The sequence below is a fragment of the Pirellulales bacterium genome, assembly GCA_033762255.1.
GTDB lineage: Bacteria > Planctomycetota > Planctomycetia > Pirellulales > JALHPA01 > JANRLT01.
Window position 1 is genome coordinate 1 of sequence record JANRLT010000008.1, and the last position, 188700, is coordinate 188700.

Sequence of the window (188700 nt, forward strand, 5' to 3'; positions counted from 1 at the left end):
TTTTACAAACTTGTTGGAATGGTATTTGCGAGGTCACTACCCCTGTGGCTGGGAAGGTAGTTACCCTGACGGCAAGTGTATTGTGTATTGAGCATGTCGGTGTTGACTCGGTACAAAAATTTTGCAGCTGCGGCTGTATCAGTCGCAAGTGGGCGGAATTAGCGTGCCGGCGGTGACCTCCACGGCCACGACCGGGACGTCGCTGGTGACGAAGCTGATCACCCAGTGGAACTACGACGTGGCGGGGAACACGTTGTCGATGATCGAGCGGCCGACAACCGGCCTGGCCCGGGCGGAGTTTCACATCTATGACGACCTGAACCGCCACGTTGCGCAAATCTCCCCGCGGGAGGGGGTGACGTCGTTCACGTACGACGCCGCGGGGAACATGACCAGCCTCCGCGATCCGGTGCAGAATGTGACCGAATGGACGTTCGACCGCCGCAATCGCTTGACCGCCGACACGATCACGCTGACGGAAACGGACTCCACCAACAACTCGACGGGGGACATTATCCAGCGGCGGCGGCTGTTCGCCTATGATGACCTGGAGCGGGGTAGCCCAAGTAAAAAATCGGGTACCCAAGGAACTTGTTCCTTGGCCGCGCAGCGGCAAGAAGCATTTCTTCAAATTTTTCCGCTACATCCAGTGGGCTACTTGTGCTGCGCACACTGGAACAAGTTCCAGTGCAAACCACTCACCACGCCACCGCCGGCGCGGCGCAAGATGTCTTTACCCCACGGTTAGAGTACGACGCGCTCGCGCGGGATACCAAACTCAGCGGCCAGCGCGAAAGTCAGGCCGGCGCGCCCGTGGTGATGACACCGCGCTGCAAAATGAGCTGCGGCAGAACAGAGGGGAATTGCAGCGCCAGCAATTCCCTCGGCTAGCATTTTTCCCAGCAAATTCACTGGTTACGATCAGTGCACGCATGTTAAGCGGAGGGCATGGGATTCGAACCCACAACCCATTGCTGGGCATCTGATTTCGAGTCAGACCGCTGGCCAATTCGCTTACCCTCCGGATATCTCCGTTATAATCGACGCGCCGCCGACTGGCAAGTTCACACAAATTGGCCATCGTCCGCCATTTTTGGAAAAAATCACACAAAATCGTCCGCTCTTTGGCCTAAGGGGAAATAAACAATTCCCCCCAGGAGTAAATCGATAAGCGGTGGTTCTGCGGTTGAAGATTTCGGGGGGGCCGTGTTTTGTCAAAGCGATCGACTCGAGTCAGGCCGATCACCTGCTGGGCGCTAGCCCACGGTTTTTGCCGCTCTAACCGTGGACTAGCGCGAAATCTTGACACAGCGTTAGTAACACACCTTGACCCATTGGACCACGGCCACGCGCTCGGCCCGATATTTGGTGGCATAATAATGGTAAGGCTGGCCGCAATGGTCATAGCCGACCATCCGCGCCTCGTAAGGGACTTGCTTGGTGACATAGCTCACCACTTTTTTGTAGTGGCACGGCGCACCGGCTTGGACGTTTGCCTGGCTGGCAAATAATGCCCCCACGGCAACCACGGCGGCACAACCCAATTGCAACAACTTTTGACGGAACATGACTTGACTCCCTCGGGTAAAAAACGAACTGGTTGGTGTGATTTGGGCCACGTTGCCGCGGCCAACACCAAGGAGAACGTCTTTCCCGCCCAATTCTTCCCCGAAGCCACCAAAATTTTTTTTTCTTTTGCCGCGTCCCGGCACGGGGTTTTTTGTTAATTGAGGCCGTTAATTTGAACTACCCGCTGGCTTTCGATTTTTTGCAATGGAATAGGGAAGAAGCCGCCGCGGCACTCGTTTTCCGTAGTGTGTCCCGTTTTCCCCTTCCTCTGGACGAAGTATTTCTTGACGTTGGCAGCGTGGGAATCGAAAATCAAGTTTGTCGTTCCTATGAATTCGCTGACCCGCGGATTTAATCGTTCGTGGCCAAAGGTGCATAATGTTTAACATTTTCCAACTAAAAAAACTCGTTTTGCGGCTCCTCCTGCTATTGCCGGGTTGCTTATCGCTCACCGGCGACCTTGCCGCGCAAAATTCCCCGGCGGCGGGAACCGGCAAAAAGTACGCCATCCTCGTGGGTGTGGAGACTTACGATCCCACGTTTTTTAATGCGCTCAATTATGCCGAGGAAGACGTGCGGGAACTGGCCAGCGCGCTGGAAAAACTGGAATTTGACGTCACCCTGATGACCGCCCAGGCCAAGCTGCCCGCCCACAAGCCCAACACGGCCAAAAAAATTCTGGCACAGATCGCGGAGCGATGTAAAAAGCTTGAAGCGGCGGACACGCTGGTGGTGGCGTTGTCGGGGCATGGGGTGCAATTTACCAAGCAGCCGAAGCTGGAGGATGGTTCGCGGGAGAGCTATTTTTGCCCGGAAGAAGCGGATTTGCGCGATCTGGACAGCCTGGTTCCCTTGAGTGGCGTGATGCAATTGATCGCTCAGTCGTCCGCGGAGCGAAAACTGCTGATCGTGGATGCCTGCCGCAACGAAGCGGAGTCCGAGTTATTTAAATCGAGCAAAGAGCAGGAATTAGAGCCGGTCGGGCTGGTGCCGCGAACCGTGCCGCGGGGCATGCTGACCCTCTATAGCTGCAGCGATAGCGAAAAAAGCGTTGAACACCCCGAGCTAAAGCACGGCGTGTTTACTTTTCATGTAGCGAAATATTTGCGCGGCGAGGCGACCAACTATCCGGGCGATCAAATTAGCCTGACAGGTCTGGCCGGTTATGCCACGCGGGAAACGAGCGACTTTGTCAAAAAGAAGCTCGACCGGGACCAGACCCCCGTCCTGGTTAGTCCCACGGGGATCAGCGACTGGCCCTTGGGGATGCTGACGACCGGCAAAAGCGCGCTAGACGCGGAGGAAATTGCCCTGCGCAAAGAATTCGCCGCAAAGTTATTGGAAAAAATCGGGGCTAAAATCGCCGACACGCAGCGCGCATCGGCAGACTCAAACCAGGAAGATGGCGTTTCGCCAAAAACCTACGACGTGGAGCTAGCCTGGTGTTATGCCCAACTAGGGAACGAGGCCGAGGTGTTGCGGCGGATTGATCGGGGCTTTCCCGCTCCCGCGGCAGAAACCCCGGCCAATACTGCCGAGGAAAACGACGCTGCCCCGTTTAACGCCACGTTAGATCCTTCCCTGGAGGCCGCCGCCCGCGTCTTGGGCATCCTCAAGGCCCGCAAGCCAACGGCCAAAACAGAGGAGCTACTGGCGCGGATCATGTTGCTGGCGGGCAAATACGCGGGGGAAGCGCGGCGGGCATTTTTTGCCGCGGATCAATTTCAAGAGCGGCGGGCCGCCACGGATTTAGACCAGTTTCGCCGCGAGTTTGAATACCTGGTTTCCAAATTAACCGCCCGGGAATTGGAAGATTTCACCATTATTGGGGACTTTATCTCCCGCACGCCAACGACGGTGGAATTGCTCAAAAAAAATCCTCCCTTGGTTCAAAAACTGCGGGATGTTTACGCCCAGGCGGGAGGTGAATCGGACATCCCCACGAATCACTTGATCGTGGCAGCGCTATGCGGGGAGGTGGAGACGATGATTCGCCTGGTGGAAGAGCATCAGTTTTACTCCCATGGCTTTTGGTGCGTGTATCCGTTGGTGGAGCGACGGGAATTTGCCAACCTGAAGAAATTTCTGGCCGCTTCATCTAAAACTCAAAACACCACCGGGACCTTCAAAGGATTAAATGACTTGTTCCATGTGTTATGCGTGACCAATGCGATCCAAGCCTGCCTGGACGCCGGTCTGCGGCGCGAGGCGGCGGAACTGTATGAACAATTTGGCAAAAATCTGCCGTTGTTTGAGGGAGGCATGCTGGCGGATGGTTATCGCACGCGGGGGGGCATGGCTATCTCCCACGCGGCGAGTTCTTATATGCCTTTTTCCACCTCGCTATATGGACGCATGAATCTGCCCCAGGACTACGCGCGGGCGGAATTGAACCGCGAATTGCAGGCGAAACAGAAACTTAATCCGGATCTTGTCCCAGCGGCCCGGATCCGCGCGCTGGAGGCCCTCTTGGCGGGCCAGCCGGGTCTGGATGAACTAGACACGGAGGCCCAGATCGTGTTTATCGAAGGGTTGCTGCGGGATTGCTTTCCGCAATAGCGGCCGCGGGAGGGGGGGCAAACAAATTTGCCGGAGTGTGCCGGGCCTGGGCCAGACTGGCGACGGCGCCCGCCTCATCCCCCGCCGCGCGTTGATACGCGGCCAACTGCTCAAATGCGGCCGGTAGCGGCTGGCGTTCCACCGCCTGGCGCTGAGCGAGAATGGCATCGGGCAGACGGTCGAGCGCGGCATAGGCGGCGGCCTCGCGCGTGAGCAACTCGGAAGTTTCCTCGCCGGGGGGATAGGTCTCGCGCAGGGTCCCCAGGACCGCCAATGCCCGCAGGGGGCGGTTGAGTTGACGGTGCACATCCGCCAACTCCAGCAAGAGCGTCGGATTGCGCGGGCTTAGCTGTAAAGCCCGCTCATAATCGGCGCGGGCGGATTCCCACTGACCGCTGGCCTGGTTCGCCCGCGCGCGGACCGTCCAGGCCGCGACGCACTGGGGACAAAGGTCGACCGCCTCGTCCGCCAGTTGTTTTGCTTCCGCCAGTTGCTCTAGTTCTAAATATTTTTCCGCCACATGCGCCAGCAATTGCGGATCCTCCGGGGCGAGCGCGCGGGCTTGTTCGGCGGCGGAAAGGGAGCCAATTTTGTCTCCTTGCATCCACAATAATTCACTATGGTAATGCTGCGCTTGGGGGTCGCGGGGATTGGTTTGCACCGCCCGCCGCAAGAACCGCTCCGCGACGTCAACATCCCCCTTTTGCAAGGCATACAGCCCCCGTTGGGATAATTGGCGGCAACTGGCGACATCCGCCGGTACCGGCGTGCGCTCGCGCCACAACAGGCACCCCGGCTGGCACAGTCCCAACAATAATAGCCCGCTCCCCCACAGCAGGGGGCAGACCAAAAACCGATTACGTGGGAATGAATGCTCGGTCATGTGCCAAAGTTAAAGTTCAATTCCCCTGCGGCGCGGGCCTCGCTGCGGAAATTTTGGCAAAATGCTATCGCGGGGTGGAAAGTTTGACAAGACGCGTTCTCCGGCTATTTTTTCCAGGGGTCGCTCGGTTGACACGCGTTTTTTTGCAAAACGCCCTCGTGGGCGGCAATGACCTCTGGCTAAAATATGTTTCCGGTAACGAATTACCTGATATTCAGTGGGAAAGACGCGATGCAAGCAAATTTTGAGCAACTCGGCGTGACGTTTCAGTATCCCGACGGCTGGACGCTGGATAGCCAGGCGATTTTGGCCGGAGGACGGGAATTAACCGTTTATAGCCCGGGGGGGGCATTTTGGTCATTGGCCATTCATGACCGTCAAACCGACCCCCGCGCGCTCGTCGACGAATTTGTTAACACGATGCGTGCCGAGTACCAAAATGTCGACCATGAACTGCTGGACGAAAACGCCCCGGCACCCGAGGCGCTTGCCTGCGAAGTCAATTTTTACTGCCTGGACCTGACGATCACCGCCATTGCTCGCGTCTTTTGCGGGGCATGGGCCAATTATCTGGTGCTGTATCAGGCCGAAGATCGCGAATTTGCCCAACTGGCGGACGTGTTTGATGCCATGACACACAGCTTTGTGCGGGAAAGCCTCATTGGCGACCCGCGGCAGTCACAACCACCGGATCATCTGGCGGATGCGCTCGAAGAGTGAGCTAGCATTGAGTTAGGAAAGCAACTTGTAAATCAAATAATTTAATGGCCGCCAGGGATAGTTTCTTTAACGGACATTATTCACTTGCCAAGGCGGTGGCCAACTCTAAACGGACCGCGTGCCGAATGGGCCAGATCGCCGCCACCACGCCAATTATGACCGCCAAGAGGCAACTCCAAATCAACAGCGGCCAATGCAGGCTGAAGGGGACGGAATATCCCAAGATGGGTTCCGAGGTGCGTTGCATGATATAGGCGGTGACAACCCCGGCAAATCCGCCGATCAGGGCGCTGGACATGCCGATAAGCGCGGCCTGGATCATAAACAAATTGCGGATCTGCCCGCGGGTCATGCCAATGATCCGCAACAGGCCAATCTCGTGGGTTTGCTCTAATATATTCATGGTCATCGTGTTCACGATCCCAAAGGCGGCCACCACAAAGCCCATGACCAAGAGCAACCAGTAGGCCCCCTGGATGCCGGTGAGGATGTTATCCAGAACCTGTTTCATCTCATTAAATGACTTGAGTGTCAGGCTTTGTTCCTTGGCAAAGGGAGCCAGGCTGATCCCCAGGGCTTCGGCCTGTCCCGGCTTGGCGGTGACCAGGTACATATCGATATCTTGCAGGTCAAATTGCTCCCGCGCCACCTGGTCGGAAAAATAGAGCGTCATACCCCCGGGATTATAATCGCGCGTCAGGGCGGCAATCCTTAGGCGGGACTTTTTATTGTTTAGCTCGACGGTGATCTCGTCCCCGATTGCCACATTTGCCCGGTGGGCAAAAACCGCGCTGGTGATTACTTCGCCCGCTTCAAATTTGGCCGCCACGGCCTGCTCGTCGCTGGGGGCCACATCCAGGGGAAATTTTGCCCCCGGCTCTTTGCTGCGCACGATGGCCGTGACCGGCAACTCCGCCGCGCGGCCCCGGGCAAACTGCATCGTTTCCACCTTTTGGACCAAGGGATTAGCCCGCAAGTCGCTGGCAATGGTCGCCTCGGGCGTGGAGAGCGCCGCGGCGTTTTCGATGCCGTGCAGCGTACGTAGCGAATAGTCCCCCGGTAACGCCCGCGCGTACCAGTCTTGAACATCGTTTAAGTGGGTAATGATCGTATTTCCCGAGCCTATGCCGCTATTGACCGCCACAATCAGCACCCCCACGGTCAACACAGTCCGGGTATGCCGCCGCAAGAGTTGTTGCCGGGCGAGATTTTTCTCCACATCGCCCCCCACCCACAACAGGCGTGATAATCCCCCCAACAGCGGTTTGATAATCACCGGGACCATATACAAAAACGCCACGATCATCCCCAGTCCGCTGGGGATCGACCAAAAATGCGGCAACTGCCGCTGGATCACTAGCACTATCACCAGTCCGCAAACACCAAAGATCAGCGCCGCGGTAATTGCGTGGCGCAAGGGAATCTGGTCCGGTTGGTCTACGGGATTGGCGGATAGCCCCTCGGCGGGATGGATTTGGCTAGCGGAGCGGGCGGGGAGGTATGCTCCTAAAAGGGCGACCAGGGGGCCGGCGAGCGCGCCGATCACCAGTCCCGTCCAATCCAGCGGCACCAGTTGGGGCTGCATCTGCGATATATTTTGCAGCGTGGCGCTCAGAAAACTGGCTCCCCACACGCCCAAAGGGACCCCGATGAGGGATCCAAACACCCCTAGCAAAAAGCCCTCGCTCAGCATGACGCGGAGGATCTGGGAGCGAGTGGCGCCAATAGCGCGCAAAATGGCCAGTTGTTTGCGTCGTTCGCTGACATTCATCAAAAACGCGTTGAGAATCATAAAGCCCGCCATCCCCAGCGAGAGGGCCATGATAAAATCCATCCCCGAACTAACCGCTTTTAACGATTGGTCCCCCATTTCGCCCAAGCGGACGGGTTTGCGTAATTCCCAAGATTCGGGAATAAGTTGACGGATTTTTTGCAGAACGTCGGCCGCAGTAAGTAGTTTTTCCGCTGGTGGAACTGCGGCTACGGCAGAAGCAGGCTTATTAGCGGAGTCGCCCGGGACTGGCTCATGATCAGTTTGCTCCGGCCCCCCTTTTGTCGCCGCGGCTTCGATTTGGGCGGGAATTTCCAACCGCAACAGATCAATGTTTTCTCCACCGCCAAAAATCGCCTGATGATCCTCCAGGGTGAGCACCACGCTGGCGTTTTGCAGGGACATCAGGCTAAGATTGTGAAACACCCCCGCGCAGGTTAGCCGTTCTACTCCGCGACGGGTAAAGAGCAACACCTGCTCACCTGGTTTGGCTTCGAGGCTGGCAGCAATTTCTTCTTCTAGCCAGACGGGGGTCCCTTCCATATTTTCCGCCTGCCAATCCCCTTTGACCAGCTTCCAATAAGCGGAATCCCCCCCCTCCACCAGATCCACGCCGGAAATAATCGTGCGCAGCTTTTTGCCTTGCACGCGGATGGCCCCCTGCCCCTGGGCTATGGCAATCAAGCGCACGGGGAGTTGTTCGTACAGGGCATCTGTTTGATCCAGGGGAATTTTACCCCCGTCGCGATCCACGATCTCGTATTGCTCAACCCCGCCCGGCGGGGCCGATACCAAGGCATAAGCCCGCCGCGCGGAAGATGTGCCGATCCAGACCGCCACAATCGACGCGACCGCCAGGACAATGCTGGCCAGTGTTAGCAGCGTGCGCGCCGGGCGGCGGTACATTTCTTGAAGACTAAGACGCAACAGTGCCATGCTAGCAAACAGAAAAAGGTAAGAAGCGCGTCTGTCGCGAAAAAAATTAGTGGGCGACCAGTTCGTAAGAGGCCTCGGCCAAATGGCCATCCCGCACATGGATAATCCGGTCCGCCTGGGCGGCGACTTGTGGATCGTGCGTTACCATGACAATCGTTTGTTGGCCGTCATCCACCAATTTGCGCAACAGTTCCACGATCTGCTGGCCATTAACGCTGTCTAGCGAGCCGGTCGGTTCATCGGCCAGCACAATCGCGGGTTCAATGACCAATGCCCGGGCAATAGCCACGCGTTGCTGTTCACCCCCCGACATGGCACTGGGTAAATGATGCCCCCGCGCGTCCATATTAACGGAATGCAGGGCTAATTCGGCCCGGGTCAGGGCCTGATTGCGGGGAACGCCGTCCAGTTGCAATGGCAATGCCACATTCTCGACAGCGGTCAGCGTGGGAAGCAAATGAATGCGCTGAAAAATAAAACCGATTTTGCGGCGACGCAATAATGTTCGTTCATCATCGTTCATTTCCGCCATATTGGCGTCTTCCAAAAACACCTCCCCCGTGGTGGGGACATCAATAGCCCCCAACAAATTGAGAAGCGTGCTTTTGCCTGATCCGGAAGGCCCCATAATGGCGACAAATTCTCCGCGGTGAATCTTGACATCAATTCCGCGAAGGGCCGCCACCGTGACTTCGCCGACAACATATTCGCGCACCGCCTGGCGTACTTCCAAAATTGGACGTGTTGGTGGTCGTTTTTGCATGCTGCAAACTCAAGTTTATTGATGAAATGACAAAATCTGAATGAAAGACTATGAGCAGATCACTAGTAAACCACATATTCTAATCCAAACCAGACTTGTCGCCTAGCGACCGTGAGTATGGCAAAACTAGCTAAAAAGGGTAATTTGCACTGAATTACCGGGTAAGGATTTACATTGAACTCATATCCTACTAAGCGTATGCCAATCAGGACTGTTACCAGGTATTCAACGCAATAATGGAAGTAATTTACCCGAAAAAGCAAAAATTTTTTCGGCTTATTCCAGTTATGCCTGACATTTATCGTGCGCCGATGCTGTACTTTGGGCGGGCTGGATGAATCCCAAGAGACAAAAGGAACGTCCAGGCGCGCAGCGGGAAAAATTTAGTTGCTTAGATAATTATTTTACTTGGCAAATCAGTGGATTGCCACACATTTTAGCTATAGAGTAAAATTGCAAGTCTGCGATTGGTATTTGCCAATTTGCGCCTTTTTCGTTTTCAACTGGATACAGGAGCTATTATGACTTGGTTCAAAATTGCCGGGGTGGCCTGTTTGTGCGCGGTGTTGTTTATGGGCACCGCCCCCGCGGCAGAAAAGCCCGAACAGGCTGCGGCGGCTGGTTGGGATCTCAAAATGAAAGCCCTGGACGGTTCCGATGTCAACTTCGCCGATTATTCCGGCAAGGTTTTGCTGATCGTCAATGTGGCCAGTAATTGTGGTTACACGGGACAGTATAAGGCCCTGCAAGCCTTGCATGAAAAATATGGCAAAGAAGGCCTGGTGATCATTGGCGTGCCCGCAAACGACTTTGGCGCACAAGAACCAGGCAGCGACGAGGAAATCGCTAAATTCTGCGCGGATAAATACAACGTGTCGTTTGTCATGCTCTCCAAGGTTCCCACCATCGTCGGCGAAAACAAGATCCCGTTGTACAAAATGCTGACGGATAAAACCGCCAACGCTAAAACAGCGGGCGAAGTTAAATGGAACTTTACCAAATTTTTAGTCGGGCGGAATGGCAAGGTTCTGGCTCGTTTTGAACCCGGGATCAAACCCGAATCCAACGAGGTCGTCAAGGCGATCGAAGCGGAGCTGGACAATAAGTAGTCGATAACACGCTATCGCTCAGTGGCTTTACACCTTTGGCCAATTTGCCCCTTAATCGTACAATAGACTATTAAGGGACAATTGGCCATTAACTTTTATATGGTAAATCCCATCCATTCTAGTTGATAACACTTATGTCGCTTCTAAATCACTTATACTAAATGCTTGGACGGCCTCTTCGCGACTGGTAAAGACTTGCTCCGTGGTTAAACTTTGCGTATTCCAGACGCGCCAATCATTTTCGCCCAAGGAAACAAGGTACCAAGTCACTTGGCCGTCGATCAGCAAAACTTCCGAAGTTTGAATCAATTCATCTAGGGTTTCATACCCGCATTCCTTGGCAAATTGGGACGCCCGGGCATGATTGATATTTAACGTCCCCATATCCGGGTCTACGCTAGCGGCTCCCCCAACCGGGGCTGATTGGATTTTCAGCTCGGACAGGGATTCGATCGCTTGGATGGCCCGCTCGGGAGAGCCGGAACTTTCTAATAGCACTTGCGCGTGTTTTTCAATCTGCGCATTTTGCTGATCCTGTTCCTGCCATGCTTTATCATTTGGGGCGTCCAAGCGGGTAGCTTCTCCTCCCACCACCATTTCTTCAATCGTTTTCATGACTCACCCAGTACCTTGTAAAAAAACTAATGTTGCTCGATAAACACGGGATTACAGTCGGCTTCTTGAAAAATTTTTTCCGCGCATTCCAATCTGGCAATGGTTTGATCGGGGGACGTTTGCCGGGCCTCGACCACCATCAGTAACTGTCCATTGGCCACGGCCTGCTCATAATAGTCGGCGATTTCCTGGGGAAAGCCGCGATTTACCATGGCTCCCACCAACCCGCCCAAAATACCCCCCGTCCACAAACTGGTGCCGCCGGCAATGATCAACCCGATCCCCCCCGTGGCCGCTCCGAGCGCGGTGATGGTTAGTCCAAACAAAGAGACTCCCACCAGGCCTCCTAGGCTAGCGGCCACGGGAACGGCTTCCGCGGCTGTAGATTTATGCTGATATTTGCCAAAGTAATCTTCCTTGGTTTTATCAGAACAAATGATCGTGATTTCTTCTTCTCCAAAGCCCTTCTCCCTCAACTGTTCAATTATTTTTTGGGCAAGTGCCACATCCGATGCCACAGCGGTGCAGTAAACTTGACATTCTTGCCGCCGAATTTTCTCCGCCAATGTTGCCAACATAAATGCCTCTCGCGCGCGGGATAAAATTGCCTTTAGTATCAATAGCAAACCATATACCAAAATATCCCCACCGATCAGTTGTTGTTTGATGACCTAATTAACTTCTCGATCTAGATATCCGCCCGTGTTACGCCGCATGAAACGCCAATCTGGATTAAAACCTGCCATGATGTCCAATAAATTACTAACCCGCGGATTAAGCTGGCTAACTTCAAAGCAGACAAGCTTTCCAGTTAATTTTAGCTCAATGAAATATCCACCATTCACGTGAAATCTTTCTCTATCAGGAATTTCATCCACAGGATGGAATGGGAATTGCCGTCTGATATGTGAGGGGCATCACAATATATATTTTTGGAGATTCTGTCATGCGTAGGAAACTTTCACAATTAATATGCCTCAGTATGCTGGGCGTTTTGCCCGTTACTGTACTGGCACAAAATGCCACCCAACAACAACCTGCCGCCCAACCCGGCGCATTTCAACCAGGCGGGAATCAACCCGGTGGTCTACCCGGCGCGCCAGGGCGGCAACGCACCACTGCCAACAAACCGGTCCTCGGCGACCAAACCAATAATCGCGATCAGCAAATCGCCAGCTATTTGTTGATTTGCAATCATAAAGAAGTTCGGATGAGTGAATTGGCAAAAGCCCACGCCAAAAATAAGGAAGTTAAGGAATTCGCGGACAAAATGGTCCAAGAACACACCCAAATGGTAAGCACACTGCAAAGGCTGGGTGGCCAAGCGGGAGCCGGTGGAAGTAATTCTCAATCCGGCGTCAGTAGTGGCGGAAGCGACAGTGGCGGCAACTCTGGTAGCGGTAACTCCGGCACTGGAAGTTCAAATGGTGGAGCCGCGGGTGTCGGGGGCAATACACAAAACGGAACTCAGATAGGCGTCAGCGGAGGTTTGCCTAACGCCAATCAACCTGGCGGTTTACAAGTCCAAATCAATCGTGACCCGAATGAACGTCGCGAAGCGCGCGCCGAACGACGCGCTGATCGGGCTGGCGAAGCGGACGCTTTGGGGACGTCGGGAGGAGCCGCTGGTGGAGCCGCGGGTCAACAATTTGATTTCGTCTCCATCCAACGGGAAATTGCCGATCGATGCGTGGCGGAGGCCGAACGCGAATGGAGTTCCAAGAAAGCCGAGGAATGCGACATGGCTTATATTGGGGCCCAAATTATCGCCCACAAGGATATGATTCAGACCGGCAAGGTGCTCCGACAGTACGCTGGTCCGGAATTGCAAACGGAAATTGACAAGGGTGTGCAAACAGCGGAACGGCACCTGGAACATGCGATGAAAGTGATTGAAACACTTTCCGAAGAAGAAAAGTCCGATAAGAAATCTTCGTAGTTGAAGTTTTCTTTCTTGTGATTGCTCAGCCCGCGGTTGTCTCCAGTGATCTCACCATAGTGACATCAACTGGGATGACCGCGGGTTTTTTTATGATAGAGTCAGTCCCGTATAGCATTCCGGTCGGCGATCACGATAAAACTGCCAAGTCTGGCGCGCTTCGCGAATGGCGTCCATGTTTAGTTCGGCGGTGATCAAGGCGTCGGCGTCGCGCGCGCCGGTGACTAAAATTTGTCCCCGGGGATCGGCAAAATAACTCGAACCATAAAACTCGCCGATCCGCCACGGTTCTTCCCACCCGGGTCGATTAATCGCCCCGACATAATACAGGTTATTCGCCGCCGCCGCGGGTTGTTCCAGTTTCCACAGATATTCCGACAAGCCAGCGACCGTGGCGGAGGGATTAAAAACGATTTCCGCCCCTCCCAGGCCTAAAGCCCGCCAACCTTCGGGAAAATGGCGATCATAACACAAATAGACGCCAATTCGCCCGGCGCGCGTGCTAAATACCGGCAAGCCCAGATTACCCGGTCGAAAGTAAAATTTTTCCCAAAAACCTGGTTCGCAATGCGGAAGATGCAACTTACGAAATTTGCCCAGGTATTCTCCCGTGGCGTCAATCACCGCCGCGGTGTTGTAATACAGACCGGTAAGGTCTTCTTCCATGACAGGCAGGATTAGCACAATTTTTAACCGACGGGCCAAATCGGAAAATAACCGCGTTGTGGGTCCATCGGGAACGCGCTCGGCTAGTTCAAACCAGCGGGCGTTTTGCTCCGCGGGAAAATAAGGACCGTAAAAAAGTTCCTGCAGGCAGGCAATTTGCGCTCCTTGCGCGGCGATTTGCTCCACCAGCGCCACATGCTTGTCGATCATCCCTTGTTTGATTTGGGCCAGGGGAGCGGTGGCCGGATGACTCAAAGTGGCTTGGATTAAACCAGCGGTTACGAATTGGGACATATCAACGTCGGAGATTGTTGGGAGAATGGAATAAATCTTTAGGTGTCGTCAAACCGGCAAATCGCCCCCGCCAACATGGATAAACTAGCTTGGCGGAGGCTGTTGTGCCTGGTATTGCCGCCAATTGAGCGGCGGTTGATTGCCGGGAAGTTCCTTCATCGTGATGCAACCTTCGATCGGACATACCAAAGCGCACATATTGCAGCCCACGCATGCCGACTTATTGACGGTAAAGACATCAACGAACCCCTGTCCCTGTTCCAAGGCTAAATTGGGGGCGGCTTCGCCCCGTAATTTGCGCGGTTCCACCCCAAACCGCTCTAGGTACGCCTCCCGGGGAAGCTTTTCCCAGTGGATCGCCTGAAAACAGCCGTCTTCGCAACTGGCGTAGCAAATTCCGCAATGAATACAGGCCGCTTCATTAATATGGGCCAGCACCCGATAATTGAGGTCCAATTCGCTCCAGCTTTTGATCCGGGGCACCGAGCGCCCCACCGCTTCGGATAAATGGTCAAACCCTTTTTCGTCCAGCCATTTCCCCAGGCCGGCCAGCATTCCTTTGATAATTCCAAAACCGCGATGCATCACCGCGGCGCAGATCTGGACGCAACTCGCCCCCAACAGCAAAAATTCGGCGGCATCTTCCCATTTGCGAATTCCTCCTATTCCGCAAACTGGCGTCCGCAAATCCGGATCCGTGGTAAGCTGGCTCAACAGATGCAAGGCGATGGGCTTGATGGCCGGACCCGCATATCCGCCGTGCGAACCGTATCCACCCACGTTGGGCCGGGGGGCAAAAGTATGCACATCCACGCCAATCAATGAGTTCACGGTATTGATCAGACTAATTCCGTCCGCCCCCCCCGCCTGGCAAGCCCGCGCAATAGCGCGGATATCGGTCACATTGGGCGTAAGTTTGGCAATAACCGGGACCGTGGCGACTTCCTTGACCCATTCACATATCATTTGTGAATATTCGGGGACTTGGCCGACGGCGGAACCCATGCCCCGTTCATTCATACCGTGCGGGCAACCGAAATTCAGCTCGATTCCATCGACGCCGGCCTCCTGCGCTTGCCGGACGATCGCATGCCAAGAGTCGCGCCTGGTGGCCACCATGAGCGACGCCACGAGCGCGTGCCCAGGGTGGGTGCGCTTGACTTCCGCCAGTTCCCGCAAATTGTCAGCCAAGGGGCGATCACTGATAAGCTCTAAATTATTGAGGCCCATCAGTTTTTGGCTTTTGAGCGCGATCCCCCCATAGCGGCTGGAGACGTTTTTGATTGTTTCGTCGGTGAGGGTTTTCCAAATGGCGCCCCCCCACCCCTGATCAAAGGCCCGTTGGACCTGCGCGGCGGTATTTGTCGGTGGTCCGCTGGCCAGCCAAAACGGGTTGGGAGCCTGAATACCGGCAAAATTACAACGAAGGTCGGGCATGCTGGGGATATTCTGTGTTGATGACCGCTAGGTGGACAATCGGGGGGGTGGACGGCGTATAAGCCATTATCAACTAAAATGCGTTGGTTGTCGTGCCAGGTATTTTCCCCGGCCAAATTGGCCAACAAACTGGCCATCCCGCACGGCAAGTTCCCCCCGGACCGTCACGGTCACGGGCCGACCAGTCACCGTTAACCCCTCAAAACCATTATAATCTACGGCGGAGGCGTGGCTGGCGGCGGAAATCGTCCATTTTTGATGTGGATCATAAATCACCAAATCCGCATCGCTACCCGGTTGGATAGTCCCTTTTTGCGGGTAAAGTCCAAACAGCCGCGCCGCCTGGGTGCTAGCGCAATCCACAAATCGATGGTAAGAAAGCCTGCCGGTTAATACCCCCGCCGAATGCAACAGCGTCACGCGATCTTGTAGGCTAGGGATCCCGTTGGGGATTTTTGTAAAATCGCTCCGACCTAGCTCTTTTTGCCCCAAAAAATCGAACGGCGCGTGATCGGTCGCCACGGTGCTGATATTGCCATTTGCCAGATTATGCCACAAATATGGCTGATGCCGCCGGTCGCGCAGCGGGGGGGACATGACATATTTAGCCCCTTCAAAGTTGGGCCGCTCGGCAGCGCTTTTGTCTAGCAGCAAATATTGGATCAGCGTTTCTATCCAAACCGAGATTCCCCCCGCGCGGGCCTCAAGCGCTGCCTCCACCGCTCCCCGGCAACTGGTATGCACGATATAGCAATGCGCCCCGGTCAATTCCGCAAAAGCCAGCAAGTGCCGCACACCCAACGTTTCCACTTGTTCCGGGCGCGACGGCTCGTGCCATTCGGGGCCGGTCTTACCCTCGGACAAGAGTTTTTGTTGCAATTGCGCGATCAACTCCGCGTTTTCGCAATGGGCGGTGACGATCACGCCCAACTCATTCGCTAGTCGTAGTGTCTGAAACAGTTCGGCATCATCAATGCCCAGGGCCCCTTTATAAGCCAAAAAAACTTTAAAAGAGGCTGTCCCGCGCTCGACGATCTCTCGTAACTGGCTGGCGGCCAGGGGATCAAATCGGGTAACACCCATGTGAAAGGTGTAGTCGCAGGCGCTTTGCTCGGCGGCGTTTTTTTGCCAGATTTCCCAGCCGGCCAGGGGTTCGGTTTGGCGGTTGGGGCAGATCATTTCGATGAGCGTGGTCGTCCCCCCCAGCAGCGCCGCTCGGGAGGCTGTTTGGTAGTTGTCCTTGGCATACGTGCCCATGAAAGAGAGGTAAATATGCACATGGGGATCAATAAAGCCCGGAAAGACCAGCATCCCGGCGGCATCGATAACGGTGGCGGCGGCGATTTCCTCCGGTTGTAACTGTTCCTGGAGGCGGGGACCGATGCGGGTAATGGTTTCGCCCGCGCACCATATATCAGCCAAAAAATCGTCCGTGGCGGTGATCACCCGGCCATTTTTTACTAGTAATCCCATGACGGCGGTTTTATCAAAGCGTATGTATTGGCAGACTAAAAAAGCACTCTGGGGACAAAATACTGTATTTTCCTGCAATTTCCCAGTTCCGCAGCTAGGGGACGTTCAATGCCCCAACCAGCGACTAAAGATAAAAATTTAACCAAAAGCACATTTTCAGGCTAAAAGCTTGCGGGAATTGTTAGAATATTGTTAGGATATAATGAGCATCACCCTTGCTAATGGAGGGGTCTGGCTTTGTTAGGAAGTGGCAAGAAAACCCTAACATAACCGCGGGCAGACGACATAAATTGTCAAACCCACTTACCCACGGGTAACAGTTGAAGCCTTGTAGGTAGTTGGCCGCCACTTGCATCGCGTATTCATCGGGAGTGAGTACCCGGTGGGGGAGAGCGTAGAACGGGAACAGGGGAGCGAATTGGCATTTCTAAAAGGACTGCGCAACTACTTCGCGCGCAGAGAGTTACATGGCATTACGGAATTGGGTGAACAGGCAATCGGGGAATCATGCTGCGCGTACCCTTCGACGTAAAAAATCACACGGGGCACGGGCGCGGCAATTCGCGATTGAAACTCTCGAAGCCCGCCACGTGATGGCGACGGTTGTGATTAGCGAATTTTTGGCCTCTAGCAGCGGAGGCCTGCTTGATCAAGATGGCGAGTCCAGCGACTGGATCGAATTGTATAATACAACTTCCAGTCCGGTGAATTTGCAAAATTGGTCCTTGACTGATAATGCGGCCAATTTAACAAAATGGCGTTTTCCCAGCACGATCATTCCCGCCAATAGTTTTTTGGTGGTTTTTGCCTCTGACAAAAATCGGGCGGTGGCGGGTCAGCAATTGCACACAAATTTTAAGCTGGGAGCGGACGGCGAGTATTTGGCGTTGGTGGAAGCGAATGGCACCACCAAAGCCAGCGAATTTACGCCCGCTTTCCCCTTACAAAGCACCAATATCAGTTATGGCGGCGCCTTTGGCAGCACCAATTCGACGCTTATCGGACCAAATGCCCCGGCCAAAGTCCTTATCCCGCCCAATAATTCGCTCAATCTGACCTGGACCAACCCCGGGTTTAATGATGCTGGTTGGCTCTCGGGCGCGACCGGCATCGGCTATGAAAATGATCCTGGCTCCGGCACGAGTTACTCGGGACTGATCAGCCTGAATGTCGCCAACCAGATGTACAACACGCGCAGCACGGCTTATATTCGCGTGCCATTTACCGTGGCTAATCCGGCAACGGTCAATCAACTGACCTTGCGGATGAAATACGATGATGGCTTTGTGGCGTATTTGAATGGCAATTCCACGGCGATAGCCTCTCGCCAAGCCCCCGCCACGTTGCAGTATGATTCGGCGGCCACGGCAAACCGAGACGAAAGTTTGGCCCTCCAATATGAAGATATCGTGATCCCCGTCACGCCCGGCATGCTAACGGCGGGGACGAATATGCTGGCCATTCATGGGCTAAATTTTACCAGCTCGAGTTCTGATTTTGTGATTCAACCCGAATTAGTCAGCCAAAGCCTGACTTATAACGGCACAACGCTCAACTACTACACCACGCCCACCCCCGGCGCGGCCAACAGCGGCGGGACGACCCAGGGGAGCGTGGCGGATACATCCTTTAGCGTGGATCGGGGATTTTTTAGTTCTCCCTTTAGTTTGGTTATCTCCTCTCCCACGGTTGACGCCACCATCCGCTACACGGTGGACGGCAGCACGCCGACGGCCACGACAGGGTTGGTGTATACCGCGCCGATCACGATTTCAGGCACAACCACGGTCCGGGCCGCGGCATTTAAGACAGGATTTGTCCCCAGCAATGTCGATACGCAAACATACATCTTTGTGGCGGACGTTGTGAATCAATCACCCACGGGAAGTCCCCCGGCGGGCTGGCCCGCGGATCGGGCTATCAATAACCACAAATTTGATTATGGGATCGATCCCGATATTAAAAATAGCGCGTTGTATGGACCCCAGTTGCAGTCGGCGCTGCAAGCCATTCCGTCGATTTCACTGGTGACGGATTTGCCGAACCTGTTTGATCCGGCGACGGGCATTTATGTGAATCCCGGCAACGAAGGTATCGCCTGGGAGCGCGCCGCTTCCGTGGAATTGCTTAACCCCGACGGAAGCGACGGCTTTCAAGCCAACGCGGGCCTGCGGATACGAGGGGGATTTAGCCGCACGCCGGATAATCCCAAACATGCCTTTCGCCTGTTTTTCCGCTCCGAGTATGGGGATGCCAAGCTCAAGTTTCCCTTGTTTGGCACGGCGGGAGCCGCTGAATTTGATTCCATCGACCTGCGCACCGCGCAAAACTACTCCTGGGCATTTCAAAATGACGGGCGAATGACCTTAACCCGGGATGCTTACTCGCGTCTGGCCATGCGGGATTTAGGCCAGCCCTACACCCGCGGCGAGTACTACCACTTGTACATTAATGGCGTGTATTGGGGATTGTTTCAAACGGAGGAGCGTCCGGAGGCGAATTTTGGAGCGACCTATTTTGGCGGGGATGAGTCGGACTATGACGTGGTGAAGGCCGAAGCCGGGCCTTATTCAACCGTGGCGACGGACGGGGACTTGGTGGCGTGGCAGGATTTATGGACCAAGGTTAATCAAATTGCCGCCGAGCCTAACGCCACCAACCGCTTTAACCTGTATCAGGAAATCCAGGGATTGTTTCCCAATTACACCCCGGATCCCTCCAAGCCGGTCTTATTGGATGTGGATAATCTGATCGACTACATGCTGGTGATTTTTTATGGCGGGAATTTGGATGCCCCCATTTCGGCGTTTTTGGGAAATACAGCGGTTAATAACTGGTTTGGCATCCGCAGCCGCGATCCCGCGGCCCGCCAGGGTTTTCAGTTTTTAGTGCATGATTCCGAACATACCCTGCTCAATGTCAATGAATCCCGCATCGGTCCGTATCCCGCGGGACAAACCTTTGACAAAAGCAATCCGCAGTGGCTGCATCAACAACTGATGGCCGAGCCCGCCTATCGCGAAGCATTTAACCTGCGCGCACAGCAAACTTTGCGCAACAACGGCGTGCTAACCACCGCCGCCAACCAAGCGCGGCATGCCGAATTGGTGAACGATTTGCAACTGGCCATTATCGGCGAATCCGCCCGTTGGGGCGATGTTTGGAAAGGCGCCGGCGAATCACCTTTTACCCAGGCTAATTTCAATTCCGCTGTCAGTGAAATCATCAACAACTTTATACCCGGTCGCACGGGCGTGCTCCTTTCGCAATTGCAAGGCGCGGGCTTGTACAATTCCTCGGCTCCCCTGGCCCCGGTTGCCAGTCTTCCCCAAGGAATCGTGGCGGCGGGGACTTCGTTGTCGTTGTCCAATCCCAGTTTTGGTGGGACGATCTATTACACGCTCAACGGAACCGACCCGCGAAATCCCGACGGCAGCTTGAATCCCGCGGCGCTGGTCTATTCGGGGCCGTTGATCATTAATGACACTATTCAGCTATTTAGCCGGACCCGTAACGGTTCGCTCTGGAGCGGCTATACCGCGCGGACATACGCGACGGATACGTCAGCCCTGCGGATTACCGAAATCCACTACAATCCCCCAGCCCCCTCCCTAGGCAGTCCCTACACCGCGGACGATTTTGAATTTATCGAGCTGCAAAACACCGGGGTGACTCCCATCGATTTGCAGGGGGTAACCATTCGCGGCGATGTAAGCTATGATTTTGCGGCGCAAACCTTGGCCCCCGGGCAATTCGCCGTCCTGGTCAAAAACCCCGCCGCTTTTGCCACTTTATATCCCTCGATTACTCCCTGGGGAACATTCACCGGCGTTTTGACCAATGGCGACGGCACGGTCGATCTCAAGAATGCCCTGGGCAATCAAATTGTCGCCGCCGGTTATCAAGATTCATGGTACACGCATACCGATGGGGGTGGATTTTCGCTGGTAATTAATAGCGTCGCCACCGCCGTGGATTCGGCCGCCAAGCGGATTTACTGGCGTCCCAGCCAACTGGTCAATGGCAATCCAGGCGCGGTGGATGCCGGATTACCACTGGACGCGGTGGTCATTAACGAAGTTTTAACAAACACCACCGCCGCCAGCGGCGATTATATCGAGCTTTACAACACCACCAATGCGGCGATTAACATCGGCGGTTGGTACCTGAGCGACGCCAAAACCAACCTGACAAAGTTTCGCATTCCCGCGGGGACCATTATTCCCGCCAACGATTATTTGTTATATACCCAGCAAACCCATTTTGGAAATTCCGGCAACCCCAACGCGCTGGACACCTTTAGCTTTACACCGGTCAGCGGAGCGGCGTATTTGACCTCCGTGGATGGTTCTGGCAATTTGGCCGGCTATCGAGAGGATAAGGATTTTGCCGGCGCGGCGGCGGAAGTTTCCTTTGGCCGATATGTAAAAACCTCCGGGAATTCCGACTTTGTCCAGCAATCCGCCAAAACCCCGGGCGCGGTTAATAGTGGTCCGATCATCGGCCCGATTGTCATTAATGAATTTTTATCCCGTCCCGCCCCCACCCAGGACGAGTATATCGAGCTGCGCAATATTTCCGCCCAAACGGTTCTGCTGTACGATGCCGCGGCCCCGGCCAATGTGTGGACCATTTCCAATGCGATTAACTTTTCTTTTCCGGTAAATTCCAGCATTCCCGCTGGAGCCTACGCCCTGGTCGTGCCCATCGACCCGGCCACGTTTCGCGCGAAATATTCCATTCCGTTATCAGTCCAAATATTTGGGCCTTATACCGGCGGGCTGAATGGCTCGGGTGAATTGATTCGGCTGAATCGCCCCGGCGCGGCGTTTGGTCCGGATATTCCTCGAATTAGCGTGGACCACGTCGATTATGATGACAACGCGCCTTGGCCGACCGAGCCGGCTAACGGAGCGGGAAAAACTTATTCCCGCGTCACCGCGAACGCCTATGCCAACGATTACGCCAACTGGGGAACCAGCCGCTTGATTTTTGGCAGCCCCGGCGCGGCTAATACTTTTTCCGATTTATCCCCGCCCACAATCCCCGCCAATCTGCAGGCAGTGGTGGGGGGCTTTGGCGTCGGGGTGACGTTGACCTGGAACACCGCGCGCGACTTTGACAGCGGGGTTTCCGGTTATCTGGTCTATCGCAATGGGGTCTTAATAGGAAATACTCCCTATGCGACATACATCGATCAGACGGTATTACCGGGAGTAAATTACTCCTATACGGTGGCGGCATTTAACGCCGATCAATACGCCAGCGCTCCCAGTAGCGCGGTGGTGGTCAAACTGTTGGGAATTACTGGCATCGCCGAAACCACCAGCACGACGCTGGTGGTAACATTTAGCGAGAGCTTGACTAACGCAGCGGCGACCACGGCGGCGAATTATTCCCTTGCGCCATCGATTAATATAACCAGCGCCACGCTGGGCGGGGACCAACGGACGGTGACCTTGACCCTGGCCAGCCCATTGACCACGGGGACAAGCTATCAACTCATGATTTCCAATGTCACCGCCATTAGCGGCAACATCCTGCCATCCGGCACCAGGGTGGGCTTTACCCCCAACCTGAGCGGCGGCGGTCTGCGGGGCGCCTACTATGATGAATTGAATTTCATCAACTTTTTTGCCAACCGCAACGATCCCACCATCAATTTTAGTTGGGGGGGAATCGCGCCGATCGCGGGGATGGGCACGGATAATTTCTCGGTCCGGTGGACAGGCGCGGTGCAACCACGGTTCAGCGGCACCTACACGTTCTATACCCTGTCCGACGACGGTGTGCGGCTAAGCATTGACAATCAATCGTTGGTGGATAATTGGACGTATCATGGCGACACGGAAAATAGCGGCTCCATTTACCTGCAAGCGGGCCAATTATACGAAGTAAAACTGGAGTTTTTTCAAGGGGGCGGGGGAGCCACCATGGCGCTCTCTTGGGCGGGCCCTAACGTTGGTAAACAATTAATTGCCAGCAATCGGATGTTCACGGTCCCGGCGGTTCCCGCCTCCGCCAGCGGCTTGACAGCCATGGCAGCCTCCACGAGTAGCGTTCGGTTGGATTGGATGGACAATTCGAATGGCGAATCCCAATTTCTAATCGAACGCTCGACAAATAATCTGACCTTTGCCCAGATAGGCGTTACCGCCAAAAACACCACCACCTATTTGGATACGACGGTCACGAACGGCGCAACCTACTATTACCGTGTGCGGTCCGCGAATGTCACGGGCAGTTCAGCGCCGTCAAATACCGCGACGCATACCGTAAATTATCTCGCGCCGGTGACCCCGGGCAATTTGTCCGCCACTCCTTCCAGCACGACTAGCATTAGCCTTAACTGGCTGGATCTGTCGACTAATGAGACATTATTCAAACTGCAACGTTCCGTGGACAATATAAATTTTGTCCATTTAGTCAATGTCGCGCCGAATAACACCACTTTTGAAGACACCGGCTTAACCACCGGCACCACCTATTACTATCGGTTGGCCACCGAGAACGCGTCCGGCGTGTCCACTTATACCGCGACGGCATCGGCCACGCCCGACTTGCCTCCCCTGATAACCCCCTCCGGCCTGCAGGCGGTGATCCAATCACCCGCGCAAATTTTTCTCTCCTGGATTGATAACAACACAACCGAAACCGGCTACCTGGTAGAGCGCTCCACCGATGGTGTTAATTTTAACCCGCTGGTTACCCTGCCAGCCAATTCCACCAGTCATCTTGACGGCCAGTTGCAGTCATTTGTTACGTACACCTATCGCGTGCGCGCCGTGCGCAATGCCAGCCAGTCGTCCCCGAGCGGCGCGGCCGGCGGCACGCCGACATTAAGCCAGGTTACCGGAACCGCCGTCGCGGATCTCATCCATATTCGTCGCGCGGGTTCATTGCTGCAGGTATTTGTGAATAGTTCGCTGGCGGGATCACCAACTTATTTCGCCGCTTTGGCCGACGTACCAGTGTTGCAAATTTTTAGTCTTGGCGGCAATGACATTCTCGAATTGGATGGCGGGGGTCAAGCCCTGTCCACGAATTTTATTTTTGACGGCGGCGCCGATGCCAATACCCTGGCCGTGTTGACGGGTAGCGTCTCGTTAAACGGGACCGCCAGCGGGGGAATGCTAAACGTGGCGATCTCCGCCAATGCCACGATGATCACGGATGGATTGCGGGGGACAACGTTGTCTATCTTGTCGGGCGGAAAGCTGCAAGTTCGTCCCCATGGCGGAGCCGCGGGATTAGTGGTGCTAAATAACACGGCTCTCGGCGCCCCCGCGCTCAGCTTGGCCGCGGATGCCATCCTCGATTTAAATGACAATGACCTGGTAGTCTATTACTCGCCCGCCGAAACGCAAACCTTGGCCACTATCACGGCGGCGTTGGATAATTTTTACAGTTTTGGCCTGGAGGCGGGTCAATCCGTGCCAATTCTGGGCAGCACCACGGTGACAAACTCGGGCGGTGGAAGAATCTTGGCCGCGGTGGACAACGTTAATAGCCAATTTGGCGACACGGGAAATCCCTTTTATGATTTAACGCTCGGCAATTCATCCCTGGGGACCGGCTTTAACCAGGTTGTGGTCCGATTTACCTATCCCGGTGATTACAATCTGGATGGCCAAGTCGATGGCAGTGATTATATTGTGGTGGATTCGAATCTAGGCGCGGTCACTCCCGGTTTATCCGCCGGGTGGACCCTGGGTGACGGGGACTTTGACGGTATTGTTTCCGCCGCGGATTACTTGCCTATCGATTCCAATTTTGGTTCTGGCGTGGGAAACCCCTTGGCGGGTTATCACGCCCATATCGAATCATCAACGTTACCCCCTAGCACGGAGGACGAGGCGAATGAGCTGCGAAACGAGCTATTTGCCGCAGAGCATGATTGGCTTTATGATCCACGGATTGCCGCCGCATGGGAGCAGTCGGCTGGATTTACAGGAATCAAAAAGCGGCCGGTCCCCCAACTCTGGGCCATCTAAGGCGTCCTTGCGGCGTGGCTAGTGGGTGATAGCAAAGGTACGTCGATCCCCGCTTAGATAAACAACCCCGCCACCGCCGCGTTGAGCAAGGTCGCCACAAAACCGACGAACAAAGCCCGCATCCCCAGCCGGGCCAGATCGCCGCGGCGTTCAGGGGCCATGGCGCCAATCCCGCCGATTTGGATGCCCACCGAGGCAAAGTTGGCAAACCCGGTCAGGGCAAACGCGGCCAGTTGGTACGAACGCTGTGAAATCTCAATCTCCGGATCGGCCTTCCAGGCTTTCATTTGCAGGTAGGCCACATGCTCGTTCAGGGCCAGCTTGGTCCCCAATAACTGCCCGATGCGCGCCTGGTCGGCTTCTTCGATTCCCATGAGAAACGCCACCGGGCTAAAAACCTGCGCAAAGATCCATTCCAGGGAGAGCGGGGGCACGTCCCAGCCGGTCCACGCCGCAAGCTGCGACCCCAGCCCGCCCAGAACGCCATTGATCATCGCCACAAACGCCACAAACACGATCAACATGGCCGCCACGTTAAGCGCCAGTCGCAACCCTTCGCCCGTACCGCTGGCAATCGCGTCCACGCCGTTGGCATAGGGGGATTTTTCACGCTTTTGCTGGATGGTGCCGCTGGTCTCGGGTGTGCTGACTTCCGGCATATACAGCTTTGCCAAATACATGCTGCAGGGACAGGCCATGATGCAGGTCGTTAACACCGCCACCGGATCGGCCCCGTACTTGATATAAATGGCCATCAACCCCCCGGAAATATGGGCCATGCCGCTGGTCATCAGGGTAAATAGTTCCGACTGGGTCATCCGGGGGACGTACGGTTTGACAATCAACGGCGCCTCGGTCTGGCCCATAAATACATTGGCCGCGACTGAAAGCGTTTCGGCCCCGCTGGTCCCCATAAAATAGACCATCACATGCGCGAGCTGGCGGACCAGCCACTGCAAAATGCCATAATGGTAAAGCAGGGTAAAGAGCGCCGAGACAAACAAGATCGGCGGGAGGGCGTTAAAGGCAAATACAAACGCGTTATCATCCCCCAGGACGGGGGCGATGGCGCCCGGCTTGGCCAAAAAGCCAAACACAAATTGCGCGCCGGCGTTGGAGTACTCAATCAGTTGCTTGATCCCCTCCCCCGCTTGTTGAAATGCCCCATAGACCGAATATTGATAGCCATTGATTTCAAATTTTGCCTGTAGCACCAATAACGCTAGCACCACCTGCAGGACGATTCCCCAGCCTATCGTGCGCCAGTTGACCGCCCGCAAGTTGGCCGACATCGCCGCCACCAGGCCAAAAAAGAATACAATCCCCACCGCGGCTTGCCCTTTTAGCCCGATCGACTGCCGCAGGGCATAGGCCGCCACGCCCAAAATGATAATTCCCGCCAAGATGCCGGCCCGCCAGTGCCAGGGGGTGGAGGGGAAATACTGAGTGGGCGGCAAGGGGATCTCTGCGGCGGCAGCCGACGTGACGGACGCTGCGGGGGGGGATTCTTTCATAAAAGTAGTTGACAAGTCGCCTCTGGCGGGCGCATAAAATGACTTTGGGAAACAGTAGCGTCAACTTTCATCCCGTCTGCCACCAAGAGGGGGATGGCAATTTTTGCCAACCTGCTCACAATAGCCTAATCAATGCGTTCTTCCTAGAATCGAATCGCAAAAATTGCGTGAAAACTTTGCCGCGTAACGGGCATAATTGCCATGTGGCGGTGGGAATTTTTGTGCAACCACGCCATATCAACTTATTCGCCCCTTCTCCCATGCCGCGCGTCACCTTTACCCCGAACCTGCGGCGACATATTGATTGCCCGGAGTTAACATTGCCGGGAGATACCGTCCGCGCGGTGCTGCAAGAGCTGCAGCGTGAAAATCCCCGTTTGGCCCATTATGTGTTGGACGAACAGGGGAATGTGCGCAAGCATATTATGCTGTTTCATAATGGACAGCCATTGCAAGATCGACGTGAACAATCCGACCCCATCGAACCACATGACGAATTGTGCATCATGCAAGCGCTTTCCGGCGGTTGAACGGCTTTTCCCCGGGGGGATAGGCCAAAATAGGCGTTTCCCCGTAAATCTTTGTCATCACCCACGCCTCGCCCCGCTCCTTTTACCCTTTATTTATGCAGCCCATTTATCTTGGCACCCGCAAAGGCTTGTTTCAACTTTTACCGGACGGCGACCGCTGGCGCATCCACAAATTCTGGTTCCCTGGCGAGCATGTGTCGATGCTCGTATCAGACCCGCGGGACGGCGCGCTGTATGCCGCGCTTAATTTGGGGCACTTTGGGGTCAAGCTGCATCGCTCGCGCGACGGGGGTGAATCCTGGCAGGAAGTCGCCGCGCCCGCCTATCCTCCCAAGCCCGAGGGTTATGAGGAACTGGACATGTGGGGCAAGCCTCTTCCCTGGAGCACGCAAATGATCTGGGCGCTCGAGCCTGGTCCGGCGGAAAAACCGGGTGAGTTGTGGTGCGGCACGCTGCCGGGGGGGCTGTTTCATTCCACTGACGCCGGTGATAGCTGGCAAATTGTCGAGTCGTTGTGGTATCTGCCGGAACGCCGCCAATGGATGGGGGGAGGCGCCGATTATCCGGGGATTCACTCGATCTGTTTACATCCCCACCATCCCTCCAGTCTGATCATAGGCGTTTCCAGCGGCGGCGCCTGGCAAACCAACGACGCCGCCCAAACCTGGGCCGTGCGCAGCCAGGGGATGCGGGCCGAATTCTTGCCGCCGGAGCAACAATACAACCCCATCACGCAGGACCCGCACTTGATCGTCCGCTGTCCGGCCGAGCCGCACAAGCTGTGGGCCCAGCACCACAACGGGATTTTTCGCAGCGTGGACGAAGGGGCCAGTTGGACCGAGATCACCAATGCCGTCCCCTCGGTCTTTGGCTTTGCCGTGGCGGTCCACCCGCGGCACGGTGACACGGCGTGGTTTGTGCCGGGTGTCAAGGACGAGCAGCGGATCCCCGTGGGGGGCAAACTGGTCGTCAGCCGCACCCGCGACGGGGGAGAATCGTTTGAAGTGTTGACCAGGGGCCTGCCCCAAGAGCATGCGTATGACATTGTCTATCGCCATGCCCTGGCGATTGACGGGACCGGGCGGAATTTGGTCTTGGGCACGACGACCGGCTCGGTCTATACCACCCGCGACGAAGGAGAAAGCTGGCAATGCGTCAGCGAACACCTGCCGCCGGTGTATTGCGTCAAGTTTGGATAGTGCGGCAAGTAGTTGTTGGCCACATAAACTGCATGATGGCGAAAAAGGTCTTGCCGCAAAAATTGCAAGAAAGCGCAAAGAAGGAGCGAGGAACAATAGAGATACTTCCTCAATTCTTCTTGTGGGTCATAGGCCTAGCCTATCCCAGCCGTGCATATTTCAATTGCGGCAATCGCAGCGTCCCCTCTAGGAAGGGTAAAACTATGCATGCGAAGGGCTGAAAGCCGGATTTACACCCTACTTCCAACTCGTCGGCACTTCCACCCATGTAGGGGGAGGGGGTTCAACTATTTTTCCATTGGCGTCCACGTTTTCTGGGAATTGTATTCTGCTAAAGCCCGACAATTTAAGGGAATTCTTGCGACGATCTTCGACCCGCACGATCTCATCTTTAGTCGCATAAGGAATGGTCATCGCCACTAGGATTGTCCCGCTAGGTTGGACTTTCACTTGCTTTAAGGGACTAGGCTGGGGTTTTTTACCGCCCATTGCGATTTCATAAGCAGCGGACTTTTGCACGTATATGGGGTATCCTTCAAAAAACCTGACCTTACCCGACTGCTCATCGTAACTCGCTACTTGCTCATAAATATTGTTATCACCATAGGGCTTAATTTGTTGGCGTTGGGGATAGCCTTCATTAAAAAACACCAATGTGATCGTGCCCACGCGTTCCGTTTCGCCTAACTTTCCGGCCACGGAATCCTCATAACGTTTGATGACAAAAGGCTCCACTTGTTCTGTTCCAGACGGTCCAGAATACCAACCACTGAACGTACCAGTCACTCCTTTTTCCAATGCCCAGACTTGACAATACTCATCCGGCAATTCGCGTCGCTTTCCCAGGATATTGATCCCATCCACAAAAATCGCCACCATCACCCGTTTTGGCGAATCGTTGCGGATACGAATTTTCAAACCTTCGCCAGGATTGATGGGCAAATAAATAGAGGTGGAATCAAGCGGATTTCCTTTTGCGATAATTGATACTGGCGATTCATTGCTACTGCTTTCATCGCGAATATTTGTAGCCATTTCAATGGATTGGGGCATAACGCCGACCATCAGTTTTTGAATTTGCCGGTCAACTTCAAATTGAACTTTGTAGGGGCAGTTTGGATTTAAGATCGCAAAATCCTGGACAGGACTAGCTTTATCGGCATATAGGCCGTATAGCACCAGTGGATCGCTGGGCTTGAGCGCTGTACTTGATGGACCTTTGAAGTGTTTTCCAAATCCAATCGGTCGCAACACATTCTTATCCCAGCGAAAAAATTCCTGGCTCCGGCCTTGGTAGACTTCCGCCGCTAAGGAATATGGATCCTCGCGAGAAACTTGGGAAAGCACGCTTTTATTCTTTATCGAAATAGTCTTCCAAATAATATCACGGGTTTGAAATCCCGATCCTGGCTCAAGCGGACGATCCCGGAATGTGCCAATGACGATTGCTTCCAAGCCCCCCTCAACATGTTTGGCAAGCGCCGTGATTTCCTGGGAAGTCCCAGTGAGGGATTTAATGTCAATCCGTGCCGATTTTAACGCCACCGCAAGATCTGCCAAATCCACCACTTCAAAATCACCCTGGCTTTGGTTTAGAAGCGATTCTTGCATGTTTTGGCAATAGAGTTCTCCCAGTTGGCTGGATTTTGCCGTAATTGTGTTTGTCTCTTGCCAAGGGTTGATTTCCTGCTCCAAAACAATTGGCAAGACGCCAATCCGCGTTAACCCTCTTTCACGCAAGCTTGCCGCAATCTTACCCGCGGATTCCTCTAGCGGCTTTTCTTGGCCATAAGCAACCTGGATGAATACAAAGATAACTACCAAGCTAAAAATACGAACACAAACAAACATGACTGAACCTCTTGTTTGAAAGATTGAATTTGGCACCGATTGATAAAATCACCCACCCTACTTCCAACTCGTCGGCACTTCCACCCATTCGGTTGACGGCGGAGGAGGAGGCGGGGTTGCCTTTCCATCGGCACCCACCTCCGCCGGAGGAAGGGGAGTTCCAAACCCCGCAAACTGATTCAAATTCTTGCGGCGTTCCTCCACTTGCACAATCTCCTCCTTCGTGGCGTAGTTGATCGTCATCGCCGCCAGGATCGTGCCGCTGGCCTGTACTTTTTGTAACCGGCCCAATGGGCTGGCGACGGGTTTCTTTCCGCCAATGCCCAGTCCCGGATCGCCTGGCTGTGCGCTGGTGGTAATATCCCGCGGTTCGGGAACCTCCCCTTCATAGACATGAATTTGCTTGCTTCGGGGATCAAAATAGCTTTCAACCATGTATTGGCGCTCATACGGCGCTATTTGCCGACGCTGGGGCAACCCTTCGTTAAAGAAGACCACCGTGATCGTCCCCACCCGGTCCGTCACGCCCAGCTTGGCCGCGATGGAATTTTCAAATCGTGTCACGACAAAGTTTTCACGCTGCTCTTTGCCCGCTTCGCCCGTATACCAGCCGCGAAAGCGCCCTTCCTTGCCAGCGTCCAGCGTCCAGATTTTGCACGATTCGTCGGGAATTTCCTTGTTCTTGCCCAAAATGTTCACGCCATCTACTAGGACTGCCACCAGGACGCGCCGAGGGCTGGTGTTTTTCACATGGATATAAAATTCTTCCCCGGGATTCAACCGCACATACACGTTGTCCGATCGCAAGCTTTGCCCCAACGGCAACGCGGCTCTTTGGGCTTCGGTTAGTTGCCCTTCCCAGACCCCCACTTTTCCGGTCATGCGCTGTGGCTCGGGAGAGAGGGGCACGTACAACCCCCGCGGCTGGTCGTCGACCACAATTTCAACCTTATAGGGACAACGGGGATTAAAAATCGGATGCGGCTGCGAGTTGTTTTTATCCTCCCGCATCAGGCCGTACAGATCCAAGGGATCGCTGGGCTTGAGGCCAATATCCTTTATCGGAGGCATCGCGTATCCAAAGCCAATCGGCCGCAAGACGTTCCCTTCCCAGCGAAAAAACTCGCGACTTAGGCCTTGATACACTTCATCCGCGATGGTGTAGGGCTTTTCCACCACATCCTGGGCGACCACGCTATTGTCGGCCGTTTTATACAACTTCCAAATGATATCCCGCGCCTGGTAAAAATTGCGGAAATCATTGGGGTCCATCGGTCGGTAGCGTATGGTTCCCACGACGAGGCCATCCAGCCCGCCATCAATCCGCTTTACCAATGGTTGAAATTCCCGCGCGCTTCCTTTGAGTTGGCTGACATCCAATTTCGAATCCGCTAGCCCCGCGGCCATGTCCAAGGTATCCACCACCTGATAATTGCCGCCGCTCGTGTCGAGTAGCAGCCCCTGTAACTGTTCGGTATACAGTTCGCTATGGGGCGTGCGAACAAACTTGGCCGATGTTACGCCAGAAGAATCAGATTCCTGCTGCAGCAAGCAAGGGAACACGCCCACGCGCTGCAAGTTGGCTTTGAGAATTCCAGCGTTGATTTTGCGTGCTCCGTCGGCGATTTCGGGTTCGGCGGCATGGGTAAGAGCCGGCCAGATGATAACTAAAGCCAAACTCATGGACAAAAATCTTGTTGACATGCCGACCCCTTTCGAGACTATGATAGCAAGAGTTCAACAGGCACAATGAACAATTCATTCGCGCGCAAGGACTCTGAGTTAAATTCTCGTTATGTTGATTCGCTATTCGTTTCCTTCCCACACGACCCTTTATTACCGGCGGAATTACATCCACCGCTCGCTTGACCCCTATCCCCTGACCCCTGTTCTCTCGCCCCTTAGACTCTATTCCGCCACTTGATTTTCCATATTCCCCCGCGCCGGCACCGGGCCTAGGCAGACCCGCAGGCCATGAATGTTGTACCGCTTGTCCACCGGGGCCGAGGCCACCCGCCCCGCATCACAAAACTCCGCGCTGTCCGTAAACGCCCCGCCCCGGTGAATCCGCTGGTTCGGCTGATTGGGAGCTTCGTCCAGACACCATTCCGTCACGTTACCCAGCATGTCATAAATCCCCAGCGAACTCCCCCGTAATCGCGCGACCGGCTGGGCGTGATAGTCCGCGTTATCGGCAAACCAGGCGATTGGCTCGAGTTGCCGCTCGGTTAACTCCACTCCTCCCCGCTCCAGGCTAATCATCGCCGCGTGGTCCCATTCCACGGCCAGGGGCAGGCGATAGGCGTACCCCGCGGGAATTTTCCCTTCCGCTTGCTCAAGCTCCGTCAGCTTCTTGCAAAACGCATCCGCCTCTTCCCAGGTCACATTTTCCACCGGCAACAATTCCGCGGGATCATCCAGGCCCAATTTTGCCAGTCTGGCGGCCCCTTCGCCACTCGTGGCCCAGTAGCTCGGGTTTTTGCCAGTCACTTTTTTATACTGAGCCTGGGTGACTTCGGTTTTTCCCAGATAGTATGGCTGGGAAACCCCTTTCCCCGGAGGAATTAGCACCAGCTCCAAGCCCTGCGTGGTTTTCTCTGTGCGTTGACGTCCTAAATAGCGTGCCCAAGCAGCCTGGGCCTGTTGGACTTTGGTAGGGTTGTAAGGAGCGTCGAGGTTCGCGGGGCGGGGTGCGCTTTTGCCCAGAACCCAGGGGGTGATTGTGCCGTAGGCGATCGGAATCTGATCCTTGCCATCTTTTTTCCAGACGTAATCCTTGGTCTCGCGGGCGACGTAATGTGTTAGCTCTGACAGAGTTAGTTGATTTTCAGGATAAAACGCCGCGTCGGCTTCTCCCCGCAAATACTTCAGCACATGGGCGGTAAAAACACCATGCTGGAGTTCGGGGTATTCGCGGCTGGATTCGGCCTGAGAACAGCTAAACAGAGCGAGCATTCCGCGAGGGACCGTGCGAACGGCGCGGCCCACCGGCTCTAGCTCGACTTCCTTTCCGCGGCGCTTGGCCTGGGGCTGGGGATCATTGCGGCAAGCATCAACGATCAGCAGCTTACGACCGGCGGCGCTGGCTTCCAGCACCTTATGCACTAACGAAAGGGATAATAGCGTGTCGCGCTCTTGCAGGCGGGCTTCCTCGGGGCAGAAATAAAGTTCCTGAATGTCGGAGTCTTGGTCATTATCCGGGGCGGGCTGTTTTTTATCGGCGGCAAATTGAACGCCGTGCCCCATGAATGCCAGTAACAGGGTGTCCTCCGCCGTCAGGCCCGCGGCGCGATTCTTTAGCACGTCGATGATTTTTTCGGCGGTGTTGGGTTTGAGTTGGGGGAGTTTGGCGTTTTCGGTCATAACAGTTACGTCAAACTGCAAGCGGGTCAGTTCCGCGGCCAGGGCTTCGGCATCGTCCACGGCATAGCTAAGCTGGTTAAGCTCGTCGGGGTCGTACTTTTCCACGCCAATGATCACGGCGTATTTTTTGCCCAGTTCCTGGGCGGGAAGGGATTCAGTAATTACCCAGCCGTGCGAGAGAAAAACCACCAGTAAAGAGGCGATTTTCCAGGACAATAATTTTTGGGGCAGTATTCGCATGGAATGAAGCGGAATTATTAAACGGATCACTGCCAACGGTAGTTCGCAGTATAAAGTCTGTTCATAATCTTGGCTAGAAAATCTTTTCCGGAATATTGCCAAAGATTGCCCGCCTTTACTCTCCTGGCCGGTTGTACCGTACGCTGACGACGCTGCGGGGACGGCCGATGACCCGCTTGACGGGCACCCAGTTTTGGCCAGTTTTTTCGCCGATACCGGTCGCGGTGTCCGCGCCGCGGGTGCTTGTCTCATCGCCGGGGGCCTGGTCCTCGGGCTTCCAGGTCGCCGCAAACGTGGCGGTGATGACGCCAATGCTGCTCGTGGGGATCCCTTTTTTACCCGCCGCGCTGTCGGGGTAACTGGTCAATAAGAACGCCCTGGTGTCGTTATCGTCAAAGTACCAGCCGGTCACATCCACATGCTTGCCGGGGGGGACGATGACCTGGCTGCCAAAATTTCCTTTGCTGCTAAAGCTAAACATCGACAGCCCGTCCACCGTGACCAGGACGGCGGCTTCGTGGGGACTCCGATTGTACAACCGTACAATGTACTCTTCCCCTTTGTGCAGGGGGACAAACGCCCGCCCACTGGTTAATGTCGGCTGGCGGGAAGAGAGATCCGCCCCATCTTTGGTGAGGATTTCGATCCCAAATTCGCTCCCGGGAGCCGCCCGTACTTCGTTTTTGACAATGGTGGCCGCGGGGTTTTTTAGGGCGTTATTTTGCTTTTCACGACGCTCGTCGGCATTGGCGTTGGCGGGAAGATCAACCGTGCCGCCGGTAATCTGCAACGCCGCCGCGCCAAACACGCTGATATTGAACTTATCCAGATCGCGGTCGTTTTCATCCAAAAGCTGTGCTTTGACCAACAGGCCTATTTCTCCCTCAAACCGCTGTTCTTGGTCGGAGTTGGCAAACGAGCCAATCAATTGCAGTTTTGCATCATCGCGCACGTCGATTTTTTGGCTTTTGAGCGCGTTAATGACCAGTTGCCGCACGCCGGTTCCGCCGCTGGTCTTGAGCCGCGGAGGGGCCGTAAAATCCCCCACGATAACCGCGGTCTCGTTGTATTCCGTCAGTAGTTTCCCGACGTGTTTGGCGATCCGCTGGGCCGCTTCCTCCAACCGGTTAAAGCCGATATCCTCAACCTCGGCCGCCGCGACGGGTTGCCATTGCATTCCGTATGCCAAGCACGCGCTGCAAACCAGCATGAGCAATTGTTTGAATGATGGGGACATGGGAAACCTTGTTTGTGATGAATCAGTTATCGGTGGCAGTGTGAAGTCGTTCAGTTTTCAGATTGAAGTGACAGTTGTGCGGACATGTCTATGATGGAAAACGCACGTTCAACATAAATCTTCCATCTTGCATTTCTTACTCTTTTTGCTTTTTTTGTTGTTCTTGCGGCTAAACTCCCAACATGCTTTCCTGATGGCATCCTCAATTTCCAAAGTGGACCGGCACGCCCAATCGCAGCACCCGCGCGGTGCGATGATAGGCTTTTTCCCACATCGAGCGGGGAACAACTTCGCCGCGGGTGATTGGTTCCAAACCGGCGTTCTGCAAGGCCGCGTTCAGTTTTAATTGCGATTTTAGATCCGCGACCGTGGGAATGTTGTGTTCCGCGGCGGTCGCGTCATCGGCGGGAAGCAATAACTCGCGGGCGATGTCGTCAAATGTCAACTTGCGGTCGTAATGGCGGCTGACATGCGTGATCGGTTCGGGAAAGTCGATCGCCGAGCGTTTATCCTCGGGTGATGTCCGCAAAAACTGCAAGGTCGCCTTATCGAGTCCCAGTTGGTACCGTTCGCTATCCTCCCGGCGATAGCGTTCCATCACCTCGGCCACGGGAAAGATTTTGAGCACCTTATCGGCCACGGATTCTCCCTGGCGATTGACATATCCTTCCCGCAACGTGTCGGTAAAGGGGATAAAACCCTGGCGGTGGCAGCCAAAGCAGGAGATGCCATTGAGGATTTTATTTGATCCAGAAAACTGCTGGGGATCGCGGACGATATTGATCGGCCCCTCGTTTAAAACCGCCCCCTGGTCCGTGGCCAAATAAAAAGCCAGCAGGCCATTCGGCAGATGAAAAATCACCTCGCCCCCATCGTGCTTAAACGCCGCGCGGGAGGGTTTTTCCGGGTCGATTGGCCCTAACGGCTTGATAAAAAAGTCCACATCCCCCCCATCGGTTGCATTGTCAAAGCTGTCCCAATACGCGCCGTACTTGGCTTCTTGCCGCTGCACCATCCGCGAGTTATCGCTGACGCCGCTTTCGCGAAACGCCGCCCGGGCGGTGCGGTCGCGCTCCAGATTCTCCCGGGCATTTACCCCCAGCTCTTCTTCCAGGGCTTTTTGGCTTTGCGGTAAACCCAAAAGGGCATAGTACAGCGCGGGACGGGCGGCGTTGTAGACAAACCAATCGGCCCGCACATAGGGCAGGTCGGACTGTGCCAGGTCATACACTTTTTTGGCGGCGGGACTGCCGCGACTCAGTCCATAAGGGTAGCCCCCGGTGGTGTCGTCACCGCCGATCAGCAAGTTCCAGCGGTTCCCCTTGTCCCAGCCATAATCACGCAAGTCAATCGCCAAAAGCAACCCATCCGCATCGACCACGCGGGGGGGAGTGATCCGGACTTGTTTTGACAGGCTATTGATCAGTTTGCTTACCGCGGCGCGGACCAAGCGCAAATCATGGTCGCTGGCCGCGGGATTATTCCACAGATGCAAGAGGGTAAAATAGCGAGTAAATTGCCGATGCTCGGCGGGAACTTTTTCCAGGTCGGCGGCCAACGCTGCTAAAATCGTATCTTCCCCTTTGTAGGGACGGGCGGGACGATCCGCCGCTGGAAATTCCGCCCCCGCAGCGATCCATTTGCCAATCAGTTCTTTCTCCGCGGCGGTTGGCTGGGGCTGGTCCTCGGGAGGCATCCGCTCGGCGCTATCGGTGGCGGTCAGCCGCTGAAAAATCCGCGATGCCGCCGCGTCCCCCGGAACCAAAAACGGCTTTTCATCTTTGCTTTTAGGTTCAATCAGCGTCGCCCGGTCTAAAATATCCAAGCTAGGATAGGCAAAATCGGTCCCATGGCATTCGTAGCAATACTTACGCAAGAGCGCCGTGGCTTGCTCCGCCTCTCCGGCGTTCAGGGGATTGGCCAGGACAACGATGGCAACAAACGCCATACCCAGGGCAACAAGCGTTTTCATGATCCGCTTTCTCATGGAGGTAAACATGATTTGTCTCAAGTCACGGCAAAATGGGAGGTGTCTCGCCTGTGTGGCTTATTTTAACCAGCAAGCGGGGGATACTCCAAGATTTCTTCAGGGGAGACCTGTCCAAAAACCCTGGAGTCCTAAAAAACGCATAAAATTGCGTTCACATTGGCAAACGGAGGCGTCCGCCAATTCTTCCCCCGGTGGCGTAAAAAATTAATTGGAATTGAGGGGGAAGAATGGCTTCCCCCGTTCGTTGACACTACTGGATAGCCAGTTTGTTACCGATTCACCGTAAAAGTCACTTGACTCCCCGCGTGGAATGGCGACAAACTGGTGTCATGCACGCCGAAACACCAAATTGGGAAAGCCTTTACGACGAACACGCCCCTTCCCTGCTGCGCTGGCTGGGGTCAAAGGTCGGCCGTGACCAGGCGGAGGACTGTTTGCAGGAAATATGGCTGAAGGCCGTGGAAAAAGGATTTCCGGGGGGCCATTTTCGCGGTTGGATTTTTACCTTGGCGCGAAATTTTGTAATCGATCGCTCCCGTAGCGCCGCCTACAAATTATCGCGGATGACCACGCCCGGCAGTCATCCAGGAGAGGATGGCAAACCGTGGGAACCCCCAGATCAATCCGAATCGTCAGAGGATAGCTCTGATCTACTGGAATTGCTGTCGCGGTTGCGCGGATGCCTGGAAAAGCTGGACACGGATAAGGCCGCCGTGGTGCGGGGCTGGTTGAATGACTTGCCCTACAAACAATTGGCCCTGGAATTACAAATGGAAGCGTCGCAGATTTCAAAACGCTTTGACACCGCCAAAAACCAACTGCGGCGCTGCCTGCGGGAGGAAACCCCATGAACGCCCGTATTTTAGAGATCCCCAGCGAACCAGCGGACATTGCCGACTGGTTGGCCCGGGAACTAGTCGGCCCCGGACTGCCGCAACTGGCGCGGGAACTGCAAACAATTCACGGCGGGACAACTACCACCGCCACCGACGAAGAACTTTATCAATGGCTGGGCGGGGACAAAGCGATCCTGTTGGAACAAGGACTTACCGCTGTTTCGACGGATAAACAGAAACAACTTTTAGGCAGGCCGGAACTATTGGTCCCGCTCCAGGAATTGATTTTAATTGAAGGGGGCCAAATTTGGGAAAGACTGTTAGCCGCCGAACCGGACGTCGCTAGCGCTAGCCAGCGAGTTAAGAAAAAACTACAACTTCACAATCCCTTGTTTGCCGCGGGTAATTCCGGATCAACAGATATCCAGCGCCCCTCTTCCCTCCCCCCCCATATCAATTGGCGCTACTTGTGGACGGCGGTGGCGGTGGCGGCGTCGATTTTGGTGCTAAGCTTGTGGATTCCCCAGGGAAACCCTCCCCTCCCCCAACCGACCTGGGGCTGGCATGGCCCGGATTTGCTTTCGCAAAAATTGCCTCCGGCGGAATACTTGCAAACCTTGGCCAAGGCGGGTGACGCCTGGTTTAACAAGCGGCCCGACTCGACCGTCACGCTTAAGCAGCGAATTGTAGAAATGCGCAGCGGCTGCGACCGGCTCATTGTCGCCGAACATCCGCAATTGCCCCCTGTCGAGCGGGATTGGTTGCGGGAAAAATGTAAACTCTGGCGGGATAAATTTGACGCTCAACTGGCCGCGTTAGATAAAGGGACGGCCAGGGAAAAAGTCCAAGCGGAAATGGACGACATTGTTAAAAAGCTGGTGACCGCCCTGAATTCACGGGCGGAGGAATATAAAATGCGCGCGGGCATTTCAGCACGGCAGCCGGAATCGCCCGCAGGATATTTCCCGGGCAACGCGGTAGCGCGTATCAAACGATCACCAACGGGGATGACCGGTTAATCACCGGTTATACTACAACCGGCATCCAGGCCAAAACCACCTTATTCACGGTAATGTCGGCTTTCTTGGGCGTTAGGCACAGTTCCTCCAGCGGTAGCTTATCCGCCTGCACGGTATTTTCAATCTTCTCGCATTCAAGCTTAAATTCTTGATTCATTTCCTCAAACCGGGCGTTTAGCGCTTCTACCGTTTCTTCGGCATGGCCCACGTCGGCCTGCTGGCTGAGTGCCCGGCTGGCGGCCCGCGCGCCCGTGGCGGCGCGGCCAACATTCGCCGAGCTGGCTAGTTTGCGGCCAAAGACCGACCCGATCACCGAGGAACCAATCGTGATCACTGATTGAATGACCGTGCCGCGGGCTTGTTCTTTTTCCTTGGCCACTTTTTGTTCGGCCTTGCGAATCTGCTCCTTGAGCGCGGTCATCTTGGGGGAGTACTTTTGGCGCAGCTTTTCCAGTTCGGTGTCGCGCAGTTCGCGCGCGGCCTGGGACAAGCGGATGCGAAACTCCGCTTGCGATTCCCCCGGTTGGGAGACAATTTTCAGTTTGGCATATTTCCACAGGGGGAGCCGTTTGGTTCGATACAGGGAATCGCGCAGATCGCTGGCAAAACCCTCGTAGGCTTTCGCTTTGCAAAGCGCGGCGGGAAGCGTGGCAAACCGCGCGCCATCCTCAGGTCCGCTATCTAGATCGACTCCTGCCTCGGTCATATCCTCGGCGGAGGTCCAAACTTCGTCGGTCAACTTGCCATCCACCGGAACCAGGAATGTCACGTTTTCACTATGGTCAATCCCCTGCGCCGCATTTTGATAATGAACCTTGGCCGTGCCATACAGCGCCGGGCGATACTCCACGCCCTTCCCGGCTGGCTTTGCGGCGCGGCGGGCGATAAAGACTTCTTCGATTCCAGGGGGAAGAACCGGGCGACTGGCGGAATCCGCCATTTTTTGCACGGTCTCGGTCGCGGCCGCGCCATCCCGCAAGGGAGCCATCAACGTGCGGATCTGCTCGCTGGAAATTGGCCCCCGCAAGTACGACAACGCCCAGCGTGTTTGCAGCACGACCGGGGCATCCTCGTGCACGTTATTCATCAGGAACACTCTATTCCCTAGGCTAGAAAGCGTTTTTTCCAGCTCCGCCCGGTCAAACGCTGCTCCCGCGGCGGTCGAGGCCCCCTCCAATCCGTCTAGCACCCGCAGCTTGTCCCGCTCGGTCTGCAATCTGCCCAGAAACCACGTCCCGCAGTTGGATAACCCCTTGTAATCCAAATCCACCGGGTTTTGCGTCGCCAACACCACGCCCAGGCCGAACGCGCGGGCCTGCTTTAGCAGCGTCAGCATGGGCGTCTTGCTAGGTGGATTGGCGGTAGGGGGAAAATAGCCAAAAACCTCATCCATGTACAAAATCGCCCGCAGGCTGGTGGTACCGGTCTGGGCTCGCATCCAGGCGATGACCGCGTTGAGGACGATCGTGACAAAAAACATCCGTTCCGCGTCGCTCAGATGCGCGATGGATAAAATGACATGCCGCGGCTTGCCCGTGGAGGTGTAGAGCAACTTTTGGATATCCAAGGGAGCGCCGGTCAGCCAAGTCTGAAAGCCGGGTGACGCCAGCAAATTATTGAGCGCCATGGCCAGGGTAAAGCGGTCCTTTTGCGGGAAGAAGCTTTCCAGGTCTAAAAAGCCAAGCTTGTCAAACGGCGGGGTTTGAATCTCGCGAATAAGTTCGCCTAATGCGACATCCTTGCCCTCTTGCCAAGCCCGCTCGAGCAACGTGGCCAACAAGATAAATTCGCGGCTGCGCAGGGGATCCCCTTCGATTTGCAAGAGCGCCAACAACCCCGCCACGGCGCTGTTAATTTGTTCGCGCAAGGCGTCCGGTTGTTCGCGGATAGCGGCGGCGGGGGCGGCAAACGACTTCAGCACAGTGAGCGGCAGTCCCGCGTTACTGCCCGGGGTATAAATCGCTACTTCCACCGCGTCGCGGAATTTTTGAATGCGCTCGGGAGGTTGGTCCCAGTCCCCCAAGCCTTTTTTCCATCGCGCCGCGACATCCGTGGCGTATTCCTCGACTGATTTTCCCTGCCGCGTCGCTTCGCCCGGATCGATCCAGGGTTGAAAATCAGTGGGGCGAAGCTGGGGAAACGTCAGACACAAGTTGGCAATATCTCCCTTTGGATCGATGATGATCGCCGGGATTCCGTCAATGGCCGCTTCTTCGAGTAATGCCAGGCACAGCCCCGTTTTACCGCTGCCGGTCATACCCACGCAGAGTGCGTGCGTGACCAAATCCTTGGCGTCATAGAGCAGGTATTCGGACCGTGTTTTACCGCTGGCCAGATCGTAGGGCTTGCCCAAATAAAATTGGCCGAGGACTTCGTAGTCGGACATAAATGAGAGCGGCTAAGAGTGAAGGAAATGGATGTTCCCAGCTAATCGCTGGAAGTCAACGTATATTATGCAATGCCCCGTAAAAATCCGAAATAGCGTCGTTTGTCATGCCCCCTGTTCCCCGATCCCCTGCACCTCCGCATCCCTGCTTCTCCCCTCCCTAGAATTCCGCCGATGCCATCGGCGGCTTTGTGATCCCTGTTCCCTATTCCCCGTTCAAAGCATACACGGCGAACATTTTGTTTTGGTACAAGGCTGGCTCCGTCAGACGCGGTGTGTCGTCAAAATAAACCACAATCGCATAATCCGCCCCGTATTTCTTGCCCAATTCCTGGAGCCGTGGCAGCCCGTGGTGCGCGAGTGAATCATGCCAACGGTCCAGCGGATTGGCGGGGTTATCTTCCCCATGCAAATCGCGCAACCTTTGCCACCACGCCACCAGACTGGCGGCGTCCTGGGGCATATCCTTCCAGTTGACGACTTCTCCGCGCTGGGCGTACCACTTGAACGTGGCCGATAAGCGTGGCGTCAAAAAACGGGCTGATGAAGAGGTGTTTTCCCGTGCCCAGCGGCAGACATCTCGCCATTCCGTCAGGATATAGTTGCGGCGTTGATCGGGCCGGGCATCGACGCTGGCGGTATGCAGCCCCGGCACAGTAAATGGCCAATGAGGCATTTGTGCAGCGGTATCCCAGATGACCGCCGCGAGCAAAATCCCCCCCAGGCCCCAGGCCCGCCAATTGCCGCGCGAGGCAAATAACTCAACAACCCGCCACGCGGCAAAGCCCGCTAAGAGCGGAACAAACGCATCGCTACTGCGAAACCAGTAGTAACGCAACAGCGCATGCAGGCGGACAGGGTTGTCATGCCATAATATTTGAATGGTCAGACCCGCCATGAGTATGAGCACGCTCCCCACACACCATAGGACAAAAATATCCCAACGCCGCGGTAGCTCGGTTTGGTCACAAGGGACAGGATTTTTCCCGTTTGGCAGATTGTCGCGATCTTCCAGCAGCCAGATTCCCGTCAACAGGGTTAGCGTAAACGCCAACAATCCCAAAAAACGCACAAAATGCCGGTTGGGAAAGCGTTCTGGCAACAGATGATGGGAAAGCCGCTCGACCACATAGATTTCATTCGCTTGGGCGACAATATCCGCCTCTTGCCCGCGCGTCAGTTCCACTCCCCACCAAATCGACGGTGCTGCCAAAAGTCCCCCCACCACCCACGCGGGCCAGACTTTTGCCAGGGGGCAAGCGCTGCGGCCTAACACGAGCCACGCAATAAACGCGGCAATGGTGGACCACCCCCCCGCCAAAACATGAAATGCGCTCGCCGCGCCAAACAGCACAAACGCGCTACGCCAATGATCACACACTGCGCGGGCGACCGCGAATAAAATCAAAATATACGCAAAACCTTTGGCCTCGATGCCCCCTACCACCCATTCACCCGCCAGGTGATAGCGCTCATTCAGACCCACAAAGAGCGCGGCCGCCAGTGGGCCTCCGGCCGGATAGCGTAGTAATTTTCCCGCTAAATATTGCCACGCCGCCGCCAAACCCGCCCAAGTCAACAGTCGCCCCAGCCAGGCCGACCACTCCAATGGCATCACACGCGTGGTCCAGCCCCAGGTCCAATAAAACACTTGATGGGCGTCGGCGGATTCTAAAAAGAGTTCACCCTGGCCAAAATCAGGCTGCCAATAATGCCGCGCTTTGGTCAGATAATGGGTTTCGTTGGAGTCGGGTGTGGGCCAGGCTCCGTGCAAAAAAAACAGACTAAAAGTCGCCAGCCAACAGAGAAAATGTGTGATACGCAAGGGCATGGCGGGATGTTGCAGGGGCGAGGGGGTGGTGGATAGTGGGTAGGGGATAGTGGGTAGGGGATAGTGGTTGGTGGGTAGTGGTTGGTGGGTAGTGGTTGGTGGGTAGTGGTTGGTGGGTAGTGGTTGGTGGGTAGTGGTTGGTGGGTAGTGGTTGGTGGGTAGTGGGTAGTGGGTAGTGGGTAGTGGGTAGTGGGTAGTGGGTAGTGGGTAGGGAACACAAAGCTGCCGATGGCAATGGTGGAACTGTTGGTGCAGAGGTGCGGGGGAGCAGGGGAACAGGGTGAGGGGACAAAACCGCCGATGGCATTGGTGGGTTAAAACGCTGTATTCTGTGTCTAAGCAAATATTTTTAGTTGGTAAACCGGTTGCTGGTCCAAGTCTTTTGATCCTCGTGGGCCGAAGGCCCGACCTATCCCAGCCGCGCCTAAGGAGTTGTGGCAAGCGCAGTGTCGCCCTAGGTAAATGGACAGGACCAACGGCCCGATTCATCATCGCTGACAATCATGTTGTTACCACTTTCGCATATCATAGCCCAAAAACAAACTTACGAACAACGCAATTGCCCACGTCCACTGCCATTGTCATATTCGAAAACGGCCAAATGCGGTAAACTATATACAGCTTGCATCCCGCAAATGATTCCCTCGTATAACTCCTATGACCTCCACCGGACATACTTTTCGCAAACTTCTATCCACCGGCCCTGTCCCGTTACCCGGGGCCTTTAATCCCCTAGTGGGGCGGATGATCGCCGCTAGCGGGTTTCAGGCGGCCTATCTGTCCGGGGCCGCTTTTTCCGCCGGGCAGTTGGCCCTCCCCGATGTCGGCCTGTTTGGCCTGGCCGAACTGGCGGAAGAGACCCGGCGGCTCACCCGCGCTTGTGATTTGCCCATTTTGGTCGATGCGGATACCGGTTTTGGCGAGGCCCTGGCCGTGGAGCGGACCATGCGCGAACTGGAAGACGCTGGCGCGGCGGCCATCCAAATCGAGGATCAAGAACTCCCCAAGCGCTGTGGTCATCTAAGCGGTAAAAGTCTCATTTCCACGGATGCCATGTGCGCAAAAATTCGGGCGGCCGTGGCCGCGCGGCGAGATCCAGCGACCATGCTTGTTGCCCGGACCGATGCCCGCGGCGTGACCAACCTGGAGGAAGCCATTTTGCGGGCGCGAGCGTATGTGGCGGCGGGGGCGGACGCGATTTTTCCCGAGGCGCTAACCACCCGCGAGGAATATGTCCGGTTTCGCCAGGAGATCCAGACACCCCTCATTGCCAATATGACCGAATTTGGCAAATCGCCGCTCCTTTCGCTGCAGGAATGGGGCTCCTTGGGTTATAACGGAGTCCTCTTTCCCGTAACTCTCTTGCGTGTGGCCCTGCGAGGCGTTCAGGCCGCGTTGCGGGAATTGCGGGCCACGGGCACACAAGCAGGTTTTTTATCCCAGCTACAAACCCGCCAAGAACTGTATGACCTATTAGGTTACCAAGATTATGAAACGCGGGACCAAGCCTATTTTGGCAATTTGTAACATAACCTGGTACGAGTTAATACAAATCCGTCACCGATTTCCCCGTAGCGGCGACGTTTCGTCGCCGAAGGTCAGTACCGACGAGTTTTACTCGCCGATCTGCCCGTAGCGGCGAGTTTCACTCGCCGAATTAGTTTTTAGTTACTGGTTTTTGGTTTTTGGTTCAAAAGTCTTTCTACCGCAAATCGGTTACAGCCCCTAGCCCCGGGTTGGAGCGCAACGACCACCCGAGGGACGCAAAACAACCCCTCCCCAATTTTGCCGCGACGCCCACAAAGCCGCCGCTGGCATCGGCGGTGGGGGTGCGTGGGAAGAGGGATGCGGGGTGAGAATTGCGTGGAAAAATGTAGGAGGCAACTCCGTTGCCGAATTCCGCCGTGCAGCCGAAATCCACGCCAGAGTATCGTAAACCCGCTTACCAGCAAGATTTTTCGCGTAAATCCCCCTTCTGCATTTTTAATCGTAATTTTTTGATTTAAACCATCAAATCCTAACAATCTCTTTGCTAAAATTGAAACTACCCCCCACAGGCAATCTCCCATAAAATTGACAACATTCGGGGCAGACTATTTCATTCGGGGCAAACCATGTCCAGCGCACGCGATTTCTTTGGCGGTTCCCGACCAGTTCAAAATTCACCTTCCGCCCGGCTCTTTTCCGCCGCGCGCCGTCGCCGCGCGGGCTTTGAGCAATTAGAACCCCGCCTCCCCTTAGCGGGGGATTTGGAGTTGGTGAAGGATATTAATCCATTTCCTTTATCTTCTGCACCTAAAGAGTATATCGACCTCGGCGGGACTGTTTACTTCACAGCAAATGACGGTGTTAGTGGCATAGAGCTTTGGAAGAGTGATGGTACGGCGGCGGGAACTGTCCGCGTCAAGGATATCAAGCCTGGTGTAGATTCATCAAACCCACGCAATCTAACGGTCGTCGGCGGTACACTCTTTTTCATAGCCGATGAACTTGCCACTGGAATTGAGCTTTGGAAGAGTGACGGGACCGAGACCGGAACCGTGCGTGTCAAGGATATCCGTCCAGGTAATTTTTCTTCATTTTCCTCGTTTTATACCAATTACTTGTCAAACATAAATGGTACTCTATATTTTAGTGCTAACGATGGTATAAACGGATATGAATTGTGGAAGAGCGATGGGAGCGAGGCTGGCACCGTCCGCGTTAAGGATATCCGTCCAGGTACAAATTCGTCTAGCCCTCGCGCCATGACAAACGTTGCAGGTAAGCTATTTTTCATTGCCAACGACGGCATTAGTGGAAACGAATTGTGGAAAAGTGATGGAACCGCGACGGGCACCGTGCGCATCAAAGATATTAATTCTGGTACATTGTCCGCTTTTTTAACTACTTCAAATCCTTTACGCAATATTGGCGGAACGCTGTACTTTCAGGCTAACAACGGGATAAGTGGATATGATCTGTGGAAGAGCGACGGGACCGAAGCCGGCACTGTGCGCGTCAAGGATATCCGGCCCACTACTGGTTCCAGCAGGATTAGCAATCTGTCGAATGTCGGTGAAACCCTCTTTTTCACCACCAATGACGGCAACAGTGGTATTGAACTCTGGAAAAGTGATGGAACCGAGATTGGCACCGTTCGTGTCAAAGATATCCGTCCGGGTGCAAATTCATCTAATCCCAGCAACCTAACGAACTTCGGCGGAACGCTATTTTTCTTTGCCGATGACGGGTTCAGCGGCATTGAACTCTGGCAGAGCGACGGGACCGAGACCGGAACAGTACTCGTCAAAGATATACGGCCAGTTACAAATGACTTTTCTCCAAGTAACCTAACTGTAATAGGCGGGATGCTCTTTTTCACCGCGAATAATGGGGTCAGTGGCTACGAACTATGGAAGAGCGACGGGACCGAGACCGGAACAGTACTCGTCAAAGATATACGTCCGGGCACAATTTCTTCTAGCACTCACAATCTGTTGAATGTTGGAGGCATTCTCTTTTTCACAGCCAATGATGGGGTAACTGGTAATGAGCTGTGGAAGAGCGATGGAACTGAGGCGGGGACACAACTTGTAAAAGACATTCAACCGGGTGAGAGTTCGTCTAACATACGCAATCTGACGGACGTCGGCGGGACTCTTTTCTTTAGAGCAAATATTGGCGCTAGCGGCACTGAGCTATGGAAAAGCGATGGGACTGAAGCGGGTACCGTCCTTGTTAAGGATATTTGGTCGGGCACTATCGGTGCTTCCCCAAGCAATTTTACAGAAGTCGGCGGAATTCTCTTTTTTACCGCCGCTGACGGAGACAGCGGCACTGAGCTATGGAAAAGCGACGGGACCGAAGCCGGTACCATCTTGGTCAAAGATATACTACCGGGTTCTCGCAACTCCTACCCTCAAAACTTAATAAACGTCGACGGTACCCTCTTCTTTTCTGCCAATGACGGTGTGAGCGGTAGGGAATTGTGGAAGAGCGACGGGACCGAGGCGGGGACCATCCTTGTCAAGGATATCCGTGCTGGGGCTAATTCCTCTAACCCTTTTTACTTTACAGACGTGGGAGGGACGCTTTTTTTCAGGGCCGATGACGGCGTGAACGGACGAGAACTCTGGAAGAGTGATGGAACTGAAGAGGGTACTGTTCTTGTCAAAGATATACGCTCCGGTACAAACTCCTCAACCCTAAGTGAGTTGACGAACGTCGACGGTACCCTCTTCTTTTCTGCCGATGACGGTGTGAGCGGTAGGGAATTGTGGAAGAGCGACGGGACCGAGGCGGGCACCTTTCTGTTCAAAGATATTCGGCCGGGTTCTGGCAACGCCTACCCTAGCGACCTCATAAATATTGATGGGACGCTGTACTTTAGGGCCAATGATGGTTCCAGCGGTACTGAGTTATGGAAGAGTGACGGGACCGAAGTGGAGACCGTCCGCGTCAAGGATATTTGGCAAGGTGCAAATTCCTCTTTCCCTAATGCCCTTACAAATGTCGGCGGGATTTTCTATTTCTGGGCTAACGATGGCATGAGTGGATTTGAACTCTGGAAGAGTGACGGGACCGATGCTGGCACCGTACTAGTTAAGGATATAAGGGCGGGTTCTGCAAATTCCTCAGCGAGTTACCTGACAAATGTCAACGGCACGCTCTATTTCTTTGCAGATGATGGTGTTAACGGCTCTGAACTCTGGAAAAGTGACGGGACCGAGGTGGGAACTGTCCCGGTCCGGTTACCAGGGAATGTGCCGCTGCTTAATCCGACCTCACTGGTCGTTGCCGGAGACCGCCTATTTGTGGCGGGCAGTCGACCAGAAGTCGGAGAGGAATTATTTTCGATTCAGCTTGATCCTGCCACTCCATCAAATTTGCAGGCCACGCCCACGGGGGCTAATAAAATCCAGCTTTCCTGGGCGGACAACGCCACCAGCGAGACCGACTATCGTGTCGAACGCTCCATCAATGGCCCGGCGGGCCCCTTTACGACGATTGCCACGCTCCCCCCCAATGCGACCAGCTACACGAACACACAGTTGCCGTCGTATGTGAACTACACATACCGCGTCGTAGCGACCAGCACAGTGGGGGAGTCTGACCCATCGAACATCGCCACCGCCAGCGCGACGCTGGAACTGATCACCGGCACGAGCGCCGCCGACACCTATCGTGTCCGCCGCAATGGCACAACGCTCGAAATCTACGAAAACACGCTCCCCGGCCCAGGTGTCAATCCCGACTACGTGGCGGAACTGGCGGCAATGACGACCGGGGTGCTCACGTTCAATACGCTTGCCGGCAACGACGCGCTCGTGATCGACGCCAACGGCGCGGCGGATTTCGGCGCGCTGCGGTTCGTCTATAATGCTGGCGCGGATGAAAACACGTTGCAGATTACCGCGGGCGTGGCGCGTGTCGATAGCACAGCCAGCGGCGGGACGCTCGATACGACCGTCGCCGCGGGGGCCACACTGTTGACCGCGGGCCTGCGACAGCGGGATCTCACGCTGGCCGGGGCGAACTCGGTTGTTCGCGTGTTGCCAAGTGGCGCGGCGGCGGGGCTGGTCGTCCTTTCCCGCAATCTATCGATTGCCAATGGCGCTGTCCTGGACCTCAACGATAACGATCTGGTCCTGCACTACGACCCGCAAGCAGTCAGTCCACTCGCGGCCATCACCACCCTCGTGGACAACTTTTACACGTTTGGTCCGCTTCCCGGCGGCGGCGTCCCCCTCATCGGCAGCACTACAGTCGACAACTCCGGCGGCACACGCGTCATCATTCCCGTCGATAACGCCAATAGCCAGTTTGGCGACGTCGGCAACCCGTTTTATGACCTGACGCTGGGCGACAGCGGTGCGGGAACAGGCTTTAGCCAGATAATCGTCCGGTTCACTTATCCCGGAGATTACAACCTGGATGGGCAGGTGGATGGCGCGGATTATATCGTCGTCGATTCCCTTCCCGGCACCGTGACGCCCGGACTATCCGGCGGCTGGACCTTGGGTGACGGCAATTTTGACGGCACGATCACTGGCGCTGATTATTTGCCCATTGATAGCAACTTTGGCTCGGGCGTCGGCAGTCCGCTGGCGGTGCTGGACCTACGACCGCTGGGCGTATCCCCGGTCCCGATCGCGCCGGCAGTGACCAAAGAGCGGGTGATCAAAGAGCGGGGCGAGCCACGGACGACGCCCACGCTAGCCGCGCTCTTTGCCGATGATTGGCTCTTTGCCAACGAAGATGATTGGTGGGACGGTTTCGCCGGGGACGGTTACAATTTGGAAGGTGATAATTGGGATGGGGATGCGGACGCGCTTCTGGCGGGGGCCGTGTGGGAACTAGCGACCGGTAAACACGGCAAGTCCCGGCAAACCACATCGGCCCGGGACACGCTGTTTAACGCGGTTGGGGATTGACCGTGCCTTGGGCCTTCGCCCGCCAACCGAGTAATTTTTTGCAAATGCCAAGCTGCGTCATGAATCGGGCCTTTGGCCCTTACCTCATATTGCGTTAACCTACCTAGGGCGACGCTGGGCTTGCCACAGTTCAAAAAACAACAGCTGGAATAGAAGGCCTTTGGCCCACAACGGATCAAACGCCACTGGCCCGTAAGTGTAGAAACCTTGTAGAAGTCGCGAAAATCACGAGAAATTAACGATGAGTCGCGCTGGTAGCCAAGCACAGCTAATGTTCATCAGCGCGTGTGTATCCTGGCTCACGGAGGGTTTCCGTTCCGCCCAAACTGCCCCGTCACGAAAGAGAAATCCTGCTAAACCGAACCCCGACAAAAGAAAACCCACCAAACAAAAAAACCCCACAAATTGTGGGGTATCGGACTCTACTGGATACTATACAAACGTGCAGGTACCCCTACGGGGGGTAAACGAAGAAATCCTAACTATCTTTTGTGACAAGCACTTACGTCAAATAGCACAGGCATTTTGTGCATTTTCTGACGAACTCAAAGCTGAGCTGGCTGATTTGGTATCGCTCTGGTCCAAGCTCGCTATCGAATCTCGCGAGCAGGCTAAGGATTTAGTACTGGAAGCTTTGACTGTGCACCCTGGCGGAAGTGAATTCCAGAACTTATTGCACGGTGACAAGTGACAGAACCCTGCAAATCGTCGGAGTTACGGGGGTTGTGTCACTCAGACCCTAGCTTCCCGTTGAGGAAACGGCATCCGCTAGCTCCATTGGGTGAAGGTAAAATCTTCTAACCGATGGCCAAAAAGCTGGGAGGATAGGCGGGTGGTATGGCCGGGGAGGTAACCAACGCCCATAGGTCGGATTTTGATCTAGCCCGTAGGTGTAGTCTCATTCGGTCCCCTTGAAACCAAAAGGAACTCACTGAAACTAGTGTGGTGGCTCACACTATTGGATACTTTTAGAATCTGGAATTTGTGGTACCACTGCTCAGTAAAATCCGATATCGCCTGACAATTTTGGTTCCTACAATTCAGAGACACTACACTAGCTAGCATTAGCAGTATCACAATCCGGGTTTTTTTTTCGAGCGATCCTTCGGTAGTTGGCGTTGCATTTGCCTAACTTATTTGCTCCACTGAGGTGGATGCGAGAGTGCAGGCCAACAGCAAACTGTCCCTTGTTTTAGATTACTGTTATTGTTAAAATAATAAATATTTTGGAACTTTGGTTTAAATTTGAAACTTTGTATGTTTCGATGCATTTACGTGCTGTTGACGATCACTGGCATTTTGGCTTGTCCGTTCAACTGCGCGCTCAAAGCGGCGCACTACTACGATTGCACCACCGTTAGCGAACACGCTTGCCAATGTTGTACTTGCCAGTCCCCACCCGGCAGTGATTACTGCAACACGACGAATTCCGAGAGTCGACCTCACGATTCGACACCCAGTGACGAGGATTGTACAGATTGCATTTGTAACATGCCCGCTATCACGGTCATGCAGCGGATTGTGCTACCGGAATTCGCTGGCGTCCCAGAGTTACTTGTATTTGGTAATGATCAGTTTGCAATAGTGGGGATTGTTCGAGGGAATTTATCAGAACAGTTTTTATTTGAGCTAAAGCCACTTTCTGGTCTTAAATTGCGCATTTTCTTGCAATCATTTTTAATTTAAACGATACTATTGCCGCTGGTCGCGGTCCGCGACATACATTTTTGCGTACTTGCACAGCCAATTGGGCGTTTGGCCAATCAAGAATTAGGTAGCTCCGCGTTTGCACGTTCTGTGAATTGCCAAACAGGCCACTGAACATGAAAAGCGATTCTAGTTTGCTTTTCTTTTTCTCGTAACCGATTCATGAACCTGCATTTATTACCCTGGGAATACGGCATCCGCAACGTCTTCCGTCGCCCGACGCGCAGTCTCTTAACGCTGCTCGGGTTGACGACAGTCGTCCTTTTGGTGTTTGTCGTAGTGGCGTTTATTCGCGGATTGGAAGCGTCCTTAGCCGTGAGCGGCGATCCGAGCGTAGTGTTAGTGTATTCTGTCGGCGCGGCGGCGGATATTGAAAACTCCGCCATCCCCGCGCGTACTGCAAGTTTATTAGCAGCCAGCCTAGAAGGCGTGGATCACCGGTTTGACGTAAGCTACGTTTCGCCCGAGTTGTACATCGGCACCCGCGTCACCGTGGATCAATCCCGCCCACCCTCATTAGGAATCGTGCGCGGCGTGACGACCGCGGCGCCGCTGCTCCGACGACAAGTCCAAATGATTGTAGGTAAGTGGCCCGCAACGGGCGAAGTGTTGGTCGGTCGCTTGCTGGCTGCAAAGTTGGGCTGTTCGTCGCAGGACTTGGCAGTGGGCGACACAATCAAATTCGACGGCAGAGATTGGCGAATCAGCGGCCGTTTTACCGCAGGGGGAGCCGCCTTTGAATCGGAAATCTGGTGCGGACTGGAAGACTTGCAACAAACGCTCAAGCGGCAGGATTTGAGCCTGGTCGCACTGGGCATGGCGAATAGCGCCGCTGCTTCGGATGTCGAATTGTTCTGCAAAGAACGAGTCGATTTGGAATTGCAGGCTGTTGGTGAGACGAAGTACTACGCTTCCCTCCAAGCCCATTATCAGCCGGTGCGGATGCTCGGTTGGTTGGTGGTGTTCTTAGTTGCTGGGGCGGGGGTTTTTGCCGGCTTGAACACGATGTATGGGGCGGTCGTGGGACGGGTGCGGGAACTTTCGACGCTGCAAGCGATTGGCTTTCGTCGTCGCGCAGTAGCGGCAAGTTTGATCCAAGAGGCGTTGTTGTTGGCAATGGCCGCGTCGCTGCTCGCTGCGGTACTGGCCTTAGTGTTGGTCAACGGCACTGCGGTTCGCTTCACGATGGGGGCTTTTGCCTTACGCGTTGATAGCGTGGGAATTTTGATCGGATGTGGAACTGGTTTTTTGTTAGGTCTGCTGGGAGCCATTCCCCCGGCTATCAAGGCGCTCCGTTTTTCCATCGTGGAAGGCCTCAAAGCGGCTTGATTTTCGACGACTTTACTAAGGAGAATTTGTCATGTTGCATCTAATCCGTCCGGCTGCATTGTTAACTCTCGCGCTTTTCTGCTGCACCGGCTGCGGCAGCAATAGCAACGCTCCCAACAGTCAAGCGCCGACCGCCGCGGGAGCGGCTTACGTTTTGAAAGCGGAACCGACTGGCGCGCAAGGGATCAAGCTGGCGCGCGAAGCAGCCAAAGATAATGACCAGATCGTGGTCGTCGGCCGGATCGGCGGATCACCCAATCCCTGGGTGGATGGTCAAGCCGCGTTCACGCTCGTTGACATGGAAATGAAACCCTGCGCCGAGAGCGAAGGCTGCCCCACTCCATGGGACTATTGCTGCGAAGTTGATCTGCTCCCAAAGGCGATGGTAATGGTCAAGCTGGTCGATCCCAAGGGTAAGACGGTTACCCAGAACGCGAAAACGCTGCTTGGGGTCAAGGAATCGCAAACCTTAGTCGTTCGCGGCCTCGCCAAACGGGACGAAATGGGTAATCTGTCCATCTTGGCCGACGGCGTCTTCGTCAAATAATGAGCCTGTCAAAAGATTGTGGGGGCTGATTTCATGGCAACTTCCGTCGATCTCCGACAACTCGCAGTGGATCGTGGCGACGCGCGCGCGGGCTTGCCCGCGCGCCGCCGTCCTTGGGTGTCACGTTACGGCATCCCGTTCGTCATCGTGCTGGGTTTTGCCATAGTCGTCACATGGTCGTTTTCGGAACAATTCTTGCCGGCGAAATCCGTCACGGTCACGCCGGTTCTTGTTAGCCGTGCTGAAATCCAACAATCGGGAACTCCGCTCTTTCAAGCGGCGGGCTGGGTCGAGCCTCGTCCCACTGCCGTGATGGCTTCGGCGATGGTCGAAGGGATCGTCGATAAGTTGCTCGTGGTGGAAGGACAAGCGGTGGAGAAAGATCAACCGTTGGCAAAACTCGTCGATCAGGATTCGCGGTTGGCATTAGCTGAAGCACAAGCCCTCTTGCAATTGCGCGAAGCGGAATTAGCCGAAGTTGAGGCTGCGCAAAAAGCGGCGGCAAGCAAGTTTGAGCAACCGTTGCAATTGCAAGCCGCCTACGCAGAAGCGGAAGCGGCACTAGCCAAGTTGCAAACTGAGATGATGAATTTGCCGTTTGCGATTCGTTCGGCAAAATCGCGGCAGGCCTTGGCGCAACAAGATTATGACGGTAAATCGAGCCTCACCGACTCCATTGCCGGTCGGGTGATCCAACGTGCGAAAAATGAATTGGATACAAGCACCGCCTTAGTGGAAGAATTGGAAAACCGCGCTCCTAGTTTGGAAAAAGAAGCGCAAGCTTGGCAACGCAAATGCGAAGCTCTGAAACTGCAACTAGAGGCGAAAACCGACGAGACGCGCAAACTCGGCGAAACTCAAGCTCAAGTTAAAGCGGCCCAAGCGAGATTGCAACAAGCCAAGTTGGCTGTTGATTCAGCCGGGTTGCGTCTCCAGAGAATGACGGTCGTCTCCCCCATCGCGGGGCGTGTGCTTTCGCTCAACGCCCAGCCCGGTCGTCGTTTGATGGGCATCAACGCCGCCTCGGAACGCGACGCCAGTACGGTGGCCAGTCTCTATGACCCGGCAAGACTGCAGGTCCGTGCCGATGTTCGCCTGGAAGACGTATCCCGAATCCAATCGGGACAACCGGTGCAAATTTCTTCTGCCGCCCTCAAAACAGCCCTTGCCGGCGAGGTGATCACGGCGACTTCCTTTGCTGATATTCAAAAGAACACGTTACAGGTGAAGGTAGCGATTCACGATCCGCCCGATGTCATCAAGCCGGAAATGTTGGTGCAAGTGACATTCCTGGCCCCTCCGCAAACCAGTGCGGCATTGGAACTGGCCCAAGAGACCGTCCGTTTATTGATTCCCACGGCACTGGTTGAAAAATCGGAATCCGGCGCACAAGTCTGGATCGCGGATCGCGCCAAGAATGTGGCCCGCAAACAATCGGTTCGCTTGGGTACGGCCAGCACCCAGGAACTGACGGAGGTCGTGGAAGGGTTAACTCCCTTGGACAAACTTGTCGTGGGAGGTCGCGAAGGTTTGACTGAGGGAGAACGAATCAAAATCAGCGGTGATGATACCTCGTTGGGGTCGCATAACAGTGCGGTTCCTTCAAAGCCGACAAACAAAAGCAAATAACGACGCTACCTCAAACGCCTGGGAATCAGCATATGGCCCTCATAGAAATCCGCAAGCTCACCAAACAGTTTCGCAAAGGCGAAGAAACGATCACTCCCTTGCGCGAAGTCGATCTCGATATCGAGCGGGGTGATTTCGTCTCGTTGATGGGAGCCAGCGGAACTGGCAAGAGTACGCTGCTCAACGCTCTGGCCGGGATCGACCACCCAACTGACGGGAGGATCGTCGTGAACGGCGTCGATATTACCCGCCTCTCGCGCGGCAAGTTGGCCGATTGGCGCGCCGCGAACATCGGCTACATCTTTCAGATGCACAATCTGATCCCCGTTCTGACGGCCTACGAAAATATCGAACTGCCGTTATTGCTACTCCCTTTCACCGGAGCCGAACGGCGCAAACGGGTAGAATTGGCGCTCGATGCTGTCGATCTCCGCGATCGGGCCAATCATTACCCACGGCAACTCTCCGGTGGACAGGAGCAACGCGTCGGCATCGCCCGCGCGATTGTCGCCAACCCGACGATCATTGTCGGCGACGAGCCGACGGGCGATCTCGATGCGGTCACGACCGAGCAAACCCTGGATTTGGTCGAGCGATTGAATACCGAGTTGGGGATGACGCTGCTGCTCGTGACGCATGATCCCAAGGTCGCCGCAATCGCCGGACGGCAATTGCGATTAGAGCAAGGGAAGTTGCTGGAAAAAGGCAAGGAAGTGGCGTTGGTCGGTGCGGACCTTGAACAACGGAGCGCCTGACCATGTTTCGCTTCGCCGGTTATGTCCTGAAAAGCCTCTGGCGGCATCGCGGCCGAACAATGCTGACCGTCAGCGGTTCGGCCGTGGCGCTCTTCGTCTTTTGCTGCGTGGGAGCGGTGCAACAAGGCTTGGAGCAACTCACCAAAAACCGCCAAGCCGAGCGCACCTTGATCGTCTTTCAAGAAAACCGCTTCTGCCCCGCCAGCAGCAAACTACCGGAAGACTACACCCGTGTGGTTGGCAAACTTCCGGGAGTGAAAGAGGTTGTCCCAATCAAGGTTTTCACAAACAATTGCCGAGCCAGTTTGGATGTGATCGTCTTCAACGGAATGCCCCCTGAAAAGCTTCGTGCCGCGCGGGATTTGACGCTACTCAAGGGAAGTTGGGGTGATTTCGACGTCCGGACCGATGCGGCCATTGTCGGGCAAGCTGTCGCCGAGCGGCGCGGGCTCAAGGCAGGACAGAAGTTTTCCATCGGCGAGGTAACGGTTTCCGTCGTCGGGACATTCCGTTCGACGGTGCCTGCGGAAGAGAATTTCATCTATACCCATTTGGATTTTTTGCAACGCGCCAAAGGGAAGAACGCGGTCGGCACAATTACGCAGTTGGAAGTCTTGCTGACCGATTCGGCAAATCCCGATGAATTGGCGACCAGGATCGATGCGGAGTTTCACAATGGTCCGGTCGCCACGACGACGCGCTCCAAAGGTGTTTTTCAAGCCGACACCTTGGCCGATTTGGCCGAGTTGATCGGTTTCGCCCACTGGCTCGGTTACGCGTGCGTGGGCTTGGTTCTGGCTCTTGTGGCAACGACCACAGTCATGGCCGTGCAGGACCGAATACAAGAGCATGCGATTCTGCAAACCATTGGTCTGCGACCGTGGCGAATCTTTCGGTTGGTCGTGACGGAAAGCTTGTTGCAAAGCCTGGCCGGCGGATTGCTGGGCATCGGTTTCGGAATGCTGTTGCTGGCCTGGGGCGATTTTGCCGTGGGAGCCGAAGGTGTCATGATCGCGTTTCGACCCTCGGCGCAATTGGCAGTGGTTGGTGCGATTGTTTCCGCGGTTGTCGGCATCTTGGCTGGCATCGCACCCGGTTGGCAAGCCGCACGGGCTGAAATTGTCACCGCTCTACGGCAAGCATAATGCATTATTGATTTTTTAGCGAGTTATAGATGTCACCACATTTGAAGCGTGGCTTGAGCTAACACGCCTTGAATTCGCTAAAAAGTTAGGGCGCGGTGATTGCCTGTAGACTATTAGTGAGCAACAAGCCTTCGATTTCGGCGGTGACTATTAGCAACGGCCTTGTTGAATATTACCACTAATTGTGCTTGCACACCCAAAAAATGGCCACGCTAGCAGCCTGTTGAAGTAGTATTTGCAGCCACAAGATGTTGTGGTTTTGACCAACACAAAACAACTGCTGTTTGTGCATGCACTTTGTTTTTCAGCAGGCAGCTAGCACGGGATGTGGTATGAAAAATCCAATTAGTCAACAAGGCCATTTGCAACTCTTAAAACGCGGCCAGTTTCTGTTCCATCACTTTTCCAGTGTTCTTGGCCCTTCACTCTGAACAAACATCCAGTTATGGTTGCACCAGGGTTGCACCTGCGACAGGGCAACTATGTTCCAATCTTACAACCGCTTTCAAATTGACAGTCTGACCATTGGCACCGATAACACAATAGAGAACGCTGGAAGTGGCACTGCAGTCAACGAGACACGACCATAGTCACAATATTGACAGCGACCGTTACTAATTCGGAATGACAAGACACCATCAGATTTTTTCTACCGGGCCGTTCGGGAAATGCTAATTCATGAAGTGTCAAAATGGCATTAGTAGCTTAAGTCGCTGAGGCGGTTACCAATCTGAAACCGTGATGCCCACATAGAATTGTACTAATGCTTGTCATTCAGCGGACATGAAAGCAAACCAACACCCAATTGTTAGCGAGGATAATACAATTCCAGCGGCAATTGCTGGCCAGAATCCCAGCCCTAATCGAGTTGCAAAAGCCAACGGTAGAAAAAACGGCAATCCGAGTGGAACAAGTACCAGCGTTTCGCGGGCCATTTTAGAAATTGCGGGCAAGTCGCGATGCTGATTCCAACTCAAGACAAATGCCAAGACGCTGACGATTGGCAACGACAGGAGTAACGCGCCATAGCGGGGATATCGCTTGGATAGCTCCGCCACGGCGACGATGATGATCGCAGTGATACTTACGCGGACAACATTCCACAGAATTCCCATACGATTCTCCTTCCATTTTGCTTTCCCACTGGCGGGTGCAAGTTATTGCAACCATTCGCCAGGGGGAATCATGCTCACTGGATCGGTTAATAACTATTCCTTAAATTCACCCGTCGCCGGTTTCCCGTCGATTTCGCCGGAGACAGTTCCCTGGAAATCGGCCACGTTGCCGATACCAGGATCGGTGCCGACAAACTTAGCCGCTTTGCCATCAGCCGTATCGACGGGCGACAGCGTAACGGTCATGGGGGCGACGACGGTTCCGTCTTTGGTTTTCGTCTCTTTGGTACTCAAGACAAATTCCTTGGCCGCGATGGCGGATGGTGTTTTTTCGTCACTGCCAAGGAACAGCACCGTACATTCCTTTTTGCCGTGATCCACGGTAAATTCCGCATGATGACTCCCCAGATCAAACACCACCCCGCCGTTCGGCCCAGTACCATGTGCATGTTCAGGCGTGACAGGCAACCCCTTCTTGGCGTCAGGCTTGGGGGCTTTGGAATCCGAGCAACCCGTCAACGCCAGGGCCGCGAAAAAGAAACCCGCACTCAGCAACTTCAAGTATCTCATGACATCAATCCTCTCGTAAAAAATGAAACAAATCGGAACGTCATACGCACCACTAAACGCCTTCCAGAAGTTCTTCTTCAGAACTCCCGCCGTGGACCAACCGTTCGGCGTCCTTGCCGCTAAATTTCCAAAACAAACCGGGGTGAAGCAGGAACTCGCAAAATGTGGAAGTCATCAGACCGCCCAAAATGACAGTGGCAACCGGATAAAGAATTTCCAAACCCGGCTTTTTTCCGCCAATCACCAACGGCACTAACCCGATCCCCGCAGTAAGCGCCGTCATGAGGACGGGAGCCAGTCGTTCCAAGCTTCCTCGCAATACCGTCGCTTCCGAGAAAGCTTGACCTTCTTCTTTCATCAAATGGAAATAATGCGTCACCAGCAAGATGCCGTTTCGCACGGCGATACCTCCCAATGAAACAAATCCGACCAAACTCGCAACCGTCAGCGATTGATTGCTCACCATCAACGCCCAAACTCCGCCGATAAAAGCCGTGGGAATCGCGTTGAGGATTTGAAAGGTGATGCGTGGCGAGGGATACAACATCATCAGCACGACGAAGATTCCCGCCAGCGACACACCGGCTAAGCCCGAAATCATCAGCGTGGCCGAGCGTTGGGCTTCGAATTGTCCGCCGAACTCGATGAAGTACCCCGCCGGGAGTTGCACTCGTTGCCGCACATTCCGTTCGATCTCTTCAATGGCTCCCGCCAAATCTCGTCCGGTCACGTTGCAGCGAACGACCTGCTTGCGGCGAACGTTCTCACGATTGACCAAGTTCGGACCGCTTGCTGCTTCGGGAAAATCCGCCAAATCTTTCAAGCGCACTTGTCCACGGCCATTAGGCAATTCAATCCGGAGTTCCTTCATAAAATCTGGGTTCGAGCGATAGGGTTCTTGGAGCTTTATTACCAGATCAAATCGCCGTTGACCTTCCAGGATTTTCGAGACAACTTCGCCTTTCAAGGCGGTCTGAACGAAGTCTGCGACAAATTCACGGCTAACGCCGTAGAGCGCGAGTTCACTCGTTCGCAAGACAACATGCAATTCGTCAACTCGTTCTTGGGGATCGACGATGGGCGGCGTCACACCTTCCACTTCGGCGAGCACGGTCCGAACTTCTCCGGCAAGTTGCCGAATCTTGTCCAGATCGTCACCGTAGATTTTGACCGCGACTTGGGCATTCACGCCGGATAGCATGTGACTAATTAAGTGCGAGAGAGGGCTGTTCCGCTTCGATCTCGACCCCCGGCACTTCAGCCCGCAAATCTGAGAGGACGGTTTTCAAGAATTCATCGCGGTGTGTCCCGGCGTTGGGGTTAATCGTCAAAATGTATTCGCCCACATTCACCGGCTGAGCATGTTCGTCGAGTTCCGCTCGCCCCGTACGGCGGGCGAAATGAAGAATGGCCCCGTCGGGGTTGTCCTTGGATTTTTGCATCGTCTTTAGCTTCCGATCAATTACATGAGAGACTTCATTCGAAGCCTTCAACGACGAACCGCCGGGCAACGCGACATTGATTTGCACGCTTCCTTCATCGAACTTAGGCAAAAAGTCGGCTCCCATGCGCGTCAACTGCCACGCACTTAAACCGACGAGCGCCCAGGTCAACAGCAAGAGGATACCGGCATGTTGCATACTAAAGCGAATCAAATAACTCGCTCCCCATTTCAGCCATTGCAGCAACTTGCTGTCATGTTGCCGGTGGGTCGCTTTCGATTGCGGCAAAAGGTAATAGGACAATACCGGCGTGACGGTGAGCGAAACGACTAATGAAGCCAGGATCGAGACGATATAGGCGATTCCGAGCGGAATAAATAAACGACCTTCGACCCCCGATAACGCGAACAACGGGAGAAACGCCAGAATCACCACCGCCGTACCGAAGACAATCGCCGAACGGATTTCGCGACTGGCTTCATACACGACCAAGAGCGCGGGCTTGGGTTCGGCTAGCGCATTATTTTCCGAAAGCCGCCGAAAGATATTTTCCACATCCACGATGGCGTCGTCCACGAGTTCACCCATCGCCACCGCGATTCCTCCCAACGTCATCATGTTGATCGACAATTCCGTGCCCGTGAGCGTGCCGATGAAGCGGAACACCAAGGTCGTGATGACTAACGACAGGGGAATTGCCGTTAAGGTAATAAATGTCGTACGGATGTTGAGCAGAAAGAGGAACAACACAATGACGACGAGAACGGCCCCAATGACGAGCGCCTCTTCGACGTAGTAAATCCCCCGGTCGATAAATCCCTTGAGCTGAAACAACTCGGTATTGATCACCAAGTCGGCGGGGAGTGTGGCCTCCACTTTCCGCAACGCGGACTTCACTTGCTCAGTAAGCCTCCGGGTATCTGCGTGCGGTTGCTTCACAATCGTGATCACCACGCCCGGATTGCCGTCAATGCTCGCATCGCCCCGTTTGGGAGCCGGACCTTCTTGGACGGTGGTAACATGCTTGAGTAACAAGGTCCGCTCGGAGATGAACTTGATGGGCACTTCCAGCAGATCATCGACCACTTGCTGTGGAAGCGGCCCTAGCCGACCAATGATGCGAACAGGGCGCTCGTTTTGTCCTTCTTCCAAAAAGCCGCCGCTCGTATTGAGATTGTTGGCTTTGAGTGCAGCTTCAATCTCGGTCAGAGAAATATTGAATTCTTGCAGTTTGGTCGGATCGACGAGGACTTGATATTGTTTGATCTCGCCCCCCATGATAATCACTTCGGCGATGCCGGGCAGCTTGATCAATCGTGGCCGGATAACCCAATCCGAGATGGTTCGCAGATTCATCCGTTCTTGTAACGGTGTCCGAAACGTTACCGTTTGAGGATTGCCGTCGAGTTTGAATGTTGCAGTTAGCTGTGGTGTAGCTCCTTCCCATTGCACGTCTCCCGCGATGACTTTCACCCACGTCTCGGGATCATTTCGCTCGCGTGGTTTCCAAACGGTGATATCGGAATTGTCAGCGAGCACAATTCGTTCGGCCAATAATCCTGTGTCCCCGATCGAGGCGAGTTCGCCTCCCTGTGGACCCTTGCGGCGATGCAAACCGATATGCAAAATTTGCCCCATAATCGAGGCCGGAGGTGTCATCTGCGGGCGAATCCCATCTGGCATTGGCACGACTGCAAGTCGCTCCATGACCACTTGTCGGGCATAGCGAATCTCCGTGCGCCAATCGAACTCCACGTAGATCACGTTCATGCCCTGACTCGACTGGCTTCGGACGGCTTCCACTCCCGAAGCGCCCAGCAGTGCCGTCTCAATCGGAATGGTGACCAAGGTCTCGACTTCTTCCGGCGACAGTCCGGGACATTCCGTGAGGATAACCACACAGGGTCGGTCTAGGTCGGGGAATACGTCAATCGGGATCGCTGTCGTTAAGTAACCGCCATAGACCAACACAACCAGGCAGGCAGCTAGAACTAGCGTCCGGTATCGCAAGGCAAGACGAATCACGGCGTTTAGCATGGAGTTACCTATTGCTTCCCTTCGTCTTCATTTTTATGGAGACTTCCATCCGCGTGGATGTGGAAGCCCTTAGGAACTCCACTCGCGCCCCCCTTGGTCATGCGGTTCAACTGGGCCGCGGCGGTGCGGACCACTACGGCAATCGTCCAATGCTCCTTACCCTTCAAATAGGTTGGTAAGGAAACGTCATTCGCAATCACCATCTGCTCATGATCGCGGTGAAGCACATGCACGCTTTTCCGCTCGAACGTGTTGACGTTTTGCGTTAAGACAAAAGCTTCCGGACCTTCGAAGACAACCGCGTCGGCAGGCAGCACAAAAACGTCTTTAAGTTGTTCCACTTTGACTAGCACGCGAACTTTTTGCCCCGGACGGAATCTCCAGAGCAGTTGCGTCTTGTCTCCTTGGATAATTGATTTGGATTGATTCTCTAAAGGGATCAGAAATGTAAATGTCCGGGAGACAGGATCAATCGTGTTGGCGAGGTAGCGGATGGGGAACGTCCGTTCGAGTATGGGCCAATCGGCGTCCGGAGCTTCCTGAAAATCGACTTGGACCGACCAACCTTCTTCGACGCTTCGTTCCAGGATGGGCGTTTCGTCGCGGAATGCCCGGCCCTCAATGGCCAACATTCGGTGATTCGAGAGGTGACAAAGCGTTTGTCCCGCTTGTACTTGCTCGCCTAATTCAACCTTGAGTTCTTGAACCTCGAATGCCAACCCCGACTCATCAGGAGCCTGTGGACCGGCGCTGGAATTCTCTGTCGTGTTAAGTCCCTGTTGACCGGAAATCGGCGCGGGGACAACGACGGAAATCTCGTTCACTAATTTCCCCGTGGCAATTCCATCAAGGTCGTATTTCGATAAGCCTCGATTGAGTAGTTCCAGCCGATAGGCTTTGACCGCCGCTTCCAAGCGCGCAATTTCGTTTTCCACCTAAATCAATTTGGCTGGAGCGATTCCTTCGCCGCCATTCGCTTTCGCCGGGCAGTGGCGAGTTCGATATTTTGGCTCGCATTGAACAATTCCGTTTGCGTTTGCTGGAATGACTCACTGGCCAGTTTGAGCGTGAATAGCAGATCGCCACGCCGAACCGTATCGCCAGGGAGATGCGCAATGTGACTGATCGTGCCGATAGCCGGGGCAACGATCTCCCGGTCGCTCACCCCCGGCCGATCCACAACCATGCCGGGGACTGTCATCGATTTCCAAAACGGCTCGCCCATGACCTGCTTGGCGGTCAACTTCAAGTTCTTCTGCGCTTGATCACCGACAATAATTTTGGTTGCGGTTACTGAGGATTCATCCGTAGGAACGGCGGAATTCGCCTCATCACGTGGGCCAGTCTGCGGCAGCCAGTAAGCCCGCGAAAAGTAGCCCGCAATCGCTATCCCGATGATGAGGGGAGCGAGCGCATACGGATTAAGAAATCGAAACGGCTTCATAGGAAATCTTCTCCGGCTTTCCGGCGGTAATAGCGCATCATGCGCAATGTGTTCGAGTGCGGATGGGATCTATTAGCTGCGGGAACGCTAGGCATATAGCGTAAGTCACGCGAGCTACGTTACAGTGGCGCAGAAGAGCGCAAACTCAAGCAAGCTTGCCCAAATTAAATGCGGAGAGTCCGCAATTCTAAGAAGCGCGCGCAGTGGTGCTCGCGATTTTTCGGCATCGTTTTACAATCGCGATTATGCCATTGGTTAGTCGCCGGAATAAATATCGCGGATTGCATCAACAATCCTGCGCTGGCAAGTGGCGATTGGGAAACCAACTCACTGCCCCGACCAGTCGGCTCGCAGGTCGTTGTCACTGAGGTTAAGTAAATCGCGTCCGCGCCGTGATGCTCAACATGATCGATGGCCGTGTCGGGAACCGTAGATTCTTCCTGATGGGTCGAATATCCGTATTTATCCTGATGCTCACCATGCCCATTCGTGGCGTGGCGATGTTCATGCTGTCCGTGACAATGACCATGGTCTGCGTGATGTTCATGGTTCTCACCCATCAGCCAGGAGATATGGACATGCGGCATAGCGCTATGATCCGCGGATTGCATTCCTGCATGCGCATGAGAAATCGCGGCCCATTGGCCGAGGATAAATCCCACGAGTGCGAGGATCGCAACCAAGCATCGGAACATAGATTTACCTTGGTTCTCCTGTAAGCAAACCATCGCAATCTGGAAACTATGCCTTTCGACCGAGCCCCGATGGCTGGCTGTTTTCGGCACTCTGGCAGTATACTATGTTTTTCCAGTGCGATATAGACTGAAGTCAAAAACGACTTCAATTTGTTCACAAATTCGCTCTAACTGTAGTTCACCAGTACCTTAACCACAGTTGGAGAGGGCATTCAAACGCTCAATTTACGAATCCAGATAAAGGTCATTGACTTCCTTCAGGGGCAGTATCTACTAGAATTCTAACGCCAGCCGGTAGGTATCGAAAGTCATGGCCATCGCATTATAACGACGACTGGATGATTTTGTGAAGCTTCGTGACAGTGGAATGCCTGATGAAGCATATTGGGAAACGCTTTTCGACATTCCGCATACTCTCGACGCACTGGGGGTTTGCCGGGCGTTGACTGATGTCGTTGAGCTGGGATGCGGTTACGGCACTTTTAGCATCCCAGTTGCGCGGCGAATTTCCGGCACGCTTTTCACCTACGACATTGACTCCCGAATGATCGAGCGAACTAAGGCACGCGCAGCTAATCTGGAAGTCAGCAACATTGTCATTCATGAGCGCGACGTCATCGAGCGTGGCTTTGAGTTACCAGCACAAAGCGTTGATGCGGTGCTGCTGTTTAACATTCTGCACTGCGAGCATCCGGAATTGTTGCTGTCTCAAGCTAATCAGGTCTTACGACCTGGTGGTCAGTTGCTTGTGACTCACTGGCTCTATAATGCCCAAACGCCGCGCGGACCCGCATTGGAGTTACGCCCTCGCCCCCTACAAATCATTCAGTGGGCGAACATGAAAGGCGTTTTCAATGTTGTGGGCGCAGAAATCCGCTTGCCACCTTGGCACTATGGGTTAAAGCTTCTTAAATCTGGTGAATAAAGTTGGATAGTCGAGTGACCTGAGAAATGCCGAGGGACCTGGGATCGATTCAGGAGTCAATTACTGTCCACTTGTCGCTTGCAAACTATTGCTCAGAAGCAACCCTTCGATTTCCAAAGCGACGGTGCGCAGCTCCGCAATGGAGTTGAGGTATTCCAAGTTGGTTTGCGAAAACGTTCTTTGCGCGAGTAAGAACTGAAGGTAATCAAATTCTCCCGCTTGGTATGCTTTTTGGACAAGTCCTAGATTTTCTTGTGCGTTGGGTAAGATTTCTTGGGCGTATCGCTCGACCTGGATGCGGGCGGAATCGTAGCGCTGAAACACGACGGCCAAGCGTTGCTGTAGATCCAACTCCAGTTTTTGCAAAGAACGTTCCGCGACGAGCGCTTCATGTCCTGCCTGTGTAATTCCCCCTTGGTTTCTGTTCCACAGCGGAATCGGGAGCGTCACTTGAACCGCACCGTTGACCGCATCGATAGAGCGATCGTCCTGCACGATCCCCTGAAAGGACAGATTCGACTTCTTTTCGGCTTGTGCCCGCTGATACGCCCAACGTGTCCGTTGAATTTCGGCTTGCGCAGCGGAGATTTCCGGACTGGTCGATAATAAGCGTTGCAGCGAACTCTCCCATTCATACCGGGGAATGTCCGCATCCACGATACCCGCCAAGGGCTGAGGAGCCAGCGTTGGCACTCCCACGATTGCGGCCAATTTACGCCACGCCTCGACATATTGATTCTCGGCGCGTTGCTTGAGTACACGCGCGGACTCGTATTCGATTTTGCCTTGCAACAAGTCGGTCTTGCCGACTTCTTTGGCGTCAAGCCGTCTTTGTGTAATCGTCACCATATTCGAGGCGACTTCGGATATCTGCTGGGCCAACATTACCCGGCGTTGTGCGATCAACACTTCAAAGTATGTGATCCGCACGTCGGTTATGACGCGCATGCGTTGGGCAGCGAATAGCTGTTCCGCCCGCTGCACTTCCTGGCCGACCACGGCGCGATTGAGTTGCAGTTTGTGTCCCATGATCAATTCTTGACCGAACACAACGCCCCGCTGTTCGACCGTGTTGCCGCTTCCGGTTTGTTGGCTGGAGTAACCGGCATAAGGATTGGGAGGCAAACCGACTTGTTCCCACTTCCCGCGTAGTGCATTCACTCGCGCCGCGGATTCCGCCAGAGAGGGATTATTCCGGAGTGCAATGTTCTCCAAATCCGCTAAGTTCATTGCGCCGGGAGCCGGCGCTGGCGACGGCACTGTTTCTTGAGGAGGATCAGGGAGTGGAGCTTGATGTTGAGTCAAAGAATAGAAAATCGGCATTAGTGGTTGCGGCACGACCGACGGATTTACTGGTGGCAACGCTTCGACCGCAAGCATGGTTGGCTGTCGAATGGAAATTGAATTCGGTGCCGTCACTTGGTGTTCACGTGTGACCTGGGACCAAAGCAGTGAAGAAGATGAGCTATACCAAAGAAGGCACGAAATCATCTTCAGGCTGGTTTGTTTCGCAAAACGAGAGCGAGGTTCGGCTAATGAAGCGATTTTGGACAACATGTATAATCTGGCAGAGTGCGGGGGCCATGTCGCGAGTCGTCTGAAACCAATTTGGCAAAAGCCAAATTGCTTTACAGGTTTGATCCGCGCAATAATGGACTGGATAGTAAACGTAATTTTTATTACGTTACACAACGACAATCACGGGTGGGTGATTCCGGCCGCCGCGCCAAAGAGAATCAACCAAGGAGCAAGCCATAAGGCAAACTCCGGTGGTATGGGTAATATCGGAAAATTCGGAAACCAGACTTGAAGAGAAGCTGGCAAAGTAACGATAGATACCCGCGGTTGTTGCTAGCATAAAACTGTTTCGCCCTAAGAATGGAACGTCAAATTTTAACAGTCGATGATAAGCAGGGAAGCAAAGGCGGCAATTTCTTGCCAAAACCACAATCGTGTCGCCACACGAGAGAAACCTCATTTGTGATTTACTGAGTTTGTCCGCAGGTCATAGTAACGATCCTATTTATCTTCTATCGTCAAAGCATAAACTTTCTGCCTGCTTCCCTCCTCAGTTTCCCAAGCTGCTATTCAAAGCCGGATGTGCAGCGATTACGGGATCAGTGGCATTGCCAGCTAGCTTGATTGGCTTGTTTATCTACGGCGTCAAAAGCCATAAATCGCCAAGGCGTTTCTGTATCCAAAGGTGTAAGTGTCTATTAGGATATGCGGCCAACCAGGGTTGCAAACCGTCTTCTAGGAATTGCTCTGTGGACTGGTCGTTTTGCGTGGCAAATAGACTATTCTTGCGTCGCCAGACGGCGGCGTACTTTCCGTCCGCGGTCGCGGTCAACGCGCCGCCGTCCATCGGACAAGAGTCCAACTCCCACGCTCCTTGGCCAAGTTTTGATGGGGCGGCAAAGGTTTTGCCGTGATCAAGCGTGAGTGCCATGTACATATCACGATTTCCCGCAAAGGAATTCCTCCACAATACGGCCAACCTCCCTTGCTTGTCATAAGTCGCCGAGGGATGGCAGCATTCGCAAATCGAACCGTCCGGCGATTGGTAAACCAGCACGTTTTTCGACCAAGTCGCGCCCTTGTCATTTGAACTCAAGCCCCACAACTCCGTCCGTTTATTTCGAAGATCGAGCCAGGTGCAAAACAATTCACCGTCTGGGCTGGCGGCCATCGCATGCAAGCACTCACGAGCTGAGATTTTCGCATCGTTGACTTGAACTGGGCCTTGCCACGTCTTTCCCTGATCCTCCGAACGCCAACTCCAGAGATCGCCATCCCGCCCACCGCCAAGTTCTCCCCCGATCGCCGAGATCGCAATGGCTTTTTCTGAAATCGCAATCCGCGGTCCGCGTCTCATGCCCAACGCTAACATACTTGGTTTTGCAACCAAGCTCGGTTTGTGAAACGATTTTCCTTGATCGACCGATGTCGTGTAATAAATTTCATTCTGCGAGCTAAAGACCAGATGGATCATGCCGCGTAAATCGACCGCGACTTGGGGTTGTCGCGGCACCATTTGCGAATCAATAGGCACGACCGAAACCGGCTCGCCAGCGGCAAGGTCTGTCCGAAGTTGCATTGCCATTGCAATGAAGAACAAGCGCAAAAAGATTCGCATGAAATGTTCCATAATAGTTATGTGGGCGATCGTGTCGTCAAAATTGAAACGGCTCTTAGGATTACAGTCGGAGCGCCCCGTGCCCTACAAAGGGACAAAGCTATTTGTCGATCCGCAAAACAAAGGGAATCGTCAACACCTTATCCTTACGTTGAAATTGCCCCCACCCTTAATACAACCCCGGTGAGGGAAAGTGGGCCTCGAACGAAACCTTCCCTTGCGCCGCACTTGCATTTTCAAGCGGATGGGCATGCACAAATTGTGTACCGTCCGCACTCAACACCACAAGATGCCCCATCGCGCCGAGATAGGGCTGTAAATCTTTGACGACTTCTCCCGTGTTGTCGCGAATGTCGAAAGTGATTTTTGCCTCAAGAGGCGATGCCATTTTATCAATCGTAATTGTGGCTGCTAAACCATTGCCTGCAACATTGCCCGGAACATTCGGTTCCAGCGGAGCGGCTTTCGGGGCGTCGCCCGCAACCTTGACCTGTGCAATAGCAAGCGATTGCTTGCCGGTCGTGGGCTTAAAGTCGGCATAGAGTCGATATGTACCTCCCAAAGGAAATGTAAACGTGGTCTTGAATGTGCCGCTCGGAAAAACCTCGGGGTGAACGTGGGCAAAATGGTCCAAACCTTCACGCACGAGAATCAGGTGAATCTGTTTCTCATGCACCGTTTCATATTGCTTCAACATCGCCCCTGTTTGATCGTGAATCATGAAGCTTAATGCAGCGGGCTTGCCGGCGAAAAATTCCGCCGGATCGGAACTGACCATCAATTCATACGCAGCGGTCTTCCCAGCATGGTCCGTATGATTTGTACCGTGTGACGTTTCGTGCTTGTCGTCATTCTTCGGCTTCGGTTCCGGCACAGACGAACCGCAGCCCACAATCAAGGCGACGGCAAATCCCAGTAAAACCTGATAGCGCATGTTTATGCTCCCAAGAAATAAGTACGACTGATCGCGGTTCTTACAATTGCTGCGATCTCAATCGCAAGGCATTCGCCACCACTGAAAGCGAACTGAGGCTCATTGCCACGCTGGCCCAGATCGGCGAAATCAAAATGCCAGTGAACGGATAAAGCAGCCCGGCTGCAATGGGGACACTGGCAACGTTGTACACGAACGCCAAAAACAAGTTCTGCCGTATGTTGCTCATGGTGGCTCGACTCAGGTTTCGCGCGCGGGCAATGGCGCGAAGATCGCCCTTGACCAGCGTCACCGCGGCGCTTTCCATCGCCACATCGGTCCCGGTTCCCATCGCGATGCCGATTTGGGCTTGAGCTAGAGCCGGTGCGTCGTTGATGCCGTCGCCCGCCATCGCGACGACATGCCCGTCGGCTTGCAGTTTTTTGACAATCCCCAGTTTGTCGGCTGGCAGTACCTCGGCGTGAACTTCATCAATCCCCAATTGCTTGGCCACCGCTTCGCCCGCCTGCCGATTATCGCCAGTGAGCATGATGATTCTGAGGCTCGATTGGTGGAGTAGCTTAATCGCCTCTGGTGTGGTGGATTTGATCTGGTCTGCCACGGGAATCATCCCGGCGAATTTTCCACTAACGGCCAGTAACAGGACAGTTTGACCTTGGCTTTGCAATTCTTCGCGGCGATTTTGATGTACTTCCATATCAATTCCGCGCTCGTGCAGCAATTTGCGGTTGCCGAGCAAGACCGCTTGTCCTTCAATCGTACCGCTGACTCCGTTCCCGGTAATTGATTCAAAATTGTCAACGGTGGGAATCGCTAGATTTCGCTGACGTGTTTCTTTCAATACCGCTTGAGCCAAAGGATGCTCGCTCGCTTGCTCCAAACCAGCAGCGAAACGCAAGATCTCATTCGGCTTGAAGTCACCGATCGGCACTACGGTCGTCACGCGCGGCTTCCCTTCGGTGAGCGTACCGGTTTTGTCCACAACCAGAATATCGGCCCGTTCCAGCACTTCCAGCGCTTCGGCGTTTTTGATGAGAATGCCATGCTCCGCGCCGCGACCGATCCCGACCATGATCGAGAGCGGCGTTGCCAAACCGAGCGCGCAGGGGCACGCGATAATCAACACGGCTACGGCATTCACCAAGCCGTGCGCCATTTTCGGCTCCGCGCCAAATAGGCTCCAGATCACGAACGTTGCCACGGCGATTAGGACCACCGCGGGCACGAAATACCGCGAGACTTGATCCACTATCCGCTCAATCGGCGCGCGGGTCCGTTGGGCTTCGCTGACCATTTTCACAATTTGCGAGAGCAGCGTGTCCGCGCCGACTTTCTCAGATTCAATCAGCAAACTCCCCGTAGTGTTGATGGTCCCGGCGGTGACCCGACTGCCGGGTTCCTTCTCAACCGGCACCGGCTCGCCCGAGATCATCGCTTCATCGAGATAACTTTTCCCTTCGAGTACCACGCCATCCACTGGCACTTTTTCGCCTGGGCGAATGCGTAATTGTTCTCCCACCCGAACTTGGTCGAGCGGAACATCTTCCTCATCTCCCAACGGTAGTATTATTCGTGCTGTCTTGGGGGCCAAACCCAACAGACGCTGGATCGCGCTGCTGGTTTGCCCACGCGCTTTCAGTTCGAGAACCTGCCCTAGCAAAATGAGGACCGTGACCACAACCGCCGTGTCGAAATACGGCATAACGCTCCCATCCGCGTTGCAGAAACCTTGGGGAAAGATTGCCGGTACAATCGTCGCAATGACACTGTATCCATAGGCAGCTCCGACGCCTAACCCGACGAGCGTGAACATATTCGGACTGTGGTTTCTGAGAGAAATCCAAGCGCGCTCAAAGAACGGCCAGCCGCTCCACAGCACGACGGGCGTTGCCAAGACCAATTGCAGCCAATTGAGTTGCTGGGCGTAATGGTGCAAGGGATTATTTGGGAACATGTCGGACATTGCTAGCAAGACCACAGGAACACTGAGCGCTGTGCCGATCCAGAATCGCCGCGTCATCTCCACCAATTCGGGATTGGGACCGGATTGGAGCGTGACAACGCGGGGTTCCAACGCCATCCCGCATTTCGGGCACGGGCCGGGCCGGTCGCTGAGCACTTCGGGGTCCATCGGGCAGATGTATTCGACTTTATCGCCGGGAGCGACGACTGGCGGCTCTGGTTCGTGCATTCCCATGAACGTTTGCTTCGCGGCAGCTTGCAGGTACTTCTCCGGCGCGGCCACAAACTTCGTGCGGCAATGCGTGCTGCAAAAGTGATAAGTCTGGCCTTCATACTCGGCATGACCCGCCGCTTTGGCCGGATCCACCATCATGCCGCAAACCGGATCAACGGATTTCGGTTCCGGTTGAATGACATTGAGCCCTATTGAATTCTGATTCATCTTCAAGACTCTCGATAAACTTAGGCGGGTTGTGGAGTAGTCGGGGTTTCACGATTGGCCGGTAAAGACGTAGATAGAGTTTCGGTGGGAAACATTTCTTCGGCCCACCGGTCAAGTGAATGTTGCTGATCGTGTTGGGAATGGATTTGCTTGACGATGCCGCGGCCGAATTTGTAGAACAGCGCGGGCGTGACCACTTGATCCAGAATCGTCGAGGCAAGCATCCCCCCGAAGACCACGACCGTCAGTGGATAGAGAATCTCCTTACCCGTCTGGCCGGCCCCAAACAACAACGGCAATAGGCCAATAAAACTGGTCATCGCGGTCATCATCACGGGGGCCAGGCGTTCCAAGCTCCCCCGAATGACCATCTGTTCGGTGAATTGTTCTCCTTCATATTTCATCAGGTGAATATAGTGCGAAATCATCATGATGCCGTTACGACTGACGATTCCGATGAGAGTGACAAATCCGACCCAATGAGCGACGCTCAGGCTCGTCGCTTCGATCCAAACCCGTGGCCACTCCCACCAGGCCGCGTTTTGCATTGCTTCGCCGGTGGGCCAATTGGTCAATAATAATGCGATGATCGAACCCATCGCCGCAAGCGGGATATTCACCAAGACTTGCAAAGCCGCAATCCACGATTCCAACGCCTTACAAAGCAAGAGAAAGACACCAATCACGGAACAAGTGCCCAATATTGCCAAGCGGAGATTCGCTTGCTGCTGGGCTTCAAATTGTCCTCCCAACTCGATCCGATAGTTTCCTTGGAGTATGGTGAGTTCATCTCGAATCGGTATTAATTCCTGTTGAATGTCCCGGACGACACCAGCCAAATCGCGGCCTTGGACATTGCAAAAGACGACGATTCGTCGCTGCACATTCTCACGATTGATCGTGTTCGGACCGGTCGTGTCGAGAACTTCGGCCACTTGTCCCAATGCAATCCGTCGCCCCGAAGGCGTTTCAAGTATTGTTTTATTGATCTCGTCGGGATCGCTGCGAGCCGCTTCGTCGAACCACACCACCAAATCGTAAAAGCGATCTTCATCGAGAATTTGCGAGACGGTCCTTCCGCGATAGGCGGTCTCCAGCATGTCGGCGATATCGCCGGGTGCCAGGCCGTATCTCGCCGCTTCTTCGTGCTTGACCCGCAGGCGAATTTGGGGGATTTCGATTTGCGGCTCGGATTGCAAATCGACTACGCCGGGGATGACGCTCATTTTGGTGAGAATGTCTTGCGACACGGTTCGCAGTTCGCGAAGGTCGGGGCCAAAAACCTTGACCGCGATCTGAGCGCGAATCCCTGACATAATGTGATCCAGGCGATGCGAAATTGGTTGTCCCACGTTGACCTTGATGCCCGGCACACGGGTGACTTGCTCGCGAATGTTGGCGACAACCTCCTCTCGCGGCCGGCCCGGATGGTCGTATGCCCAAAGATGCACGCCGGGAATCAAACGCATGATTGCCGGCAGGATTCCCGCTTTAGGAACTTCGCTGGGAACTAAACCGACATCGATTTCCGAGGAGTTGACCCCTTCGGCATGTTCATCTAATTCAGCTCGGCCCGTGCGGCGAGAGACGGAAGTAACTTCGGGAACTTCCAAAATGAGTTGTTCTACTTGTTTGGCGACCCGATTGCTTTCCGTCAAGCTGGTTCCGGGTTCGGTTTGTACCGAGATCGTGAGCGTTCCCTCGTTAAATGGCGGGAGAAACTCTCCGCCCATCCAAGTGAGGCTCGCGAGCGAAATGCAAACGAGGACAGCCACCACGCCCAGTACCACATAGGCATGGCGCAAAGTAACTATCAAGATCCGTTCGACAATACGTTTCAGGCTGCGTAACAGCCACGGATCGGCCGCATCATTCAGAAACTTGGCTTGGGGCAACAAAAAAGAACCGAGAACGGGTGTGATCGTCAATGACACGGCTAAAGAAGCCATTAGGGAAACGATATAAGCGATCCCCAGTGGCGCAAACATCCGACCTTCCAGGCCATCGAGCGCGAACAAGGGAAGCACGACCAGTGCGACGATGAACGTCGCATAGACAATCGAGTTGCGTACCTCGCTTGACGCGAGAAAAATCACCTTGAGCGGATTCTGCGGTTGCTGGGAGTGGCGATTTTCCTTGAGGCGGCGGTAGATGTTTTCGATATCCACGATCGAGTCATCGACTAAATCGCCAATCGCGACGGCGATCCCTCCCATCGTCATGGTGTTGATCGTGATACCAAAGGCTTTGAAAATCAGCACCGTCAATAAGATCGAAATGGGCATCGCGGTCAGCGAGCTAATGCTGACCCGAAAGTTCCACATAAACAGGAACAAAACTACCACGACCCATATCGCGCCGTCTCGTACGGCCTCTAAGACATTCGCGACGGCCGCTTCGATAAAGTCGGCTTGTTTGAATATCCGCCGTTCAATGACGATATCCGACGGAAGCTCGCGTTGTAATTCGTCAAGCACGATTTGCAGCTTGGCGTCAAGTTTCAGCGTGTCGGCGTTGGGTTGCTTTTGTACAGCCAGAATTACTGCCGTACCGCCGGTCAGATGTTCGCCTTCGCGAACCCAAACGCCCCCGTCGCCGCGGCGGACCGGTCCGCCAAAACGTACATCGGCCACATCCTTGATCATTATGGCCCGGTTTTCTCGCCACACCACGGCCGTATTCTCGATCTCCTCCAAACCCAGGCTTTGTCCGCTGATTCGTATCAGCGATTCTTTTGCCCCGCGCTCCAGGACACCGCCGCCGGTCACGACATTGGCCTTTTCCGCCGCCGTCGTGAGTTGTTGCAACGTGATATTGTGCGCCGCTAGCCGGGCGGGCGAAGTGATGATTTGATACTGCTTGAGAATTCCTCCCATCACGGTGACTTGCGAGATTCCTTCGACCGCCAGCAAACGATTGCGGATCGTGAATTCCCCCAGCGTGCGCAGTTCCATCGCTTTGGCGAGTTCCGCCTCCGGAGTGGCAAATTCCGCAGTTGAACGGAGGCCCAGCAACATAATCTCGCCCATAATGGACGAGATCGGTGCCATCACGGGATTGACGTCCTGAGGCAACCGCTCGCGGGCGAGTTGCATCTTCTCGGCCACGATCTGGCGGTCTTGATAGATGTCGGTCCCCCAATCGAACTCCACCCACACAATCGACAATCCAATACCGGAAGCCGATCTTACACGACGCACGCCAGTCGCGCCATTGAGCAGATATTCGATCGGTCGCGTAACCAGCACCTCTACTTCCTCGGGGGCCAGCCCCCGCGCTTCGGCCATGATGGTGACAGTGGGGCGATTCAAGTCGGGAAAGACATCGACTGGCATAAGGGTCAGTTGATACCCGCCGTAAATTACGACGACCAAGCCCAGCACCATGACGAGCAGGCGGTTCCGCAATGAGAATGCGATAATGTGATTGAGCATCGTGCCGAGTTAGCGAATCAATGAGTAGGTAGTTTGCAATTCGGCCGTTCCATGCACGACAATCCGCTCTTGCGGTTGAATCCCCGAGCGGATTTCAATTCGCTGATCGTCGTAACGGCCTGTTGTTACGGCGCGGCGTTCCAACCCGCCGTTGGCCCCTTGCACGAATACAAACGACCGCGCGCCTTCCCGGACAAGCGCGCCACGAGGCACGGCTAATGTCGGCGGGGGAGAATCGACTGTGGCGGAAATCCGGGCCAGCATGTTTTGCCGCAATCCTATTGTGGGCAATTGATTAAGTTCAATCCAAACCAGAAGAGTGCGCGAATCTTGGCCATAAGTGCGATTGCTTCGCACGATTTTGCCGGTATAGACGGTCAGTGGATCGGCGGCCAAGCGAACCCGCACGGACATCCCGTTTCGAATCGCCCCCCCGATCCGTTCCGCGACTGCTCCTTTCACATAAAATCGCGACAGGTTTTGCAGTTCAAAAATCGCGGCATCGGCTTGGACGGCTTCCCCAAGGACTTTGTCAAAACTCACCAAGATTCCGCTTATGGTTGCTCGGATTGGCAAAGCGGTCAGTAACTCCTTTTGCTCCATAATCTGCGTTAGTTGCTTGGGAGAAATTCCTAACGCTTCCAACTTCCGTTTGGCTCCATCGCGTTGATTCACGGCCGCTTGACGGAGATTTTCCATTTCGTCCAATCGCTTTTGGGCAATTCCCTGAGTGCCTCGAAGGTCCTTGATCCGAGCCAAGGCATTTTCCCAAAGTGCCGCGTCAAGTTGCCCTTGCAGCAGTTCCAGTTGCAGATCTTGCAGTCCCAAGCTAGTGACTTCTGCCAATACATCTCCGGCATTCACTTGTTGGCCCGGCGTCACCAGCACCTTTGACAACACTCCGTTGACTTGGGCCGAAATCAAGGCCCGTTGTTCAGGGGGCAAATCCAACACACCGTCAAATTCAACAGTTTGCTCCACTACTTGGGGAAGCGCGGGTTCCAAGCGCATGCCGATATTGCGGATCGCGTCGGGACTTAACTTCAGGACGCCGAGAATAAAGTACGACGAGAGAATGTGACTTCCGGTTGTAACTACCCGATCCCCTGGAAAAAGTCCGGAAGATTTCAATTGGGCGTGGGTTGCCGTCTCAGCGACGACCGAGACGCCTTGTTTGCGATATTCCATCGCTTTGCCGGTGGCAGCCGTTTCCACCAACACATAACGCTCTGCGCCGACTCCTTGCAATGCTGCGATGGGGACGGTCAGGAGTTTTTCCGGTGATGAAATCGTGATCTGCGCTTGCCCATACATTCCCGGCAAAAAGCGCGGTTCACCCGTTGCGGAATTTTCCAGGCTCGCCCAGGCCGTCCCAAGATGCGTGACCGGATCGAGGGCGACGCAGGGAACCTCCACCGCGGCTTTGTGAATCTCGCGCGGATAGGCACGCAGTTCCAATTCGACAGTCTGCCCTTTCTCCACCCGGTTCACGTCATGCTCTAAAACTTCCAGGCGAATCCAGATTCTTGACAAATCACTGACTTCAAACAAATGCTCATTCGCCGCCACCGTTTTACCTATCGAAAGATCGGTGTGATTTACTATTCCGGCTAGCGGACTTTTGATGGGAAGTGTGAGCAATGTTTCGGAGGAAGGCATCTGCTCGATCTGGTCGTCCGTGAAACCAACGGCTCGCAATTTGCTTCTCGCGATCTGAATAGCGTTCTCGGCGTCGCGCAATTTGACCTGCGCTTCCAGCCAATCCCTTCCTGGAATGATTTGTTCACGGGCCAGTTTTTTGGTCCGTTCCTCATTTTGTGCCGCAAGTTTCTGGGAATTGAGCGCAGCCAGGAGTTCTTGTTGCAATGTTTCCAACTCAGGGCTACCGATCTCGGCCAGGATCGTTCCCGCCTCGACATGCTCTCCGGATTGAACAAAGACCTTTGTTAACCGGCCCGCGATCCGGGGACTGACAAAAGCGAGTTGTTGCCACGGCAACACGAGGCGCGCGTAGGCCAACGCTTTCTGCTCCTGCGTGCGCATTTCCACCGGCGTCGATTTCACGGCCAACGCTTGTTGGGCGTCGGCGCTCATCGTGATCAACCCCTTTGCTACATCCACGACAACTCCCTTGGTGGGAAGCGGGGCGTGGCCTTCGTGAGCAAATAAGGCAATAGTCCAAAATCCCCAGCAGAAACCGAGCAAATACCAGCTCAAGCGACGATTACGACGTGTGTTTCGCATCGTAAAGAAAAATCCAGAAATAGTTTCCAGCAAAATGACAATCAGCAAGTCAAATTACGGAGCGGTGAGCAAGGAACTCACCGCTCCGCCGCCTTGATGACGGCTTGCGACGATCAGCCGCCTTAGTTTCCGGTAATCTTGCTCTTCAGATAGCTGGGAACCTGAGAGTTCCGCGTCTGCTGCTGAATTGGGCAAACCCGAATACTTTGGCTCATACCGGACGCTTGGTAGGCAGCCGGCCTGGTTTGGCGAGCGTTTGCTGAACTTGTCAGCAGGAACGCACTCGCCAAAACTGCTAATGACAACAACCGTTTCATCACCGAACTCCTTCTGCAAGAGATCGGCTCCGCGACACTATGGCTCCGCACGCGTGTGTGGCGCGTCACCGACCCAAACGGGCTGGGAAAACCTGAGCCGTAAGGAGGAGCCGCCCAACCCAATCGGCTCGCCTCAGGAGTGGACAATAACCTTCCACCTTGTTGGGCAAGGCGAACAGTCGATTGCAACCACCATGCTTCACGCTATGACTTTGGTTTCTCTGTAAACGTGCCGCTCGGGCCCACCAATTTAGTGGGCTTGTAACCGGCGCGTTCGACCGCTTCCCATAACAGTTTGGCCGAGGGAGTCTCTTTTTCTTTTGGCGTGACGGTCGCTTCACCCGTTTTGACATCGACGGCCGCTTTGGCGACGTGATCGATCTTTTCCAATTTCTCGGCAACCTTTTTTGCACAACTCACGCAGTGCATTCCATCCACGGTAATGACCGTGGCTGTGGATGTGGCAACCTCGGCAGCAAACGCGCCACGCGCCAAAAAGATCATCAGCGCCACAGCCGTCGCATTCAAAAACAATTTCTTCCACATGAGACATTCCTTTGCATCTCGTGTTCTGAATCAAAACCGCCTTCGACACGCGTCAAAAATCGACGATGCTGATTCTCTGCTCCGCAAAACTCCGTTACTTCTGCACATACTCCACGGGCGCTTTGATTTCCGTTGGAGTTGTTTTGGCTTGCTTGACGAACTCATCCACGCAGGGTGGGCAGCAAAACTCATATTTTTCGCCCGCCACGACCCAAGTGAACTTGGGATTGGCCTTTGTCAACGTAATCGGGCAGATCTTGTCGCCGGTTTTCGGTTTCAAGTCATGTGACGCCATTTGACCCTTGAACTTCTGCGAAGCAACGACATTGCCATTGGCTTGAATATCCGCTTGCGTATAAATCCCGCCCGGGGTTAAGTACAACGCCTTCTCCTCATCGTTGGCTACCTTTTCCGGCATCGTGGTTTCTTGGTGTTGCTCTTGTTTGGTACTAAAACCCAGGCGAAATCGCTCGCCCGCAATCGCGATATTGGGAATCGTGACATTCAACGGTTGGCCACGCAGTTCCGCGGGCAATTCCGCGACAAAGAGCGATGTTTTGCCAGCCGTGTCACCGGGCTGCGGCAGCGGCTTGAGTTCCAAGGAAACCGAGTCCGCCTCTCCTTCTTGATTGACATAAGCCGTGAGGGGTTGCGCGGGAACCTCTTGGATTCGCGTTTCTTCCTTGCCCAAGGTATAAATCCGCAAGGTGCCGGATTTTTCCACGATCGCTTCGACATGGTAGCTATCTTGGCCAAGCGAGACGATGATTCCACCATGCGCACCCGCCTTATGGCCGTGTTCCTCGTCCGCGGAGGCTGTTGATTGTGCTGGTGGAGAAGTATTGGCTGTCCCTCTAGTCGGTGGAGTTGTCGCAGGTTTGCCGGGGTTATTATTGTTGTTTGAGCAGCCGGTCAAAAGAACTGTGACTGCTAAACCGCTAGCCAGGAAGATGGCTCCGACAATTGCTGAACGTAACATGGGAAATCTCCTAAGGGAGGAATTGATGCAGAAAAAACGGATCCCCTGTATCTCGCACAATAAAATGCGGTGTCTCAACTCGTTGCGAAATGCGCGTGCAATTAGCAACGAAGGGAGGAATCTGACAACGGCGAGAGAATTAATGAGGGCAAATTTGCCGCTCATCAAACCGTTCAAGAAAAAGAGTTAGCAGCGCATCAGAGAATGCGCGCGCAGAAGCTCCCTGGCCGAATCATAGATGGCATCGCAAGGAGCCAAATTGCGTTCCGTCGAGAGGCTCACTGCAAGCGACCGATTGACTTCGGTAGCGGAGCGATTAAATAGCCAATCCGAAAAATGTACCGACTGACTTTCTTCGACCAGAATTTTTGTGGGACCGAGAATCTGTCGGTCTTTGCCGCACTGACAGTCGCTTTTGCAAGGACTATCGGGTGATTGGACAGGATGCCCCGGCAACGTTGGCGAGTCAGTCCTGCAACACGATTTCTTGAGTTCGCTGGAACAGCAACTTTTTTGATGCTCGGTTTTTGTTTCGTTGGGAATGTTTTCGTGCGAACAACAAGTTCCCAGGTTCGTTTTGGCCCGCAACGCGCAGCAGCACACCGACGGACTTAACGTCGTGAGAATGCCGAAATAGGCGGTAAGCACTAAACGCCACATGGATACACCTGGTTTTTGCCTTGGTTACTGAATTCTAGGATCGGCGTCAAGGGTGAGTTCTACCATCAATTCCGCGATGAAACGGAAAAAACTCCATTACTTCCGTCAGGCTTTGCAAAAATGAGCCGATGCACTCCGCAAGCATCGGCGATATCTCCCGGAGTGCATGCGACTCGTAACCTTGCGCGAACATCCGTAGCATCGATGTGTTGGTGGCACTGTTACTTTAGATGCTTGTCGTGGGCCAATTCTTCCTAGAATCAATGATAATCCAAAAATGCCATAAGCTATTAGCTAGCCTCATCTTATGCTTCGCATACAAAGTTGCCGTGCATAAATACTTGCTAGAATGGATATTCAGAGACCGGGGTTTATCGAGGCCTACCTGTCTAAGAGTACCGCCGAGTACTGGCGATTCGGGCCAGTACCCGGCGGTTTCGCAACCTGGAGTTGACCTGGGAAATGGCTTTAGCGCTTCGGGGCCGCGTGGGCTTTGTGCTGAAGCGGATCCATCATCTTCTCGATCTTGAGAAGCTTGCCAAGTTGTGCGGCCGCTTCTTCCGCGGCATGGAGATCCTTTGTCATGTCCGCGCAGCAGTCGCAAACGACACTGCTCTCCAATTCAGCGCCGTCTCCCTTGCCTTCCACCATGTCGCATTTTTCCAATGCGCTGTTATGGTGCTTAACGATTGAATCGACCAGCTTTGCCACTTCCGCGTTGTCTTTATGCGCCTCCTTGAGGGCCTGAAAATCCTTCGTCGCACCTTGCAGATTCGAGCGAATCGCCTGAACATTATCCTTCACAATCGCCCGAGAGACCTGGGGCTGTCCATGCCCGTAATTGTAGATGACCCGCGCGTGGCCCCGCGCTGCGCTCTGCCGCGTCGAGCCAGCTTGAAAGCCGGCCCCATAATTCCCCTTCGCCTTGCTGAAGCCTTCGCCCTGCGCGAAAGTGCTTCCTGCTGCGACGAAAAGCGCCACAGCGACCGCGGCCATGGCATACGTTCTGGATTTCAACAGCATTGCAAACTCCTTGAACAAAAAAGGCACTAAAATAACTGCCAATCACGAAAGCAACTCACTTTCGTGTTCCGCCAACCATTTCTAGCCAGCGGTTGGCCTTAGACCGAGATGGCGCGTGCTCGCTCAATTGCCCTATTCATTTCCGACAAACATGGCGGCACAACAGGCCAGGTGCTGCCTAACAGGAACTTCTGCTCAGCAACACTCTCTCCACTTAACTAAACCAACTCCTGCTGACGTCAAGCACAGCCTGGTTGAGTTACGTGTTAATAGGATGCCATGCAGCGGCTGATTCTTCGGAATCGTTTTTAGAAAAAATCAAGTTCGACTCTTTAAAGCGACGGCGGGTATCGCGTTGCTGCGTTGAACTGTCATTCGGAATAGGTTAATATACACGGAGCAAAAGATTGAATTTTCGTGGGCTGGCTTGTTTACCAACGGCAATTCACCAGAATTTGCGCTGTGCATAGGCCAAAGTGGCAGTTTCTGAGCTATATCGCACAATCTGTGAAGAATTCGCACGCTTCGTGAAGAATATGAGTTCCAGCGACATCATACTAAGCGGGAAGAGTAACGCATCAGCAGACCACGCCGATGCCGTCTCTCAGGCACTCGCGGGGTGCTTGCGCGGTGAGCGGGAATCTCAACGTCAACTGTACGAACTTTTCGAGCAGCGATGTTATCGTTTGATCTTGGGATTTGTTCCGGCGTCCGATGCCGCGGACGTGCTGCAATGCGTATTCATCCGGGTTTTTCAGAAACTGTCGCAGTTTCAAGGTGAAAGCAGCTTCGACAGTTGGCTTTATCGATTGACGGTGAATGAATGTCTGCAAGCCTTACGAAGTCAACGGCGACGCCGCCAAAGCGCCTTGGATTATGAGCCGATGGACACCGTGCCAAGCCACGAACGGATTGCCGACCAACGCGAAATCCTCGAACTCGGTTTGGCGAGGCTGGATGAGCAATTGCGCACGATCTACGTCCTCCGCGAAATTCAGCAGTTATCTTACGCCGAAATTGCCCTCACATTGCGAATCAACGAGGGGACCGTGGCGTCGCGACTGAGCCGCGCACGTCAGGAATTGAAGCAGATCCTTATCGACTTGGGATGGGAACCGTAGAGATGAATTGCCGCGAAACACAACCGCTGCTATCCGCATACTACGATCACGAACTGAGTCTTTCACAGACACAGTCCATCGAAGCGCATCTGGCCACCTGTTCCCACTGTGCCGATGAATTGGCAAGTTACCAAAAAATGTCCGAACTAGCCGCGCGGCATCGCAACGCGGTCGCCCTCGATATTTGGCCGCGGATCGAACCGCAACTTGTGCCGACGACTGTTCCGGCTTATCAAACGACCTCTCGACGGAAAACGGATCGTCATTGGCTGCGCCCCGCCTGGGTTGCGGCCGCAATCTTGATTTTGCTGGGCGTGTTCGCGGTCAAGTATTGGCCGGGTGATCACGCTCACAACGAAATGGCCGCTAACATGCAGGTCTTCACCGCTGACTTCGCAGTGAATCCGGATCGTGCACAACAAACTTTACTCGCTCATTATGAAGGTAGTGAGACTTCATTGTCCGAAGCTGCAACTGCGCTGAAATTTCAACCAGCGATTGCGAAGGGACTTCCGCAAGGTTATGCGGTCAAGAAAAGTTACTTATTGAAAATGCCTTGCTGCACTTGTATCGAAACAATCTGTGAACGTCCCGATGGTTCCCAATTTGTAATCATGGAACATGCCAAAGAACAGGCCTTATGGTTTGGCGACCATCCATCGGTTAGCACGGAATGCCAAGGGATGCCTACGACACTGACGGATGTGAAGGGAACTCTGGCCGTGACTTGCCAGATGGCTGACCGACATTTAACGGTCATCGCCGCCCAGGGAATTGAGGAGGCTTCGCAACTAATTGGGCAGTTAGCGAGATCGGAATAGTGGAATTGGCTGCAACCCATATTGGAATCGAATTATCCTCCGCAATAGAAGGAACTGAACGAAAAATCAGTCTACGCGGTTTTGGAGCAATCTCAGCCCATTCATAATCACCAAGAGTGACGCGCCCGCGTCGGCGGCAATAGCCGACCACAGCGACGCCATGCCCGCAAACGAGAGGACCACAAACAACGCTTTGATTGACAGCGAACACACGATATTCTGGCGAACCACCCTGATCGTGCGCCGCGAATGGCGAATCAGCCAGGGCACTAACGCCAAATTGTCCGCCAGCAACGCCACGTCCGCCGTTTCGATGGCGGCGTCGCTCCCCGCCGCTCCCATCGCAATTCCCACGCTAGCACGGGCTAAAGCTGGTGCGTCGTTGACACCATCGCCAACCATCGCGACTTGTTGATACCGCTTATTCAACTCGGCGATTGCCGTGACTTTGTCTTGCGGCAGCAATTCCGCTTTAACTTCGGACAGCCCAAGTTGATCGGCAACATGGCGCGCGGTGGCCAGATTGTCGCCGGTCAACATAACCAACGCTTGAATTCCCAATTGCTTTAGCTCGCTCAGGATCTGTTTCACGCCAGGTCGAATTTCATCCGCAAGGGCAATGTAACCGCAGACATGCTGGCTGTTGCCGATTACGACGATGGAGTGGCCTTGCGTTGACAATTGTTCCAGTTGGGCATGCACCTCAGGCGTCTCTTGTCCGCGTTCCTCCAAATAGCGATGGGAACCGAGCCAGAATTCACGCTGTTCAAATAGCGCAGTCGCTCCTTTACCTTGGATCAATTGGAAATTGTCAGCGGGGGGCGACTGAATGCCGCGTTCTTTGGCATACGCCACAATGGCCTGGGCCAACGGATGGTCGCTTCGCTGCTCAAGCGAGTTGGCTCTGGTAAGCAATTCTTGTTCGGTATGTCCGTTAAGAGCTACCACTTTCTGAACGATTGGCCGGCCCGCGGTCAACGTGCCTGTCTTATCGAAAGCGATGGCGCGCAGGTGCGCAGGCGCTTCGACAAACGCTCCACCTTTGATTAAAACGCCTTGCCGTGCAGCCGCCGCTAACGCCGCGACAATGCTGACCGGCGTCGAAATCACCAAAGCACATGGGCAGGCAATCACCAAAAAAACCAAAGCTTGATACGCGGCACGACTCCACGCAACTTGAAACAGCAATGGCCCGCCAAAACCAACCAAGATAGCCACCACTAAAACAACCGGTGTATAAATCCTGGCGAACTTTTCGACCCATTGTTCGGCAGGCGCACGCTGTGACTGCGCTTCGCTTACGAGTCGTATAATTTGGGCGAGAGTCGTACTTTCCGCAGGTTTAGTGCATTCCACTCGTAATACTCCATCGCCGTTGATCGTCCCGGCAAAAACGTCGCTAGCCGGACCCTTTGAGACCGGAACACTTTCGCCAGTAATCGGAGCTTGATTGACTAGGCTTTCGCCGTCGATGACGCGGCCATCTAAAGGGATTTTCTCACCGGGTCGCACAATGAACTGCGCCCCCGGCGATACCTGCTGCGGAGGTATCAGTTCTTCCTTGCCATTTGAGCGAACGACTCGTGCAGTGAGCGGGCTAAGTTCCAACAGCGCGGCAATCGCCTTGCGGGCGCGGTTGACGCTCCACGATTCCAATAGTAATGAGAATGAAAAAAGAAAGGCCACCGTTGCCCCTTCCAGCCATTCGCCGATTGCGATAGCGCCGCCAATGGCGATCACCATCAGCAAATTCATATCGGGACGCGCCGTTTTAATCGCGTACCAAGCTTTAGGAAGAATCGACCAACTGCCCGTCAGGATCGCGACGGCAAAGCAAAGCTTGGCGAACCAGGGAACATCGACCGATTGCGACGCTTCATCTGCGAGCTTCTCCGCAAACGCTCGGTTGGCCGAGAATTGAAAACCCCAGCCGAAGCAAACAGCCAGTCCGCTCACGGCGGTCAGCAATGTTTTTTGATGCGACGCCCAGATACTTTGCTCCGATGTCGTAGGGTTGACCGCTTCCCACGGAATCGCTCGCATCCCAGTTCTTTGAATTGCTACCTGGATGGACTCCTCAGTTAGCAATGGATTTTCAGTCAGGTCAATGCCCAATTTACGATTGAGTAAATCAAACGTAAGTCGATCTTCGGAACCGAGTAACGGGACGAGTTCACGCTTCAAAATGGCAATTTCCTCGGCGCAGTCCATTCCTTCAACACGATAAAAGCGTATTTGCCGAACTGGGTTATTTTGCGCCATCTGACGAGCCTCACGACAAACCGACGGAGCGGAATGGAAACAATTGCACCAAGTATTTTCCGGTAATGCAGAGAGGTTTCGCTAACAACTACGGGCACGAATCGCTCGTCTCTCCTAAAATACCACGGACTTGTCGTTTCTAACCACTGAGGAGCATCTCGTGTTGAAGTTGATAGCCAAAACTCTGCTTTTTAGCGCTGGCCTGACCGGTTTCAATGCTCAAGCCCAATACCCTCACTACTATTTTGGGCACAGTGAACCTGCGTTTCACGACTTTCACTACGGTCACTTTCCTGCCGCCTGGTCGCCCCATCCTGGTTATCTTCATCCGGCTATTCCCTGTGATGCTGTCTTCCTTTATCACAGCAACGTCCCACTCAGCGGCGGAGATTGGCAACCGACTACTCCTGTGATTGCATCAGATCCCATTGCAGCCAGACTGAACGGCAATCAGGCGACCGGTTCACTATCAAGCGACTCACCCATTCGATCCAACCTCAATGTCCTGAATGGATTGCAAAACCAATCCACAGGCGATATTGCTTTACTCCCTGGGAATAGCGATCCCATGTTGTTCGTCGGTCGCCAAGCGCGAGTTTTGCAAGATGACGCTCCTTTGATGGACGGCGCTGATCAATTGGGTTCAATTGATCGCGGCCAGACCCTCAAAATCCTAGACGTCCGCGGGACCTGGATAAAACTTGAAACCGACTGGTTGCGAAAGAACGCCTGGATCAAAAAGGATTTGATTGAAGTTGTGAGCGACAATTCTGCTTCGGCTGCAGAAAATAACGCGCCTCCCGCTGAATGAGCTTTCGTCAATATGGAATAGAAAGCCCGACAGGCCACCCTGCGGCGAGGAATGGCCTGTCGGTTCCGCTGCGAGGCTCGCATGGAGCCGCAGACAGTCGGTAGCGTTTATTTCTTAGGCGAGTGTTCATGGGCATGATCGTGATCATGCGCAATCTTGCCGCGGTATTGCTTATTGCCAATGTCGATGACCAATTGGGCTTCAATGCCATGCTGTTCCAAGACGGCGATGAGGGTGGCGTCTTTTGTGGCAAAGCAGGTGGTCGTCCCTTTGGGATCGTCCTTTTGCGGCATCGCCTCCACTTTGTACTGCTTTCCGCGACCCTTGCTTTTTACGTTGATGGCGATTTCCGCGGCGGGAACCGCGACCAGCTGTTTTGCCTCGCCATCCAACAAAAAGAAAAAAATGGCCTTTTGCTTTTCATCATGGACACATTCCACATGATATTCCTCTTTGCCCAGCTCAATTAAGTCGCCGCCGTGCGGTCCATGTTCGGGATGGGCGTGTTCCTCGGCGGGCTTCGCGGCTTGTTTAACGCGCACAAAACCAACTTGGGGGATGGCGGGGCTAGCCGCCGAAGCATTTCCGAACTCCACAGCGTACCCCGCCAGAATTAAACTTGCCAAAAGCTTACGCATTGCGATTCTCCCTAAAAAAATGAAACAATCCGTCACCAATTGAAAACCAATACAACTACGAAGCGGAATTTTAACTGATACTGGCATGAGTCGGGGGAGCCGATGTATTCCCTGGTTCCAACGAGCCATTGGACGCTGGCTGACTCGCTTGGGAAAATGGCGGTTTAGGCGATTCCTTTACGGAGGTTTGTTCGTCCCAGATATGCGCCAGTTCATCGCCGTTTTGGGCTTCGTTCATCATTTTTTCCGCTTGACCGCGGCCAAAACACCAGAAGAGGGCGGGATGGACAAAAAAGTCGAGTAACGTGGAACTGATCAATCCTCCCAGGATCACCGTAGCCACGGGATACAGGATTTCCTTGCCTGGCTCACCCGCGGCCAGAACCAAGGGTATCAAGGCGATTCCCGCCGTCAGCGCCGTCATGAGCATCGGCGCCAAGCGTTCCAGGCCCGCGCGTTCAATCATTTCCTTCGTAAACTGTTCTCCCTCGTGGCGAACAAGATGTAAATAGTGGGCGATGAGCAGAATCCCGTTTCGCGAAGCGATGCCGGACAGCGAAATGAAACCCACCATGCTGGCCACGGTCAACGTCTGTCTGGTAACCACCAACGCGGCAACCGCGCCGATCGCAGCCATCGGCAACGCGGAGAGTACCTGCAAGGCCAAATTGGTGGAGTGGAACAGCGTGTACAGCGCCAAGAACATTGCGGCCAACGAGATCAAACTCAACAAACCAATCATCCGCGTGGCATTTTTCTGACTTTCAAATTGCCCGCCGTATTCAATGAAATACCCCGTCGGCAGCGATTCCTGAATTTTTGCCAAGCGGGTTTGGATGTCGGTTACGACGCTGTTGAGGTCGCGCCCCGCCGTATTGCATTGGATCACGATCCGGCGGCGGACATTTTCGCGGTTGATTGTGTTCGGTCCGCTCCCCAGGCGGATTGAAGCCACCTCGGCTAACGGAATTCGACCGCCGGAGGGGAGATTGATCGAGAGCCGCCGCAATCGTTCGGGGTCTTGGCGATATTCGTCATCCAACCGCACCACGAGGTCAAATTTCCTTTCCCCCAGGACGATTTCGGAAACTACTTTGCCGTTCAAGGCGCTTTCGATGAATTCGTTGACGTAATCCGCGGTCAGCCCAAGTCGCAACAAACTATCTCGGTCAAGCTGGATTTGCAGTTGGGGGATTTCCGTCTGCTGCTCGACTTGCAGATCCTTCACGCCGGGAATGTCGGCCATGGCGGCTTTCATTTCATCCGCTTTTTGTCGCAAGATGTTCAGATCGTCGCCATAGAGTTTGATACCGACTTGGGCTTTCACTCCGGAAAGCATGTGCGAAATGAGGTGGGCTAACGGTTGTTCGGCGGAAATCACGACGCCGGGAATTTGCGTCAGTTCTTCCCGCAGTTCTTCCAACACTTCTTCCCGGCTGCGCCCGCTGTTGGGATCGAAACTGATGATAATTTCCGAAACATTGACCCCTTCGGCATGTTCGTCCAGTTCGGCCCGCCCCGTGCGCCGACCGAAGGCGGTGACGCCCTTAATTTTGCCGATGCGTTCATCGACCATCGCGGCGATTTGATTCGACGTGGCCAACGACGTGCCGGGCGAGAGGAGAACATTGACTTGCACGCTGCCTTCGTTGAAGGGGGGCAAAAAATCCCGCCCCAGTTGGCTCACGACAATCACGCTCACCAAGACCGCGACCGAGACCGTGGCGAGAATCGGCACCGGGTAGCGCAAGCTAAACCGAATCGCGAAGCCGAAAACCCATTTGAGAAAGCGTAACAAAAAGCCGTCTTTGTCATGGCCCATGAATTTGGCGTTGGGCAATAGCCAATACGATAAGACGGGAGTAACGGTCAGCGAGACTACCAAAGACGCGATAATCGAGACGATATACGCGATCCCCAGCGGCGTGAACAAACGGCCTTCCATGCCTCCTAAGGCAAACAACGGCACAAAGACCAACACCACGAGAATGGTGCTGAAGACAATCGAATTCCGCACTTCGCTACTGGCTTCATAGACCACCAGCAAGGCCGATTTTGGGTTGGCCGCATGCTTGTTCTCTTTGAGACGACGAAAGATGTTCTCCACATCGACAATCGCGTCGTCCACCAACTCGCCGATCGCGACGGCCAAGCCCCCCAAGGTCATCGTGTTGATTGTCATCCCCGACCACTTAAAAACTAAACCGGTGACGACAATCGAAAGCGGAATCGCGGTCAGCGTGATGAATGTTGTCCGAAAATTCATCAGAAACAAAAAGAGGATGATCACGACCAAAATGCCGCCGTCACGCAGCGCTTCAATCACATTATGAATGCTTAAGTCGATGAATTCTTTTTGCTGATAAACCTCGGAGTTGATGATGACATCGGGCGGCAGCGAGGCCTTGAGTTCATTCAACGCTTTAATCACATCAGTCGTGATTTTGCGAGTATCCGAACCGGGCTGTTTGGCGATGACGATCATGACGGCAGGGTCGCCATCGACCGCGGCGTCGCCGCGCTTAACCTGGGCCGCCTCGCGCACGCGGGCGACCTGGCCCAAACTGATGGGATTGACGCTGTCGGACTTGATCACAATTTTATTGAGGTCTTGAATGTTCTTAATCCGTCCCATCGCGCGGACCAGAAGTTCTTTGCCACCGCTATCCAAATAGCCGCCGGTAGCGTTGGAATTGCTTTTTTTGACGGCTTGTTCCACTTCTTCCAGCGTGACGTCGTACTTGAGCAATTCATCTTCATTGACCAACACTTGATATTGCTTTCGGCCTCCGCCCATCGTGATGACTTGGGCCACGCCGGGAATGGTCAGTAAGCGTTGTCGCACCACCCAATCCGCCAAGGTCCGTAATTCAATCGGGTCCGTTTTGCCCGTTTTGCTGTACATCCCCACTTGCAAAACTTGCCCCATGATCGAAGAAATGGGGGCCATTTGGGGTTTAACTCCCGCAGGCAAGCGATCCGCGGCCAGGGCCAGCTTTTCGGCCACGATTTGGCGGTCGATATAAATGTCGGTCCCCCAGGCGAACTCGACGTTGATGACCGACAAGCCGACGCCTGATGCGCTCCGGACCGCCTGCACTCCGGTGGCTCCGTTCAAGGAGGACTCCAGCGGAAAAGTAATCAGCGTTTCCACTTCTTCCGGTGCCAAGCCGAGCGCTTCGGTCATGATCGTCACGCGGGGACGATTCAAATCCGGAAATACGTCGATCGGCAAATGATAAAGTTCATAGCTGCCGTAAACGGTCAATACGAGGGCCAGCGCGATCGTAATGACGCGGTAGCGAAGCGATAATTTAATGATGGCGTTGAGCATGATTTGGGCGTCCGTGCGCTTAGTGGTTGTGGCCGGCGTGGGGATCGATGCCGCCGCCCGCCTTGTTTTTCAGGGCCAATTGCATTTGATAGGCTCCCTTGGCGGCGACCAAGTCGCCGGGAAAGAGCGTCCCGTCATTTTCAATCACCACATTGGCGATATCGCGGTATTCCACATGCACCGCGATGCGGTCGAAGTGGTCGCCATTTTGTTGGAAGACGTAGTTTTCCGCCCCCTCTTCGACCACGGCCTCGACGGGTAGGACGATCCGGTCGGTCCATTTTTCCACCGGGATGAGCAACTCCAGTCGTTGCCCCGGACGGTACTTCCATTGAATGAATTGTTGCCCCGACTTCGTTTTGCGGGTCGATTCAATCGCATTCGGCAGACTCAAATAGAATTGAAACGAACGCGTTTCCGGATCGACATGATTCGCCATATACAGCAACTTCAGGTTGGGAATCAGGCTGTTTTCCTTTCCACTAGATTTGAGGCTGGCAGTGATGTTCGAGCCTACGCCGATGGCCCGTCGCATCGCCTCGGCGTCCGTTTCAAAAGCTTTGCCTTCGACATAGAGTTCGCAGTGATCGGCGAGCACACATAGCTCTTGTCCCGCCGTCAGATGTTGCCCCTGCTTTACCGACAATTTTTGAATGTGAAACAAATGGTCCTCGGGACAATCTTCACTCGTATGCTGATGAGCAGGGGCGTAAATCGTGATGCTTTGCAGGAGTTGGCGCGTTTTGAGGACGTCCTCAATTTGCGCTTCATTGATTCCGTGCAGGAGGAGCGCCTGCCGTTCGGCCTTCATCGACGCTTCGAGCTTCTGTTTGTCGTATTGTTGTTCCAATAACCGTTTCCCCGCCAACGCGCCGTCGCCCGCCGATTCCAAACGCTTGATTTCCCGATTGATGACGTCGAGATTCTCCGCGCTGCGCAGGAATTCCCGTTGGGCGACCACGACTTCCTCATGCGTTAAGCGAACATCAAACAACGGACTCCCCGGTTCGACGGCGGACCCTTCGATGATGTGGACTTTGGTAACCACCCCGGTCAGCGGGGCGGGGATTTGCACTTGCGAATGCCCGGGCCGTTCGACAATGAGCGCGGGCAACGTCAGCTTGCGCTCGAAATCTTCGAGCTTGATAGTGTGTGGTCGAAATCCGATGTTTTTTAAGCCATTTGCGCTGATTTCCAGGGAGTTGCCAGCATCATGCCCGCTATGATCGTGTCCACTATGATCATGTCCCGCATGGTCATCCGCAGGCTTACTGTCCGGGTTTTCCCCTGTGGGTGGTGAATCTGTAAGATTAGTTGGTCGTATCCATTCCGCTAACTTTGCGCGTACTGGGGGCGACCAAGTGTTCCAAGTGAAAGCACCAGTCAGCAGCAACCCCATCCCCAGTAACCACAACCAGATGTGGAAATTTGTGAAAATATTGCGAATAGGCATAAAAAGCTCCGGAAAAATCCTATCTAAAGTGAATTCCGACGATTACTGTGGAAAAAAATGAGAGCGCATAATCACAAAAAATTATGCCGATCATGCTTTCTAGCGGAAAGCAAATGCTGTCAAGGACAGGAATTTAGAGACGCAAGACTTGCAGACAATTGTGCCTGCCATTACGCTGCAAGTCAGTTGGATGAGCGAAAAGAGTTCGCTCAAAAGAAAATTTGCCAACGAATGGAATTTTTTCTAGACAAAATGTAACTAGAGGAAAATCCTCAAAATCGCAATCATTTGGGGATGGTTCGCTGAGCGCACAGACCTTTTCCAGGCAGTCACATGAATTCCATTTCGAGGAATTTGCAAAATCCGCACATGCAATCGATTCTGGTTGGCATGCCGACGCTGAACTCAACAAATGACTTATAGCTGTTCGCTTAACAAAGGTTTTAGCCGTTTTTGATTGGTAGTTTTGCTTTTTATGACAAGAGCAACTAGCGTGTTGTGATTGTATTGCCCGCACATAACAAAAAGAATCTTCAATCTTATTGCTATTGCAGGATATTTGCGAATGTTCTTCGGAATGGCAACTAAGCACTTGCCCACAGCCATAGCTGCCGTGCCAAAGCAAGGAAATCTGCAGCAGGATTGAAAGGATTGTACGAAACATAAATTAACTCATCGATACAATTGATACCATTACTTTATGGAAATTCAAATATTTAGACAAGGGACAATGCTGCCCGTCAAATGAATGCATAGGCATTGCAAGAGATACCACTTCACTTAAACCACTTTTACGCAAATGCAATAGAAATGGATATGTCATTGTTAATTTATATCATGTTTAAAGCGTAAAGTCAAGTTACGCATTAATAGAGTCATCGTCTCTGCCAAGTATCGGTCGCCAAAGGTAAACTAACGGTATAACAATCGTTCACAGCTACAAACCTTTCCGTGGAGCAAAGAACGGGATCGATTTCAAATTGCTATTGCGCAAAATTCTTTGCACTTCTATTTGCAACTACCCTCACCCCCGCCTCAGTATCCTCCACACGGTGGATGCGTGCCATAGGCGGCCTTTGCCGCGGCAGCGGATTTTTGAATCATTCAGCCGCGTGGCGATGGCGGAGGCCCCCAGCCCTTGGGCGTGCAAGTTGCGGATGAGCCGCAGGGTCGATTGCTCGTCCGGCACGGGCAGCAGTTTTTTGCCAACTTTACGGTAACCATACGGCGGCACGCTGCCCATGGCCCGACCGGCGCTTTGATGGCGCAGCATCATGGCCGAAGTGCGCGAGCGGCTAAGCTCCCGCTGCATTTCGGCCAGCGCCGCAAAGACCGTGCTGACAAACCGGGCCGTGGGATTGTCCGTCATGCTCCAGTCCCCTTCGCTAATTGACACGAGCTTAGCCCCTTTGCGTTCAATCTCACGGGCCAGCACAATCGACCATTCCGCGTCCCGGGCCAGGCGGCTCCAGTCCCGCACGACCAGGCGATCCCCACGTTTAAGCTCGGCCAGCGCTGTAAATAGTCCAGCCCGCTCACGGTCGGCCCCTGATATGTCGCGGTCGGCATAGTGGGCCTTGACGGACCAGCCCTGCCGAGCCGCCCAAGCGTCGATCTCAGCCCACTGCCGCTCGACACTGTGGCAATCTTGTGCGTTGGGCCTGGGGGAGAAGCGGGCGTAGGCGATGATGGGCATAGGGGGGCTCCTTACTTGGTAAACGACATATCGTGCAAGCACTGAAAATAGCCGGCCGCGAACCCTTTAAGGTGTTCTACTTCTTCGGGGGGGACGCCCACGGCTTCCACTTCGTAAGTTTCCTCGTCGCCTTCAATAAGATAGTCACCCTGTTTGGTGAGGGTGAATTCCCAAGCGGGGCACTCCTCTTGCAGTGCCTTGTGGAGACGGTCGGCCAAATCATCATATACGGTAGTGACTAAAACGAGCGGCATGTTACCTCCAATTGCCTTTGCATGAAATTTACGGCACTACGCGGGCCGTTAGCGATCCCGATATGTTGCCCGCGTCGGGATCAGCGCGGGAGGGAGAAACTTAGTGTTCGCTCGGCAAGTACAGGCAGACCTTTGCGCGGTCATGCACCAAGTACAACCTGAAATTCTCTAGCTCGGGGAAGTCGGTGAACGGGACATCTTGGGAAGCCATCTCTAGCCCGTCGCCGTCGTCACAGTAGACGCGGCAACCCCCGTTGCCGTCGTGCTGCACACGCCAGACCTGGAACTCCATGCGATAGCGGGGATCGTCCAGCGACCGCCTGATAATCTCCGCTTGGTGGGAGAATATCAGGTCCAGCAACCAATGCGCACCGGCTTTTTCGGCCAGGTACCGCACCCCATCAGTGTAAACAAAGCGGCTGTTCATCCAGTGCCGGTAATAATTCTCGGTTCCCGTGAACTGCCGCAACTCGGACTGCAATTCATCAATCATGGTAGCCATCGTGGTACTCCCTAAAAAAGAAAACGGGCTTGTTCGCCAACTGCCAAAAACCACAAACAGCACTACGAAAATCGCTCAAAAAGCCGTAATTGCCGCGTTTTCCGCGAATTTGGCGGCTTGTTCGAGCAGCCAAGTAGCCGCCGCTTCCTTCGCCCACAAATCTTGGCACAAGATCGCGCCCGGCTCAATCATGTTGGCAATCTCGTCGGTCATAAGCCGTGGAAAGCCTAAGTTGTCGGTCAACACTCGCCCCTCGGTGGACATGGCATAAAACCACATCGTCCGATACGCCCAGCCGCTCAAGGCGTTAGCCAACAGGGACTCGCTCACGGGTTGACCGTAATCCTTGACCACGCAGGACAGCACCAAATCATCCCCGTTGGTGTACGAATTGAGATTGTACTTGGCGGCAACTAGCCGAACACTGTATCCCGCGCTTTCCAGCCAGTCCGCCAGGGCCACGCACGCCGCGCCGCGCCACAGAATATCCTGACTATTCACCCCGCAATGTGCGCCAGTGTTGCACAAGAGCGTAACATTGCTGCGCCCTAGAGTGGCCGTCCGGCGACACTCTTGCCAGTACGGTTGGCCAGAACGCAGCCGGTCAACACATAGGCTGTCGCCGCCATCCTCATTCCACCGTAAACGCCGCTTGACGTTCACGGGCATAGGGAGTTCTATCGAGTCCAGCGCATTCTTGACCGCGTTGTAATCCTTGAATGTCGGCTTATGGTGGCCGTGCAACTCTTGTTTGGCATGGTCAATGCCGGTAAACTTCCGACCGATCCAAGAGTGATTGTGTTGCCCAAACAGTGCGCCTAGAGTGTCCTTGTTTTCAACGTCCTGAGCCGCTGGCACACTGTTGGCTAGGTCGTCCAGCGAGTCGAATTCTCGCTGGACTAGGCCCCCGATCCCCCTTGTGTGATAAGTCTCTAGCATGGCAATTTCTCCAAGATCGAGGCGGCGGCTTTGCGTTCATCAGCCGACCAGGCTACGAGCATGTCGGCGAATATCTCGCGGTACGCTTCCCCCACGTTGCGGCAAGCTTGGGCGGCCAGCATGTCGCGGGTGCCGACAATCTGCCGAAACTTCCGTTCCCGCACCAAGTCCCGCAGTTTCCAGCAGGTATCCCGCACTACGGAATCCGGCACTAAATCCGCTTCCAGTTCGCGGTCATAGTCACATTCCAGGGTGGCACACGTGAAACGGTTAAGTGTGGCAGCGTCAAGCTGGTTGCGGCCAGCGTACATGCGGTCAGCTCCTAGGCCAAACGTGTTGGCCGCCGAAATCACCTTGAAGTTGGCGTGTTTGTTGGCCAGGGGCTTATCGGTACGATTAGGCAACGCCATAAACTTCCCAGCCAATGCCGCATTGAGCACGGTGCACGTGTTGCCGTCGGCGGCATCGAACTCATCGAGCAGGAACATTCCCCCTTGCTCATACGCTTGCACAAACTGTGCTGGCACATAGCCGAACGTGCCACCCGCTTCCACGGGCAACAGTCTACCCAACAGTTGCCCCTCACTCATGCCCGCACTGCAAGAGATGAAGCTAAACTCTAGCCCCAACTCTTGGGCAGCTTGAGCGGCCAGCGTGGTCTTACCGCTCCCAGCAGGCCCCACCAGCATCACATTTAGGCCCGCCGCTAGCTTACGCAGCACTTTAGGCAACAGCTTGTGACGCCGTTCCGTAGACTTCACGGGCGGCACTACCACTTCCACCTTCGCGGCCCGGGGCTTACGCTTCGGGGCCTCGCAAGGGTAAAAATGTTGCCAGGTCATATCGCCACTAGGCGAACGGCCGGAGGGCTTTACTTTCTCATTCAGGGGCATAGTCTGCCCGCACTTGCTACAGTCGCGCTCATGCTGGTTATAAACCCAGCCTAGAGCCTCGGCGTGCAGGTCCAGCGATAGCTGGGTGTCCACACGCCCACGGTCTAACGTGAACATGGTAAATCTCCCTTAAAGCACCACCAAAAACCAAGATCAGCGCGGCAAAAACAACTACGAAATTGCCGCGGAAATGCGGATTTTTAGGGGGGGGGCAAGGCTAGTCCGCCATACACCCGCTATCTATCGCTTGCAACACTGCCCGCATGTTATGCTTGCACTGTCGCACCAGGTCCACATAAGCCCCTATAGGCTTACCGTCCAACCCGTGCTTCTGCGCTATCCGCCTGGCTTCCAACGCAAACGCTAATTCCAACTCTTTGCCGTTAGAGAGTAACTCTAACCGGATACAACGTGACAACAGTGGCGCAGTGTCTAGGCAATCCTCAAACAGTGCCTCCTGCCCCTCATTCGTGGTAGTGAAAATCACCACGGCATAGTCTGGTAACCGTTCCAGTACATCCAAAAACTGGCGGATTGTGTCTTTACGCAGCCCGTGCGCCTCATTCACAATCAGCGCATGCCCCTTACCGTCGATGCACCTACACCGTAGGCCACGTTCCCAATCGTCCAAACTCTTCGGCGTAAGCTGGGAAACGCTAGTTTCCGTAGTGGCAAACTCGCTTGCCACATCACTGGCAATAATCTTGGCCAGGGTAGTCTTACCCGTGCCGGATAATCCGCTAATCCAGTACGCTCTCCCACCCCACCCACCGCCACCGTGGCCCTGTAACGCTGTGAGTTTCTTTACAGTAGGCGGCTGTCCTACAACGCCTTCAAGCGTTTTGGGCCGCTCCCGCTCAAATAATGCAGGCATGACACATTCTCCCTTGCTACTTGACCGCACACCCTCACAGTAAGGGTGTAGGGATAAGTGCTCCCCCACCAAGGGGGAGCTAGGGAATTCACACACTAGGCCGCCGCCTTAACCTTGTTCTTTGCCTTAGCCGCTTTCTCCGCAGCGTGTTTAGCCTTGCTCGCGGCACTACGCTGGTCGATGAGCGAAATATTCGCCTTAACAAACTCGTCGTAACGGTCGAGCTTGGCACGGATAGCAGCAACAGTCTCAACTCGCAGGATTGTGCCAAACTGGGCGTTACCGCCAGCAAGCCGCCCAAAGTTAATCGCCCCGCTCTCTGTCACCGTGAACTCTGCCCCGGTGGATTGCTTAGGCAGCACGTCGACCGCATCGGCGGGCTTAATCGCCCCGCTCTGAACGCCCAACAGGACGTACCGCAGTGTTGCACTGTCATGCCCGATCAGAGAGCAAGTCTCGTCCACGGACAATCCACCCTTGGCCAGTTCGCCTAGCACTTCTAAATTGGTCATAACTACACACTCTCCCTTGAAAAGTAACGGTAACGCTTGCCAACAGTAGGCTCGCTGGTGTAATGCCCTACGCTAGGCAGGGCATTTAGCCGGGAAGTCTACGGCACCAACACACTGGCCTAATCTTCAAGAGCTGGCTGGTCATTTAGCCATTTGTAAAAGTCGTCGTAATCAGGGTTTGGTTCCAACTCTGAAATGTCAATCAGAGCCAGTTGTGCCTCAAACTCTTGAATCAGATACTCTTCCAACTGTGCTACGCTCATAACCGTTTCTCCCTTAGTGTTGTGCTAGCGTTATCACTCCACTACAGACGGTGTAGGCAGGAGGAATAACAACCTTTTTTCCTGTCGTGGCGTTGTGCCTTCGACAATCAACACAACGGAGAATTGGAAAAATGGCGTTGGCGTCCGACCGACTCGGACGGACGCCGCGAAAGATATTGACGGCAAACGACTTGCGATTAAAAGGAATAACAGGCGCGCGCGTACGTTTTGACCCAGACCCCCGCCCTCGCGTCACGCGCGGAATCCTTTACTAGTCCCCCCTCTGCACCTGTGGAATTTGCGAGTGGTCGCCTGTGGAGATTTTGCCCTAGAGGGGGGGCTTCTGTTTTTGGGTGGAGTCCCGTTTGAGAAATTTTGCGCGTAGTGGGTGGCTACGTACCTTCCCCTTAGCGAACCGTGCGTTTTTCGCGGAATTGCCGGGAGATTCGCATCCTAGCAGAGCCTCGAACGCATGCCGGTTATTGGCCCCGTCGTTTCCCTGGTTGTGATGTGCGAAAACAGGGATCGGGGGTTTTTGAGGTTGTTTTTTCGTGGCGGAAGATGGGCTGTCTGTTTCCTTCTTGCGTTGTATCCACGGGTTGGCCGAGGTTAATGGGGACAAGTCCTTGGCAACCGCAACCGCTAATTTGTGGAGGTGATTTTGACTGAAAAATGAAAGGCGTCAAGACAGGAATGATTAAACGTGGGTTGACGCTTTCTGTTTTTCGTGGAAATTGTTGGGGCATGAAAAAGGATTTGCGGTTGGAATACGAGGCGCTGGAGAGTGGTTGGAAGGCCGCGGCGGAGCGTCGTTGGAAGGAGGAGGGTTGTTTGGAAGCGGCGGATGCTTATCGCAAGATGCTGCGGCTGCACGGGGTTGAGGTTGAGGATGCCTGGAAGCAGGCGATTGAGCGGTTTCCGCCGCTGGATTTTGTGAAGGTGAGTAAAAGCGTTGTTTAGCTGAAAAGGAGAGAAATCGATGTTAAATGAGCAAGAAGCGCTCGACAGTCTGCGTCGGCTGAAGCCGGTCAAGGCCAAACGAATTGGTACGGATGCCCGAGGAGCGGCCCAGATTCTCGGAGTGGCACAATCAACCCTGGCAGAGTGGCAGCGTCAAGGCAAGGTGCCATTTTGCAAAATCGGCGGGAGAGTTTTCTATTCGCTTTCGGCCCTGAAAACCTGGCTGGCGGAACTCTGCAATCGGCGAGCGGCGGTGGAACTCGAACCCCGCCCAAAAGGCAAGAAGGCCAAGCGGAATCAACCGACGGGAACTCAATAAACCACATAAGCGAGGAAGAATTCTTATGCAATTATACAACCGAGATAACGTTTTACGAACACAGCAGACCCTTTGCGAATCCGGCGGCACATTTGAAATTCGGATACTTGATGGCGTGACCGCAAGCGATAAACGGAGCAAAGTTTATTCGGGTTATTTTGATTCTCCGCATGCAGCGGTGAATGCCCTGGCTGAGCAGCGATTTGTTTCGTGGAAGGGGTGCTATGTCACACCGAACCCAGTGAAACCCGACCTACTAGCCCGGGCGGTGAACAAATTTAAAAGCGGCATTAAATCGGCCAGTGATAGCGATATTGTTTCACGTCGATGGTTACTGATTGACGTTGACCCAAAACGCCCGGCGGAAACTTCAAGCTCCGATGCCGAACACGCGGCGGCGGCTGAAAGAATTAATGCTATCGACAATTGGCTCTGGGAAAGATTCCAGTACCCGCCCGCGATCGTGGCGGATAGTAGCAACGGTGCCCATGCCCTCTATAGAATCGACCTGCCCGCCGATGATGACGGGATAATTAAGAAAGTGCTAAAAGCAATTGCCCACGAATGGGACGATGAAACTTGCAAGGTGGATTGCAGCGTTTTTAACCCCGCGAGAATCTGGCGGCTATACGGCACGATAACTTGCAAAGGAGACTCAGACGGAGACAAGCTCACACCCGCCCGACCTTGGCGAACAAGCAAGATTCTAGTTCGGCCCGATGCCTTGCGAGTGGTAACTCGTGAGCAATTGGAGGCGGTAGCAGCACTTGCCCCACAGCCCCAGCAACCGGCCCCACAGGCCCGGGTGAACGGCTATCGTGGTAATAGGCAGTTTGACCTGGACGCCCTCTTGGCACGTGCTCCGTTTGAAATACGCGGCCCACAGCCCTACCAAGGTGGCTCTAAGTGGATCATGCCCGTGTGCCCGCGCAACCCGGAGCATAACAAGGGCGAAGCGTTTATCATTCGGCGACCGGATGGAACCATTCAAGCCGGATGCCAGCATAACAGTTGCCAGCAATTCGGCTGGCATGATTTACGGGACATTCTGGACCCGGGCTGGCGCGAACGCAAAGCCGACCGGCAAACAAGCGGGGCTTGGAAAGATGCGGCCAATGGCCGGGTAAATGGCAAGCCCTACAACGCCCCCCCTCTGCGGGCAATCCCGCCGGATAGCGGCTGGGTGCCGTTTCCTGCGGGGGCTTTGCCGAAAAATGCCCGCGATTATGTGCGGGAACAAGCCGAGCAAATTCAGTGCGACGAAGCGTATTTGGCTTTGCCCCTCTTGGCTCTGGCGGGGAGTGCAATCGGGGCAACGCGGCGGCTACGATTAACCCCAAGCTGGACGGTCCCCCCGATACTTTGGGTGGCCGTACTCGGGGAGAGCGGACGCAAGAAAAGCCCGGCCCTAATCGCAATAAAAAATCTGGTTATGAAGCGACAGGAAAAGGAGTTTCGGGATTTTGAACAGCATGAAAGCGAATTTCAGGAACATCAAATACGCTACGAAAAGGAGCTTGCGGCGTGGAAGAAAAATACCAAACAGGATGGCGAACCGCCCCCCACTAAGCCCAAGGCCCCGATAGCCCGGCGGTATTTGGTGGAAGATTGCACGCTGGAAACACTTGCCAAAATCCTCAAGGAAAATCCCCGGGGGGTGCTGCGATACAGTGAGGAACTGGGAAGCTGGCTCTCGTTTGGCGAATACAAAAAAGATTCGCGGGGCGACCTAAACAGGTGGCTTAGTTTGTGGAATGGCGACAGCGTAACAATCGACCGCTCAAGCCACTCGCAACGGACAACGCACATTCCGCAAACGGCGATTAGTATTTTTGGTGGAACGCAACCCGAGACGCTGGCGGCGACGTTTGGGCGGCAGGAACTGGCCAGCGGATTAGCGGCCAGACTGCTATTCTGTCAGCCCCCGGCCCGCCTAAGCGTTTGGCTGGACGATTACCCGCCCCTGCAATTTGAGCAACCCATACGGGAGCGAATTCGGGACTTGCAAGATTTGGAATTCAAAAACGGGGGGCAGTTTGAACCCCACGATTTTGGCGGAACAGACTTGGTGATTCACGCCCCCGAACCCAGCGACGGCGAAAATGAGCCAGTGGAGCTGGTTTTTTCCGATGATGCCAAGCCGATTTGGCGGGATTTTTATAACGCCCACAATCGGGAGACGTTTGACCTCTCGGGGAACTTGGCGGCGGCGTTTAGTAAGCTGGAAGCATACGCCCCCAGGCTAGCCCTCATCTTACAATTGATCAGTAATCCCCAGGCCCGGGAAGTTGGCAAGCATGCCCTCTTGGCGGCTATTCGTTTGGTTGAGTGGTTTAAGCATGAGGCAACGCGGCTGTACGGGCAACTGTCCCTCAGCCCAGAGCAACGGGAAACACAACAGACAATCTCGCTAATTCAGCGGCGCGGGGGACGTATAACCCACCGGGAGCTAATGCGGCGGGATAAGCGATTTGAGACAGCGGAAGCGGCGGAAAGCTTTTTGCAGCAATTGGTCGATGGCGGATTAGGGCTTTGGGAACCGGTGCCCCCAGGCCCCAAGGGTGGCCGACCGGCACGTGAATTTGTGTTAGCACAAGAGGTTACAGCCCCCCCCTCAAATCCTGCCCAAGCGGGGATGCGGTGACACAACCCCATGATTTGGCCGAGTTTAGGGGTTGTGTCACTGTCATCCATGGTAGTGATCCTAAAAACGATGTCCCCGAAAACCTGGATGATTCCCTGGATGATGCCAATTTCGAGCTTGCCAAGTTGGGGTACCTGGATGATCAAGATACAGCAGAGGAAGTAAAGGCATTTGTGGATGAACTTGAATTTTACAAGTGCCAGCCCCCAGCACGGGAAATTTTGGCAATCTAAATGCCCCGAAATCGTGGGGAGAAGATAATGGGTTATTTGACTCGGGAAACATAGGTAGTGATTAAGGGCAGGATAGTGTGTGCCTGGCAATTTGCTACTTAACCGATAGAATTGGGTAATGAGCAAGCACCCCCCCCGACTATCGCTGAACAGTTGAAATCGGCCAATAGTGCCGTTGGCCGCGCAAGGTACAGAATCGCGATTGATGCCCAGATAGCGCATAAAAACGCTATCACGATCTTGTAACGGTGAACGGGGACTGATTTGAGACTCACTAGAGCGATTAACCAAAACACTCGTATCGGTGATGACAAACCAAAGCAATCACAGACTCGGTGACACAACCTCATAATACTGGGGAAATACTAAGGTTGTGTCACGGTCACGCTTAACAAACATTCCAAAAACCAATTTTCGTAGCGAGCAAAAAATGGCCAGTGTCCAAAGAATGGCAAACGGAGCTTTTCGGGTGCAATTTGTGATGCCAGACCGTAGTAGAAGCTCACTTAACCTGGGTGGGGTACCAGAGCGTTTTGCTAATAAAATGGCGGAGCATATCGACGAAATCCTACACAGTCGTAAAAAGGGATACCCCTTAGCCCGCGACACAATCGCCTGGATCAGGGAATTAACTCCTGAAATAAGGGAAAAGCTCTCAGCCGTGGGGTTGCTCGAAAAGACTTCCGACATACATCTGGGACCGTTTGTCAGACAATATATCGAGAAGCGAACAGACCTTAAATGGCGAAGCCGAAATAACTTGGAACAGGCGGCAGGTTGCTTGATTCAATTTTTTGGGGAGCAATGCTTGCTCTCTGAAATTACCGATGCAAAAGCCGTGGAATACTCCATTTGGTTGAGGGGAAAACGTGGACTTTCGAAGGCGACCGCGAACCGTCATACAGCCCGAGCCAAGCAGTTTTTCATTCATGCGGTGAAAGATAAATTGCTATCCGAGAATCCATTCACACAATTTAAGAAGCTCAAGGTGCGCTCGAACCCAGAACGCGCCTATTTTATAGACCGCCCCACATACGAAAAACTGTTAGCCAATTGTCCGAATCAAAGGTGGCGGGCAATTTTAGCATTTGCCCGCATAGCTGGTTGCCGGATTGATAGTGAAATTAAGCGCATGACCTGGGGTGACATTCACTGGCAATCAGGGAAAGTGTTAATCTATTCCCCCAAAACTGAACATCACGAAGGGCAAGATAAACGCTGGGTACCTTTATTTCCTGAATTGCGTGCCGAGCTAGAACTTCTATTTGAGGAACACGGCAAGCCCGCTAAACGCCCCACGCAGAGCGTATTCGGTTCATCCCCCGAGGATTGCAAGAATTTACGAACGCAATTTACCCGCATTATTTCGCGGGCAGGATTGATTCCCTGGCCCAAGCCATTCGTGAACTTGCGAGCGAGCAGAATCCGGGAACTCAAAGAAACCACCCCCGCCTGGAAAGTTGATAAATGGTGCGGGCACTCAGGGGAAGTGTCGGAGGAATTCTATCTTACTTTACACGATTCCGATTTTTTAGAAGCAGCAAATGTCTGTGCATTTTCTGACGAACTTATAGACTCGCATGGTATCCGACCAAGCGAGTACCAAAAAGAAAACCCCGCGTTTTGCGGGGTATTGGACTCTATTGGATATTATACAAACGTGCAGGTACCCCTACGGGGATTCGAACCCCGGTTTTCGGGCTGAGAACCCGACGTCCTGGGCCTCTAGACGATAGGGGCGTCTTGGCCAGTGTAATCCATCATTTTCTCATTTTTGACGGGTTTGTCAATTGGTGGATAGGGACCGCAAAGATGAAAAATTATTTGCCACGACGCGTCCCCACTGAACGAGAAGCCGAGCCGCGGGCCCGACGCCAAACGCCGATTTATTCGTTCGCATTTGGCAATTTAGCGCGAATTTCGTTAAGCATCCGGTCCAGACCGCCGCTAATGTATTTTGAAAGGGGCTCTTTGTTTTTTTCCTCGAGTTGTTTGCGAAACGTCTCTAGCTGCACCCAAGCGGCGGTGAAAGGTTGCTGCTGGTTTTGGTTAAAGGCGATGATCGCCTCCCCCGCTAATCCGTAGTAGTGATCGTAATCATTGGGCTCGGCGGCCAGATCGTGAAAATAGCCCTGGGCAAGGACCCATTCGTTGGCCTGCAGGTGCAGGTAGGCCAACTGCCGCTTGGCGTTATTAACCGCGGTTTTATCTTCGGGAAAATACTTGATGACATCCCGCCACGCCTGGGGGTTGGCGCCACTTTCGTACATGCGGGCGTATTCCAACTGTTCCTGCGCGCTCGCCAGTTTTACTGTCCGTTCGGCGCGGCCCGGCGTGTCCAGCAGGTTCCGCTCGCGCGTTAAATATGCTCCCAACATGCCCGCTAAAAGCGCAATCCCGCTCACCCAGACGATCCAGCGGCGGGGATTTTCCCGCTTTAATAACATTGCCTGGGTTTGCATGACTTCGGCCAACTGCTGGGTGGCGGCCAGGCGGGCGTCGGAGATCGCGGTTAATTCCGTGCTATTCCATTCATTCCAATCCTCCGACCAGGAGGTCGTGTCCAACTCGCGGTACAGCGCGCGCAAATCCAGCAGCACCCCCCGCGGCGATTGGTAGCGTTCGTCGGGGTTTTTGGCCAGCATTTTGTGAATGATGCGGCACAACCCGACGGGCAGGTCGGGGCGGATGGTTTCCAGGCGTTCGGGGGGGGTCTTGAGGTGTTGAACGGCGACACTTAGGGCGTTTTCGCCGCGAAACGGGGGGTTGCCCGTCAGTAAATGAAACATGGTCACGCCCAGCGAATAGATATCGCTGCGAGGGTCGAGCGCGCGGCCCTCTACCTGTTCGGGGCTCATGTACAAGGGGGTGCCCATGGTAACGCCGATCTGGGTCAAATTGAGCGCGGCGGCCTGATCGCCGGTCACAATGCGCGCCAGTCCAAAGTCGGCGACTTTGACGTCTCCCTGGGGAGATAGCAAGATATTTTCGGGCTTGATGTCGCGATGGACGATTCCCTGGTCGGCGGCTTTGGTAAGGGAGGCGCAGGTCTGGCGAAAAATCGCCAGGGCCACGGGTAATTCGGGAACTCCCCGCCGCAACAAATATTCGCGCAGGTTCAGCCCCGGCACATACTCCTGGGCGATATAATGCAAGCCCTCTTGGCAGCCGACTTCGTAGATTTGGACGATATTGGCATGGACCAGGGCGGCGGCGGCGCGGGCTTCGTTTTGAAAGCGTTTGACATAACTTTGATCCGCCGCGAGATCCCGTTTGAGAATTTTCAGGGCGATCTGCCGACCCAGGGAAGATTGCTCCGCCAGATAAACTTCGGCCATGGCTCCCCTGCCCAGGCGACGCAAGATGTGATAATCGCCCAGGCGGCGGCCGGAGAGATCCGGCTCGGGCGTGGCTGCATGGGGGGGAGAGAGGGCGCGTTCGGTCATAATTGATGGTCAGCGATACAAAATTTGGGGGGTGCGGGGTCGAGGCCCCCCGTGCCGTTAATGGGCACAACTGCCGCTAACGGGCACACGTGTCAGGTGGGTTTGTTGGCTAATGCCGACAGGATGGCAAATCCGCGAACTCCCGGGTGTGCTAGGGAATATCCCCATATCGTATTAGTATGGGCCAAAGGGCGGGGAATGGCAATCTGGATTTCACCACCAATGTCCGCCGAACCAGCAGCCAATAAAAGTTAAAAAACCGTTATTCTCGCAGCCGCCCGCCTTTAGCAAATCCTGGCTAAATGTCGGACAAGGTCAAAAGTCCGGGGCGAACCCGTTCCCCCGCGGCGACATCGCATAAAATAGCCGCTCATTGGTAGCCAAGATATGATCCAAGGGCCGAATTGAGATCCACGGGGGATCCCCTATCACGGCAATACGGCGGGAGGATTGGGCCTTGTCTTTGATGATAGGCTGACGATAATAACAGGTTGTGGCAAAAGAGTTACTAAGGGGGCGATTGCCACGCTAAAGCCGGCGAGATTGGGGTATGGTGTAACGGCAGCACGACTGGCTCTGAACCAGTTAGTCTAGGTTCGAATCCTAGTACCCCAAGTTAATTAAGCGACAACTCCTAGCTGCGCACGTTGGACATTCTATTGTGTTATCTCCCCCGGCATTCCGCTCATTGGTTTGCGTCTATTATTCACGAAACTTTTTAATGTCTTAGGCAATCGTCCAGAATCTCGCCTCGTATGGTTATGCAGGATGCTAGAACAATCGTGGAATGGTAGGGCGCAGCGTCGCGGCAGTACTGCCTGCCCCATCAGAGCAATATAGCTCCGCTTAGGGGCGAAAAATGGTAACTCCTTGGGGATAATGGCAGATCCATAATTCTTCTTCTTGCAGGGCCACGGTTTGGGCAATTTCGCGGCCTAATTGTTGAATTGTGTTTTGCAAAAACTCAGCGGAGTCTTCTTTGTGGCCGGGGAAAAATATTCGGACAACCAGCGTCCGCTCTTGATAAGCGTGCTCGCCCCGAAACGCGCCGTCAACTTCGTAGAGCGAAAATCCATCCAATTCCGCTGTTTCCGGGGAGGCGGCTTCCCCCTCCTCGGCATTTTGCCGCGAGAGTTTATTTTCTAAAAAACGATACAGGTCGGAGAGATGTTGTAGTTTCTTGGGAACGTATATTTCCACGCACTGAAGCACGGTATGGGTAAATTGCACGGGGGGTGGCTGGGGCATGTCTTACTCGATTGTAGGAGAATTTGTAACGGCATTGCACATCACATGCCAGGAACGGAAAATTTTGAAAGCAGGATTGGCATATAAGCTGCACGCTGGGCAAGCAAGGTGTTCCTCGATGCTTACGGATACAAAGGAAGGCTTTATGTCATCTGCGGTGATACAACAGAATTCAGTCTGGCTAAATTTCAATCGCCAGTCCTTCCCGCAATTGAATGCGCCGATAAACGTGGATGTGGCCATTATTGGCGGGGGCATCACGGGGTTGACGGCGGGTTATTTGTTAACCCAAGCCGGTAAAAAAGTGGCCATCCTGGAAAAAGGACAAATCGGGGGCGCGGAGACGGGCCATACCACGGCCCATTTGACTCTTATCACCGACGAGCCGCTGGCCAATTTAGTGTCAAATTTTGGCAAACGGGGTGCGCAACTTGCCTGGCAGGGGGGAAAAATCGCGATTGACGTGATTGAGGCCGTCGTGGCCCAAGAGCGGTTGGCGTGCGATTTTAAACGAGTCCCTAACTATGTGCATGCGTCGCTGGTGGATAATCAGGATGAACGGGGTGAATTGCGGAAATTCGCGGAGCTGGCCAATGAATTGGGCTTTAACGGGGAATTTATGGAAGATGTGCCGCTGGTCCATCAACCGGGAGTCCGTTTTGCCGATCAAGGGTTGTTTCACCCTATCAAATACTTGGATGGAGTAGCTGGAGCCATCACGCGCCAAGGAGGCTCCATTTATGAACACAGCGAAGTCACCCAGGTCCATGACGACCCCTTAATTTTAATCGCCAATGGCCTGGAAATTCGCTGTCAAAAGATGATTGTGGCCACCCATTCACCAATGCAAGGGGTGGAAAACCTGCTCAGCGCGCTGATCTTGCAAACAAAAGTGGCGGCCTATAACACCTATGCCGTGGGGGGGAAGATTTCTCATCAAACCCTAGACGCCGCTAGTTTTTATGATACCAGCGAACCGTACAATTACTTGCGCGTGGAAAACGATGGAACCGACAGTTACGCCATTCTGGGGGGCATGGACCATAAAACGGGCCAAAATGACGAGGAAGTCGACTATCATGCCCGGTTAGAGGAATTATTGACTCAATTACTCCCCGAGGTGGCTATCGATCATCATTGGACAGGCCAGGTCTTGGAGCCCCTCGATGGGCTTCCGTATATAGGTCCCGTGAACGCGGAACAATTTGTGGCCACGGGTTATGCGGGAAACGGCATGACCTTTGGCACATTATCAGGCATGATGGCGGCCGATTGGTTCCTGGGAAAGAATAATCCCTGGGAACAACTCTTTCAGGCGGAACGGATAAATGTATCCACGGCGTGGAATTATCTGGTGGAAAACAAGGACTATCCTTGGTATCTCATCAAAGGATTCATGAGCACACCCGCCGCGCAGTCCATTCAGGAAATCCTGGTGGGAGAGGGAAAGATTTTAATCTTGAATGGAGAGAGGGCGGCCGTTTATCGCCAAGCGGACGGCGGGGTCGCCGCTTGTTCGGCGGTTTGCCCCCACATGGGCTGTGTGGTGCGTTGGAATCATGAAGACACTACGTGGGATTGCCCCTGTCATGGGTCGCGGTTCAACACGGAAGGAATGGTCTTGGCGGGTCCCGCCGAAAAACCGCTAAAACCTCTTATGTTTCAATGAATATACGAATTTCACATTTTCAGCATGGAATTGAACGATGTCCACAGATCCGCGGCATATTGCCAAAATGGTTGAATTGATCAAGGCGACTCGCATGGCGATGTTGATTACCACCTGCGCGGATGGGTCGCTGCGCGGGAGGCCGATGGCCACAATCGAGACGGATTTTGATGGTGACCTTTGGTTTTTTACGGATAAAGATGAGCCCAAGGTCCAAGAAATTTTACGGCATCCGCTGGTGAATTTGAGCTATGCCGATCCAAAACAACAGAGCTACGTGTCGGTGTCGGGCGAAGCTGGCATAGTTCTTGACCGGGCCAAGATAGATCAGTTATGGGATCCTTTTTTTCAAGCGTGGTTTCCGCAAGGCAAAAGCGATCCCCAAATCGCGCTTATCAAGGTCGCGGTTAATCAGGCTGAATATTGGGAAACCGCCCCCGGACCGGTGGTGAGTTTAATGGGATTTGTGAAAGCCTGGACCACGGGAGAAGCCTATCAGCCCGGGGAGAATGAGAAAGTGGAAGTTTCCGCTTAAATGGCATTTAACCGTAAAGCGACTTCACTCAAGCGGTATCAATACTCCTTCCCCGGTCATGAAATATTCCATGGTGAATTACACTGCGGCACAATCAAAAGTAGTCCAGATAGATAAAAGGGAGAATCGTCTGCGAAAAATATCGTTATTGGCCCTGAGATGAGCCCGCACCAGGCAAAGAAGCCATATAAAGGGGCCTTGGCATTCCCGGCAAAATAAACCCAGGGATACCTCAGGATGCCAAGGGAAACTTTGAAGTACAACGGCGGCTGGGAAACAATCTAAATTAACTGCAGGAAAGACAAGCCTAAGGCCTGTTTTTACCGTTTCCTGGGATGAACTTAACTCCAAAGCGGAACGGTGTCAGGAGTTAAGAGAGCTTGTCTTTCCTGCGATTTTTTGGGGTAGCATAAAAAAGCACAAGCTCTACCTCACGTGTTGTCTTAAATTTAAAGATTCGAGTGAAGCATATCAGCCGCTGGTCGCTCGCCTACGGTTTATGTCACTCTAACCGTAAGCTGCGGTCCTCTGGCTCATTCGTAAACGAATCGTTAGCAGAGCACTCGAAGCTTGCATTCACTATCATAAAAGGGCCAACCGCAATCAAGGTTTGATAACCACTTTGATGCAGCCTTCCTGTTTATCTCGAAAGAGTTTATACGCCGCAGGAGCGTCTTCCAAATCCACACGATGGGTAATCACAAAAGAGGGATCAATTTCACCGGATTCGATTTTATCCAGCAGGGGCCTCATATATTTTTGCATATGGGTTTGACCCGCTTTCATTGTTAGCCCTTTATTCATAAAGGGTCCCATGGGAAAATTATCCGGTTGCCCGACGTATGCCCCCGGCACCGAAATGGTCCCTCCTTTGCGGCAACTACGAATCGCGTCCCGTAGTACGTGGGCCCGGTCCGTGGTTAAGTAAACCGCGGATTTCACGGTGTCCAGGATGCCATCAAAGCTGCCGGCGCTATGGGCTTCGCAACCCACCGCGTCTATGCAGCGATCGGGACCGCGGCCATTTGTTAATTCCTGCAGGGTTTCGTAGACATTGCTTTGCGAGAAATCGATTGTTTCCGCTTTGCCATGCGATCGAGCCAGGGCTAAACGTTCCGGCACCTGGTCAATGGCGATGACTCTCTCGGCGCCAAACATCCATGCGCTTTGGATGGCAAATTGGGCGACGGGGCCACAACCCCAGACCGCCACGGTATCGCCTGGTTCAATATCGCAATTTTCCGCCGCCATATAACCAGTGGGAAAGATATCGGATAAGAACAAGACTTGCTCATCGGTCAAGTTGGATTCAATTTTGAGAGGACCGATATCAGCGTAGGGAACGCGTAAATACTCGGCCTGCCCCCCCGCAAATCCCCCTAACATGTGGGAATATCCCAGCAAACCAGCGGGTGAATGTCCCATCACCTGACGTGCCATTTCCGCGTTGGGATTGGACGTGTCGCACAGCGAATAAAGCTGTTTCTTGCAAAAATAACAATCCCCGCAAGAAATGGTAAAGGGTACCACCACCCGATCTCCGATGCGCAAATTTTTGATCTCCGCCCCCACGGCGACCACCTCCCCCATCGGTTCGTGGCCCAAGATATCCCCCGACTTCATCGTGGGCATAAATCCATTCAACAAATGTAAATCGGAACCGCAGATGCCGGAGGCGGTAATTTTGATGATGGCGTCCCGTGGATGTTCAATTGTAGGATCAGGGACTGTATCCACTCTGACGTCTCCTGTGCCGTGCCAACATAGGGCTTTCATGATAATACCGCTCTTAATAAGTAAACATAAGAAAAGGCCACGTTATTTCCGCAGGCAAAGTCCATGCCCGGATGCGCGCTTCAAAGACGCCAAGTGGCAAAAGTTGGCATAATTATTTGGCATATGGGTTGCACGCAAATAAATATCCAAATGTTGTTGTTTGGCATACTCCAGTAGTTTTTTCACGATTATTGCCGTCACACCTATGGAAACACCGCAAAACCCAGCCCCCCCGATTCATAAACAAGGCCGCGGGGGTGAATTGCACCAAGTGGCAGCGACGCAGGCAGGTTGGCTGACAACCAACCACGGATTGCCCGTGGGTGATGACCAAAATTCATTAAAAGCGGGTGAACGGGGACCGACCTTATTAGAAGATTTTCATTTCCGGGAGAAAATCACCCATTTTGACCATGAGCGCATTCCCGAACGCGTAGTGCATGCGCGGGGTTATGGAGCGCATGGTTACTTTCAAGCCTACCCCGGAAATGAAGAACTAACGCGCGCCCACTTTTTGAATGATGCAACGGCAAAAACACCGGTCTTTTGCCGGTTTTCCACCGTTGTCGGCAGCAAAGGTTCGTTTGATACCGCTCGCGACGTGCGGGGATTCGCTGTCAAATTTTATACCAGTGAGGGAAATTACGACCTGGTCGCCAATAACATTCCCGTGTTCTTTATTCAAGACGCCCTGAAATTTCCCGATTTGGTGCATGCCGTAAAACCAGAGCCCGATCGCGCGTTTCCCCAAGCCCAATCCGCCCACGACACTTTTTGGGATTTTGTGACCTTGATGCCGGAATCGATGCACATGCTGGTCTGGCTCATGTCGGATCGCGCGATACCCCGCTCGTTCCGGATGATCCAGGGTTTTGGGGTAAATACGTTTCGCCTGATCAATGCCCAGGGAGAATCGCATTTGGTGAAATTTCATTGGCGGCCAAAGTTGGGGACGGTTTCTCTGATTTGGGAAGAAGCGATGGTGATCTCGGGCGCGGATCCGGATTATCATCGGCGAGATTTATGGAACGCGATTCAAAATGGCGATTTCCCTGAATACGAACTTTCCGTGCAGGCCCTCGACGAAAAGCAGGCCGCACAGTTGGATTTTGACATTTTAGACGCGACGAAAATTATCCCCGAGGAAATCGTGCCCTTGCGACCCCTGGGCAAGATGGTACTAGACCGAATGCCGCATAACTTTTTTGCCGAAACCGAACAGGTCGCTTTTTGTCCGGCGAATCTCGTGCCGGGGATCGAATTTAGCGACGATCCATTGCTTCACGGACGGCTGTTTTCCTACTTGGACACGCAATTATCACGTTTAGGCGGGCCAAATTTTCAGGAATTGCCGATCAACGCCCCCAAATGTCCCTGGCAAAACTTTCAGCGGGATGGACATATGCGGATGCGGGTGGACCGGGGGCGCGTCGCTTATGAGCCGAGCTCGCTTGATCCGACCGGGCCACGGGAAGCCGGGGAAGCGGGTTTTCAGACCCATCCTCTTTCCGTGCAAGGCAAAAAAACGCGTCTGCGGCCGGAAAGTTTTGCGGATCACTATTCTCAGGCAAAGCTATTTTACAATTCCCTGACCGAACCCGAACAACGCCACGTGGCCGGAGCCTTTGCCTTTGAATTGGGCAAGGTCGGGGTGCTTTCCATTCGTCGCAAGATGCTGGGGCATTTAAAAATTATCGATCAAGAATTGTATGAGCAAGTGGCGGATAAGCTGGGCATGTCGGGAGAAGGAGAGGATCTACAACCGGTTGTATCCCCGCGGGCCTTGCCTCCTTCTCCGGCACTCAGCCAGTATGCCAAACCGCTGGAGTCATTTGCGGGCAGAAAAATTGGAATCTTAGTGACGGAGGGGTCCGACGCCAAGATTTTGGCGGCAATTCGCCAACAGGCCCAGCGCGAGCAAGTCACCGTGGAACTGGTGGCGCCCAAGGCGGGGGGCTTTCATGGCAATGACGAGCAACATTATCCCGCGGAGCATTTTCTGACGGGCGCGCCGTCCGCGTTGTTTGACGCGGTTATTCTCTTGCCAAGCGCGGGGGGAGCGGAAGAGTTAGCGGATATTCCCGCCGCGGTGGATTGGCTGCGCATGGCGTTTTCCCATTTAAAGGTGATCGGCTGGACGGAATCGGCCAAGCCGCTTTTTACCGCGGCAAATCTGCACAGCAAAGACGATCCGGGCGTGATCCAGCTTTCGTCCAAAACGGTGCCGGATTTTTTTAACGCTTGTCGGCAACATCGGATTTGGGAACGCGAGACCGACATTCGCAATCGTAAGATGACGTGACTTGGTTGAAATGGCAAAGCCGCGCCACGTTGAGCCTGCTGTTCTTAATAATAAGGAACCTAACATGAAAAAATCCGCACTCCCCGCTCCTTTGCGCTTTGCCATGGTTGGGCTGGGCCACTTTGCCCAGGCAGCGGTGCTGCCCGCTTTTGCAAATACCAAGAAAAAAGCGGAGCTCAAAGCCTTGGTCACTGGTGATCCGGAAAAGTCCGCGGAATTGAGCGAAAAATACCAGGTGCCGGCTGTCTCTTATGACTCTTATGAAAGCCTGTTGCAAAGCGGCGATATCGACGCGGTCTACGTCGCCGTGCCTAATACGCTACACCGGGAATATACCGAACGCGCGGCCCGTCAAGGCATGCATGTTCTGTGCGAAAAGCCCTTGGCCTATACCACTGCGGATGCCAGGGCGATGATTACGGCATGCCGTGAGGCTAATGTGCGGTTGATGACAGCTTACCGATTGCATTTTGAAGAAGGAAATTTACAGGCTATTGCCGCCGTCAAGGGGGGAGAAATTGGCGAACCGCGGCTTTTTATTGCTACCCACACCATGCAGGTAAAAGAAGATAATATTCGCGTGGATGCCGAATTGGGGGGAGGTCCGCTGGAGGATATCGGCATTTATTGCCTCAATGCCGCGCGGTATTTATTTCAGTCGGAACCGGAAGAAGTTTTTGCGTATGCCTGCTTTGGCACCGATCCCCGGTTTGTGGAAGTTCCGGAGTCGGTCTGCGCCACTTTGCGATTTCCCCAAAATCGGCTGGCGACATTTCTATGTGGTTTTGGCGAAGCCAAATCCTCGGAATATCGCGTGTTAGGCACGAAGGGGTTGATCAAAGTGGATCCGGCCTTTACCTGGCAAGGTGATATCCAACTAAGCGTGATCAACGGCCAGCAAAAAACCCGCAAGTTCAAGCATCGTGATCAAATCGCGGCGGAGATCATACATTTTGTCGACTCCGTACGCAATGACCAGGACCCCGAGCCTTCGGGGGAAGAAGGCCTCATCGATGTAAACATTATCGAGGCCTTGCGACATTCCTATACCACGAATCAGCCGGTAAAATTAGATCACTCCCAAGATAAATGTTATCCTGATCCATCCCAGTCGATTCATCGTCCACCTTCTTCCAACCCCGAGTTGGTTAACGCCAGCTCTCCGGGCCAGTAACCCGCGCGTCGCGGGCGGCGCTATTTCCCCGAGCTATTTTCCCAGCGATCGGTGCGAAAGCTGGGGGCCGGAAGTCCCTCTTTGTTCATCAAGTTCGGCTCGGCAATCTGGTGCCAGCCAAAACGGACCGCCACCGGGCGCGGCACCAAGTCGCTTTTGACCACGATTGTTTCCCCGTCGATTTCGGCAGTCGCGGGATGAAATTTTTGATCCTCTCCGGCGATGGTAAACCAAGTAAGCGGCTTTCCGTCTCGACTGGTCAAGCCCCCGTGGACATGCCGAAATTTCAGGCGGATGGCGTTGTTTTCGACTTCGTGCGATTGATACAAAGGGCCGGAGTACACCAGATCCTTTTCACCGTAGGTAAATGTCCGGGCCCAGAGTGCCAGCCGAATGCCGACATCTTTTTTATTGCGGGGATGGGCGTCTCCCACATGCCCGGCGATATCGTTGGTCACGGCCATTCCGGTATGGGGAATTTCCAGGGCGGCGGTTTGGGCCTCCCATAGTTGGGGGTGCACATCGACCGGTTTTCCTCCCCAATTGAGCGGGGCAATCTGCACATAGTAAAACGGCAGTTCGTCATCCCGCCAGGCTTTCCGCCAACCCCGAATGAGAGCCTCCATGCGATAGCGATAGATCATGCCATCGCCGACATTCCCTTCCCCCTGGTACCAGATAAATCCGCGGATGTTCAAGGGGTGTAGCGGATTGATCATGCCATTGTACAAGTATTGACCGTCCGGCGGCGGATCTTTGCCTGTTAGTTGAGGGACCAAGTCCACACCCTCCCGATTGGTCCAAGGTTCGATACGCGTTCCCCCCACGGCGGAGACAATCAGACCCACGGGAACATCCAATTTTTGGTGGATTTCCCGGCCAAAAAAGTAGGCGACACCGGAAAAATACGAGACTGTTTGGGGGTTGCAGACCCGCCATTCCACCTGGGCGTCAGCCTGGGGTTCGGCTGTTTCCAGCTTGGGAACGGTCATCAACCGCATTTTGTCAAATTTTGCCGCGGCTTTTTCCACGGCTTCGTTTTTAGTTTTGACCACGACCCATTCCATGTTGGATTGGCCAGAGCAGACCCAAACCTCGCCGATCAGGATGTCAGGCACGGTCAACAGATTTTTTCCCTGGACTCGCAGTTCGTGCGGCCCGCCAGCGGAAAGCGCGGGGAGTTCAAGCAACCAGGTTCCCTCGGCGGTTGTAGTAACGCGGGCGGATTTATCCGCCAGGGAGACCGTTACTTCTTCGCCGGGATCGGCCCAGCCCCAGATGCGGATCGGCTTGTCACGTTGTAATACCGCATGCTCGCTTAACAGCCGCGGCAGGCGAACCGCGGCGACAAGGACGGAATCGCCGAGCATCGTCAAGCACCAACCAACCAAGATAAAAATTCGAACTTTTAACATGATGTTTTGTGGTAAGTGTGTGTCGGCAATACGCAAAGAGGCGGAGTGGAGGAGCTGCCACGCGGCTCCTGAGGTAGCTTGACAAAGGAGGGTCAGGCTGAACAGCCAAAATATATCGATTCCGTATTTAATACGCAAAGTGCGGTCTGGTTGAGGTGCATTTGCAAATGACGCGCTGACGGGTTATCGTTTGCCGCAGGCCGCCAGCTTTTTTACCAGATACGCCCCGTTGCCAGGATGCCATGATGCCGCAAGTTCCCCGGGAAAAACGCACTCTCACCCGCTGGTTGGCGCAAGCCGGCCCCTTGGTGCTCACCCCGTATGCCATGGCATTAGGATTTGCGGTCTATTTTTGCATGTATGCCTATCGCAAACCGTTTACCGTGGCGACGTTTCCGGGGATAGCGCCGGGTTGGCAAGATCTCACCTGGAAAACCCTGTTTGTGCAAAGCCAATTGGTGGGCTATATCTGTTCCAAGTTTTTGGGGATGAAATTTTGCGCAGAACTGACCCGACCGTGGCGCTTGGCGGCCATGGCGGGCTTGATTAGCGCGGCGGAGTTGGCTTTGGTGCTGTTTGCCCTTTTACCCCCAGACTACAAGTTTTTGGCGATGTTTTTAAACGGCCTCCCGCTGGGGATGATCTGGGGACTTGTGGTTTTATACCTAGAGGGCAGGCAAAATTCCGAGGTATTGCTAGCGGCCCTGAGTACTTCTTATATTGTGTCCAGCGGCTGGGTGAAGGTCGCGGGGGCGGTGGCCATGAGTCCGTCAGGAGGGGAGTTTTCTGAATTTTGGATGCCCGCGGTCGTGGGGTTGTGGTTTTTTCCGTTGTTTGTCATTTGTGCGTGGCTGCTCGATCAGTTGCCCGAACCAACCGCGGCGGATATCGCCCAGCGCGCGGCGCGGCAGCCAATGAATCGGGATAACCGTTGGGGATTTTTGCGGGAATTTTTTAGCGCGTTAGGACCGCTGCTGTTATTTTTTGTGTTGTTGACCGCCACGCGAGATTTTAGGGATGTGTTTGCCGTCGAAATTTTTACCGCGCTCGGTTATGGCAAAACGCCCGCGATCTTTGGCGGAACAGAGACCGTGGTGGGGCTGGTGGTAATTATTTGCCTGGGGGGATTATGCCTGGTGCGCGATAATCGTTGGGCGTTGTTGACGGCGTTAGGGATGATGCTGGCCAGCGCCCTCCTGGTGGGGGGGAGTGGTTGGCTGTATCAGCGGGGGGCGATCTCGGGACTGGCCTGGATGATCACCGCGGGAATCGGCATTTATATCGCGTATGTCCCGTTTGGTTCGATGTTGTTTGATCGGCTGATCGCCTGGACGCGTTATCCCGGGACGGCGGTATACGCGATTTATGTGGCGGATTTTGTTGGGTACTGTGGTTCGAGCGGCGCGCAAATTATCAAGGACCGGTATTTTTCCCGGGTCAGCCATTTGGAATATTGTTTAACGCTGGGGTATTTGGTTGCGGGGACGGGGGTCTTGGGAATTGGGGCTGGTGCCTGGTTTTTATCTCGGCGTCAAGAGTCCGCGCCCGCATCCAGAAATACTGAATTTCAAGCGGTTTAAGCAAAATAATCGGGAAGGGATAAATCCCCTTTTTGTCAATTTAAATAACACAAAAAGCGAGATCATGCAGTTCGCTTAGGAAATAACTAGAAATTAAGTATCTGAGGGGATACAAGTGATTTGCGCAAAATGGCGTGACCAATTCGCGAGTTTTTAACGTGTTTCTGCTAACTTCACAGTCGTAATCGGTACTTTGTGTGCAGGGTTGCAAATCAGGATGGTCACTCTGAACATGGGCTGTTTGAGGAGCAAAGAGCCCTGATTGCTTGCCATCGTACCGGGATTGTAACTGCCGGGCACGCATGGCGGGTGGGAAAGTTGACGCCACACGGGAGAAGATGATTTTCTTCCGGCGGAAATTTTGTCACAGTTGTATTTTACACCGGACGATCAGTGGTTCTCTATTTTTCTTTTTTTGGGAGATACGCTCATGACGAAGAGGGACACCTTACGAAAACTGTTACTCAGCACGGGCATGTTAGGCCTGTGCACGGTGACTGCCGCGAATTTGTTTGCGGCACCGGTTGGCTCGGCTTACCGCACCGCGGTGGACGCCCTGACCCCCGCACATTACTTTCCCTTGGACGAAGCCTACGGGTCTCCAGCGGGGACTTTGGTGACTAACCTAGGCGCAAGCGCGCCGGTGGTGAACGAAGCCAACTACATCCGGATGCACAATAACGGCAGCACTTTGGCATTCAATGATGGCACCTTGCCGCAGGGGACCGGTTTTGGCCAGGCGGCTTTGGTGGGTGCGACCGTCGGCCCCACGGTGATGAGCAAGTTCACCGCTCCTGAAAACATTGGCAACAGCACAAACTTTGCGGGCGTCAGCCAAGCGGCTTATCTCAATCAACTCCCTGGCTTTAACCCCAATCTGGGCTTCCCTGGCGATCCTTCCGGCGCTACGGGAGATATTTTCCCCGATGCGGCGACCACTGGTGGCGATTTTAATCGCGCGTTTGAGGGGAATGGCCGCGGAGCGATCCAGCTCAATACCACCGTCAACGGCAACAACATCTTTCACGGTGATGCTACCACCGGGGCATTCACGTTTGCCGGTTGGATTCGCCTGGACAGTGCCAACACCAGCAGCACGATCCGAATTTTTGAATCGGGCGGGAATAACGGCGCAAATGGTAAGTTCTTTCAGATCACCAGCGGTGGATCAGCCGGGTTGACTATTGCCACCAGCACCAACGCGGCGGATACCCGCTCGCTCAAGGCCTTTTATCCTTCCGGTACTCCCGCTGCGGGTTCCGGGGGTACCGTTGGTGGTGATCGGGGTGTGGGTGACTCCGGCCAGTGGTATTTCCTGGTGGTTTCGACATCGGGAAATACCCCCGCCGAACGGATCGCCAACCTGCAGGTTTGGGAACGCTATGCCGACAAGTCCAACGCCATGGGCACTGGTGGTACAACACTCGGCGGCAGCACCAACCAGTTGGGCGTGGCCAAATTGGGTTATCGCGACCTGAATAACCTGGGGATCGCCTTGGCGACGCAGGGGGCCAGCGACAAAATGGACGAAATTTCGATGTGGAATCGCGTCCTCCAGTACGATGAACGCGAAGCCCTGTACATTGCAGGGACAAAGCCAACCAGCGGAGCTCCCGTCAATACCACCACCGCCGACGGCAACTGGGCTGTGGGGGGAAATTGGTCGGTTGGCCAGTGGCCACTCCAACATGGTAATAATAACTCGCCGTATTACGCGGCGGTGATTGACCACAACATTTTGGCCACCACCTTTGACAATGGCGCCAACGGTACAGCTTCTTTCCGGTCCAATGTCGACTCCTTGACGGTGAACGCCGGCAAGACATTGACTCTGGATGTCGGTACCACGATTCGTTCCGCCGAAGACATGACAATTAACGGCAATGTGGTCATGAATGGCGACAATGGCGTTTTTTCGACCGTGGTCAATTCCAAGGATTTTAACTTTTCCAAGACGTCGGCCCTGGATGGCGGTCGTAATACCACCATTTCCGCGGCGACGGCCATCACCATGGCCAGTCCCAGCAATAAGATCATTGCCGAAGGAAACCTGACGATCCAAAGTGGCGCTACTCTGGTGGTCAATCCGGGCACTAACCTGCCCGCCACCGGTGCCAAGCTGTACACGATCGCCCAGGCGGATAGCAACGCTGGCAGCGGCAGCGCCCTGCAAGAACTTGGGGCTTTGACTGGCACGTTCAACACCACGCTGAACCAGCCGGTGGATGCGCTCGGTCGCCGCTTTTCGCTGCTGTACGAAAACCGCGCCGCTAACGGCGTGGGGATCGTGGACACCGTTAAGGTCGGCTTTGCCTTGCCAGGGGACTTGGACTTTGACAATGACGTCGATTTCACCGACGCCTTTGAATTGACCAACAATTACGGCCTGGGTAGCGGAGCCACTTGGCGGCAAGGGGACTTCTTTAACGATGGCGCGGTTGACTTTGTGGATGCCTTTGAACAGACGAACAACTTTGGCGCCACCTATGCCACCACCGAAGGTGACTTTGGCGACAATCGTTTGACCGTCGTGTACAACCCCATCACCGGTCTGTTGACCGTGGACGGAGCTCCGGGCGAAATTTACAAGTCGCTCATCATCGAAAGCGCGTCGGGCCTGCTCAATATCAACCAGGCTGGTTGGTTGAGCTCGACGGGTGTGGGTTTTACCCAGAACTCGCCCAATCAACAAGGTTTTGCCTCGAACACCGCCTTGGGGCATACGTTCTTGATCCAAGACGGTTACGCCATCGGCACGCTGATTAACCCCGGAGTTTCCCAGTCGTTCCTCCTGCAAGACCTGACCATCCGGTACGGCATTCAGGGCCAAGTCGGGACCCGCACGGGGGACTTTATCCCGGAACCCAGCACGATTGTGCTGGCGGGCCTGGGGGCCCTCGGCATGGCTTACGGTGTTTATCGCCGTCGCCGTCAAGTGGCCTAGTCGTGGGTAACGACAGCTCCGCAATGCGTGAATAATCTGCTGTGATTGGGCACTCGCTAGGGCGAGTGCCCATTTTTTTTTGACATGACCATCAACTTGGGCAAGCGGGGCAAAGCTGGAGGGAGAATCCCACGGGTAGCTTCTTGAGAGTGATATTTAGAAAAGGTTTGAATTGTATATGGATTTGCTAGGTTATTAACCCAAGAGGGGGAATTTCTCCCTTTTCTAGCTAAACTGGTAAAAACAGTCGGAGGATTTGCGCCTTCCGCCGGATATTGATTCAAGCGTATTTCCAATGCTTTTCGTACAATACAGGCATACACACATGGCCAGTTGGGGAATTGCTAGGGCGGATGGCAGGCAACAGTGGCGGTGTGAATCTATTCTGGTCGTTATGTTCATTCATCGGCAAATATTTTCGTGTAATTCCTGGTCGATAGCCGCCATTTGCTGGCGGGTCTGGGTTGTTATTTGCCTTCTGGGGAGCCAGGGCGCCGCAGCGGCGGTAGCGGGACCGATTTTGGTGGTGGACTATTCCTACGATACAACTGGCTTTTTTAATGATCCCCAACGGCGTGAAGCGTTGACCGTTGCTCTTGATAGTGTAAATCGCTGGACTGATCAATTGACGGCCATTGTGCCAGAGGGGGGAAATACCTGGACCGGCGTGATTGTCCGGCCAGATACCGGCATCGGCGCGTTTTTGCCGGGAGAGTCCCTCTCCGTCCCGGCTAATGTCATCCGCGTGTATGTGGGCGCGCGCAATTTGGGGACCAATTTTCTCGCTTCCGCGGATCGGGCGTTTAGTATCGCCTCTGGCACTCCCGCTTGGGTGGATACCGTGCGCTATCGGGGACAGGCGGGAACGGCGACCAACAGCGATTTTAGCCCCTGGGGGGGAACAATCACATTTAATCCTAACTTTTCTTGGTATGCCGGAGACGACGGGCAATCCATTCCGGCGGATAGTTACGACCTGTTTACCGTCGCCGCGCATGAGATGGCCCATCTGCTGGGCTTTGGCACGGCGGAGTCATTTAACGCGCAAATTACCAATGGCAACTTTACGGGACCGGCCGCGCTCGCCGTCGGCAGTCCGAATAATCCCTCCCTTGCCGTGGCCGCCGATGGCGACCATTGGGCGGGAGTCACGGCGTCGACCGTGGCGGGCCAGCCCGCAAATTCGCTGTTGAATGCGATCATCGGCCCGGGACAGCGGCTGCGCCTGACCGACCTGGACGCCGCGGTGTTGGATGATCTGGGCTGGGATCCCGCCATCAGGGGAGACGCGGACCGCGACGGCGATGTGGATTTTGAGGATATGTTCACGCTGGTTAATGAATACGGCAGACAGCACGCCGGTTGGTCGCACGGGGATAATGACGGGGATGGCGTGGTGGGATTTGCCGACGCCTTTGAAGCGACAAATAATTACGGCGGAGGTGCCGGGGCGATCAGCGCAAGCAGCCCAGTCCCCGAACCAGCGGCTTATGTGGCTTGGGGTTTGGCGGCGGGATGGGCCGCCTGGGCGTGGTCGGCCGCGGCCGGGGGCAAGCAGGTTGGATATATCGGCAGCTAGTATCCAGGATATCAGGAGTCTCTAGCATGGAGTCCAAAAAGAACATGAAATCCACGATGAGAACCGCTGATAGCGGCCGCGCGCCGCGATTCGATTTACCCGCGGGGCAAGCGGGCTTTACCCTGGTTGAACTGCTGGTCGTGATTTTTATCATCGGGCTATTGGTGGCGCTCTTGCTCCCCGCGGTCAGCAAAGCGCGCGAGGCTGGCCGCCGCGTTCAGTGTCTCAATAACCTCAAGCAAATCGGCGTGGGAATGAACGTCCACATCAACACCCACAAGGCGCTCCCCACGGGTACCATTCAGCCCTATTATCGCTATCATGGCTATCTATTTTGGCGGGATATTTTGCCATTCATGGAACAAAACGAAGTCTTTAAAATTATTAAAAAATATGAAGGGCACGAGGAACGGGGCGCGCCCCTCAATCCCTCGATTCGACTCAAACTTAACGGCGTAGGCGTTAATTGGTTGAGTTGCCCCTCTTCCCCCTGGCCCAAGATGATTTATTACCCCCGGGCGCCCGATTATGGCGTTTACACCGATGTGGAATTGCAGGCCTCCGACTATGCGGGCGTATCGGGATCGGTCGAAGGGAAGCAATCGGTGGTCTTTGGTGGCACGGTCCGGGCCAGTTCAGGTGTGCTGCACACCTATGTCGAGGACGGAACATACCAGCATAATGAACTAAAGAATGGTTGGCGCGGCCGCCAACCCGGCATCAAGCCGCGGGAAATCACCGACGGCCTCTCCCGGACGCTGATGGTGGCGGAAGCCTCCGGGGAAATGCTGCACCCGGATGATCCCGCCCCCAAAACTGGGCGAACATCGGATTATTTCTTGCAAGGTTGTTGCTGCGCCGATTGGCAGCCCACTTGCCATCGCGGACTCATGACCGTGCGGCACCCCATCGGCACGTTTGACGCCAGCGCGGTCGGCACGGGCAATGTTGGTGCTCCCCACCAACCGATTAACTCCATGCATCCCATCGGCGGCTGCGTGGTCCTGTGCGACGGCTCCACGCATTTTTTAAATGACCAGACAAACATCAAAGTCCTCTATCACCTGGCCGATCGCAATGACGGCTTTAGCGTGGGTGACTATGGAGCAGGCAAATAATTTGTGGCTGGCAAGCAGGGCAGCCGTAGCCGCAACGACGGTGGGCACCAGCAGTCGTTGCGGCCGCTGCGTTTGGTTTTCACTGGTATAATATTTAGCTTTTTTAGCGGAGCCTAGCGCGTGCCAGATACTCGCTTAACAATCGCCGAATTTTACTGCCGCTCGATTAGTTGGGGGATCTGCTTTTTGATTATCTCCTGCCTTTGTGGCTGCGGAAATAATCTGGCCGTGGTAACAGGTACTGTCACTCTGCAGGGTAAACCGCTGGCAGGAGCCATGATCTCCTTTAATAATCCCGACACCGGGATGTCCCGTGAATTTAAAATAAAACCTGATGGCACTTATGAGGTCAAAATTTTGGAGGGAAAAGGCCTCCCCCCCGGCAAATACCTGGTGGCGGTTCACCCCCATTATTCGCATATCCCGCCTAATCCCGGCCCGGATGGCCAAATACGTTCTGATAACCCAATCGATCTCATCCCGCCTAAATATCGCAATTATCAAACCAGCGATTTAGTGCTGGATCTTCCCCCCGAGGGGAAAGTTTTTGATGTCACGGTGCCAGTCAAGTAGCAATCTACCAAAGATTCCCGCTACGAATAAAGGTGGGCTTATTAACTGGGCCAAGCCAGGGAGCTTTTGGCCCATGGGTCAAGCGGCCGATCGTGTTACTTTTTTATGCTTTTGAGATGCTTGCGGCGGTACAGCGTGGGAGAGATGCCCAGCGCCCGGCGAAAGTTGCGAAGCAAATGGTCGGAATTTGCAAAGCCGCAAGCCTTGGCGACCTCGGGCATTGATAAGCGGGAATACAAGAGCAGGTTTTGGGCGTGTTGCAGGCGGATGCGGCGGATTTCTTCGGCGGGAGAGCGTCGCAGATACTTCATAAGTCCCTGTTCCAGGGCGCGGCGGCACAGCGGCACATGACGCAAAATATCCTTGACGGTGATCCCCTTGATCGCATGCTCGCGAATGAAACGGATCGCCTGCGATAACAGGGGATCGTCGATAGCCACGGAATCCGTCGAATGCCGCACCGTCACGCTAATGGGATCAACCAAGAGGGGTTCGGGAGGAACGGCAGCACCCTCGATTAATTCCTTTAAGAGGTTTGCCGCTTGATAACCCACTTGTTCCCCCGGTAAGTCCACGGAGGACAGGGGCGGCTTGGCCGTGCCGCACATCACTTCATCATAATCCCCCGCCAAGATCGCCAACTCTTCCGGCAAGGCTAAACCGGCGATGTGGCAGGCCTCGGTCACTTGATGCGCGCAAATCGCGTCCCAGCATAACACCCCCGCGGGTTTCGGCAGGCTTTTGAGCCACTGCACCAGATGCTCCAACTGCTCTTCCCACGCTTGCCGCGTTTTATACCGCTGCTTGGACTGATGGCTGCTGCAATCGTAACCCAGCTTTAGTAATTCATGGGCGTAGCACTGGCCCAGGTCGTCGGCTTGGCCGGGGCGAAAAACCGTGCAGCCTGCATAGGCAAAGTTGGCCAGTCCCAATTCGCGAAAATGCTCGATCGCCAGGCGGGCGACAGTTCGGGGATTGGGAATGCAGCGGGCAAACTGGCCAGCGCCAAAATTTGTCCACGACACATTCACCACCGGACCGCCAAACTCTAACAGCTCTTCGGCGATTTGCGCACTGCTCACACGGGCAATGACGCCATCCCCATGCCATGGACGGGGAAGGCAAAAACGGTCAAAATTTCCCCACGGTTGGAGATACAAACTCCAATTTTCGTGAGTGTCGTTGAATTGGCGAATACCGCGAATGATCCCCCGGCCCCAGGAGGTGGCGGTATCAATTAACAAGGCGATACGCTTGGCCTGTTGCATCGCGCGTTCCGGTCTGCAAAGTACAAATTTGTCCCCTTTTACCACATGATTAATGTAATCCGGCGGCAAGCCGTGGGCAACAAAAAAATCCGCCTTTATATCTTTGCGGAAAGACGCAAAAGAAGTGGAAATGGTTATGGAAATATAATGATCTAGTGAGCGCTACGCGGGTGGAAACGAATTTGCAACATACTACAAGGACTGAGCTAGTTGCACGGGTGGATTCTCTGGCAACGCCAATAACGTTGCTAATTGATCCAAATACCAAAGCACAAATTGCTTCACATTCTTTTCCATTTGCGGGGAATAAGGCCCGGGCTGGTAATAATGGGAATTGACCCCATGCTGCTGGGCCTGGCAAAGCTCCCAATCCTGTTCGCTGGTTTTTTGCCAAAATGGCAATAACCGGGCCAGGGTGTAGTCTTTGTCCTGCTGGGCCGTATCCCGCACCAACCAACTGACGCGGATCCGGGTGGAGTCGGGGGAAACGGGCAGGACCTGGGTGGCAACCGCATGGTCACTGTTGGCGTGGCACCAGTAATTGGGAAACGTGGTGATCCGGGCGGTTCCGGCGTCATAGGTCAAGAGCTTGCCCAGACGCGGCGCGACAGGCTGGCCATCCAGGCTTTCGGTTAAAAATCCTTCTTTGAGGGGAGTGCGGTTTGCCCGATACCACTCTCCCGACATATCGGAAGAGTAATTTGCCTGATGGCTGGCAACACCGGCGGTTTGCCAGTTATCGCGCGCGGCGGATAATCGCATGGCAAGTTCGCGCTGGGGATCTCCGCGATCACGCTCCACGTCATACGTGGCGGAGGTGTATTCCGGATGATTGGCCAGGCAATGGTAACATTCGCGGTTATTTTCGATAATAAGCTTCCAATTCGCGGGGACCAAATACTCTATGCAATGGGCGACCTTGGTATTGGGCAAATCGTGGGGGAGCAATTCCGCCGCGAGCGCGGCGCGGGCCGGGGCAAAATCCGGCGGATTTTGCCCCAAATGCATAAAGACCAGCCCCGCGACTTCTTCCATGCGCACCGGCAGTAACCCATGATCGCGCGGATCAAACCCCAGCCCCATGCCGGGAGAGGAAATCAGCTTTCCACCCCCGCCGTAGCTCCAACGATGATAAGGGCAAGTCCAGCTAGAACGTTGGCCCGCCGAATCGGCGCAGATGCGCATCCCGCGGTGCCGGCAGATATTGTGATAGGCGGATAACCCATGCTGGGGATCATGCCAGACTAAAATCGAGTCGTTAAAGAGATTTACAACGACAAAACTGCCTGGTTCTCGCAATTCACAGAGATGAGCGGCGAATAACCACCCGGACTGCCAAACGGCCAAGCGGTCCCATTCAAAGACTTCCGTCGAGGTGTAATATTCTCGCGGCAACGAATAGCCATCGCGCACCGTGCGCAGGCAGGCGGCCAATGCTGTCCGGCTGGTCGGCGTCAAGCATGGATTTTCCAGTGAATCAGCCATGAAACGCAAAACCAGACAGTTGGGTGGAGTGGAACGGGCGGCCTGGCAAACTAAAGAAATTGAACTGGTGATATTTCAAACTGCCAGATCGCAAAAGCTCGTGATATTGAGATTACCTGAAATCACGCTTTCTGCCATTCGCTTTCGCGCAACAACTCCCGATTTTTGCGCAAACCGCTTATTTTTCCGTCGCCGGCTCATAATCAATAGGTTGTCCATCCAGATTCCACTTGGCCGGAATTTCCACTTCCAGATGTCGCAAGATCGTGGGATACAAGTCGACATTGGCATGGGTGTCCCGCAATCGTCCCGGTTTGACACCCCGTCCCGAAAGAATACAAAAACCGTTGCGAATTTCGGGAATATCCCGCCCGCCGGAATGCCCCCGCCCCTGGCCCCCATGGTCGGTGCAAACCATGATCAACCAATCCTCCGTGGCGGCGGTTTTTCGGTTCTTGACGGCCGCTAGGACTTTTGCCAAATGCAGGTCCACCTCCTCGATGGCATTGGTGTATTTGTAGGATTTGGGGTGAAAACCATAGCCATGTCCGGCGGAGTCGGTATGTCCAAAATAGACAAAGATTGCCGCCGGGTCGGAGGTTTCGAGGTATTTGGCCGCCGCTTCGGCCACCAGTCGGTCGGCGTCTCGATAACCGTTTTTGTCCCCATCCAGCACCAACCGGGCAAAGTCCGCCTGAGCCAGGCAATGATCGTACATCGGTTGCCAAGAGACAAAGGCCGCAACCTCCGCGGCGGGTCGGGCGGATTTGATGCGGGCCAGAAAAGAGGGGTAGGCGGCCAGTTTGTGCCCGCGAAAATCATTGCCGACGATGCCATGCTTGTCCGCCTGGATTCCATTAATAATCGTCGACCATCCCGAGCCGCTGGCGGTGTCGGCGTTGGTTTTGCGCTGACCCAGCACGTCCATCTTATCGGTGTAGGCGCCGGTGGCGATGAGCTGTTTTAAATTTTCGGCCTGGGAGTATTCAATGGCATCCCCGCGCACGCCATCAATCCCCACCAATAAGACTTTCTTAACCAATTGGCCTTGCGCCGCTGCGGAAGGAGCTACGACTGGCTCTTCCTGCAAACAATATATCGCACTGGCGGGGAGGGGCTGTTTGGGGAGATTAGGCCCGGCGTACAAAAGCTTTAAATCGAGTGTTCCTCCTCCCTGAAAGTACTCAATTTCTAATTCCACGGGTCCGGCGGGCAATTCGATCGGGTCTCCCGATTTTTCGATCGCGGGATGAATGCCGTCGTTTTCCACCACGGTCCGGCCATTGACCCTGAGCCGACTACCATCATCCGATGCCAGCGTAAAAGTGTAGGGACCGGCCTGGGGCAGCACGCATACTCCCCGAAACCGCAAAGCATAATTGCCCGCGGGACGGGCCATATCAAACTTTAGCCCGTCGATCACTCCCTCCCGCAGGCGGGTCATTTCATCCAGGTTAGGCAGACGGGCCAAATCGGAGCGGGATTCAAAGTAATCATAATGCCAGCCGGGAACTAGCTTTTTTCCTTGATATTCCAGCGGTTCCACCTTGGTAAAGGTGGCCTCACTGACCAAACTGGAACGGCCCGTGGGGGTAAATAACCGCGTCCGAATCTTGACGCTATCATGGATTTTCACCGTTTTGTCAAACAGTGGCGAATCCTGGGTGGGGACCGCTCCATCCAGCGTGTAACGCACTTCCCCGGAATTTCCCAGCATTTGCAGGGTTAAATCTTGGGCATCAGTAAAGCGTTCGTTACCGGTGACCTTGACCGCGTCGCAGTAATTTCGAAACGGCGACGCCGGCAGCCCCGCACCATTAATCAAATTGGGATTGGCCGATTTATTCCAGCCAAAGCGCACAAATTCCGCATCCGGCAGATCGTCACTCCAGACGGTAAGGGTTGTCCCCTCGATGGTCCCTTGCGCGGGAACAAACTTTTCCAATGTCCCCACCTCTAAATGGCTAGGGGGTTGCCCATCGCGGGTCTTTAATCCGTCGGCATGCTCAAATTCGATGATAAACTTTTGGCCATCGCGTTTTGCCGACTTAAACAGCGGCCCCGAATACACCAGATCCCGCTTGCCATACGTTTTTGCCAACGCCCATAAGGCCAAACGTTCCCCCACATCGTGTTTGTTATTGGGGTGAATGTCATTGACGTTATTCACCAAATCGGTGGTAACCGCCATGCCGGTTTGGGGAATGGCAAGGGCCCGCAATTGGGCATCCCAAATCCCCTCGAGATTGCCATCGGCATAGCGGGCGTACGGAGCGAGCTGCACATAGTAAAAAGGAAAGTCCCCTTGCTGCCAAACGCCGCGCCAACCGTGGATCAGAGCCTGCATCTTTTCATAATATTCCATCCCCTGGCCATTGTTGGCTTCCCCCTGGTACCAAATCACCCCGCGCATGCCATAGGGCCGTAGGGGGTGGATCATGGCGTTATAAATGCACCCCGGTCCCGTCCCGACCAACGGATGCTGAACAAGGGCGGGCTGGGGAGGCCATTGACCAAAGGGAATTTCGCGTATTTTGGCCCCCCAAGCGGCTTGGCGGTCCAGGCTTTCGGGCAATTCCCGCTGGTATTGTTGATTGGCGGAGCGGATCTGTTGGCTGAAATGTTGCAAACCCGGCACATGGTCAAACCCCGCCAGCGGGGTCCAGGGTTCAATAGCCGTCCCGCCCCAGGAACTATTGATCAGACCAATCGGCACATTTAATTCGCCGTGCAACTTCTTGCCAAAGTAATACGCGACGGCGGAAAACTTGCGCGCGTTGTCGGGAGTGCAAGGGAGCCATTCGCCGACAAAATTGGTTTGGGGAACGCCGCTGGCGATCAGGGGAACGGTTAACAACCGAATGTTCGCATGCTTGGCGGCGGGAATATCTTGTCCAGCGCGGGCGCTGGATTCCAAGCCCCACTGCATGTTGGATTGGCCGGAACAAAGCCAGACTTCGCCGATTAGCACATCCTTATAAGTGATGCTATTTTTACCCACGATTCGCAGTTCGTGCGGGCCCCCCGCGGCAAGGGGCGTAAGATCGACGCGCCAATTGCCGTATTTATCGGCCGTGGTTTGCTGGCGAAGATCGGCCAATTGGACAGTGATCTCTTCGCCCGGTTCGGACCAACCCCAAATGGGAATCGGCTGATCGCGCTGCAGCACCATATGATGGGAAAAGACCGCGGGCAATTCCACCGCCGGGGCAATCCCAGGCAGGGCGGTTAAACAGATCGCGAATACAAAACTCAATAGCCAAGTTGGACGTGGCATGGATTTTGGCTCGTAAAAAACGTAATGATATGCCACATGAGGGCGTGTGTCAGCGGTGGTCTTATCCTCATTGGTGCATCTATAAAACGTCAAGTGAGAATGTGATTAACCGCGGGAATTGCGCAAAATGCCGCGAACTCTGGATCATGCCAAAATTTACTGGTTGACCCAAGCTGGATGTGCTGGGTAGAGTAATTCTGCTTACGCCAGTCAGTTCCCCGCGAAAATGAAATGAGCGCATCCCGCTAAATTAGCTTGGAGTATTTTTGCACATGATGCCCGCAACCACGCCCAGCGCTGAAAAAATCGACTATCTTAATCCGGGCGTTCCCGGGGAATTGCCCTGGCACGAAGTTCCGTTAGTACGCGCCACGTCGGAAAGTCTGGCGGGATATGGGCTGTTGGTCGATGACCCGGATCATTTTCCCATTGAAATAGTCACCTGGCCCGCCCAAGGATGGCGGCCCGTTGACGCGGGGACCGGCAACGAAGCCGGCACGACCAAGGGGAATTTTCGTTTTTGGTGGGAAGGGGACGTGCTCTTTGGCAAAAATGAGGCGGTCCAGGCGGAATACTTACTGGGATGGTCGTGCAATCCCGGCATGGCCCAGCGTGGGCCGACTCCTGCCGCCACCCCTCCGCAAGTCCTGCTATGGCATGCCAATTATCATCCCGATGGGGGGCAACTCTTTTTCCCCCTTGATCGGCAGCCGTTTGTCTGTCCGCTGGCCCTTCCCGGGGATGATGTCCGCCCCGAAAATTTTGTGGCGTTTGTGTTTGATGGAAGCCAGGGTTTATACATTCACCCGAATGTCTGGCACGAAGGAATTTTTCCGCTGGTCCCTCAAGCGACGTTTTCCGATGAGCAGGGACGGGTCCACGCCCGGGTCAGTTGCAATTTGGCCCGGGAATTTGGCGTTTTCCTCAGTGTGCGCTTAACCGCAAATGGAATTTAACACGATTCTCATTAATTTGTCGGCCTCACTTTGCTAAAAATGCCCCTCTCCCCATCTTTTTATAAGGCCCGCGAACTATAATTACTCAACGTTGTCCTCCTTGTGAGTTGGGGAGGATAAAGCAGGCATGATCCCGTCACGCGTTGATTAACAGTTAGCAAGTCTTATGTCCGATCCATCGCCAGCGCATTTTCCACTAAAGAATTCGGCCTTGGGCCTGATCGCTTGCCTCTTGATAGCCGGTTGCCAGCCTCCTCCCCCCGCTTCCGGCCCACCCCCGGCAATGTCTGTCACTACGGTCAAGCCACTGGTCAAGTCGATAGTCGAGTGGGATGAATATGTGGGCCGGTTGGAGGCGATCGAATTTGTCGAGGTTCGCTCGCGCGTCGCGGGTTATTTGGATGAGATTAAATTTGGCGAAGGGGATATTGTCCAACAAGGCCAAGTGCTGTTTGTGATCGATCCCAAGCCCTTTGCCGCCCTGGTGAAGGCGTCACGGGCAATGGTGAACGAGTCGCAAGCCAACCTGGAAAAAGCCAAGTCCGGCATGATCGAGGCTGAAGCCCAGCAGGTATCAGCAAAGGCCCGCAATGACCTGGCGCAAAAGAATTTTAATCGAGCGGCCATTTTAATCAAAAACAACACAATTTCTCGCGAAGATTATGATCTGGCGGAATCGAAACAAGTCGAAACCGCCTCCGAGGTCGAAGCCGCCGCGGCGCAATTGGCGGTCTCGCGGGCAAATTATGAATCAGCCCAGGCCGCGGTGAAAACCGCCGAAGCCAACGCCGCCGTGGCGGAATTGGAGCTATCTTATACGCAAGTCACCGCGCCGATCACGGGTCGGATTAGCCGTCAATACATTACCCGTGGGAATTGGATTAGTGGCGGCACCTCTCCCCAGTCCACGTTGCTGACGACGATTGTTTCGCTCAATCCGATTCACTGCATATTCGACGCCGACGAAGCGGCCTATTTGAAATATGTCCGCCTAGCAAAATCCGGCGAGCGGGAAAGCAGTCGCGTGGTGCGAAACCCCGTGTACCTAGCCCTGGCGGATGAAAAATCATTTCCCCATCAAGGCCACATGGACTTTGTCGATAATCGCCTGGACCAGGATACCGCGACCATCCGGGGGCGGGCCATTTTTAAAAATGACGATCTGACATTGACGCCGGGACTTTTTGCGCGGGTTCGATTGCCGGGTAGCGAACGGCATTCCGCCATCATGCTGCCGGATCAGGCCATTGGCACCGATCTGGCTGAAAAATTTGTCTATGTGGTGGAAGCGGGAAACAAGATTCGCCGCCAAGTTGTCACCCTAGGGCCAATTATCGACGGATTGCAATTGATTCGAGAGGGACTCAAAGGGGATGAAACGATCGTATTGGACGGCATCCAACGTGTGCGCCCCGGCAGCGAAGTCCAAGCCAAAATGGTCACCTTTGAACCTGTGGAAGATGGCCTGCCGGACGATTATCAACCCGTTCCCCAGGATCAATGGATTTCCCGCCAATCCAGTCCGGTTACTGTTGAAAACGAAGAATTAAAAAATTGATATTGGATGATTTCAAGTTTGAGATTGTATTGATCCCCACTAGTCCCTCGCCCTACCCACTGCACCTCAGTTCCCCTCACTCCTGCACCTCCGCTCCACCGCTCTCCCCTCACCCCTTACCCGCATGCGGTTTGCACAGTTTTTTGTCGATCGACCCATCTTTGCCACGGTGATCAGCACGGTCATTGTGATTCTGGGCGTGGTGGCGTATGGGACCCTGCCGACGGCCCAATATCCCGACATTGCCCCGCCGACCATCGTGGTGCGGGCAAGTTACCCGGGTGCCTCGCCCGAGGTCATCGCCGCGACCGTCGCCACCCCGATCGAACAAGAAGTCAACGGCGTGCAGAACATGCTGTATATGTCGTCGGTCAGCACGACCGACGGCCAGATGACGCTGACCATCACGTTTAAGTTGGGGACGGATTTGGACATCGCCCAGGTGCAGGTGCAAAATCGCGTGGCGATAGCCGAAGCCCGGCTGCCGGAGGAAGTACGACGGTTAGGAGTGACCACGACCAAGTCCTCCCCCGATATCCTGATGGTGATTCACCTGAGATCACCCGATAAATCCTACGACCAACTGTATATCGGCAATTATGCCTTGGTGCAAATTCGCGACGCCTTGGCCCGTGTGGATGGCGTGGGAGACGTTACCCCGTTTGGCCTGCGCGAATATAGCATGCGGGTCTGGCTGGACCCCGAAAAGCTGGCCCATTTGCGGTTGACACCCGGCGATGTGGTAAAGGCCCTCCGCGATCAAAATGTGCAAGTGGCATCGGGGGTCATTGGGCAAGAGCCGATTCCCAATGCCAGTAATTTCCAATTAAACGTTAACACCTTGGGCCGGCTCAACGACCCACGCCAATTTGAGGAAATCGTTGTCCGCACTGGTCGCCAAGGGCAAGTGGTCAAGGTACGGGATATCGCCCGGGTCGAGCTGGCCGCGCGTGATTATTCCGTGATCAGCTACCTGGACAATGAACCCGCGGTGGCAATCGTGGTCACACAACGTCCTAGTTCCAACGCCGTGGCCACGGCCGAGGCCGTTAAACATGAGATGGCCGAACTGGCCAAAAATTTTCCCCGGGGGCTGGAATACCAGATCGTTTATAACCCGACCGAATTTGTCGAGGAGTCCATCACCTCGGTCATCCATACACTTCTTGAAGCGGTCGTCCTGGTAATCATTGTCGTGCTCGTATTTTTGCAAAATTGGCGGGCCACGGTGATTCCGTTGGTGGCGATTCCCGTTTCGCTGATTGGCACGTTTGCCGCCATGACGGTCTTTGGCTTTTCGCTGAACATGCTATCGCTGTTTGGGCTAATTTTGGCGATCGGCATTGTGGTGGATGACGCGATTGTCGTTGTGGAAAACGTCGAACGGCACATCGCGGCGGGCATGTCCCCCCGCGCGGCGTCCTACCGCGCCATGAGCGAAATCACCGCGGCGGTTATTGCCATCGCCTTTGGCCTGTCCGCCGTGTTTGTCCCCACCGCATTTTTGACGGGCATCACCGGGCAGTTTTATCGGCAGTTCGCCCTGACCATCGCGGTCTCCACGCTCTTATCCGCGCTGGTTTCCTTGACATTGACTCCCGCGCTGTGCGCCATTTTGCTCAAACCGCACGACGCCCCCAAGGATTGGTTTACTAAACTCTATGACTTTCTCTTGGGCTGGTTTTTTCGCGGATTTAATCTGGCATTTGACAAAACCAGCAACTGGTACGCGGGAGCGGTAAATTTTGTCGTCCGCTTTCCGGTCCTACCGCTCATGGTCTACGGAATTTTGATCGCCCTGACTGTGTACGGTTTTCAAATTGTGCCCACCGGATTTATCCCCGCCCAGGACAAGGGCTACCTCATCACCGCCATCCAATTGCCCGATGGCGCCTCGCTTAAACGGACCGACGAGGTTGTCCGCCAGGCCACCGAAATCATCCTAAAACATCCCGGTGTGGAGCATGCCGTGGCGTTTGTCGGTTTTTCCGGGGCGACGCGGGCCAATGCCACCAACGCCGCGGCGATTTTTGTCACGCCCAAGCCCTTTCATGAGCGGATCGCCCATGGGCCGACGGCCAATGAACTGCTCATGGATTTGCAGCGGGAATTATCCCAAATTGAAAAAGCCGACATCTTTGTGGTTCCGCCTCCGCCGGTACAGGGGATCGGCACCGCGGGAGGATACAAATTTTTGGTCCAAGACCGCGCCGGTCGACCCCCCAGCGCCCTGCAGCAGGCGACCGATGACCTGGTCGGCGCGGCGTACCAGCCGGGGTTGCCCCTGATGGGCGTATTTTCCACCTATCGAGCCAGCGCGCCGCAGCTCTATGCCGAAATTGACCGCGTCAAGGCCCAGATGTTGAACGTTCCCTTGCCAAATATATTTGAAACTTTGCAGGTAAACCTCGGTTCGGCGTATGTGAATGACTTTAACCAATTTGGGCGGACGTTTCAGGTGCGGGCCCAGGCCGATGGGCAGTATCGCACGCGCCCCGAGGACATCCTCAAGCTCAAGACCCGCAACGCGCGGGGAGAAATGGTGCCGCTGGGGTCGGTGCTTAGTGTGAATTGGCGCAGCGGCCCCGACCGCGTCACCCGCTATAACATGTATCCCGCCGCCGAGGTGCAGGGAGACACCTTGCCGGGATATAGCTCCGGCCAGGCCATCGCCGAGATTGAGCGCCTAGCCGACGAAAAACTGCCTCCCGGCATGACCATCTCTTGGACGGACCTGGCCTATCAAGAGCAACTCGCCGGCAACACCGCCATCTATATTTTTCCCTTGTGCGTGCTGTTTGTATTTTTGGTTCACTCCGCCGAGTACGAAAGCTGGTCGCTGCCCCTGGCGATTATTTTGATCGCGCCGGTTTGCATACCCTTTGCCCTGGGGGGCGTCTGGCTGCGGGGGATGGATAACAACCTGATCACGCAGATCGGCTTTGTGGTGTTGATCGGCCTGGCGGCCAAGAACGCCGTGTTGATCGTGGAATTTGCCAAACAACTCGAAGAAGAAGGCCGCGAAACCGTCGCCGCCGCGGTCGAGGCCTGCCGCCTGCGCCTGCGCCCCATCATGATGACCTCGTTCGCGTTTATCCTGGGCGTAGTCCCCCTGGCCCGCGCGGTCGGACCGGGGGCGGAACTGCGGCAGGTTTTGGGGACGGCGGTGTTTTTTGGCATGCTGGGCGTGACAATCTTTGGCCTATTTTTGACCCCGGCGTTTTATGTGATCATTCGCCGCCTGACGGGGACCAAGTTTAAGAAACATGGGGAGGAAGATGGTGAATTAACAGCCTACACCCCCGAACCAGTATCATTAAATGGCGCAAACTCCACGCCACTCGCGGAATTGGAATACTCAAGAAAATAAATTGCGTTGCTGGAGCGAAATAGGGTCTTATTTTTCAGAGCGTTTCTATGTGTAATACCGAAGAATACCTTTTGAAATCCGCCATGTTGTGGGTCAGTAAACGTGGAATCTTATAGGCGATACATGTGGCAACAATGTTCGCATCATGAATTTGCTTTCCCGCCGCCAACCCATTTTGGATGAATCCCAGCAATTCTAGCGTGACTTGCGGTGTCTCATTGGCAACTTGATAGATTCTTTGTAGCGCATTGATTTGCCCGGGTAAGTCCGTGAGAGATAACGGGATTGGCAAAATGCCCGGTCGCGTCAACTGAACCAGGTATTCACGAATAACCTGGCGGCTTATCCATCCGACTGAACCGGATTGGGCAATACCATGTAACGCTTGAATTGCTGGCCGATGAAATGGCGAACCTGGAATCGTCGCAAAGACGAGTATATTTGTATCAATAAATATTGGGTCAACGACCGTCATCGCTGTACAACTCCCCGCGGCTTAGCGGTAAATCATAAGACCACTTAGCCTCGTTTAAAACGGGAAAACTCCATGTACCGGTCACCGGAGGTGAAGGAGCTAATTCTGTTGTTTCATCCAAGACAGCAATAAGCCGGTGCCTTCCCACCGGAACATCCAAGGGAAGTTGGACAAGTACGCGCCGATCTTCATCAATATCAACTACGGTTTCTATTGTGCGAATTGGCATGGAGATTCTCGCTGAATTTAATGTATGTCGCGGCAATACATATATCATCCCAGATCATTCCTGGCTTTGCAATTGGAGTTATTGGGATGCCAATTCTGGCAATCTCTATGATGATTTGAAAACTCCCGGCGACAATAGTCCCGTGCCATGATCAGCCCTTGTTGCGTGGTCACCCCCACACCACTCTGGCTCCCGGGCCTCATATGTCACCCGTTCATCACTTAGCGGATGCGTCAGCGTGATCCTCCATGCATGCAAGCAGAGCGGCGGGTCGGTCAACTCGTGGGTCTGGGTTTGGCCCAATTTGCGGTCGGGCAAATATGCCTGGTCACCGCAAATGGGCAGGTTTAGGTGCCACAGGTGCACGCGAATTTGATTGGTCCGCCCCGTCAGCGGTCGTACCCTCAGTAATGACGTGCCATCGGCAAATTCGCGCACCAGTTGAAAATGTGTCACAGCCGGTTGGCCGTTGGCAGCGACCACACGCGTTCCCAGTTCACCGGGACAGTCTCTGATCGGCTCTGCGCAGGCAAACTCGCGCTCCCGGGGAACGCCCCGCACCCGCGCCAGGTACTCTTTTTCCACCAGGCCGCGCTCAAATTGCGGTTGGACCAGTCCCGCATATTTTCGCGTGCGGGTCAAAACCACCACCCCCGTGGTGTTGGCATCCAACCGATGCGCGGGGCGCAGTTTTTGCGGCGCATAGACTAGATTTAATAAATTTTGCAGCGTGTTGCGATTATAGCGCCCGCACGGATGCAGCGGCAGCGGGGCGGGCTTGTCCACGATCACCAGCGCTTCATCTTCGTATCGAATGCTGATCGCGGAATTGACCGTCGGCTCAATCGTCCCCGGCAGCAGCCGCAAATACGTCTCTCCCGCGCGGACGATCCGCGTCGCGGTTACCCTTTGGTGGACGTGATCCAAAATTTCCCCAGCCGCAATCAGCCGCGACCATTCTTCCCCCGCGATATGCGGAAAGACGCCCGTCAATGCGCAAACTAGTTCCCGGCCATCGTACTGATGCGGTATATGAATCGGTCGGAAATTATCATACGGCAGGCTGCCGGGAAGCGGCTTCACCGCCAATTCGAGGGCTTCTTGTCGCCGCGCCAATGTCTCCGCCGCTTGCTCCGCTGGCGTCCGGTAGCAGTGGGGACAGGACTGACCCGGCACATACCGCGGATCAGCTTGCTCGGCGGCGGTTAACGGTTCTTGACAGGCAAAACATTGCGTGTTGTCGCTCTCGGCCAGTTCGGGATCCACGCCCACGCGCTGGTCAAAGACAAAACATTCTCCGGCATAATGGGCGTTGCCGCATTCCTCAAAATATTTGAGGATTCCGCCGTCAAGCTGTAAAACATGCTCAAATCCGCGGGATTCCAGGTAGGGTCCAGCTTTCTCACAGCGGATGCCGCCGGTGCAAAACATGACCACCGGCTGTTTTTTAAGCTCTGGGGCCAGTTGCTCGGCGGCGGCGGGAAAATGCCGAAAATGACGAATCGGCAGCGTGACCGCCCCGGCAAAAGTGCCGAGTTTTACTTCGTAATCGTTGCGCGTATCCAGCAGTGTAACGGGACGCCCCTCATCCAGCCACTGCTTAAGTTCCCGCGGGGCCAGCTTGGGCGATGTCCGCCGCGCGGGGTCGATCCCCGGCTGGCCAAAGGCGATGATTTCCCGCTTTATCCGCACCAGCATCCGCCGAAACGGCTGATGACTGCTATAGCTATACTTGGGCGTGAGTGCTTCCAGGCCGGGAATACTTTTTAATCGGGCGAGGAGATGCTCGATTGCCGGGGGTTTTCCCGCGACAAAGAGATTAATCCCCTCTGGAGCCAACAGGATCGTGCCGCGCAGTTCGTGCTGACGACAGAGGTTTTGCAATTCCGCGCGCAGCGGTTTTAGGTCCGCGAGCGCGGCAAATTGATAGGCGGCAATGTTGGTAAAGCGACTGGGTGATTCCTGGTCCATCCCCCTAAAATAGCACGTTTGTTCGTGGGAAACGAGAGGCGGGTGATGGGAGACGGGAGGTGGGAGGTGGGACAACGTTTAGCCGCGACGCGCAGCGGAGCGCGTGCCAGCGGGTCCGGAAAATAGTTTTATCACGGAGCAGCGGAGGAGTTACTGAGGTTCACGGGGAAGACAACTCCTGGCATCGGCGTCCCGTCGATGATTGGAAAATGATGGCTGGCTTTTGGCATAATCGCATCACACCGCGCAGCGGTGTAGGATCGTAGCCGTGGACGCAAGTCCACGGACAGCAATCATATCAATAAACAAGCCAGACAGGGGGGAGCGGCGTGGCACCGTCGAAGTTTTCTTTATCAACCAGTGCTGACCTGCCCGTGCCGGATCCATTTCCCTTGCACCAGACTTCGCAATTATGAAAAGTCGAGTGTGGCACTGGTATTCTGCAAGTGTTTGCCACAGGATGTGCGATACCCAATAGCTTAGGAATTCTTACTCAAGACCTTTCTCTAGTTCTATTCATTTCCAATCATGAAGCTCACGTTTCAACGCTGGAGTTTAACCAGAGCATTCCGGTGGTTTTCGCTGCGTTCAACCACCGACTAAGGGCTAATATCCATACGGGATAAGGCAAATTAAAAATTTAGAATTAATAATTAAGCATGATGTGGATTGATCGTATGCTATGAAGATCTCGCTCCTCTTGAGCTACCCCTCCTTTCACCCGCATCGCACACCGCCGATGCCATCGGCGGCTTTGTGTGAATCACTGCTAACACATTACCAAACACCAGTCGCCAAATACTATTTCGCCAACGGAGTTGACTCCTACAATTCATCGCCAACGGGATTGCCTCCCACAAATCCCCCAAATCTAGCTTGCTTCAGTGACACGGGGGGGGTACCATAATAATCGCCCACCTAATGCCCGCTTTGTCACCCACCTCCCGCCCGCCTAGGCTTTTCCGCCTATAAATACCCCGCCTTGAACTTTTCCCCTTGCCAGGCTCTCCAACCACGTGGAGTTTTTATGCCACGCTCTGTCAATGGCTCCAATAACGCCTGTTCCGAGTTGCGATCCCTGGCTCGGGCCAATCGACGCCAAATCTTGCAGGTCGGTGCATTGGGCATGTTGGGCCTGGGCTTGTCGGATTGGTTCCAGCGACGGGGAGCGGCGCAGGATCCGGTCATAACGGGCGTTAATGACCTCGCTGGTCCGTCCACGGCGGCGGTAACCGCGAACGGCACGTTTGGCCGGGCCAAGCGTTGCATCTTTCTTTTTATGTGGGGCGGACCGAGCCAGCTTGATACATTCGACATGAAGCCGCAGGCCCCCAGCGATATACGGGGTGAATTTTTACCCATCAGCACCAACGTGCCCGGTATCCAGATTTGCGAGCATTTTCAGCACTTGTCCCGCCAAATGGACAAGGTCTGCGTCATACGCACGCTCGCCCATGATGATCCGGCACATTTGTCGAGTGCCCATGCGACGTTGACGGGGCATTGGGCGCCGGTGGTCCGCAGCGATAAGGACCCCCCCAGCGAAAAGGACAGCCCGCATCTGGGTTCGGTGTTGGCGCGGTTGCGTCCTGGTCCGCGGACGGTGCCATCGTTTGTGACGTTGCCTTGGATTTGTCATCATCCCGCGGCTCCCGGCGGAAACGCCCCCGGCCAGGACGGGGGCTGGTTTGGCAAACGGTATTCACCCCTTTTGGTCACGGGGGATCCCAACTCCGCGGGCTGGCAGGCACCCACGCTGGGGCTGGTGGATGGCATTTCCCCCGCGCGACTTGGGGATCGACAGGGTTTATTAAAGGAGTTGGATCAATTTCGCGCAGGGACCGACCAACTGGGAATCTTGAGCGAACTCTCCGCCGTACAGGAACAAGCGTTTGGATTGTTAAGCTCCGCCCAGGTGCGGACCGCGTTTGACCTTGCCGCCGAAAGCGAGGCGACGCGCGACCGTTATGGTCGCAACCTGCATGGGCAGTGCGTGTTGCTGGCGCGGCGGCTGGTGGAACAGGGGGTCCCCCTGGTGAGTGTGAATTGGCACAATGACGGGCAGAATTTTTGGGATACGCACGGCAATAACTTTGCCCGGCTAAAAAACGACCTAATTCCTCCATCGGATCAGGCCTTGGCCGCGCTCCTGGCCGATCTGGACGAACGGGGCCTACTGGCCGACACGCTGGTTTGCTGGGTGGGAGAATTTGGCCGCAAACCGCAAATCACCGCGGCAAACGCCGGACGCGAGCATTGGCCCGGTTGCTATGCGGGATTGCTGGCGGGGGCGGGGATTCAAGGGGGGACCACCTATGGCACGAGCGATAATTTTGCCATGCGTCCGCTAGAAAACCCGGTCTCGCCGCTGGACTACGCCGCGACGGTGCTGCATCTGCTGGGGATTGACCCGATGACGCTGGTGAACGACCGCCTGGGTCGACCGCTGCAACTGTGCGAGGGTCGGGTGGTCCGCGGGGTGCTGGGGTAAGGTAAAGTGCCTAGTCTATTTGCAATTTATTTTGCTATAATATCTACATGGCAAAAACAATTTTATTAGAGACGCGCACAGTCACGTTCTTGGAACTGGTTGGTAATGGCCGGCAGTTTGAGATTCCTAAATTTCAACGCGATTATTCGTGGGAAGAAGAACAATGGGATGACCTCTGGAATGACGTGCTAGCCTTACGGGACAATTTGGAAGATCGACATTATATGGGGGCTTTGGTTTCCCAACCGAAATCTGATCGGAAGTACGACATTATTGATGGCCAGCAGCGTTTGGCGACTTTGACTATTTTGGCATTGGCTATTATCAGTCAATTGCATATTCTGGCCGATTCCGGAATTGAAGCAGAACAAAATTCGGATCGGGCGGATTCTCTACGCGCCCGATTTATTGGCGAAAAAGACCCTGCTTCCCTGGTGGAAGTCAGCAAGTTGACGCTGAATGAAACCGATGATCCGTTCTTTCAAGAGTACCTAGTGCAATTACGAACACCTAGCAATCCCCGCGGTTTGCCAAAGTCGAACCGGTTGCTTTATCAATGCTTTCTATGGTTTAGCAAGCATTTAAGTGAACTGATCAGCGAGAAGAGTCTTACAGGTCAGCAAATCGCGGAACTACTTAATGAAGTTATTGCCCGTCGCTTGGTGTTTATACAGATCAATGTGGATGATGATTTGAACGCCTACACAGTTTTTGAAACGCTCAATGCTCGCGGGTTGGAATTGTCCGCCACAGATTTACTGAAAAATTACTTATTTTCAAAAATTAAGACATCCTCGGATTTAAAATCTCTGCAACGCCGCTGGCAAATCCTCATGGGGATCGTCAAACAAGAACGCTTTCCCGAGTTTTTGCGATATCATTTACTCTGCGATCAACCCAAGATTCGCACGAGTCGCTTATTTAAGATTGTGCGACAGCAAGTACAGAATGGCACGCAAGTTTTTCAATTAATGAATGCCCTGGAAAGCCGCGCCGAAATTTTTGCGGCACTCACGGATGAATCGCACGAATATTGGGTAGAAAACAGAGATGCCAAAATGCTTATTCGCGAAAGAATATTATTGAAGAGTCAACAGTCCACGCCCCTGCTGTTTGCCGCCAAAGAAAAAATGAGTGATGGGGACTTTAACAGCGTTCTCAATGCAACAAATATCTTTACATTCCGCTACACAACGGTTAGCAGCCTGAATACCAATGAACTTGAACCATTATACCATCAAGCCGCCCAGGCAATTTTAAGCGGCCGAGCACGAACACCGGCTGAAGTGTTTGCCATTCTGCGACCACATTATGTTGAAGACGCTCAATTTTGTAATGCTTTTGAGCTTTTGGATTTACCCGCCACAGGACAAACAAAAAAACTGGCAAAGTATATTTTGTGCAAGCTGGAAAGCGATGCCAGCAATTCATTTCTGGATTATGAAACGGACCCTGGCACGATTGAGCATATTTTTCCGCAAAATCCGCTGCCCTTATGGTATGGTGAAGAATCTAATCAGGAATGGTCAAAGCAAGTAGACCGACTTGCGAATCTCACGCTACTCGAAGCGTTTTTAAATCGCGAAGTGGCCAATCTCCCTTATATTGATAAAGTTCCTGTTTACGCCCGCAGTGGCTATCGGATTACCCAGGCTCTAGCGGCGATGGCTCCGAATGATTGGACGATCGCCCATTTAGAAAAACGTCAGTCGCTGTTTGCCGAGCGGGCCGTACATATTTGGCGAGTGGATTACTAATAGTCATCTCTGCGGCGAAATATATACCAAAGTGACTGACCATGTTCCACCTTCACGACCAACTCGCGCTTGTCACCGGGGCCAGCCGGGGGATCGGGCTGGGCATCGCGCGCGGCCTGAGGGAGGCCGGGGCAAGTGTGATCCTGGTCGCGCGGGACGAAGGCGCCTTAGCCGCGGCCGCGGAAAGCTTAACACAGGGTGACGTTTATACGCCTCCCGACACGGCGCACACTCTCCCGCGTATCATCACGGCCCCGTGCGATATAACAGCGGTCGATCGGCTAAAGCCCTGGTATCAGGACCTGGTGACACAGCATGGCCCGCCGAGCATTTTGGTCAATGCCGCTGGTACGACTAATCGCGGGGCCGCGCTCGAGCAGCCGCTGGACGATTTTGTCAATTTGCACACGCTGAACGTCACCGCGCTCTATGAACTTTGCCGTTTGTTTGCCCGCGAACGTATCACCCGCGGGTTGCCGGGTAAGATTATCAACATTGCATCGTTGATGTCGTTTGCCAGCCGTCCCGGCACCGCAGCCTACACCAGCACCAAAGGGGCCGTCGCCCAACTGACCAAGGCGTTGGCCGTGGAATGGGCCAAGCACCGCATTCTGGTCAACGCCCTCGCCCCCGGCTATATCGCCACGCCCCTCACCCAGGCTCTAGCCGATGATCCGCAATTTTCCGCCTGGGTGCGGCAGCGCTGTCCGCTGGGTCGATGGGGGACACCCGCGGACCTGGCTGGACCGGCGGTCTTTTTGGCCTCATCCGCCGCGGATTTTATCACCGGTCACATCCTGACTGTGGATGGGGGGTGGTTGGCTGGATTTTAAGTTTCATGGAAATCACTCTCGCCAGGCAAATATAGTCTGGTTCATTGAGATAAACCGTCTTGCTCTTGCGACAGTGGGTGGCAACGCAACTGGACGGCATTTGCATTTTTTACGATCTTGCGTCAAAATGTATCTATAGCCGCAAAGTCAATCAGGTTAAGCTGTTGCAATTCGTTTTGGCACCAATTCCCTCCGATAGTCGCCGCCGGATCACCCGCCATGCCGTTTCAATTTGCCTGTCCCCAGGGGCATTTGCTTTCCGCCGACGAGTCGCAACAGGGGCGGCGCTGCACTTGTCCGCACTGCGGTCTACAATTTGCCATACCTTTTTTGCATCCTTCCCATCCCGCGGAAGTCCACCCCGCTGCTCCGGGGATGCCCTTTGGCCAACCGGGCTACCCGGCCTTAGGCCAGGGTGCCCCCCCTACCGCGGGCTTTCCCCCTCATTTTGGCCAGTCGCCGGATTCGCCGCCCTGGGCGCAGACGGGGCCAGCCATGTATCCCCAGGCCGCGTCTGTACCTGGGCACCCCGGATTTCCGCCTGCGGGGATGGCGGGGCAGCGGGAAACTCCGGCTTTTCCGTTTCTTAATGAGCAAGCGACCGCCACGGATAAAAAGTACAGCTTGAATGACCTGGCCGGCGAAATTTCCGCGCCGGCGGAGGATCTAGGTGGGGGGCAAAGCGCGTCGCGGATTTTGCATATTCCTTGTCCCAAGGGACATATTTTGGAGACCGGGGACGATATGCTGGATCAGGATGTGTTATGTCCTTTTTGCGAGACCCAATTTCGCCTGAAATACGCCAACAGCCTGGAATCACGCAAAAAAGTCGAAGAAGAACTGGCGATTCGCGACGCCCGCAGCGGGGATTTTTGGCTGAAGGCGGCGATCGGTTTGGCGATTGTTGTGCTGGCGGGCTTGGTGGGGATGATTGTCTGGATTAACACCAAGTAACCACGGCGAAACATTTTCCCGTGCCCCATCATCACCCCTAGGCGTCCCCTTGATCCAGGCTTACCACGACGGCGATCCCCCGTTACCGCCTACACTAGCCGGTGAGGAAATCCTGGCCGAGTCCGGCGGTGTTCCCCAGGACTCGACACACTCCTCCCCGCCCAACGATTTACCCTTCCAGGAAAATCTGTGGTCCGCGCGGCTGGCCATTTTTGCCGCGGCCATTTTATGGAGCAGTAGCGGTCTCTTTGCCAAGCTAGAGGTTTTTCACGATTGGCCCGCCGATTACCGGGGAGTGCTGTTGGCGTTTTGGCGGGCCCTCTTTGCGGGGCTGGGGGTGCTCCCCTTTGTGCGGCGCCCCGTCTGGCGTTGGAGCATCTTGCCGATGGGGCTAACTTTTGCCGCGATGACCGGTTCTTACCTAACGGCCCTGACGCTGGGGACCGGGGCCAACGCCATTTGGATTCAAAATACCGCCCCTGGATGGGTGTTTTTGTGCGGCGTCCTGTGGTTGCGGCAGCCTCCGGATCGGGGGGCGCTGGTAACTTTGGGGACGGCAGTGGCGGGAATCGGGTTGATTGTGGTTTGCGAGTTGACTTTTTCCTCCACATCCCATTCCCACTGGGGAATTCTTTGCGCCTTGGTGTCGGCCATCACCTATGCGGGCGTGATTATGCAGTTGCGGCGACTCCGAGGGGAGGATAGCGCTTGGCTGGTCGTGTGCAATCAGGGAATCTCGGTGTTGACACTGTTGCCGCTGGCGTTGTGGATCAATGTTTGGCCCTCGGCGGAGCAACTGGCGTGGTTGGCGGCATTCGGCGTATTGCAAATGGGTTTGCCGTACCTGCTGTTTAGTCGGGCTTTGCAAAAAATTGACAGCCAAGAGGCCTCCATCATCAATCTGGCCGAGCCGCTGTTATTGCCCGTGTGGGCGTATGTGGCCGTGGGAGAAATCCCCGCATGGTGGACAATCACCGGGGCGGGAATTATCCTGGCGGGGCTGCTCTGGCGTTACCGCGGGGCATGGCGCGGCTAGGGGATTCGATCAACTGTCATTAGCATTTATTCGTGAGTTACGAAAAAACAGGGCTTTCACGGGCTAACGGAGTGCCGGAAAGACTCGGTTAGGAAATAAATACGGCTAAATGTCTGCTTGTCACCGGGTTGCGGCAGAAAGCATTCAGCCAGTCGAATAATTTATTGAGAGTTAACATCATTTTGTGGGGATTATCATCCATAATGTCGGCCGGGCCAGCAACGACCAAGTCTTCCCCGGTGGAGTGGTGCAAAATTTCAGCAAGCCAAACAGACCGGTTAAATTTTCAAAGCGAGGATGATCCTCAAAGGATTAAAGCGGTCGTGGGGGTGGTTTATTTTAATTGCCGCTCCGCGGGGCCGATGTATCGGGCCTCGGGACGGATTAACCGGTTGTGAGCCTGTTGCTCGAGCACATGCGCTGACCAGCCCGTTACGCGGCTAGCCACAAATAGCGGCGTATAAACAGGAATCGGTAACCGCAGATAATGGTACAGTCGAGCGCTGGGCCAGTCCAAATTTGGAGGTAGCCCTTTTTCCGCCAGAACGATCCGTTCAATCGTGTCGGCCATTTGCTCCAACGACTCTTGGCCGGTCTGCGTGGCCAGCCGAGCGCAGAGCGGTTTTAAATACTTGGCCCGCGGGTCCCCTGCTTTATAGACGCGATGCCCAAAGCCCATGATCCGGCGTTTGGAGGCCAAGGCCGCTTTGATCCAGCTTTCGGCCCGCTCCGGAGAGGCGACTTCGGTTAATACGGCCATGACTTGCTCGTTTGCCCCGCCATGCAACGGACCCTTGAGTGCCCCGATCGCCGCGGTGATGGCGGAATGCAAGTCGGCCAGCGTGCTAGCCACCACTCGCGCGGTAAACGTGCTGGCGTTGAATTCGTGCTCGGCATAGAGGATCAAAGATACGTCCAGCGCCCGCGCTTCGTCGGCGGTGGGTGTGTCGCCGCGCAACATCATTAGCACATTCGCGGCAAAGCCCAGATCCGCGCGGTAAGGCAAAGGATTTTTCCCGCGGCGTATCCGCTCCCACCCCCCCACAGCGCAGGCCAGTTGTGCCAGCAGGCGCTCGGCCTTACGCAACGTGGCCCCGGGCGTGTTATCGGCGACCTCTGGATCAAAATGGGCAGTCAAACTGCACGTGCTGCGCAGGATGTCCATAAAATTTGTCGTGGCGGGCAAATTTCGCAGCGTGATCCAGACCCGCTCGGGCAGATCCGCGGCGGCGGCGATTCGCTGGTTAAAAGCGGCCAATTCGTCCGCGGTGGGAAATTCTCCGTGCAAAAGCAAATACGCCACTTGTTCAAAATTGGCCCGCGTTGCCAGTTCCTCGACGGGATAGCCACGATACAATAGTCCGCCAGCGATGGAGCTTATAGCAGTCTCGCCGGCGATGATCCCTTCGAGTCCCGGACGATAGAGGGATTGGGTGGAGGACATCGGGAAAAGCGTGGAAGTGGTAAATGGGAAGTGAAGACAACCATAAGTTCAATCAGAATGGATTCGGTAACAAAGTGGTCTCCTTGTATCTTAGTGTAATCAATTAAAATGATAACAAAAGAGCGTTGGAGCCGCAGCGTAGCACCCACGGGGTCCTCGCCCCCAAACAAAGTTAGAATGTTGAAAGATGAATGCAGAATGAAATGACAATTATTCTTGATGAGAATTCCTGCTTCTGACTTTCTCGCACTATCCACGATCCACTTCCCCCACGGGGTCCGCTCTCTGGCTTGTCCCTCGCCACACACCCTCCCCAACCACCCTTCTCTCGTCTTCCTGCACCCTGCGCGAATTGTTTCATTTCAGTGTAGCACGCGAAATATTTCCCCAAACGTGCTAAAATCACGCCCAAGGTAACACCGATCGCTCCGCCAACTGGCACACTTGCTCTTTAGTCACGGCGGAAAATATTTTGGCCCGAGAATTATTTTATGTCACGGATCTCGCGACGCAGTTTGCATGGATGGGCCCTCAGTTCCGCCGCCGCCTGGTCGGCGGGCATCCCCCGCGTGCATGGGTGGGGACTGGGAAGCAGTTCCACCCCCTTGATCACCCATGGTGTCATGGCGGGCGAGGTTACCGACGGTTCCGCCGTCATCTGGAGCCGCTGCGACCAACCCGCGCGAATGATGGTCGAAGTGCAAATCGAAGGAAAAGACAGACCAATGTTATTTACCGGCCCTCAAGTGACCGCGGAAACCGATTTTACCGGTAAAGTGGTCATCGATGGATTGCGCCACGGTGAAGGCGATTATCGCGTCTGGTTTGTGGGGCCGGACGGTAAACCGGGTGATTCCGTGCCGGGCCAGCTTATCGGCGTGGAAAACGAAAAGGGGGATGTCATGTTCGCCTGGTCCGGCGACACCGTGGGCCAGGGGTTCGGAATTAATTCCGAATGGGGAGGGCTAAAAATCTATGACGCCATTCGCCGACTAAAGCCTGATTTCTTTGTGCACTGTGGCGACATGATTTATGCCGACAATCCCATTCCCTCCGAAATCAAACTGGCCGATGGAACCATATGGAAAAACCTGACCACGCAGGCCAAAGATCATGTGGCGGTTACGCTGGACGATTTTCGAGGGAATTACGCGTATAACTTGCTGGACGAAAATCTGCGCCGCTTTCATGCCGCCGTCCCCCAATACGTGCTCTGGGACGATCACGAAACGACAAATAACTGGTATCCCCAGCAACAGCTTGCCAGTCGCAAAGATCGCCAGTTTTATGAAGAAGTGCAATTTGGCCACCAGCTGGCCGCGCGTTCCCGCGAAGCGTTTTTTAATTACACCCCCCTGTCCTACTCGCAGCAGAATCAGCAACGGATTTATCGCAAAATTAGCCGTGGGAATAAGCTCGATCTCTTTCTGTTGGACCTGCGCAGTTATCGTGGACCAAACAGCCCCAATCTGCAAAAAGAATCTTCTTCCGCCGCGGCGATCCTGGGCGCGACGCAACTGGCCTGGTTAAAAAAACAACTTCAGGCCAGCACCGCATTGTGGAAAATCATCTGTTGCGATATGCCACTAGGGTTGGTGATACCAGACGCGATGGAAGGAGCCGCCTGGCAAGAAGGAGTGTCCAATGCCGAACATGGCCCACCGCTGGGACGCGAGCACGAATTTGCCGAGTTGCTGCGATTTATCAAAACCGCGGGCGTCAAAAATATCATTTGGCTGACCGCGGATGTGCATTATGCCGCGGCGCACTACTATGATCCGTCCCGTTCCGCGTTGCCCGGCCAGTTTGAACCCTTTTGGGAGTTTGTCGCCGGACCGTTGCACGCGGGAACCTTTGGACCAAATGAACTGGATGGCACATTTGGCCCCGAAGTGAAATTTCAATGGGCACCGGACAAAGCCCTCCCCCGTCCCGTTCCGCCATCGGCGGGGATGCAGTCGTTTGGCACAATCAAGATGAATGGTCGCAGTGGCGGCCTGACCGTGACTCTGCGAGACTTAACTGGCAAGGGGATCCCCGGCGGGGAATTTGAACTAACCCCAGAGTAAGGATTAGCAGAGGGGGGAAAGAAGGGACAGTTTCGTAGATTGTGAAATTCTTCACAAACCCCCAGATAACCCAATAGCTCCATTTTCTCATTCCTTTTAACCCCTCAGGCTGTAAATATGTATCGATTTTGTTGATTTTTTTACTCATTTGTTGCAATATCTCCACTTTTTAAGTACGAATTAGATATGCCTAACTTTTTCGTAATAATGCCCGGGGGGGCATGATTACGCTTGTTTCGACCTCATCTACTGGTTTTATCGTTTTTATCCTTTGGATAAGACGGATTACCTTAGTAAGCGTCGTATTAGTGCATTACTTATCTTGGTTTACTAATGTCCCGGCAGCTAGAGAGATTTGCCCAAAATCTTTCGCTGTAATACTTTGTATCTATTTCTGGAGTACTTCATGCGCCGTCGCCCCCATGCACGTAACCTTCGCAAAGCATTTCAAGCGCAGATTGAGCAACTCGAGTCGCGCTGGGCGTATAATGTCGCACCTTTAACTCCACCGATCAATGAACCGACCCTGGGTCGCTTGGTAAATCCGCAAGATTTGCACATGGAGGCCGGTCCATTTAGCGACCCCGATGTGGGTGACACGCATACCCAGACCCAATGGGAAGTGCGGCTGTTATCCACCAATGAGTTGGTGTGGAGTTCGACGGCGGCCGCCCCGCAAGTGGAATTGGTGCATACGCACATTGGCGACGGGACGTTTCAGGGGACGCATGCGGGCCGGACCTCGTTTTTACCCGATACGAATTATAAATTGCGGGCCCGTTTTCGGGATTCCAGCGGGGATGTTGCCACGCAATATAGTGGGTTTGCTGAGCGGAACTTTACCACGGGTCCGTTGACGGGGACTTTTGCTTTAGAAGTGGCGGACGTGCTGAATTTTCCCGCCCCGACCTGGAGTTTTAATAGTGGCGGAACTAGTGTGATCCTGCCGGGGGGCGTTACCCCTCCCCACATGTATCTCGAAACAGCCAATGGCACGCTGGTGGATGTATCCGGGACGGGGGGAGGCAGCAACAATGTGGTAAATAACAGCACCCTGGGAAGCGGCAAACCCCTGAAGGTTCGCTTTACATCGGGGAGTAATCCCCTTTCCCTGGCGGAGTCCAACTACGAATTCGTCGATGATGACGGTAAAAACCGGATCATTTATTTGCCGGCGATTTCATTGGCGGCGAATCAGACCGCCGTCTACTGGGTGTCGCTCAACGGCAGCACCTATGTGGGGGCCGTGGGAGAGACCGACCCCAACTTTGCCCTGTTAGCCCGCGGTTCGGCGGTACCCTGGACCGCGCCTAATGGCTACCGGGTGGAAGTCGTCTCCACGGGATATCAACTGCCAATTGATGTGGCCTTTGTACCGAATCCCGGTCCCAATCCCACCGATCCGTACTATTACGTGGCAGAGCTTTACGGCAACATCAAGGTGGTGCTGCGCAACGGCACGGTCTTGCCGTATGCCTCGAACTTATTGAATTTCAATCCCACGGGTAATTTTCCCGGCTCGGGCGAGCAAGGTTTGGCCAGCATTGTGGTTGATCCCGCCAGCGGGGACGTCTTTGCCAGTTTGGTGTATAGCTCTGTCAACGGAGTTGAAAACGTTCCTCATTACCCGCGCATTGTGCGGTTTAGCAGCAATAATGGCGGCGTCTCGGCCACTTCACAGACCGTTATTTTAAACATGGTGGGGGAAAGCCAGGGACAATCTCACCAGATCAGCAGCTTAAATATCGGCCCGGATGGCAAACTTTATTTGAATAACGGCGATGGTTTTGACGCTTCCACCGCTCTCAATCTGGAATCATATCGCGGCAAGATTCTGCGGATGAACCTGAATGGGACTCCCGCCACGGATAATCCGTTTTATAACGGTGGAACCATCACCTCCCGCGATTATGTCTATTCCTATGGCGTGCGCAATCCGTTTGGCGGCGCCTTTCGCGCGTCGGACGGCAAACTGTACTTTGTGGAAAACGGACCCAGCGTGGACCGCTTTGCCCAGGCCAACGCGGGTGTCAGTTATGGCTGGAACGGCAGCGATGCCAGCATGACCATCAATGCCAAGTACAATTGGAGCCCCGCCACCGCGCCCGTCAACATCACCTTTGTGCAGCCCAGCACGTTTAGCGGCAGCGCTTTTCCCGCGGGAAAACAGGACCGCGCGTTTGTCACGCTGTCCGGCGGCACCTGGGCGACCGGTCCCGGGGGCAAGAACATCGTGGAATTCGCATTGGATGCCAGCGGCAACGTGATAGGAGGCGCGCCGACCAACTTTGTCAGTTATAACGGCGGCGGCAAAGCCACGGCCGCCGGTCTAACCAGCGGACCAGACGGTTTGTACTTTACGGATTTGTACAAGGACGAAAACTACGTTTCGCCCATCGACGCGGGCGCAAATGTCTTGCGGATCAAGTATGTCGGTGCCGCGGAATTCACCGCCGATAACCGTACGGGCAACTCCCCTTTGACCGTGCAGTTTACCAACACGAGCGATGTTCCCGGCGCGTCCTCGTACTTTTGGGAATTTGGCGACGGCACGACCAGCACCTTGCAAAATCCGTCCAAGACTTACACCGTCGACGGCAACTACAACGTGCGCCTAACCGTGACGGGAACCAACGGACCGGTCAGCACGACCAAGCCAAATTACATTCGCGTGGGTAATATCGCCGTCCCGGGTCTGACGGGCACATATTATAACAATATCAACTTTACCGGCACGACCGTGGAGCGGATTGATAACACGGTGAACTTTAACTGGGGGAATGGTCAGCCTGATCCCTTGATTGGCGCGGATACTTTTTCAGTGCGTTGGACGGGCCAGATCGAGCCTCAATTCAGCCAGAACTATACATTTTACACCACCTCCGATGACGGCGTCCGTTTGTACGTCAATAACCAGTTAATCATCAACAACTGGACGGATCATGGCCCCACCGAGGATATCGGCACGATTACCTTGGTGGCGGGGCAACGGTACGACATTCAAATGGACTTTTATGAAAATGGGGGGGGAGCGGTGGCCACCCTGTCCTGGTCCAGCCCCTCGCAGCCAAAGCAAATCATTCCCAACAATCGGCTCTTCTCTTTTGGCACGACGCCCGCCGCCCCCACGGGATTGGACGCCACCGTGGGTGGCCCCACGACGGTGAACCTGGTCTGGAATGACCTGGCCAATAATGAGACCGGTTATCAAATCGAACGTTCGCTCGATGGCAGCAACTTTACCACGCTGACCACCGTCGGCATGAACGTCACCTCCTATAGCAACACCGGGCTGACCGCCGGAACCACGTATTTTTATCGGGTGCGGTCGGTAAATACCTATGGCAATTCCACGCCGTCAAATGTGGATTCCGCCACGCCCAACTATACCCAACCGGCGGCACCCACATCGTTGTTAGCGGCGGCCGCCGGGGCGACCACGGTCAATCTGACCTGGGTGGATAACGCCAACAACGAGGATAACTACGCGGTTGAACGCTCGCTGGACGGTGTAAATTTTTCCGTGATTGCCACCATCCCCGCGAACAGCATCAACTATTCCGATACGGGCCGCACTCCGGGAACCACGTATTTTTATCAGGTGCGGGCGTTTAATCCCGGTTTTTCATCCAACTATTCAAATATTTCGAGCGCCACGCCCAACTTTACCCTTCCCGCCGCGCCCAGTTCGCTATCGGCGGTTTCATCCGGTCCGACCAGCATCAATCTGACGTGGTTGGATAACGCCACCGATGAACAAGGCTTTTTGGTCGAACGTTCCACGGATAATGTGAATTTCACCCAAATCGCCAACTTGGCCAGCAACACCGTGGCCTACAGCAGCACCGGCCTGACGACCGGGGTCACATATTACTACCGGGTCCTGGCTTATAACCAGGCGGGAAATTCCGCCTTTAGCAATACCGCGAGCGCCGTCCCCCAAACAGCCCCCCTCGTGGCTCCGTCGTCGCTGGTGGCCACCGCCATCGGTTATGACCGGATTCGCCTGACGTGGGTGGATAACTCTAATAATGAACAGCGTTTCAACATTGAACGCTCGGCTAACGGGGTCAACTTTACGCTGGTGGGATTTGTGTCGGCAAACACAACCAGCTTTATTGACCAGGCGCTGAACGCGGGGTCCGCCTACACCTATCGCGTGCGCGCCCAATCGACGGGCGGAAATTCCGCCTACTCAAACACCAGCACAGCCACCCCGGGCAATAACGCGTCGGCCGTGTTGGTGCTGCGGTTGGATGAACGGACCGGCAATCCGGCCGATACGTCGGGCAATGGCAACACCGCCACCCTGCAGGGAGGAGCCACCTGGGACGCCGGTGTGGTGGGACCGGGGGCGATTTACTTGCCCGGAACATCCGCCCGCGTGCAAGTCGCCAATAACGCGTCGCTTAACCCCACCAGCGGGTTAGGTATTGCCGCATGGATTCGACCGACAAGCTGGAATGGCAGCACCCGCATCGTGCAAAAAGGCTCCACGGATAACCAATATCGGTTGTTCCAGGATGGCGGTGACCTCCGATTTGAAGTGAGCGGCGTCGGCTCGGTGGCGGCGCCGTTGCCTGCCTTGGGTCAATGGAGTCATGTGGCCGGCAGTTGGAATGGCACTTCGCTCCAGTTGTATATCAATGGCGTGTTGGCGGCCACTCAGGTAGCCGCGGGGACGATGGCGACCTCGACGGATATTTTGACCGTCGGATACAAAGGGGGCACCGCGACCGCCGCTGATGCGTTTACGGGCATCATTGATGATGTGCGGGTTTATAACCGCGGTATCACAATCACCGATGCCCGCGCGTTGGCCACGGTGCGCACCTCCGACATGATTAAGATTAATTTTCAACCCGCGGCTTCGCCGACCTATTCTGACTATTTCGTGGATAGCGGAGCGGTCTTTGGAAATCGCGGAAATGGTTATGACTATGGCTGGAACTTGAATACCGCCGCCGCGACAGCCGACCGCAATTCGGCCGCATCCCCCGACCAACGGTATGACACGCTCATTCAAACCCAGGCCGCCGGAAATTCCAACGCCAGTTGGCGGATTTCCGTCCCTAACGGGTACTTTCAGGTGCGCGTGGTCGCGGGGGATCCCACCGCTTCCACTGGCACCATGCATTACTTGGCGGAGGGGACTTCCGTGCTAAATGGCGCTTTGAACGCCAGCGTCAAATGGCAAGAGGGAACCGTCGTCGTCCATGTGCTGGACGAGCTACTCGATATCACCAACGGCGGCAGCGCCAGCACCAACAAACTGAGCTTTGTCGAGCTCAATCCCGTTCCCCGCGTGGACATTATTGACATCTCCCCCGACCCGCGTAATTCCGCCGTGGCCCAGGCGATGATTGTCTTTAGCGAACCGGTCACCGGATTTGACATTTCCGACATTAGCTTGACCCGTAACGCCGGCTCCAACCTCATCACCGACGCCCAGCGCCTGAGCACCAGCGATGGCAGAACCTGGTTCATTACCCTAGGCTCTATAAGCGGGGCGGTCGGAACGTACAATCTGTCGGTCAGCACGACCGGGGGCATTACCGATGCTGCGGGCGCACCACTGGTCGTCGGCGCCAGCGATACCTGGGTGGTCCAACCGCTGGGTGGCGGATTATCCGGGGGAGACGTGATCGCGCTCGGGGGGCCTGATGATACCGCTACTCAGATCGCGGGGGTGGCGCTGCAGTCCTCCGCTAGCGCTGGCTCTAGCACGAACTTTGCCGCCGCGACCCTACCGCCGCAATACGGTCCCTTCCGCGAACGCGTTCGCGAGGCTATCGGTCGGGTCCTCTCCCGCGAAGAGATCAAGAGCGCGATCAGCGAATTCCGCTCCGCGATTGAAGAACTCGTGAAAAACCGCAAAGGCCCGCGGGGTGGAACCTTGGCGGATTTCTTTAGCAAACTGGGGAAAAACCCTGGTTAGATTCTTTGGCAAGAATCGGATATGTCAATTTTTAGCAGTAGGCGGCTGGCAAGATATCATGCCAGCCGCTTTTTGATGCGCGATCCGCCGGGATTTCCTAAACTTGTTGTGAAAAACAGTGGAAATTGTTGGGGTGATGGTGCTAAAATATAGATGTTACAGATTGTTGACCTGCGAGATTTTCAAGACGACACGTCCCTTCTTTGCGACATTTTGCTAATGCCTGATCCGAGCGGGTTATAACACCTCTTTAAAAAGACCGCGCGGCCCCAAGCCGAGCGGTACCAGGGAAGCCGCTCATTCTGTCTTTGAACTATCTTGGCTGGCATTAGTATTTACTATTTTTGCTCAGCCATGAGCCGTAGTTGTTCTTGTTTCACCGCGCAAAAATCAATGGCGCGACGCTTCTGCCAGCATTTTTCCGTAGATTTTTTTTTGTTATTAACACACGAGGATACATCGCCGATGTCGCAGCATTCTTGGATTTTTTTGATCCGTCCGTCTCAGGTCGCTGTTTGGTCCGTGGGAGTTATGTGTTTTCTGCTGGCTTGTGGCTTTGCACCCTCGCGGGCGGACGCCCACGGCGTGCAAATCGTGTTGGGAAACAGCGGCGGCCAGATCACCACCGACCAAAGTTATTATGCCGATCGCGAGTTGCGAATCTTCAGCTTTACTGATCGTCCGGACTTTGTCTTGACGGCCATCCCAAGTGCTGCCGAATTACAACTGCAAATTCTCGAGAAACTGGTTTACTGGAGTCCGACGCTGGGTTTGAACGACACGACCAACGCAACGCTGTCAGTATTGTCGGCGGAAAACAATTTTCAATTCAGCGTTGCCTCACAATCATTTATTTCCAACCCCAACCCGTTTGTGATCCGCGACTTTGACAACCCCATTCAGGATCACTTACTGAATTTTATTTTATCGAATGGCGCTCCATTGGGAGCCTACGGAGTGAAGGTTCGCCTGCTAACCACGGACTTTTCCTTGCAGCCGTCGGAACCGTTCTGGATCATCCATAATCGTGGTTTATCAAATAATTTTTCCATCGGCGGTAATTCACCTGGAAATTTACAGCCCCTCAACGATGGCAGCCAGTTTGGCGCCGCGGTCGCCGCCATTACCGCCATCCCCGAACCAGAAGCCTGGACAGCATTATTCGCCGTGGTGGTGGCGGGAATGGCGCGTGTCGTTTTTCGCCACGCGGCTAAATTGCAAACGGCCGCGGTATAAAGCAAAAGATGGGTATCGACAGGGAAAGCACTCCGAGGACCACGCGAAACCAGCCCAAGGGGACGGTATCATCCGTGGTGGGGGGGTGATTGACCCCCAAAACTGCCGTGACGATGAGAATCATCACGGTCCAGAGATAGTTATTGGTTAAAATGATCATCGCCATACAAAAAATCAACGTCAAGCGCGCGATTTGATTGCCAAATTTGCCAAACAGGCAATACACGACATGGCCTCCGTCGAGTTGGCTCAGCGGAAACATGTTTAAGCCCGTAATCAGGCAGCCAATCCAACCCGCCATTAGCCAGGGATTGGGAACCAACTCTTGATGAGGGAGCACCTCGGGCCGTAGCCAATCCACCAAAAGCTCGTACAGCCAGGGATGTCCGGCAAATCCCTGATTTCCCACGGCTAAATAGTTGCGCACATGGGCGGTGGTGATACCGTAATACAACACCGGCAGAATCACGGCCAAACCAGCCAGCGGGCCCGCGATGCCGATATCAAATAATTGCTTACGGTTGGCCCGGCTGTTATCCATGGAAATGACCGCCCCCATCGTCCCCGTAAATAACGATGGAAACGGAATGAAAATGGGATACGTCGCCATGATCTGGTGGCGTACGGTCATTAAAAAATGCCCCATCTCGTGGGCGAGTAAAATGGCCATCATCGCGCTCATGTATTCCAGGCCCACCTTTACCCGGGGGGGATCGACGGCCATGTTCCATAAACTGGGATAAGCGCCGATCATGGCCTGGGACCAATTTGACACACCCGCTAAATACGTGGTGGCGCAGGTTAAGAAAAACAACACCAGGGCCAGGACGGGACGGCGATTGATTTCCGCCGAGCGCCCCGCGGATTGAAAAGAGACCCGCCGGCGTGGTTGGGGCAGTTTTGCGCTGTTGCCGGGCGTGCCCAACAGTTCTTCCAGGGTCAACTCCGTGCCAGCGGGGGTATTTGCCAGTGATTGACTGGCGGTCGGGGAGGAGGGTTGCGGCGCAGGAGGGGGAGAGTGCATGAATCTAGCATACCATGTTAGCGCGACGGCGGAAAAGCCCGGTTGCCCACAGAATGCCGACGCCGCAATACGGACAAAAGCGGATCGCCACGGGGTTATTTAGCGGGGGTGGCAAGCCGCGCGTTCTGGTCAAAAAACCCGCTCAAGCAGGTTAAACCTCGATGCTTTTGAGCGCATTTCCGCCCGAAAGCACACTCCCCTGCAAACAACGCTCGGCGGCGGTTAACAGTTCGCGGGAGGGCAAGTTACGCGGAATTTCGCTGGCCGTGGCAAGACCCAGGCTCAGACTATGCATCGCTGGCAAGAGTAATGAGTCCTCCGGGGCTGGCTGGAGGCACAAGCGTTGCCGTAATTCTCCCGCCAGCCGCGCCGCGGTAAAGCGGTCGCAGTCAGGCAATAGTATCGCAAATCTCGATTCGTGTAATTGCAGGACCGCGCTGGGTGGACATCCTAGCCCGCCAAAGGCATTCCAGACCAGTTGACGCAGATCAGAGTCGTCACACGGTGCCCCATGCTCCCCCTGCCCACGACGGGTTTCAAACTGGCACAACAGCAAACTCATGGGCTGGCGCGACATTCGACAACGGGCCAGGGAAGATTGAATTAGCGGGAGCAGCACCGACTGCTCGACGGTTGTTTCATGATCCGGGGATGGCGGGGCAAGCGGTTGTTCAAGATTTGCCGTTTGCCGCCGAGCCGCCACTTCAACTAGTGTTTGTTCCGCCGCGCGCAACTCGTCATCGGATAAGGCGCGTAACTGCTTGCCGCGCAACTCCCGCGAGATTTCCTCGGAAGTAAGCGTTGCCAATCGCTCCAATGCTTGTTGGGACAACGCCGCGTATTCCGCCGGCGGGGGAAGCGTCAGTTGGAGGGCCGAGGCCAGTTGATCAATTTGGTCCTGAACTGTCTTTACAACTTGGCGAAATTCCACCGTTCCCAGGCGTTGCTCCCGCACCGCCAGTGAAATCGTCCCGGGCCACAAATCTTGCCGATCTTCCGCCAAGGCCCAGGCCAGTTGATCCGCCAAGCGTAAGATATTTGCTAACTCGCGCTGTGCGGGGGGGAGCGCGGCGATTCGCTCTTCGGCCGTCCCCGCGGCCACGATTTTTGCCAATTTTTCTGGTAATTGCCATTGCCGCAGCAAGGCCCCTCCCAGGGTGTAATGGTCAAAACCGAGCGCGGCAAACTCTAAGCCAGCCAGCTGCGACGCCTGGGCAAGGGTCAAATCCAAAAACCTGCAATAGGCTTGGCCATATTCCTGAATCAATACCAGCCAGCCCAAGTCCCCAAGAATGGCCGCGACAAACGCTTCGTCGGATGAGGCGCGCCGTTGGCAGCGGGCAAGTTCTCTCGCGGCCAACGCCTTGATCAATGTTCGCCGCCAATAACGCCCCAGGATCTCGCCGTTAATTTCGGCAAACAACCGCTCGGACAGGCTAAAGCCAAGCACCAGCATTTTTAACGGTCCGCTACCCAGATGGGACAGGGCCTGCCCCAGGTCGGCTACTTGCCGACTAAGTCCAAAGAGCGAACTATTGACCACCCGCAATAGCTTGGCGGTCAGGGCGGGATCCCGCTCGATGCAAGCGCGCAATTCCCTCAAATCCAAACTGGGGGAGTTGGTCAACTCCAACACCCTCGCCGCCACGGTCGGCGGGGAATATAGGCGTTGGCAACGTTCCAGGATGTAATCGAGCGTTGTGCCAGTGCTGTGCATGCCAGTTCAAATCGGTAATTGCGCTCGCGCGGGTGGGCAATTTTTTGGGTTGGCGTTCCCGGTAGGACGCGCGTGGCATCCCCCGCGGAGCGCTCGTTTTGCCGCTGCGCAAAAATCCACTTTTCACTAGCAATAATTTAGCTTAAACGCCAGACGACTGCGGCTGGCCGCCCCTTGTCTTTGACGAATCGCCGCGACGCGGGGCATTTCCCCCGCCGCGCATAACTTTCCGCTGACTTATGCTTATTTTGCCGGTTTTGCCCTTTAGCGCGATTGCGCCGTCCCCGCGCTGTTTCCCCTTTGCCGCATGTTGACTTTTCGCCCAAGTAACGTAGATATCTTGCGCCCGCGGAAATAGCGCGCGGGCCGGGCGGACATCCTTGAACTCTTGTACTGTACCCAGCGGTGAGGCGATGCAGCGCGGTTCCCTGTTACTTATTGACGATGATCGGCAGGTCCTGGAGTCCATGGCTGATTGGCTGCGCGGCCAGGGCTACAAGGTTGACACCGCGGCGGACCGCGCGCCGGCCATCCAACTGCTGGACCGAAAGAATTTTGACGTCGTGCTGTGCGATGTCCGTTTGCGCGAAGGGGATGGCCTGGAAATTTTGCGGTATTGCCGCGATAAAATGCCGCATACCACGGTGATTCTGCTTAGCGGGTACGGGACGGTGGAAACCGCGATGGAAGCGATTCGCGGCGGGGCGTTTGACTTTTTGTCCAAACCCCTGATCGATCAAGAGTTGGAAATGTCGCTGCAGCGGGCGTTTTCCCAGCGCAAGGTGCTAGCCGAAAACCAAGCGCTCAAAAAGCAATTGGATCTGCGGTATGGTTTGGAAAATATCGTGGGCCACGATAACCGCATGCAGCGGATCTTTGACATGATTGAGAGCGTGGCCGACACCAAAGCCACGATATTAATCACCGGCGAAAGCGGCACCGGCAAATCATTGATCGCCCGCGCCATCCATCGCCACAGCGCTCGCCGCAACAAAGCCTTTGTCGAGGTGGCCTGCGGCGCCCTGCCCGAAACCCTCTTGGAAAGCGAGCTGTTTGGCCATGTCGCCGGCGCGTTTACCGGCGCAAACACCGATAAACCCGGAAAATTCACCCATGCCGACGGCGGGACGATTTTTTTGGACGAGATCGGCACCGCCCCCGCCAGCATGCAGGTCAAACTGCTGCGGGTCTTGCAGGAATTTGAATTTGAGCCGGTGGGCAGCAATAAAACCCAGCGCGTGGACACCCGCGTGATCCTGGCCACCAACGAAAACCTGCAAACCGCCGTCGCGGCGGGACGTTTTCGCCAGGATCTGTACTACCGCGTTAATGTAATCAATATCGAGCTTCCCCCGCTACGCGAACGGATCGGCGATTTGCCGCTCTTGGCGGATTACTTTTTTAAGAAACTTTGCGAAGAGACCGGCAAAAAAATGCGCGGCCTGCACGAGGAAACTCTGGCGCTGCTAGCCCGCCATAGCTGGCCGGGCAATGTCCGCGAATTGCAAAATGTCATCGAACGAGCAGTGCTCTTAGGCAAGGGAGAATGGATCGTGCCGGCTGACTTGCCCCAGCAACTGCTGCACTCACCCGCCATTACCGCCGCGGCGCAGGCACTTCCCGGTTTGTCCGCCAGCGGTCATTCCCTCAAGTCTTCCCTCCAAGGACCAGAACGACAAATCATTTTGGACATGCTGGAACTCAATAACTGGAATCGCAATTTGACCGCCGAGCAATTGGGGATCAATCGCACCACACTCTATAAAAAAATGAAAAAGCTGGGCCTGGATGAAAGCAAATTGACGGAGTAATTTCCCAGGTAATTCTCGCGGTGGGGGCAACTTGATAACTTGTTTATTCAGTGCTCCCCGCCACCATTTGGCGAAAATCATCCTCGGATAAAATTCTTACGCCTAACTGCTGGGCCTTGGCCAGTTTGCTCCCCGCGTCGGCCCCCGCGACCACAAACGCAGTCTTGGCCGATACGCTGCCCGCCGCTTTTCCACCCAGCTTTGTAATAAGTTCCTCGATTTCGTTCCGTTTATAATGCGTCAGCGTGCCGGTCACGACCAAGGTTTTACCGCTAAAAACGCCCCCCGTCGCGGGACGTTCCGCCTCGGGCAAGTCCAGCCGCACCCCCAGCGCGGCTAAGTCGGCCAAGATCGCCTGCTCCGCGGGATTGCGTAAATAATCATACACGCTTTGTGCGATGATCGGACCGATCTCGGCGACTGAACTCAATTCCACCAATGTCGCCTGTTGCAAATTTTGCAACGTGCCAAATTTTTGGGCCAATATTTGGGCCACCCGCACTCCCACGTGGCGAATGGAAAGCGCGTTAAGCAAGCGGGCCAACCCCCGATCCTTGGCGGCTTGAAGTTGCGCCAGCAGGTTTTCAGCGGATTTCTCGCCCATGCGTTCCAGCGTGGAAAGCTGCTCCGCCGTCAAACGAAACAAATCGCCATACGTTTTTACCAAGCCCGCCGCCACCAGTTGGGCGATTAGTTTTTCACCCAAGCCCTCAATATCCATGGCGTTGCGGGTGGCAAAGTAGCGGATTTTTTCCCTAATTTGGGCGGGACAAGTGGCATTGGGACAACGGATATAGACTCCCCCCTGGTCCTTGACCGCGGGGGTGCCGCATTCGGGGCAAGCCGTGGGGAACTGGTACTTGGGTAAATCGGTTTGTCGCTCGTGCAATTCCACCCGCACGATATGCGGTATCACTTTGCCCGCTTTTTCCACGATGACGTGGTCTCCCAGGCGAATATCCTTGCGTTCGATCTCCTCGGCGTTATGCAGACTGGCGCGGCGGACGACCGTCCCGGCCAGTTGCACCGGCTGCAGTTCGGCCACGGGAGTGATTGTGCCGGTTTTACCCACTTGAACGGTAATATCCAGCAGCTTGGTCGCGGCTTCGTATTTTTCAAATTTATAGGCGACGGCCCAGCGGGGGAACTTGGACGTGGTTCCCAGTTTGACGCGTTGCTCCAAACTATTAACCTTTAGCACCAGCCCGTCTACTTCAAAATCCAGTTCATGCAGTCGCTCGATCAACTCGTCCGCATGCGCTATCGCCAGATCCAGGCTATCCCAGGTGGTCGCCAGGGGTGTGGCGGGCAAACCCCATATTCGCACTTGTTCCAAAAATTGGGCATGGGTCGCCGGGGCGTAACCCTGCATTTCACCCAAACCATGCACGAACAAGCGCAACCGCCGCTGGGAACAAATTTGCGGGTCGAGCAGGCGAATGCTGCCCGCGGCGACATTGCGTGGATTGGCGTATGGTTCCAAGCCCTGCGCCGTCTGTTGGGCGTTTAGCTGCGCCAAATCGGGATTTGTCAGGTAGATTTCACCGCGCAGTTCCACGCGCGCGGGAGGGGCAGAGTCCCGCAGGCGCCGGGGAATATCGCGTATCGTGCGGGCGTTATGGGTGATGTCATCTCCCACCATGCCGTTGCCTCGGGTGGCGGCTTGGATAAGTTCGCCATTTTCGTACAGTAACGAAACTGCGACACCGTCAATTTTCAGCTCCACCACCCAGGCGATTTGTTCACCCGGCAAGAGTTTTTCCACCCGTTTGCCAAAGCCGCGCAGCTCTTCGACGCTGTAGGTGTTTTCGATGGACAACATCGGCACGCGGTGCGCGACCGACGTTAACTCCGCCACCGGCGCTCCCCCGACCCGCCGCGTGGGACTGTCGGGACGGGCGAGCGCGGGGTAAAGATTTTCGAGCGCGCGTAGCTCGGCCTGCAACTGGTCATACTGAAAATCAGTAATCTCCGGCTGCGCCCGCGTGTAATATAATTCGTCATGCCGCAGGATCAAGCGGGTTAGCTCGGCCATGCGGTCGGCGGCGTTGGCGGCGGATAAGGCATCCAACTGGCCGGCGGGTAAATTCGGGGTATCGCTCACTGCCCGCACTCCGGCACGACGGTCGCTTGCTTATCCAAGGCGGAGTTGGGAATCAAGCACAAGAACTTTAGAGCCGCCTGGCCGGTATTACGAAATTGATGCGGTTCATTGGGTTTAACCAATAGGACATCCCCCGGCCCCAACGGATGCGGCGTCTCCCCGTCGAGCACTTCTCCCCTCCCCTCCAGCACAAAAATTTCATGTTCATAGTCATGAAAATGCCGGGGTGTAAAACCACCGGGCGCTACCTCAAACTGCCGCAGCGAAAAATTCGGCGCTCCTTCGGGGACGCCAACCAACCAACGGACGGTGCAACCTTGGGCACCCGGCATGGTGACGGGCTTTTGGGGAATTTGTTCGTAATGGTGAACTTGCATGGGTAAGAATAACGTGAAGTGGGATGAATGAGAATAAAGTGAGAATGTGTCTTACAGCGTGGTCGTTTCAGAAAGGGGAGCCGCACGGGTGGCGGCCAATTTTTGAGCTTGTAGGTCGCGCCAGCGGTCCAGACCAATTGCCCCGCAGGTAAGCGCCGCGATCCCCGCGATTTGGCCGGCCAGCAAACGATCGCCATGTTTTCGCATCCAGTCCAGCCATTCCCCCCCGGCCATCGGGGCGGGCGCCGCGGCGTCAACCGGCGCTGCCGCCACCGGCAGCAAGGGCTGGCGATTCTCGCGGACAAGCACAATTGTGTATGAAACGGCTGTGACGGTAAACACAAACCCCAAGATACCCAACAGGGGATGAAATGGATTCCAGCGGGATTTGGTGGATTGCAACGACATGGCTGCGACCAGTAAGGGCGACAGAGCTATTGTGGCCGGTGGGGACAGATCATACTCGCGTGGATTTACGCGGTAAAACCGATTGTAACAATTATTCGCCTCTCCTCCAAGCAAGCCCGTCCACTCGGGGGGAATTTTGCCCGGGACTTTGTCGCGTTTTTCCGACGTACATTCTTTTAGTCGACACTCAAATCCTGGCAGGTCGGATAGGCCCATGTAGCTAAGACCAAAATGGTTCTGACTTGTGGCGGATGAGCTTTGCATTTTTATTATCATTTATCGCCATGTCGCCCCACTTCCCCACTCCGGCCTGGCAAGAACTGCTAACCGCCGTCATTGTCCACAATGCGTCCGATTTGCACCTGACCGAAGGGGTGGCGGCCTATCTGCGCGTGGATAATGAATTACGAGCGTTTCCCGAATTATGCCAAGGTAAAGGGGAAATCGACCAATTACTCAAAGATTTGCTCAGCCCGTCCCAAAGGGAGAAATATCACGCCCTGTCACAACTGGATCTGGCTTTTTTTAGTCCGGGACATGGGCGATTCCGGGTGAATCTATATCGTCAGCGGGGGTCGTCGGCCCTGGCCGTGCGGCGGTTGGATGAAAATTACCGTTCATTCGACGCCCTTCATTTGCCCGTGCAATTAGAGGCGCTCACCCGCTTTCCCGATGGTCTGGTGCTGGTTACGGGGCCAACGGGAAGCGGCAAATCAACAACCTTGGCGACGATGTTGCACCAGATCAACCTGTTTAGAGCTTGCCATATCATCACCATCGAGGATCCCATTGAGTATATTCACCATAACCACAATAGCCTGGTGCATCAGCGGGAAGTCCATTCTGACGTGCCCAGCTTTGCCGCCGCGGTGACCGCCGCCCTGCGCGAAGACCCGGATGTGCTGCTGGTGGGGGAAATGCGCGACCTCGAGACAATGCGCGCCACCTTAATTGCGGCCGAAACTGGTCACCTGGTGTTTTCCACCCTGCATACCAATGACGTGCCGGGCACCATCAGCCGGTTGGTCAACGCATTTCCCGGTGATGAACAAATTTTAGTCCGCGAGCAACTTTCCCGCGGGTTGCGCGCGATTGTCAGCCAACGATTGCAAACCGTTAGCGGAGGCCGGGGGCGAGTACCCATTTGCGAAATCTTGCGGGTAACGCCCGCCGTGGCCAATTTGATCCGTACCGGCCAACTCCACCAACTCACCAGCCAAATGCAGACAGGCTCGGCCGAGGGGATGCTAATTGCCGAGCAGTCCCTGGCCGAATGCGTGGTCAAAGGCCAATTGACCAAAGGGGAGGCTTTACGGCTAGCCCGGGACGAATCAATTTTTGAGCAGCGCTTGCAGATGACGGCCAATCAACCCCGAGGATTCCCTCTACTGGCTAGAAAATAGCAATCATACAGACAATCGCCTAACCGATTGCGGTTCCCCGGATCGTGCGGGGGCGGAATGCCTCACTCAAAAAGTCTAATCCTGGTAGCCGGGAAGAGGGGATGAATCGGATGTCAACGTAGCGAGGGAATTTCTATCGCTGGCTGTGGCAAAGCGAGTGGCGGCTCTACCGGGTTTACAGCGGGCAATAACTGGGGGGCTTCGGAATGGGAAATCAGCGCGGGAAATGGTAAGGATGGAAATTGCGGTTGGGGAGGCGCGGTCCCCAAATTTTTGCCCAAGGGATATTGTTGCTCCGCGAGGGATGGGTTTTCCGTCATATCCCCGGCATCGCTAGCCGTCACCGGGGGAGGCAATTGTTCGCTGGTTAAAAGGCCCGCCTGCGGATCGGGAAACGGAGGCGAATCGGGAAATTCCGCGGGAGCAATACTTTCTTCAGACAGGGGTTGAATCCGCGCGTCCGCGGCCGCGTCCTGGAGCGCTGTGACCGCTGGATGCGGCTCGCTCGTGGCGGTGGCCTGCTGTTGGCAGCCGCCACAGGCAACCAGTCCCAACCCCAAGAGCAGCCCCATCGCAATTAATTCTTTGGTGCTACACATAGTTTTTCACTTGTGAAAAATGCATTTTGCCAATGACGGTAAAGTAAACCCGCAACCAGGATTATCCCAGTGTAAAAATCAATTTCCCTAGCAAACTCCCTGTCCCCGAGAAGGTGCCGCAAAGTTAGCGGGTCATTTTTGCTCGCCCCACTTGAGCACGCGCAGCGAGCCATCGACGGAGGTAAATTCATAAGCTCCCATTTCCCATCCGCGGTACGTCCCCCGCCGCTGGCCCAAGATATCAAAAGGGGAAGCGGCATCCTCCGTTCCGGCGTTAATAGCCGGCGATCCCTTGGCCAGGGAAAAATCTCCTCCCAGCAAGTTTTTAAACCGGGGAGGTTTGATTAAACCCGTGGTCCCTTTAAGATCCTCATCCGTCGCTAGCGGGTGATAGTAATGCCGGCTGTGCAAAAAGGTCAGATTATGCGAACCAGTAAACTGAACCGGCAATTCCAAATAAAATCCGTACGGCCCATTATGGGAAATAATGTTATTGTGCGCGGCCAACGAACCATTTTGGGCGTAAAGGCCGAAGTTGGCATTGCGCGCGATGGTGTTGTTCCATACCGTATGCGTCCCGGGGGAATTATAAAATGCGACGCCATAGGCGTTATTGGTAATGAGGTTGTTACGCAGGGTGGTATTGACCAGGCTGTCGCAGCGCACGCCGATGTAGGCGTTGTTGCTGGCCTGCGTATTTGTCACACTTGCCCGATTTTGCTGGCTGCAGACGATGCCGTAGCCCTTATTGCGGCTGGCGTGGGAACGATCAATGGTGGTGGAATTGTAGGCAGTATAAATCCCATGGCTGCCAGTATCTAACTGTTGATCCGTGGCTGTGCAATTGGTAAAGATCGCCTGGCAATCATCGACCCCCACATAGTTCCCGCCGACCTGGGCATACCTACCAAAAGCCAGCATGCCATAGGCGTTTTGTACAGCTTGGCAATTGGCAAACTCCGCCCGCTTGACCGATGTCACATAATAGGCCCAGTTGGTAGCGGTTCCCTTGACCAGACAGGCATCCGCCACCAGGGAATCCAAATAATGGGCCTGAATTCCACTGCCAGCCGCGGAATCCAAGACCGAGACATTGCGCAGTTCGGCCGTCCCCCCTTGACAAGCCAAATACGCCCCGGTTCCCTCGTTTTCCTGAAATTTGCAGTTGGTCAGCAGATAGCGAAACCGTCGACTGTCCGTGGTGGGATTGGTTAATTCTAAAACCGTGGCGCCCCACTTTTGCGGCTTTCCCGCGCTGTCCGGCCAACGACCGTAGCAATTACGGCGAAAGTCACAATCCGTCAAGGTGGCGTCCCCATTCCAGACCAGCGCTCCCGCGAGGCCATTGTTGCGTATGTTAAGTTTATCCAAAGTAATGTTGAGCGCGTAACTTTCGAGTCCCCGCCACCCGTTATCGCTAAAGGAGCAATTGGCCACCGAGACCGGAATGCGCCGATTCGTGGTCTGCCAATTGTAAGAACTGTCAATGTACGCGCCACTAGCGCGGTTCTGGCTAAGGTCGCAGTTGACAATTTCCAACGCGTCGGGATTTTTCCAACGCACGTCGGGATGAGAGTTTGCCACCCAGGTTTCATAGGCTCCCCACGCGCTTTGCAGGCCATACCAGCCTTGCTTTATCGTGGAGTTTGCCACGGTGACCTTACCCTGGGGCTGGTTTAAATACACGCCCCCCCGCAAAGTCGCACGATCGATGGTCACATGGTGCGGAGCATCAAAGGCCAAAGCCCAGTTGGTATTGCCGTCGCTCGCGCAATTCCAGTTTCGCACGGTCACGCCGTGCGGTTGCCACTGATAGTAATTGCGATTGGTCGCGGGATCATAAATCCCATAATGCATGTGATAAAAGTGGATTCCCCGGTCCTTATTATTATTCACGGTCAACCCCAGGGAAGCATCCAGTACAATCTCCCGTTGGGGCCAGTAAAACTCGATGCCCACGCCGTATTTATCCCCCGTGCCAAACTGATTGGCGTTGGCCACGACATAACCATTATTACTGCAACTGATATTTAATGGCTTGCGGGTGGTATCGAGCCAACCATTAGCCAAATGCAGTCCCCGCGCGCGGTTGTTATCGCATGTCAGGCTTTTCAGGGGGTAGGTGTAATTCCCCGGATAAGCCCGGCTGTCGGCGTCAAAAATGACCGACGTGGCGGTCATCCCATATAGATTTTCATTGCACACCACATTCTCTAGTTCCAGGCTCTCCACGGTTTTTCTTCCGCGATACGCGGCGGTCGCGGGCCACTGGGTGGTGACCTGCAGCCACAATCCTGTGTCGGTATTTTGCACATTGCGCAAGTTGGTAAATTGATGGTGGCTATTGCGGTCCAACAGACAGCCATACTTATTTGCCTGGCAGGTTACCCCGTCCAACGTGACTTGTCCGGAATACGAATATACTCCCGCCTCGCGATTATCATGCAGCCGGGAATCGCGAATTGTCAATTTACTGTCGGTATTCACCACGCCATAGGCCTGATTGCCGATGTCATAACCTTCGATTTCCAAGTGCCCGGTTTGTTCCTCCCAATAACCCTGGTTATAAATCCCATAGTAATTCCCTTCGATTGCCGCAAATTCGCGCTGCCGGGCCAGCAGCAGGTCGCAATCCAACAAACTGACGCCGACCGAGTAATTATTGGCAACCGTATTTTGGGACAAATCCGCCCGCTCCCGCGAGATGCGGGCCAACCGCAGCCCCGCCTCACCCGAACGGCCATAATCGCCGTTATTTTCAAATCGGCAATTCTGAATGGTCACCGGGACCGGCAGTAATCGCCCGTAAACATTGTATTCGGTATGCCAGTTCCAACTGGGATCGTTGACCCCGGCCGCTGGCGCGGGACGGCGGGGAGATTTTTGCCCTTCCACAAATAAGCCCACGCCGTACCAGTTGGTGGCATTATGTGAAAACTCGCTATTTACCGCCGTAAATCCATACGACCAGCTACAGTACGCCCCGTAGATGCTGTTGTAACTAAGGTTGCAATGGGTGAAGGTGGGATTCGCCCAGGTGGTATACACGCCATTCCAGTTTTTATACAATTCCAGCCGGTCAAAGCGGCATTCCAAGGGGTTTTTATCGTTGCCGCTGGCCAGGATGCACCACCACAAATTGCTAAAGGACAACTTTTGATCCGCCGAAAAATCCATGCGGCTGCAATTCCAGCCCACTTCAATACCTTGGGAATAGCTCTCAAACTGGCGTTTGTCGTTGAGTTGCGTATTTCCTTCAAATGAGATTTCGTTTAATTCCAGATTATCACTGGCGACTAATAATCCCCGCCGCAAATTTTTTAACGCGCAGTGGGAAACGGTCCCGCGCGGATCGGGATGGTCATGGCGGCAGGTGGCCAGGGGGTTGTGGTTGGTCGGCGCGGAAAAAACCGTCGCGTAAATCCCCCAATTATCATTCAGTCCCCAATCCGCCGCATCCGGATGGGTCAATTCGCATTTGGCGATGTTGATTTCCTCGGCATGGGCCTGCAAATTATACCGACAATTGTCAAAACTGTTCCCCACGGCCGTTACGCCGTATATCCAAGAGGTGCACAGGGCGATCCCCGTGCAGTTGCGAAACGTGCAAGATTCGACCGTTAGTTGGGTATTTGAATATTTGGAATTATTGTCGCTGCCATTGCCAGAGGCATAGACCTGGTACACCGTTCGATAGACATAGGGGGACATGTCTGTCCATTTAGCCAATTCCGCGACAGAAACATCATACAAATTCCCCGTGTTGTCAAACACGCAATTCGTGATGGTCGTATTGGTCAAATTGGTCAAAATACTATAGCAACTGTTGGTATAGGTGGGGGATTTGGGCGTGCGAAACGCGCAATCCCAAATCCGCAAACCACTCCCCAACAGGCTATAAAGTTGGATATAACGGGTTTCCTGAAAACCGCACTGCGTGACGCTGGTGTCCGCGCACGATTCTAAATATAGCGCGTATAAGTGATTGTGGAACTGGCAATTGTGTAACAACGTGCCGCTACACGAGCTAAGATAGACTCCGTACGGCCATATCGCGCGGGATGCGCTTTGAAAGTAACTGTTGTGGGCGTCCGCGGATTTTACAACGGAATAATCCAGGTAAGTCCCCAGCGGGTTTTCCACAAATTGCAGGCCGCTCAGCACGACTCGGGTGCAGCCGTTAATGTGCATCGCCCAACGATTGGAAGTAGCAATGGATAGAATCGACACATTTCCCGCGTCGCCGCTATACTTACCCGTGGTATCGCCAAAAATAACCAGGGGGGCCTTTTCTGTCGCCGCCACTTTGGATAGATACAGCGTGTCGGCTTCCGCATATGTCCCCCCCCCGACGATAATTGTCACGCCTGATCCCGCTTGCTTGAGCGCGCGGGTCAAGGTGCGAAAGGCCCGGGCCGGGGAGGAACCATCCGCGGAATCATTCCCGGACATTCGCACATAGTATTTGACGCCGCGTTCCCAGTTGGGAGAAAGTTTATCCAGCGTCTGCGCCGGCAATGCCCCACTTAGAAAAAAATGCAAAAACAGCATCATTCCCGCGCATATCTTGGATTGCATAGTTCACTCCCGTAGGGGATTAGCATCACATCCCGTCTGCTAGATAAAATTCCCAATGATTGATTACCCGCAGGTTACGCACGCCATGGAATTTAGATCAATTGGGAGGCCCCGCGATCCCGCCGGGCGTTCCCGGTAAACCAACCCCCGGAATTCCGGTCCCGGGTAAGCCCGGCGGTGCCATGTTGAGGGTGGGCATAACAGGTAATGTCGAATTCAGCTCCTGGTTTGATCCATTCATGCCGGGCAAGGGGACGGCCCCCATTCCCGACAAGCCCGGTGTATTTGTGACGGGGGGCAAAGCAGGCGCTGGGCCCGCGACCGTGGTTAAATTGCCAATCGCAGGGGGAGGGGGACCATAATTGGAAGCATAACTTCCGCCTCCGCTCACCGGGGTTGTACGTTCCAGTGAATAGGGATTTCCCCCGATGCTGGCGGTATTGGCTTCGTGTAGCCAATCCTGGGCAAACAGTCGCGTCTGCCATTTTTCCGAATAGAGTTGAAATGTAACGCTTTGCTTACCTAATTCCACGACTTGGATCTGATCCACGTAGTCTCCCGCGGCCAGAGCTTTGACTTCTCCCTCGAACTCGACCAAAACCTGCGGCTGGCCGACCTGGACAAAGCCAATGACCCGTAATTTGGGTTTTTCCTGGGTAGTAACCGGCACCGGTTGTTTGACTAGCGCGGTGGGATCCAGACTGGCTATTGGCAGCGGAACGTCGGGAGGATTAAACATGGCGTCGGCGTGCGACTTGGATGGTTTATTTTGTTTACCCTGGGTGGCAGGTAAGCGTTGTACCGATGGCTCGGTGGCGACGGTGGATGGCTCCAGGGTGATAGGTCCCACCGGAAGAGAACTCGTTGCCAGATTAGTCCGTGACACAATCGCCACCGGGGAAGCAGTCTTAGCCTTGGCTGGCGGCGCTTTGTTTGGGTCAACTGCCCAGGTTGCAACGGCTGATCCAAGCTCGCGCGCGGGCAATTCAGGTGTGGATGTTGGAGGATTTGCCCCCGTGTCGGTGACGGCGTGGGGAGCGTTGGAGTGAGTGACGTTGTCGGGCGCTTTGACCGCGGTGGCCGCCTGGCCGCCACAGCCGGTGATAAACGCTAAAGACGCCCCTAAGGCACCCAAGGCCATGATTGCCTGCCGCATAACCATCTCATGAAAAGAGAATCATTGGGAAAGACAACGCGGGAATCCGCGAAGTCGCGAAAAACCACCCGTTTGCAGGCCGTGGGGGAGAAGGAGTGACGGCCCGCTGGATTTCGGGATATCCAAGTTTAGTGCGCAGTTCCGGTGGCGTTGCCATTACTCCGGGGAACAACTGGCTTTAGCGAATGACTCTGCGGCTTATGCCGATAATCGGGATAAAATGGGCAGATTTGCCAGGATTGACCCCCTATCCACCACTCACTTCGAGGTGGGTTGGCAACAACCCTCCCAACGGGCGGTGATGTCCCCAAAATGATCAAATGTTGAAAATTTGACACATCGTCGCTTCAAGCTACTTTTGGCTAGGGTGCCGCGCGTCCTCGCGGCGCGAATGACCCTGCGCAATAACATAGCCAAGTCGTCCCGGTATCGAGCGCGCATGCTCATTTGCGTCGTTTACGCCGGGATGTTCGCCCGCGGATCAACACGTCACGTTTTTTACGGTAATGTTTTATGCCGCTGATATTAATGCTGCAACCCGAAGCCCTGATCGCGGAGATTACCGCGTTTCGGCTGGAGCTGCTGGGTTATCAGGTGCACACGGTTGAATCGGCCGCTGCCGCCGAAACGTTCCTGAACGCAACAGTTCCGGATTTGATCCTTTTGGATATGCAATTGCCCGGCAAATCGAGCCTGACTTTTTGCGAGCGGGTGGGAAACAACGCCGCCTGGAATCAAATTCCCCTGCTGGGAATGCTGCTCGATGGCGATTTGGAAAATGTGCAAAAAGCGTTTCAGGCGGGCATCCAAGATTTGATCTTGATCCCGTTTGACCCCAGCGTGCTCGAGGAAAAAATCCTCCATCTGATTCAACCAAAAGACTCTCCTGCGACCACCCTGCCGACGGGTGGAATCACGCGGGGAATTTCCAATTAACCTATGCGGTTCCATCCCCCGCCGGTTGCCTGAAAGCAATAGTTGTCATCCGTTTGCATCCCCCACTAGACTTGAATCATCACAAGTAACACGCCATGGCATCCGCAAGACTGGGCGATATTTTGATCGAACGGGGGTGGGTCTCGGCCGAGGCCCTCGACTCCGTGCTAAAGCTGCAAGAAGCCCGCGGGGGGATGCTGGGCATGTTTTTGGTCAAGCAGGGCTTGATCAATTCACGGCAACTGGGAGAGGCACTGTCGATCCAGCTCAAAGTCCCCTTTCAGCCGATCGACCCCCAGCTAATCAATCCGCAGGTGGTACGGCTACTTCCCGAGCGTTTGGCCCGACAGCGAAAAATGGCGCCCGTTACCATCAACGCCGGATCGCTTACCCTGGCCATGGCCGCCCCGGACGACATCGAGGCCATCTCCGAAGTGGAACTGATCACCGGCTACCATGTCACGCCGGTCGTGGGCATTCCCACTGATATTGAGGATTTGCTGGATCGCGGATATGACGAGCGGATCACCGCCCGGCAAACCATTGTCGATCTGAAATTGGCGGAACTGCGTGAAAAGCGGGAACGAGGGGAGTTAGCGGAAACAAACGCGGTCGAGGATGAAGACGCCCCCGTGGTGAAGCTGGTCCGCTCTATTCTAATGGGGGCGGTCAACGCGGGAGCGAGCGACATCCACCTGGAACCGCACCAACCCCAAATGCGCGTCCGCTATCGCGTGGATGGCCAATTGCAGCAGGTCATGACCATTCCCACCCAAAGCGAGGAAGCCGTGGTGGGCCGGATCAAAGTCATGGCCGATATGGATACCACCGAAAAGCGTAAACCGCAGGACGGCAACCTGTCGCTGGAGGAAAAAGGGATGCGGGCCAGCTTTCGCGTCTCCACCATTCCCACCGTCGATGGCGAAAAAGTCGTCATGCGCGTCATCGACGAAGACAGCAAAGTCTTTACCTTTGCCGCCTTGGGCATGCCCGAAAAGCAAACCGCCATTGTGCGCGAGCTAATTAATAAGCCGCATGGCATGATCGTGATGACTGGTCCCACCGGTTCGGGCAAAACCACGACCATGTACACCATGCTCACCAATATCAACGCCAACGAGAACAACATTTCCACCGTCGAGGATCCGGTGGAATTCAAGCTGCCGGGCATCAATCAGGTGCATGCCAATAGCGAACATGGAATGGGCTTTGCCAACGCGCTGAAATACCTGATGCGCCAAGACCCCGATGTCATCATGGTCGGCGAGATTCGCGACGCCGAAACCGCTCAAACCGCGGTCCAGGCCGCCCTGACCGGCCACTTGCTGATTAGCACCCTACACACCAACGACGCCGTGGGGGCGGTCCAACGTCTGCAAGACCTGGGCGTGGATAAATTCAAGATTGGCGGCTCGTTGCTGGCGGCGATCGCCCAGCGGCTGCTGCGCAAGATTTGCGTGCATTGCAAGGAACCCGCGCCGCTCAACGAAAAGCTGCTGACGCAGATCGCCCACGGCCGCAAAATTCCCCAGCAACCTCGGTTTTTTGCGGGAAAAGGTTGCCCAAAGTGCCTGGGGACGGGCTTTATGGGCCGAGTGCCGGTGTACGAGATCATGGTTGTCACGCCTAACGTCGCGAATGCTATCGAAACCGGTCTGCCTTACTCCAAGCTACGGGATTTGGCGATTTTGGAGGGGATGGAGGATTTGACCACCAATGGGTTGGCGTTGGCACTGGCGGGCGAGACCACCCTCGAAGAAGTTTATTATCGGTTATCCAGCTAATTGCGGCAGAACCACGGCGGGAGCATCACTTATGGCACAGAGCACGTTACTGGCAGGCACCCCGGGGGAAATCTGGCAACAACTGGCCAGTATTCAGATCGGCGGGGCAAAAAATGGGCAGCCCACGCTAAAGCCGCGCGAAAAAATATTTATTTTTCGTAATATCGCCACATTGGTCGAAAACGGGTTGCCCTTGCCCAAAGCGCTGGAAACACTGATCCAGGAAAGAAGCCTGTCGCGATTTGCCCCGATGCTGGGGAATATTCGCCAAAAAGTGGCGGGCGGGGACACCTTTAGCGCGGGGTTGTCCCTGTACCCGGAAACTTTTGGCGAAATGTTTATCAATCAGATCAAAGTGGGGGAACGTTCGGGGACGCTCCCCGCGACCATTGAGCGGATTGTGTACCAGCTGGAACACGCCGATAACTTAAAAAATCAAATCATCAAGAAGCTGACTTACCCGGCGATTTTGTGCGTGGCGGGGGGGGCATCGGTGGCGTTTATGATCACGTTTGTGGTGCCCACATTTGAAAAGACCTACCAAGAAGCCGGAGCCAAACTTCCCGCCATCACGGAATTTTTAATCAATTGTGGTTGGTTCGCCCAACATTATGGCTGGTTTATTGTGCTGGTGGTGATGGGGCTGGTGCTCTCGCTGGTGTTTTCCCGCCGTCATCAGCGGATCCGATTTTGGATGGATCAGCAACTGTTGCGCGTGCCGATCTTGGGTGACACGCTTAAAAATATCGCGGTTCTCCAGTTCATGGAGGTGCTGGGAAATTTAATGGAGTCCGGATTTACCATCGTCGAAGCGCTCCATTCCTGCGCGCGGTCCATCAATAACCTGGCGGTGCGGCGCAGCGTGGAACAACTGCATAGCGCCGTGCTGCGCGGAGAACGCTTTAGCCAGGAACTGGAACGCCATGATGATCTTTTTCCCCCGATCGTCAAGCAACTCACGATCGTCGGCGAAAAAACCGGCACGCTATCCAAATGCACCGAGCATATCCGCGCGCACCTGCGGCGGGAAGTGGAACGGACCCTGTCCATCATGGTCGGGGCGATCGAACCCATCATGACGCTGGGATTGGCCGCGGCTATTGGAACGATCCTGCTGGCGATTTACCTGCCCATGTTTGACATGATCGGCACCATGGGCGAGACTCCCAACTAACGAGCAACCATGACCTTGTCACAACTTGATTTCCCTTGCCGCGGGCGCGGGGGATTTAACCTGCTGGAAATGCTGGCCACGGTGACCATTATTGGCATCGTCGCGATGATCGTATTGCCGCGGTTCGGCGACCATGCCCGCCAATCGCAAACAGAGTCTTGCGCCTTGCAACGGTTGAACCTGGAAGTGCAAGCGCAATTGTGGTTTCGGGGCAAAGGGACCTGGCCGGCTGGGAATTTACAAGATCTGGGTAACGACCCCGCCTATCTGCCGGATGGCTTGCCGGCGTGTCCCGTCGATGGCAGCGCTTACATGTTAGATCCCGTCACTCATCGCATCCAGGGACACCAACATTAGCGGACGCCGCCCGATACCCCGCGTAATCGGCAAAATCGAACCTGCGTTTTACCGCTTTTTTAGCGCTATTAACCGATTTATGGCACGCGATAAGCTACATATGAGTAGCGAAACTTGAAATGGGGCTAAAGCAGCATCCTTACGGCAATTGATCGTCTTTTGCCATCGACAAAAATCAGCAGGCGATTACCACATCTTTGCAGGAGAAATGATAGCCATGTTTTTACGTAGTTCACACAAGCGAAATCGAAAGGGATTTTCGTTGTTGGAATTGTTGGCCGTGATCACGATTTTGGGCATTATCGCCGTCGTGGTCGTGCCCCGTATTTCCACCAGCAGCGCCCGGGCCAAAAGCGAGGCGGATAAGCAGAATCGTTCGGAAATCAATTCCGCGGTCGAGCGCTGGTACTTTGAAAAAGGGACCTGGCCGGCGAATAACCTGTCGGACATCGGCGCTGATATAAATTATTTTCCCAGCGGCATCCCCACCAACCCCGTTAATGGCAAGGCTTATACCCTGGACGGTACCACCCGCCGGGTGAAGTAGCTCTTGGCCCATGTTGGCGGTTGAGTTCTCCGGAGTATTTCCGCAACTTTTCTGGATGGCCGCCACGATGCGCGCATGCACCTATCAAAAACAACGGCGGGGGGTTACGCTTGTCGAGCTCCTCGCCGTTGTTGTGTTATTGGGGATCTTTGGCAGTCTGGCGATGATGCGTTATGGCCGCGCAATCCTGGGCGACTTTGGGGCGGGGGCGGACGCCACTAAATTGGCCAATGGCTTGAATTACGCCAAACGGACTGCCATCATGTCCGGCAATCCCCATGCGTTGCAGTTTATTCCCTCGGCGGATGGCAGCGTCGCGGTCGGCGGTTTTCAGTTGGTCCAACTGGATGACTCTCTGCGGCAAATCGCGGTCGTGGATGGGCCGTTTTATTTTGCGCCGGAAGTCGCCGTCACATCCGTCTTGACGCAGATTACGTTCAATTTTGAGGGGCAATCCCTGCAGGCGGCCAGTGTCACGCTGGCGGGCCCGGATATTAGCTACCAAGTCACCGTGCAACCCATTAACGGGGGCATTAGCACGCGCAAACTATAATTGGCGGGCGTAATTTTCTCAATTTATCAGGGTACGGGGCAAGACCCCCGGAAAATCCGTTTTTTTCAGCCTATTCCGGCGCCAGGCCGCCATCCGTGGCCTACATTCTAGTACGCGGTTTTTTGCGCTAAGCATGAAAGGTATCCCCCCGCGCCAATCAACGATTTTTTACGATTTCATTGCCATGCATTTCCGTCGCCCTAGCAACAAACCTTGCCGCGGATCGGCCCGCCGTACCGGGCAAACGCTGCTAGAATTGGTGGCGGCCTCGGGAATCATCGCCATCGCCTTGACTCCAGCGCTGCGCATCATGCGGGACAGCCTCACCGTCAGCCGCGACCTGGAAACGGCAAATGCCCTGGCGACCCTGAGTGTGGACAAACTTGAGGAGTATCTGTCGCGGACATGTGGTCAATGGGGAACCGACGATGCCAGTGGGAATTTTGCCGACCGGGGTTATCCCCAACTCCGCTACACGCTCAGCCGCGGTGATGACGCTAGCGAAGGGGGAATTCCCGATCGGCTAATGGTCCTTACAGCGGTGTCTTGGGACGACCGCAATGGTAATTCCGTCCTTGATCAAAATGAAAAAAGCGTCCGTTTTTCCACAAAGCTATCCCGTAGCGTCAGCTATCACTATGAAGCCCGGGGAGAATAAAAAACGCCGCGGGTTGACCTTGCTGGAATTGGTCATCTCGTGCTCGATGCTGGCGATCTTGTTGACCGCCATGAGCACCGCACTGCGCACCGGGCGGCAGGCCTGGGAAGCGCATCAGGGGGATGCCTCCCGATTGGAGGCCCAACATGGGGTCCTGCGGCATATCGTGCGCCAGGCGCGTCAGGCAACCAGTGTTAGCGCTGTTACCGCGGAAGGCGTTACCACGGGCAGCCTCAGCCTAAAAATGCCTGATCAAAGCATCGTCACCTGGTCGCGGGACTCCGCTAATCAGGTTTGGTACGGCACGGGAGGGGCGATTGAACCCCTGGCGGCGGATATTACGCATTTATCCTTTACCGGTTACAAAGCGGATGGCCAAACAACCACCACGGTTCCCGCCGAAATTCGGTCCCTGAGGATCAGCGTTGGCGTTCAATTACCGCGGGAAGTCAACGGCGCAAAAACCCTTTTTTCCTTGGTTTGGATTCGGAGTTGGCAATGACCGGCGCGATTATCAATTCCATGCCCCCCGTATTATCACGCTTCCCGCGGTCCCGCGGCGGAACCGATCGGCGCGCTGGGGCGGCCATGCTGATGGCCCTGTTTGTCATGACCGTAACAACGATCATTGTCATCTCGATCGTGGATACCGAAATTTTGCAATATGCCTCGTTGCGTAATACGTTCGACTGGGACCGGGCCCGCTACCTGGCGGAAGCCGGCACCCAACATGCCTTTGCCGAATTAGAAAGTAACATCCAATGGCGGGAAGGCATTCCCCGCACCGAATTTCCCGCGGGAAGCGGGCAAAGCTATTCCGCCACTGTCACGGACGGCCCGGCGGGCTCCGTGATCGTGACCAGTTGGGGCACGTCGGGAACGGTGACGCGCAGCCTGCAGACCACGCTCAAGCAAGGGGGCTAACAGTCACACATGAAAAATCCCTTTATTAAATCCGCGTCATCACTCCGCCGCGAACTGGTTTTGCAAATCACCCGCAATACCGTCTTGGCCCTGGTGACCGAACGTAGCGGTAAATATTCCGACACAAATGCCAAGTGGGTGCAACTTCCCTGGCAGGGACCGACGAATGGCTTGCCGGTGGGGAATGAAGCGGAAAAACTCTCCGCGCTTTTACATTCCCTGGTCGAACAAGAAAAACTATCCGGATGCCGCACGTCGCTTAATCTCGCGGGAGACTTTTGCGTGACAAGGGTGGTGGCGGGAACCCACACCCACGTCCAACAAGAGTTGTTGCAGTTGCAGCAGCGCTGTGAACGCTATTTATCGCTTGGCTCCGGACCCAAAGCGATCGCTCAATCGCGGCATCCCTTGGATGCCCGGCGGGAAATCGCCTGGTTGACCGTGGCAAATCAAACCACGCTGCAAACCATGGTTGGCGGCATTGTCGCGGCGGGACTTAAGCTGGACTTGATCGAACATTCGCTCATCGCCCTCGCGCGGATCCTTGGCCAGCGGGGCTTGGACCAGCGGGCACCGGTCTTGATTATCGAAATCGGGTCTAATGGCGTGGATTTGGGCGTCACTTACCAGGGAAAGTTGCTGTTGGATTATCGACCGGGCGGGCTGAATCGCGTGGAAAAAATTCCCGCCATGCTGGATTTGCACCTGGAGCGCATTCAACGCTACTGCCTGAGGATTCTTCAAAAAACCGACTTATCCATTGCCAAAATTGTACTGTGCGGCGAGCCGGAAGCAGTGGCCGCCGCCCAGCGGCAATTTGACCAGGCGGGGGGCCTGCGGGCCGAAATATTTACCCCCGTGGAGGGGACGCCCGACTGGAACTGGCCCGCCAACGCCGAACCCGGGGCGGAATTAACTTCGCTGGTGGGAACCTGCAAAGCCCGGCAAAATTTGCCAGGAGACGCGCAAGGTCCCAATCTTATGGATTTTCTCCACAAATTATTCCGCGAACCGTTGTTGCCGCTGATTACCAAAAATTGCTGGCCGATCGCCGCGGCGGTCGCCCTGGTCGCCTGCCTATGGAGCCTCAACTGGTGGCAAGAATGGAAAAACCAGGACTTGGCCGCACGGTGCGAAGTGGCCACTTCCCAGGAATTGCGGGTCAAACAAATTCAATATCGCCTGGCTGAAATCGAGACCAAAATCCGGCATTATGAACGTTTAGGCCAAGGACTGGAAAAAGCGGCCTGGTCGGACTTGCTGGCAAAAGTGGGAGAATGCCTGCCCTCGGGCGTCTGGCTGGAAAATTTGCGTGTGGAACGGGATCGCAAATTGGTCCTTTCGGGACCTAGCCTGTCGGAGGGAGGGATTTACGAGTTTTTGAAAAACCTGAAAACCATCAGTGAATTAAAAAACATTGACTTAGAGGCGACCCATCCCACGCAATTGAAATACGGTGCCGCCACGGTTTTTGACATTAAGGGAAACTTTGCCGATCGTAAGGAATAACCTGGGAGACCCGGCCATGCTGAATGAATCAATTGTGCGCGTTATGCTAACCCATCCCCGGCGATTTTGGGGCGTAATAGGCGTTACCGTCGGAATCTTGTTCCTTTGCGGACTACCAGAGGTCGATAAGTACAACGAACTCCGGGCACAGGCGCGGGATTTCCGAGCCGAGCTAGCGCAGTTGGGCGCCCTGGACCAGCGATTTGCCAGGTACCAGCAACAGTTGGATCGGCGGCTGACCAGCTTGCGCGAATTGGAAAAAAAAGCCCTCACGCCGGAGAATGTCCAGGAGTTCCGGGAAAACATGGTCGAGTTGACGCGGGATAGCGGCTGCACGCTGCGTAGGATTCGCGTGCAGGATCCGCAATTGCGGGATTGGCTGGAAAACGACGACCCCCTGCAATTTCACACCCCCACGGAGAAAGAAACCAAGACACCGTATCAATTGCAAACCCAGCAGCTTTCGATCCAGGTGACCGGACCATTGGCCAATATTCGGGCAATGCTGGACAAATTATCGCGCATGGATCGCTATTTTGACACCGCCGGCTTTGTGCTCAATCGTTCGAGTGAAGACACGGGCTTGGTGGATTTGGATTTGCAATTGTTGCTGTTTGATTTGGTTAAGCCTAGCACGGCGGCTAATTGACAGCCGCAGAATCGGGACCGGGCGACTTCACGGATGAAGCCAAATGCACGCACTGCCAGGGAAGCGACAACTTTGCTTTAGCCCGCCGAATTCCGGGCTGCTGCGCGCCGCTGTCACCGCGTGGCTGCTGCTAGCGCAATTGGCTGGACCCGCGTTTTTGTTCGCGCAAACTCCGCTGTCGGATTCTTCGATTTTATCCGACCAAATGCGGGCCAAGCTGTTGACCACGGGCAGCATCACGCTCCGCGACGCCAATTTTATTGAGGCGCTGTTTGCCATTCGCCGCGCCTGGGACGTGAATATTGTCGCGGGTAATGATCTAAAGTCCGAGACCGTTAATTGTGAATTTGTCGATACCCCGCTGCACGAAGTCCTGGATACGATCCTCAGCTCCCGGGGTTATTGTTATCGCCCCGTGGGAAATTCGCTCATCGTGGCCAAGCTAGAAGACACCGACGCCCTCAAACCGCTGTTTGAATCGGCCGTCATCCCCATTCAAAATGTCAACCCGGAAGAGATCGTCCCCGCGGTCACGCTGTACCTTTCCAAGTTTGGCAAAATCCAGCCGGTTCCCGGCGCGCGACGCATCATGGTCCTGGATTATCCCGACCGGATCGAATTAATTCGCGCGAAAATTGCCGAGTTTGACAGCGCCGCTGCGGGAAATACCCCCGCCGATACCGCACAACCGGGAACCATCGTGGGTGATGCGGGCGGAGCTACTCCGGGACCGCAACAACCGCTTAAAGTGGCGTATTTCCGCCCTCAATTTGTCAAGGCGGAAACCTTGGTCCCTCCCCTGCAACAATTGCTCAGCGTGTATGGGCGTGTTTCGGCAATTCCGTTGGAAAATCGCATCTTGGTCGTGGACACCCCCGAAAAACTAGAGCTTATCACCGAAGCCATCAAAACCCTAGACGTTCCCCGCCCGCAAGTTCGCATTTACGCGCTGATCTATGACGCCAGCATGAGCGATGTGGCAAAACTAGGCGTGAATTGGAGTTCCGTAGCCAAGGGGAATAACCTGGACGCGGCGGGGGTCGCCCAGGATCAATTGGCGTTAAACACCATTACCGCCGCCGCTCCAGCCGCCGGTGCCGCCAACGGCGCGCTTACCGTGTTAAGTCTAAATAGCAATCTGGACTTGAATAGCGTCATCAATGCCTTGGCAACCCTCAAGGACTCGCGCTTATTGGCCGACCCCAATGTGTCCGTGGTGGATAATGAAACCGCCAGGATAGAAATTGTCACCGAGATACCATATCAACAATTGACACAAAGCTCTGGCGGGGGAAATATCGGCACCACCGCGTTCCGAGAAGCGGGCGTGACGCTCAATGTGACCCCCCAAATCGCCCATGACGGCACGATCCTGATGAAGGTCAATCCCAAGTTCAGCTTGCTGACCGGCTTTACGCCCCAAGACAATCAACCGATTATCGACCGCCGCGAGACTAACACCACCGTGCGCGTTTCAAATCGGCAAACAATTGTCCTGGGGGGGTTGCGTCAACGTAGTTCCATTGACGAAAACAGCGGGATCCCGTTTCTGAAGGATATTAAATTTTTGGGGATCGGGTATCTCTTTAAATATCGCGAAACATCTAAAAGGGACAGCGAGTTGCTAGTCTTTATTACCCCTGAAATCATGGACTTTGAGGGGTTTAACCGGGTGCGCGATCAGAACACGTTTTACGCCTCCCAGGAATGTCTGGATAGCCAGGCGGATTCACTAACCCCACTCCAATGCCAGGGTCCTTATTGCGATAAATGCGGCAAACATCATCATCGCAAACGAATTGTGGATCAGCGGTACCCGCCGGTCGCCGGTACTTTTGACGATGCCGGAATACCCGCGGATGCCATCCTGGTGGAGGATCGACCCGCTCCCTCTACTGGCGCGCCGGTCAGCATCGCGCCAGAATCAGCCAGCACCAGCGAGGTCCTTCCCCCGGTCGCCCCCAACAGCGCGGGAAGTCTTCAGAATCCTCCTTTACGGCAACCCACTCCCGCGCCGACAACGACCGAGCCACTCCCTCCCATCGAACCAAACGGCCCCATCCCTCCGCGGTTACAACCCGTCCCCCCCGTACAGCCCAATTTACGCGAGTCGGCGATTCGCTACCCTGGCACCGCACAACAGGTGTCAAATCTACAACCCGCGAAACTTCAATCACCTCCATTGCCAGCCCCCCATCAAACTAACAGTAGTGTCAAAGTGGTGTTGCCAGGAAATCGACCATTGATCGCCCCCCTGCCCCCCGCCGCGCCAATGACCACCCCCCAACAACGACTTGCGCAACGCCCTCCAGCGTCTTTGTCTCCGGTAAGCGGCGCTAAAAACGCGACGCTTTCATCCCAGGCAAGCTCCGCAAACAAACCGCCGCAACCCGGAAAAGAGGCGGCCTCCAACAGTTGGTTATTTCCCGCAAATTCCTCGACTAAGCCCTCCCCCTCCAAAAAACCAGCGAAGCCGCGGACTAGCGGTATCAAACCTTCGCACTTTTAATAAGCTGGAAAAATAGTCTTTTCAGTGTGAGAATTAATGCCGCTCAACATTTAAACCGTGGCGTCCCGGGGCCGAGCCGCCGCGACCCGCTCCGCTTGCGGCAAGTTCTTATAAAAGGGGTCCAGCGGATAACATCCGCTTTCGATATGCAAACGGGCGGCGGTGGTGCAATCGCTGAATGTCCGGCAAATTTGCTTGCGTACAAGATTGCCCCCACCCAACACATCCTGCGGCAACGTCGGATAAGAAAGCACCATTCTGCCCAACCCCACAAAGTCCGCCCAGCCAGCCCGCACGACACCTTGGGCCACGTGCGGCAGATACTCTTGTAAATACGAATACCCCGATCCAACACATAACAATTGCGGAAACCGTTCCTTGCAAATTCGCGTGGCGGTGATCTGCCGTGCCACGCCCACCAACGGGTCCTCCGGGGGAAGGTAACCATCGCTAGGGGGATAACTGGCGGGGCGTAGAATGTGCGGATTATAGTAAGCGCTGCCAGCGGAAAGGTTGACCAGGGAAACCTGGCGTTCCATGAGCCAGTTTATTAACCGCAATGGTTCCGTCAGGTCATATTCCAACGGGTTATCGGGATTAACGCCAAAACCCCATTCATAAGGAAGCAATTGCGCATGGGGAACAGGCTGCCCTGACCCAGGCCCCGCCTCAAACGGGATCAAGTCAAACAGACTGAGGCGAACCCCCAGACCCAGCCGTGGCGCCGCGGCTTTGACGTTATCAATAATTTTTAGTAACAATCGGCAACGACCCGCCAAATCACCTCCATAATCTCCGGGACGGCGCCGCGCGCCCAGAAATTCATGCAGGCAGTACCCATGGCAGGCTTTGATATCCACAAAATCAAATCCCGCGGCATCCGCGGTTTGCGCGGCCAGCACATAATCAACCACCAGTTGTTCCAACTCTGCATCTTTCCAGATCAAGCGGTCATTCGCGCTGTCGATGCCAAACTTGGCGTCCAAAATAGGATGCCGACAGGCGATTTTAGGCTCTAACTGGGTGGAGTTTGGTCGGGAAAACCGCCCCGAATGCGTTAATTGCAAGCCCACATAACTATCGTCGGGGGAATGCCCGGCTTGCTCATGGGCGGCTAGCAATTCCAACCGCAACCGCCGTAGGCCCGACAAATGCGCGGGCGTGGCCAGTAATTGCCGAGGGTTGGCGCGCCCCGCTGGTTGTACAGCCGCGGCTTCCCCTCCCCAAATCAGTTTTGCGCCGCTACGACCAAAATTTTGCCAACGGCGAAAAACCAACTCCGACGGCGTGCCGTCGGGATGGGCATCCCAACCTTCCATGGGTTGAATACACCAGCGATTACCAATGACGCGATTTCCCAACATGTACGGCGCGGCCAGGGGAGACGCGGCGGAGGTCAACACCTCTTTGTCCAACGGCAAATCCAAATTCAATTGCCGCAACCTATCCTGCAAGGCGGCGGGGGATTTAAATTGGGCCAGTTTGGGAAAGGAAGTCACGGCTATTCCTTGCCCTGAATTTTATAAATGGCTTTATCCGTGCGGATGTATAGCGCTTGTTCCAGGGCAATTGGTGAGGCCATGATAGCGCCATCCAACTGGTTATCAGCCAATTTTTCAAACTTTACTCCTGGATTGATGACAGTCGTTACCCCGTCCGTGTTACAAAATAATACCTTCCCATCCACAAACAGGGGGGATGCGCAGAATTTTCCCCCCAGGCGTTCCGTCCAATGAACGGTTCCCTGACGGGCATCCAGACAGGTGGCAACACCATTATCATGGACCAAAAATAACTCGTTACCCACCAAAAGCGGGGAAGACATGCTGGGGACCTGCTTGCCATACCGCCAAGCGATGTGCGGTTCCGGTATTTTACCCTGACCGTCTAATTGCACCGCGAGCAATTCCGACTTCATAAAACTGGTACACATAAACATTTTTCCGTGTCCCGTGACCGGCCGGGGGACAATCGAAAACCCGAGTGCCCCGTAATTCAATTTCCACAATTCCTGGCCATTCGCCGGATCATAGGCATATAGCCAATCCGCGGCGGGGGATAACAATACCTCGCGCTCAGTTCCTTGCCAGTTTTGCTTTACGATCAGGGGAGTTCCGTACGCCTTTTTCAACTGCTTGTTGCTATTCAGCTCGCCCGTGCGATCTGTGCGCCAGGCCAGCTCCCCCGTGGCTTTATCAAGGGCGACAATATATTGATAGTCGCTCCCATCACAGTGAAAAATAAGCTTGTCGTCATGCAGAATGGGCGTGCTGCCGGGACCATTTTCGTGCATGATCACCAATTTTTGATTCGTCCAGATAACATTCCCCGTGGAAGTATCCAGGCAGGCATTGCCAAACGCTCCAAAGTGACAATAGAGACGATCCCCCTCGATGACGGGTGTGGGTGAGGCGAAACTATTTAGAGTGTGAATTTGCTGGGGTTCGTCGACCTCTAGCAATTTAACCTGTTTGACTAATTCCCCGGTTTGGGGATCCACGCCTAGGGCAAAAAAATCGACATGTCCCGCAATATCCAGTGGTTGATCCCCCGTGTTAACTTTCAGTCGTTTTTGCTTTAGTTCTTCGCTGGCGGGTTGAACCTCGGCGCAGGTCATCCATAACAGTTTCCCTGCGGTCACGGGGGAAGACCAACCTTTGCCGGGCAAAGGCGTTTTCCAAGCGATATTTTGGGTTTCGCTCCAAGTTGACGGGATATTGGTTGCCCGGGCATGCCCTTGACCGGTGGGTCCGCGAAATTCCGGCCAAGTTTTGTCCTCCGGGGATAATTCCACGGCGTACCCCCTTAACAACACCGCCGCCAACGCCAAGGAAACAATAAGGCCACGTCTCGAAATAATCTTCATCATAAACAGCGTTCCCGAATGTTTGATTTGCAAATGAGAATGGTTGGTTGGCATAAAGTCCGTTCATGGGAGTAAGGCGTTACTAGAAATTGGGTCCATTCCCGGATATTTTTAGGGGGACCAAATTCACTGTTAATTTAGCCCAGTAGGGAAGCGACGTCTACAGACCGCGGTGCGTCGCGTGCGATGTGCCCCTTACGGTCGCACGTTTTTTCCCGGTGAATTTATTTGATTATTGGATGCTGCATTACCTTTTCTCAACGGGTGGCACATGCCGGCGACAACTACCGAGCAAAAACTGCGTGGGATCTTTACCCCTAATTTGGTTCCCCTGGATGAAAATGGCGAGATCCATGAGACCGAACTGCGCCGATACACTGACTGGTTGATAGAGCGCGGCGTGCATGGGCTGTACCCCAATGGTTCCACCGGCGAATTTCCCCGCTTTACCGCCGAGGAACGCCAACGAATCATCCAGATAGTCTGTGATCAGGCGCAAGGCCGGGTGCCGGTCCTGGCGGGAGCGGCGGAAGCCAACACCCGTGAAACCCTTCGCGCCTGCGAAAAATATCAAGAATATGGCGCGCGGGCGGTGGCCATTGTCGCCCCATTTTATTACAAGCTCGGCCCCGAAGCGGTTTATGCCTACTTCCGCGAAATTGCCCAAAATTCGCCAATCGATGTGACACTTTACAATATTCCCATGTTTGCCAGTCCGATTGATGTCGCCACGATTCAGCGATTGGCGGAACTTCCGAAAATCGTGGGGATCAAGGATTCGACCGGCGACTTTAGCCTGATGCAACGGATGATGCGGGCTGTGCGGCCGATTCGACCCGACTTTGTTTTTTTGACCGGCTGGGACGCCGCCCTGGTCCCGATGTTATTAGGGGGGTGCCAGGGAGGTACCCACGCCAGTTCCGGCGTTGTGCCAGAATTAACTCGCCAGATTTTCGACTATACCCAACAGGGAAAAAATGACCTTGCCTGGAAATTACAGGCAGTACTGGCGGAGTTGTTTGATAAAATGTTACTGAATGTGGAATTTCCAGAAGGATTCCGCCTGGGAGTGGAAATTCGCGGGTTTAGGATGGGCCGGGGACGCCAGCCCCAGACGACGATTCAAGCCGCACAACTAAAGGAATTGCGCGGCCAACTCGAGCAGATACTAGCCGAATCCCTGACGACGCTGCCGACAGATTACACTAATCGCAAGTAATTATTGCGCGGTTTTTACACAATTTACCAAAGGATTCCGCAACTCCGTTGGAGTAGGAGTTCACTGGTTTTGTTCTTTTCCCAGGGTTGTTCGCTGCGCTCCAACCCGTGGGCTTTGTTACAGAACCGCGTTGCGGTAGCAGATTACCGCGAAGCGGTTATGGAACTCAGCCCAGGGTTGCCGCGCAGCGGTTACCCTGGGTCTAACGCAAGCCAAGAATCCTACCGCAACGCGGTTGCGTCATGCCGTAATTATCATTAACAGTTCACGTCATCACAAAATGCTAGCTGCGCTGTATTTGGTTAGAAAGCGTATTAAATTGCTCACTCACCTTGGAAAAATATGACATTCGCATTTGACGAATAGCCAAAACAAAAAAAGCCTTGGACATAATTGTCCAAGGCTTTTGTGAATTGTTGCTGTGTGTGTGTACGGTCTGGGCAGTACAAGGATAATCGAAACTAGTTCGTGCAAAACTAGCTAACCCGGCGACGCCAAGTCAAAGCCAAACCGCCAATGCCAGCCAAAGCGGCCAAGATCATTGTGCTGGGCTCAGGAACAATCCCATCCGGGGGAATGCTTTGACGGAGGGTAAAGGAACGAACATCGGGTGGCAAATTCGGTACGTCAATGCGGAACTGGTAAAATTCTGCACCGGTGGAGTGAAGGCCGTTGTTGAAAAGCAGCACGTCTTCGTTTAATACGACATTGGTAAATGCTGTCGCATTTGGAGCGGTGTCATAAGTCGGACCGTCAAAATCCAACCCATCTCCGGCGGGAGAGGGAACAAAGCCGGCACCTACGCCAAAGCCCAATTCCATCCGATAAAAACGCCAGTTATAGCCAGTGTTGTTATCGACGGATTCGAACAATTTGTATTCGGTAGTGCCATTTGTCGGGTCGACATTGAAAACAATGTCAATGTAGCCCGGATTGTCAAAACGCTTGATCGGCACTGTGATGTTGTTGTCAAACTCACCACCGCCAACCTGATTATCGTTGTCTTTGTTGAATGAGTTGACCACGGGAACTTGCACAGTTCCCAAACCGGGACCAGTCCCAGCCTGGAGACCGAACATTTGCACGCCAGTGATCATACCGGCTTGCGAATCTTGTGCAAAAGAAATGCACAGCGCAGCGGAAGCGGCTGATAAAAGAAGTTTTCGGAAAGCTGTAGTCGGCACAAGCTGCCCTTTCATAGTTGAAGGAAACTGCTACTCAGCCAAGTGTGTAGTCTAGCACGTGTGGGATCTATTCACTCAATCCGCAAAATCAGCAATGACTGTTGCTCATCGCACAAATCTCACTTCAGAGATCATAACTTACACCCCGCACATAAAGCAATAATTTGGCAAAAATAATCGGCAAATGTAGCAAAATCGATAGAACAGTCTATTTTAAGTATTTTAACCACTAAAAAAGCCATAAATATGAAATAGAAAACACCAATCCAATTAATTTACCAACCCGTGTTACAATTATTTCTAAAAAACACCAAAAAATTTGCTCCCATTTCCCACGAAATGACTCGTTTTTCAGCCTGGAACCCCCAATTACTCAAAACCAATCCTCCACCTTGCAGTTCCATGCTCCCGCGGGAGCCGCCACGGTCGCGGAGTAGCCTGGTTCCAGCTCGAGGTGTTGTAAACGCCAGCCAACCGCGTCCCCCGAGCTGTCATGGATCGCAAGTAAGCGTGCAGGCAGGTTCGGTCTTGCCTGAACAGTAAAGTTGGCCAAAGGGTAGCTCAACCCTTGGCCTATGGCTTTGATAAAAGCCTCTTTTTGCGTCCAAATGGCAAAAAAACCAGCCACTTGCTGGTTAGCGGGTAACTCTTGCCATTCGGCAAATTCACCGGAAGAAAAGAACCGCTGCGCTAAATCGGCCAATTTCTCTTCCTTGCGATACTGTTCAACATCGATTCCCACGGTGGCTAGATTTGTCACGGCCACTAGGGCCAGATCGCCCGTATGGCTGATATTAAAGTGGCCATAATCTGTTCCCCGGCATTGCTCCCGCGAGACTGCTGGTCGGCCATGCCCGTTATAAACAAAGCTAATTTCCTGGGGTAAAACCCGCAAAATCCCGGCTAAAATCCGCCGCAGCACCCCTCTGCCGACAATGAATCGGTGTTGGAGGCTTTCTCCCCGGAAACGATCGGCCCTGACTATTTCATCCTCCGACAAAATTTGCCGCAAGGATGCTACCTGCTCAGTAGGAGCATCCAGGCAAAGTCGCCAAATTTTGATCCACGGAGAGTTGGCCATATAATACAATCAACTGAACAACAATAAATCGCTACTTGGCGAACCATGCACGCTGCTTAAACCAGTTGCACTTGTTGACTCAACGACGCTAGCCAATTAACTCAATTGGCTGAATGTGGTGGCAATCCGGCTAAAAATCCACGATTATTTGTGCCGCAAGCCTACCGCAAAAAAACAACCTGACCTGCCATTATTCTTGACAGAAATGCGAACTCCGGGCACAACAAATGCATCACCTACCCATGGGTCGCCACAACAGCCGCCAAAAGCTGTTAATCCCAATTTTGCAGGATGAAGGAACCCTTTTCAACTGAACTTACACGTGACAGAACTGCAAAGAAGTCAAAGCGTTGCTCGCGAAGCCGCCATTTTGGTCGGTGTCCTGCTGGATCAACGGATCACCGAGGAAGAGCCGTTGGAAGAATTAGCCGGGTTGGTAACTTCCGCCGGCGCCCGGGTGGCCGGCAAACTAACCCAGCGACGGGACGCGCCCGACATGACCACCTATGTCGGCAAAGGCAAATTGGAAGAACTGCAAAGTCTGGTCGAGGCCTCGGATGCCGATTGCGTGGTGTTTGACAATGATCTAAACCCCGCCCAAACGCGCAATCTTGAGCAAGCCCTCAAGGTCAAAGTCTTGGATCGCACCGAGTTGATCCTGGATATCTTTGCCAACCGCGCCCAAACCTATGAGGCTCGTTTGGCGGTCGAATTGGCCCAATTGCAGTATTCACTCCCCCGCTTGAAACGAATGTGGACCCACTTGTCCCGTATTAAGGCGGGGATAGGTATGCGTGGGCCGGGCGAAAAGCAACTTGAAGTGGACCGCCGCTTGGCAGAAAAGCGAATTCACGAGTTACAAACCGAATTGCATGAAATTCTCAAGCGAAAAGAGCGCCTGGTCGCCAGCCGGAACGACCGGATGACGGTATCCCTCGTGGGTTATACCAATGCCGGTAAAAGCACGCTCATGAACGCGCTTACGGGGGCGGGGGTCCTGGCGCAGGACCAATTATTTGCCACGTTGGACACCCGGACACGGCGTTGGCAACTGCCGGGCTGGGGTCCCGTGTTGCTAAGCGATACCGTCGGTTTTATTCGGGATTTGCCGCATAGCTTGATCGCCAGTTTTAAGGCCACGTTGGAAGAAGCCCGGCAGGCGGATTTACTGTTGCATGTGG

The 188700-nt window shown here is 54.5% G+C and carries 134 protein-coding genes and 3 tRNA genes; 64 read left to right on the forward strand and 73 right to left on the reverse strand.

Features of this window, described 5'->3' with window-relative positions; all coding sequences use genetic code 11:
• The first annotated feature begins 121 nt into the window (after window positions 1-121).
• Window positions 122-748, forward strand: a complete 627-nt coding sequence (locus SFX18_02340) for an RHS repeat domain-containing protein (GenBank protein MDX1961963.1) — start codon at window positions 122-124, stop codon at window positions 746-748.
• Between the two features lie 192 nt (window positions 749-940).
• On the opposite strand, the gene SFX18_02345 is transcribed toward SFX18_02340, so the two are convergent.
• Both SFX18_02345 and SFX18_02350 read right to left on the reverse strand, forming a co-directional pair.
• Window positions 941-1023: transfer RNA gene (locus tag SFX18_02345), tRNA-Ser, on the reverse strand.
• 290 nt (window positions 1024-1313) lie between these two features.
• Window positions 1314-1568, reverse strand: a complete 255-nt coding sequence (locus SFX18_02350; protein ID MDX1961964.1) for a hypothetical protein — start codon at window positions 1566-1568, stop codon at window positions 1314-1316.
• A gap of 379 nt (window positions 1569-1947) precedes the next feature.
• Between SFX18_02350 and SFX18_02355 the strand changes: the two genes are divergently transcribed.
• Entirely contained in the window at window positions 1948-4128 is a 2181-nt protein-coding gene (locus SFX18_02355) for a caspase family protein (GenBank protein ID MDX1961965.1), read from the forward strand.
• Here SFX18_02355 and SFX18_02360 read toward each other — a convergent pair.
• On the reverse strand, window positions 4091-5011 hold the full coding sequence (locus SFX18_02360) for a tetratricopeptide repeat protein (protein MDX1961966.1): 921 nt from the start codon (window positions 5009-5011) through the stop codon (window positions 4091-4093). The two genes, SFX18_02355 and SFX18_02360, sit on opposite strands and share 38 nt — an antisense overlap.
• Before the next feature lie 231 nt (window positions 5012-5242).
• On the opposite strand from SFX18_02360, the gene SFX18_02365 reads away from it, so the two are divergent.
• Window positions 5243-5731, forward strand: a complete 489-nt coding sequence (locus SFX18_02365; protein MDX1961967.1) for a hypothetical protein — start codon at window positions 5243-5245, stop codon at window positions 5729-5731.
• Between the two features lie 76 nt (window positions 5732-5807).
• On the opposite strand, the gene SFX18_02370 is transcribed toward SFX18_02365, so the two are convergent.
• Both SFX18_02370 and SFX18_02375 read right to left on the reverse strand, forming a co-directional pair.
• On the reverse strand, window positions 5808-8438 hold the full coding sequence (locus SFX18_02370) for an FtsX-like permease family protein (GenBank protein MDX1961968.1): 2631 nt from the start codon (window positions 8436-8438) through the stop codon (window positions 5808-5810).
• Window positions 8439-8484: 46 nt separating this feature from the next.
• Window positions 8485-9201, reverse strand: coding sequence for an ABC transporter ATP-binding protein (locus SFX18_02375; GenBank protein ID MDX1961969.1), 717 nt, complete (start codon window positions 9199-9201; stop codon window positions 8485-8487).
• A gap of 521 nt (window positions 9202-9722) precedes the next feature.
• Between SFX18_02375 and SFX18_02380 the strand changes: the two genes are divergently transcribed.
• On the forward strand, window positions 9723-10310 hold the full coding sequence (locus SFX18_02380; protein ID MDX1961970.1) for a glutathione peroxidase: 588 nt from the start codon (window positions 9723-9725) through the stop codon (window positions 10308-10310).
• Between the two features lie 132 nt (window positions 10311-10442).
• Here the strand turns inward: SFX18_02380 and SFX18_02385 are convergent, their stop codons facing one another.
• From SFX18_02385 to SFX18_02395, 3 genes are all read right to left on the reverse strand, one after another.
• Entirely contained in the window at window positions 10443-10925 is a 483-nt protein-coding gene (locus SFX18_02385; protein ID MDX1961971.1) for a hypothetical protein, read from the reverse strand.
• 26 nt (window positions 10926-10951) lie between these two features.
• A complete protein-coding gene (locus SFX18_02390) occupies window positions 10952-11503 on the reverse strand; it encodes a hypothetical protein (GenBank protein MDX1961972.1) in 552 nt (183 codons plus the stop codon).
• 93 nt (window positions 11504-11596) lie between these two features.
• Complete coding sequence (locus SFX18_02395; protein ID MDX1961973.1) at window positions 11597-11803, reverse strand: hypothetical protein; 207 nt, start codon at window positions 11801-11803, stop codon at window positions 11597-11599.
• A gap of 68 nt (window positions 11804-11871) precedes the next feature.
• Here SFX18_02395 and SFX18_02400 point away from each other — a divergent pair, with 68 nt between their 5' ends.
• Window positions 11872-12864 (forward strand): DUF4142 domain-containing protein, encoded by a 993-nt coding sequence (locus SFX18_02400; protein ID MDX1961974.1) that lies wholly within the window; start codon window positions 11872-11874, stop codon window positions 12862-12864.
• Between the two features lie 90 nt (window positions 12865-12954).
• On the opposite strand, the gene SFX18_02405 is transcribed toward SFX18_02400, so the two are convergent.
• The 3 genes from SFX18_02405 to hydA form a co-directional block, all read right to left on the reverse strand.
• Window positions 12955-13824, reverse strand: a complete 870-nt coding sequence (locus tag SFX18_02405) for a nitrilase-related carbon-nitrogen hydrolase (GenBank protein ID MDX1961975.1) — start codon at window positions 13822-13824, stop codon at window positions 12955-12957.
• Window positions 13825-13908: 84 nt separating this feature from the next.
• Window positions 13909-15261, reverse strand: a complete 1353-nt coding sequence (preA, locus tag SFX18_02410; GenBank protein ID MDX1961976.1) for an NAD-dependent dihydropyrimidine dehydrogenase subunit PreA — start codon at window positions 15259-15261, stop codon at window positions 13909-13911.
• A 69-nt stretch (window positions 15262-15330) separates the two neighbouring features.
• Window positions 15331-16734, reverse strand: coding sequence for a dihydropyrimidinase (gene hydA, locus SFX18_02415; GenBank protein ID MDX1961977.1), 1404 nt, complete (start codon window positions 16732-16734; stop codon window positions 15331-15333).
• Between the two features lie 593 nt (window positions 16735-17327).
• On the opposite strand from hydA, the gene SFX18_02420 reads away from it, so the two are divergent.
• Complete coding sequence (locus tag SFX18_02420; protein MDX1961978.1) at window positions 17328-24728, forward strand: lamin tail domain-containing protein; 7401 nt, start codon at window positions 17328-17330, stop codon at window positions 24726-24728.
• Window positions 24729-24781: 53 nt separating this feature from the next.
• Here SFX18_02420 and SFX18_02425 read toward each other — a convergent pair whose 3' ends face one another.
• Window positions 24782-26242 (reverse strand): nucleoside transporter C-terminal domain-containing protein, encoded by a 1461-nt coding sequence (locus SFX18_02425; protein ID MDX1961979.1) that lies wholly within the window; start codon window positions 26240-26242, stop codon window positions 24782-24784.
• A 260-nt stretch (window positions 26243-26502) separates the two neighbouring features.
• Between SFX18_02425 and SFX18_02430 the strand changes: the two genes are divergently transcribed.
• Both SFX18_02430 and SFX18_02435 read left to right on the forward strand, forming a co-directional pair.
• Window positions 26503-26772, forward strand: a complete 270-nt coding sequence (locus tag SFX18_02430; protein MDX1961980.1) for a MoaD/ThiS family protein — start codon at window positions 26503-26505, stop codon at window positions 26770-26772.
• Between the two features lie 95 nt (window positions 26773-26867).
• On the forward strand, window positions 26868-27971 hold the full coding sequence (locus SFX18_02435) for a hypothetical protein (protein MDX1961981.1): 1104 nt from the start codon (window positions 26868-26870) through the stop codon (window positions 27969-27971).
• 237 nt (window positions 27972-28208) lie between these two features.
• Here SFX18_02435 and SFX18_02440 read toward each other — a convergent pair whose 3' ends face one another.
• The 5 genes from SFX18_02440 to SFX18_02460 all read right to left on the reverse strand — a co-directional run bounded on the left by SFX18_02440 (window position 28209) and on the right by SFX18_02460 (window position 36634).
• Entirely contained in the window at window positions 28209-29822 is a 1614-nt protein-coding gene (locus SFX18_02440) for a hypothetical protein (GenBank protein MDX1961982.1), read from the reverse strand.
• 57 nt (window positions 29823-29879) lie between these two features.
• Window positions 29880-31505, reverse strand: coding sequence for a hypothetical protein (locus SFX18_02445; protein MDX1961983.1), 1626 nt, complete (start codon window positions 31503-31505; stop codon window positions 29880-29882).
• A gap of 225 nt (window positions 31506-31730) precedes the next feature.
• Window positions 31731-33425 carry an SUMF1/EgtB/PvdO family nonheme iron enzyme gene (locus tag SFX18_02450; GenBank protein MDX1961984.1) on the reverse strand — a complete coding sequence of 565 codons (1695 nt, stop codon included), beginning with the start codon at window positions 33423-33425 and terminating at the stop codon, window positions 31731-31733.
• Window positions 33426-33540: 115 nt separating this feature from the next.
• Entirely contained in the window at window positions 33541-34662 is a 1122-nt protein-coding gene (locus tag SFX18_02455; protein MDX1961985.1) for a hypothetical protein, read from the reverse strand.
• 202 nt (window positions 34663-34864) lie between these two features.
• On the reverse strand, window positions 34865-36634 hold the full coding sequence (locus SFX18_02460; GenBank protein MDX1961986.1) for a c-type cytochrome domain-containing protein: 1770 nt from the start codon (window positions 36632-36634) through the stop codon (window positions 34865-34867).
• 323 nt (window positions 36635-36957) lie between these two features.
• Between SFX18_02460 and SFX18_02465 the strand changes: the two genes are divergently transcribed.
• Together SFX18_02465 and SFX18_02470 are read left to right on the forward strand one after the other, a co-directional pair.
• Window positions 36958-37503, forward strand: coding sequence for a sigma-70 family RNA polymerase sigma factor (locus SFX18_02465; protein ID MDX1961987.1), 546 nt, complete (start codon window positions 36958-36960; stop codon window positions 37501-37503).
• Complete coding sequence (locus SFX18_02470) at window positions 37500-38507, forward strand: hypothetical protein (protein ID MDX1961988.1); 1008 nt, start codon at window positions 37500-37502, stop codon at window positions 38505-38507. Before SFX18_02465 ends, SFX18_02470 begins: the two co-directional genes overlap by 4 nt.
• A 7-nt stretch (window positions 38508-38514) precedes the next feature.
• Here the strand turns inward: SFX18_02470 and SFX18_02475 are convergent, their stop codons facing one another.
• Both SFX18_02475 and SFX18_02480 read right to left on the reverse strand, forming a co-directional pair.
• On the reverse strand, window positions 38515-40893 hold the full coding sequence (locus SFX18_02475) for a type IV secretion system DNA-binding domain-containing protein (GenBank protein ID MDX1961989.1): 2379 nt from the start codon (window positions 40891-40893) through the stop codon (window positions 38515-38517).
• 205 nt (window positions 40894-41098) lie between these two features.
• Window positions 41099-42724 carry a DUF6798 domain-containing protein gene (locus SFX18_02480; GenBank protein MDX1961990.1) on the reverse strand — a complete coding sequence of 542 codons (1626 nt, stop codon included), beginning with the start codon at window positions 42722-42724 and terminating at the stop codon, window positions 41099-41101.
• Between the two features lie 657 nt (window positions 42725-43381).
• On the opposite strand from SFX18_02480, the gene prpB reads away from it, so the two are divergent.
• The 8 genes from prpB to SFX18_02520 all read left to right on the forward strand — a co-directional run bounded on the left by prpB (window position 43382) and on the right by SFX18_02520 (window position 56252).
• Entirely contained in the window at window positions 43382-44251 is an 870-nt protein-coding gene (prpB, locus tag SFX18_02485) for a methylisocitrate lyase (protein MDX1961991.1), read from the forward strand.
• A 587-nt stretch (window positions 44252-44838) separates the two neighbouring features.
• The gene (locus SFX18_02490) at window positions 44839-49140 is read left to right on the forward strand and encodes a fibronectin type III domain-containing protein (GenBank protein MDX1961992.1); all 4302 of its coding nucleotides are present in this window, start codon (window positions 44839-44841) and stop codon (window positions 49138-49140) included.
• A gap of 1491 nt (window positions 49141-50631) precedes the next feature.
• On the forward strand, window positions 50632-50826 hold the full coding sequence (locus tag SFX18_02495; protein ID MDX1961993.1) for a hypothetical protein: 195 nt from the start codon (window positions 50632-50634) through the stop codon (window positions 50824-50826).
• Window positions 50827-51009: 183 nt separating this feature from the next.
• Complete coding sequence (locus SFX18_02500) at window positions 51010-52176, forward strand: ABC transporter permease (GenBank protein MDX1961994.1); 1167 nt, start codon at window positions 51010-51012, stop codon at window positions 52174-52176.
• Window positions 52177-52207: 31 nt separating this feature from the next.
• A complete protein-coding gene (locus tag SFX18_02505) occupies window positions 52208-52723 on the forward strand; it encodes a hypothetical protein (GenBank protein ID MDX1961995.1) in 516 nt (171 codons plus the stop codon).
• 33 nt (window positions 52724-52756) lie between these two features.
• Window positions 52757-54352, forward strand: coding sequence for an HlyD family efflux transporter periplasmic adaptor subunit (locus SFX18_02510; protein ID MDX1961996.1), 1596 nt, complete (start codon window positions 52757-52759; stop codon window positions 54350-54352).
• 32 nt (window positions 54353-54384) lie between these two features.
• A complete protein-coding gene (locus SFX18_02515) occupies window positions 54385-55107 on the forward strand; it encodes an ABC transporter ATP-binding protein (protein MDX1961997.1) in 723 nt (240 codons plus the stop codon).
• 2 nt (window positions 55108-55109) lie between these two features.
• Complete coding sequence (locus SFX18_02520) at window positions 55110-56252, forward strand: ABC transporter permease (GenBank protein ID MDX1961998.1); 1143 nt, start codon at window positions 55110-55112, stop codon at window positions 56250-56252.
• A 770-nt stretch (window positions 56253-57022) separates the two neighbouring features.
• Here the strand turns inward: SFX18_02520 and SFX18_02525 are convergent.
• From SFX18_02525 to SFX18_02555, 7 genes are all read right to left on the reverse strand, one after another.
• Window positions 57023-57367: a DUF3147 family protein gene (locus SFX18_02525; protein MDX1961999.1), complete on the reverse strand. Its 345-nt coding sequence runs from the start codon at window positions 57365-57367 to the stop codon at window positions 57023-57025.
• Between the two features lie 93 nt (window positions 57368-57460).
• Window positions 57461-57937 (reverse strand): hypothetical protein, encoded by a 477-nt coding sequence (locus SFX18_02530; protein MDX1962000.1) that lies wholly within the window; start codon window positions 57935-57937, stop codon window positions 57461-57463.
• 52 nt (window positions 57938-57989) lie between these two features.
• Window positions 57990-59126: an efflux RND transporter permease subunit gene (locus SFX18_02535; protein ID MDX1962001.1), complete on the reverse strand. Its 1137-nt coding sequence runs from the start codon at window positions 59124-59126 to the stop codon at window positions 57990-57992.
• 16 nt (window positions 59127-59142) lie between these two features.
• Window positions 59143-61416 (reverse strand): efflux RND transporter permease subunit, encoded by a 2274-nt coding sequence (locus SFX18_02540; GenBank protein MDX1962002.1) that lies wholly within the window; start codon window positions 61414-61416, stop codon window positions 59143-59145.
• Between the two features lie 8 nt (window positions 61417-61424).
• Entirely contained in the window at window positions 61425-62351 is a 927-nt protein-coding gene (locus SFX18_02545; protein ID MDX1962003.1) for a hypothetical protein, read from the reverse strand.
• Window positions 62352-62356: 5 nt separating this feature from the next.
• A complete protein-coding gene (locus SFX18_02550) occupies window positions 62357-62860 on the reverse strand; it encodes a hypothetical protein (GenBank protein MDX1962004.1) in 504 nt (167 codons plus the stop codon).
• Between the two features lie 164 nt (window positions 62861-63024).
• Window positions 63025-63645 carry a hypothetical protein gene (locus SFX18_02555; GenBank protein MDX1962005.1) on the reverse strand — a complete coding sequence of 207 codons (621 nt, stop codon included), beginning with the start codon at window positions 63643-63645 and terminating at the stop codon, window positions 63025-63027.
• Between the two features lie 256 nt (window positions 63646-63901).
• On the opposite strand from SFX18_02555, the gene SFX18_02560 reads away from it, so the two are divergent.
• On the forward strand, window positions 63902-64480 hold the full coding sequence (locus SFX18_02560; GenBank protein MDX1962006.1) for a class I SAM-dependent methyltransferase: 579 nt from the start codon (window positions 63902-63904) through the stop codon (window positions 64478-64480).
• Between the two features lie 60 nt (window positions 64481-64540).
• Here the strand turns inward: SFX18_02560 and SFX18_02565 are convergent, their stop codons facing one another.
• Window positions 64541-65971 (reverse strand): TolC family protein, encoded by a 1431-nt coding sequence (locus SFX18_02565; GenBank protein MDX1962007.1) that lies wholly within the window; start codon window positions 65969-65971, stop codon window positions 64541-64543.
• On the opposite strand from SFX18_02565, the gene SFX18_02570 reads away from it, so the two are divergent.
• Window positions 65874-66290 (forward strand): hypothetical protein, encoded by a 417-nt coding sequence (locus SFX18_02570; GenBank protein MDX1962008.1) that lies wholly within the window; start codon window positions 65874-65876, stop codon window positions 66288-66290. The two genes, SFX18_02565 and SFX18_02570, sit on opposite strands and share 98 nt — an antisense overlap.
• A gap of 345 nt (window positions 66291-66635) precedes the next feature.
• On the opposite strand, the gene SFX18_02575 is transcribed toward SFX18_02570, so the two are convergent.
• From SFX18_02575 to SFX18_02615, 9 genes are all read right to left on the reverse strand, one after another.
• The gene (locus tag SFX18_02575; protein MDX1962009.1) at window positions 66636-67583 is read right to left on the reverse strand and encodes a sialidase family protein; all 948 of its coding nucleotides are present in this window, start codon (window positions 67581-67583) and stop codon (window positions 66636-66638) included.
• A gap of 202 nt (window positions 67584-67785) precedes the next feature.
• Entirely contained in the window at window positions 67786-68550 is a 765-nt protein-coding gene (locus SFX18_02580) for a hypothetical protein (protein ID MDX1962010.1), read from the reverse strand.
• Between the two features lie 40 nt (window positions 68551-68590).
• Window positions 68591-70954 (reverse strand): heavy metal translocating P-type ATPase, encoded by a 2364-nt coding sequence (locus SFX18_02585; GenBank protein ID MDX1962011.1) that lies wholly within the window; start codon window positions 70952-70954, stop codon window positions 68591-68593.
• A gap of 20 nt (window positions 70955-70974) precedes the next feature.
• A complete protein-coding gene (locus SFX18_02590) occupies window positions 70975-74388 on the reverse strand; it encodes an efflux RND transporter permease subunit (protein MDX1962012.1) in 3414 nt (1137 codons plus the stop codon).
• Window positions 74389-74397: 9 nt separating this feature from the next.
• Window positions 74398-76509 (reverse strand): efflux RND transporter periplasmic adaptor subunit, encoded by a 2112-nt coding sequence (locus SFX18_02595; protein ID MDX1962013.1) that lies wholly within the window; start codon window positions 76507-76509, stop codon window positions 74398-74400.
• A gap of 177 nt (window positions 76510-76686) precedes the next feature.
• Window positions 76687-76968 carry a hypothetical protein gene (locus tag SFX18_02600; protein ID MDX1962014.1) on the reverse strand — a complete coding sequence of 94 codons (282 nt, stop codon included), beginning with the start codon at window positions 76966-76968 and terminating at the stop codon, window positions 76687-76689.
• A 185-nt stretch (window positions 76969-77153) separates the two neighbouring features.
• Window positions 77154-77495, reverse strand: coding sequence for a heavy metal-associated domain-containing protein (locus SFX18_02605; protein ID MDX1962015.1), 342 nt, complete (start codon window positions 77493-77495; stop codon window positions 77154-77156).
• A gap of 94 nt (window positions 77496-77589) precedes the next feature.
• Complete coding sequence (locus SFX18_02610; GenBank protein MDX1962016.1) at window positions 77590-78474, reverse strand: hypothetical protein; 885 nt, start codon at window positions 78472-78474, stop codon at window positions 77590-77592.
• 1128 nt (window positions 78475-79602) lie between these two features.
• On the reverse strand, window positions 79603-80157 hold the full coding sequence (locus SFX18_02615) for a hypothetical protein (GenBank protein MDX1962017.1): 555 nt from the start codon (window positions 80155-80157) through the stop codon (window positions 79603-79605).
• Window positions 80158-80693: 536 nt separating this feature from the next.
• Here SFX18_02615 and SFX18_02620 point away from each other — a divergent pair.
• Window positions 80694-81278 carry an RNA polymerase sigma factor gene (locus SFX18_02620; GenBank protein MDX1962018.1) on the forward strand — a complete coding sequence of 195 codons (585 nt, stop codon included), beginning with the start codon at window positions 80694-80696 and terminating at the stop codon, window positions 81276-81278.
• 2 nt (window positions 81279-81280) lie between these two features.
• A complete protein-coding gene (locus tag SFX18_02625) occupies window positions 81281-82099 on the forward strand; it encodes a zf-HC2 domain-containing protein (GenBank protein ID MDX1962019.1) in 819 nt (272 codons plus the stop codon).
• 66 nt (window positions 82100-82165) lie between these two features.
• Here the strand turns inward: SFX18_02625 and SFX18_02630 are convergent, their stop codons facing one another.
• Window positions 82166-84361, reverse strand: a complete 2196-nt coding sequence (locus SFX18_02630; GenBank protein MDX1962020.1) for a heavy metal translocating P-type ATPase — start codon at window positions 84359-84361, stop codon at window positions 82166-82168.
• 160 nt (window positions 84362-84521) lie between these two features.
• On the opposite strand from SFX18_02630, the gene SFX18_02635 reads away from it, so the two are divergent.
• The gene (locus SFX18_02635) at window positions 84522-85172 is read left to right on the forward strand and encodes a hypothetical protein (protein ID MDX1962021.1); all 651 of its coding nucleotides are present in this window, start codon (window positions 84522-84524) and stop codon (window positions 85170-85172) included.
• Window positions 85173-85279: 107 nt separating this feature from the next.
• Here the strand turns inward: SFX18_02635 and SFX18_02640 are convergent, their stop codons facing one another.
• The 11 genes from SFX18_02640 to SFX18_02690 all read right to left on the reverse strand — a co-directional run bounded on the left by SFX18_02640 (window position 85280) and on the right by SFX18_02690 (window position 96530).
• Window positions 85280-85810, reverse strand: coding sequence for a hypothetical protein (locus SFX18_02640; protein ID MDX1962022.1), 531 nt, complete (start codon window positions 85808-85810; stop codon window positions 85280-85282).
• Between the two features lie 70 nt (window positions 85811-85880).
• Window positions 85881-89144 carry an efflux RND transporter permease subunit gene (locus tag SFX18_02645; protein ID MDX1962023.1) on the reverse strand — a complete coding sequence of 1088 codons (3264 nt, stop codon included), beginning with the start codon at window positions 89142-89144 and terminating at the stop codon, window positions 85881-85883.
• A 19-nt stretch (window positions 89145-89163) separates the two neighbouring features.
• The gene (locus tag SFX18_02650; GenBank protein MDX1962024.1) at window positions 89164-90597 is read right to left on the reverse strand and encodes an efflux RND transporter periplasmic adaptor subunit; all 1434 of its coding nucleotides are present in this window, start codon (window positions 90595-90597) and stop codon (window positions 89164-89166) included.
• Between the two features lie 1024 nt (window positions 90598-91621).
• The gene (locus SFX18_02655) at window positions 91622-92293 is read right to left on the reverse strand and encodes a recombinase family protein (GenBank protein ID MDX1962025.1); all 672 of its coding nucleotides are present in this window, start codon (window positions 92291-92293) and stop codon (window positions 91622-91624) included.
• Between the two features lie 11 nt (window positions 92294-92304).
• A complete protein-coding gene (locus SFX18_02660; protein ID MDX1962026.1) occupies window positions 92305-92547 on the reverse strand; it encodes a hypothetical protein in 243 nt (80 codons plus the stop codon).
• Window positions 92548-92647: 100 nt separating this feature from the next.
• The gene (locus SFX18_02665) at window positions 92648-93049 is read right to left on the reverse strand and encodes a hypothetical protein (protein MDX1962027.1); all 402 of its coding nucleotides are present in this window, start codon (window positions 93047-93049) and stop codon (window positions 92648-92650) included.
• A gap of 75 nt (window positions 93050-93124) precedes the next feature.
• Window positions 93125-93988, reverse strand: coding sequence for a hypothetical protein (locus SFX18_02670; protein ID MDX1962028.1), 864 nt, complete (start codon window positions 93986-93988; stop codon window positions 93125-93127).
• Entirely contained in the window at window positions 93982-94998 is a 1017-nt protein-coding gene (locus tag SFX18_02675; GenBank protein ID MDX1962029.1) for an AAA family ATPase, read from the reverse strand. The genes SFX18_02670 and SFX18_02675 overlap by 7 nt, the downstream gene beginning before the upstream one ends.
• A gap of 100 nt (window positions 94999-95098) precedes the next feature.
• Complete coding sequence (locus SFX18_02680) at window positions 95099-95755, reverse strand: AAA family ATPase (protein ID MDX1962030.1); 657 nt, start codon at window positions 95753-95755, stop codon at window positions 95099-95101.
• A gap of 95 nt (window positions 95756-95850) precedes the next feature.
• Window positions 95851-96267 carry a hypothetical protein gene (locus SFX18_02685; GenBank protein ID MDX1962031.1) on the reverse strand — a complete coding sequence of 139 codons (417 nt, stop codon included), beginning with the start codon at window positions 96265-96267 and terminating at the stop codon, window positions 95851-95853.
• 119 nt (window positions 96268-96386) lie between these two features.
• Window positions 96387-96530: a hypothetical protein gene (locus SFX18_02690; protein ID MDX1962032.1), complete on the reverse strand. Its 144-nt coding sequence runs from the start codon at window positions 96528-96530 to the stop codon at window positions 96387-96389.
• A gap of 744 nt (window positions 96531-97274) precedes the next feature.
• Between SFX18_02690 and SFX18_02695 the strand changes: the two genes are divergently transcribed.
• From SFX18_02695 to SFX18_02710, 4 genes are read left to right on the forward strand one after another with little or no spacing between them, the layout of a single operon-like run.
• Entirely contained in the window at window positions 97275-97490 is a 216-nt protein-coding gene (locus SFX18_02695) for a hypothetical protein (GenBank protein ID MDX1962033.1), read from the forward strand.
• A gap of 19 nt (window positions 97491-97509) precedes the next feature.
• Window positions 97510-97809, forward strand: a complete 300-nt coding sequence (locus SFX18_02700; GenBank protein MDX1962034.1) for a helix-turn-helix domain-containing protein — start codon at window positions 97510-97512, stop codon at window positions 97807-97809.
• 25 nt (window positions 97810-97834) lie between these two features.
• Window positions 97835-100453 carry a DUF3987 domain-containing protein gene (locus tag SFX18_02705; GenBank protein MDX1962035.1) on the forward strand — a complete coding sequence of 873 codons (2619 nt, stop codon included), beginning with the start codon at window positions 97835-97837 and terminating at the stop codon, window positions 100451-100453.
• Complete coding sequence (locus tag SFX18_02710) at window positions 100450-100686, forward strand: hypothetical protein (protein MDX1962036.1); 237 nt, start codon at window positions 100450-100452, stop codon at window positions 100684-100686. Before SFX18_02705 ends, SFX18_02710 begins: the two co-directional genes overlap by 4 nt.
• Before the next feature lie 655 nt (window positions 100687-101341).
• Here the strand turns inward: SFX18_02710 and SFX18_02715 are convergent.
• From SFX18_02715 to SFX18_02725, 3 genes are all read right to left on the reverse strand, one after another.
• Window positions 101342-101617, reverse strand: a complete 276-nt coding sequence (locus SFX18_02715; protein ID MDX1962037.1) for a hypothetical protein — start codon at window positions 101615-101617, stop codon at window positions 101342-101344.
• 736 nt (window positions 101618-102353) lie between these two features.
• Window positions 102354-102426, reverse strand: a tRNA-Glu gene (locus SFX18_02720).
• A gap of 146 nt (window positions 102427-102572) precedes the next feature.
• On the reverse strand, window positions 102573-104132 hold the full coding sequence (locus SFX18_02725; protein ID MDX1962038.1) for a protein kinase: 1560 nt from the start codon (window positions 104130-104132) through the stop codon (window positions 102573-102575).
• A gap of 544 nt (window positions 104133-104676) precedes the next feature.
• On the opposite strand from SFX18_02725, the gene SFX18_02730 reads away from it, so the two are divergent.
• Window positions 104677-104747, forward strand: a tRNA-Gln gene (locus SFX18_02730).
• Between the two features lie 231 nt (window positions 104748-104978).
• On the opposite strand, the gene SFX18_02735 is transcribed toward SFX18_02730, so the two are convergent.
• Complete coding sequence (locus tag SFX18_02735; GenBank protein ID MDX1962039.1) at window positions 104979-105380, reverse strand: hypothetical protein; 402 nt, start codon at window positions 105378-105380, stop codon at window positions 104979-104981.
• 145 nt (window positions 105381-105525) lie between these two features.
• Here SFX18_02735 and SFX18_02740 point away from each other — a divergent pair, with 145 nt between their 5' ends.
• Together SFX18_02740 and SFX18_02745 are read left to right on the forward strand one after the other, a co-directional pair.
• On the forward strand, window positions 105526-107049 hold the full coding sequence (locus SFX18_02740; protein MDX1962040.1) for an FAD-dependent oxidoreductase: 1524 nt from the start codon (window positions 105526-105528) through the stop codon (window positions 107047-107049).
• A gap of 37 nt (window positions 107050-107086) precedes the next feature.
• Window positions 107087-107584 carry a pyridoxamine 5'-phosphate oxidase family protein gene (locus tag SFX18_02745; GenBank protein ID MDX1962041.1) on the forward strand — a complete coding sequence of 166 codons (498 nt, stop codon included), beginning with the start codon at window positions 107087-107089 and terminating at the stop codon, window positions 107582-107584.
• A 603-nt stretch (window positions 107585-108187) separates the two neighbouring features.
• Here the strand turns inward: SFX18_02745 and SFX18_02750 are convergent.
• Window positions 108188-109360, reverse strand: a complete 1173-nt coding sequence (locus SFX18_02750) for a zinc-dependent alcohol dehydrogenase (protein MDX1962042.1) — start codon at window positions 109358-109360, stop codon at window positions 108188-108190.
• Between the two features lie 205 nt (window positions 109361-109565).
• Between SFX18_02750 and SFX18_02755 the strand changes: the two genes are divergently transcribed.
• Window positions 109566-111662, forward strand: a complete 2097-nt coding sequence (locus SFX18_02755; protein MDX1962043.1) for a catalase — start codon at window positions 109566-109568, stop codon at window positions 111660-111662.
• Window positions 111663-111726: 64 nt separating this feature from the next.
• Window positions 111727-112836 (forward strand): Gfo/Idh/MocA family oxidoreductase, encoded by a 1110-nt coding sequence (locus SFX18_02760; GenBank protein MDX1962044.1) that lies wholly within the window; start codon window positions 111727-111729, stop codon window positions 112834-112836.
• Between the two features lie 20 nt (window positions 112837-112856).
• Here SFX18_02760 and SFX18_02765 read toward each other — a convergent pair whose 3' ends face one another.
• Complete coding sequence (locus SFX18_02765) at window positions 112857-114251, reverse strand: sialate O-acetylesterase (GenBank protein ID MDX1962045.1); 1395 nt, start codon at window positions 114249-114251, stop codon at window positions 112857-112859.
• Between the two features lie 245 nt (window positions 114252-114496).
• On the opposite strand from SFX18_02765, the gene SFX18_02770 reads away from it, so the two are divergent.
• The 5 genes from SFX18_02770 (at window position 114497) to SFX18_02790 (ending at window position 122045) form a co-directional block, all read left to right on the forward strand.
• Complete coding sequence (locus tag SFX18_02770) at window positions 114497-115831, forward strand: DUF5690 family protein (GenBank protein MDX1962046.1); 1335 nt, start codon at window positions 114497-114499, stop codon at window positions 115829-115831.
• A gap of 430 nt (window positions 115832-116261) precedes the next feature.
• Window positions 116262-118775 (forward strand): PEP-CTERM sorting domain-containing protein, encoded by a 2514-nt coding sequence (locus SFX18_02775; GenBank protein MDX1962047.1) that lies wholly within the window; start codon window positions 116262-116264, stop codon window positions 118773-118775.
• Window positions 118776-119100: 325 nt separating this feature from the next.
• Window positions 119101-120354, forward strand: coding sequence for a hypothetical protein (locus SFX18_02780; GenBank protein ID MDX1962048.1), 1254 nt, complete (start codon window positions 119101-119103; stop codon window positions 120352-120354).
• 26 nt (window positions 120355-120380) lie between these two features.
• Window positions 120381-121472, forward strand: a complete 1092-nt coding sequence (locus SFX18_02785; protein MDX1962049.1) for a DUF1559 domain-containing protein — start codon at window positions 120381-120383, stop codon at window positions 121470-121472.
• A gap of 120 nt (window positions 121473-121592) precedes the next feature.
• Window positions 121593-122045: a carboxypeptidase-like regulatory domain-containing protein gene (locus tag SFX18_02790; GenBank protein ID MDX1962050.1), complete on the forward strand. Its 453-nt coding sequence runs from the start codon at window positions 121593-121595 to the stop codon at window positions 122043-122045.
• 95 nt (window positions 122046-122140) lie between these two features.
• Here SFX18_02790 and SFX18_02795 read toward each other — a convergent pair whose 3' ends face one another.
• The 3 genes from SFX18_02795 to SFX18_02805 form a co-directional block, all read right to left on the reverse strand.
• Window positions 122141-123313 carry a substrate-binding domain-containing protein gene (locus tag SFX18_02795; GenBank protein MDX1962051.1) on the reverse strand — a complete coding sequence of 391 codons (1173 nt, stop codon included), beginning with the start codon at window positions 123311-123313 and terminating at the stop codon, window positions 122141-122143.
• Window positions 123314-123505: 192 nt separating this feature from the next.
• Complete coding sequence (locus tag SFX18_02800) at window positions 123506-124798, reverse strand: aromatic ring-hydroxylating dioxygenase subunit alpha (protein ID MDX1962052.1); 1293 nt, start codon at window positions 124796-124798, stop codon at window positions 123506-123508.
• A 178-nt stretch (window positions 124799-124976) separates the two neighbouring features.
• Complete coding sequence (locus SFX18_02805) at window positions 124977-128075, reverse strand: sialate O-acetylesterase (protein ID MDX1962053.1); 3099 nt, start codon at window positions 128073-128075, stop codon at window positions 124977-124979.
• 272 nt (window positions 128076-128347) lie between these two features.
• On the opposite strand from SFX18_02805, the gene SFX18_02810 reads away from it, so the two are divergent.
• The 3 genes from SFX18_02810 to SFX18_02820 all read left to right on the forward strand — a co-directional run bounded on the left by SFX18_02810 (window position 128348) and on the right by SFX18_02820 (window position 133959).
• The gene (locus SFX18_02810) at window positions 128348-129031 is read left to right on the forward strand and encodes an ureidoglycolate lyase (GenBank protein ID MDX1962054.1); all 684 of its coding nucleotides are present in this window, start codon (window positions 128348-128350) and stop codon (window positions 129029-129031) included.
• A 166-nt stretch (window positions 129032-129197) separates the two neighbouring features.
• Complete coding sequence (locus SFX18_02815) at window positions 129198-130589, forward strand: efflux RND transporter periplasmic adaptor subunit (GenBank protein ID MDX1962055.1); 1392 nt, start codon at window positions 129198-129200, stop codon at window positions 130587-130589.
• Window positions 130590-130713: 124 nt separating this feature from the next.
• Window positions 130714-133959, forward strand: coding sequence for a multidrug efflux RND transporter permease subunit (locus tag SFX18_02820; protein ID MDX1962056.1), 3246 nt, complete (start codon window positions 130714-130716; stop codon window positions 133957-133959).
• A gap of 34 nt (window positions 133960-133993) precedes the next feature.
• Here the strand turns inward: SFX18_02820 and SFX18_02825 are convergent, their stop codons facing one another.
• The 3 genes from SFX18_02825 to SFX18_02835 form a co-directional block, all read right to left on the reverse strand.
• Window positions 133994-134434: a type II toxin-antitoxin system VapC family toxin gene (locus SFX18_02825; protein ID MDX1962057.1), complete on the reverse strand. Its 441-nt coding sequence runs from the start codon at window positions 134432-134434 to the stop codon at window positions 133994-133996.
• Complete coding sequence (locus SFX18_02830; GenBank protein ID MDX1962058.1) at window positions 134421-134663, reverse strand: hypothetical protein; 243 nt, start codon at window positions 134661-134663, stop codon at window positions 134421-134423. Before SFX18_02830 ends, SFX18_02825 begins: the two co-directional genes overlap by 14 nt.
• Before the next feature lie 105 nt (window positions 134664-134768).
• Window positions 134769-136634 (reverse strand): sulfurtransferase, encoded by a 1866-nt coding sequence (locus SFX18_02835; protein ID MDX1962059.1) that lies wholly within the window; start codon window positions 136632-136634, stop codon window positions 134769-134771.
• A 1027-nt stretch (window positions 136635-137661) separates the two neighbouring features.
• On the opposite strand from SFX18_02835, the gene SFX18_02840 reads away from it, so the two are divergent.
• The 5 genes from SFX18_02840 to SFX18_02860 all read left to right on the forward strand — a co-directional run bounded on the left by SFX18_02840 (window position 137662) and on the right by SFX18_02860 (window position 143705).
• Window positions 137662-139125, forward strand: a complete 1464-nt coding sequence (locus SFX18_02840) for a DUF1501 domain-containing protein (protein MDX1962060.1) — start codon at window positions 137662-137664, stop codon at window positions 139123-139125.
• A gap of 47 nt (window positions 139126-139172) precedes the next feature.
• Complete coding sequence (locus SFX18_02845; GenBank protein ID MDX1962061.1) at window positions 139173-140882, forward strand: DUF262 domain-containing HNH endonuclease family protein; 1710 nt, start codon at window positions 139173-139175, stop codon at window positions 140880-140882.
• Window positions 140883-140923: 41 nt separating this feature from the next.
• Entirely contained in the window at window positions 140924-141715 is a 792-nt protein-coding gene (locus tag SFX18_02850) for an SDR family oxidoreductase (protein ID MDX1962062.1), read from the forward strand.
• A 219-nt stretch (window positions 141716-141934) separates the two neighbouring features.
• Window positions 141935-142669 (forward strand): hypothetical protein, encoded by a 735-nt coding sequence (locus tag SFX18_02855; protein ID MDX1962063.1) that lies wholly within the window; start codon window positions 141935-141937, stop codon window positions 142667-142669.
• Window positions 142670-142718: 49 nt separating this feature from the next.
• Window positions 142719-143705 carry an EamA family transporter gene (locus SFX18_02860; GenBank protein ID MDX1962064.1) on the forward strand — a complete coding sequence of 329 codons (987 nt, stop codon included), beginning with the start codon at window positions 142719-142721 and terminating at the stop codon, window positions 143703-143705.
• 334 nt (window positions 143706-144039) lie between these two features.
• Here SFX18_02860 and SFX18_02865 read toward each other — a convergent pair whose 3' ends face one another.
• Entirely contained in the window at window positions 144040-145149 is a 1110-nt protein-coding gene (locus SFX18_02865) for a citrate/2-methylcitrate synthase (GenBank protein ID MDX1962065.1), read from the reverse strand.
• A 491-nt stretch (window positions 145150-145640) separates the two neighbouring features.
• Here SFX18_02865 and SFX18_02870 point away from each other — a divergent pair, with 491 nt between their 5' ends.
• The 3 genes from SFX18_02870 to SFX18_02880 all read left to right on the forward strand — a co-directional run bounded on the left by SFX18_02870 (window position 145641) and on the right by SFX18_02880 (window position 154392).
• A complete protein-coding gene (locus tag SFX18_02870) occupies window positions 145641-147218 on the forward strand; it encodes an alkaline phosphatase D family protein (GenBank protein MDX1962066.1) in 1578 nt (525 codons plus the stop codon).
• A 406-nt stretch (window positions 147219-147624) separates the two neighbouring features.
• Entirely contained in the window at window positions 147625-153156 is a 5532-nt protein-coding gene (locus tag SFX18_02875; protein MDX1962067.1) for a PA14 domain-containing protein, read from the forward strand.
• A gap of 465 nt (window positions 153157-153621) precedes the next feature.
• Complete coding sequence (locus tag SFX18_02880) at window positions 153622-154392, forward strand: hypothetical protein (GenBank protein ID MDX1962068.1); 771 nt, start codon at window positions 153622-153624, stop codon at window positions 154390-154392.
• Here the strand turns inward: SFX18_02880 and SFX18_02885 are convergent.
• Together SFX18_02885 and SFX18_02890 are read right to left on the reverse strand one after the other, a co-directional pair.
• Window positions 154367-155416 carry a site-2 protease family protein gene (locus SFX18_02885; GenBank protein ID MDX1962069.1) on the reverse strand — a complete coding sequence of 350 codons (1050 nt, stop codon included), beginning with the start codon at window positions 155414-155416 and terminating at the stop codon, window positions 154367-154369. The two genes, SFX18_02880 and SFX18_02885, sit on opposite strands and share 26 nt — an antisense overlap.
• Before the next feature lie 151 nt (window positions 155417-155567).
• The gene (locus SFX18_02890; GenBank protein ID MDX1962070.1) at window positions 155568-157133 is read right to left on the reverse strand and encodes an HDOD domain-containing protein; all 1566 of its coding nucleotides are present in this window, start codon (window positions 157131-157133) and stop codon (window positions 155568-155570) included.
• A gap of 413 nt (window positions 157134-157546) precedes the next feature.
• Here SFX18_02890 and SFX18_02895 point away from each other — a divergent pair, with 413 nt between their 5' ends.
• Window positions 157547-158944, forward strand: coding sequence for a sigma-54 dependent transcriptional regulator (locus tag SFX18_02895; protein ID MDX1962071.1), 1398 nt, complete (start codon window positions 157547-157549; stop codon window positions 158942-158944).
• Between the two features lie 43 nt (window positions 158945-158987).
• On the opposite strand, the gene ligA is transcribed toward SFX18_02895, so the two are convergent.
• The 3 genes from ligA to SFX18_02910 are packed head-to-tail and all read right to left on the reverse strand — an operon-like array spanning window position 158988 to window position 161833.
• On the reverse strand, window positions 158988-161048 hold the full coding sequence (ligA, locus tag SFX18_02900) for an NAD-dependent DNA ligase LigA (protein ID MDX1962072.1): 2061 nt from the start codon (window positions 161046-161048) through the stop codon (window positions 158988-158990).
• The gene (locus SFX18_02905; GenBank protein ID MDX1962073.1) at window positions 161045-161425 is read right to left on the reverse strand and encodes a cupin domain-containing protein; all 381 of its coding nucleotides are present in this window, start codon (window positions 161423-161425) and stop codon (window positions 161045-161047) included. The genes ligA and SFX18_02905 overlap by 4 nt, the downstream gene beginning before the upstream one ends.
• 51 nt (window positions 161426-161476) lie before the next feature.
• Window positions 161477-161833, reverse strand: coding sequence for a hypothetical protein (locus SFX18_02910; GenBank protein MDX1962074.1), 357 nt, complete (start codon window positions 161831-161833; stop codon window positions 161477-161479).
• A 284-nt stretch (window positions 161834-162117) separates the two neighbouring features.
• On the opposite strand from SFX18_02910, the gene SFX18_02915 reads away from it, so the two are divergent.
• Entirely contained in the window at window positions 162118-163236 is a 1119-nt protein-coding gene (locus SFX18_02915) for a PilT/PilU family type 4a pilus ATPase (GenBank protein MDX1962075.1), read from the forward strand.
• Between the two features lie 113 nt (window positions 163237-163349).
• On the opposite strand, the gene SFX18_02920 is transcribed toward SFX18_02915, so the two are convergent.
• The 3 genes from SFX18_02920 to SFX18_02930 all read right to left on the reverse strand — a co-directional run bounded on the left by SFX18_02920 (window position 163350) and on the right by SFX18_02930 (window position 169569).
• The gene (locus tag SFX18_02920) at window positions 163350-163835 is read right to left on the reverse strand and encodes a hypothetical protein (GenBank protein ID MDX1962076.1); all 486 of its coding nucleotides are present in this window, start codon (window positions 163833-163835) and stop codon (window positions 163350-163352) included.
• A 132-nt stretch (window positions 163836-163967) separates the two neighbouring features.
• The gene (locus tag SFX18_02925; GenBank protein ID MDX1962077.1) at window positions 163968-168413 is read right to left on the reverse strand and encodes a right-handed parallel beta-helix repeat-containing protein; all 4446 of its coding nucleotides are present in this window, start codon (window positions 168411-168413) and stop codon (window positions 163968-163970) included.
• 97 nt (window positions 168414-168510) lie between these two features.
• Window positions 168511-169569: a hypothetical protein gene (locus SFX18_02930; GenBank protein MDX1962078.1), complete on the reverse strand. Its 1059-nt coding sequence runs from the start codon at window positions 169567-169569 to the stop codon at window positions 168511-168513.
• A 513-nt stretch (window positions 169570-170082) separates the two neighbouring features.
• On the opposite strand from SFX18_02930, the gene SFX18_02935 reads away from it, so the two are divergent.
• From SFX18_02935 to SFX18_02990, 12 genes are all read left to right on the forward strand, one after another.
• Window positions 170083-170505 carry a response regulator gene (locus tag SFX18_02935; GenBank protein ID MDX1962079.1) on the forward strand — a complete coding sequence of 141 codons (423 nt, stop codon included), beginning with the start codon at window positions 170083-170085 and terminating at the stop codon, window positions 170503-170505.
• Window positions 170506-170600: 95 nt separating this feature from the next.
• Entirely contained in the window at window positions 170601-172289 is a 1689-nt protein-coding gene (locus SFX18_02940) for a GspE/PulE family protein (GenBank protein ID MDX1962080.1), read from the forward strand.
• Window positions 172290-172320: 31 nt separating this feature from the next.
• Window positions 172321-173463 (forward strand): type II secretion system F family protein, encoded by a 1143-nt coding sequence (locus SFX18_02945; GenBank protein ID MDX1962081.1) that lies wholly within the window; start codon window positions 172321-172323, stop codon window positions 173461-173463.
• 9 nt (window positions 173464-173472) lie between these two features.
• Window positions 173473-173820: a type II secretion system protein gene (locus SFX18_02950; GenBank protein ID MDX1962082.1), complete on the forward strand. Its 348-nt coding sequence runs from the start codon at window positions 173473-173475 to the stop codon at window positions 173818-173820.
• 217 nt (window positions 173821-174037) lie between these two features.
• Window positions 174038-174367 carry a type II secretion system protein gene (locus SFX18_02955; protein ID MDX1962083.1) on the forward strand — a complete coding sequence of 110 codons (330 nt, stop codon included), beginning with the start codon at window positions 174038-174040 and terminating at the stop codon, window positions 174365-174367.
• A 55-nt stretch (window positions 174368-174422) separates the two neighbouring features.
• Window positions 174423-174920 (forward strand): GspH/FimT family protein, encoded by a 498-nt coding sequence (locus SFX18_02960; protein MDX1962084.1) that lies wholly within the window; start codon window positions 174423-174425, stop codon window positions 174918-174920.
• Between the two features lie 184 nt (window positions 174921-175104).
• Window positions 175105-175578: a hypothetical protein gene (locus SFX18_02965; protein ID MDX1962085.1), complete on the forward strand. Its 474-nt coding sequence runs from the start codon at window positions 175105-175107 to the stop codon at window positions 175576-175578.
• The gene (locus tag SFX18_02970) at window positions 175559-176080 is read left to right on the forward strand and encodes a prepilin-type N-terminal cleavage/methylation domain-containing protein (protein ID MDX1962086.1); all 522 of its coding nucleotides are present in this window, start codon (window positions 175559-175561) and stop codon (window positions 176078-176080) included. Before SFX18_02965 ends, SFX18_02970 begins: the two co-directional genes overlap by 20 nt.
• A complete protein-coding gene (locus SFX18_02975; GenBank protein MDX1962087.1) occupies window positions 176077-176502 on the forward strand; it encodes a hypothetical protein in 426 nt (141 codons plus the stop codon). Before SFX18_02970 ends, SFX18_02975 begins: the two co-directional genes overlap by 4 nt.
• Window positions 176503-176511: 9 nt before the next feature.
• Window positions 176512-178011: a PilN domain-containing protein gene (locus SFX18_02980; GenBank protein MDX1962088.1), complete on the forward strand. Its 1500-nt coding sequence runs from the start codon at window positions 176512-176514 to the stop codon at window positions 178009-178011.
• A 16-nt stretch (window positions 178012-178027) separates the two neighbouring features.
• Window positions 178028-178660, forward strand: coding sequence for a hypothetical protein (locus SFX18_02985; GenBank protein MDX1962089.1), 633 nt, complete (start codon window positions 178028-178030; stop codon window positions 178658-178660).
• Between the two features lie 43 nt (window positions 178661-178703).
• On the forward strand, window positions 178704-181169 hold the full coding sequence (locus SFX18_02990; protein MDX1962090.1) for a secretin N-terminal domain-containing protein: 2466 nt from the start codon (window positions 178704-178706) through the stop codon (window positions 181167-181169).
• A 50-nt stretch (window positions 181170-181219) separates the two neighbouring features.
• Here SFX18_02990 and SFX18_02995 read toward each other — a convergent pair whose 3' ends face one another.
• Both SFX18_02995 and SFX18_03000 read right to left on the reverse strand, forming a co-directional pair.
• Window positions 181220-182668, reverse strand: coding sequence for an NADH:flavin oxidoreductase (locus tag SFX18_02995; GenBank protein MDX1962091.1), 1449 nt, complete (start codon window positions 182666-182668; stop codon window positions 181220-181222).
• Window positions 182669-182670: 2 nt separating this feature from the next.
• Window positions 182671-184089 (reverse strand): PQQ-binding-like beta-propeller repeat protein, encoded by a 1419-nt coding sequence (locus SFX18_03000; GenBank protein ID MDX1962092.1) that lies wholly within the window; start codon window positions 184087-184089, stop codon window positions 182671-182673.
• A 217-nt stretch (window positions 184090-184306) separates the two neighbouring features.
• On the opposite strand from SFX18_03000, the gene SFX18_03005 reads away from it, so the two are divergent.
• Window positions 184307-185254 carry a dihydrodipicolinate synthase family protein gene (locus SFX18_03005; protein ID MDX1962093.1) on the forward strand — a complete coding sequence of 316 codons (948 nt, stop codon included), beginning with the start codon at window positions 184307-184309 and terminating at the stop codon, window positions 185252-185254.
• Window positions 185255-185730: 476 nt separating this feature from the next.
• Here the strand turns inward: SFX18_03005 and SFX18_03010 are convergent, their stop codons facing one another.
• The gene (locus SFX18_03010; protein ID MDX1962094.1) at window positions 185731-186453 is read right to left on the reverse strand and encodes a choice-of-anchor F family protein; all 723 of its coding nucleotides are present in this window, start codon (window positions 186451-186453) and stop codon (window positions 185731-185733) included.
• A 358-nt stretch (window positions 186454-186811) separates the two neighbouring features.
• Window positions 186812-187519 (reverse strand): 4'-phosphopantetheinyl transferase superfamily protein, encoded by a 708-nt coding sequence (locus tag SFX18_03015; protein MDX1962095.1) that lies wholly within the window; start codon window positions 187517-187519, stop codon window positions 186812-186814.
• Window positions 187520-187841: 322 nt separating this feature from the next.
• Between SFX18_03015 and hflX the strand changes: the two genes are divergently transcribed.
• Window positions 187842-188700: GTPase HflX (gene hflX, locus SFX18_03020; GenBank protein MDX1962096.1), on the forward strand; the 859-nt coding region annotated here is incomplete at its 3' end.

Bases quoted from the DNA above. Each gene is read 5' to 3' on its own strand.
- SFX18_02675 (MDX1962029.1), bottom strand. From the start codon at position 94,998: ATGTTCACGTTAGACCGTGGGCGTGTGGACACCCAGCTATCGCTGGAC.
- SFX18_02875 (MDX1962067.1), top strand. From the start codon at position 147,625: ATGCGCCGTCGCCCCCATGCACGTAACCTTCGCAAAGCATTTCAAGCG.
- SFX18_02955 (MDX1962083.1), top strand. From the start codon at position 174,038: ATGTTTTTACGTAGTTCACACAAGCGAAATCGAAAGGGATTTTCGTTG.
- SFX18_02980 (MDX1962088.1), top strand. From the start codon at position 176,512: ATGAAAAATCCCTTTATTAAATCCGCGTCATCACTCCGCCGCGAACTG.
- SFX18_02905 (MDX1962073.1), bottom strand. From the start codon at position 161,425: ATGCAAGTTCACCATTACGAACAAATTCCCCAAAAGCCCGTCACCATG.
- preA (MDX1961976.1), bottom strand. From the start codon at position 15,261: ATGCCCGACCTTCGTTGTAATTTTGCCGGTATTCAGGCTCCCAACCCG.
- SFX18_02360 (MDX1961966.1), bottom strand. From the start codon at position 5,011: ATGACCGAGCATTCATTCCCACGTAATCGGTTTTTGGTCTGCCCCCTG.
- SFX18_02895 (MDX1962071.1), top strand. From the start codon at position 157,547: ATGCAGCGCGGTTCCCTGTTACTTATTGACGATGATCGGCAGGTCCTG.
- SFX18_02840 (MDX1962060.1), top strand. From the start codon at position 137,662: ATGCCACGCTCTGTCAATGGCTCCAATAACGCCTGTTCCGAGTTGCGA.
- SFX18_02800 (MDX1962052.1), bottom strand. From the start codon at position 124,798: ATGGCTGATTCACTGGAAAATCCATGCTTGACGCCGACCAGCCGGACA.
- SFX18_02915 (MDX1962075.1), top strand. From the start codon at position 162,118: ATGTCGCCCCACTTCCCCACTCCGGCCTGGCAAGAACTGCTAACCGCC.
- SFX18_02705 (MDX1962035.1), top strand. From the start codon at position 97,835: ATGCAATTATACAACCGAGATAACGTTTTACGAACACAGCAGACCCTT.
- SFX18_02520 (MDX1961998.1), top strand. From the start codon at position 55,110: ATGTTTCGCTTCGCCGGTTATGTCCTGAAAAGCCTCTGGCGGCATCGC.
- SFX18_02365 (MDX1961967.1), top strand. From the start codon at position 5,243: ATGCAAGCAAATTTTGAGCAACTCGGCGTGACGTTTCAGTATCCCGAC.
- SFX18_02815 (MDX1962055.1), top strand. From the start codon at position 129,198: ATGTCCGATCCATCGCCAGCGCATTTTCCACTAAAGAATTCGGCCTTG.
- SFX18_02490 (MDX1961992.1), top strand. From the start codon at position 44,839: ATGTCCAGCGCACGCGATTTCTTTGGCGGTTCCCGACCAGTTCAAAAT.
- SFX18_02695 (MDX1962033.1), top strand. From the start codon at position 97,275: ATGAAAAAGGATTTGCGGTTGGAATACGAGGCGCTGGAGAGTGGTTGG.
- SFX18_02565 (MDX1962007.1), bottom strand. From the start codon at position 65,971: ATGATTTCGTGCCTTCTTTGGTATAGCTCATCTTCTTCACTGCTTTGG.
- SFX18_02570 (MDX1962008.1), top strand. From the start codon at position 65,874: ATGGAAATTGAATTCGGTGCCGTCACTTGGTGTTCACGTGTGACCTGG.
- SFX18_02745 (MDX1962041.1), top strand. From the start codon at position 107,087: ATGTCCACAGATCCGCGGCATATTGCCAAAATGGTTGAATTGATCAAG.
- SFX18_02405 (MDX1961975.1), bottom strand. From the start codon at position 13,824: ATGTCCCAATTCGTAACCGCTGGTTTAATCCAAGCCACTTTGAGTCAT.
- SFX18_02615 (MDX1962017.1), bottom strand. From the start codon at position 80,157: ATGCTGTTGAAATCCAGAACGTATGCCATGGCCGCGGTCGCTGTGGCG.
- SFX18_02865 (MDX1962065.1), bottom strand. From the start codon at position 145,149: ATGTCCTCCACCCAATCCCTCTATCGTCCGGGACTCGAAGGGATCATC.
- SFX18_02655 (MDX1962025.1), bottom strand. From the start codon at position 92,293: ATGCCCATCATCGCCTACGCCCGCTTCTCCCCCAGGCCCAACGCACAA.
- SFX18_02785 (MDX1962049.1), top strand. From the start codon at position 120,381: ATGGAGTCCAAAAAGAACATGAAATCCACGATGAGAACCGCTGATAGC.
- SFX18_02450 (MDX1961984.1), bottom strand. From the start codon at position 33,425: ATGCGAATACTGCCCCAAAAATTATTGTCCTGGAAAATCGCCTCTTTA.
- SFX18_02835 (MDX1962059.1), bottom strand. From the start codon at position 136,634: ATGGACCAGGAATCACCCAGTCGCTTTACCAACATTGCCGCCTATCAA.
- SFX18_02445 (MDX1961983.1), bottom strand. From the start codon at position 31,505: ATGAGTTTGGCTTTAGTTATCATCTGGCCGGCTCTTACCCATGCCGCC.
- SFX18_02630 (MDX1962020.1), bottom strand. From the start codon at position 84,361: ATGGCGCAAAATAACCCAGTTCGGCAAATACGCTTTTATCGTGTTGAA.
- SFX18_02930 (MDX1962078.1), bottom strand. From the start codon at position 169,569: ATGCGGCAGGCAATCATGGCCTTGGGTGCCTTAGGGGCGTCTTTAGCG.
- SFX18_02510 (MDX1961996.1), top strand. From the start codon at position 52,757: ATGGCAACTTCCGTCGATCTCCGACAACTCGCAGTGGATCGTGGCGAC.
- SFX18_02400 (MDX1961974.1), top strand. From the start codon at position 11,872: ATGCGTAGGAAACTTTCACAATTAATATGCCTCAGTATGCTGGGCGTT.
- SFX18_02435 (MDX1961981.1), top strand. From the start codon at position 26,868: ATGCAGCCCATTTATCTTGGCACCCGCAAAGGCTTGTTTCAACTTTTA.
- SFX18_02945 (MDX1962081.1), top strand. From the start codon at position 172,321: ATGGCACAGAGCACGTTACTGGCAGGCACCCCGGGGGAAATCTGGCAA.
- SFX18_02755 (MDX1962043.1), top strand. From the start codon at position 109,566: ATGGAAACACCGCAAAACCCAGCCCCCCCGATTCATAAACAAGGCCGC.
- SFX18_02640 (MDX1962022.1), bottom strand. From the start codon at position 85,810: ATGCGTAAGCTTTTGGCAAGTTTAATTCTGGCGGGGTACGCTGTGGAG.
- SFX18_02910 (MDX1962074.1), bottom strand. From the start codon at position 161,833: ATGTCGTTGCAATCCACCAAATCCCGCTGGAATCCATTTCATCCCCTG.
- SFX18_02760 (MDX1962044.1), top strand. From the start codon at position 111,727: ATGAAAAAATCCGCACTCCCCGCTCCTTTGCGCTTTGCCATGGTTGGG.
- SFX18_02380 (MDX1961970.1), top strand. From the start codon at position 9,723: ATGACTTGGTTCAAAATTGCCGGGGTGGCCTGTTTGTGCGCGGTGTTG.
- SFX18_02455 (MDX1961985.1), bottom strand. From the start codon at position 34,662: ATGTCCCCATCATTCAAACAATTGCTCATGCTGGTTTGCAGCGCGTGC.
- SFX18_02620 (MDX1962018.1), top strand. From the start codon at position 80,694: ATGAGTTCCAGCGACATCATACTAAGCGGGAAGAGTAACGCATCAGCA.
- SFX18_02925 (MDX1962077.1), bottom strand. From the start codon at position 168,413: ATGCAATCCAAGATATGCGCGGGAATGATGCTGTTTTTGCATTTTTTT.
- SFX18_02375 (MDX1961969.1), bottom strand. From the start codon at position 9,201: ATGCAAAAACGACCACCAACACGTCCAATTTTGGAAGTACGCCAGGCG.
- SFX18_02985 (MDX1962089.1), top strand. From the start codon at position 178,028: ATGCTGAATGAATCAATTGTGCGCGTTATGCTAACCCATCCCCGGCGA.
- SFX18_02935 (MDX1962079.1), top strand. From the start codon at position 170,083: ATGCCGCTGATATTAATGCTGCAACCCGAAGCCCTGATCGCGGAGATT.
- SFX18_02500 (MDX1961994.1), top strand. From the start codon at position 51,010: ATGAACCTGCATTTATTACCCTGGGAATACGGCATCCGCAACGTCTTC.
- SFX18_02750 (MDX1962042.1), bottom strand. From the start codon at position 109,360: ATGAAAGCCCTATGTTGGCACGGCACAGGAGACGTCAGAGTGGATACA.
- SFX18_02505 (MDX1961995.1), top strand. From the start codon at position 52,208: ATGTTGCATCTAATCCGTCCGGCTGCATTGTTAACTCTCGCGCTTTTC.
- SFX18_02690 (MDX1962032.1), bottom strand. From the start codon at position 96,530: ATGAGCGTAGCACAGTTGGAAGAGTATCTGATTCAAGAGTTTGAGGCA.
- SFX18_03000 (MDX1962092.1), bottom strand. From the start codon at position 184,089: ATGCCAACCAACCATTCTCATTTGCAAATCAAACATTCGGGAACGCTG.
- SFX18_02820 (MDX1962056.1), top strand. From the start codon at position 130,714: ATGCGGTTTGCACAGTTTTTTGTCGATCGACCCATCTTTGCCACGGTG.
- SFX18_02460 (MDX1961986.1), bottom strand. From the start codon at position 36,634: ATGAAAACGCTTGTTGCCCTGGGTATGGCGTTTGTTGCCATCGTTGTC.
- SFX18_02650 (MDX1962024.1), bottom strand. From the start codon at position 90,597: ATGCCTATTCGCAATATTTTCACAAATTTCCACATCTGGTTGTGGTTA.
- SFX18_02540 (MDX1962002.1), bottom strand. From the start codon at position 61,416: ATGCTAAACGCCGTGATTCGTCTTGCCTTGCGATACCGGACGCTAGTT.
- SFX18_02660 (MDX1962026.1), bottom strand. From the start codon at position 92,547: ATGCCGCTCGTTTTAGTCACTACCGTATATGATGATTTGGCCGACCGT.
- SFX18_03015 (MDX1962095.1), bottom strand. From the start codon at position 187,519: ATGGCCAACTCTCCGTGGATCAAAATTTGGCGACTTTGCCTGGATGCT.
- SFX18_02775 (MDX1962047.1), top strand. From the start codon at position 116,262: ATGACGAAGAGGGACACCTTACGAAAACTGTTACTCAGCACGGGCATG.
- SFX18_02725 (MDX1962038.1), bottom strand. From the start codon at position 104,132: ATGACCGAACGCGCCCTCTCTCCCCCCCATGCAGCCACGCCCGAGCCG.
- SFX18_02770 (MDX1962046.1), top strand. From the start codon at position 114,497: ATGCCGCAAGTTCCCCGGGAAAAACGCACTCTCACCCGCTGGTTGGCG.
- SFX18_02625 (MDX1962019.1), top strand. From the start codon at position 81,281: ATGAATTGCCGCGAAACACAACCGCTGCTATCCGCATACTACGATCAC.
- SFX18_02975 (MDX1962087.1), top strand. From the start codon at position 176,077: ATGACCGGCGCGATTATCAATTCCATGCCCCCCGTATTATCACGCTTC.
- SFX18_02950 (MDX1962082.1), top strand. From the start codon at position 173,473: ATGACCTTGTCACAACTTGATTTCCCTTGCCGCGGGCGCGGGGGATTT.
- SFX18_02605 (MDX1962015.1), bottom strand. From the start codon at position 77,495: ATGTGGAAGAAATTGTTTTTGAATGCGACGGCTGTGGCGCTGATGATC.
- SFX18_02810 (MDX1962054.1), top strand. From the start codon at position 128,348: ATGATGCCCGCAACCACGCCCAGCGCTGAAAAAATCGACTATCTTAAT.
- SFX18_02855 (MDX1962063.1), top strand. From the start codon at position 141,935: ATGCCGTTTCAATTTGCCTGTCCCCAGGGGCATTTGCTTTCCGCCGAC.
- SFX18_02885 (MDX1962069.1), bottom strand. From the start codon at position 155,416: ATGCACTCTCCCCCTCCTGCGCCGCAACCCTCCTCCCCGACCGCCAGT.
- SFX18_02805 (MDX1962053.1), bottom strand. From the start codon at position 128,075: ATGCCACGTCCAACTTGGCTATTGAGTTTTGTATTCGCGATCTGTTTA.
- SFX18_02870 (MDX1962066.1), top strand. From the start codon at position 145,641: ATGTCACGGATCTCGCGACGCAGTTTGCATGGATGGGCCCTCAGTTCC.
- SFX18_02585 (MDX1962011.1), bottom strand. From the start codon at position 70,954: ATGAATCAGAATTCAATAGGGCTCAATGTCATTCAACCGGAACCGAAA.
- SFX18_02550 (MDX1962004.1), bottom strand. From the start codon at position 62,860: ATGAAGCCGTTTCGATTTCTTAATCCGTATGCGCTCGCTCCCCTCATC.
- SFX18_02970 (MDX1962086.1), top strand. From the start codon at position 175,559: ATGAAGCCCGGGGAGAATAAAAAACGCCGCGGGTTGACCTTGCTGGAA.
- SFX18_02645 (MDX1962023.1), bottom strand. From the start codon at position 89,144: ATGCTCAACGCCATCATTAAATTATCGCTTCGCTACCGCGTCATTACG.
- SFX18_02425 (MDX1961979.1), bottom strand. From the start codon at position 26,242: ATGAAAGAATCCCCCCCCGCAGCGTCCGTCACGTCGGCTGCCGCCGCA.
- SFX18_02470 (MDX1961988.1), top strand. From the start codon at position 37,500: ATGAACGCCCGTATTTTAGAGATCCCCAGCGAACCAGCGGACATTGCC.
- SFX18_02680 (MDX1962030.1), bottom strand. From the start codon at position 95,755: ATGCCTGCATTATTTGAGCGGGAGCGGCCCAAAACGCTTGAAGGCGTT.
- SFX18_03010 (MDX1962094.1), bottom strand. From the start codon at position 186,453: ATGAAAGGGCAGCTTGTGCCGACTACAGCTTTCCGAAAACTTCTTTTA.
- SFX18_02715 (MDX1962037.1), bottom strand. From the start codon at position 101,617: ATGAATGAAAAACTGCTTGGCTCGGGCTGTATGACGGTTCGCGGTCGC.
- SFX18_02440 (MDX1961982.1), bottom strand. From the start codon at position 29,822: ATGTTTGTTTGTGTTCGTATTTTTAGCTTGGTAGTTATCTTTGTATTC.
- SFX18_02610 (MDX1962016.1), bottom strand. From the start codon at position 78,474: ATGTTACGTTCAGCAATTGTCGGAGCCATCTTCCTGGCTAGCGGTTTA.
- SFX18_02850 (MDX1962062.1), top strand. From the start codon at position 140,924: ATGTTCCACCTTCACGACCAACTCGCGCTTGTCACCGGGGCCAGCCGG.
- SFX18_02960 (MDX1962084.1), top strand. From the start codon at position 174,423: ATGGCCGCCACGATGCGCGCATGCACCTATCAAAAACAACGGCGGGGG.
- SFX18_02390 (MDX1961972.1), bottom strand. From the start codon at position 11,503: ATGTTGGCAACATTGGCGGAGAAAATTCGGCGGCAAGAATGTCAAGTT.
- SFX18_02765 (MDX1962045.1), bottom strand. From the start codon at position 114,251: ATGTTAAAAGTTCGAATTTTTATCTTGGTTGGTTGGTGCTTGACGATG.
- SFX18_02370 (MDX1961968.1), bottom strand. From the start codon at position 8,438: ATGGCACTGTTGCGTCTTAGTCTTCAAGAAATGTACCGCCGCCCGGCG.
- SFX18_03005 (MDX1962093.1), top strand. From the start codon at position 184,307: ATGCCGGCGACAACTACCGAGCAAAAACTGCGTGGGATCTTTACCCCT.
- SFX18_02580 (MDX1962010.1), bottom strand. From the start codon at position 68,550: ATGCGCTATCAGGTTTTACTGGGATTTGCCGTCGCCTTGATTGTGGGC.
- SFX18_02735 (MDX1962039.1), bottom strand. From the start codon at position 105,380: ATGCCCCAGCCACCCCCCGTGCAATTTACCCATACCGTGCTTCAGTGC.
- SFX18_02795 (MDX1962051.1), bottom strand. From the start codon at position 123,313: ATGCAACAGGCCAAGCGTATCGCCTTGTTAATTGATACCGCCACCTCC.
- SFX18_02355 (MDX1961965.1), top strand. From the start codon at position 1,948: ATGTTTAACATTTTCCAACTAAAAAAACTCGTTTTGCGGCTCCTCCTG.
- SFX18_02830 (MDX1962058.1), bottom strand. From the start codon at position 134,663: ATGCCAATTCGCACAATAGAAACCGTAGTTGATATTGATGAAGATCGG.
- SFX18_02890 (MDX1962070.1), bottom strand. From the start codon at position 157,133: ATGCACAGCACTGGCACAACGCTCGATTACATCCTGGAACGTTGCCAA.
- SFX18_02475 (MDX1961989.1), bottom strand. From the start codon at position 40,893: ATGTCCGACTACGAAGTCCTCGGCCAATTTTATTTGGGCAAGCCCTAC.
- SFX18_02575 (MDX1962009.1), bottom strand. From the start codon at position 67,583: ATGGCAATGCAACTTCGGACAGACCTTGCCGCTGGCGAGCCGGTTTCG.
- prpB (MDX1961991.1), top strand. From the start codon at position 43,382: ATGACCTCCACCGGACATACTTTTCGCAAACTTCTATCCACCGGCCCT.
- SFX18_02825 (MDX1962057.1), bottom strand. From the start codon at position 134,434: ATGACGGTCGTTGACCCAATATTTATTGATACAAATATACTCGTCTTT.
- SFX18_02780 (MDX1962048.1), top strand. From the start codon at position 119,101: ATGGCCAGTTGGGGAATTGCTAGGGCGGATGGCAGGCAACAGTGGCGG.
- SFX18_02700 (MDX1962034.1), top strand. From the start codon at position 97,510: ATGTTAAATGAGCAAGAAGCGCTCGACAGTCTGCGTCGGCTGAAGCCG.
- SFX18_02480 (MDX1961990.1), bottom strand. From the start codon at position 42,724: ATGCCCTTGCGTATCACACATTTTCTCTGTTGGCTGGCGACTTTTAGT.
- SFX18_02430 (MDX1961980.1), top strand. From the start codon at position 26,503: ATGCCGCGCGTCACCTTTACCCCGAACCTGCGGCGACATATTGATTGC.
- SFX18_02920 (MDX1962076.1), bottom strand. From the start codon at position 163,835: ATGTGTAGCACCAAAGAATTAATTGCGATGGGGCTGCTCTTGGGGTTG.
- SFX18_02420 (MDX1961978.1), top strand. From the start codon at position 17,328: ATGGCGACGGTTGTGATTAGCGAATTTTTGGCCTCTAGCAGCGGAGGC.
- SFX18_02940 (MDX1962080.1), top strand. From the start codon at position 170,601: ATGGCATCCGCAAGACTGGGCGATATTTTGATCGAACGGGGGTGGGTC.
- SFX18_02670 (MDX1962028.1), bottom strand. From the start codon at position 93,988: ATGCTAGAGACTTATCACACAAGGGGGATCGGGGGCCTAGTCCAGCGA.
- SFX18_02590 (MDX1962012.1), bottom strand. From the start codon at position 74,388: ATGCTCAATCACATTATCGCATTCTCATTGCGGAACCGCCTGCTCGTC.
- SFX18_02990 (MDX1962090.1), top strand. From the start codon at position 178,704: ATGCACGCACTGCCAGGGAAGCGACAACTTTGCTTTAGCCCGCCGAAT.
- SFX18_02515 (MDX1961997.1), top strand. From the start codon at position 54,385: ATGGCCCTCATAGAAATCCGCAAGCTCACCAAACAGTTTCGCAAAGGC.
- hydA (MDX1961977.1), bottom strand. From the start codon at position 16,734: ATGGGATTACTAGTAAAAAATGGCCGGGTGATCACCGCCACGGACGAT.
- SFX18_02740 (MDX1962040.1), top strand. From the start codon at position 105,526: ATGTCATCTGCGGTGATACAACAGAATTCAGTCTGGCTAAATTTCAAT.
- SFX18_02845 (MDX1962061.1), top strand. From the start codon at position 139,173: ATGGCAAAAACAATTTTATTAGAGACGCGCACAGTCACGTTCTTGGAA.
- SFX18_02385 (MDX1961971.1), bottom strand. From the start codon at position 10,925: ATGAAAACGATTGAAGAAATGGTGGTGGGAGGAGAAGCTACCCGCTTG.
- SFX18_02665 (MDX1962027.1), bottom strand. From the start codon at position 93,049: ATGGCTACCATGATTGATGAATTGCAGTCCGAGTTGCGGCAGTTCACG.
- SFX18_02530 (MDX1962000.1), bottom strand. From the start codon at position 57,937: ATGAGATACTTGAAGTTGCTGAGTGCGGGTTTCTTTTTCGCGGCCCTG.
- SFX18_02965 (MDX1962085.1), top strand. From the start codon at position 175,105: ATGCATTTCCGTCGCCCTAGCAACAAACCTTGCCGCGGATCGGCCCGC.
- SFX18_02880 (MDX1962068.1), top strand. From the start codon at position 153,622: ATGTCGCAGCATTCTTGGATTTTTTTGATCCGTCCGTCTCAGGTCGCT.
- SFX18_02685 (MDX1962031.1), bottom strand. From the start codon at position 96,267: ATGACCAATTTAGAAGTGCTAGGCGAACTGGCCAAGGGTGGATTGTCC.
- SFX18_02495 (MDX1961993.1), top strand. From the start codon at position 50,632: ATGCCCGCTATCACGGTCATGCAGCGGATTGTGCTACCGGAATTCGCT.
- SFX18_02350 (MDX1961964.1), bottom strand. From the start codon at position 1,568: ATGTTCCGTCAAAAGTTGTTGCAATTGGGTTGTGCCGCCGTGGTTGCC.
- SFX18_02525 (MDX1961999.1), bottom strand. From the start codon at position 57,367: ATGGGAATTCTGTGGAATGTTGTCCGCGTAAGTATCACTGCGATCATC.